The organism is Tropicimonas sediminicola (assembly GCF_900188335.1).
Lineage (GTDB): Bacteria > Pseudomonadota > Alphaproteobacteria > Rhodobacterales > Rhodobacteraceae > Tropicimonas > Tropicimonas sediminicola.
This window is the reverse complement of record NZ_FZOY01000005.1, coordinates 55,254-280,485: the sequence shown is the minus strand read 5'-3', so window position 1 is coordinate 280,485 and position 225,232 is coordinate 55,254. Positions and strand designations below refer to the sequence as shown.

Annotated in this window: 208 protein-coding genes, 3 tRNA genes and 2 pseudogenes (1 of these 213 running past the window's edge); 94 read left to right on the top strand and 119 right to left on the bottom strand. The window is 66.2% G+C overall.

The features are described 5' to 3' along the window. Window positions 1–907 carry the end of a glycosyltransferase family 2 protein gene (locus CHB86_RS14800; protein ID WP_089233829.1) on the top strand. Its footprint begins 3,140 nt before the window's first position, so only the last 907 of its 4,047 coding nucleotides appear in the window; its start codon lies off the left edge, out of view; it ends in the stop codon at window positions 905–907. A gap of 88 nt (window positions 908–995) precedes the next feature. Beyond that, window positions 996–2,417 carry a calcium-binding protein gene (locus tag CHB86_RS14795; RefSeq protein ID WP_089233828.1) on the top strand — a complete coding sequence of 474 codons (1,422 nt, stop codon included), beginning with the start codon at window positions 996–998 and terminating at the stop codon, window positions 2,415–2,417. 39 nt (window positions 2,418–2,456) lie between these two features. Here the strand turns inward: CHB86_RS14795 and CHB86_RS14790 are convergent, their stop codons facing one another. Then, a complete protein-coding gene (locus CHB86_RS14790) occupies window positions 2,457–3,359 on the bottom strand; it encodes a glycosyltransferase (protein WP_245837984.1) in 903 nt (300 codons plus the stop codon). Between the two features lie 15 nt (window positions 3,360–3,374). Here CHB86_RS14790 and CHB86_RS24665 point away from each other — a divergent pair, with 15 nt between their 5' ends. Further along, window positions 3,375–3,707, top strand: coding sequence for a hypothetical protein (locus tag CHB86_RS24665; RefSeq protein ID WP_176442873.1), 333 nt, complete (start codon window positions 3,375–3,377; stop codon window positions 3,705–3,707). 30 nt (window positions 3,708–3,737) lie between these two features. Here the strand turns inward: CHB86_RS24665 and CHB86_RS14785 are convergent, their stop codons facing one another. The 4 genes from CHB86_RS14785 to CHB86_RS14770 all read right to left on the bottom strand — a co-directional run bounded on the left by CHB86_RS14785 (window position 3,738) and on the right by CHB86_RS14770 (window position 9,050). Further along, window positions 3,738–4,838 carry a polysaccharide biosynthesis/export family protein gene (locus tag CHB86_RS14785; protein WP_245837982.1) on the bottom strand — a complete coding sequence of 367 codons (1,101 nt, stop codon included), beginning with the start codon at window positions 4,836–4,838 and terminating at the stop codon, window positions 3,738–3,740. A gap of 145 nt (window positions 4,839–4,983) precedes the next feature. Beyond that, complete coding sequence (locus tag CHB86_RS14780; protein WP_141134904.1) at window positions 4,984–6,738, bottom strand: M10 family metallopeptidase; 1,755 nt, start codon at window positions 6,736–6,738, stop codon at window positions 4,984–4,986. A 289-nt stretch (window positions 6,739–7,027) separates the two neighbouring features. Further along, on the bottom strand, window positions 7,028–7,735 hold the full coding sequence (locus CHB86_RS14775; protein ID WP_089233826.1) for a sugar transferase: 708 nt from the start codon (window positions 7,733–7,735) through the stop codon (window positions 7,028–7,030). 10 nt (window positions 7,736–7,745) lie between these two features. After that, complete coding sequence (locus CHB86_RS14770) at window positions 7,746–9,050, bottom strand: UDP-glucose dehydrogenase family protein (RefSeq protein ID WP_089233825.1); 1,305 nt, start codon at window positions 9,048–9,050, stop codon at window positions 7,746–7,748. A 158-nt stretch (window positions 9,051–9,208) separates the two neighbouring features. Here CHB86_RS14770 and CHB86_RS14765 point away from each other — a divergent pair, with 158 nt between their 5' ends. Continuing rightward, window positions 9,209–9,874: a CAP domain-containing protein gene (locus CHB86_RS14765; protein WP_176442889.1), complete on the top strand. Its 666-nt coding sequence runs from the start codon at window positions 9,209–9,211 to the stop codon at window positions 9,872–9,874. 150 nt (window positions 9,875–10,024) lie between these two features. After that, complete coding sequence (locus tag CHB86_RS14760) at window positions 10,025–10,252, top strand: hypothetical protein (protein ID WP_089233823.1); 228 nt, start codon at window positions 10,025–10,027, stop codon at window positions 10,250–10,252. A 192-nt stretch (window positions 10,253–10,444) separates the two neighbouring features. Here CHB86_RS14760 and CHB86_RS14755 read toward each other — a convergent pair whose 3' ends face one another. The 7 genes from CHB86_RS14755 to CHB86_RS14725 form a co-directional block, all read right to left on the bottom strand. Further along, on the bottom strand, window positions 10,445–11,458 hold the full coding sequence (locus tag CHB86_RS14755; protein WP_089233822.1) for an NAD-dependent epimerase/dehydratase family protein: 1,014 nt from the start codon (window positions 11,456–11,458) through the stop codon (window positions 10,445–10,447). A gap of 62 nt (window positions 11,459–11,520) precedes the next feature. Then, on the bottom strand, window positions 11,521–12,228 hold the full coding sequence (locus CHB86_RS14750; protein ID WP_089233821.1) for a YjbF family lipoprotein: 708 nt from the start codon (window positions 12,226–12,228) through the stop codon (window positions 11,521–11,523). Next, on the bottom strand, window positions 12,225–14,249 hold the full coding sequence (locus CHB86_RS14745) for a YjbH domain-containing protein (RefSeq protein ID WP_176442888.1): 2,025 nt from the start codon (window positions 14,247–14,249) through the stop codon (window positions 12,225–12,227). The genes CHB86_RS14750 and CHB86_RS14745 overlap by 4 nt, the downstream gene beginning before the upstream one ends. 258 nt (window positions 14,250–14,507) lie before the next feature. Continuing rightward, window positions 14,508–16,004, bottom strand: a complete 1,497-nt coding sequence (locus CHB86_RS14740; protein ID WP_089233819.1) for an ArnT family glycosyltransferase — start codon at window positions 16,002–16,004, stop codon at window positions 14,508–14,510. Beyond that, window positions 15,976–16,287, bottom strand: coding sequence for a lipid-A-disaccharide synthase N-terminal domain-containing protein (locus tag CHB86_RS14735; protein WP_089233818.1), 312 nt, complete (start codon window positions 16,285–16,287; stop codon window positions 15,976–15,978). Before CHB86_RS14735 ends, CHB86_RS14740 begins: the two co-directional genes overlap by 29 nt. After that, on the bottom strand, window positions 16,280–17,026 hold the full coding sequence (locus CHB86_RS14730; RefSeq protein WP_089233817.1) for a glycosyltransferase family 2 protein: 747 nt from the start codon (window positions 17,024–17,026) through the stop codon (window positions 16,280–16,282). The genes CHB86_RS14735 and CHB86_RS14730 overlap by 8 nt, the downstream gene beginning before the upstream one ends. A gap of 87 nt (window positions 17,027–17,113) precedes the next feature. Then, window positions 17,114–18,190 carry a LacI family DNA-binding transcriptional regulator gene (locus CHB86_RS14725; protein WP_089233816.1) on the bottom strand — a complete coding sequence of 359 codons (1,077 nt, stop codon included), beginning with the start codon at window positions 18,188–18,190 and terminating at the stop codon, window positions 17,114–17,116. Between the two features lie 163 nt (window positions 18,191–18,353). Between CHB86_RS14725 and CHB86_RS14720 the strand changes: the two genes are divergently transcribed. Then, a tRNA-Arg gene (locus CHB86_RS14720) sits at window positions 18,354–18,430 on the top strand. A gap of 140 nt (window positions 18,431–18,570) precedes the next feature. Further along, entirely contained in the window at window positions 18,571–18,831 is a 261-nt protein-coding gene (locus CHB86_RS14715) for a hypothetical protein (RefSeq protein WP_089233815.1), read from the top strand. Between the two features lie 81 nt (window positions 18,832–18,912). Here the strand turns inward: CHB86_RS14715 and CHB86_RS14710 are convergent, their stop codons facing one another. The 9 genes from CHB86_RS14710 to CHB86_RS14670 all read right to left on the bottom strand — a co-directional run bounded on the left by CHB86_RS14710 (window position 18,913) and on the right by CHB86_RS14670 (window position 26,586). Then, window positions 18,913–19,158 carry a hypothetical protein gene (locus CHB86_RS14710; protein WP_089233814.1) on the bottom strand — a complete coding sequence of 82 codons (246 nt, stop codon included), beginning with the start codon at window positions 19,156–19,158 and terminating at the stop codon, window positions 18,913–18,915. 249 nt (window positions 19,159–19,407) lie between these two features. Continuing rightward, complete coding sequence (gene rfbA, locus CHB86_RS14705) at window positions 19,408–20,274, bottom strand: glucose-1-phosphate thymidylyltransferase RfbA (RefSeq protein WP_089233813.1); 867 nt, start codon at window positions 20,272–20,274, stop codon at window positions 19,408–19,410. A gap of 113 nt (window positions 20,275–20,387) precedes the next feature. Beyond that, a complete protein-coding gene (gene rfbD / locus CHB86_RS14700) occupies window positions 20,388–21,251 on the bottom strand; it encodes a dTDP-4-dehydrorhamnose reductase (protein WP_089233812.1) in 864 nt (287 codons plus the stop codon). Next, window positions 21,248–22,288 carry a dTDP-glucose 4,6-dehydratase gene (gene rfbB / locus CHB86_RS14695; protein ID WP_089233811.1) on the bottom strand — a complete coding sequence of 347 codons (1,041 nt, stop codon included), beginning with the start codon at window positions 22,286–22,288 and terminating at the stop codon, window positions 21,248–21,250. The genes rfbD and rfbB overlap by 4 nt, the downstream gene beginning before the upstream one ends. A gap of 3 nt (window positions 22,289–22,291) precedes the next feature. Then, entirely contained in the window at window positions 22,292–22,855 is a 564-nt protein-coding gene (gene rfbC / locus CHB86_RS14690) for a dTDP-4-dehydrorhamnose 3,5-epimerase (protein ID WP_342747472.1), read from the bottom strand. A gap of 102 nt (window positions 22,856–22,957) precedes the next feature. Continuing rightward, complete coding sequence (locus CHB86_RS14685) at window positions 22,958–23,740, bottom strand: metallophosphoesterase family protein (RefSeq protein ID WP_176442887.1); 783 nt, start codon at window positions 23,738–23,740, stop codon at window positions 22,958–22,960. Further along, window positions 23,737–24,339, bottom strand: coding sequence for a rhomboid family intramembrane serine protease (locus CHB86_RS14680; protein WP_245837981.1), 603 nt, complete (start codon window positions 24,337–24,339; stop codon window positions 23,737–23,739). The genes CHB86_RS14685 and CHB86_RS14680 overlap by 4 nt, the downstream gene beginning before the upstream one ends. Window positions 24,340–24,573: 234 nt before the next feature. After that, the gene (locus CHB86_RS14675) at window positions 24,574–25,956 is read right to left on the bottom strand and encodes a hypothetical protein (protein WP_141134903.1); all 1,383 of its coding nucleotides are present in this window, start codon (window positions 25,954–25,956) and stop codon (window positions 24,574–24,576) included. A gap of 30 nt (window positions 25,957–25,986) precedes the next feature. Then, the gene (locus CHB86_RS14670; protein WP_245837975.1) at window positions 25,987–26,586 is read right to left on the bottom strand and encodes a polysaccharide biosynthesis/export family protein; all 600 of its coding nucleotides are present in this window, start codon (window positions 26,584–26,586) and stop codon (window positions 25,987–25,989) included. Between the two features lie 325 nt (window positions 26,587–26,911). Between CHB86_RS14670 and CHB86_RS14665 the strand changes: the two genes are divergently transcribed. The 5 genes from CHB86_RS14665 (at window position 26,912) to CHB86_RS14645 (ending at window position 32,735) form a co-directional block, all read left to right on the top strand. Continuing rightward, the gene (locus CHB86_RS14665; RefSeq protein WP_089233806.1) at window positions 26,912–27,736 is read left to right on the top strand and encodes a flagellar motor protein MotB; all 825 of its coding nucleotides are present in this window, start codon (window positions 26,912–26,914) and stop codon (window positions 27,734–27,736) included. Window positions 27,737–27,834: 98 nt separating this feature from the next. Then, the gene (locus CHB86_RS14660) at window positions 27,835–29,145 is read left to right on the top strand and encodes a flagellar hook protein FlgE (RefSeq protein WP_089233805.1); all 1,311 of its coding nucleotides are present in this window, start codon (window positions 27,835–27,837) and stop codon (window positions 29,143–29,145) included. Between the two features lie 27 nt (window positions 29,146–29,172). After that, complete coding sequence (flgK, locus tag CHB86_RS14655; RefSeq protein ID WP_089233804.1) at window positions 29,173–30,630, top strand: flagellar hook-associated protein FlgK; 1,458 nt, start codon at window positions 29,173–29,175, stop codon at window positions 30,628–30,630. Between the two features lie 3 nt (window positions 30,631–30,633). Next, a complete protein-coding gene (locus CHB86_RS14650; RefSeq protein WP_089233803.1) occupies window positions 30,634–31,638 on the top strand; it encodes a flagellin N-terminal helical domain-containing protein in 1,005 nt (334 codons plus the stop codon). After that, on the top strand, window positions 31,638–32,735 hold the full coding sequence (locus CHB86_RS14645; RefSeq protein ID WP_089233802.1) for a flagellar basal body P-ring protein FlgI: 1,098 nt from the start codon (window positions 31,638–31,640) through the stop codon (window positions 32,733–32,735). Before CHB86_RS14650 ends, CHB86_RS14645 begins: the two co-directional genes overlap by 1 nt. A gap of 297 nt (window positions 32,736–33,032) precedes the next feature. Here the strand turns inward: CHB86_RS14645 and CHB86_RS14640 are convergent, their stop codons facing one another. Together CHB86_RS14640 and CHB86_RS14635 are read right to left on the bottom strand one after the other, a co-directional pair. Further along, window positions 33,033–34,931, bottom strand: coding sequence for an acyl-CoA synthetase (locus CHB86_RS14640; RefSeq protein WP_089233801.1), 1,899 nt, complete (start codon window positions 34,929–34,931; stop codon window positions 33,033–33,035). Between the two features lie 150 nt (window positions 34,932–35,081). Next, complete coding sequence (locus CHB86_RS14635) at window positions 35,082–36,875, bottom strand: ABC transporter transmembrane domain-containing protein (RefSeq protein WP_089233800.1); 1,794 nt, start codon at window positions 36,873–36,875, stop codon at window positions 35,082–35,084. A gap of 224 nt (window positions 36,876–37,099) precedes the next feature. Here CHB86_RS14635 and CHB86_RS14630 point away from each other — a divergent pair, with 224 nt between their 5' ends. Then, window positions 37,100–38,020, top strand: coding sequence for a sugar kinase (locus tag CHB86_RS14630; protein WP_089233799.1), 921 nt, complete (start codon window positions 37,100–37,102; stop codon window positions 38,018–38,020). 16 nt (window positions 38,021–38,036) lie between these two features. Here the strand turns inward: CHB86_RS14630 and CHB86_RS14625 are convergent, their stop codons facing one another. The 10 genes from CHB86_RS14625 to CHB86_RS14580 form a co-directional block, all read right to left on the bottom strand. After that, entirely contained in the window at window positions 38,037–38,393 is a 357-nt protein-coding gene (locus tag CHB86_RS14625; protein WP_141134902.1) for a hypothetical protein, read from the bottom strand. Between the two features lie 4 nt (window positions 38,394–38,397). Next, window positions 38,398–39,486: an EscU/YscU/HrcU family type III secretion system export apparatus switch protein gene (locus CHB86_RS14620; RefSeq protein ID WP_089233797.1), complete on the bottom strand. Its 1,089-nt coding sequence runs from the start codon at window positions 39,484–39,486 to the stop codon at window positions 38,398–38,400. Next, a complete protein-coding gene (locus CHB86_RS14615) occupies window positions 39,483–40,253 on the bottom strand; it encodes a flagellar biosynthetic protein FliR (protein ID WP_089233796.1) in 771 nt (256 codons plus the stop codon). The genes CHB86_RS14620 and CHB86_RS14615 overlap by 4 nt, the downstream gene beginning before the upstream one ends. After that, entirely contained in the window at window positions 40,253–42,337 is a 2,085-nt protein-coding gene (flhA, locus tag CHB86_RS14610) for a flagellar biosynthesis protein FlhA (RefSeq protein WP_089233795.1), read from the bottom strand. The genes CHB86_RS14615 and flhA overlap by 1 nt, the downstream gene beginning before the upstream one ends. 18 nt (window positions 42,338–42,355) lie before the next feature. Next, window positions 42,356–43,099: a transglycosylase SLT domain-containing protein gene (locus CHB86_RS14605; RefSeq protein WP_089233794.1), complete on the bottom strand. Its 744-nt coding sequence runs from the start codon at window positions 43,097–43,099 to the stop codon at window positions 42,356–42,358. A 101-nt stretch (window positions 43,100–43,200) separates the two neighbouring features. After that, window positions 43,201–45,420, bottom strand: coding sequence for a hypothetical protein (locus tag CHB86_RS14600; protein WP_089233793.1), 2,220 nt, complete (start codon window positions 45,418–45,420; stop codon window positions 43,201–43,203). Beyond that, a complete protein-coding gene (gene motA, locus CHB86_RS14595; protein WP_089233792.1) occupies window positions 45,417–46,289 on the bottom strand; it encodes a flagellar motor stator protein MotA in 873 nt (290 codons plus the stop codon). The genes CHB86_RS14600 and motA overlap by 4 nt, the downstream gene beginning before the upstream one ends. A gap of 75 nt (window positions 46,290–46,364) precedes the next feature. Beyond that, complete coding sequence (locus CHB86_RS14590; protein ID WP_089233791.1) at window positions 46,365–46,961, bottom strand: MotE family protein; 597 nt, start codon at window positions 46,959–46,961, stop codon at window positions 46,365–46,367. Then, window positions 46,958–47,326: a hypothetical protein gene (locus CHB86_RS14585; protein ID WP_089233790.1), complete on the bottom strand. Its 369-nt coding sequence runs from the start codon at window positions 47,324–47,326 to the stop codon at window positions 46,958–46,960. Before CHB86_RS14585 ends, CHB86_RS14590 begins: the two co-directional genes overlap by 4 nt. A 9-nt stretch (window positions 47,327–47,335) precedes the next feature. Then, complete coding sequence (locus CHB86_RS14580) at window positions 47,336–47,815, bottom strand: flagellar basal body-associated FliL family protein (RefSeq protein WP_089233789.1); 480 nt, start codon at window positions 47,813–47,815, stop codon at window positions 47,336–47,338. A 119-nt stretch (window positions 47,816–47,934) separates the two neighbouring features. Between CHB86_RS14580 and fliF the strand changes: the two genes are divergently transcribed. From fliF to fliP, 4 genes are read left to right on the top strand one after another with little or no spacing between them, the layout of a single operon-like run. Next, window positions 47,935–49,539 (top strand): flagellar basal-body MS-ring/collar protein FliF, encoded by a 1,605-nt coding sequence (gene fliF, locus CHB86_RS14575; protein WP_089233788.1) that lies wholly within the window; start codon window positions 47,935–47,937, stop codon window positions 49,537–49,539. Next, window positions 49,539–50,144: a FliH/SctL family protein gene (locus tag CHB86_RS14570; RefSeq protein ID WP_089233787.1), complete on the top strand. Its 606-nt coding sequence runs from the start codon at window positions 49,539–49,541 to the stop codon at window positions 50,142–50,144. The genes fliF and CHB86_RS14570 overlap by 1 nt, the downstream gene beginning before the upstream one ends. After that, entirely contained in the window at window positions 50,137–50,424 is a 288-nt protein-coding gene (locus CHB86_RS14565; protein ID WP_089233786.1) for a FliM/FliN family flagellar motor switch protein, read from the top strand. Before CHB86_RS14570 ends, CHB86_RS14565 begins: the two co-directional genes overlap by 8 nt. Next, a complete protein-coding gene (fliP, locus tag CHB86_RS14560; protein WP_089233785.1) occupies window positions 50,421–51,173 on the top strand; it encodes a flagellar type III secretion system pore protein FliP in 753 nt (250 codons plus the stop codon). The genes CHB86_RS14565 and fliP overlap by 4 nt, the downstream gene beginning before the upstream one ends. Before the next feature lie 62 nt (window positions 51,174–51,235). Here the strand turns inward: fliP and CHB86_RS14555 are convergent, their stop codons facing one another. From CHB86_RS14555 to CHB86_RS14515, 9 genes are read right to left on the bottom strand one after another with little or no spacing between them, the layout of a single operon-like run. Then, window positions 51,236–51,748: a flagellar basal body-associated FliL family protein gene (locus CHB86_RS14555; protein WP_089233784.1), complete on the bottom strand. Its 513-nt coding sequence runs from the start codon at window positions 51,746–51,748 to the stop codon at window positions 51,236–51,238. A gap of 11 nt (window positions 51,749–51,759) precedes the next feature. Beyond that, window positions 51,760–52,497 carry a flagellar basal body L-ring protein FlgH gene (flgH, locus tag CHB86_RS14550; RefSeq protein WP_089233783.1) on the bottom strand — a complete coding sequence of 246 codons (738 nt, stop codon included), beginning with the start codon at window positions 52,495–52,497 and terminating at the stop codon, window positions 51,760–51,762. Window positions 52,498–52,505: 8 nt separating this feature from the next. Beyond that, a complete protein-coding gene (gene flgA, locus CHB86_RS14545; protein ID WP_176442886.1) occupies window positions 52,506–52,958 on the bottom strand; it encodes a flagellar basal body P-ring formation chaperone FlgA in 453 nt (150 codons plus the stop codon). Then, on the bottom strand, window positions 52,955–53,740 hold the full coding sequence (gene flgG / locus CHB86_RS14540; protein ID WP_089233782.1) for a flagellar basal-body rod protein FlgG: 786 nt from the start codon (window positions 53,738–53,740) through the stop codon (window positions 52,955–52,957). The genes flgA and flgG overlap by 4 nt, the downstream gene beginning before the upstream one ends. Before the next feature lie 13 nt (window positions 53,741–53,753). Then, a complete protein-coding gene (locus CHB86_RS14535) occupies window positions 53,754–54,461 on the bottom strand; it encodes a flagellar hook-basal body complex protein (RefSeq protein WP_089233781.1) in 708 nt (235 codons plus the stop codon). Between the two features lie 3 nt (window positions 54,462–54,464). Further along, a complete protein-coding gene (locus CHB86_RS14530) occupies window positions 54,465–54,731 on the bottom strand; it encodes a flagellar biosynthetic protein FliQ (RefSeq protein ID WP_089233780.1) in 267 nt (88 codons plus the stop codon). A gap of 4 nt (window positions 54,732–54,735) precedes the next feature. Then, a complete protein-coding gene (gene fliE / locus CHB86_RS14525) occupies window positions 54,736–55,026 on the bottom strand; it encodes a flagellar hook-basal body complex protein FliE (RefSeq protein ID WP_089233779.1) in 291 nt (96 codons plus the stop codon). Between the two features lie 12 nt (window positions 55,027–55,038). Further along, the gene (flgC, locus tag CHB86_RS14520) at window positions 55,039–55,431 is read right to left on the bottom strand and encodes a flagellar basal body rod protein FlgC (RefSeq protein WP_089233778.1); all 393 of its coding nucleotides are present in this window, start codon (window positions 55,429–55,431) and stop codon (window positions 55,039–55,041) included. A gap of 14 nt (window positions 55,432–55,445) precedes the next feature. Further along, on the bottom strand, window positions 55,446–55,832 hold the full coding sequence (locus tag CHB86_RS14515; protein ID WP_089233777.1) for a FlgB family protein: 387 nt from the start codon (window positions 55,830–55,832) through the stop codon (window positions 55,446–55,448). 79 nt (window positions 55,833–55,911) lie between these two features. Between CHB86_RS14515 and CHB86_RS14510 the strand changes: the two genes are divergently transcribed. After that, a complete protein-coding gene (locus CHB86_RS14510; protein ID WP_089233776.1) occupies window positions 55,912–57,237 on the top strand; it encodes a FliI/YscN family ATPase in 1,326 nt (441 codons plus the stop codon). A gap of 36 nt (window positions 57,238–57,273) precedes the next feature. Here CHB86_RS14510 and CHB86_RS14505 read toward each other — a convergent pair whose 3' ends face one another. From CHB86_RS14505 to CHB86_RS14480, 6 genes are all read right to left on the bottom strand, one after another. Next, the gene (locus CHB86_RS14505) at window positions 57,274–58,074 is read right to left on the bottom strand and encodes a DUF1217 domain-containing protein (RefSeq protein WP_089233775.1); all 801 of its coding nucleotides are present in this window, start codon (window positions 58,072–58,074) and stop codon (window positions 57,274–57,276) included. Then, on the bottom strand, window positions 58,071–58,475 hold the full coding sequence (gene flbT, locus CHB86_RS14500) for a flagellar biosynthesis repressor FlbT (protein ID WP_089233774.1): 405 nt from the start codon (window positions 58,473–58,475) through the stop codon (window positions 58,071–58,073). The genes CHB86_RS14505 and flbT overlap by 4 nt, the downstream gene beginning before the upstream one ends. Then, window positions 58,472–58,849 carry a flagellar biosynthesis regulator FlaF gene (gene flaF / locus CHB86_RS14495; RefSeq protein WP_245837973.1) on the bottom strand — a complete coding sequence of 126 codons (378 nt, stop codon included), beginning with the start codon at window positions 58,847–58,849 and terminating at the stop codon, window positions 58,472–58,474. The genes flbT and flaF overlap by 4 nt, the downstream gene beginning before the upstream one ends. Before the next feature lie 88 nt (window positions 58,850–58,937). Next, on the bottom strand, window positions 58,938–60,191 hold the full coding sequence (locus tag CHB86_RS14490; protein WP_089233773.1) for a flagellin: 1,254 nt from the start codon (window positions 60,189–60,191) through the stop codon (window positions 58,938–58,940). A gap of 213 nt (window positions 60,192–60,404) precedes the next feature. Beyond that, a complete protein-coding gene (locus tag CHB86_RS14485) occupies window positions 60,405–60,749 on the bottom strand; it encodes a hypothetical protein (RefSeq protein ID WP_089233772.1) in 345 nt (114 codons plus the stop codon). Next, window positions 60,739–61,038, bottom strand: coding sequence for a rod-binding protein (locus tag CHB86_RS14480; RefSeq protein WP_425445427.1), 300 nt, complete (start codon window positions 61,036–61,038; stop codon window positions 60,739–60,741). The genes CHB86_RS14485 and CHB86_RS14480 overlap by 11 nt, the downstream gene beginning before the upstream one ends. 1,646 nt (window positions 61,039–62,684) lie before the next feature. On the opposite strand from CHB86_RS14480, the gene CHB86_RS24660 reads away from it, so the two are divergent. Together CHB86_RS24660 and CHB86_RS14470 are read left to right on the top strand one after the other, a co-directional pair. Then, complete coding sequence (locus CHB86_RS24660) at window positions 62,685–63,575, top strand: flagellar hook-length control protein FliK (RefSeq protein WP_176442885.1); 891 nt, start codon at window positions 62,685–62,687, stop codon at window positions 63,573–63,575. After that, window positions 63,481–64,254, top strand: coding sequence for a flagellar hook capping FlgD N-terminal domain-containing protein (locus tag CHB86_RS14470; RefSeq protein ID WP_089233770.1), 774 nt, complete (start codon window positions 63,481–63,483; stop codon window positions 64,252–64,254). Before CHB86_RS24660 ends, CHB86_RS14470 begins: the two co-directional genes overlap by 95 nt. Before the next feature lie 19 nt (window positions 64,255–64,273). Here CHB86_RS14470 and ubiB read toward each other — a convergent pair whose 3' ends face one another. Together ubiB and ubiE are read right to left on the bottom strand one after the other, a co-directional pair. After that, on the bottom strand, window positions 64,274–65,806 hold the full coding sequence (gene ubiB, locus CHB86_RS14465) for a 2-polyprenylphenol 6-hydroxylase (RefSeq protein ID WP_089233769.1): 1,533 nt from the start codon (window positions 65,804–65,806) through the stop codon (window positions 64,274–64,276). A 4-nt stretch (window positions 65,807–65,810) separates the two neighbouring features. Further along, the gene (ubiE, locus tag CHB86_RS14460) at window positions 65,811–66,563 is read right to left on the bottom strand and encodes a bifunctional demethylmenaquinone methyltransferase/2-methoxy-6-polyprenyl-1,4-benzoquinol methylase UbiE (protein WP_089233768.1); all 753 of its coding nucleotides are present in this window, start codon (window positions 66,561–66,563) and stop codon (window positions 65,811–65,813) included. A gap of 93 nt (window positions 66,564–66,656) precedes the next feature. Here ubiE and mutM point away from each other — a divergent pair, with 93 nt between their 5' ends. The 7 genes from mutM (at window position 66,657) to gyrB (ending at window position 75,660) form a co-directional block, all read left to right on the top strand. Further along, the gene (mutM, locus tag CHB86_RS14455) at window positions 66,657–67,508 is read left to right on the top strand and encodes a bifunctional DNA-formamidopyrimidine glycosylase/DNA-(apurinic or apyrimidinic site) lyase (protein ID WP_089233767.1); all 852 of its coding nucleotides are present in this window, start codon (window positions 66,657–66,659) and stop codon (window positions 67,506–67,508) included. 64 nt (window positions 67,509–67,572) lie between these two features. Continuing rightward, on the top strand, window positions 67,573–68,349 hold the full coding sequence (locus CHB86_RS14450) for an enoyl-CoA hydratase (RefSeq protein WP_089233766.1): 777 nt from the start codon (window positions 67,573–67,575) through the stop codon (window positions 68,347–68,349). 87 nt (window positions 68,350–68,436) lie between these two features. Then, entirely contained in the window at window positions 68,437–68,703 is a 267-nt protein-coding gene (gene rpsT, locus CHB86_RS14445; protein ID WP_089233765.1) for a 30S ribosomal protein S20, read from the top strand. Window positions 68,704–69,270: 567 nt separating this feature from the next. Continuing rightward, window positions 69,271–70,707 carry a chromosomal replication initiator protein DnaA gene (gene dnaA / locus CHB86_RS14440; protein WP_217898322.1) on the top strand — a complete coding sequence of 479 codons (1,437 nt, stop codon included), beginning with the start codon at window positions 69,271–69,273 and terminating at the stop codon, window positions 70,705–70,707. Between the two features lie 105 nt (window positions 70,708–70,812). Further along, window positions 70,813–71,931 carry a DNA polymerase III subunit beta gene (gene dnaN / locus CHB86_RS14435; RefSeq protein WP_089233763.1) on the top strand — a complete coding sequence of 373 codons (1,119 nt, stop codon included), beginning with the start codon at window positions 70,813–70,815 and terminating at the stop codon, window positions 71,929–71,931. A gap of 62 nt (window positions 71,932–71,993) precedes the next feature. Beyond that, window positions 71,994–73,100 (top strand): DNA replication/repair protein RecF, encoded by a 1,107-nt coding sequence (recF, locus tag CHB86_RS14430; protein WP_089233762.1) that lies wholly within the window; start codon window positions 71,994–71,996, stop codon window positions 73,098–73,100. Window positions 73,101–73,242: 142 nt separating this feature from the next. Beyond that, window positions 73,243–75,660: a DNA topoisomerase (ATP-hydrolyzing) subunit B gene (gyrB, locus tag CHB86_RS14425; protein WP_089233761.1), complete on the top strand. Its 2,418-nt coding sequence runs from the start codon at window positions 73,243–73,245 to the stop codon at window positions 75,658–75,660. A 154-nt stretch (window positions 75,661–75,814) separates the two neighbouring features. On the opposite strand, the gene CHB86_RS14420 is transcribed toward gyrB, so the two are convergent. The 4 genes from CHB86_RS14420 to CHB86_RS14405 all read right to left on the bottom strand — a co-directional run bounded on the left by CHB86_RS14420 (window position 75,815) and on the right by CHB86_RS14405 (window position 81,750). Then, window positions 75,815–77,269 (bottom strand): UdgX family uracil-DNA binding protein, encoded by a 1,455-nt coding sequence (locus CHB86_RS14420; RefSeq protein ID WP_089233760.1) that lies wholly within the window; start codon window positions 77,267–77,269, stop codon window positions 75,815–75,817. Continuing rightward, a complete protein-coding gene (locus tag CHB86_RS14415; RefSeq protein WP_089233938.1) occupies window positions 77,269–78,498 on the bottom strand; it encodes a putative DNA modification/repair radical SAM protein in 1,230 nt (409 codons plus the stop codon). The genes CHB86_RS14420 and CHB86_RS14415 overlap by 1 nt, the downstream gene beginning before the upstream one ends. 128 nt (window positions 78,499–78,626) lie before the next feature. Continuing rightward, window positions 78,627–81,188 (bottom strand): HWE histidine kinase domain-containing protein, encoded by a 2,562-nt coding sequence (locus CHB86_RS14410; protein ID WP_089233759.1) that lies wholly within the window; start codon window positions 81,186–81,188, stop codon window positions 78,627–78,629. Continuing rightward, window positions 81,181–81,750, bottom strand: a complete 570-nt coding sequence (locus CHB86_RS14405; RefSeq protein WP_089233758.1) for a biliverdin-producing heme oxygenase — start codon at window positions 81,748–81,750, stop codon at window positions 81,181–81,183. The genes CHB86_RS14410 and CHB86_RS14405 overlap by 8 nt, the downstream gene beginning before the upstream one ends. Before the next feature lie 270 nt (window positions 81,751–82,020). On the opposite strand from CHB86_RS14405, the gene glgX reads away from it, so the two are divergent. The 3 genes from glgX to treY are packed head-to-tail and all read left to right on the top strand — an operon-like array spanning window position 82,021 to window position 87,966. Then, window positions 82,021–84,054, top strand: coding sequence for a glycogen debranching protein GlgX (gene glgX, locus CHB86_RS14400; protein ID WP_089233757.1), 2,034 nt, complete (start codon window positions 82,021–82,023; stop codon window positions 84,052–84,054). Further along, on the top strand, window positions 84,047–85,765 hold the full coding sequence (gene treZ / locus CHB86_RS14395; RefSeq protein ID WP_089233756.1) for a malto-oligosyltrehalose trehalohydrolase: 1,719 nt from the start codon (window positions 84,047–84,049) through the stop codon (window positions 85,763–85,765). The genes glgX and treZ overlap by 8 nt, the downstream gene beginning before the upstream one ends. A gap of 2 nt (window positions 85,766–85,767) precedes the next feature. Next, on the top strand, window positions 85,768–87,966 hold the full coding sequence (treY, locus tag CHB86_RS14390) for a malto-oligosyltrehalose synthase (RefSeq protein WP_176442883.1): 2,199 nt from the start codon (window positions 85,768–85,770) through the stop codon (window positions 87,964–87,966). Between the two features lie 278 nt (window positions 87,967–88,244). On the opposite strand, the gene CHB86_RS14385 is transcribed toward treY, so the two are convergent. The 4 genes from CHB86_RS14385 to CHB86_RS14370 are packed head-to-tail and all read right to left on the bottom strand — an operon-like array spanning window position 88,245 to window position 91,654. Continuing rightward, window positions 88,245–88,934 carry a GntR family transcriptional regulator gene (locus tag CHB86_RS14385; protein WP_089233754.1) on the bottom strand — a complete coding sequence of 230 codons (690 nt, stop codon included), beginning with the start codon at window positions 88,932–88,934 and terminating at the stop codon, window positions 88,245–88,247. A 34-nt stretch (window positions 88,935–88,968) separates the two neighbouring features. Continuing rightward, window positions 88,969–89,817, bottom strand: a complete 849-nt coding sequence (locus tag CHB86_RS14380; protein WP_089233937.1) for an ABC transporter permease — start codon at window positions 89,815–89,817, stop codon at window positions 88,969–88,971. Between the two features lie 14 nt (window positions 89,818–89,831). Further along, window positions 89,832–90,638, bottom strand: coding sequence for an ABC transporter ATP-binding protein (locus CHB86_RS14375; RefSeq protein WP_089233753.1), 807 nt, complete (start codon window positions 90,636–90,638; stop codon window positions 89,832–89,834). Then, complete coding sequence (locus CHB86_RS14370; RefSeq protein WP_089233752.1) at window positions 90,635–91,654, bottom strand: ABC transporter substrate-binding protein; 1,020 nt, start codon at window positions 91,652–91,654, stop codon at window positions 90,635–90,637. Before CHB86_RS14370 ends, CHB86_RS14375 begins: the two co-directional genes overlap by 4 nt. A 134-nt stretch (window positions 91,655–91,788) precedes the next feature. On the opposite strand from CHB86_RS14370, the gene CHB86_RS14365 reads away from it, so the two are divergent. The 3 genes from CHB86_RS14365 to CHB86_RS14355 all read left to right on the top strand — a co-directional run bounded on the left by CHB86_RS14365 (window position 91,789) and on the right by CHB86_RS14355 (window position 95,198). Further along, entirely contained in the window at window positions 91,789–92,493 is a 705-nt protein-coding gene (locus CHB86_RS14365; protein ID WP_089233751.1) for a fumarylacetoacetate hydrolase family protein, read from the top strand. Between the two features lie 83 nt (window positions 92,494–92,576). Further along, complete coding sequence (locus CHB86_RS14360) at window positions 92,577–94,367, top strand: gamma-glutamyltransferase family protein (RefSeq protein ID WP_089233750.1); 1,791 nt, start codon at window positions 92,577–92,579, stop codon at window positions 94,365–94,367. 3 nt (window positions 94,368–94,370) lie between these two features. After that, window positions 94,371–95,198 (top strand): sulfite exporter TauE/SafE family protein, encoded by an 828-nt coding sequence (locus tag CHB86_RS14355; RefSeq protein ID WP_217898318.1) that lies wholly within the window; start codon window positions 94,371–94,373, stop codon window positions 95,196–95,198. Between the two features lie 91 nt (window positions 95,199–95,289). Here CHB86_RS14355 and CHB86_RS25315 read toward each other — a convergent pair whose 3' ends face one another. The 5 genes and pseudogenes from CHB86_RS25315 to CHB86_RS25350 all read right to left on the bottom strand — a co-directional run. Beyond that, on the bottom strand, window positions 95,290–95,619 hold the full coding sequence (locus tag CHB86_RS25315; RefSeq protein ID WP_342747470.1) for a hypothetical protein: 330 nt from the start codon (window positions 95,617–95,619) through the stop codon (window positions 95,290–95,292). A 31-nt stretch (window positions 95,620–95,650) separates the two neighbouring features. Then, on the bottom strand, window positions 95,651–96,097 hold the full coding sequence (locus CHB86_RS25310) for a hypothetical protein (protein ID WP_342747469.1): 447 nt from the start codon (window positions 96,095–96,097) through the stop codon (window positions 95,651–95,653). Window positions 96,098–96,183: 86 nt separating this feature from the next. After that, a pseudogene (locus CHB86_RS25305) lies at window positions 96,184–96,279 on the bottom strand (hypothetical protein); the annotation flags it as partial. 197 nt (window positions 96,280–96,476) lie between these two features. After that, window positions 96,477–96,647, bottom strand: coding sequence for a hypothetical protein (locus CHB86_RS24650; protein ID WP_176442872.1), 171 nt, complete (start codon window positions 96,645–96,647; stop codon window positions 96,477–96,479). A 67-nt stretch (window positions 96,648–96,714) separates the two neighbouring features. Next, window positions 96,715–97,005: pseudogene (locus tag CHB86_RS25350) on the bottom strand (pirin family protein); the annotation flags it as partial. A 164-nt stretch (window positions 97,006–97,169) separates the two neighbouring features. Between CHB86_RS25350 and CHB86_RS14335 the strand changes: the two are divergent. Further along, window positions 97,170–97,439: a LysR family transcriptional regulator gene (locus tag CHB86_RS14335; protein ID WP_089233745.1), complete on the top strand. Its 270-nt coding sequence runs from the start codon at window positions 97,170–97,172 to the stop codon at window positions 97,437–97,439. Window positions 97,440–97,989: 550 nt separating this feature from the next. On the opposite strand, the gene CHB86_RS14330 is transcribed toward CHB86_RS14335, so the two are convergent. The 3 genes from CHB86_RS14330 to CHB86_RS14320 form a co-directional block, all read right to left on the bottom strand. Next, window positions 97,990–100,200 (bottom strand): TRAP transporter permease, encoded by a 2,211-nt coding sequence (locus tag CHB86_RS14330; RefSeq protein ID WP_089233744.1) that lies wholly within the window; start codon window positions 100,198–100,200, stop codon window positions 97,990–97,992. Window positions 100,201–100,279: 79 nt separating this feature from the next. Then, window positions 100,280–101,254, bottom strand: coding sequence for a TAXI family TRAP transporter solute-binding subunit (locus CHB86_RS14325; protein ID WP_089233743.1), 975 nt, complete (start codon window positions 101,252–101,254; stop codon window positions 100,280–100,282). A 124-nt stretch (window positions 101,255–101,378) separates the two neighbouring features. Then, entirely contained in the window at window positions 101,379–102,293 is a 915-nt protein-coding gene (locus CHB86_RS14320) for a LysR family transcriptional regulator (protein WP_089233742.1), read from the bottom strand. 126 nt (window positions 102,294–102,419) lie between these two features. Between CHB86_RS14320 and CHB86_RS14315 the strand changes: the two genes are divergently transcribed. Beyond that, entirely contained in the window at window positions 102,420–103,553 is a 1,134-nt protein-coding gene (locus tag CHB86_RS14315) for a tartrate dehydrogenase (protein ID WP_089233741.1), read from the top strand. A gap of 298 nt (window positions 103,554–103,851) precedes the next feature. On the opposite strand, the gene CHB86_RS14310 is transcribed toward CHB86_RS14315, so the two are convergent. Next, on the bottom strand, window positions 103,852–105,750 hold the full coding sequence (locus CHB86_RS14310) for a bifunctional 5-dehydro-2-deoxygluconokinase/5-dehydro-2-deoxyphosphogluconate aldolase (protein ID WP_089233740.1): 1,899 nt from the start codon (window positions 105,748–105,750) through the stop codon (window positions 103,852–103,854). Here CHB86_RS14310 and CHB86_RS14305 point away from each other — a divergent pair. The 6 genes from CHB86_RS14305 to CHB86_RS14280 all read left to right on the top strand — a co-directional run bounded on the left by CHB86_RS14305 (window position 105,725) and on the right by CHB86_RS14280 (window position 112,237). Next, window positions 105,725–106,957, top strand: coding sequence for an L-idonate 5-dehydrogenase (locus CHB86_RS14305; RefSeq protein ID WP_245837971.1), 1,233 nt, complete (start codon window positions 105,725–105,727; stop codon window positions 106,955–106,957). The two genes, CHB86_RS14310 and CHB86_RS14305, sit on opposite strands and share 26 nt — an antisense overlap. After that, the gene (locus CHB86_RS14300; protein ID WP_089233738.1) at window positions 106,954–108,393 is read left to right on the top strand and encodes a mannitol dehydrogenase family protein; all 1,440 of its coding nucleotides are present in this window, start codon (window positions 106,954–106,956) and stop codon (window positions 108,391–108,393) included. The genes CHB86_RS14305 and CHB86_RS14300 overlap by 4 nt, the downstream gene beginning before the upstream one ends. Next, the gene (locus CHB86_RS14295; protein WP_245837969.1) at window positions 108,386–108,883 is read left to right on the top strand and encodes a TRAP transporter small permease; all 498 of its coding nucleotides are present in this window, start codon (window positions 108,386–108,388) and stop codon (window positions 108,881–108,883) included. Before CHB86_RS14300 ends, CHB86_RS14295 begins: the two co-directional genes overlap by 8 nt. Before the next feature lie 2 nt (window positions 108,884–108,885). Beyond that, on the top strand, window positions 108,886–110,178 hold the full coding sequence (locus tag CHB86_RS14290; RefSeq protein WP_089233737.1) for a TRAP transporter large permease: 1,293 nt from the start codon (window positions 108,886–108,888) through the stop codon (window positions 110,176–110,178). A gap of 29 nt (window positions 110,179–110,207) precedes the next feature. Continuing rightward, window positions 110,208–111,209: a TRAP transporter substrate-binding protein gene (locus CHB86_RS14285; RefSeq protein ID WP_245837967.1), complete on the top strand. Its 1,002-nt coding sequence runs from the start codon at window positions 110,208–110,210 to the stop codon at window positions 111,207–111,209. A gap of 122 nt (window positions 111,210–111,331) precedes the next feature. Beyond that, complete coding sequence (locus CHB86_RS14280; protein ID WP_089233736.1) at window positions 111,332–112,237, top strand: MurR/RpiR family transcriptional regulator; 906 nt, start codon at window positions 111,332–111,334, stop codon at window positions 112,235–112,237. 144 nt (window positions 112,238–112,381) lie between these two features. On the opposite strand, the gene CHB86_RS14275 is transcribed toward CHB86_RS14280, so the two are convergent. Beyond that, window positions 112,382–113,173, bottom strand: a complete 792-nt coding sequence (locus tag CHB86_RS14275) for a COG3904 family protein (RefSeq protein WP_089233735.1) — start codon at window positions 113,171–113,173, stop codon at window positions 112,382–112,384. 2 nt (window positions 113,174–113,175) lie between these two features. After that, on the bottom strand, window positions 113,176–114,492 hold the full coding sequence (locus CHB86_RS14270; protein ID WP_245837994.1) for a hypothetical protein: 1,317 nt from the start codon (window positions 114,490–114,492) through the stop codon (window positions 113,176–113,178). Window positions 114,493–114,559: 67 nt separating this feature from the next. Between CHB86_RS14270 and CHB86_RS14265 the strand changes: the two genes are divergently transcribed. Then, the gene (locus CHB86_RS14265) at window positions 114,560–115,105 is read left to right on the top strand and encodes a CIA30 family protein (RefSeq protein ID WP_089233734.1); all 546 of its coding nucleotides are present in this window, start codon (window positions 114,560–114,562) and stop codon (window positions 115,103–115,105) included. 161 nt (window positions 115,106–115,266) lie between these two features. Here CHB86_RS14265 and CHB86_RS14260 read toward each other — a convergent pair whose 3' ends face one another. From CHB86_RS14260 to dctP, 6 genes are all read right to left on the bottom strand, one after another. After that, window positions 115,267–115,881, bottom strand: a complete 615-nt coding sequence (locus CHB86_RS14260) for a carboxymuconolactone decarboxylase family protein (RefSeq protein WP_089233733.1) — start codon at window positions 115,879–115,881, stop codon at window positions 115,267–115,269. Continuing rightward, window positions 115,878–116,387 (bottom strand): OsmC family protein, encoded by a 510-nt coding sequence (locus tag CHB86_RS14255; protein ID WP_089233732.1) that lies wholly within the window; start codon window positions 116,385–116,387, stop codon window positions 115,878–115,880. Before CHB86_RS14255 ends, CHB86_RS14260 begins: the two co-directional genes overlap by 4 nt. Window positions 116,388–116,405: 18 nt before the next feature. Beyond that, a complete protein-coding gene (locus CHB86_RS14250; RefSeq protein ID WP_089233731.1) occupies window positions 116,406–117,296 on the bottom strand; it encodes an SMP-30/gluconolactonase/LRE family protein in 891 nt (296 codons plus the stop codon). 15 nt (window positions 117,297–117,311) lie between these two features. Then, the gene (locus tag CHB86_RS14245; RefSeq protein ID WP_217898317.1) at window positions 117,312–118,622 is read right to left on the bottom strand and encodes a TRAP transporter large permease; all 1,311 of its coding nucleotides are present in this window, start codon (window positions 118,620–118,622) and stop codon (window positions 117,312–117,314) included. Between the two features lie 9 nt (window positions 118,623–118,631). After that, complete coding sequence (locus CHB86_RS14240) at window positions 118,632–119,180, bottom strand: TRAP transporter small permease subunit (protein ID WP_089233729.1); 549 nt, start codon at window positions 119,178–119,180, stop codon at window positions 118,632–118,634. Between the two features lie 102 nt (window positions 119,181–119,282). Next, on the bottom strand, window positions 119,283–120,287 hold the full coding sequence (gene dctP, locus CHB86_RS14235) for a TRAP transporter substrate-binding protein DctP (protein ID WP_089233728.1): 1,005 nt from the start codon (window positions 120,285–120,287) through the stop codon (window positions 119,283–119,285). A 192-nt stretch (window positions 120,288–120,479) separates the two neighbouring features. Here dctP and CHB86_RS14230 point away from each other — a divergent pair, with 192 nt between their 5' ends. Both CHB86_RS14230 and CHB86_RS14225 read left to right on the top strand, forming a co-directional pair. Beyond that, a complete protein-coding gene (locus CHB86_RS14230) occupies window positions 120,480–121,478 on the top strand; it encodes a LacI family DNA-binding transcriptional regulator (RefSeq protein WP_176442882.1) in 999 nt (332 codons plus the stop codon). A 30-nt stretch (window positions 121,479–121,508) separates the two neighbouring features. Beyond that, on the top strand, window positions 121,509–122,288 hold the full coding sequence (locus CHB86_RS14225) for an HpcH/HpaI aldolase family protein (RefSeq protein ID WP_089233726.1): 780 nt from the start codon (window positions 121,509–121,511) through the stop codon (window positions 122,286–122,288). A 34-nt stretch (window positions 122,289–122,322) separates the two neighbouring features. Here CHB86_RS14225 and CHB86_RS14220 read toward each other — a convergent pair whose 3' ends face one another. After that, window positions 122,323–123,096, bottom strand: coding sequence for a GntR family transcriptional regulator (locus tag CHB86_RS14220; protein ID WP_089233725.1), 774 nt, complete (start codon window positions 123,094–123,096; stop codon window positions 122,323–122,325). Window positions 123,097–123,240: 144 nt separating this feature from the next. Here CHB86_RS14220 and CHB86_RS14215 point away from each other — a divergent pair, with 144 nt between their 5' ends. The 7 genes from CHB86_RS14215 to CHB86_RS14185 all read left to right on the top strand — a co-directional run bounded on the left by CHB86_RS14215 (window position 123,241) and on the right by CHB86_RS14185 (window position 132,313). Continuing rightward, on the top strand, window positions 123,241–124,500 hold the full coding sequence (locus tag CHB86_RS14215; protein WP_217898316.1) for a M20 family metallopeptidase: 1,260 nt from the start codon (window positions 123,241–123,243) through the stop codon (window positions 124,498–124,500). Continuing rightward, a complete protein-coding gene (locus CHB86_RS14210) occupies window positions 124,497–126,050 on the top strand; it encodes an ABC transporter substrate-binding protein (protein WP_089233724.1) in 1,554 nt (517 codons plus the stop codon). Before CHB86_RS14215 ends, CHB86_RS14210 begins: the two co-directional genes overlap by 4 nt. Window positions 126,051–126,128: 78 nt before the next feature. Next, on the top strand, window positions 126,129–127,079 hold the full coding sequence (locus CHB86_RS14205; RefSeq protein ID WP_089233723.1) for an ABC transporter permease: 951 nt from the start codon (window positions 126,129–126,131) through the stop codon (window positions 127,077–127,079). Continuing rightward, entirely contained in the window at window positions 127,076–127,909 is an 834-nt protein-coding gene (locus tag CHB86_RS14200; protein ID WP_089233722.1) for an ABC transporter permease, read from the top strand. The genes CHB86_RS14205 and CHB86_RS14200 overlap by 4 nt, the downstream gene beginning before the upstream one ends. Further along, entirely contained in the window at window positions 127,906–129,951 is a 2,046-nt protein-coding gene (locus CHB86_RS14195) for a dipeptide ABC transporter ATP-binding protein (RefSeq protein ID WP_089233721.1), read from the top strand. The genes CHB86_RS14200 and CHB86_RS14195 overlap by 4 nt, the downstream gene beginning before the upstream one ends. Further along, complete coding sequence (locus CHB86_RS14190) at window positions 129,948–131,174, top strand: M20 family metallopeptidase (protein ID WP_089233720.1); 1,227 nt, start codon at window positions 129,948–129,950, stop codon at window positions 131,172–131,174. The genes CHB86_RS14195 and CHB86_RS14190 overlap by 4 nt, the downstream gene beginning before the upstream one ends. Next, window positions 131,171–132,313, top strand: a complete 1,143-nt coding sequence (locus tag CHB86_RS14185) for a M24 family metallopeptidase (protein WP_089233719.1) — start codon at window positions 131,171–131,173, stop codon at window positions 132,311–132,313. Before CHB86_RS14190 ends, CHB86_RS14185 begins: the two co-directional genes overlap by 4 nt. A gap of 135 nt (window positions 132,314–132,448) precedes the next feature. Here CHB86_RS14185 and CHB86_RS14180 read toward each other — a convergent pair whose 3' ends face one another. The 3 genes from CHB86_RS14180 to CHB86_RS14170 all read right to left on the bottom strand — a co-directional run bounded on the left by CHB86_RS14180 (window position 132,449) and on the right by CHB86_RS14170 (window position 136,754). After that, the gene (locus CHB86_RS14180) at window positions 132,449–133,501 is read right to left on the bottom strand and encodes an ABC transporter ATP-binding protein (protein WP_089233718.1); all 1,053 of its coding nucleotides are present in this window, start codon (window positions 133,499–133,501) and stop codon (window positions 132,449–132,451) included. Window positions 133,502–133,510: 9 nt separating this feature from the next. Beyond that, complete coding sequence (locus CHB86_RS14175; RefSeq protein WP_089233717.1) at window positions 133,511–135,655, bottom strand: ABC transporter permease; 2,145 nt, start codon at window positions 135,653–135,655, stop codon at window positions 133,511–133,513. Window positions 135,656–135,722: 67 nt separating this feature from the next. Beyond that, window positions 135,723–136,754 (bottom strand): ABC transporter substrate-binding protein, encoded by a 1,032-nt coding sequence (locus CHB86_RS14170; protein WP_089233716.1) that lies wholly within the window; start codon window positions 136,752–136,754, stop codon window positions 135,723–135,725. A 221-nt stretch (window positions 136,755–136,975) separates the two neighbouring features. On the opposite strand from CHB86_RS14170, the gene CHB86_RS14165 reads away from it, so the two are divergent. Genes CHB86_RS14165 through CHB86_RS14155 form a run of 3 tightly spaced genes read left to right on the top strand, consistent with a single transcriptional unit; the run spans window position 136,976 to window position 140,800 of the window. Further along, entirely contained in the window at window positions 136,976–137,707 is a 732-nt protein-coding gene (locus CHB86_RS14165) for a response regulator transcription factor (protein WP_089233932.1), read from the top strand. Continuing rightward, window positions 137,704–140,178, top strand: coding sequence for an ATP-binding protein (locus CHB86_RS14160; protein ID WP_089233715.1), 2,475 nt, complete (start codon window positions 137,704–137,706; stop codon window positions 140,176–140,178). Before CHB86_RS14165 ends, CHB86_RS14160 begins: the two co-directional genes overlap by 4 nt. Next, window positions 140,165–140,800, top strand: coding sequence for an HAD family hydrolase (locus CHB86_RS14155; RefSeq protein WP_089233714.1), 636 nt, complete (start codon window positions 140,165–140,167; stop codon window positions 140,798–140,800). Before CHB86_RS14160 ends, CHB86_RS14155 begins: the two co-directional genes overlap by 14 nt. Window positions 140,801–140,915: 115 nt before the next feature. Here the strand turns inward: CHB86_RS14155 and CHB86_RS14150 are convergent, their stop codons facing one another. From CHB86_RS14150 to CHB86_RS14120, 7 genes are all read right to left on the bottom strand, one after another. After that, window positions 140,916–141,680, bottom strand: a complete 765-nt coding sequence (locus CHB86_RS14150) for an SDR family NAD(P)-dependent oxidoreductase (RefSeq protein ID WP_089233713.1) — start codon at window positions 141,678–141,680, stop codon at window positions 140,916–140,918. Between the two features lie 75 nt (window positions 141,681–141,755). Further along, the gene (gene hisD, locus CHB86_RS14145) at window positions 141,756–143,084 is read right to left on the bottom strand and encodes a histidinol dehydrogenase (RefSeq protein ID WP_089233712.1); all 1,329 of its coding nucleotides are present in this window, start codon (window positions 143,082–143,084) and stop codon (window positions 141,756–141,758) included. Then, entirely contained in the window at window positions 143,081–143,863 is a 783-nt protein-coding gene (locus CHB86_RS14140; RefSeq protein ID WP_089233711.1) for an HpcH/HpaI aldolase family protein, read from the bottom strand. Before CHB86_RS14140 ends, hisD begins: the two co-directional genes overlap by 4 nt. A 1-nt stretch (window position 143,864) precedes the next feature. Then, a complete protein-coding gene (locus CHB86_RS14135) occupies window positions 143,865–145,787 on the bottom strand; it encodes a TRAP transporter permease (RefSeq protein WP_245837965.1) in 1,923 nt (640 codons plus the stop codon). A 61-nt stretch (window positions 145,788–145,848) separates the two neighbouring features. Continuing rightward, a complete protein-coding gene (locus CHB86_RS14130) occupies window positions 145,849–146,808 on the bottom strand; it encodes a TAXI family TRAP transporter solute-binding subunit (RefSeq protein WP_245837963.1) in 960 nt (319 codons plus the stop codon). Window positions 146,809–146,932: 124 nt separating this feature from the next. Continuing rightward, on the bottom strand, window positions 146,933–147,913 hold the full coding sequence (locus CHB86_RS14125) for a LacI family DNA-binding transcriptional regulator (RefSeq protein WP_089233709.1): 981 nt from the start codon (window positions 147,911–147,913) through the stop codon (window positions 146,933–146,935). A gap of 351 nt (window positions 147,914–148,264) precedes the next feature. After that, window positions 148,265–148,340 (bottom strand) — tRNA-Lys (locus CHB86_RS14120). Between the two features lie 98 nt (window positions 148,341–148,438). Between CHB86_RS14120 and dapF the strand changes: the two genes are divergently transcribed. The 3 genes from dapF to CHB86_RS14105 all read left to right on the top strand — a co-directional run bounded on the left by dapF (window position 148,439) and on the right by CHB86_RS14105 (window position 151,216). Beyond that, a complete protein-coding gene (gene dapF / locus CHB86_RS14115) occupies window positions 148,439–149,278 on the top strand; it encodes a diaminopimelate epimerase (protein ID WP_089233930.1) in 840 nt (279 codons plus the stop codon). Continuing rightward, entirely contained in the window at window positions 149,278–150,543 is a 1,266-nt protein-coding gene (gene mtaB / locus CHB86_RS14110) for a tRNA (N(6)-L-threonylcarbamoyladenosine(37)-C(2))-methylthiotransferase MtaB (RefSeq protein WP_089233708.1), read from the top strand. The genes dapF and mtaB overlap by 1 nt, the downstream gene beginning before the upstream one ends. 67 nt (window positions 150,544–150,610) lie before the next feature. After that, a complete protein-coding gene (locus tag CHB86_RS14105) occupies window positions 150,611–151,216 on the top strand; it encodes a glutathione S-transferase (RefSeq protein WP_089233707.1) in 606 nt (201 codons plus the stop codon). Between the two features lie 80 nt (window positions 151,217–151,296). Here the strand turns inward: CHB86_RS14105 and CHB86_RS14100 are convergent, their stop codons facing one another. Continuing rightward, window positions 151,297–151,956, bottom strand: a complete 660-nt coding sequence (locus CHB86_RS14100; RefSeq protein WP_089233706.1) for an outer membrane protein — start codon at window positions 151,954–151,956, stop codon at window positions 151,297–151,299. A 308-nt stretch (window positions 151,957–152,264) separates the two neighbouring features. On the opposite strand from CHB86_RS14100, the gene petA reads away from it, so the two are divergent. The 5 genes from petA (at window position 152,265) to CHB86_RS14075 (ending at window position 157,804) form a co-directional block, all read left to right on the top strand. Beyond that, window positions 152,265–152,843, top strand: coding sequence for a ubiquinol-cytochrome c reductase iron-sulfur subunit (petA, locus tag CHB86_RS14095; RefSeq protein WP_089233705.1), 579 nt, complete (start codon window positions 152,265–152,267; stop codon window positions 152,841–152,843). Window positions 152,844–152,858: 15 nt separating this feature from the next. Continuing rightward, window positions 152,859–154,196: a cytochrome b gene (locus CHB86_RS14090; RefSeq protein ID WP_089233704.1), complete on the top strand. Its 1,338-nt coding sequence runs from the start codon at window positions 152,859–152,861 to the stop codon at window positions 154,194–154,196. Between the two features lie 19 nt (window positions 154,197–154,215). Further along, a complete protein-coding gene (locus CHB86_RS14085; RefSeq protein WP_089233703.1) occupies window positions 154,216–155,004 on the top strand; it encodes a cytochrome c1 in 789 nt (262 codons plus the stop codon). A 300-nt stretch (window positions 155,005–155,304) separates the two neighbouring features. After that, entirely contained in the window at window positions 155,305–156,420 is a 1,116-nt protein-coding gene (locus CHB86_RS14080) for a radical SAM protein (protein WP_089233702.1), read from the top strand. Then, a complete protein-coding gene (locus tag CHB86_RS14075) occupies window positions 156,413–157,804 on the top strand; it encodes a hypothetical protein (protein ID WP_141134900.1) in 1,392 nt (463 codons plus the stop codon). Before CHB86_RS14080 ends, CHB86_RS14075 begins: the two co-directional genes overlap by 8 nt. Before the next feature lie 296 nt (window positions 157,805–158,100). On the opposite strand, the gene CHB86_RS14065 is transcribed toward CHB86_RS14075, so the two are convergent. The 3 genes from CHB86_RS14065 to CHB86_RS14055 all read right to left on the bottom strand — a co-directional run bounded on the left by CHB86_RS14065 (window position 158,101) and on the right by CHB86_RS14055 (window position 160,626). Beyond that, the gene (locus CHB86_RS14065; RefSeq protein WP_089233699.1) at window positions 158,101–158,688 is read right to left on the bottom strand and encodes a DUF1349 domain-containing protein; all 588 of its coding nucleotides are present in this window, start codon (window positions 158,686–158,688) and stop codon (window positions 158,101–158,103) included. 26 nt (window positions 158,689–158,714) lie between these two features. Then, window positions 158,715–159,887, bottom strand: a complete 1,173-nt coding sequence (locus CHB86_RS14060) for a hypothetical protein (RefSeq protein WP_089233698.1) — start codon at window positions 159,885–159,887, stop codon at window positions 158,715–158,717. A gap of 160 nt (window positions 159,888–160,047) precedes the next feature. After that, the gene (locus CHB86_RS14055; RefSeq protein ID WP_089233697.1) at window positions 160,048–160,626 is read right to left on the bottom strand and encodes a TetR/AcrR family transcriptional regulator; all 579 of its coding nucleotides are present in this window, start codon (window positions 160,624–160,626) and stop codon (window positions 160,048–160,050) included. Window positions 160,627–160,763: 137 nt separating this feature from the next. Here CHB86_RS14055 and CHB86_RS14050 point away from each other — a divergent pair, with 137 nt between their 5' ends. Together CHB86_RS14050 and aroC are read left to right on the top strand one after the other, a co-directional pair. Continuing rightward, window positions 160,764–161,984, top strand: coding sequence for a multidrug effflux MFS transporter (locus tag CHB86_RS14050; RefSeq protein ID WP_089233696.1), 1,221 nt, complete (start codon window positions 160,764–160,766; stop codon window positions 161,982–161,984). 120 nt (window positions 161,985–162,104) lie between these two features. Then, window positions 162,105–163,208, top strand: coding sequence for a chorismate synthase (gene aroC / locus CHB86_RS14045; protein ID WP_089233929.1), 1,104 nt, complete (start codon window positions 162,105–162,107; stop codon window positions 163,206–163,208). A gap of 85 nt (window positions 163,209–163,293) precedes the next feature. Here aroC and CHB86_RS14040 read toward each other — a convergent pair whose 3' ends face one another. Then, window positions 163,294–163,830: a hypothetical protein gene (locus tag CHB86_RS14040; RefSeq protein WP_176442881.1), complete on the bottom strand. Its 537-nt coding sequence runs from the start codon at window positions 163,828–163,830 to the stop codon at window positions 163,294–163,296. A gap of 395 nt (window positions 163,831–164,225) precedes the next feature. Here CHB86_RS14040 and CHB86_RS24220 point away from each other — a divergent pair, with 395 nt between their 5' ends. Together CHB86_RS24220 and CHB86_RS14035 are read left to right on the top strand one after the other, a co-directional pair. Further along, the gene (locus CHB86_RS24220; RefSeq protein WP_141134899.1) at window positions 164,226–164,417 is read left to right on the top strand and encodes a hypothetical protein; all 192 of its coding nucleotides are present in this window, start codon (window positions 164,226–164,228) and stop codon (window positions 164,415–164,417) included. 190 nt (window positions 164,418–164,607) lie between these two features. Then, window positions 164,608–165,225: a glutathione S-transferase family protein gene (locus CHB86_RS14035; protein WP_089233694.1), complete on the top strand. Its 618-nt coding sequence runs from the start codon at window positions 164,608–164,610 to the stop codon at window positions 165,223–165,225. Here CHB86_RS14035 and CHB86_RS14030 read toward each other — a convergent pair. From CHB86_RS14030 to CHB86_RS14015, 4 genes are all read right to left on the bottom strand, one after another. Further along, window positions 165,222–165,641 (bottom strand): thioredoxin family protein, encoded by a 420-nt coding sequence (locus CHB86_RS14030; RefSeq protein WP_089233693.1) that lies wholly within the window; start codon window positions 165,639–165,641, stop codon window positions 165,222–165,224. The two genes, CHB86_RS14035 and CHB86_RS14030, sit on opposite strands and share 4 nt — an antisense overlap. Before the next feature lie 15 nt (window positions 165,642–165,656). Beyond that, the gene (locus tag CHB86_RS14025; RefSeq protein WP_089233692.1) at window positions 165,657–166,370 is read right to left on the bottom strand and encodes a cytochrome c biogenesis CcdA family protein; all 714 of its coding nucleotides are present in this window, start codon (window positions 166,368–166,370) and stop codon (window positions 165,657–165,659) included. 57 nt (window positions 166,371–166,427) lie between these two features. After that, window positions 166,428–167,315 carry a DMT family transporter gene (locus tag CHB86_RS14020; RefSeq protein ID WP_089233691.1) on the bottom strand — a complete coding sequence of 296 codons (888 nt, stop codon included), beginning with the start codon at window positions 167,313–167,315 and terminating at the stop codon, window positions 166,428–166,430. Between the two features lie 190 nt (window positions 167,316–167,505). After that, window positions 167,506–167,592: transfer RNA gene (locus CHB86_RS14015), tRNA-Leu, on the bottom strand. A gap of 173 nt (window positions 167,593–167,765) precedes the next feature. Here CHB86_RS14015 and CHB86_RS14010 point away from each other — a divergent pair. Further along, window positions 167,766–168,746, top strand: coding sequence for a complex I NDUFA9 subunit family protein (locus CHB86_RS14010; RefSeq protein ID WP_089233690.1), 981 nt, complete (start codon window positions 167,766–167,768; stop codon window positions 168,744–168,746). 78 nt (window positions 168,747–168,824) lie between these two features. Here the strand turns inward: CHB86_RS14010 and CHB86_RS14005 are convergent, their stop codons facing one another. After that, a complete protein-coding gene (locus CHB86_RS14005) occupies window positions 168,825–169,628 on the bottom strand; it encodes an undecaprenyl-diphosphate phosphatase (protein ID WP_089233689.1) in 804 nt (267 codons plus the stop codon). 218 nt (window positions 169,629–169,846) lie between these two features. Here CHB86_RS14005 and CHB86_RS14000 point away from each other — a divergent pair, with 218 nt between their 5' ends. From CHB86_RS14000 to gltB, 3 genes are all read left to right on the top strand, one after another. Then, the gene (locus tag CHB86_RS14000) at window positions 169,847–171,283 is read left to right on the top strand and encodes an NAD(P)-dependent oxidoreductase (RefSeq protein ID WP_176442880.1); all 1,437 of its coding nucleotides are present in this window, start codon (window positions 169,847–169,849) and stop codon (window positions 171,281–171,283) included. 77 nt (window positions 171,284–171,360) lie between these two features. Further along, window positions 171,361–172,200 (top strand): hypothetical protein, encoded by an 840-nt coding sequence (locus tag CHB86_RS13995; protein WP_176442879.1) that lies wholly within the window; start codon window positions 171,361–171,363, stop codon window positions 172,198–172,200. Further along, window positions 172,197–176,747 carry a glutamate synthase large subunit gene (gene gltB, locus CHB86_RS13990; RefSeq protein ID WP_425445426.1) on the top strand — a complete coding sequence of 1,517 codons (4,551 nt, stop codon included), beginning with the start codon at window positions 172,197–172,199 and terminating at the stop codon, window positions 176,745–176,747. Before CHB86_RS13995 ends, gltB begins: the two co-directional genes overlap by 4 nt. Before the next feature lie 82 nt (window positions 176,748–176,829). On the opposite strand, the gene CHB86_RS13985 is transcribed toward gltB, so the two are convergent. Continuing rightward, window positions 176,830–177,336 carry a hydrolase gene (locus tag CHB86_RS13985; protein ID WP_089233927.1) on the bottom strand — a complete coding sequence of 169 codons (507 nt, stop codon included), beginning with the start codon at window positions 177,334–177,336 and terminating at the stop codon, window positions 176,830–176,832. A gap of 168 nt (window positions 177,337–177,504) precedes the next feature. On the opposite strand from CHB86_RS13985, the gene mtgA reads away from it, so the two are divergent. From mtgA to CHB86_RS13965, 4 genes are all read left to right on the top strand, one after another. After that, a complete protein-coding gene (gene mtgA, locus CHB86_RS13980) occupies window positions 177,505–178,260 on the top strand; it encodes a monofunctional biosynthetic peptidoglycan transglycosylase (RefSeq protein ID WP_089233686.1) in 756 nt (251 codons plus the stop codon). Between the two features lie 58 nt (window positions 178,261–178,318). Beyond that, a complete protein-coding gene (gene fzlA, locus CHB86_RS13975; RefSeq protein WP_089233685.1) occupies window positions 178,319–178,984 on the top strand; it encodes an FtsZ-binding protein FzlA in 666 nt (221 codons plus the stop codon). 96 nt (window positions 178,985–179,080) lie between these two features. Next, the gene (gene queG / locus CHB86_RS13970) at window positions 179,081–180,112 is read left to right on the top strand and encodes a tRNA epoxyqueuosine(34) reductase QueG (RefSeq protein ID WP_089233684.1); all 1,032 of its coding nucleotides are present in this window, start codon (window positions 179,081–179,083) and stop codon (window positions 180,110–180,112) included. Between the two features lie 102 nt (window positions 180,113–180,214). After that, a complete protein-coding gene (locus tag CHB86_RS13965) occupies window positions 180,215–180,412 on the top strand; it encodes a hypothetical protein (RefSeq protein WP_089233683.1) in 198 nt (65 codons plus the stop codon). Between the two features lie 32 nt (window positions 180,413–180,444). Here CHB86_RS13965 and CHB86_RS13960 read toward each other — a convergent pair whose 3' ends face one another. Together CHB86_RS13960 and CHB86_RS13955 are read right to left on the bottom strand one after the other, a co-directional pair. Further along, window positions 180,445–180,918 (bottom strand): hypothetical protein, encoded by a 474-nt coding sequence (locus tag CHB86_RS13960; RefSeq protein WP_089233682.1) that lies wholly within the window; start codon window positions 180,916–180,918, stop codon window positions 180,445–180,447. A gap of 61 nt (window positions 180,919–180,979) precedes the next feature. After that, window positions 180,980–181,849 (bottom strand): branched-chain amino acid aminotransferase, encoded by an 870-nt coding sequence (locus CHB86_RS13955; RefSeq protein WP_089233681.1) that lies wholly within the window; start codon window positions 181,847–181,849, stop codon window positions 180,980–180,982. 156 nt (window positions 181,850–182,005) lie between these two features. On the opposite strand from CHB86_RS13955, the gene CHB86_RS13950 reads away from it, so the two are divergent. The 6 genes from CHB86_RS13950 (at window position 182,006) to dxs (ending at window position 187,341) form a co-directional block, all read left to right on the top strand. Next, a complete protein-coding gene (locus CHB86_RS13950; protein WP_089233680.1) occupies window positions 182,006–182,518 on the top strand; it encodes a MarR family winged helix-turn-helix transcriptional regulator in 513 nt (170 codons plus the stop codon). Beyond that, window positions 182,515–183,249: a response regulator gene (locus CHB86_RS13945; RefSeq protein ID WP_089233679.1), complete on the top strand. Its 735-nt coding sequence runs from the start codon at window positions 182,515–182,517 to the stop codon at window positions 183,247–183,249. The genes CHB86_RS13950 and CHB86_RS13945 overlap by 4 nt, the downstream gene beginning before the upstream one ends. Before the next feature lie 68 nt (window positions 183,250–183,317). Beyond that, a complete protein-coding gene (locus CHB86_RS13940) occupies window positions 183,318–184,253 on the top strand; it encodes a histone deacetylase family protein (RefSeq protein WP_089233678.1) in 936 nt (311 codons plus the stop codon). Continuing rightward, entirely contained in the window at window positions 184,250–184,492 is a 243-nt protein-coding gene (locus tag CHB86_RS13935; RefSeq protein WP_089233677.1) for an exodeoxyribonuclease VII small subunit, read from the top strand. Before CHB86_RS13940 ends, CHB86_RS13935 begins: the two co-directional genes overlap by 4 nt. Beyond that, entirely contained in the window at window positions 184,489–185,361 is an 873-nt protein-coding gene (locus tag CHB86_RS13930; protein WP_089233676.1) for a polyprenyl synthetase family protein, read from the top strand. The genes CHB86_RS13935 and CHB86_RS13930 overlap by 4 nt, the downstream gene beginning before the upstream one ends. A gap of 54 nt (window positions 185,362–185,415) precedes the next feature. Next, window positions 185,416–187,341, top strand: a complete 1,926-nt coding sequence (dxs, locus tag CHB86_RS13925) for a 1-deoxy-D-xylulose-5-phosphate synthase (protein ID WP_089233675.1) — start codon at window positions 185,416–185,418, stop codon at window positions 187,339–187,341. A 195-nt stretch (window positions 187,342–187,536) separates the two neighbouring features. On the opposite strand, the gene CHB86_RS13920 is transcribed toward dxs, so the two are convergent. From CHB86_RS13920 to CHB86_RS13910, 3 genes are all read right to left on the bottom strand, one after another. Then, window positions 187,537–188,598, bottom strand: coding sequence for a DUF1214 domain-containing protein (locus CHB86_RS13920; RefSeq protein ID WP_089233674.1), 1,062 nt, complete (start codon window positions 188,596–188,598; stop codon window positions 187,537–187,539). Window positions 188,599–188,715: 117 nt separating this feature from the next. Then, window positions 188,716–189,579 (bottom strand): SDR family oxidoreductase, encoded by an 864-nt coding sequence (locus CHB86_RS13915; RefSeq protein ID WP_089233673.1) that lies wholly within the window; start codon window positions 189,577–189,579, stop codon window positions 188,716–188,718. A 258-nt stretch (window positions 189,580–189,837) separates the two neighbouring features. After that, window positions 189,838–190,281 carry a DUF1810 domain-containing protein gene (locus CHB86_RS13910; RefSeq protein ID WP_089233672.1) on the bottom strand — a complete coding sequence of 148 codons (444 nt, stop codon included), beginning with the start codon at window positions 190,279–190,281 and terminating at the stop codon, window positions 189,838–189,840. Between the two features lie 111 nt (window positions 190,282–190,392). Here CHB86_RS13910 and ade point away from each other — a divergent pair, with 111 nt between their 5' ends. The 3 genes from ade to CHB86_RS13895 all read left to right on the top strand — a co-directional run bounded on the left by ade (window position 190,393) and on the right by CHB86_RS13895 (window position 194,101). Beyond that, window positions 190,393–192,198, top strand: coding sequence for an adenine deaminase (ade, locus tag CHB86_RS13905; RefSeq protein ID WP_089233671.1), 1,806 nt, complete (start codon window positions 190,393–190,395; stop codon window positions 192,196–192,198). Further along, entirely contained in the window at window positions 192,195–193,679 is a 1,485-nt protein-coding gene (locus tag CHB86_RS13900; RefSeq protein WP_089233670.1) for an AMP nucleosidase, read from the top strand. Before ade ends, CHB86_RS13900 begins: the two co-directional genes overlap by 4 nt. A 131-nt stretch (window positions 193,680–193,810) precedes the next feature. Beyond that, window positions 193,811–194,101 carry an HU family DNA-binding protein gene (locus CHB86_RS13895; RefSeq protein ID WP_089233669.1) on the top strand — a complete coding sequence of 97 codons (291 nt, stop codon included), beginning with the start codon at window positions 193,811–193,813 and terminating at the stop codon, window positions 194,099–194,101. A 102-nt stretch (window positions 194,102–194,203) separates the two neighbouring features. Here CHB86_RS13895 and CHB86_RS13890 read toward each other — a convergent pair whose 3' ends face one another. The 5 genes from CHB86_RS13890 to CHB86_RS13870 form a co-directional block, all read right to left on the bottom strand. Continuing rightward, window positions 194,204–195,082 (bottom strand): Vgb family protein, encoded by an 879-nt coding sequence (locus CHB86_RS13890; RefSeq protein WP_089233668.1) that lies wholly within the window; start codon window positions 195,080–195,082, stop codon window positions 194,204–194,206. Window positions 195,083–195,129: 47 nt separating this feature from the next. Further along, window positions 195,130–196,032, bottom strand: a complete 903-nt coding sequence (locus CHB86_RS13885; protein ID WP_089233667.1) for a hypothetical protein — start codon at window positions 196,030–196,032, stop codon at window positions 195,130–195,132. A gap of 264 nt (window positions 196,033–196,296) precedes the next feature. After that, a complete protein-coding gene (locus CHB86_RS13880) occupies window positions 196,297–197,085 on the bottom strand; it encodes an ATP-binding cassette domain-containing protein (RefSeq protein WP_089233666.1) in 789 nt (262 codons plus the stop codon). A 1-nt stretch (window position 197,086) separates the two neighbouring features. Next, window positions 197,087–198,211: an ABC transporter permease gene (locus CHB86_RS13875; protein ID WP_089233665.1), complete on the bottom strand. Its 1,125-nt coding sequence runs from the start codon at window positions 198,209–198,211 to the stop codon at window positions 197,087–197,089. Window positions 198,212–198,299: 88 nt separating this feature from the next. Continuing rightward, complete coding sequence (locus CHB86_RS13870; RefSeq protein ID WP_425445428.1) at window positions 198,300–199,238, bottom strand: sugar ABC transporter substrate-binding protein; 939 nt, start codon at window positions 199,236–199,238, stop codon at window positions 198,300–198,302. 196 nt (window positions 199,239–199,434) lie between these two features. On the opposite strand from CHB86_RS13870, the gene CHB86_RS13865 reads away from it, so the two are divergent. After that, a complete protein-coding gene (locus tag CHB86_RS13865; RefSeq protein WP_089233925.1) occupies window positions 199,435–200,433 on the top strand; it encodes a LacI family DNA-binding transcriptional regulator in 999 nt (332 codons plus the stop codon). A gap of 4 nt (window positions 200,434–200,437) precedes the next feature. Here CHB86_RS13865 and CHB86_RS13860 read toward each other — a convergent pair whose 3' ends face one another. Genes CHB86_RS13860 through CHB86_RS13850 form a run of 3 tightly spaced genes read right to left on the bottom strand, consistent with a single transcriptional unit; the run spans window position 200,438 to window position 203,599 of the window. Continuing rightward, window positions 200,438–201,571 carry a Gfo/Idh/MocA family protein gene (locus tag CHB86_RS13860; RefSeq protein ID WP_089233664.1) on the bottom strand — a complete coding sequence of 378 codons (1,134 nt, stop codon included), beginning with the start codon at window positions 201,569–201,571 and terminating at the stop codon, window positions 200,438–200,440. Window positions 201,572–201,582: 11 nt separating this feature from the next. After that, the gene (locus tag CHB86_RS13855; RefSeq protein WP_089233663.1) at window positions 201,583–202,476 is read right to left on the bottom strand and encodes a TIM barrel protein; all 894 of its coding nucleotides are present in this window, start codon (window positions 202,474–202,476) and stop codon (window positions 201,583–201,585) included. 13 nt (window positions 202,477–202,489) lie between these two features. Continuing rightward, the gene (locus CHB86_RS13850) at window positions 202,490–203,599 is read right to left on the bottom strand and encodes a Gfo/Idh/MocA family protein (protein ID WP_089233662.1); all 1,110 of its coding nucleotides are present in this window, start codon (window positions 203,597–203,599) and stop codon (window positions 202,490–202,492) included. Between the two features lie 127 nt (window positions 203,600–203,726). On the opposite strand from CHB86_RS13850, the gene iolD reads away from it, so the two are divergent. The 4 genes from iolD to CHB86_RS13830 are packed head-to-tail and all read left to right on the top strand — an operon-like array spanning window position 203,727 to window position 208,271. Continuing rightward, complete coding sequence (iolD, locus tag CHB86_RS13845; protein ID WP_089233661.1) at window positions 203,727–205,592, top strand: 3D-(3,5/4)-trihydroxycyclohexane-1,2-dione acylhydrolase (decyclizing); 1,866 nt, start codon at window positions 203,727–203,729, stop codon at window positions 205,590–205,592. Beyond that, on the top strand, window positions 205,592–206,575 hold the full coding sequence (gene iolC, locus CHB86_RS13840) for a 5-dehydro-2-deoxygluconokinase (RefSeq protein WP_089233660.1): 984 nt from the start codon (window positions 205,592–205,594) through the stop codon (window positions 206,573–206,575). The genes iolD and iolC overlap by 1 nt, the downstream gene beginning before the upstream one ends. 14 nt (window positions 206,576–206,589) lie before the next feature. Continuing rightward, the gene (locus CHB86_RS13835) at window positions 206,590–207,432 is read left to right on the top strand and encodes a 5-deoxy-glucuronate isomerase (protein WP_089233659.1); all 843 of its coding nucleotides are present in this window, start codon (window positions 206,590–206,592) and stop codon (window positions 207,430–207,432) included. Then, complete coding sequence (locus CHB86_RS13830) at window positions 207,429–208,271, top strand: class II fructose-bisphosphate aldolase (protein WP_089233658.1); 843 nt, start codon at window positions 207,429–207,431, stop codon at window positions 208,269–208,271. Before CHB86_RS13835 ends, CHB86_RS13830 begins: the two co-directional genes overlap by 4 nt. Before the next feature lie 57 nt (window positions 208,272–208,328). Here the strand turns inward: CHB86_RS13830 and CHB86_RS13825 are convergent, their stop codons facing one another. The 8 genes from CHB86_RS13825 to CHB86_RS13790 all read right to left on the bottom strand — a co-directional run bounded on the left by CHB86_RS13825 (window position 208,329) and on the right by CHB86_RS13790 (window position 215,747). Beyond that, window positions 208,329–209,639: a TRAP transporter large permease gene (locus CHB86_RS13825; protein WP_089233657.1), complete on the bottom strand. Its 1,311-nt coding sequence runs from the start codon at window positions 209,637–209,639 to the stop codon at window positions 208,329–208,331. Beyond that, entirely contained in the window at window positions 209,636–210,136 is a 501-nt protein-coding gene (locus tag CHB86_RS13820) for a TRAP transporter small permease (RefSeq protein ID WP_176442878.1), read from the bottom strand. Before CHB86_RS13820 ends, CHB86_RS13825 begins: the two co-directional genes overlap by 4 nt. Window positions 210,137–210,208: 72 nt before the next feature. Beyond that, window positions 210,209–211,201, bottom strand: coding sequence for a TRAP transporter substrate-binding protein (locus CHB86_RS13815; RefSeq protein WP_089233656.1), 993 nt, complete (start codon window positions 211,199–211,201; stop codon window positions 210,209–210,211). A gap of 390 nt (window positions 211,202–211,591) precedes the next feature. Beyond that, entirely contained in the window at window positions 211,592–212,344 is a 753-nt protein-coding gene (locus CHB86_RS13810; RefSeq protein WP_089233655.1) for an ABC transporter permease, read from the bottom strand. A gap of 3 nt (window positions 212,345–212,347) precedes the next feature. Beyond that, window positions 212,348–213,148 carry an ABC transporter ATP-binding protein gene (locus CHB86_RS13805; protein ID WP_089233654.1) on the bottom strand — a complete coding sequence of 267 codons (801 nt, stop codon included), beginning with the start codon at window positions 213,146–213,148 and terminating at the stop codon, window positions 212,348–212,350. Next, window positions 213,135–213,896 carry an ABC transporter permease gene (locus CHB86_RS13800; protein ID WP_089233653.1) on the bottom strand — a complete coding sequence of 254 codons (762 nt, stop codon included), beginning with the start codon at window positions 213,894–213,896 and terminating at the stop codon, window positions 213,135–213,137. Before CHB86_RS13800 ends, CHB86_RS13805 begins: the two co-directional genes overlap by 14 nt. A 79-nt stretch (window positions 213,897–213,975) precedes the next feature. Further along, entirely contained in the window at window positions 213,976–214,938 is a 963-nt protein-coding gene (locus CHB86_RS13795) for an ABC transporter substrate-binding protein (protein WP_217898314.1), read from the bottom strand. A gap of 80 nt (window positions 214,939–215,018) precedes the next feature. Then, window positions 215,019–215,747: a FadR/GntR family transcriptional regulator gene (locus tag CHB86_RS13790; RefSeq protein WP_089233652.1), complete on the bottom strand. Its 729-nt coding sequence runs from the start codon at window positions 215,745–215,747 to the stop codon at window positions 215,019–215,021. Between the two features lie 132 nt (window positions 215,748–215,879). On the opposite strand from CHB86_RS13790, the gene CHB86_RS13785 reads away from it, so the two are divergent. The 4 genes from CHB86_RS13785 to CHB86_RS13770 all read left to right on the top strand — a co-directional run bounded on the left by CHB86_RS13785 (window position 215,880) and on the right by CHB86_RS13770 (window position 221,552). Next, window positions 215,880–216,566, top strand: coding sequence for a fumarylacetoacetate hydrolase family protein (locus CHB86_RS13785; RefSeq protein ID WP_089233922.1), 687 nt, complete (start codon window positions 215,880–215,882; stop codon window positions 216,564–216,566). Window positions 216,567–216,597: 31 nt separating this feature from the next. Then, window positions 216,598–218,139 carry an acyl--CoA ligase gene (locus CHB86_RS13780; protein WP_089233651.1) on the top strand — a complete coding sequence of 514 codons (1,542 nt, stop codon included), beginning with the start codon at window positions 216,598–216,600 and terminating at the stop codon, window positions 218,137–218,139. Between the two features lie 9 nt (window positions 218,140–218,148). Then, the gene (locus CHB86_RS13775; protein ID WP_089233650.1) at window positions 218,149–219,126 is read left to right on the top strand and encodes a 2-dehydropantoate 2-reductase; all 978 of its coding nucleotides are present in this window, start codon (window positions 218,149–218,151) and stop codon (window positions 219,124–219,126) included. 101 nt (window positions 219,127–219,227) lie between these two features. Further along, on the top strand, window positions 219,228–221,552 hold the full coding sequence (locus CHB86_RS13770; RefSeq protein WP_089233649.1) for a Tex family protein: 2,325 nt from the start codon (window positions 219,228–219,230) through the stop codon (window positions 221,550–221,552). 25 nt (window positions 221,553–221,577) lie between these two features. Here the strand turns inward: CHB86_RS13770 and CHB86_RS13765 are convergent, their stop codons facing one another. Then, complete coding sequence (locus tag CHB86_RS13765) at window positions 221,578–222,717, bottom strand: patatin-like phospholipase family protein (protein WP_176442877.1); 1,140 nt, start codon at window positions 222,715–222,717, stop codon at window positions 221,578–221,580. Window positions 222,718–222,970: 253 nt separating this feature from the next. Between CHB86_RS13765 and CHB86_RS13760 the strand changes: the two genes are divergently transcribed. Continuing rightward, window positions 222,971–224,383: an ATP-binding protein gene (locus tag CHB86_RS13760; protein WP_176442876.1), complete on the top strand. Its 1,413-nt coding sequence runs from the start codon at window positions 222,971–222,973 to the stop codon at window positions 224,381–224,383. Then, window positions 224,380–225,054 (top strand): response regulator, encoded by a 675-nt coding sequence (locus CHB86_RS13755; RefSeq protein WP_089233647.1) that lies wholly within the window; start codon window positions 224,380–224,382, stop codon window positions 225,052–225,054. The genes CHB86_RS13760 and CHB86_RS13755 overlap by 4 nt, the downstream gene beginning before the upstream one ends. Window positions 225,055–225,232 lie beyond the last annotated feature (178 nt).

Below are 225,232 nucleotides of genomic sequence, written 5' to 3'. Positions count from 1 at the left end.
CACCAACGCGATCGACCTGGTGAGTCCGGTGCCGCAGCTGGAGCGCGTCAACGCCCAGAGCCTCGTCGTCATCACCACGATCCGCAACGAACGGGAGATGCTGCCGCTCTTCCTCGACCATTATCGCAAGCTGGGCGTTCAGGGCTTCTTCGCCATCGACAATTGCTCGACCGATGGCACGCTGGAATACCTTCTGGAACAGCCGGACGTCGCCACGTTCTCGGCCGACACCGACTATTCCGCCTCGGCCTATGGCGTCGCCTGGCAGCAGGCGGCGATGGCGAACTTCCGCCTCAACCGCTGGTCGCTGATCGCGGACGCCGACGAGCTGCTGGTTCTGAAGGACGCCGACGGCACCCTGCCCGACCTGCTCGCAAGCCCGGAGATGGCAAGCGCCGACGCGGCCCGGATCTTCATGCTCGATCTCTACCCCGAGGGGCCGCTCTCCAGGGCGAGTTTCCAGGGCAGAGACCCCTTCACTGTCGCGACCCACGTGGACAAGGTCCCCTTCCTCGCCGAATCCACGGCAACCGGCCCCTTCTCCAACGCGGAGACCTGGACGAGCAGCCTGCGCCACCGGTTGCTGCCCGGATCGCGCTCCGAGCTTTTCGTGGCGCAGAAATACGCCCTTTTGAAGTACCGCCCCTGGATGCGTCTCTCGGCCGGCCTGCACTATGTCGCCGAGGCCCAGGTCGCGCCGCGCGACCTGATCTTCGCGCATTTCAAGTATCACGCGGGCTTCCATGCCAAGGTGCGGGAAGAGACCCGGCGCCGTCAGCATTTCAACGACGCCGAGGAATACCGCCGCTATCGGAACCTCATGGCCGAGGGCCGGGAGAACCTTTTCGATCCCACGGTCTCCGTTCCCTGGCGCAGTTGCGACTGGGTGCGGGAACGGCTCGACTGAGGCGGCGCTGTCCGGCTCCGTTCACGAGTGATTAAGGAAGTTCGTGCCCTGTTCAGAGGCACGGAGCGCGCGGGAGGAATCGCCGGACATGACCGTGATCAACGGCACGCGGGGAAACGACCAGATCAACCTCGCCCAGGACATCGAGACCGACCGTCTCGTGGTGAAGGCCGGCGCCGGGAATGACGTGGTGGCGCTCCACGGTGCCGACACTGGCAGCCAGCGCGCGGGCAATGTCGACCCGACACCCCGCATCTATGGCGACAGCAACATCTTTCGCGGCGGAAGCGGCGTCGACGACCTGCTTCTCGACGATGGCGACCCGGTCTACGGGGCCGAGCGGGTCGTGGCGGATCTTGGGCGCGGCTGGCTGCGCGGGCTGGATCTCGACGTCGGGGGAACCGGCAGGAACGGCACGATCTACGACGTGTCCTTTCAGGGCTTCGAACGGCTGGTCGTGAACGTGCGCGGGACGCTCGACGTTCGCGGCAGCGCAACGGATGACACGGTGCAACTGATCTGGACGCCGGCATTCTTCAGCTTCGATGGCGGCGACGGCACCGATGTCCTGGAATTGCAGGAGATTGCGAGAGCGCCGGGGCTGATTGGGCTGACCCGGGGCGAGTTGCTCGCGACCTGGACGCTCACACGGGACAGTGACCGGTTCATCAAGGCCTTCGACACCGAGACCGGCGCGCTCATCGCCGAACTGCAGTCGGTGGAAGAGATCCGGGTCATCGCCAACCGCAACACCGGAAGCACCAAGCGGCTCTCCATCGAAGAATTCGTCACCTACGATCTCGACGGAACGGCGCGCGGCGATTCCATCAACGGCTCCAATTTCGCCGATGTGATCGACGGTCGGGGGCGTGCCGATGTGATCAACGGATTCGGCGGCGCGGACCGGATCAACGGCGGCCTCGGAGCGGACCGGATCGAAGGCGGCTCCGGCGACGACCGGATCGAAGGCGATGGCCAGAACGACAGTCTAACTGGAGGCCGCGGCCGCGATGTTATTCTGGGCGGCGACGGCAAGGACCGGATCGACGGCGGTCGAGACGCCGATACGCTCAGGGGCGGTGCAGGCAACGACGCTCTCTCGGGTCAAGGCGGTGCCGACCTTCTTTTTGGCGGCGCGGGAAACGATGACCTCGACGGAGGCGCCGGGAACGACCGGCTCGTAGGTGGGGGCGGCGACGACCGCCTGACCGGCGGCAAGGGCAACGACGTGCTCGATGGCCGCGCGGGCGCCGACACGTTCGTCTTCGGCGGCGATTTCGGCAACGACCGCATCGTGACCTTCACGATTGCCCGAAACGCCGCCAATCACGATGTTCTGGAATTCGTCACCGGCACCGGCGAGGCCGGCTCGCTGGCGGAGTTCAAAGCCGCGTCGACCCAGATCGGCAACACGATCCACTATGACATGGGTGGGGACGGTCAGAACACGCTGACCATCGAGCGCACCTATCTTGGCGGCCTGACGGAGGAGGATGTCAGCTTTGTCTGAGGCCGTCTCCGAAACGTGTGTCCGGGGACGGCGCCGGGACTAGAGCGCAGAGGCGAGCGAGGTCACCTCGCTGTGCGGACGGCTGCGCTTGCCGATAAGGCCATCCTTCACCCCATGCCACACCATCTTGTAATAGGTGCGGCGGACCTCACCGTAATGACGCCCGGCGGACAGCCACTTCAGCAGGATGAAGAAAAACGCCGGCCAGAACAGGATTCCGGCGGCGAAACGGTACACCAGCAGCATGTTCCGCGCGGTGTAATAGGCCTTCCAGATCGGATTGCAGAGGCTCGCGTCACCGTTGTAGGTGCGGTTGAAATCGTGCTCGAACTTGAGATCGGGCAGGAATCCGATGCGCATCCCGGATTTCCGCAACCCGAGCGTGTAGAGCACGTCGTCGCCGTAGATGAACAGGCTCCCGTCGGGATAGCCCGCTTTCTGGATGGTCTCGCGAGACAGGAACAGGCCGACGAACGAGGTCGCGTCGATCTCGACAGGGCCGGCCTTGTAGGCCTCGTCGGAAATGTGAAAGCCAACCCGGGACTTCCCGACGAGCGACTTGACCGCGGTGCGGCAGAAGGTCGGCAGGTGCCAGAAGGGGTTGATCGTGGGCCGGTTCATCTCGCAGATCCGGCCGTCCTTGAGGTAGACGGCGGCGGAGACGGCATCCCAGCCGCTCGTGTCCTTTTCCAGGAACTGGGTGAAACAGCCGGGCTCCGGACGCGCGTCGTCGTCCATGATCACCAGCCATTCGGGGTTGAACAGCTCGACCGCCTTGCGCAGCCCCAGCTCGAACCCCCCGGCGCCGCCGAGATTGCCGGGCGCCGCGATCGCGTGCACGCGCGGATCGTTGAGGGAGCGCAGCCAGTCGAAAGTCCCGTCCGAGGACCCGTTGTCCACGACGACGATCCTGTCGCAGGGCTCGTCCAGCAGTCGCCGCACCGTGCGCTGGATCTGATGAAGCCGATTGAAGGTAACAACAACCGCAGCCAGACGTACCGGGCCGAGACGATCCTCGGTGGCGCGTTCTACACGCGGGAGAATAGATGGCGTGAGCGCCGAAATTGCCTCGAGCGCATCATCGTCATTCTGGAATTGCTGAAACACGCGTCCCCCGCTCTCAGCTTAAACCAAACGTTTCGAACACAAAAACCCGATGGTGCGGTTATTGAGGCAGTCAGCGCCCATTTTTGCGCCACTGCCGTTTTCGCCCGTTTTTGCACCCTCGCCGATAGGTCGCAGGATTGGCTTCGTTTGTCAAAAGCCAAACTTCAGAAACATCGGCAATAAATTGCCGGGATGAACGCGCACCCCGTCAACCTACTGCGCGAACTGATCGGTGATGCCCACCACGGTACCCAGCAGACCGAACACGGTGCGGGCCGCGTTGACCGGAGATTCCGTAACAAGAACAGTATCTCCCGAGTACACGGGGAACCTGCCGGCGCTGAACAGGCCGTCTGCGCTCGTAAGGTCAAGTGTGAAAACCGTGCGTGTATTTCCAGGGCCGGAACCGTCGGAGCGAACTGCCGAACCGGGGTATTCGCGCAACACCAGAACGCCTTGTGGATTGGCGCGGTTCGCCTCCAGACCGCCGATCAGGGACATCGCGTCGAGCGTCGTCACGCGGTCTTCGGAGAAGTAGATGATTTCTTCCAGCCCGCTGGCGCCGAGCGCCCGGAAATAGCGTTCGTCATCGACCAGCGCGACCTTGTCGCCGCCCAGCAGCACCGTGTCCTGCGACGGGTTTTCCACAAGCGTTTCGAGCGAGGCGCCGTAGGTCGTTCCGCCGCGAATCAGGCGCACCTGGGGGTTGCGAAGCGAGTCCTTGGGGCCGCCCCCCTGGCTGATCAGGTTGAGCACGGTAAAGCGGCCGTCGGGCAGCGGGATGGCGCCGGGCTGGTTGACCCCACCGACGAGGCTCACGGAGCCGCGGCTGCCTGGGACAACGTTGAGCTGCACCTGGGCCGAGGGAATGATCGCCAGCATCTCCCGTTCGATCTGCTGGCGGGCGCCGTCGGGCGTCTTGCCCGACACGCTGACGTATCCGAGATAGGGAACGAACACCTGACCGGATTCGGTCACGCGAAGATTTCCGACATCGACCAGCTTCTGGCCGGGAGAGGTGATCAGCGAGTTCTCCTCGCTGTCCCAGACAACCAGGTTGAGCGTGTCGAACGGCTGGATCCGGATGTCCGCGGGGCCCGACGTTCGCGAGAGCCAGCCGAACTGGCGCACGTTGTCGGTCGCCGGCCAGTTCGCGATCGCGGACAGGTTGTTGCGGGTGACGGAATAGACTGCAAAGTCTCGATTCGTGGCGTCGGCACTGGCCAGAACTTCCGATTCTATCGCAGCGCCGCGCGGCAGCGCACAGGCCCCGAGCAGCAAGACGCACAACAAAGGCCGCATCAAGGTCAGCACTGTTTCCCCCAGGAATCGCTATTTCTTGGCAGGATGGCAGTCCTGCGTTCGGCCACAGATAGCGCCAGCCCGCAAGGTCGGTCAACCGCCTCCGAGCGGTGGAGGGCGCAGCGGCGGCGGCTCAAGTGTCGCTGGAGAGTCCGGGTCAGACGACAGACAGGATGACGTCAGCGGCCCGAAGTTCACCGAGGGACAGGCCCTCCAACGTGAGCTCGGACCGGGCGCCGAGGTCCAGCACGAGGTCGCCGTTCACTTCCGTCGCGAGCTCCCTGACCTTACGGAACGTTTCGAACCCGAATTCGGCGAGGTCCAGCACGTCCGCCCCGACGTCAAAGTCGGCGATCACGTCGCGGCCGGAATTGGGAGTAAAGACAAACCGATCCGCCCCGCGGCCGCCGGTCAAGCTGTCGTTGCCGCCACCGCCGTCGAGGACGTCATTGCCGTCTCCGCCGCTCAGGTCGTCGGCTCCTCCGCCGCCGAACAGCCGGTCGTTGCCCGTTCCGCCGGAGAGCATGTCGACACCTGCGTTACCGCGCAGGACGTCTCGATCCGCGCCGCCCAGAAGCCTGTCCTGTCCGGCGCCGCCGGTGATCGTGTCGGCCCCGCCCTGACCGAGCAGGCGATCGGTGTCCGCGCCGCCATCGAGCGTGTCGTTGCCACTGCCGCCTTTGAGGAGATCCCCCCCTCGCCCGCCGGAGAGCCGATCTGCCCCGCCGTCGCCCTGGAGGGCGTCGTCATGGTCGCCGCCAAGGAGCCGGTCGTTTCCGCTGCCGCCGAAGAGCCGGTCCTGGCCCACGTCCCCCACAAGGCGATCGCTGCCGCCACCGCCCTTCAGAACGTCCGCACCGGCGCCACCTTTCAGAGTGTCGCCGCCGCCGCTGCCGATCAGCGTGTCCCGGCCCAGATCGCCGAGCAGCGTGTCCGCAGCCCCGAATCCCGTAAGCCGGTCATTGCCGGCGCCGCCCTCCAGCCTGTTTCGCGCAGCATTGCCGACGACGGTGTCGTCTCCGCTGCCGGCCCGAAAATTCTCGATGACCGTGCCACGTGCAATGGCCATGTTCTCGATCCGCTTGCCGACGCTCGAGAACGCTTCCTGCCGGAGATCGACATCGAGATCGCGACCGCCGGTGGAGAAATCGATCGTATCTGTGCCGCCGTCATCGACGATCGTGTAGCTCATCGACGCCCAGTGGGCTTCGAGGTTGTCGTAGAAATCCCCCGCCGTCGAGCCCACCCCGTAGATGGTGTCGCCGGTGCGGAGCGTCCCGGCGGTGCCATAGAGTTCCCGCATCGCGATGAGATCGGCGACCTGGGGTGTCATGACATAGGCGTGGGTTGCCGCGATTTCCGTGTTTTCGGATTGCGAGTAATAGGACATCAGGGTCGTCTGCCAGCTGTCGTTGGCAAAGGTGGCGTCCGTGGAGAAGTCGTCGCCGTCGTTCGGCTGCGCCCCGTAATTGGCGGGATGCCCGAGCCCGAGCCCGTGCCCGATCTCGTGGATGAAGGTTCGCAGCGGATAGGCGTCCAGCTCGAACTCGTCGCCCGAAATCCAGTCGCGCGAGACATTGACGCGCGCCTGGTAGATTTCCCCGTCGCCGAAGGCCGTCTTCGACGTGGACGCGCCACTCCTTTCGTCATCGACGATGATCTGGACATTTGCGCCGGAAGGCGGTGTGCCGGTCGAGAACTCTATCCCGGTCGTTGCCGTCCAGGCGTCGAAGGCCTGTTCGGCGAACCACTGGCCCGCCTTGGTCATGCCGTCATAGTCGACGTAGATCACCGGCGTTCGTGCGGCACCGAGGTTCAGGTCGAATTTCCACGGTTCGCCGCCATGCGCGTTCCAGGTGCCGTAGAGCAGCAGGTCGGAGATCTCTCCGTTGCTGAGCGTCGAAAGTGGCATCGATCGTCGTTCCTTTCCTGACACCGGCCGAAGGGCCACTGGAGGTCGGGATCGCCGATAGGCGCCCAGAGGGGCACCGCGGCTGCGGCAGCGGTCAGATGGGCCGGCAGACGGGGGCCTGCCGGCGGTGCTCGCTGCCGGTCATTCCCCGGCCCGCGGCAATGCGGGCCCTGTCCGGCTTTGATGGCACTCTGCCCGAAACGGCTTTCCGGGCGCTTAACGTCCTGGGAGAAAGACTCTGCACACTCACCGGGTCATGTCACGGAAAACCCGGGAACGACAGTGGAGCTCAGACCCGGCGAGCCTTGGCCTTGAGCCGGTTCAGCCGGCGGCCGGGGAGCGGCAGCAGCTTCCCGGCCGTGAGATAGATCAGGTAGAGGTCCAGCCCGAGCGACTGGTTCTGCTGGTAGATCAGATCCAGCCGAGCCTTTCTGGGGATGCAGCGGCGGATATAGACGGCCTCGGTCTCTTCACCCGTGGCGCAGTCGCGCAGCAGCATCTCCTCGTGGGAATGAAACATCACCGTCGCCAGCCCGGTGATCCCGGTCCGACAGCGCAGCACCTCCGAATAGAGTTCGGGGAACATCTTCACGTAGCGGCGCGCCGGCGGACGCGGTCCGACGAAGGACATGTCACCCTTGAGCACGTTGATCAGCTGCGGGAGCTCGTCGAGGCGCGTGCGTCGCAGTTTGCGGCCCAGCGGCGTGATGCGGTGCTGCTTGTCGCCGCCCGAGACCCCGACCTCGGGGCCCGAACGGTCGCTCTGCATGGTGCGGAACTTCCAGAGCGTGAAAAGCCTGTCGGGGCTCTTCATTCTTTGCGCCGGATAGATCGCCGGGCTGCCGTCCCGCAGCAGGACAAGGGCCCAGAGCACCGCCATGAGAGGCAGGCCCGGAATCAGCAGAAGGGCGGAAAAGCCGACATCGAATGCCCGCTTTGCCGGTGGAACGCGCGAGTGGCCCGCGCGTTCTTCGCTCGAACGGATGCGTTCGGGCATGGGATCCGCGTCAACGGCCAACCGCGACATACTCCTCGAAGCCGGCCGCTTTCGCGTCCTCGGCCGCGTAGATGTTGCGCAGGTCCGCCATCTTCGCCGAGGCCATCGATCCCGCGATTCGCTGCAGATCGAGGGCCCGGAACTCGTTCCACTCGGTCAGGATCACCAGCGCGTCGGCGTCGGAAGCGGCCTCGTAGGGGTCCTCGACCCACTCGACGCCGGGGAGCATGCCCTCGCCCTCGCGGCGGCCCTGCGGGTCGACCACGGCGACCTTTGCCCCGCCGCCGATCAGCGCCGGCACGATGGTCAGCGAAGGCGCATCGCGCATGTCGTCGGTGTTGGGTTTGAAGGTCACGCCCAGCACGGTGATCTTCTTGCCGTTGAAGCTGCCGCCGCAGAGGTCGCGCAGCTTCTCGAGCATGCGCCGCTTGACCTCTTCGTTGACCTTGATGACGGTCTCGACGATCTGCTGCGGCACCGCGTGTTCCTGGCCGATCCGGGCCAGAGCGCTGGTGTCCTTGGGGAAGCAGGAGCCGCCGTAGCCGGGGCCGGCGTGCAGGAACTTGTTCCCGATGCGGCCGTCGAGTCCCATGCCCTTGGACACCGATTTCACGTCCGCACCGACCCGCTCGCAAAGCGCGGCGATCTCGTTGATGAAGGTGATCTTGGTGGCGAGGAAGGCGTTGGCCGCGTACTTGATCATCTCGGCCGACTCGAGGTCGGTGTAGACGATCGGGAAGTCACGCAGGAACAGCGGGCGGTAGATCTCGCCCATCAGCTCCTTGGCACGGTCGGAACTGACGCCCACGACGACGCGGTCGGGCCGCATGAAATCGTCGATCGCGGCGCCTTCGCGCAGGAACTCCGGGTTGGAGGCGACGTCGAACTTGAGCGACGGGTTGGCCTTGGCCACGACCTCGGCAACCTTGCGGTTGGTACCCACGGGCACGGTCGACTTGGTGACGATCACCGTACCGTCCCCGACGCAGCCGGCGATCTCCTCGGCGGCGGCAAAGACGTAGGACAGGTCGGCGTGGCCGTCACCGCGCCGGGTCGGGGTGCCGACGGCGATGAATACTGCCTCCGCTCCCTCGACGGCTTCTGCCAGGTTGACGGTAAAGGACAGCCGGCCTGCAGCGACATTGCGCTCCATAAGCTGATCGAGACCGGGCTCGAAGATCGGTACTTCGCCCCGTTCCAACATCTCGATCTTGGCAGGATTCTTGTCTACACAAACAACTTCGTGGCCAAAATCAGAGAAGCATACCCCGGACACGAGTCCCACGTATCCGGTGCCAATCATGGCAATCTTCATCTTTGCGCCTCCGTTACGCTAACATATGGCCACGCGAATGGGCCATCAAAGGCCGGCTGTCAACGCGGCCGCACGTCCGTGCCGCCGACCGATGCCGGAACCTCGCAAAAATGCCTACCCGGAAAGGCAGTTGCAACAGGATCGGAAGAGGAGCGCCGATGATCCACCGCCATTTCCCTGCAATACCGCGCCCCCTGGTGGCGCTCTGTCTGATTTCCGCACTGGCCATGTCACTGCCCGCGGCCCGGGCAGACGCCGCCACTTGCGCCAAGACCGCGCCGTCGGGGCTGAACCAACCGATCGACCCCGCACGGATCGACCAGAATCGGCTGAACGCCGCCATCGCGGCCGAGATCAACTACATCCGCTGCACCAAGGGCCGCCCCGCGCTCGCCACGCCGTCGAGCCTGCGCAAGGTGGCAGTGGGCCATTCGCGCTGGATGGCCAGCGCCTCGCGCCTGACCCACACGTCGAACCGCCGCGGCCAGCAGACGCCGCAGCAGCGGGTCGTCTCAACCGGGATCGACCTGCGCATGGGCTCCGAGAACATCGCAAAGGTCTCGCTCTACCGGCTGGACGAGTTCGGACACTTCAAGATCGACGACGCCGGCGCCTGCCGGTTCTCGACCATGGACGGGAAGCGAATCAGTCGGCACACCTACGGAACGCTTGCCCGATACGCCGCACAATTGTGGTACAAGTCCTCTGCCCATCGGAAAAATCTGATGGACGGCCGCGCCCGGATGACCGGAAGCGGCGCCGGATTCGACGCTCGCGGCGGCCGTTGCGGCGAGATTTACCTGACTCAGAACTTCGCTGGCTGACGACATGGGCACTTTTGCAACTATGCGTGGCCAGTCTGGCACAACTTTGCGGAGGTGGGTTATGGACGCTTGCCTTTCTGTGCGTTTGTGCGATGTTGCCAAGGAGAACGCCGGGCATGACGCTCGGTCTGCGCTACAGGAGTCATTGTTATGCAGAAGTTTCTGATCTCGACCGCGATGATCGTGGCCGTGGCCGCTCCGTCCTTCGCTGGCGGCTACGAAGAGCCGGCGATCGAGCCTGCTCCCTTCGTCGTTGAAGAAGAAGTCGGCAGCCTCGGCGGCTACGGCGCTGCTGCTGCCCTGCTGGGCGGCGCTGCCCTGATCGCCATCCTGGCGAACGACGACGATGATGACGACGACGACGACGACGGCCACTAAGACCGTCGCCGATCTCGGCATCTGAAGAATTCGAAAGCGGCCCTTCGGGGCCGCTTTTGCTTTGCGGTATGGCCTCGTTGGATCAGCGAGACGGCGGCCCCGCCTGGCCGAAAACGTGCGACACCGCACAGCAAGGGCCCGCCCCAAGGACGACCTGCTGAGCCGTACAGGCTCGGCGCAGGATCTGCGGATTTACTGGTAGTTTTCCCGGAACCAGCGGACGAAGGTGCCGACGCCCTTGTCGAGCGGCGTCGCCGGCAGCTCGCCAACGAGATGCGTCAAAAGTCGCGTATCGGCCCAGGTCGCCGGCACGTCGCCCGGCTGCATCTCCATGAGGTTCCGCTCCGCCTTCTGGCCCATCGCGTTTTCGATGGCGGCAATGAAATCGCCCAGCTCCGTCGGCTGGGACAGCCCGACGTTCACGACGCGCCACGGCGCGACCGGCGACAGGCTGTCGAACGCTGGAACTTCGCCGCGAGCGTCGGGGCTCGGGGGAACAGCGTCGATCAGGCGAACGATTCCCTCCACAAGGTCATCGACATAGGTGAAATCGCGCTTCATGCGGCCGTGGTTGTAGACGTCGATCGGCCGGCCTTCCCGAATCGCCTTCACGAACTTGAAAAGCGCCATGTCGGGCCGCCCCCAGGGCCCGTAGACCGTGAAGAAGCGAAACATCGTCGTCGGGATGCCGTAGAGATGGGCGTAGGAATGCGCCATCGCCTCGTTTGCCTTTTTCGTGGCCGCGTAAAAGGACATCTGCCGATCGGCCTTGTCCGTCTCGGCATAGGGCATGTCGAGATTCGCACCGTAGACCGAGGAGGTCGAGGCCATCAGCAGGTGCTTCGGCGGCGTCGCGCGCGCGGCTTCCAGCAACTCGAATGTCCCGACGAGGTTTGATTCGACGTAGGAGCGGGGCGCCTCGATCGAATAGCGGACACCGGCCTGCGCGGCGAGGTGGATCACCACGTCGGGTTGGTCTGCGGCGAAGCACTCGGCGAGGCGACCGGGGTCCTCCAGGCGCGCCTCCACCTCGGAGAAGCCCTCGTGTGCTTGCAGAAGCCCGAGCCGGCGCTCCTTGAGGGAGACGTCGTAGTAGTCGGTCATCGCGTCGAAGCCTGTGACGCGATACCCCTCGTCCAGAAGCCGCTTGCAGAGATGATAGCCAATGAACCCGGCCGAACCGGTGACGAGCGCACTTCTGGACATGGCAGGCTCCTGAACAGACAGACGTAGGAAGTCATAGCGCCGACCGCCCCGTCAGGGAACGGTCAGCCTCGCAGGGTTTGCAGCGCCACCTTGCCGACTTGCGGAGAGATCCACTGGATCGACTGCACGATGTCGCCCGACCCGGTCACCCAGTAGGTGTTGCGGACGGTCAGATTGTCAGCGCGGCAGGTTTCGCGCATCCGGGTCGCTGAGAAACTGGCCCCCGAAGCAACCTGCACGGTGTCCGCCCCTTCCGACGCGATGGTGCAGCGCATGGTGGTCGGGACCTCGTGGTTCTCGCCGGACAGGTGCCGGTAGACCCGGTTGACCTCGCCCGAACGGCGGGCGCGGATCATCGCGGTCGCGGCTGTCGCGTCCGAGGACATGAGGTCATAGCCAAGCCCCCGGGTGCCGGTCAGCATGCCGTCCCGGAAGGTCATGGTCTGCTGGGTCGAGGTCCGGAAGGTGCGATAGGGCCCGTTGCGGCCGAACTCCGCCAGCAGCGCCGTGCGCTGGCTCTCCTCCAGAACCGCCAGGATAAGCGGCTCCTTCACCGAGCGCAGCGCCCCCTGGATGGCCTGCGGCGAGACGCCGGCGTCGGCCTTGGCGCGCGCCTCGCGGCCGGCCTGGTTCTCCTGGAAAGCGGTGTAGAGCGCGCCCCACCCCTGCGCCTTGTCCGGCGTGTTGCCGCAACCGGCAAGCCCGGTCGCCACGGCGAGCGCAGCCAGCACGGCGAGCCGGCCGCCTCGGGCACGAATGGCAAAGCTCATCTCCAGAATCTCCCGCCGCTGCCCTCGATATCGGGCTTGTGGTAGCGCCGCACCCGCTCGTAGAGCCGGTCGTCCACCCGCACCCTCTGGCCGCCGTCGGAGGTGAAGGGGCTGATCGAGAAGCTGTGGATCGACTTGGAGGGCTGACCGGTGGCCCAGCCGAGCGGAACCTGCATGTAGAGGCCCTTGTCGAAGGAGCCGTCGCCGAAATCCTCGGCCGAGACCTCGGTCATCGTCGCGTAGGCCCCGAAGCGCCACCCGTTGTCGAAGCGCCGCTCCAGCGTCAGCGTGCCGCCGTAATCGCCGGCGAGGTACCGGCCCGCGTCCAGCTGCACGTTGTATCCGTTGGCGAAATCGTAATAGGCCGAGGCGTGGCCGGTCACGACGTCGTAGTCCTGCAGGCCGAAGCCACCGTCGTAGTCACGCTTGACCACGTAGTTCACCTCGCCACCGATCGCCAGCGGGCCGTCGAGCGGCTTCCACATCAGCTCGGTGGAGACGCCGGTGTACATACGCTCCAGCACACCCGCGGTCACGCGGCTGTAGAGCTCGGGCGCCGGGCGCCCGAAATAGGCCAGCTGCAGCGTGTCGACGAAGACGTCCGTGGCGCGGGCGTACTCGCGGAAGTCGGTCCGTACCACCGGCACATTCTCGGAACGTTGCTTGGCCGAAGCCTCCTCGGTGTTGCCGACGAGGCGGTACTTGACCGAGCCGGAGGCGACCACCCCCGGCATCAGCGTGACCGAGCCACCGACCCGGATCCCGAAATCGCCGCGGATCGGCTCGTCGGGGTCGAACAGGCCGAAGCCGAGGTAGGTACCGAGATACCAGTTGGTCTCGGGGTAGCTCGGGTCGACGAACTCCATGCCATCGGGCAGGCCCACCATCTCCTCGGAGAAGACGGCTTCGGACAGGATCGCATCGGACGAGGCATTCTCCAGCCGCTCGAGATCGGAACGGCGGAAGCTGATCTGCGAGGCCGGCACGCCGTCCCTGACCGGGGTCACCGTCAGGATCTCGACCGAGGGCGGCAGGGCACGGGTCAGGATTCGCGCGGTCCGCCCGATCGCCTGGGCCTCGGCGTAATACCGGTTGTTCTCGATCCGCACGTCGGCGCGGGTTCCTTCCAGCGAGATCGCCCGGAGCTTGATGCCCTCGTTGGCGAGCGCCTTGTCGATCCCGCCCTCGAGGCCGGCGAGGTCCGCCGGATCGGTCGTCCATTCCTGGCCCCAGGCCGCCGGGTCGGCGCTGCGCGAGGGGCGCGGGCGCACCGGCAGGGGACCGGTCTCGTTGCCCGGCCCGAGCAGCGGGCGTTTGGGGTTGAGCGTAAAGTTGACCTGCGCACCGATCTCCGAACCGTAAAGCGAGGCGACGGAAACGCTCACGCCCTCGTTGAAGCGGTATTCGGCGCCGAAGTTCCAGGGCGAGTCGTAGTCGACGAGCCCACGCCGTGTTTCCACCTCGTAGGCGTCGGAAGAGTATTCGGCCTTGAAGGTCAGCTTGTCGGTCGGCGACCAGGCGACACCACCGAAGGGCGCGACCGGGCCGGAGAACCATTGCTCCACGTTGAACTCGCCGCCTTCCTCGCGAACCACGAAATCACGGCTGCCGAATTCCGCAATCGAGCCGTAGGAGCCGAGCCGGCCCCATCCGAGACCCGCGGTGAACCGGAGCTGCTCGCCGATCGACTTGGTCGCCACGAGGTATTCCGCGCTGTAGAGGCTGGTGCCGACGATGTCCTGGAAGCCAACGGCCACCGAGGGGAGATACTTCGTCTCGTCAAGGAACTGGAAGCGCAGGTCGAAGTTGCGGTCGTAGTAGTCCGTGCCCCCGCCGTAGTCGGGGATCTTGGTATAGCGGAAGGTTCCCGACAGGCGCGGGCTGAACTGGAAGGTCAGCGCGGTGCGGGTCTGGTCGCCGGAGCGAGAGAAGCTGCCCGAGAACTCGCCGTCAGCCGCATTCTCGGCCGTCGGCATCTCGATCAGGCCCGGCACGCCGTAGAGATTGTAGCTGTCCGTCACCATAGGTTCCGCGAACCCTCCGAGAGGGTGCGCCGTTCCGTATATGGCGATTGCCGTAGCGACTGCTCTGGTCGCCATCTTTCGTTGCTGCTCAGGCATTCGTGGCCCCTGCCCCGCCTTTCGTATCATTGCAGTCACTATACATGTTGTCGCGGCATGGCAAACCGGCGAGCGTGACTGAGTCGCAAAATGTGTGGTTTTCGCGAAGCCGCGGCAGCGTCACCACGCCGCCGCCCCGAACCCGTGCCAGACAGGGTTTCAGCGGTTCGTTCTCAAGCACTCCGCATCGACCAGGAAGAGCTGTTGCGGCCGTCCCGCATAGGCGCCATCGGCCGGCGCGATCCGGCCAGCGGGGCGCGCCTCGCAGCCCTCGAGCCGGACCCTCTCGTTCTTGGTGACCAGGAGCACGTCGCCGACGACACTCTCGGGCAAGGAATACTTCAGCACGTAATGGTTCGGCGCCCGTCCATCCCTGGGGCGCGCAAAAACCGGCAGGGTGCTCTCGCGCCCGTCGTGGAACAGCCCGGCGAGGATGTCCCGATCGTCGGCCACGACAGCGACAACGCCCTCGGCCTCGGCGGCGGCAAGGATCGCGGCGCTCATCTCGGTCCGGCCGAGATAGCGCTCCAGCAGGAAGTTGCCATCCGGCCCCGCGCGCCAGCCGGTGCCCCAGACCGAGGCCAGCGGCAGCAGGATCGCCAGCACCAGGTGGAAGCCCATGCTGCCCCACCGCCACCCGGGGTGCTGGCCGAGCAGCCAGGGCACGACGATCAGCGTCCCCGCGATGTAGGCCGTCGCCGCCCAGTTGGGATAGGCCTCGCTCAGCAGCGCCTGGGTGCAGACGATGGCGAGGATCGGCAGCGAGAAGAGGAGCAGCAGGCACCGCTCGGCCGGTGCGCCGCGGAACCGCGCGGCGAGCCACAGGAGCGCGCCGAACAGGACCGGGCCGAAGACGATGAACTGGTTGGCCAGGAACTCCGCCAGCCCTGCGAAATTGAGCTGCGCCCGCTCACCCGGGTCGCGCACCCAGTCGGCATTGTCGAGCGTGTGCTCGACGGTGCTGAGCCCGTTCATCAGGTTCCACCAGACGTTGGGAGAGATCACCACCGCGAAGGCCGCGAGCCCGGCCAGGGCCGGCGCCCAGCCGGGCCGCCCCTGCCACATCGCCAGCGCCGCGAGCGCGGCGCAGATCACGTAATAGATCGCGGCGTACTTGGCGAGAAAGGCGACCCCGAGCGCTGCGCCGGCCAGGGCCGCCCAGAGCACCGAGCCGCCGCGGTCCAGTCCGCGCAGCCAGGCCCAGAGCGCCAGCGTCAGGAAGGGCACCATGATCGTGTCGGTGGAGATCAGCAGGCTGCCAACGACCACCATGGGCAGCGTAATATAGCTCGCCGCCACCCAGATCGCCGCCACCCGACCGAAACGCGGGGCCGCGATAGCGCCGAGGATCAGCGCGGTGGCGGCATGAAAGAGCGGCGCTGGCAGGCGCACCCAGAACGGTGCGTCGGAGCCGCCGATCTCGGTCGCGGCGCGGATCACCCAGCCGATCAGCGGCGGCTTGGAGTAATACCCAAGCGCCATCTCCTGGCCCCAGAGCCAGTATTGTGCCTCGTCGACAAAGAGGTCCGTCCGGTTCAGGCCGAGCAGCAGCACCCGCAGGGCGGTCACGCCCAACACGATCAGCGCGGCGGGCAGGAACCAGCCTTCGGCCTCGCTTGCGGCGGGTCTATTCGGGCTGGCGGCGACGTTCGGCATGGATCAACCAGAGATTGCGGCTGTAGATGAACAGTCCGGTGGACTGGCCGAGGATGAAGACCGGATCCTTGCGGAACAGCGCATAGGCCAGGAGCACGAGACCGCCCCCGATCGAAAGGTACCAGAAGGCGAGCGGCACGATAGAGCGGCCGGCCCGTTCGGAGGCGATCCACTGGACAAGGAACCGCGCGGTAAAGAGCAGTTGCCCGCCGAGCCCGACGATCACCCACCAGAATTCGAACCAGCTGTCCACGGCCAGCCATTTGAACATGGTCTCAACCATCGGCGTGCTCCTCGGCGACGGGGCCGGCCTCCACCGCCTGCGCCTTCTTGCGGCGGCGGATCAGCCATGCGACGGCCAGCAGATCCGGGATCCCCACGATGGCGCGGCGGAAGTTGGTGTAGTTCGACTGCCCGGCCTGGCGTTCGCGGTGGCTCACGTCGACCAGCGCCACTTCCCAGCCGTCCCGGTTGAACAGGGCCGGCAGGTAGCGGTGCATGTGGTCGAAATAGGGAAGCGCGAGGAAGGCGTCGCGGCGGAATCCCTTGAGCCCGCAGCCGGTGTCGCGTGTGCCGTCATGCAGCACCCGCGCCCGAAGCCCGTTGGCAAAGCGTGAGCCCCATTTCTTGCTGAACGTGTCCTGCCGGGCCACGCGCTGCCCGGCCACGAGGCCGAGCTTGCCGGTGCTGTCCTGCTTCAGCGGGATGAAGAGCTTCGGCAATTCCTCTGGCGGGTTTTGCCCGTCGCCGTCGAGCGTGCAGATGATCTTGCCGCGCGCGGCCCGGACACCGTTGTGGACGGCGGCGCTCTGACCGGCCGAGCTGGCGTGATTGAGAAGCCGGATCCGCCCGTCGGCCGCGGCCAGCCGCTGCGCGATCTCGGCGGTGTCGTCGGTCGAGGCGTCGTTGACGACGATGATCTCGTAATCCTCGCCCGCGCAGGCCGCCGCGATTCCGTCGAGAAGAGGCGCGATGTTCTCGCCCTCGTTCTTCATCGGGATCACGATCGACAGGTCGGTCATCGGGGCCTCGCGCTGCGCCGCCCGGACGCAGGACCGGACGTGGGCGCGTTTAACTCCATCCCCCGGCCCATGTCCATGAAGTTGGCCTCAGCCGCGGCGCAGCGTGTCGCCGTAGGTGAGTTTGGGCATCAGGACGATCTGCTCGCTGCCGAGGTCCGGATCGCCCTTGTCGCCGGTGCGCTCGGCGATGATCCGTGCCGCGGCCTCCCCGACTTCGCGCCGGCAGGAATCCATCGTCGCGAGCTTGCGCGGCAGGCCGTCAAGCAGTTCCACCTGGTTGAAGCCCGCCATGCCGATCTGGCCGGGAATGTCGATCCCCTTCTCGAGGCAGTAAAGCAGTCCGCCCGCGCCGATCAGGTCGTTCGAGTAATAGAGGAAATCGAGGTCCGGGGACCGCGACAGCATGGCCTCGGTCATCTCCCGGCCCTTGGCGAAACCGGAACCGCCTTCGTAATACTCGTGATCCTCGACCTTCAGCCCGGCCTTTTCGAGCGCCTCGGTGAACCCCTCGTAGCGCTTCCGGGCGCGGTGGTCGCGCGGCATCTTGGTGCCGAGGAAGCCGATGCGCTTGTAGCCTTCGTCGATGATCGCCTGCGCCATTTCGCGTCCGGCCCGCTTGTGCGAGATCCCCACCGCCGAATCCACCGGCTCACCGTCGACATCCATGATCTCGACCACCGGGATGCCTGCGTTCTTCAGCATCGCGCGGGACGCCTCGGTCCGCTCCAGCCCGGCGATGATCACCCCGGAAGGCCGCCAGCTGAGCATTTCGTAGAGGACCTTCTCCTCCTGCTCCGGCTCGTAATGCGTCACCCCGAGCACCGGCTGAAGCTCGGTATCCTCCAGCACGTGGGAGATCCCGTTCACGACCTCCGGAAAGACCATGTTGGACAGCGACGGGATGATGACGGCGACGAGGTTCACCCTGCTCGAGGCGAGCGCGCCAGCGATCTTGTTGGGCACGTAGCCGAGCCGCTTGGCCGCGGCCAGCACCCGTTCCCGCGTCGCGGCACTCACGTCGCCACGGTTTCGCAGCACCCGGCTGACGGTCATTTCGCTCACGCCCGAGGCCTCGGACACATCGCGCAGGGTCAGGGGCCGTCGGGACTCGCCGCGGCCCGGCGCATGGGTGGGATCGGGGGAACGCTGATCGTCGTATGTCATGCAGATCTGTTAGCGCCAAATTTCCCTGTGGAAAAGCGCTGCATTGCAGCCGGGGATATTAGTCGCACATGCGCCCGGTGCGGGCGCCCCAGCCCTTGTCCGGAGCCATTCGCGGCGATTTCGTCTTGTGCAAACGCCCACGATCCGGCACCTAAAGGCCACCGACCCCGTGGCTCAACTGGATAGAGCAGCCCCCTCCTAAGGGGCAGGTTGCAGGTTCGAATCCTGCCGGGGTCGCCATCTTGCAGGCACCGGCATCTCCCCGCGAAGTACGGCTTCATCCGTCGCCTTGCACCGCGCAATGGTGATTGCATGATGGTTGCAAAACGCCACCTTGCCTCGTAGATCATTGGACTTGCCCCAACGAGCGGACCAGTCCCATGCCGAAGTCCAAGGTGAACACCAAGGCGATCAACCTGCGGATCGAGATCGAGCACGAAGACCTCGTGCGCGATGTCATCTCGCAGATCCGTACCGGCGGGCCCGGGTTTCGGACTGCGCTCGAACAGCTCCTTGCAGACGAAAGCGCGGCGCAATACATGCCTGCGCGGGAAATCCACGCCCGGTTCTCCCAACTTGAGCAGAGAGTGAAGGCGCTCGAAGCGGCAGAGGCCCGCGAACACGGCGGCGAGGCTTCCTGAAACGTGTAACGCCGGCCCGGAAGAACCGGACCGGCGCCACGCTCAGAGCCCCGGAGGTGAGGGAACCGAGCCCTGCCCGTCTCAGCCGTTCCAGGTCCAGCGGAACTGCGCGTCAGCCGTTGCGGTGATGCGCATCTCCGGGCTGTTGACGACCTCGATCTTGTAGGCGCCGGAGGTGTCGAAGACCTCGAACCCCTCCCAATCGCCACCCGCGTTGCGGCGCTCGAGCTGCACCGTGCCGCCTCCCGGGGCGACATCAAGGGTTGCGGGCTTGGCCCAGTGGGGAAACGCCTCGGTCACCAGTGCGGCAGACTGCCAAACGCTCATTGCCGGTTCCTTTCATGCCAGTTGTGTTCCGTTGCCAGCCGAGTGCGTTGGCCCGCCCAAGACACCCGCGCTCGCCCCGGAGGGACGGCTTCGGGGTTGCCTCGTCGTGGAGGCCCGCATCGGGCCGGCCGTCGGCAGCTCTTCCTGCACGTCTTTGAAAGCAGGCCGAGAATCCATCAGAAGCCTCAACAAGACCCTGATGCAGCAACCGGTCCGGTCATCTTTCGTTAACGGTCACGCCGCCGAGGATCACTCCAGCAACTGGCGCAGGTAGTCGCCATAGGCGGTCCGGGAAAACAGCCGGATGCGCTCCGCGAGCGCCGCATCATCGATCCAGCCCTGCTGCCAGGCGATCTCCTCCGGGCACCCGGTCTGCAGCCCCTGTCGCTCGGTCAGGGTGCGCACGAAATTGCCGGCGTCGAGCAAGGAGGCATGGGTTCCGGTATCCAGCCAGGCAAAGCCGCGCCCCATGATCTGAACGTCGAGCGCGTCTTCGGCGAGGTAGGTCTCCAGCAGTTCGGTGATCTCAAGCTCGCCACGCGCAGAGGGTCGGATGTTCCTGGCTCGGGCCGGCGCGTCCCCATCGAGGAAGTAGAGCCCGGTGACGGCGTAGCGCGAGGGCGCCACCTGCGGCTTCTCCACCAGGCCGGTCGCCCGGTTGCCTTCGAACCGGACGACGCCGTAGCGCTCAGGATCCGCCACGCGATAGGCAAAGATCGTGCCGCCGCGCTCCCGCTGAATGGCCGATTTCAGAAGCTCCGGCAGGCCGTGACCGAAGAACAGGTTGTCGCCGAGGATCATCGCCGAAGGCGCACCGTCGAGGAAATCCTCGCAGAGCACATAGGCCTGCGCCAATCCCTCCGGCGCGGGCTGCTCGACCCACGTGATCTCGATCCCGAACTGCCGCCCGTCCCCCAGCAGCCGCTGGAACTGGGGCTGATCATGCGGCGTGGTGATGATGGCGATCTCGCGGATGCCCGCCAGCATCAGCACGCTCAGCGGATAATAGATCATCGGCTTGTCGAAGATCGGCAGCAGCTGCTTGGAGACGCCGAGCGTGATCGGGTAGAGCCGCGTGCCGGTGCCCCCGGCGAGGATGATGCCCTTGGTCTTCATTGGCCGCTCCCCGATGCCGCCCCTGCCGCCCGGCCCGCCGGATCGCTGCGCGGGGCCCTCGCAACCGGTCTAAGGGGTTTCGCGGCAAGTTGAAACGCCGCGTGAAGCGGCGACTAGCCCGTCGCGATTTCCGCCAGCACCTCTCGCAGTCCGTCCCGCCAGTCCGGGCGGGCGATGCCGAAGCTTTCGGCGAGCGAGGTGCAGTCGAGGCGCGAGTTCAGCGGGCGTCGGGCCTGCGTGGGGAATTCCGCGCTCGGGATCTCGCGCACCCTCACGTCATGACCGGACAGGCGAAAGATCTCGCGTGCGAACCCAGCCCAGGACGTGTCGGGCGCGCCGCTCAGGTGATGCACGCCACTCCGGAAATCCGGGCCAGCGCTCGCCCGGGCGAGTGTCATCAGGGCCTCTGCCAGCGCGGCAGCGGGGGTTGGTCCGCCGATCTGGTCGGAAACGACCGCGATCTCCGCCCGGCTCTCCGCAAGCCGCAGCATCGTTCGGACGAAGTTCGTCCCGTGAGCTGAAAAGACCCAGCTCGTGCGGAGGATCACGTGAGTCCCGCCAGCATCGGCAATCGCGGCCTCGCCGTCGAGCTTGCTTCGGCCGTAGGCATTGACCGGCGACGGCACATCCCCAGGGCACCAGGGCTGCGCGCCCGTGCCGTCAAAGACGTAATCCGTCGAAAGGTGCAGGAGCGGCAGGCCACTCTCGGCCGCGGCACGGGCGATCTCACCGGCCGCCTGTGCGTTGATGCGCCCGGCGAGCTCCGGCTCGTCTTCCGCCCGATCCACGGCGGTGTAGGCGGCGGCGTTGATGACCACGTCGGCATCGCTGCGCGCGATGGCCCGGGCACAGGCACCCGGCTCGGCAAGGTCCGCCTCCCCCCGCCCGAGCGCGATCATCTCGCCCCCCGCCGAGGCCGCCGCCCGGCGCAGCGCCAATCCGACCTGCCCGGACCGGCCAAAGACCAGCAGCTTCATGTCCCCACGCCCAACCGCACACCGACGCCCGGCCTGTCCCGGAGCGCCTGCCACCACGCCTCGTTGTCGAGATACCAACGCACCGTCTGCTCCAGCCCGCTGTCGAGCGAATGGCGCGGCGCCCAGCCCAATTCCTCACGGATGCGCGTCGCGTCGATGGCGTAGCGATGGTCATGCCCGGGCCGGTCGGGGACGCGGGCAATCAGCTCGGAATACGGGTTTTCGCCCGGCCGGAGCCGGTCGAGGATGGCGCAAAGCGTCTCCACCAGGTCGATGTTGCGAGCCTCGGCACTGCCACCGATGTTGTAGCTGCGCCCGACCCGACCCCGCTGCATGACCAGCAGAAGCGCCTCGGCGTGATCCTCCACGTGAAGCCAGTCCCGCACGTTGTCTCCGGTGCCGTAGACCGGGATTGGCGCGCCCTCCAGCGCCGTGAGGATCACCACGGGGATCAGCTTCTCCGGGAACTGGAACGGACCGTAATTGTTCGAGCAATTGGTCATCACCACGGGCAGGCCGTAGGTCTTGTGCCAGGCCCGGACGAGATGATCGGCGGCCGCCTTGGACGCCGCATAGGGGCTGTTGGGCGCATAGGCCGTCGTTTCGCTGAAGGCGCCGGTCGGGCCGAGCGAGCCGAAGACCTCGTCGGTGGAGACATGGACGAAACGGAAAGCGTCCGGCGCGCCATGCCCCTCCCAATACGCCCGTGCGGCTTCCAGCAGCGTGAAGGTGCCGGTGATGTTGGTGCCGATGAAATCGGCCGGACCGTCGATCGACCGGTCAACATGGCTCTCCGCCGCGAGATGCAGCACCGCGTCGGGCCGGTGGCGGGCAAAGGCATCGGCCAGCGCCGCGCCGTCCCGGATATCGACTTGCTCGAAGGCATAGTCAGGACGACCCGCCACGCTGGCAAGGCTGTCGAGACAGGCGGCATAGGTCAGCGCGTCGAGGTTGACGACCGCGTGCCCCTCGGCAATCGCCTGCCGCACAACCGCCGAACCGATGAACCCCGCCCCGCCCGTCACCATTAGTTTCATTGCTCAGCCCTCGAACCGGAACGGGGATTGGAAACCGGCAAAGCCCGGCGCGGCCTTGTCCCGCTCCGACAGGATCGGCGTCTGGCCGTCGAGGCCCCAGTCGATCCCGATGTCCGGGTCATCGAAGCGGATCGCGCCCTCGGCCTCGGGCGCATAGGAATCGGTGCATTTGTAAAGGATCTCGGTATCCGGCTCGCGGGTAACGAACCCATGCGCAAACCCTTCCGGAATCAGCATCTGGCGGCCGTTCTCCGCGCTCAGCTCGACGCCGGCCCACTTGCCATACCACGTTGAGCCGCGCCGGATATCGACCGCCACGTCCCAGAGCCGCCCGCGCCCGCAGCGAACCAGCTTGGCCTGGGCCCGCGGCGGACCCTGGAAATGCAGGCCGCGCACCGTGCCAGCGTCGTGGGACAGCGAGTGGTTGTCCTGGATGAAGGTCAGGTCGATCCCCCGGTCGCGCAGAAGGTCCCGGTTGTAGCTTTCGGAGAAGAAGCCCCTGGCGTCACCGATCCGTTTCGGCGTGAGCACCAGCACGCCCGGCAGCGCGGTTTCTTCGATCAGCAAACCCGTATCCTCGCCCCTGTCGCGATATCTCGCCCTCATCTGCCACGAATTGCCCGGCGCAAACAGGGGGCGCGCGCCCGAAGTCGCTCAGAAGCGCCGGGATCAGGTCACCGAGAGGAAACGTGGCATCCCGTCGCCGAGCACGGCCGCGGTTAGCGGGCCACCGCGGAAGGCGGCGGTGTCGATCGCAACATGGCGGCCGGCCACCCGCGGCTCCGGCACCGGCGTATGGCCATGAACAACCCAGCTACCGTCCCGCCGCGGCACGATCTTGGCGGCAGGGCGGCCCCAGAGCAGGACGTTCTCCTTCTGGGCGATCATGGCGCGCAACGGATCCGTCTGGCCATGCACGGCAACCACGTTGCCCGACCGCCACCAGAGCGGCAGGTTGGCAAGCCACCCGAGAAGTCCCGGCCCGGCTGCCTCGCGCAGTGCGCGCGCCCGCGCCGCGGTCCGCTGCCGAAGATCCACCTCCGCGAAGGACGGCACACCGAAACTCGCCATGGTCTCCTCGCCGCCGTAGTCCAGCCAGCGCTGCGCAAGGCTGGCCGGCGCGCTCAGGAAATCGAGCATCATCAGGTCGTGATTGCCCATCAGGCAGAAGACGCGGTCGCTGTCGGCCTCCTGCAGCGCCTTTACCCTGCGGAGCACCCCCGCCCCATCCGGACCCCGGTCGATGTAGTCGCCGAGGAACACGATATCGGCCGTGCGTCCATCCCGGTCCTCCTCGATACGCTCCAACAGCCTTTCGAGCTTGGCGTCGCAGCCGTGAACGTCGCCCACGGCATAGGTCAGGTTCTCGGGCTCCGGCGGTGCGTCGGCCGCCGGGTGATGGTCCAGCCGCTCCATCAGCGCGGCGGGCAGGAGATGCGACAGGAAACTCATGCCGCCGACCTCCGGTTCAGGCCGACCGCCACGCCCCATCCGGCGATGAACCCACCCAGGTGGGTCTCCCAGGCGAGCCTGCCGGCGAAGGCGACGTACATCAGCACGTTGATCACGACGAGGCCCGCGAGCAGCCGGCGCGTGGCGCGGAACGAGGCCGCCGTCGTCGGCCGCGAGAGCCAGATCCAGGCGCCGATTGCGCCGGCAAGACCGAAAAGCGCCCCCGATGCCCCCACCATCGGCAGCCCCGAGCGCGAGAGCAGCGCAAAGGCCGCACCGCCGACGATCTGGGAGATCACGTAGATCCAGAGAAACCCGCCGGCACCGGTCCGGGCGATCACGACTCGTGCCAGCGACCAGAGCGTGACCATGTTCAGCGCCAGGTGGACCGCTCCGCCGTGCAGGAACCCGTAGCTCAGGAACATCGTGGCGGGCTGGAGCGCGAAGTTCGGCGTCCAGTTGCCCAGAAGCCCGGGCCAGAAGGCCCCATAATCGTAGGCAAGAATCCGCAGATCAGGCCGGCCGAGCACCCCGAGGTCGGAAAGTTGCAGCACCGCTTCGACCAGGCAGCAGGGCACGATGATGGAGAGCAGAATCACTCTCTCCCCATCGGACATCGGGGCCGGGTCTCGGAGGTTCACCTTCATGTACCGATGATTGGTGCTTCCCCCTGCCTACTTCAAGAAAACATATCGTTTATGCATCTCCGCGCGAACAGTCCGTCACATTCATATGGATTGTTTCCGGCCCAGAAGGGAGGGCCAAAACCCGGGGGTTCCGAGCAAGGCCGCGCCCCGACTCGCTCGAACCATCCAAAAGTGTGTCAAGTCCCCTTAAGGTCGCAGGGAGAAGCGACGGTCGATCGTGGCGAAGATCTGGTTCGACGTCATCGTGTCGTCACCGCCGTCGACCGAATATTCGTGGATGTAGCCCGCCACGAAGCTCCAGTCCCGATCGAGATCGTGGAAGTAGGACAGCCCGGCGCTCGCATACCGGCGATCGTCGGTATCGTCGTCGAGCCCCTCGGAGGCCGAGGTGCCGACCGAGACGCGGAAGCCGGAGACCGCGGTCACCTCCTGCAAGAACGTCGCGGACAGGCGGCTGAACAGCACCTCGTTGTCGTCGTCGTCCGTCTGGACCCCGTTGTTGAACGACAGGCTGAACACCGAGTCCCGGTTCTGCCGCGTCCATTCCAGCGATCCCACGGGGTTGGTATGACCGCTCTCGGTGCGGGTGACGCCCAGCGAGAAGTCGAGCAAGCCGTCTCTCAGCTCCATTTCGCGCCCCGCCGAAAGCGTCGTCCGGTATCCGCCACCGTCGAGCTCGCTCGACAGCGAGACCCGGTTGGTCCCGTTGTTGCGGTCCTGGAAAAGCGCCAGGTCGATTGTCGGCCGCTCTTCGGTATCGGTCACCCGCTCCCCGTCGCGGGTCCGAGTTGTCTCGTTGATAGAGTGGCTGAGGGTGCCCCGAAAGGTCAGCGTCGGATCGATCTCGGCCAGCAGGCCGATGCCGAACGAGCTGTTGGTCTCGTCGTTCTTGATGTCGTCGATGTCGTCCCGGTCCTTGTAGGCGCCGGTGACCAGCAGCCGCGCCGTGCGGGTCAGCGCGAATCCGAGCTCGGCCGAAACCGCGACCGTGTCCTGGTCCGTCAGGTCGGGATCATCCGAGTCCAGGAATCGGCGCTCCGCATAGGCCAGATCGCCCTCGAAACTGACCGGCGCATCTTTCCCGAGCGAGAGCCCGGCGGCGAATTTCAGGTCGCGGCGCGTGCCCTGGTCGATGATCAGGTCGGTGCTGTTCTCGATCTCCGTGATGTCGAGCCCGTTGTCCGTCTCGCGCAGAAGCAGCGATGTGGTGAAGTCGGAGGCGACCCCGTCACGGCCGTAGGCAAGGCTCAGGAAGGGGTTGATGAACCCGCCGTTCTCGTCGGGATCCTCGCCGAATTCCCCGAGTTGCAGCCGCCCGCCGATCGACGCGTCGAAGGATGACACGTCGGTCTCGGACGAATAGCCGAGTGTCACGTCGCTGACCCAGAGGTAGGTGTCGCCGGATGGCGTCTCGAGCCGCTCGTAGTTGTCATTGGCCAGAAAGCCGGTGCTCAGGTCGAAGAAGAGCTCCTCGCCCAGTTCCCGTGCCTGCTGCGAGCTGGCGACCGCGGCGAACATGGAAACCGTTCCAACAACCACCACGCGTGTCGACCAGGTCACCGCCGACATTCTGCTCACCCATCCCCCGCGCATGGACGTCTACTCGAACAGGCGGCGTTCGGGGACGAGCAGGACATCGCCCTCGACGAGTTGCGGGTCCATCGTCATCTCGGCCCCGCGGGAGATCGCGCGATAGTTGATCTTGTACATGCGCTGCTGCTTGTTGGCGTCTTCGCGGCGCAGCTGCAGGCGCTTGGTCGCCGCGTACTTGGTGAACCCGCCGCTCTGCGACAGCAACTGCAGCACCGTGGTGCCCGGAAGCACCGCCTTCGGCCCTGGCGCATTCACCTCTCCGACCAGGTAGACCACGAAGCTGTTGTCCGCCTCCTCGATCGCCGGCGCCGTTGGCGCGAGCCCTACGACGGACACAAAGACCGTCGGGGTCACCGAGAAATTGCTGGCGATGCTGCTCGCGATTGAGCGTTCGACCTGCTCGGCCGTGCGGCCCGCCGCGGTCACCGCGCCGACCATGGGGAAGCCGAACTTGCCATCGGGAAGAACGAGAACCTGCCGGTTCAGGGTGGAATCCTCGAGGATTTCCACCGCGAGCTGATCGCCCGGCTGTATCAGGTAGTTTCCTTGTGCCGCTGCCGGGAGAACCCCCAGCACGAATGCGACAAGAGCGAGTATCACCCTCATGAGCATTGTGACTGCCTCGATTGTTTTGCGCTCGGTGCCATCTATCGGGCTGTTTTCCGGACGCAATCTGCCTCTTCTTAGTCCGGTTACACCAAATCCCCCGATACCGTCAGAAAAAACGCAGGAATCCCCGGCCTCCGGCCTCCAGTGTTGCAAACGGGAAGCTTTTCCTTCGAATTTCGGAGCTTAGGCGCCCCGAATCGCTTCATTCAGGCAGCCGGACGGGTTCGCAAGACCGCCTCCAAAGCAGTGCCAACCAGCCTCAAGCTTTCCTTTACCGGCGGGGTGTAACCCTCGGTTCCGGGTGTGAGACAAAGGTGGTGGTATGAGCGCAGGACCCAACGCGCCGGTCATCATCAGACGCAAGAAGGTGGTGGCCGGCGGTGGCCACCATGGCGGCGCATGGAAGGTGGCCTATGCCGACTTCGTCACCGCCATGATGGCCTTCTTCATGCTGATGTGGCTGCTGAACGCGACGACGGAAAAGCAACGCAAGGGCATCGCGGACTATTTCAGCCCGACGATCCCCCTTAACCGGGTGTCCGGCGGCGGGGACGGCAGCCTCGGGGGCGATTCCGTCTTCACCGAGGACACGCTGGCTCACAACGGCATCGGCGCGACGAATCGGGCTCCAACGCTCCGGGACGCCGGCGCGTCCGGGCAGATGCACAGCGAGGAGGACGCGGCCCTGAAGGAGCTGGAGTCGATGCTCCTCGGCGGCGGCGGAGAAAGCATGGCCGACGACAACACGCTGCGCCACATCGTGACGCGCGTCACCGACGAGGGGCTGATCGTCGAGCTCTTCTCCCTCGAGGGTGATCCCTTGTTCCAGGCCGGCTCCGAGGCTCCGATGCCCGTCCTCAGGGATCTGGTCGCGCTCGTCGGGCGTGTCTTTGCCTTTTCCACCAACAAGGTGGCAATCAAGGGCTTCAGCCGATCCCACGCCGTGGTGCTCAAGGTCAACCCGACCTGGGACCACTCGCTCGACCGCGCGGAAGCCGTGCGGGAGATGCTCTCGGAGCGGCTGGGCGATTCCCGGATGGAGCGCGTCAGCGGTCACGCCGACCGGCACCCCGCGGTCGGCAACCCGATGTCGATGCGCAACGACCGGCTGGAGATCGTCCTTCTCCGCTCCGGAAGCGGGGGCTGAGCGGCATATGTCGGGGCCTGTCCGCCGTTAGCATCACATTAAGCGGACCATGCCCATAGTGCTCGACATTCCCGGTCGCAGCAGCAGAAGGGCGCACCATGACCATTTCCTCTTCCCTCAATGCCGGCGTGGCCGGGCTGGCCGCGAACGCAAGCCGGCTTGCCACCATCTCGGACAACATCGCCAACTCCTCGACCTACGGCTACAAGCGCGCAGAGGCCGATTTCCACTCGATGGTCATCGAATCCGGCAGCGGGACGTATTCGGCCGGCGGCGTACGGGTCACGACCACCCGGATGATCGACGAGGCCGGCGCGCTGGTCACGACCTCGAATTCGACCGACCTCGCCGTGCGCGGGCGGGGCTTTCTGCCGGTTACCACCGAATCCCAGGTTGGCACCGACAATGGCGATGTCTCGATGCTGCTGACGACCACCGGATCGTTCCGCACCGACGAGGACGGCATCCTCAAGACCGAGTCGGGCCTGGTCCTGCTCGGCTGGCCTGCGGCGGTCGATGGTTCGATCCCGGACTACGCCCGCGACACGGCCGACGGGCTCGAGCCGGTGCAGATCAACGTCAACCAATACGCCGGCGAACCGACGACCGCGATGTCCCTTGGCGTCAACCTGCCGGCGACCGAGACCGAGGCCGGCGCCGATGGCTCCGCGCTGACCCTCCCGGTGGAGTACTACGACAACCTCGGCACCTCGCAATCCGTGACGGTGACCTTCACACCCTCGGTTCCCGCGCTGGCGACCGACCCGGCCACCAACACCTGGACCATGACCCTGACGGATTCGGCACAGGCCGGCGCCACGATCGGGGAATACACGCTGGTCTTCGACGACACCCGCGCAAGCGGTGGCACGCTTGCGTCGGTCACAACGGTCAGCGGCGGCGCCTACGACGCGGCGACGGGCGTGTTCGACGTCAACGTTGCGGGCGGGCCGATTTCGATCAACATCGGTGCCGTCGGCACCGGCACCGGCCTGACCCAGCTCTCCGACAGCTTCGCCCCGACCGCCATCAGCAAGGATGGCTCGCCCGTCGGCAACATGACCTCGGTCGAGGTCGACGCCAACGGCTACGTGATCGCGAATTTCGACATCGGCATCTCGCGCGTGGTCTACCAGATCCCACTCGTCGACCTTCCCAACGCCAACGGCCTGATCTCTCTCGACAATCAGACCTACACGACCTCCAACGAGAGCGGCAGCTTCTTCCTGTGGGACGCCGGAGACGGCCCCACGGGCGATATCGTCAGCTACGCGCTCGAGGAATCCTCCACCGACGTGGCGGGCGAACTGACGGATCTGATCCAGACCCAGCGGGCCTATTCCTCCAACGCCAAGGTCATCCAGACGGTCGACGAGATGCTCCAGGAAACGACCAACATCAAGCGCTGAGCACGCGCATAAGCGAGGTGGTTCACCATGTCCCTGTCCGGCTCCCTGTCCAACGCCCTGTCGGGCCTGACGGCGGCATCGCGCGCGGCCGAGATCGTCTCGTCCAACGTCGCGAACGCGATGACCCCCGGCTATCAGAAGCGCGAACTGGTGTTGTCTTCCAACGCCGTGGACGGCGCCGGCGCGGGCGTTCAGGTGGACGGCGTGCTGAGACTGGTCGACGAGCGGTTGGTGTCTGACAGGCGCATCGCCCAGGCCGGCCTCGCCAATGCATTTACCGAGGCAGCGGCCTGGTCGCAGATCGAGGCAGCAATCGGCCTCCCAACGGAAAGCGGCTCGCTTGCATCGAAGATCAGCGCCTTCGACGCCGCACTGATCGAAGCATCAAGCCGGCCGGATCAGACGGTCCGCCTGGACGCAGCCGTCGAGGCCGCCTCCGATCTGGCCGATCACATTCGGTCAGCTTCGGGCGACATCCAGCAGATGCGCATGGACGCCGACGCCGACATCGCCTCGATGGTGGCGCAGCTGAATTCCGATCTCGAGCAGGTCCAGACGTTGAACTGGCAGATCTTCAAGATGGGAAACTCGGGCCAGGATGTGTCTGGCCTGCTGGACCAGCGTCAGGCCCTCGTCGACTCGATCGCCGAGGTCGTTCCCGTTCGGCAGGTCGCCCGGGACGGCGGCCAGATCGCGCTCTTCACGACCGGAGGCACCATCCTGCTTGACGGTCCGGCGGCGGAAATCGGCTTTACCGCAACAAGGACAATCACGCCGGATATGACCTACGGCGCTGGCTCGCTGTCCGGCCTGACCCTGAATGGCAACCCGCTCGACATCGGCGGAACCTACGATCCCGTCGGCGGCGGCAAACTGGCGGCCGCCTTCGACATCCGAGACGGGATCGGCGTCGAGGCGCAGACCGAACTCGACGCCCTTGCCCGCGACCTGATCGAACGGTTTCAGGATCCATCGCTCGACACCACGCTCGCGGCCGGCGACGCCGGCCTGTTTACCGACGGCAACGGCGCCTTCGACGCGGCCAATGAGATCGGTCTCGCTGCCCGGATCGGCCTCAACTCCGCCGTCGACCTGGGCGATGGCGGCGAGAGTTGGCGCCTCAGGGACGGGTTGGGCTCTGTTTCCAGCGGCGATGTCGGGAACGCGACACTGCTGTCGGCGCTGACCGAGCGCCTGAACGAGAACCGCATCACGGCCTCCGGCGCCTCCGCCGGCCTCCAGCGATCGGCCAGCGAACTCGCGTCCGACGTTCTGTCGCAAATCTCGCGCCAGCAGCAATCCGCCGAGACCCGGCAGGGTTTCGAAGCGGCACAACTCGACGCGATTTCCACGGAAGAGGCGCGCAACGGCGTCGATACGGATGACGAAATGCAGAAACTCCTGCTCATCGAGCAATCCTATGCCGCGAATGCGCGCGTCATACAGACGATCGAAGAGCTTATGGATCAGCTTCTGGGGATCTGAACAATGGCTGTGAATACCGTCGGCGACCTCGCGATGAGCTACATTTTCAGAAGCCGGAACGCCCAGCTCAAGGCGGACATGGTGCGCTTCTCGACCGAGCTATCCACTGGCCAGGTGGCATCTGTTTCGGAGGCCGTGAACGCGAATTTCGGTCCCGTCTCGGCCATGGAACACTCCCTCTCGCAACTGGAAGCCTATCGTCAGTCCATCAGCGAGTCGGCCGGACTTGCCGGAGCCATGCAGTCGTCTCTGGAGACGATACGTCAGTCGGCGCTTGCGCTTTCGACGGACCTGTTGACCTCCGGCAGCACCAGCAGCGCGGTCCACCTGGACGCACTCGGCGCATCTGCGGCCCAGGCATTTCACGCCGCGGTGAGCCAACTGAACACGAGCTACGGCGGCAGGGCCCTGTTCTCGGGCGCCGCAACCGACCGCGCCGCACTTGCCGACAGCCACGCGATCCTGTCCGCTCTCGAAGTCGCAGTGGCCACCGAGACCACCGCGTCCGGAGTGAAGGCCGCCGTCGATGCGTGGTTCGATCCGGGAGGCGGGTTCGACACGATCGCTTACACCGGTTCGCCTACCCCACTCGCACCGATGCAGGCCGGCGCCAACCGCGCGGTCGATCTCGACGTCACCGCCGCCGACACTGCCATACGGGACACGCTCAAGGGGCTGGCACTGTCTGCCCTTATGTCCAGCCCGCCACTTTCGGAGGCGCCCTCCGAACAGGCGGTCATGGCGAAAACGGCAGGCGATCTGCTGCTCCAGGCGAACACCGACCTGCTGCAGACTCAAGCACGGATTGGTGTCGCGGAAGAAACGCTCGAGGATGCGAAAACCAGCAACTCGAGCGAGATCGCCGCGCTGGAACTCGGCCTCGCCGAACTCCTGTCCGTGGATGTCTATGAAAGTGCGACCAAGCTGGAACAGGCCGAAAGCAGCCTGGAACTGCTGTATGCGCTGACGGCCCGGAGCGCCCGACTGAACCTCGCGGATTACCTCTGATGCTACGTTGTCTGGTTTTTCTCTTCGCCATCATCGCCACGCCGCTCTCTGCCGGCCCGGTGCGGATCAAGGATCTTGTGGAATTCGACGGTGTCCGCGGAAATGACCTCGTCGGATATGGCCTCGTCGTGGGATTGCACGGCACGGGCGACGGCTTGCGAAACTCGCCGTTCACCGAGGAGATCATGGCAAACATGCTCGAACGTCTGGGTGTGAACGTCGCCGGCGAGCAGTTCCGGCCGAAAAACGTTGCGGCGGTCTTCGTCACAGCGACGTTGCCGCCCTTCGCACGCTCGGGAAGCAGGATCGACGTCTCGGTCTCCGCGATCGGCGATGCAAAGAGCCTGATGGGCGGCACACTGATCATGACGCCTCTCACAGCCGCCGACGGTCAGATCTATGCGGTCAGCCAGGGAACGGTGATCGCCGGCGGCGTCCAGGCTGAAGGCGATGGAGCGAACGTGGTGTCCGGCGTGCCGACGGCGGGCGTGATTCCTTCAGGCGCTCGCGTGGAGCGCGAGATCGATTTCGATTTCTCCGGCCTGACGACGATGCGACTTTCATTGCGGGATCCGGACTTCACGACGGCGCAGCGTATAGAGAACGTGATCAACGGCGCTTTCGGCCGCGCTGTCTCGCGCATGCTGGATGCCGGCACGATCGAACTCGACATTGGCGCAACCCGGGCCGGCTCTCCCGCCCGGGCGATCAGCCAGTTGGAAAACCTGCGGGTCGAGCCGGAACGCCGGGCCCGGGTGGTCGTTGATCAACGGTCGGGAACAATTGTGATGGGTGACGACGTCAGGATCTCTCGCGTGGCGGTGTCTCAGGGGAACCTGACACTACGGATCGAGGAAAGCCCTGTCGCCGTGCAACCAAACCCATTTGCCGAGAGGGAAAGCCTGGTCCTGCCGAGAACCAACGCGGAGATCGTGGAGGAGCCGGGTATCGGCCTCGCGGAAGTACCGGGCGGCACCTCGCTAGCCGAGGTCGTGGCGGGGCTCAACGCGCTCGGCGTCGCGCCAAGGGATCTGATCGACATTCTGACCAGCATCAAGGCTGCCGGCGCCCTCCATGCGGAGTTCATCGTCCACTAACGGAATCAGCCGCCGTCAAGGCCATCTGTCGGGATCGGTGCGGCGGGCATGCCCCGGACGAGAGGCGAGCTGTACCACAAGCAAACAAGACCAGCCCGCAGGCGATGCCAGCGAGCCAATTCGAGGAGGTTCGCTGCCGTTCTGCAGTCCGGACGAATACGCCTACTGAGCCAGAACCGACAACATCGCCCTATGGCAGGGGTTAGCTGGCAGCACTGCCCTCGGCCCGTGCCTCGGCCCCAAGGCCGCTCCGGCGACCTTGGGATCGGTGGGGGCACACATCTGCGACGGCAAGGCTTAATCGCTGCCCGAGGCGTACCACTCCCAAGGCTGGGAAAAGTTGCCGAGCAGGTGCGTCACGGCCTCGTCATCGACGTCGCCCTGACGTTCGACAAGCGCGAGCAGACCCCGACGTTTGTCTTCATTGACCTTGACCACGGTCGCCGCGATCCCGGCCTCCTTCAAGGCCGCGTTGAAGACCCGCGTGATGGCCATCTTGCGCAGCTCGGGTTTGAAAACCTTGCCGACCGCCGTCTTGGGCAGTTCCGGAAGGACCTCGAGATATTTCGGGATGGCTGCCCGCTCGGTGATGCGCGGCCGGATGAACTCCATCAGCTCGTCTTCCGTGACCTTCGCGTCCTGGACCAGCTCGACATAGGCGCAGGGCAGTTCGCCCGCGAAACTGTCCGGCTGCCCAATGGCGCCGGCGAACGCCACGGCGGGATGCCCCGCCAGGGCTTCTTCGATCACGGCCGGATCGATGTTGTGCCCGCCACGGATGATGAGGTCTTTTGCGCGACCGGTGATCCAGAGGTAACCGTCTGCATCGATCCGCCCTAGGTCGCCCGTTCGCAGGTAGACGTCGTGGTGGAAGAGATCGTGGTTCTTGTCGGCTTCGGTATAGGTAGAGCCCGCATAGACCCCTGGATTGTCGATGCAGATCTCGCCAACCTCGTCGGTAGCGCATTCGCGTGGGCCGTCCGGCGTATGCTGGAGGATCTTGACGTCGGTATGCGGGAACGGAATCCCGACCGACCCGATCTTCTTGTCTCCCTCGACAGGGTTGATCGACACAAGGCAGGTCGCCTCGGTCAGACCGTAGCCCTCGATGATTTCGACCCCGGTTGCGCGTTCAAACCGATTGTAAAGTTCGACCGGAAGAGGGGCGGATCCGGAGAACGCCTTTTCCAGCGTGGAGACATCGGCATTCACGGGCCGCTGCATCAGCGCCGCGAAAGCCGTCGGCACACCGATCATGAAGGTGACCTTCCAGCGCTCCACGAGCTTCCAGAAATTGTCGAAGACACCGTCGCCGCGATAGCCTTGCGGCGTAGGAAACACCACATGCGCGCCCGAGGCGATCATCGACATCAGGATCGGATGCACCGCGAATACGTGGAACAGCGGCAACGGACAGAGCACGTTGTCCTGGTTGCTGAACAGCAGGCGGTTCCCGAGCCAGCCGTTGTAGATCATCCCCGAATAGAGATGTTGCGCGACCTTGGGCATGCCGGTGGTGCCGCCGGTGTGGAAATAGGCCGCCACCCGGTCGCCAGTGCTGTCCGCGAATGTCAGGCGATCGGCCGGCTGTTCGGCCATCGCCTCGTTGAAATCCCGGATCCGCGCCGTGTGCTCGACGGTCATCTTCGGACGAAGGAACGGCACGATCCATTTCTTGAGCCCGGTGAGGTAGCGCAGCAGGTCCACCTCGAGCACATGCTTGACGTTGGGCGCGTGATCCACGGCCTCGGCGGCCTTTTGCGCAACGTCGGATTTCGGGAAGGCCTTCAGCGTCACCAGGACCTTCGCGTTGGTCTCCCGCAGGATCGCGGAGATCTGGTCCGGCTCGAGGAGCGGGTTGATCGGGTTCACGATCCCGGCAACCATCCCGCCGAGCAGGGTAAAGACGGTTTCGCTGCAGTTCGGCAGCAGGAAGGCGACGACATCCCCTTCGCCGACCCCGAGCGACCGGAAAAGGTTGGCCGCCTGGGTGGTCCTGGCGTGAAGCTCCGACCAGGTGAAGGTTTCAGCCGGAGCGCCCGGACTTGACAGCAGCTGGAACGAGACGGCCGGCCGGCTGCCGTGATTGTCCCGCGCAGCGCTCAGGAATTGGTACATGGTGGTCGGAACGTCGCGTTCCTCCCACGGCATCTCGTTGTCGATCGCATCGCGATCGGCGACGGTCGCAAAGCTCATCCGGTGTCCTCCCTCGTCGTGCCAACTCCCGCACGTCCTGTGACTTGGGGCGATTGAACTATCCGCCGCAAGTCTGACGCTGCGCAACGGGAATTGTGTCCCTGCGTCACGCAACAGCCGATCCGGCCCTCCGCGGACATGCCGGCGCCGCTACTCCGCCGCAAGTCCGTCCGTGAACTGGAGGCGCGCAAGCCGGGCGTAAAGACCGCCCTCCGCCACCAGGGAATCGTGCGTGCCTTCGGCCACGATCCGCCCGCCGTCGAAGACGAGGATGCGGTCGGCCTGTTTCACCGTCGCCAGCCTGTGCGCCACGATGATCGTCGTGCGCCCCTCGCTAAGCGCGGAAACCGCCTGCTGCACGGCGCGCTCGCTCTCGGCATCGAGCGCCGAGGTCGCCTCGTCAAGCAGCAGCACCGGGGCGTCGCGCAGGATCGCGCGGGCGATCGCGATCCGCTGTTTCTGCCCGCCCGAGAGCATGACGCCGCGCTCACCAACGTAGCTGTCGTAGCCATCGGGCAGCGCCGAGATGAACCCGTCCGCCGCGGCGGCCCTGGCGGCCGCCTCGACCTCGGCATCGCTGGCCTCGGGCCGGCCGAAGCGGATGTTCTCGCGCGCGGTGTCGGCGAAGATGACGGGATCCTGTGGTACCAGGGCAAGCGCCCGGCGGAAGGTGGCGCGTTCCATCTCCCGCAGCGGCACCCCATCCAGGCGGATCTCGCCGGAGCTCGGATCGTAGAAGCGCAGCAGGAGTTGCAGGACGGTCGATTTGCCGGCACCGGACGGACCCACCAGCGCGATCTGCTCACCGGGCGACACTGTGAAGCTGACCCCGTTCAACGCGGCGTCCGCCGGGCGGCTCGGGTAGTGGAAATCGACGTTGTCGAAGGCGATACTACCGGTCACCGGCGCCGGAAGCGCCCGCGGCGTCTCGGGATCGGTCACCGCGTCCTCGGCGTCCAGCAGTTCCACCAGGCGCTCCGTCGCCCCCGCAGCGCGCTGCAGCTCGCCCCAGATCTCGGACAGCGCCGCCACGGAACCGGCCATGATGCCCGCATAGATCAGGAACTGCACCAGCTCGCCCGCGGTCATCACATCGGCGCGTACATCGCGCGCCCCGATCCAGAGCACGCCGAGAATGCCGGAGAACACCACAAAGATGATGATGATCGTGAGCAGCGCCCTGACCGTGATGCGGGTCTTCGCCGAGCGGTAGCTGGCCTCGGTCACCTCGGCAAACTGGCTCCGGCTGGCGGCTTCGTGCGAGTAGGCCTGTACCGTCTGCGCTGCCTGCAGCGCCTCGGAGGCATTGCCGGAGCTCTTCGCGATCCAGTCCTGGTTCTGCCGACTCAGGGCGCGAAGGCGGCGACCAAGCGCCAGGATCGGCACGATCACGATGGGCACGATTGCAAGCACCATCACGGTCAGCTTGACCGACGTGAAGAACATCATGGCGAGGCCGCCAAGGAACATGAGCGTGTTGCGGAGAAACCAGCTCACCGACGAGCCGATGACCGAGAGGATCAGGGTGGTGTCGGTCGTGATGCGGCTGATGACCTCGCCAGTCATCAGATTCTCGAAATAGGCCGGGCTCATGCCGATCATCCGGCTGAAGACGGCCTCGCGGATATCGGCCACGACCCGTTCGCCCAGCCGGGTCACCACGTAGTAGCGCAGCCCGGTTCCGAGCGCGAAGACGGCGGCGATGCCTATAGCGGCGAGAAAATAGCGGTCGAGCAGGTGAACCGCGCCGTCACCGAACCCGTCCACCACGCGCCGCGCGGCGATCGGCAGAAGCAACGAGACCGTCGCGGTGAGCGTCAGCGCGAAGCCGGCAAGGATCACGTAGCCACGATAGGGGGCAAGGAAGGGGAAGAGAGATCGCAATGAGCCGACGCGCTTCGACTTCGCGCGTTCGCTTTCGCCGTCCTGTCCGTTTTGCGCCATGCTCGCCCCCTCTTTCGCAGCCGTGCAATACCGGCCCTTGCCATGCGCGGCAACCAGATCGACGGCGCAGGGACTGCGACACTCCGGGCGACGGGTGTGAAACGCCGCACTCGGGGCCTGCCGCAATTTGTCCCGCTAGCATATCAGTGCACATTACACTATTGTCTGCACAGCTTCCCGGAAGATGCGGGACGAACCTTCATTCGATCAGCGAGACGCGAAACATGACCACAGACATCCTCTGCCTCGGCGAACCCATGCTGGAGTTCAACCAGCAGCCTGACGGGATGTACAAACCCGGGCACGGTGGCGACACCTCCAACGCCGCTTGCGCCGCTGCTCGGCAGGGGGTCAAGGCCGGCTACTTCACGCTGCTCGGAAACGACACGTTCGGCAACGGGTTCATCGATCTCTGGGCCGCCGAGGGCGTCGACGCGTCGAGCGTCAAGCAGATCTCCACGGCGCCGACGGCCGTCTACTTCGTGACCCACGGGCCGGATGGGCACGAGTTCAGCTATTTCCGGGCCGGGTCCGCGGCCAGCACCATGTCGCCGGCCGATCTGCCGGTCGAAGCGCTCCGCTCGACAAAGATCCTGCACGTCTCGGGCATCAGCCAGGCGATTTCCGCCTCGGCGGCCGACGCCGTCTTCGAGGCCATCGACATCACCAAGGCCGCCGGTGGGCTGGTATCCTACGACACCAACCTGCGACTGAAGCTTTGGCCGCTCGACCGCGCCCGTGCGGTAATTCACGCAGGCGTCGCCAAATGCGACATCGCCCTGCCCGGCCTGGATGACGCGATTCACCTGACCGGCCTCGAAGAACCCGAGGCGATCGTCGATTTCTACCTCGGTCTCGGCGCCAAGGTCGTTGCCCTGACCCTCGGGGCCCGCGGCACCATGGTCGCCACCCCCGAGCGCCGCGAACTGATTGCGGGCCGCAAGGTGAAGCCGGTCGACGCCACCGGCGCCGGCGACACGTTCGACGGCACCTTCCTCGCCCGAACCGTCCTCGGTGACGACCCCTTCGCCGCTGCCCGGTATGCCAACGCGGCCGCTGCGCTCTCCACGCAGGGGTTCGGTGCGGTGGAACCGATGCCGCGCCGCGCCGACGTGGAAGCCTTCCTCGCAGCGGGCGACGCCTGATCCGCTTGAGGTCGATCTAGCCACGATCCCGGAGCTGTCGGGCGGCCTCGCGCCGCCCGAATGCCTTTCGCGCCTTGGCCTGCTCGGCCTCCAGGGCCGCCCGGCGCCGGGCGAGTTCGAGGTTGAGCCGCTGGCGCTCCCTTTCCGACCACCTGAGCCAATCCGAGATGAACTGGAACGTGCCGGAATCGACCTGCTCCGCCCCGTTCAGCGAGCCCAGGTTGGAGTGCCGCGACTGCGCAAGGGCCGCCAGCTTCCCGCTGATTTCGCGCTCCGCCGCCACGGCGTCCCGCAAACCCTGACCGGCAGCCGCCCAGCCGATCTCGGTGATCTGGCAAAGCGCATCCAGTTGCGCCTTGTCGCGCTTGGTCACCATGTCACTCCAACACCTTCTTTCGCGCGATCTGTCGCATGCTCTCGGCAAACCGGATCGCCGCCGCCACCGGCCGATAATGTTCGGGAAGGATCTCGGCGCCGATCTCGACCGTCGCATGAATTGCCCGCGCCGTGGGTGGATCGCGGTGGATCGGCACGCCGGCCTCCCGCGCCGCTTCCCGGATGCGCGCGGCCACATGGTCGGTGCCCTTGGCGGTGCAGAGCGGCGGGCCGGCAAAGGTCGGGTCCCATTTCAGGGCGACCGCGTAGTGCTCGGGATTGACCACGACCACCGAGCTTTCCCCGACATCCCGCAGCATGGAGCTCATCGCGATCTGCTGCCCGCGCTGCCGCCGGACCTGCTTTACATGTGGGTCGCCCTCGCTGTCCTTGGTCTCGTCCTGCAGTTCCTTGCGGGACATCCGGTTGCGGCGTCGGTGCTCGGCGATCTGCCACAGCAGATCCAGCCCGCCAATCACCGCGAGCAGCGCCACGAGGATGCCGATGAACTCGAGCGACAGCCGCCCAAGTTCCACCGCAACCGCCTGCGGGCGCAACTGCATCGTTCCGCCGATGCGCTCTGACCGCGCCGCAAGGAAGATTCCGAGCACGGCCGACACGATGAGCAGCTTGACCGCGCTCTTCCCGAACTCGAACAGGCCCGCCCTTCCGAACTTGTTCTTCGCGTTGGAGATCGGGGAAAGGCGGGACAGCCGGAACGACAGCTTGTCGGGGGCGAACACGAGCCCGCGAAACGCCAGCAACGCCACGATGACAAGGATCGGCGGCACGACGAAAACCGGCAGGGCCGCTGTCGCGAGCGCGGAGGCAAGGGAGGTGGCGGAGACCGCCCCGGCAAACGCACCCGAGCGCGGCTCGACCCAGGCCGCCTGTTGCAGCAGGCCGATCCCGAGGGTTCCGATCCGCGTCGAGACCCAGCCGCCGCCGAAGGCCAGCACGAGCAGCAGACCGCCGAGAGCCAGGGCGGCCGTGACGTCGTTCGACCTCGGGATCTCGCCCTTCCGGCGCGCGTCGTCGAGCTTCTTCTGGGTTGGCTCGTGTTGCTTCTCGGTATCGTCCTCGCCGCTCATCTCCCGCCTCCGAAGGGATCGGCGAGAACGTCCTGAAGCACCTCGAGCCAGAGCTGCAGCAGCAATGGGGCCAGCAGGGCGAGCAACGCGAGGCCGCCGGCCGTGATCGCCGGAGCGCCAACGAGGACGACCATCAACTGGGGCATCGCCCGGTTTATGGCTCCGAGCGCGAGGTTGTAAAGAAACGCCGCGATCACGAAAGGCGCCGCCAACGAGAACGCCAGGGCGAACGCATCACCAACCCGCGCCACCCAGATTTCGGCCAGCGTGGCGCTGTCGATCCCGAGGCCGATCGGGAAGTCGACATAGCTCGCAACGAGCGCTTCCGCGATGCGGACATGCAGGCCCGAGAGGACGGCGAGGGCCAGCCCCCCGATCACCAGCACATGGCCGAAGGCTGGCAACGGCTCCCCCGCGGCGCCGCCGAGAAGTTGCGACAGCGAGGTGGATTGCGCGGCCATCGAGCCCGCCATCTGCAGGACGAAAATCATCAAGCGAAGCACCAGGCCAAAGGCCAGGCCGACGAGTGGCTCCGTCGCGAGGAGCGGCAGCAGGACGGCGGGGCTGGCCTGGACGCCGGAGACGTCGACTGCGGGCGCGACGATCAGCGTGAAGGCGAGCGCAAGAGACAGCCGGATGCGCGGCGGTATGTTCTGCTCCCCGAAGGCCGGAAGCACGGCCATCGCGGCCCCGACCCGAAGGAAAACGACGAAACCGGCGAGCAGGCCCGCCTGCCCGATGCCCGCCAGTGCCGTCAGTTCCTCCATCACCGCGGCACCACGCCCACGATGGCCGGGCGCGCATCCATGCCCAGCTCCTCGAACGACAGAACGGGCGCACTGATCCCTTTGGCCCCGAGCACCAGCGACAGGAATCGCCGGCGCCGGGCCGAGGTCACGAGGGCCGGATAGGTACCCGCATCGGCCGCCCGCGCCAGACGTTCCCCGACCGCCGCGCCCAGTCGGCCGATCCCGTCCGGCGGCAGCGCCACGGTTTCCACGCCAGGGGGGCCGTCGACCTGATAGGAGGCAAAGAGATCTTCCCATTCCGGCGCAAGTTGCAGCAGCGGGACCGTCCCATCCTCGCGCCGCATGTCCGCGACGATCTGGAACCCCAACCGTTGGCGCACGTGCTCGCAGATCGCTTCCGGAGCGGTGAAGCTTCCCCGCGCCTCGGCAATCGCTTCGAGGATCAGCGGCAGGTTCCGGATCGAGACCTGCTCATCGAGGAGCAGCCGCAGGACCGGCAAAAGCATGTCGAGCGGGACGCGGTCCGGAATCAGCTCGTCGATCAGTTTCCGGTTGGCATCCGCGCGCGCGGCGTCCGACAGGTCGGTCAATTCCTTGAGCAACCGACGCAGCGCCTTGAGGCTCAGAAGCCGCGAGAAGTTCCGTTTGACCACTTCCAGCAGGTGGGTCGCGAGGACCTCGGCCGGCGAAACGATCGTCGTTCCGGCAAGGGCTGCGGTTTCGCGATCGGAGGCGGCGATCCAGCGGGCCGGTGCGCCATAGACCGGCTCCTTCACATCCTCGCCGATGGGCAGGGAGCCTGTGTCGCCCGACGCCAGGGCGAGCAATTCACCCGATCGCAGCCGGTCCCGTGCCTGTTCCACGCCGTGAATGCGGATCAGGTAGGTCCCCATCGGGAGGGCGGCGTTATCGGTCAGACGTATCTCGGGGAGGATCAGGCCAAAGGTCGCGGCGACGTGGTTTCGCATGTTGGCGATCCGCGCTTCGAGACCCGTTGCCGGGTCCAGCACGAGAGACACGAGGTCGGGCGCGAACTCCAGGTGGATGTCGTCGAGATCCAGCACGTCGCCGATCCGCTTCGGTGGCGCCGGGCTGTCCTTGGGCTCCTCGCCCTCTTCCTCCTCGGCCATGCGGGTCGCCTTGCGCAAGCCGATCCAGCCGATGGAAGAGAGAACGATTGCGCCCGTCAGAAACGGGAGAAAGGGAAACCCCGGGACCAGGGCGAAGATCATCATCAGGGCGCCCACCGTCAGCAGGGCCTGCGGATACCTGTTGAGCTGGGAAAAGACCGCAAGATCCGTCGCGCCCTTGTCGCCCCCCCGCGCCAGCAGGAGGGCCGAGGCGACGGAGATGATCACCGCCGGAATCTGCGAGACCAGCCCATCGCCGACCGTCAGGATCGCGTAGGTTTCGAGCGCCTGGCCAATCGGCATGTGATGCACCGCCAGCCCCATCACCAGCCCCATCACGAGGTTCATGGCGGTGATCAGCAAGCCGGCAATCGCGTCGCCCTTCACGAACTTCGACGCCCCGTCCAGCGAGCCGAAGAACGTCGTCTCCGCCTGCTCGAGCTCCCTGCGGGCCTTTGCCTCCGCATGGTCGATCGCACCGGCCGCCATGTCACTGTCGATCGCGAGCTGCTTTCCCGGCATTCCGTCGAGCGCGAACCGGGCACCGACCTCGGCCATGCGTGTCGCACCCTTGGTGATCACGATGAAATTGACGATCAGGAGCACGCAGAACACCACGAGCCCGAGAAAGACGCTGCCCCCCATCACGAACATCGCAAATCCCTCGATGACGTTGCCGGCGGCGGCTGTGCCGGTGTGGCCCTGGCCGATGATGAGCTTGGTGGACGAGACGTTGAGCGACAGGCGCAGCATCAGCGAGGCGAGCAGCACCGTCGGGAAGGAGGAGAAATCGAGTGGCCGTTCGATGAACAGAGTGACGGTGAAGATCAGGATCGCCAGTGCGAACGAGGCAGCGAGCCCCACGTCCAGCACCCAGGCGGGCATCGGCAGGATCATCATCACGATGATCGCCATGAGGGCAACGGACAGAAGGACCGTGGGATTGAAGAGCTTGGAGACGGAAGATGGCATGGTATTCCCGCCCCGCGATCAGAACAACGGCCCGGCTGCGGCCCGGAAGCCGAGCGGGACGAGGGAAGCCATTGCACGTTCGCCCATGTCCTCGACCTCGGTCGGGAGAGCGATCGCATCGCCCCGGCTCCCGGCAAGGAGTACGGCCTTTCGGGGCGTGGCCTCCATGCCGCCGTATCGGGCAATGACAGGCGCGAGCAGCCCAGTGTAGCGCGCCGCATGTTCGGGTGTCCGGGAGTGATAGGCGGCCGCCGCGCTTTCCCAATTGCCAAGCTCACGGTGAAGTTCGCGCAGGAAGCGCGCCGCGTAACGGGCGTTTCCAGACGGTTCGAGCATGGCGTCGAGGCTCGCAAAATGCTCGCCATGCCATTTCACGTTCACCTGGAAACAACCCACATCAACGTTCCGATGCCCTTGATCGAGGCGCGCGGAAATGAAGGCTTTCGCGTCACCGGCGCTATCGAACCAGTGGCCGCGCCCGTCGGAATGCGCGGTCCATGGCCACGGCATTTTCTCTCCACGTGAGCGCCGCCCGCTCTCGACCGTCGCGATCGCCTTCATCAGCGCGACGGGTACCCCCTGCTCCCGCGCCGCGACCTCTGCCCAATGCAGACAGATGTTGGTCTCGCCCCCCGCAGCCTGCACCCCGGTCCCCGCGTTCAGGGCCGCCAGGGTCAAGAAGGCGGCAAAGGCGGCGCTCCGGGCTATGCCTGGTGCCAATCCGTTGCTGCCATGCATCGGCCGGTCGGTCTTCGCAAACATCCGCGCACCTTTCTGGTCGCTCCCGGTTCCCGTACTAATCCCGGAAGGTTACCAGCACGTTTCCCATGGAACGGGTGCGCCGGCATCGATCGGGAAGATGGTCATCTCTCGGAAAACAGGCTTGAGAGATGCGCACGCATCTCTCCACTTCGCCCGAGAAGGGTGCGGGCCTTGTCCAGCGTGATCGCTTCTCGATCCTCCGTCAGGCTTCCGGCAGCCGCGCCTGGATCGGCACTGCTCACGGCGACAAGGGACTGTTCCGGCGCCCCACCATAGTTCCCGATCAGGTCGGCTTGCCCTGATAGCCAGGCCTCTCTGGCGGCCCCTGGCCTGTCTCCGGCATCGAACAGAAGGTGCGAAGCCTCGGCGTGGTTGCCCGTCGCGCTAAGCGCTCGCGCCCGGATCAAGGCGCTTTCCGGGTCGGGCTCGCCGGCCAGCATCGCCAAGGCAAGCTTGGCATCGCGCCCCTGAAGAGCCGCCTCGGCGCTCAACTGCCTGTAGCGAAGGCTGCCGTCTCCCCGTTGGCGTGCCAATACCGCCTGCGCGGGCCGCCAGAGACCGACCTCCAGCAACCGCTCTGCCACATCGAATCTCGTTTCCTTCGATAGCCGTTCCGGATCGCGGACAGGGTCGCCTCCTTCGAGATACCTCAGCAGCGCGGAATCATCTTCCTGCGCCACCATTTCCGAAACGATCCTGGAAAGGGTCTGGTCCGGCCCGTTGTTGTCGGTCGAGACCTCCGCCCATTTCCTGTGAAACGCCAGGGAACTGCCGAAATCACCCAACATGGCATGCCCCTGTGCAATGCCGGACAGGAGCTCCAAGCCGATTTCGCTGCCGGCTGTTTCTGCCGCGAGAGCTTCCGCCAGGGTGACCGTGCGGGGCTCCAAACGCCCGTCACGCAACCCCTGTTTCAACAGTAGGTTCGTCGCCTCGGCGGAGGCGGCTGCGTCACTTGACTGAAGATCGGGCAGCTTGGCGAGTGCGGCCTCGGTCCGCGAAGGTGAGATCCGCGTTGTTGCGTCCAGCAGAACCAGATCGGGCGCGGATTTCTCCAGCGACCTACCCAGGGAATTCCTGACGCTTTCGGCGGCATCGACATGTCCGGCGGCATGGAGGGTTTTCACCAGCCTAGGCCCCAATTGCCGACGGAGGTTGGGTGGAAAACGGAAGAACCAGCTCTGCACGTCCTCGGTGTTCAGGTCCGCAAGCTGGGTTGGATCCGTTTCTCCGAGGGCCGCCCAAACGGCTGCGGGGCCACCGCATCGCGAAAGCGCGGACAATTGATCGCTCCGGGGCTGCGCGGGAGGATCCATGAGATCGGCGATGGCGCGCAGGTAGGGGGCGCCAAGATCGATCTCATGAAACTCTTGCAGAACAGCACGCGCCTCTGCGCCGAATCCCAGAGAGAGATAGGTCCGTACGAGATGCGCCACGGCGGTGGCATCCGGGTTTTCCCGTGCGTCGAGGATCTGCCCGCGCGCCCTTGAGATCGCGTCGTCAGCCGGATCCGTCCGCCATTGTGCAGGATCGTAGAGCGCCTCCTCGCCACAGGCATCGGGCGCATGACTTCTTGAACCTGGCTCGGCCGGGGGCAGGAACTGATCGAAGACGGTTTCCGAATTCAGATGTCCGGCCTGCCGGAAACCACCCGGAAGGCGCGACGTGGGTGCCTCGTCGTCGGCCCGGCCGTCGGGAAGCCGGACATCCACCAAGCCCTGGCTGGCAGCACGACCGAGCTGCCGGAGCAGCGCCTCCTCCATGGCCTTGTGGTTTCTGGTTCCCGCGTCGAGTTCCTGCTCCGTCAACGAATTCGCGGCTCTCCCGGGCCTCCCCACCGGTGGGCTTCCAATGTCTCGCCCGATCGAGAAACCAAGCACCGGAACGCCGAAACTGGAAAACCCCGACGGCCGCATCGGCAGACCAGAGGTCAACGCCGGCAGCGCTGCAATATCCGCCTCCGGATCGGTGGCAATGTCGATCGCAACGGTGTTTTTTCCGGCCCAGAACACCTGCATCGAACAGCCGCAATCGCTCTCCATTTCCAGAGACCCGCGCTCGGCATCGAAGGAGATCGCCTGGATCCTGTCGCGCGGGATGAGATCGAAAACCCTGGAAAAGTCGAACGACATGTCGGAGCGATCAAAGCGCAGCGAGAAGCCGCCGTTCGTATTCTCTTCCTCCCAGGAGACGGGCTTGCCGAAGATGAGAACGATCCGCGAGAAGTCCGCATGTTCGCCGGAGAGCACCCGGACGTTCTCGGCCATTGCGGGCGACGCGAGCCCGAGACAGATCGCGATGGCGGCCCAGCGAATTGTCATGCCGCATCCCTCTGCTTTACCTCCTTGAGGGCCTCCTCGAGATCGGAAAAGCTCGGCCGGATGTGGCTCGGCGTGTTCTGGCGGCCAACCTCGATGCAGATATTGGTCGCGTGGCTGTGCAGGTTCGCAACCAGCACCTCCCGGATCAGCCGGTAGAAATGGGCATCCTCCTCGGTCACGTCGCGAACCTTCTCCGCGAACGGACCGACGAGACCGTAGGCGAGAAACACGCCCAGAAAGGTGCCGACCAACGCCCCGCCGATCAGCTTTCCAAGGATTTCCGGCGGTTGATCGATGGATCCCATGGTCTTGATAACGCCCAGAACCGCGGCGACGATGCCGAGCGCCGGCAGCCCGTCGGCCATCGTCTGCAGGGCATGGCTCGAATGCAGCGCGTGGGCCTGGTTGGCCTCCATGCGCTTCTCGAGAACCTCCTCCACCTGGTGAGGGTCGTCGTAGTTCATGGAGGCGGAACGCAAGGTGTCGCTGATCAGGTCGACCGCTTCGGCATCGGCGAGAATCCTCGGATAGGCCGAGAAGATCGCGGAGTCCTTCGGCGCCTCGATATGCTCCTCCAGGCCGACCGGGTTCTGCCGCGCCAACCGGATCAGTTCGAAGAGCAGGCAGAGAAGATCGCGGTAATCCTGCGGCTTCCACTTCGGTCCCTTGAAGACCTTTCCGACGTCTTTCAGCGTGTGCTTGATCGCCGAGATGTCGTTGGAGATCACGAAAGCTCCCACCGCAGCTCCGCCGATCATGGTGAGTTCGTATGGCAATGACTTGAGAATGATCGCCATCTTGCCGCCGGCGGCAATGTAGCCGCCGAAGACCATGACGAAGATGATGACGATACCGACGAGTCCGATCACGAGTGAGCTCCACTGGCGCAGATTTCCTTGCCCGGCATGGTCGCAGGCATCGGTTAAGATTGGCTGATCCCCGCCCTATTCGACGGGCACACCGGTATTGCGCCCGGCAAGGACGACACTGACGGTGTAGGCCTTCTGGGACGACAGGCCCGCGAGTACCTCGGCCGCGACCTCGGGCCTCATGCGCGCCAGGAACCCGGCGGCGAAGCTGGGGTCCATCTCCTCGAAGACGGCAGCGGCATCCTTGGGCTTCATGCTCTGATAGACATTCGTGAGCCGGTCGAGATCCGCCTCTGCGGCGCCGTCGGCAAGTGCCAGCGTCGCCTTCAGCGACTCCTCCGCAGATTGGAGCGCCGCGAGGTTGATGCGAACCTCCTCCTCCGCGACCTTCAAGGACTGCGCCCGATACGCGATCTCGGCTTCCCTTTCGTCGAGCTCCGCGGCGCGATCCCGCAACAACTGCAGCGTTGCGCGAATCTCCGCATCCGGCTCGCAGCTCTCGAAAAGCGTCTCCTGTTCGTCCTCGCGGCCGATCTCGACGGCGGCGAGCCCCCGCGCGAGAGCCGCTCCGGTACCGTCGAACATCCGCAACAGACCGGAGGCGAGAAAGAGCAGGCTGATGGTCGTCAGGACACTCTTCCCGATCCGCCTGCGTCGACGCGGGCGGCTCACAGCCGGTCCTCCGCGACCACTGGACGCCGGGTCCGTCGCACTCTGCGCTCCTGAAGCGGATCGGCGCAGGGCGGCGCGGGCTCGGGAAGGTCGTGGAGCGATGCGAGGATCAACTCGATTCGCCCTGCCGCCGTTTCCGCGCGCTTCGTCAGCGCCTCGAGCGAGTCCGCCGAGTTTTGCGACATCGCCCGCGCGCCCTCGAGCGCCTTGGTCATCTCGTCGACCTGGACCGACAACACCGCCACCGCTCCGCCAACGCCCTTCTCAAGGTTGGTGAAGCGGTTGAGACGGCGCGAAAGGATGTAGCAGTAGAACGCGGCCCCCAAGGCGCCGGCGATCAGCAGAACATCGGAAATCAGGGCCATTCTTGCCTCCTAGTTCAAAACGAATTCGGTCACGAGCAGGTCCTCCACGCGGTCTTCACCGACCACCATCTGCACGCGCCGCAACATCTGCGCCCGAATGCGAATCAAGGCTGTGGGTCGTTCGAGTTCCTCGATCTCGAGCGCGCGCAGGTAACTGTTCAGCACGTCCAGAACGCGCGGCATCAGGGCCTCGACATTGGCGGCCTCGAGCGGCGCCACTTCGAGATCCGCACGGAACCGGAGATGGCGCGACTGCCCATTGCTGGAAAACGACACGAGAATCGGGTCCACCGGAACGAAGGTGACGTCCGGCACCGAGGCGGCGGCGGCGTGACCGTCAGACGCCTTTCCGGAGAGGTCCAGCATCCCGGAATAGGTCGCGTAGAACCCCGCGCCGCCCAGTGCCAGGGCAAGCCCCAGCCCGATCAGGATGGGCTTCAACTTGCCCGTCTTCGGCGTGGTCTCCACGGCGGCGGATGCGTCCGACATCTTCGTCTCCCCTTGGGTTCGCAGGGATATCCATACGCCGGGAACGGCTAACTGATTGTTAAGCGAGATCTTCCAAAGATGGGTCGCGACCAGAAGGTCAGTCGAATGGAGGTTGTCGCGTGCAGAACGTTCTCGAAATCTGGTCCAGGCTGGACAATCGCAAACGCATCATTGCGGTTGTCTCCACCGTTCTGATGTTCGCGGCCGTTCTGGGTCTGTCGCGGCTGGCCACAGCGCGCTCAATGGACCTGCTCTATTCCGGGCTGGAGGACGGCGCCGCCGGAGAGGTTGTCGCGGCGCTGGAACAGCAGGGCGTGCTCTACGAGGTACGGGGCAGCGCGATCTACGTGGACGCCGCCCAACGCGACGAGATCCGCATGATTCTTGCCGGCCAGTCCCTGCCCGCCAACGGCAGCGCGGGCTACGAGCTGCTCGACGGGCTGAGCGGTTTCGGCACCACGGCGCAAATGTTCGACGCGGCTTATTGGCGGGCGAAGGAGGGCGAGCTTGCCCGCACGATCGCCGCGAATCCGCAGATTCGAAGTGCCCGGGTCCACATTTCGACCTCGCCCAGCCACGGGTTCCGCGCCGCGCGGGATCTATCGGCCTCGGTCTCCGTCAGCGCGGGCGCGGGCGGTCTGACCGAGGCGCAAGGCAAGGCGTTCCGCTATCTCGTTGCCTCTGCCGTCTCCGGGCTGCGGCCGGAAGACGTGACCGTGATCGATGGTGACAGCGGCCTCGTTCTCGGATCGTCCGATGGCCAGCCGGTGGAGGATGGGCGGCGGGCTGCTGCACTCAAGCGCAACGTCGAACGCCTCCTCGAGGCTCATGTTGGCGCTGGCAACGCGGTGGTCGAGGTCAGCGTGGAGACCGTGACCGAGCGGGAATCGATCTCGGAGCGGATCTTCGACCCGGACAGTCGCGTCGCCATCAGCACCGAGACAGAGGAGCGGAGCAGCACTTCCCGTGGCACCTCTGGCGGCGCGGTGACGGTGGCCAGCAACCTGCCCGACGGCGACGCAGGCAATGGCGGCACCGATTCGTCGAGCCAGGACTCCGAGACGCGGGAGCGGGTGAACTTCGAAGTCTCCGAAACCCACAGGGAGGTCCTGAAGGAGCCCGGCGCGATCCGGCGACTGACCGTGGCCGTCATGGTCAACGATCGCTCCGTGATCGACGCGGACGGGACCTCCAGCACCCAACCGAGGTCGGACGAGGAGTTGGACGACCTGCGCTCGCTGATCGCCGCAGCGGTCGGTTTCGACGAGAGCCGCGGCGACCAGATCACCATCAGATCTCTCGAGTTCCAGCCCTTTCCCGAAGGCGCGCCGAGCCTCGCGCCCGGTGTTCTCGACCGGCTGGACGTCACCCGCGTCCTGCAGGTTGCCGCCTTGGGCCTTGTCGCGCTGGTGCTGGGGTTGTTCGTGGTGCGCCCGATCCTGACCCGCCGCGAGCCCGCCTCCGTCCTCGAACTGGACAGGCCGCACGCGCCCGCCGAACTGGGCCCGCCGTCCGCGCTGTCCGCGGATGCCATCCCGGCAACGATGATGCCCGAGATGAACGTCGTTAAGGACTTTGGCTCGAGCGGCCTCCCTGCCCTGCCCGACCTGTCGGCTGGCTCGGAAGATCCGGTTGCCCGCCTCCGGAACCTGATTGCCGAGAGGCAACAGGAAACGGTGGAAGTGCTGCGGAGCTGGATGGAAGACGACAGGGAGGACGCGTGATGGGCCGCCCCCTGACACTCGAATGTTTCGACACGGCGATGCAAGCCGGCACGAATGCGCTGGCAGCAGATGATAGCGCGCGCGAGGAAGACCGGCTTCAGGCCTTCGACGAGGGCTACAGGGCCGGCTGGGATGACGCGGCGAAAGCCCATTCCGAGCAGCAGACCACAATTTCCGCGGAGTTCGGAATGAACCTGCAGGAGCTGTCCTTCACCTACCACGAAGCGCGGAACGCGATCCTTTCGGAGATGGAAGGCATCCTGCGCGGGCTGATCGACAAGATCCTGCCTGCCGCCGTGCACAACACCGTGGGCGAGACGATCTTCGAGCGTATTGCCGAGATCTCGACGCTTCAGGCCGATGTGCCGGTTGAGATCTCCGTCTGCCCGGACAACGCAGAGCGGCTGCGGGACCTGATCTCGGGCCGCGTCGCGCCGCCGCTGACGATTCTCGAGGAGCCGAGCCTCGGCAGTGGCCAGGCGTTCCTGCGGCTCGGGCGTTCGGAGACGAAGATCGACCTCGACGCCGCGCTGCAGGAGATCAGCGACGCGGTCACCGACTTCTTTGAAACCAGCGCGCCCGAAGAGGATGCACGTCATGCCTGATCCGGATCAGTCCCCCCAACGGTCCACCCCGTTTTCGCAGGTTCCCGTCGAGATCGTGGTGTCCGTCGGTCGCGCGCGGCCGCGGATCTCCGAACTCCTTGGTCTGGAACGCCACGCCGTGCTGACGCTCGACAAGCGGGTGGAAGACCCGGTGGAGCTGTTTGTCGGCGACCGCCTGATCGCCCGGGGCCAGTTGATCGAACAGACCGGCGACAAGGAGGGACAGCTCGCGGTCCGGCTGACCGAGATCTGCGAGACGAGCGAGGCGCTGGAGCGATGACGCCGCAATTGCGCCGATGGGCTTGCCCGGCCGCACTGTCGATCGCGATGCTGTGTGGCCTCGCGGGTCCGCTCCATGCGCAGGACATCGTGCTCTCTCTCGGCGACAATGGCTCGCTCACCGGGACCAGCATCCAGCTCTTCCTGTTGGTCGGCCTGCTCGGTTTCGCCCCCGGCCTGCTGGTGATGGCGACCTGCTTTCCGTTGATCGTGACAGTGCTGTCCATCCTGCGCCAGGCGATCGGGCTTCAATCATCGCCCCCGAACATGCTGATGGTATCCCTGGCGCTCGTGCTGACCTACTACGTGATGGACCCGGTGTTTTCGGAGGCCTGGACAGAAGGGCTGCGCCCGTTGATCCGGGAGGAAGTCGAGCCCGGTCTCGCCTTCGACCGGGTGATGGAGCCGTTCCGGGCCTTCATGGTGGCGCGGGCCGATCCGGAGACGGTCGAACGCATGGCCGCGCTTCGGCAATCCGCCCCAGGCCCGGCGCCGGACCTCGGAAATCCGCCGCTGTCGATCCTTGTCCCGAGCTTCCTGCTGAGCGAGATCTCGACCGCGTTCGAGATCGGCTTCCTGCTCTTCCTCCCCTTCCTGATCATCGACCTCGTCGTCGCGGCGGTCCTGATGTCCATGGGCATGATGATGGTGCCGCCGGCCCTGGTCTCGCTCCCGTTCAAGCTCGCCTTCTTCGCCATCGCCGACGGATGGGCGCTGGTCTCCGAAGCGCTGGTGCGCGGGTATTTCTGAGAAAGGTCCCCGCCCCGGAGGGCCGCGTTTCCTTCAGGGGCGAGGACGTGGACCCTGTCGCGTCAGGTGTCCTGCCGGGCGATGTCGGTGACCAGCACGTCGACCAGCGACTTGCCCATGATCCGGACGCCCGTCTCCTTCAGGGCCTCTCTCAGATGGCCAAGCGCGCGGGCGGAAGTGAAGGTGCCGTCGAACCCGCCGGCATTTGCATAGTCGAACATCACCTGCAGAAAGGCGTCGCGGATCCGCGGCTCCAGCGCATAGACCTCTTCCTGATGACCGGCGGCCGTCTCCAGCGTCAGCGACAGCACCACCATTGATACCACGTGCCCGTTCTTCAGAACGGGCACGATGAACTGGTTGTTGAGCTTGACGAATTCGGTCCCCGACTGCGAGCTCTCACCGTGCGCGTCCGAATGGTCGTCATCTTGCGCGACCGCCGCATGGGAGTCTTCCGGGGCAGAATGCACCTCCCCGTCAGGCGGAGTTTCCGCAGCGGGCTTCAGCATGTAGCCGGCGCCGACGCCGGCCCCTGCGCCAACGATTCCCAGCACGAGCGGAATGACCAATCGCATCGGCGCACCCCTCAGAAGGGAAGAATGATGTCGGCAACCTGCTGTCCGTAGCGCGGCTGCTGCACATCCGTGATCTGCCCGCGACCGCCGTAGGAGATCCTGGCGGAAGCGATCTTGTCGTAGGTGATCTCGTTGAGGCGCGTGATATCTTCGGGGCGGACGTAGCCCGTCACCAGCAATTCGCGTATCTCGAAGTTCACCCGCACCTCCTGGCTCCCCTGGATCCTGAGCACGCCGTTCTGCAGCACCTCGACCACGGTCGCGGCGACCCGAAGCGTCAGCTTCTCGCGCCGCTGAACCGAACCGTCGCCTTCCGAAGAGCTCTTGGAGCCGAGCTTGACCGCCGGGTCCATCGAAGCGCCGTCGGGCAACCTGGCCTCGATCTTCTGTGGCAGACCGAAAAAATCGGTGACATCCATTTCCTCGCCGGAGCTCCGCGAGCGCTCGCTGGAATTGGAGATCTCGGCCTTTTCGTCGATCTCGATCACCACCGTCAGGATGTCGCCGCGCGTCCCGGCTCGGCGGTCCCCAAGAAGCGACTGCCGATCCTTGCTCCATAGCGAGGCGGAATCGGTCGGGCGCGGCGTCTCGACGGTCTCCGGAAGGTTGATGACCGACATTGCGCGATGTTCGTAGGTTCCGGAATTCGGGGTGAACTCGGGCCGCTTGCCAACATCGGCGACGCGGTCGCAGCCCGCAAGTGCCAGCGAGGCGATCAGGAGGGACGGGGCGATTCTGGGGCGATGCATCTGGGTTCTCATTTTGTTCCTGCGTCTTGGACTGTGCTTCGGACGATGACCCGCCCGTCTGGATCGACCGTTCCCGTCACCGTGGCGCGGGAAGCAAGGTTCATGGCGCGGACGGTCTCGCCCGCGGCCGCGCGGGCCAGTGAGCGGCCGTCCGCCGTGATCGACAGCGGACCGTTCTGGTAGACCAGCGTGATCATCGCGTTCCGCTCGATCAGCGCCGGCGGGCCGATGTCCTCGGCACGGATCGGACGCCCGGCATAGAGGACGACACGCGCCTCCATTCCGATCGCCGCCGCGGGATGTTCAAGGGCGCCGGGAACCGAGCCGGACACCACCATGACATCCGCAGCCGAGAGGACCGTCTGGCTCCGCACGGTTTGCGTGGCGACGAGCGTTTCGGACGCGACCGGACCCGCGCCGAGCGCGAGCATGGCCATTATGCGGTAGAGTCCACCGGTCATCGGAGCTGTGTCGTCGCCGAGAGCATCTGGTCAGCCGCGGTGATGACCTTGGCGTTGAGCTCGTACCCACGCTGCGCCTGGATCAGATCGGTGATCTGACGGACGGCGTCGACGGAGCTGTCCTCGAGATACCCCTGCCGAACCGTGCCGAGCCCATCCTCGCCCGGCGCAGCCACCAGCGGCGGCCCGGAGGCAGCGGTTTCGAGGAAGAGGTTGCCGCCGATGGCTTCCAGCCCCTTGGGGTTCGAGAACGCGCCAAGGGTGAACGAGCCGAGCAGTTCGGGCTCAACCTCTCCGTCGAAATAGGCATAGACGTCGCCTTCGGGACTGATCGAGATGCTCCGCGCGTCGTCGGGCACCGTGATGTCGGGGACGACGGGATAGCCGTCGGATGTCACGATCAGCCCGTCGGGCGAGAGCTTCAGCGCGCCGTCGCGGGTATAGGCGGAGGCGCCGCTGGGAAGTGTTACCTCGAGGTAGCCGGAGCCGTCTATCGCCAGATCCAGGTCTCCGCCGGTCTGCGAAAGGGTGCCCTGCTGCTGAAGGACGGTCACCGCCGACGGACGGGCGCCGAGGCCGACCTGAACCCCGGTCGGAAGGATCGTGCCGTCGGCCGCGTTGATCGTCCCCGGCCGGGTCAGCTGCTGGTAGTGCAGATCCGCAAACTCCGCGCGACGGGCGTCGTAGGCCGTGGTGCTCATGTTGGCGAGGTTGTTGGAGATGACGTCGACCTTCATCTGCTGGGCAGCCATGCCGGTCGCGGCGATCCTGAGTGATTGCATCGGCTTCTCCGATCTATCTGGTCAGTGTTTCGATGACGTTCGACACACGATCGCTCTCGCGTTCGATGAGCGACTGGCCGAGTTCATAGGCGCGCTGCACCTCGATCATCCGGGTGATCTCGTGCACGGGGTTCACGTTCGAGCCTTCGAGGAAGCCCTGCTGGATGTTGCCGTCCACGACCTCCACCACCTCGCCCGCGACTGCGAACAGGGCGCCGGCCTCGTGCGACAGGTCCGCCGGATCCGCCGGTTCGACCAGTCCGATACGCGCGATCGCCCTGCCGTCCGCGCTGATCGTGCCGTCGGACGCGACGGCGATTCCGGCCGCATCCGGTGGGATGAAGATCGGCGCCCCGCCCTCGTCGAGCACGAGATTTCCGTCCGGCGTGGACAACTCGCCCGCCTCGTTGGGGGTGAACGCCCCGGCCCGTGTCAGCCGTACCCCCGATGCAGTTTCGACCTGAAAAAAGCCATTCCCATGGATCGCGAGATCGAGCGCCCCGCCGGTTGGCTCCAGCGTACCGGTTGTCAGGTCGATCCGGCGCGCCCGCGCCGCCGCCATCGAGACGGACTCCCCGCCGGCTGCAGTGACGTATTCGGAGAAGACGACACCCTCACGGCGGAACCCGGTGGTCGAGATGTTGGCCACGTTGTTGGCCACACTCTGCATCTCGCGCATCAGGCCGGACTGACGGGACAGGGTCACGTATCCAACGCTCATGGATCAGATCTCCGCCATGATAGGAATGATGCCGCCGGTGAAGAAGCTGACGAGACTACGGGACATGAAATCCATCGACACCCAGAACACGATCACGATGGCCAGCAGTTTCGGGACGAAGGTCAGCGTCATCTCCTGAATCGAAGTCAGGGCCTGGAAAAGACCGACGATCAGGCCGGTCACCAGCGCCACCGTCAGGATCGGCATGGAGATCATGACGGCCGTCCAGAGCCCGGAGCGAAGGGTGTCGTAGAAAACCGCTTCTTCCATCGGGTCAGACCTGCATCCTGAGGATTTCCTGGTAGGCCTCTACGACCTTGTCCCGCAGCGTGGCAGCTGTTTCCACCGCCAGCTCGGTCTGGCTCAGGGCCATCACAAGCGCGTGCGGATCCGCTGCGCCGAGCGCTGCGCCTTTCGCGGTCGCCTCGCCATTCCGGAGAACCGAAACGAAGTCCTCCGCCGCTTTGGTCGCCGCCGTTGCGGCGCCCTCGGGACGTTCCTTCGGCACGACAGCGGGCTTCGCCGCCAGGTATGCCTGGCCGGCCTGGGTTGCACGGATATCCATTCTGGTCTCCCTTTATCGCCTGAGCAGTTCCAGCACGCTCGACGTCATCTGCCTTGCCTGATCGAACATCTTCAGGTTCGCCTCGTAGCTGCGCTGCGCCTGACGGGCGTCCGCCACCTCCACGATCAGATCCACATTCGAGCCTTCGTAATGGCCGGTGGCGTCTGCCAGGGGGTGGGCAGGGTCGAACACCATCTCGCGCGTGGATTGATCGAGCTGGACCGGACCGCTCCGCACCTGTCCGATGTCGGACCCGAAGTTCGCCACCGACTCGAAGGATGCGATCTTGCGCCGATAGCCCGGGGTATCCGCGTTCGCGATGTTCTCCGAGACATGGCGGAGCCGCGTGGCCTGCGCCTCCATTCCACTGGAGGAAATTGCGAGCGCGTTCAGAAGACTGCTCATGATTGCGCCTCCCCTTACCTGCCGAGCGACGCGCGCAGCACGTTCAGGCTGCTGCGGTAGATCGACAGGGCGATGTCGTGCTGCTGCCGAACCTCGACCGATTTCATGATCTCGGTCTCGACGGAGACCGAATTGCCGTTCGGCTCCGAGGTCGCATCTGCGATCACCGCGGCGTCCGGCGGGGACCTGCGGCTGCCCCAATCCAGGTGGCTTTCCCGGGTGCGCTGAAGGGGCGCGGCGCTGTCTGACTGCTGCCAGACCTCGGCAAAGGACGCGATATCGCGTTGCTGGTATCCGGGCGTGTCGACATTGGCGAGGTTTCGCGCCACGACGGATTGGCGTGTGACGGCATGTTGAGCCATCCCCTGCGCCAGCCTCAGTATCTCCAGATTTTCGAACATCGGGGTTTCTCCCACGGCTTTCAATCATGGCTTAACCCCGATTCCTTTAGAAACGGTGTGCGCAGACACAGGAGGTTTCATGAGCGGCAGAAGTCTGGACACATTGGCGCGTGATATATCGGGCATGCGCACGGCCCGCGCGGTCGGGCGGATCGCGCGCGCCGGGCACGGGACCTTTCATGTCGACGGGTTGGAGCGCTCGGCGGCCTTGGGCGATTACGTTCGTATTGCATCTCGAAACGGCACGCTGCGGGGTGAGGTCGTCGATATATCCGACGCCGGCGCCATGGTTCTCGCCGACGGCTCCGGCGATGGAGCGCGTGTTGGTGACGCGGTCACCTTGATGGGAGCGCCGTCGGTCGCCCCGTCCGACCACTGGATCGGCCGCGTGATCGACCCATACGGGAACGCGCTCGACGGGCGCGGCCTGGCGCGCGGTGCAGACGAACGACCATTGCGCACTGCGCCGCCCAATGCCACGCGACGTCGCGCGTTGGGCGACAAGCTCGCCACCGGCCTCGCCGTGTTCGACACCCTGCTTCCCATCGTCCGCGGACAGCGCCTCGGGGTCTTCTCCGGCTCGGGCGTCGGGAAATCGACGCTCCTCAGTCAGCTTGCGCGCGGGGTCGAGGCCGATGTCGCCGTTATCGCGCTCGTCGGGGAACGTGGCCGGGAGGTCGGTGAATTCGTCGAGCGAACCCTCGGACAAGACGGTCTCGCCCGCTCCGTGGTTGTCGCAGCCACCTCCGACCAGCCGCCTCTCACGCGGCGCCGTGCGCTCTGGACGGCAATGAGCGTCGCCGAGCATTTTCGGGACGAGGGGCGGCACGTCCTGTTTCTCGCCGACTCCGTGACGCGGTTTGCGGAGGCCCACCGCGAGATCGCCCTCGCATCGGGCGAGACCGCATCGCTTAGGGGGTTTCCCCCTTCTGTCGCCCATCTCATCATGGCGCTCGCGGAACGTGCCGGGCCGGGCGACGTGGCCTGTCAGGGAGACATCACCGCGATCTTCACCGTGCTGGTCGCCGGGTCGGACATGGAGGAGCCGATCGCCGACATCCTGCGCGGTGTACTCGATGGTCACGTTGTGCTGGACCGAACGATCGCCGAACGCGGGCGGTTTCCGGCGGTCGACCTGCTCAGATCCGTGTCTCGCAGTCTGCCAGGCGCATCCAGCACCGCCGAGAACGCCTTGATCCAGCTCGCGCGGAAAAGACTGGGAACGTATGCGCAATCGGAGATGATGATTCAGGCGGGGCTCTATACCCCCGGCAGCGACCCCGCGATCGACGCTGCAATCAAGGCCTGGCCTGCGCTGGATACCTTTCTCTCGGAACCTTCGCCGGACGGGCCGTCAGCCGCTTTTGCACGCCTTGCCCAATGCCTTGGCGAGGTGTTCCCCTGATAGCGCAAAAAGGTCCAGGGGCGCCTTCAACCGATCCTAGGAAACGGCCCCGGAAAGCAAGGTCAGCGCGATGCTACCCGAAGACAACCCGGTCGACATGTCACTCAACTCAGCTCTCAGGAGGAATGTTCTCACCAGCTTCTCCATCCGATCCGGGTCCGCGAACTGAGACACATCACCACTTCCGAACGCCGTTGTCGCTTTGTCACGGAACGTCTGAAGCTGGTCTTCGATATCCAGGCTCGAAAACGACTCCGGCAGACCGAGTGCGGTTTCGAAGACGCTTCTGAGGGGCGCTGAGCCCATGACAGAGTACCATTTCCCGTCGTCACTAAGTTCGCCGGAAGCGATAGCCGCCAACTCCCTCTCGACATTGAGCGCCAATCTGAAATCCTCGTTCTTCTCACCGACCGAGATTTCGAACTGGCGCTCCGTGTATGCCGAGAAGATCTCGTCGGCAAAACCCGTCAATCCCGTCCGAGGCGGAATGCCTTCGCCGAACCCGAAGGCCTCACTCAAGGCCTTGTAGCTCTTGTCGGAGAGCTTGTTGGAAAGCGCGTCGGCCGAGGAGGTGCCATCTTCGAGAACCTTGCGAATGAAGAACCGGTTCTGCAAATCGTCATCGAGACCGAACGCGCCGAGGGCAACGGACAGAAGCCGGTAGTCGCCGACGAGGTGCTCCGCGGTCTTTACGCCGGCGATATTGGCCGCGAAGTACTCCTTGTCGCTCAGTTGCTGAGGCGAGTCGGCAAACGCCGTCTTCTGTGACTCAAGCGTGCGCGTCAGGAACGTCCAGCCGGCATAGCCCCCGAGAGGAACGACGGCCGCGAAGCTCATTGATACCGGGCCGCCAAGAGGCGCTCCTCTCGTGGGAGCAGGCAACGCAAGGCCTTCAGGGCCTGGTAATGCTGATCGGCAAGGACCGCAGTGGTCGCTGCATCAAGCCGTTCGCGACTGTCCGCGTCGGTCAGGATCTGGCTGAGTTGCTCGATACCCCGAAGCAGTTGCAGGCGCGCCTCCTCAGGATCAGCATCTCCGGAAAGCACGAGTTGAGCGATGTAGCATACACGTCGCACCGGGGTATTGACCTCTTCCGGATGGATCGCATCCCGCAGGCGCAGGATGTTCGCGTTGGGTGTCATAATGTTGAGTCGGCTTCTGCGATCGCCGTTCTCGACCACCGCACCGTTGATCAACACCCGCTCCTTTGGCCCGAGCTTGAGGACAAGACCGCTCATGCCTCGCTTCCCTCCGTCGACAGGCCGCGCATCATGGCCGTATTGATGTCGACGAGCGTTTCGGCACTGCCCTCTCCCTTCAAGACCTTCCGGCTCTGCTGTTCGACGAACTCCGCGAGATAGAAGATCTGAGCCCGTAAAGTCGGGGGCAAGTGGTTGTCGGAACTGGCTACATCGGAGGCCAGAACGGACCACAGTCGCCGGTTGTCGTGCAGCGCCTTGGCGAGGGACGCGAAACCCGTGCGCCCTGCCTCGGCGGCACAGGAGAGATCCCGGGTCACGCGCAGGAAAGCCGCATATTCCACGCTTCGACTGGTTCTTACAGGAGCCGCGGCGGCCCCATATGCCTTCTGTGCCATGTGGATCGCGTTCACGGCGGATGCCTCCATTCATCAACGGGTATGGTCCTCGCGGACCGAACGGGCGTCGGAGCGCGGCCCTGGCCGCGCTCCGGAGAGCCGATTACTGGAACAGCGACAGGACCGATTGCGGCGACTGGTTCGCGATCGACAGCGACTGGATCCCGAGTTGCTGCTGAACCTGAAGCGCTTGCAGCTTGGCCGATGCTTCCTCCATGTCTGCGTCGACCATGGAACCGATGCCGGCCTTCAGCGAGTCCGTCAGGTTGCTGATGAAGGACGCCTGGGTCTCGATGCGCCCCTCCGCCGAACCGAAAGCGGCGGCTGCGTCGATGCCCGTCTGGATCAGGGTCTCGATCGTTCCAAGCGCATTCGCGGCGCCGGTGGCATCCGACACGTCGATCGTGGAGAGCGCACCAAGCCCACCGGACCCGGCGTTGGTGAATTGTCCGGAGATGGTCAGGTCGGCCAAGGTCGCGAACACTTCCGGCGGACCGGCAGAATAGGCGGCAGCTTCGGACGAGATATCGAGCTGTGCGTCATTGGTCCCGTCGTCGGCGGTGAAATCGACCTTCAGCCCGACGATTCCGAGCCCGTCGATCTTGGATTTCAGAGACGCGGCGATCAGATCGTGGGTCTTCGAGGCGGCGACCTCGTCCTCCGTCACCGTGTGGGACACCGTCTGATCCCCGATGGAAATGGAGATCTTGTCGCCGGCCGCATAGGTGATGTCCGCGATTTCAACGGTTTCCGCGGCTGTGGATCCTTGGGCCAGAGTGGTGGCGAAGGTATCCGCATTGGTCGACACGCCGTCGGAATTGGTGAAGGCCGCCTTCGCCGCGTAGCCTCCGGTCGAGAGGTTCTGTGCCGCGACGGTGATCGAAGACGACGAAACGCCACCCGACGCGTCCCGGTCCAGAGAGGCCAGAATGTCGGCGCCCGCCGTACTGCCATCCACCAGGTTCAGACCGTTGAACTGCGCCGCGCTGACGACGGAGTCGATCTGGTCCTTCAGGGCGGCAATGTCGGTCTGGATCTTTGTACGATCGACGTTGTCTTCCTGGGCCGCGACGATCTTTTCCTTCATCTGCGTCAGGAGGTCGGTCACGGTCTCCGAGGCCTGCCGGGCGACCGCGACGGTCGACTCGCCCAGGGACAGGCTGTCGGAAATGGCCTGGAAGCCGAGAACATCGGATTCCATCACCTTGGAGATGGCCCAGATTGCCGAGTTGTCCTTGGCCGACGCCACCGACTTGCCTGTGGAAATCTCGGACTGCACCTGGTTGAGGTTGCTGTTGATGCCCTTCAGCGTCTGCAGGGCAACCATCGAGCTGGTATTGGTAAGAATGCTGGTCATGTTCCATGTATCCTTTCGAAGCGGCGCTTCACGCCGGGAACCCGGCCACCGGACTTGACCGGCGGCTCCAATGGCCTTCTTTGCCCTGCGAACGGTCGGTCGATCGTTCGCGCCACCCCTTCCGAAGTGCTGATGAAGCTTTGCCCGAAGGTCCCTAAGAGAGTGCTAAACCGGGATCCCTCTCGGCAGAGGATTTAGCTACAAGTCTAAGCATCACGCGCGACGCTCCACTTTCCCGTTGCCACCAATCAGGTTCCTGCGCTCCCCGCCATGGGTGTAGGTTTCGAGCCTCGTCGCCGCCTGCCGGACGTCCTCCAGGCGCTTTCGGGCGGCCGCGATCCCGGCGATAGCGGCCTCGAGGAGTTCGTGATTGCGCCGTGCCTGCTGCCGCAGAGCCGTCAGGACCTCAGGATCGCCAACCTCGAGTTCCTCCAGCAGCCTGGCCAACTCGGCCCGACGGGACGTCATTTCACCCATCTCCGAAAGGCGCCCCTGCACAAGAGCTTCACGTTCATCGCTCAGATGGTTTCGCAGCCGTGCCATCACGTCATTCGACATCAGCCGTCTCCTTCAGAGCGTCGAAAATCGCCTCGGCCAACCCGATACCGCCATGGGCGGCAATCTCCTCGGCCTGCAGATTTCGAAGAAAACTCGAGAACTGCTCTTCCCCGATCCCGCCACCAAACGTTTCCGACGTCTTGCCCAGCCCTGCATGGCCAAGCATTTCCGAAAGGAACGACGCCTCAAGATCCCGGGCAACCTTCCTCAGGTCGGCATCTTCTCCATTTTCCGAAGCCAAGGTTCGGTGCGTGACTCTGGCGACGTCTAAAACTCTCTGCATTTCCATTCGGGTCTCACTTCCTGATGGGTGGGTTCTCCCGGTTTACGTCGAGGCGAGTAAAGGATCGGTAACCCGTGACGTGCATTGTCCAGCGATAGAAGCAGCGTGGAATCGCAATGCAGAACGTCGCCCATTCCCTGCAGAACCGGGTCGCAGGAACTCCGGCAAAGATGCCCCCTGGCGTCGATAGCGCCCCGCACAGCCCCGCTGGCGCGGCCTTTTCAGCGCATCTCCGTGGACTTGACGCCCAACGGACGGACGTGTCTCACGCCAGCCAGGGATCAGACACCCCGCCCGCCGGCGGGCGCCGACCTCCCATTAGTGAGGGGGATACCGCCTCAACCATGCAACTCGACGAATCGCTTCACGATCCAGCGTCCGACTCGATCGAGAAAGCCAGGCCTGCTGGGCAGGGCAGCCGCAACTCATCCCTGGGCAGAGAGGCGGCAAGCGTGCGACCGGCTGATACGATGCAAGTCCGGGGCTCTTCGGACAACGCCCTGCCTCCCGGACTTCCGGGCTTGGCCAGAGAACAAGAGGCGGAGAGGGTCAGACAAGGACTTTCGACGCTGCAGGCGCATGGACGATCTGGAACGGGAGCGGAACAATGGGGCTTCGAGGTTCCTTCCTCTGTGACTGCGCGAGACCTCCCGTCCCCGGCGACCGAAGCAAAGGGCCACGTCCAGCCTCAGCCGAAATCGGTCATCGAGACGCATTTGGGCGCAGGGTCCATCGAAGCACCGGATCACGACGAAGCGCCCAAGGACGGGTTTCACGTTCCCCAATGGGGGTCAGAAACATCACAAGGTCTCAAGACGAGCGCTTTCTCCGTCCGTCCGTCAAGCAGCCACGAAGTCGAGGCGGAACACCGTGCCGCAGGTCCATCCCGTTCGGCGGACGCCGACGCGACTCAAGACCTGCCGGGTGCCGCCATGTCCCTAGAATCAGCCTTTGAAACCATGGGGTCGGCGCACGCAAAATCGGTCCTTGGGAGTAGCACCGAGCAAACTGTCGACCCCTCGGAAATCTCAGGATCAGCGGTTGAAGCCGCCGCCATTACAGGAAGCCCAATGACCCGACCTCTTGCCGGGGGATCTAGGCCAGCTGACTTGCCGCATACCGCAGACGCCATTCGGATCACTGCAGGCGCCAAGATATCAGCAGAGAACTCCGTCGGCACGACGGCGCGTGGCGTGGATTTCGGGTCTTCGTCCCTTCTCGAAATGCCGAAGTCTGCGGCCTCGAGGACGACAGATTCGAGCTTCGAGGGATCACATAAGGTCACTGGGCCAGCCTCCGATCGGCTCGCGGCCCGGATGTTTATCAAACCAACCGAAATGGGCAGGCCGTTTCCTTCCCACCTGACATCTGAAGGCGCCACCGCGCCGGCTGGATCGACCGCGGACACCGGGACGCTTGAGGGTGAGAACCCCAATCATCGGGTGGCTCGGTTCGGAAGTCACCCGTATTCCAGCGCCATTGCTGGAGAGCGCGTTTCGTCAGGAACGCCCGCCACCGCCACTGAAAGCTCGGAGTTCGACAGCACGGGTCTCGGGGCCTCAGTCGGCACTCTTCGCGCGGATCAGTCAGCGGGCAGCCGCCCCCCGGAAACACGCGACTCATCTCAGGCGATGGCACGCGTCGGCGTTCGCATGGAACAGTCGCGGCCGGAAGCTGGGATCCCCAAGACCGGAAATCCGGAGACAGCCGAGATCTCCAATCAGGCGACGACTGACGCAGGTGCGACGGGCCAGTCCACCGCGGCCTCACGACCACAGAGCTTCAATTCCGAACCGAGCATGGTCGAGCGCGAAAAAAAGGCGGTCACCGAGAGATCTGAAAACACCGCGGCGCGTGGCCATGTGGACACGAGCATCGGGTCTCCTGTCGATGCCTCTTCCCGACCCCGTACGGGAGCGACATTCGTCACGGCGGCGGCGTCCGCCACAGGGAACCGATCTGCTGAGACTGCTTCGCCGCATGACGTGACCGGCCTTCAAGATAGCGCAGATACCGCACGGAAGGATGCGATCAACCGAGACTTTGCTTCCGGAGCCGAAGCGAGCGCTCTGCGGTTTGCCGCCTCGGCAACGACCCCACTCGGCAGTTCGAACGGGAGCGCGGCCTCGTACGGTACCACCGGCCAGAGTACCGTCTATCAGATCGCGGAAGCGTCCCGCGGCGCCTCCGACGGCACGCTGGAAATCCAGCTGGCTCCCGAAGAGCTCGGTCGCGTCAGGATATCCTTCGCCTCGCAGGAGACTGGCATCGCCGTTTCGATCCAGGCGGAGCGCCCTGAGACCGTCGAACTTATCCGCCGACACGTGCATGATCTGATTCGCGAGTTGAGAGCGCAGGGGTTGGAACCCACGTCCGTCGATGTCGGCTCGTCCCGGTCCGAGAATTTCCACGGCTCGGAACGCTCCATGAGCGGGCACAGCGTGCCAGATGGCGAACCGGTCAGCCTGTCCGAAACGCACCAGACACCCGACCAGCCCCAACGCCGAATTCAGGCGTCAGAGGGCCTCGACCTTAGATTGTGAGGGCCCAATGGACGCAGTCTCCTCAAGTTCATCCGCCACGACTTCCACTACGAGCACGAGTTCTTCGGGCAACCTGACAAGCGCGGTTTCCTCGGATTTCGAGACCTTTCTGAAAATGCTGACAGTTCAGCTTCAGAATCAGGATCCGCTCAACCCTCTCGATTCGAATGACTACGCGGTCCAGCTCGCCACGTTCTCAGGCGTGGAGCAGCAGGTCCGAACCAACGATCTGCTCTCCTCGATGCTCGAGCAATCCACCTCCGAGGACATGGCGCGAATGGGAGAGTGGGTCGGGCAGACCGTTCGGGTCGAAGCCGACGCCTTCTTCGAAGGCAATCCTATTACCGTCGCGCCGGCGCCGGTGAATGGTGCCGACCACGCAGAGCTGGTGATCCGGGATGCCTACGGGTTGGAAAGGAACCGTTTCACGATTTCCCTCGACGGGGCACCCGTGGAGTGGTCCGGGATCGACAGCCGAGGCGCAACCGTGGGCTGGGGCAGCTACTCGTTCCAGGTCGAAAGTTACGATGCGAACGACACGCTGATGGCGAGAAGCGATGCGGAGATCTACGCCGAGGTCGTAGAGGCCAGGACCGACGGCACGTCGGTTTCCCTCGTCCTGTCCGGTGGCACGGAGGTCGCCTCGTCACAGGTGACCGCGATCCGCGCTTCGTACTGAGTGCGGCCGGAAGATGCGGTCAGAGCAAGGATTGGATCCAGCCGGACAGCACGGCCACCGCAGCACCTGCGGCGAACCAGGCAAAGCTGCGCGCCGGGTGAGACCGCTTCTCTTCGGGTAGCGGCGGCGCGGATTGCCTGGCCAGCGCGTCCTCGGCCAATTGCGGCAACCGCGGCGTGAAACGCGACAGAACGATTGCGGTCCGGCTCAGGTCGCGCAGGAACGCCTTTGGACCGATGCTGTCCTTGATGTAATCCTCGACCACGGGCTGCGCGACATCCCACATGTTGATCTGGGGATAGAGCGTGCGCGACACGCCTTCGACTACGACCATGGTCCGCTGGAGGTGGATCAGCTCGATCCGCGTTTCCATGCCGAAACGCTCGGTCACCTCGAACAGGTATGACAGAACCCGCCCCATGGAGATATCTCCGGCCGACATGCCGAAGATCGGCTCACCAACGACCCTCAGGGCGCTGGCAAATTCGTCGATGTCCCGGTCCGCTGGCACGTAGCCCGCCTCGAAATGCACCTCCGCGACGCGTCGGTAATCCTTCTTGATGAAGCCGAAGATGATCTCTGCATAGACCCGCCGGGTGTAGGCGTCGAGGCGCCCCATGATCCCGAAGTCGAGCGCGATCACGTCGCCATTCGGCGCGATCTTCAGATTCCCCTGGTGCATGTCGGCGTGGAAGAAACCGTCGCGCAAGGCATGGCGCAGGAACAGCGACAGGATCCGCTCGCCGAGTGCCTGGCGGTCGTGGCCGGCCGCGATGATCCCGTCCATATCGTTCGCGGACAGGCCCTCTGCCCAGTCGAGCGTCATGATCCGGCGGTCGGAGAGCTCCCAGTGCATCCGCGGCACGCGGAACCCGGCGTCCCCCCGGGTGCTCGCCTCGAACTCGGATGCGGAAGCGGATTCGAGCCGGAGATCCAACTCGCCGCGCACCGATCCTTCGAAATGTTCGATCACCGCGCGGGGATGCAGGCGGCGGGACGAGGGGGAAAGGGTCTCGATAATCCAGGCGGCCAGGTAGAAGGCATCGAAATCCCGGCGAAATGCCTGCTCGATCCCAGGTCGCAGCACCTTGACCGCGACCTCCTCGCCCGTCTCCGCGACGCGGGCGCGATGGACCTGGGCGATGGACGCCGCCGCGATCGGTTCGGAAAACTCCGAGAAGACCTCGTCGACCTTGATCCCCAGCTCGCGTTCGATGGACGCAACCGCCACCGCACGCGGGAACGGCGGCATCCGGTCCTGCAGGATCTTGAGCTGGAGCGACAGGTCATCGCCAACAACGTCAGGCCGGGTGGACAGGATCTGACCGAGTTTCACATAGGCCGGTCCCATCGCCTGCAGGGCCCGCAGCAACGGCGGCAGGGTCGGGTCGCCCTTGCGCCCCATCCAGGCAAAGGTCCAGCCGACGGTGCGGGACACGATCCGGACGGCCGGCGGCGCGTTGAACGCTTCCAGCACGACCCCCATAGCGCCGGTGCGCTGGAAGGTGGCGCCGGTCCGGATCAGCCGCCAGATGTTGTGAGGGCCACGCAAGGGGTCAGATCTTCCAGCCGGAGTGGAGGGCCACGATCCCCATCGACATGTTGCGATACTTCACCTGCTCGAAGCCCGCATCGCGGATCATCTCGGCGAAGCGTTCCTGGTTAGGGAACTTGCGGATCGATTCGACGAGGTACTGATAGCTGTCGCGATCATTGGCCACGATCTGCCCCATCGGCGGGATGACGTTGTAGGAATACCGGTCATATGCCCATTGCAGCGCCGGGTTCGGAAGCTGCGAGAATTCCAGTGTCATCAGCCGGCCGCCGGGCTTCAGAACCCGGTAGGCCTCGGCCAGCGCATCCTCGATCCTCGTGACGTTGCGGGTGCCGAAGCTGTTGGTCACCACGTCGAAGGAGGCGTCCTCGAAGGGCAGGTCCATCGCGTCGCCGACAATCCAGTCGAGCTGGTCGGCCAGGCGCTCTGCCTCGGCGCGCTTGCGCCCTTCCTCCAGCATGTCGGCGGTCATGTCGCAGACCACCGCCGAGGCGCCCGGCGCGCGCTTGAGGAAGCGGAAGGCGATATCGCCGGTTCCTCCCGCAACGTCGAGCAGCCGCTGGCCGTCGCGCGGAGCGAGCCAGTCCATCATCGCGTCCTTCCAGACGCGATGGATGCCGACGCTCATCAGGTCGTTCATCAGGTCGTAGCGCGAGGCGACAGAGGAGAAGACGCCTTCGACAAGGCCTTTCTTCTCGTCTTCGGGGACGGTGCGGTCGCCGAAATGGGTGGTTCTGGTCGAGTCGTTGCTCATGGGACTTGCCCCCGGTCGTTTCCACCCTCCTTATAGGGCGCTGCCGGGGGGTTACAATGCACCCTGCCGGCGACTGCGGCGAAGGGAACCAGCATGCCGGAGCTTCCGGAAGTCGAGACGGTGCGGCGCGGCCTCGAGCCCGCGATGAGCGGCGCGACGATTTCGCGGGCGGAACTGCGCCGCGCGGGTCTGCGCTGGCCGTTTCCGGACCGCATGGCCGAACGGCTGACCGGCCAGCCCGTGCTGCGCCTGCGCCGCCGCTCGAAATACATTCTGGCCGATCTCGGCAGCGGCGAGACGCTGCTGATCCACCTCGGCATGTCGGGCCGGATGACCGTGGCAGGCACCGTGCCGGGACTGTTCGTGCGAAGCCTGCAGCCGTTAGCGAAACACGACCACGTCGTGTTCGAGATGGACAACGGAGCCCGTATCACCTTCAACGATGCGCGGCGGTTCGGTGCCATGGACCTGATCGACACGCTGCAGGCCGACGCGCACCCGCTGCTCGCCAGCCTCGGCCCTGAACCGCTGGGCAACAGTTTCGACGAAAGTTACCTCGCCGCAGCGCTTCACGGTCGCCGGACGCCGATCAAGAGCGCCCTGCTCGACCAGCGGCTCGTCGCGGGGCTGGGCAATATCTACGTCTGCGAAGTCCTGCACCGGACCGGTATCTCCCCCACCCGGCGCGCCGATCGGATCGCGCCCAAACGGGTCGCAACTCTGGTTCCTGCGATCCGGGAGGTGCTGACGGAAGCGATCGCGGCCGGGGGCTCCAGCCTGCGCGATCACAGGCAGGCAGATGGCGATCTGGGGTATTTCCAGCACGCCTTCCGCGTCTACGGCCGCGAGGGCGAAGCCTGCACGACCCCCGGCTGCGACGGCACGGTCAGACGTGTCGTTCAATCGGGCAGGTCCAGCTTCTACTGCCCGAACTGCCAAAGATAGCTTGATTGCGGCTCACAGGGTGGTAAGCCTTCCTCCCTGTGAAATCACAGAAAGGCTCGGCCGCATGGCTTTCGAGACACTGATTGTCGAAATCTCCGATCATATCTGCCTGATCAGGCTGAACCGCCCCGAAGCCCTGAATGCGCTGAACACCCAGCTGCTCGGCGAGTTGGGGCAGGCTCTGCGCGAGGCGGAAGAGAACGAAAAGGTGCGCTGCATCGTCCTGACAGGCTCCGAGAAGGCCTTCGCCGCCGGCGCCGATATCGCGGAAATGTCGCAGCAATCTTTCGTGGAGGTTTTCGGCTCCGACCTTTTCGGCGCGGAAGCCGAAGCGATTCTGCGGTGCCGCAAGCCGATCATCGCGGCCGTGGCCGGCTATGCCCTGGGCGGCGGTTGCGAGCTTGCGATGATGTGCGATTTCATCATCGCGGCCGATACCGCCAAGTTCGGACAGCCCGAGATCAACCTCGGTGTCGTCGCGGGCATGGGCGGCACCCAGCGGCTGACCCGATTCGTCGGCAAGTCGAAATCCATGGACATGCACCTGACGGGTCGCTTCATGGACGCGGAAGAAGCCGAAAAATCCGGCCTCGTCTCGCGCGTTGTGCCGGCCAAGAAGCTGATGGAAGAGGCCATGGGCGCGGCGGCCAAGATCGCCCGCAAATCGGCGCTCACCACCATGGCGGTCAAGGAAGCGGTCAACCGCAGCTATGAAATGCCTCTGCGCGAGGGCCTTCTGTTCGAACGGCGGCTGTTTCACGCGCTGTTCGCCACGGAGGACCAGAAGGAAGGCATGGGTGCCTTCCTGGAGAAGCGCGAGGCGCAGTTCCGCGACAAATAAGTGGCACAACCGGGTTGACTCGTCCCGGCAAGCCGCCTAGAGACGCGGCTTCAAGAACGCAATCACCGACATTCGGAACCCGATCATATGGCAAATACGCCCCAGTCCAAGAAGCGCGCCCGCCAGAATGAACGGCGCTATGCCGTCAACAAGGCGCGCCGGTCGCGCATCCGCACGTTCCTCCGGAACGTCGAGGAAGCGATCGCCTCCGGGGACCAGGAGGCCGCTGCCGCAGCCCTTCGTGCCGCTCAGCCTGAGCTGATGCGCGGCGTGACCAAGGGTATTCTGCACAAGAACACCGTGGCACGGAAAATGTCCCGCCTGTCGTCCCGCGTGAAGGCCATCAGCGCCTGATCGCACCCGACTACCGAAATTGACGGACGCGTCCCCTATCGGGGTGCGTCCGTTTTTCGTTTTCGGATATGTTGTTTCTTTTCAATGGCTTAGTGACATTTTTGGGATTCGCCGCGACAAAGCGTGAGTCAAGATCGAAGTTCAGTTGCGCGATCTGAGCCCCTGTTGCTAGCTTGCTCCTGCGATTCACATCGTCCGGGGGGACATGGATCGATCGCGGCTGACAGGGGTTTTGGGGAAGTTTCCGCTGTCCGTTCGCACCCAGATCGAGCGCCCGCTGCGCCGGCTCTGCCGCCGGTCAGTGGGAGGGGAAAGGGAAAAAGGCGGTTTGAATCCGCCCTTTGGCCGACCCCATGTCCATAGTGATTATCCAGCGCAACCGTCCGAAACGACGGCAGCTTGCGCTTTTTTCGGGGTCCGGGACCTCGGGAATCCAGTGCTCTGTGGCACTGGAGGGATGAATTTCTGCCCCTGATCATTTGAGCCGCGCCTCCGTCTGGCCCAACCGATTCTCTGAAATCGGCCGGCCATGCGGAAACAAAAAGAATGAAAACGGACAAGGGCACGATGACAAAAGACACCTGGGGACGTGTGCAGCAAGATCTTCTGAAGGCAGTGGGCAAGAACAACTTCGTTACCTGGATCGAGCCGATGGAATTCGATGGCGTTGAGAACGGCATCGCGCGATTCCTCGTGCCCACGAACTTCATCGGTAACTGGGTGTCCCGCAACTTCGGCGAGCAGATTCAGCACCATTTCTCGCGGGCCGGTGCGCCGGTCGAGCGGATCGAATTCAGCGTCGCGGCAGATCGCCCGGCGAAAGCCGTTGATCTTGACGCCGATGACCCGGCCCCCGAGCCGAAGGCCGAGCGCGCGGCGGCAAAGCCGGCCACGAACGGCCACGCCTCCGCGTCCGGCCGCAGCTCCGTCTCCCGTCAGGCATCGGGCGGGTCCGGCATCGAGCTCCCGGGCGCTCCGCTCGACAAGCGCTTCACCTTCGACAGCTTCGTCGTCGGCAAGCCGAACGAGCTGGCCCATGCCGCCGCGCGCCGCGTGGCCGAAGGCGGGCCGGTGAGCTTCAACCCGCTGTTCCTGTATGGCGGCGTCGGCCTCGGCAAGACGCACCTCATGCACGCCATCGCCTGGCACCTGCACACCACCCGGCCCGAGCTGCGCGTGGTCTACCTCTCGGCGGAGCAGTTCATGTACCGCTTCGTTCAGGCGCTCCGCGAGAACAGCTCGATGCAGTTCAAGGAGATGTTCCGTTCCGTCGACGTGCTGATGGTCGATGACGTGCAGTTCATCGCCGGCAAGGACAGCACCCAGGAGGAGTTCTTCCACACGTTCAACGCGCTGGTGGACCAGAACAAGCAGATCATCATCTCCGCCGACCGTGCGCCGGTCGAGATCAAGAAGCTCGAAGAGCGCATCGCGAGCCGCCTGCAGTCCGGCCTCGTGGTCGACCTGCACCCGACCGATTACGAGCTGCGCCTCGGCATCCTGCAACACAAGGTCGACCAGTATCGCGAGAGCTACCCGGGTCTGCGAATCCAGGACGGCGTGCTGGAATTCCTCGCGCACCGGATCTCGACCAACGTCCGCGTGCTTGAAGGCGCGCTGACCAAGCTCTTCGCCTTCGGCTCCCTTGTGGGCCGCGAGATCACGCTGGAACTGACCCAGGATTGCCTCGCCGACGTGCTGCGCGCCTCGGACCGCAAGGTCACGGTGGAGGAGATCCAGCGCAAGGTGTCGGAGCATTACAACATGCGCCTGTCCGACATGATCGGCCCCAAGCGCCACCGCACCATCGCACGCCCCCGCCAGATGGCCATGTATCTCGCAAAGAAGCTGACCTCCCGGTCGCTGCCCGAAATCGGCAAGCGGTTCGGCGGTCGCGACCACACGACCGTGATGCATGCCGTTAAGCGGATCGAGGAGCTGAAGGCCGTCGACAACCAGATCGCCGAAGACCTCGAATTGCTGCGGCGCATGCTGGAGGCCTGAGGCGCCCAAAACGCTGTTCAAACTGCCGGACTGTGCTCAATATGCACTTGTGCGGCAGGGCGAAAGCGATAGGGTGGCGGTCCCGGTAGAATTGGGAGCGATTGCATGAAAATCAGCATCGAACGCGGCACCCTTCTGAAGGCGGTGTCTCAGGCGCAGTCGGTGGTCGAGCGCCGCAATACGATCCCGATCCTGGCCAACGTGCTCATCGAGGCGGATGGCGATACGGCCAGCTTCCGGGCGACGGACCTCGACATCGAGGTGGTCGACAAGGCGCCGGCGGTCGTGGAGCGCGCCGGGGCGACGACCGTGTCTGCGGTCACCCTGCACGAGATCGTTCGCAAACTGCCCGACGGCGCGCTGGTCAAGCTCACCGACGACGGCGCATCCGGCCGGCTGACGGTCGAGGCGGGCCGCTCGAACTTCACCCTCGCCACGCTGCCGAAGGAAGATTTCCCGGTGATGGCGAGCGCGGAATACACGTCGAACTTCGCCGCGCCGGCCCCGGTCCTGCGCCGGCTCTTCGACAAGTCGAAATTCGCGATCTCCACCGAGGAGACGCGCTACTACCTGAACGGCGTCTACATGCATGTGGCCGATGGCGAGGACGGCAAGGTCCTGCGCTGCGTCGCCACCGACGGCCACCGCCTGGCCCGGATCGACGCCGACCTGCCCCCCGGCGCCGAGACGATGCCCGGCGTGATCGTGCCCCGCAAGACGGTGGGCGAGCTGCGCAAGCTGCTCGACGACGACGAGGCGCAGATTGCGGTGTCGGTCTCCGAGACCAAGGTTCGGTTTGCCACGCCCGAGATCACCCTGACCTCCAAGGTCATCGATGGCACCTTCCCCGACTACGCTCGCGTCATCCCCGTGGGGAACCCGCGCAAGATGGAAGTCGATGCCACCGAGTTCGCCAAGGCGGTGGACCGCGTGGCGACCGTTTCCTCGGAGCGCTCCCGCGCCGTCAAGCTGGCGCTGGACGAGGACCGTCTCGTGCTGTCGGTCAATGCGCCGGACAGCGGCGCGGCCGTCGAGGAGCTCCCGGTTGCCTATGGCGACGAGAAGCTGGAGATCGGCTTCAACGCGAAGTACCTGCTGGAGATCGCCAGCCAGGTCGACCGCGAGAACGCCGTCTTCATGTTCAACTCCTCGGGCGATCCGACGCTGATGCGCGAGGGCTCGGACACCAGCGCCGTCTACGTGGTCATGCCGATGCGCGTCTGATGCACGGCGCGCGGGCCTACGGGTCGCGCCGGGGTATTTTTGGCCAAGAAGAAGAGGGTTGAATGACGGGTCTGGCCGTCACCTCTCTGGTGGTGTCGCATTTCCGCTCGCACCGATCCGCCCGGCTGACGCCGGGAAGCGGGCAGGTTGCGCTGTTCGGACCGAACGGCGCCGGCAAGACGAACCTTCTGGAAGCGGTGTCGATGCTGTCGCCGGGGCGCGGGTTGCGCCGTGCGGCGGCGGAGGAGATGGCGCGCAGGCCGGAAGCGCTCGGCTGGAAGATCTCCGCGGAAGTGTCGGTCCTGGGCAAGGTACACGAGGTCGAGACCTGGTCCGAGGGCGGCGCCGCGCGGCAGGTGCGGATCGACGGGAAGGCCGCGACGCAGCTCGCGCTCGGGCAGCTCGTTCGGGTCGTCTGGCTGGTGCCGGCGATGGACCGGCTCTGGATCGAAGGCGCGGAGGGGCGGCGGCGCTTCCTCGACCGCTTGGTACTGAGTTTCGAGCCCGGGCACGGCGAGGCCGTACTGACCTACGAAAAGGCGATGCGGGAGCGCAACCGGCTGCTCAAGGACCAGGTGCGGGACGGCGCCTGGTACGACGCCCTGGAAATCCAGATGGCGGAATCGGGCGCGCTGGTGCAGTCCAACCGCCTCGCCGCGCTGGAGCGGATCACCACGGCGCAGCAGGCGGCCCGAACCGCCTTTCCGGCGGCCGACCTGGAGCTCGCCGGTCCGGACGGGCCGGAGTTTCCGGTGACTGAGGCAGAGTTGCGCGAGGCGTTGCTGGCCAGCCGCCGGGCCGACATGGCCGCCGGAAGGACCTTGGTCGGTCCGCACCGCGCGGATCTCGCGGCGCAATACGCCGACAAGGGGATCGCCGCGCGCCAAAGCTCCACAGGGGAACAGAAGGCGCTGCTGCTGTCGTTGATCCTGTCGAATGCCCGCGCGCTCGCAGCCGAAGGCGGCGCTCCGCCGCTGCTGCTGCTCGACGAGGTGGCCGCGCACCTGGACGACACGCGTCGCGCCGCGCTTTACGACGAGATCGCCGCGCTCGGGGTTCAGGCCTGGATGACCGGCACCGGGCGGGAACTTTTCGCCGAACTCGGCCCGGATGCGCATCGGCTCGAAGTGGTCGACGTGGCGGGCATCTCGGAGGTGCGCGGCGGGTGATCCGGCGCCCGGAACCGCGCCGGCCCCAGCCCCGGCAGGGACCGTGGTGGTGGCGCAAACGGACCCCCAAATCTTGTGTCATTGGCGTGACAAAGCCCCGAGGGGGCAGTATAAACTCGCAAGGTTGAAAAGGAAGGGCCGCATGGCAGACGACGCGAACCGGGCGGAAGAATACGGCGCAGGATCCATCAAGGTTCTCAAGGGCTTGGAAGCAGTCCGCAAACGCCCCGGCATGTATATCGGCGATACCGACGATGGCTCGGGCCTGCATCACATGGTCTACGAGGTCGTCGACAACGGGATCGACGAGGCGCTCGCCGGCCATGCCGATGCGGTGACGGTGACAATCCGTGCCGACAGTTCGGTTTCCGTGTCGGACAACGGCCGTGGCATCCCGGTGGACATCCACCCCGAAGAAGGCGTGAGCGCGGCCGAGGTCATCATGACCCAGCTCCACGCCGGGGGTAAGTTCGACAGCAATTCCTACAAGGTTTCCGGCGGCCTTCACGGCGTCGGCGTCTCGGTGGTGAACGCCCTGTCGGACTGGCTGGAGCTTCGGATCTGGCGCAACGACAAGGAGCATTTCGCCCGTTTTGAACACGGCGAATGCGTGGAGCACCTTCGCGTTGTCGGCGCTGCCAACGGACGCAAGGGGACCGAGGTCACCTTCATGGCCTCGACCGCCACGTTCTCCAACCTCGAGTACTCTTTCAAGACCCTCGAGACCCGCCTGCGCGAACTTGCTTTCCTCAACTCCGGCGTTCGGATCGTGCTGCGCGACGAGCGCCCCGCGGAACCGCTGGAAGTGGAGATGTGCTACGAGGGCGGGGTGAAGGAATTCGTCAAGTATCTCGACCGCTCCAAGTCCTCGACCATGGGCGAGCCGATCTACATGGAAGGCGAGCGCGACGGCATCGGCGTCGAGGTCGCGATGTGGTGGAACGACAGCTACCACGAGAGCGTCCTGCCCTTCACCAACAACATCCCGCAGCGCGACGGCGGCACCCACCTCGCCGGGTTCCGGGGCGCGCTGACGCGAACCATCAACCTCTATGCCAACACCTCCGGGATCGCACGCAAGGAGAAGGTCAACTTCACCGGCGACGATGCGCGCGAGGGTCTGACCTGCGTGCTCTCCGTCAAGGTGCCGGACCCGAAATTCTCCAGCCAGACCAAGGACAAGCTGGTGAGCTCCGAGGTTCGCCCCGCCGTCGAGGGATTGGTTAACGAGAAGCTCGGCGAGTGGTTCGAGGAGAACCCGGCACAGGCCAAGATCATCGTCGGCAAGATCATCGAGGCCGCGCTCGCCCGAGAGGCCGCCCGCAAGGCCCGCGAACTGACCCGCCGCAAGACGGCGATGGACGTGGCCTCGCTGCCCGGCAAGCTCGCCGATTGCCAGGAGAAGGATCCGGCCAAGTCGGAACTGTTCCTGGTCGAGGGTGACTCCGCTGGCGGCTCCGCCAAGCAGGGGCGGCACCGCTCCAACCAGGCCGTCCTGCCGCTGCGGGGCAAGATCCTCAACGTGGAGCGCGCGCGCTTCGACCGGATGCTTTCGAGCCAGGAGATCGGCACGCTGATCACCGCCATGGGCACCGGCATCGGCCGCGAGGAGTTCGACATCTCCAAGCTGCGGTACCACAAGATCATCATCATGACCGACGCCGACGTCGACGGCGCGCATATCCGGACGCTGCTTCTGACGTTCTTCTTCCGGCAGATGCCGGAGATCATCGAGGACGGCCATCTCTTCATCGCCCAGCCGCCGCTCTACAAGGTGTCGCGCGGCAAGTCGGAGGTCTATCTCAAGGACCAGTCGGCGCTGGACGACTACCTGATCGAAATGGGCATCGAGGGTGCCCGCCTGCGTCTCGGCACCGGCGAGGAGATTGTCGGTCAGGACCTCAAGCGCGTGGTTGAGGAGGCAAGACAGGTCCGCCGGATGCTCCAGGCTTTCCCGACCCATTACCCGCAGCACATCCTCGAACAGGCGGCGATCGCCGGTGCTTTCGTGCATGGCCAGGTGGACGCCGACCTTCAGGGCACGGCCAATCGCGTCGCCGAACGGCTGGACCTGGTCTCGGTGGAATACGAGCGCGGCTGGCAGGGTCGTCCGACCCAGGACAAGGGCATCAGCCTGTCCCGCTCGGTGCGTGGCGTCGAGGAAGTGCGCCGGCTCGACGGCCCGGTGCTCCGCTCCCGCGAAGCCCTGCGCCTCGGCGAGCACACGAAGCCGCTGCAGGATGTCTACGGCGACGGGGCGGCCCTGGTCCGGAAGGACAAGGAATTCCCCATCCTCGGCCCGCTCGGCCTGCTCGACGCGATCCTCGAAGAGGGCGAAAAGGGCCTGAGCCTGCAACGCTACAAGGGCCTCGGCGAGATGAACCCGGACCAGCTTTGGGAAACCACGCTGGACCCGGAAGCGCGCACCCTGTTGCAGGTGCGGATCGAGGACATGGCCGAAGCCGACGACATCTTCACCAAGCTGATGGGCGACGTGGTCGAACCGCGACGCGAGTTCATCCAGTCGAACGCCCTCAGCGTGGAGAACCTCGACGCCTGAGACCCGTCTGAACGGCTCCACCGTTATGTTTGGGAAGCGGAGGCAGGGGAGTTCGCGCAACTTCTGGTCCGGGCGCTATGCGACCTTCCGGGTTGGTTGAAGTCTGGCCGCCAAGGCGCACGCGATTATTCGGGTGCCTGCGGCCTGGGTGGGCTCATTGCGGCAAGACGGCCATCCGGACCGAAGTGGCCAGGTCGTCGCGCAGTTGTGCGCGCAGGCGCATCGCATCCGGGCCCTTCGCACGGAGCAGATAGCTCGGATGCCAGGTCACGAGGACTGGGCCGCCGTCGCGCCCGGTTTCGACCTTGCCGCGGCGCGCGCCCAGGGGGGCGGGGTTGCCGGTCAGCGCATAGGCGGCCGTGGCCCCCAGTGCGAGGGTCATCTGCGGCTTCACGAACCGCCGCTCGAGATCGAGCCACCAGCGGCAATGGTCGATCTCGCTGCGATCGGGCGACTGGTGAAGGCGCCGTTTTCCGCGCGGCTGGAACTTGAAATGCTTGACCGCATTGGTCTTCCAGACCGGGCCGATGCCGGTTTCGGCCATGAGAGCGGAAAGCACCTGCCAGGCGGGCCCTACGAAAGGCCGTCCAGCGATGTCCTCGGTATCGCCCGGCTGCTCGCCGACGATCATCAAACCCGCCGAAGTGTCGCCCTCGCCCCAAACGGTCTGGGTCGCGGCTTCGCACAGGTTGCAGCGCCGGCATGCCGCCGCGGCCAGCTTTGCCGCATCCATGTCGGCCGGGACATCCGGCTGAGGGGCGTCGGTCTGCCCGAGCCTGTCGAGAATGCGCCGCGCACGCGCTGGAGGCTCCGTCGGCATGGCCGCGCGCATCGCGTCGACCCGCGCCTGGGCGTCCTCCAGCATACCCGGGATGAGCCGGGTCTCGGGCAGGTTCTTCCAGTACTTCAGCGGCATTTCGGACCGCATTGCCCGCAGATGCAGCCGCGCCGGGTTGAAGATATTCGCGAAATAGGTGCCCCAAAGCGCTTCGGAGGCGTCGTCCGGCAGATCCGGGCGCGGTGCCGGCGGGTGAAACGACACCACGCCGCGTTCGAACCGGGCCACGCCCTGCGGGGTCGCGATGGTCCAGTCCATGTCGGCGAAGCGGCGCGCAAAGAACGGCGTGGCCGCCTCGAGGATCAGGTGATCGGGCTCGAACCAGGCGCCGAAGCGGCGGCGGGGCGGATCCCCTGCCCCTTCGTCGGGCACTTCGTCGGGGAGCTCCCGAAACCGCACGAAGGCATGCGTCTTGTGGATGTCGCGCCCGACGGCTTTCTGCAGGCGTGCGAGGTCACGCGTCAATGGATCGGCCGGGTTCGCGAGGGCGCGTTGGTCTCGCTGGTGGCGGTGAAGCGCCCGGTACAGCAGCGCCGGGGCCTCTGGCCCGGTGTGACACAAGGCCGATTTGGCCATCCGTATCAGCTCTTTCGTCGCCGTGACCTTTGCCGGCCCCTCGGCCTCGGGCAGCGGCGTGGAGGCAAAGAGATCGGCCACCCCACCGCGATCCCAGACGATCTGGTCCGGCGCTACCTCGTGGCTCAGGAGCCGCCGCGCACTGTCGCGCCATGTCTCGAAGAACCCCAGCTGCGGCAGCGCGACGCGGTACATCAGAACAGGCTGAGTTGTTCCGGCGCGGCCGTGTAACGCGCGCGCAGGTTGTCGGTATCGGTCAAGGCCCCCGGCGACCAGTCGGGCATGGTCACGAACGGCTTGGCCGTGTTCATGCGCGCGCCGATCCGCAGCAGGTCGGCATAGCGCAGCGCGCCCGAGCGGCGCGCGGAGAGGATGCGGTCGACCGTCCGGGTCCCGAACCCGGGCACCCGCAACAGCATTCCCCGCCCCGCCCGATTGACGTCCACGGGGAACTGCGCGCGGTTGGCAATCGCCCAGGCCAGCTTCGGGTCGATCTCGAGATCGAGGTCGCCGGACGGCCGGGCGCTGGTGATTTCCTCGACGTCGAAGCCGTAGAACCGCAACAGCCAATCCGCCTGATACAGCCGGTGCTCGCGCGCAAGCGGCGGCTTGATCAGCGGCAGCACGGCGGAGGCATCGGGAATCGGCGAAAAGGCCGAGTAGTAGACCCGTTTCAACCGGTAGCCGGTGTAGAGCCGGGAGGCGGTCGTCAGGATGTCTCGGTCGTTGGCGGCGTCGGCGCCGACGATCATCTGCGTCGACTGGCCGGCAGGCGCGAACCGGGGCGCGGGTTTGCCGGTGTGGCTGCGCTCCCGGCTTGCCTGCCGTTTCAGGCGCACAGCCGCCATCGCGGCACGGATCGTCTCGGGCTTCTTCTGCGGCGCGAACAGCCGGGTGCTCTCGTCGCGCGGCAGCTCGATGTTCACCGACAACCGGTCGGCGTGACGTCCGGCCTCGTCGATCAATTCCTGGCTGGCCTCGGGGATGGTCTTGAGGTGGATATAGCCCTTGAAGCCGTGCTCCTCGCGCAAGAGGCGCGCGATCCGGACCATGTCGGCCATCGTGTCGTCCGGGCTGCGGATGATCCCAGAGCTGAGAAACAGCCCCTCGATATAGTTGCGCCGGTAGAACTCCAGCGTCAGTGTCACGACCTCTTCGGGGCTGAACCGCGCCCGCTCCACACCGCTGCTCACCCGGTTGATGCAATAGGCGCAGTCGTAGATGCAGAAGTTGGTCATCAGGATCTTGAGCAGGCTGATGCAGCGTCCGTCCGGCGTATAGGCGTGGCAGATCCCGCTGCCGCCCGCACTGCCGATCCCCCCGTTGCGCGCGTCGCGGCGGGTGGTTCCCGAAGAGGCGCAGGAGGCGTCGTACTTGGCGGCATCGGCGAGAATGGCCAGTTTCTCGGAGATTGTTCTGGGCATGGAACAAAAATAGAACATCTGCAGCGCAGCGCAATACGCATCGCGCCTGTGCCGATCACATGCCTGTGGGAGGGCGGCAGATCTTCACCGCGGCACCGGTGGCCTCGGTGTCCAGCGAACCTGCCGGCCTATCTCCGCTCGGCCGTCAGAAGGGCGCGCAAGTGCTCGATCGTGTAGGGCTTCTTCAGGGTCTGCACGTTTGGAAACCGGGCGGCGATATCTTCGCTGGGGCCGTAGCCGGTTGCGAGGATTACCCCGATCCCCTGTGCGATGCAGCGTTCGACGACAGGGAACGAGACCTCGTCGCCGAGGTTCACATCCGCCAGCACAAACGCAATCCCGCCCTCGTCGAGAACCTTCATCGCATCGACCACGCTGCCGGCGGTTTGGACGGCGGCGGCGCCGAGATCGGACAGCATGTCGGCCGCGTCGAGGGCAATGATCATGTTGTCCTCGACCACGAGCGCGTTGCCGGAAATCCGCGCCGCCCCGTTGGCCGTCGGGGCTTGCGAGACCTTCGGCGTATCGCCCCCTTCCGACGCCCGGACATGTCGTGCGGGCAGGGTGAACTCCGCCTCGACGCCGGTCACCCGGTAGCGCAGATTGGCTTCGCCGCGCAGCTCGAAGGGGATCGACCTTTCGATGATGGTGGTGCCAAAGCCCTTTCGCGTCGGTGGTTTGACAGCCGGGCCATCGCGTTCGTGCCAGCGAAGGGACGCCGTGCCGTCTGCGTCGAGCGCCACATCCAGCGCCACGGATCCGGTCGGCACGCTCAATGCGCCGTATTTCGCGGAGTTCGTGACCAGCTCGTGGACCACCAGGGCCAGGGTGGTAAACCCCTCGGGCGAGAGCTCGATCTCCGCACCGGTGATGTGCACCCGTGGCGATCCGTCTGCCAGAAAGGCGGTCACCTCCGTTTCGACGAGCGCCCTGAAAGACGTCCATGACCATTCGGTGAGGGTAAGTTGGTCGTGGGCGCGCGCCAAGGCGTGAATGCGCGCATCCAGCACCGACTGAAAGGCCTCCACGCTCGTCGAGTCCCCCTGCCCTTGCGATACGAGGCCGCGGATCAGGTTGAGGATGTTGCGAACCCGGTGGTTGAGCTCGGCGATCAGAAGCTCCTGCTGATCCTGCGCGCGTTTGCGCGCCGCGTTGCTCTCGTCGGCAAGTTTGAGAACCACTTCGAGGAGAGTGACCCGCAACGCGTCGGCCGCTCGCCGTTCGCTGTCTTTCCACGCGGCAGAGCGGCCGTGCACCACTTCCTGCCAGGCCTCGAAGCTCTTGCGCGGTGTCAGGCGAATGCCATTCGGCCCCGTCTCGACGGGTTTCTCGGGGTTGCCGGCCCAGGTCACCGATTGCGCGATCTCGCGCCGGAAAAGGACCAGGTAATCGCGCGGCGTGCGCGAGATCGGCAGGGCGAGCAGGCCCGCGGCACGATCGGCGAAGGCCTCCGCCTTCGAGTAGCGCGCGCCCAGGTTCTCGGTCGCGTAGACCTGCGCCGGCGGCGTCGTGTTGAGGAACCGGGCCAGACCGGCGAGCTCGTCTTCCGTCGGGGCGGGTCCGACGGCCTTGTGGCGCCCTTCGGAAAAGATCACCGCACCGTCGAACTCGATGACCTCGCGGATCTCCTCGACGAAGGACTCGAACGTCCCGAACAGAGACCCGCCGCTCGAGAGCTGCGACATGAGCCGGTCATGCAGGCCCCGCGCGCGGTCCACATCGGCCAGCTCGCTGTTCATTTCGAGCTGGGCCAGTTCGTAGTTGAAGAGCTGCGCGAACAGCTCGATCGAGGTGCGGGTCTCGTAGTTGATCGCCCTCGGCGCGTCGTGGTGACAGGCGAACAGGCCCCAGAGTTTGCCCTTGCGCAGGATCGATACCGACATCGACGCCGCGACCCCCATGTTCCTGAGGTACTCGAGGTGGATCGGAGAGACCGCCCGGGTGACGGACAGCGAGAGATCCAGCGGTTCGCCGCTTGGATCGAATTCGGGATGGATCGCGTGCGTGGGGCCGTCCACGTCGGCGATCAGGCGCAACAGGCTGCGGGTATAGAGTGCCCGCGCCTGCTTGGGGATATCGCTTGCCGGGTAGCGCAGGCCGAGAAACGGCGCCTGTCCCGGCTCCTTCACCTCGGCGATGACGGTTCCGCTGTCGTCGTCTTCGAACCGGTAGACCATCACCCGGCCGAAGCCGGAGAGCGCCTTCAGCCCCCGCGCGGCCTCGGCCGCCATGTGCTCGACCGTATCGTGACGCTGCACGCGGGCGATGAGGGCCTGCACCGTTCCGTCGTCCTGCGGCGACCCTTTCACGGCCCGGCGGGGTTCGAATTCGAACAGGATCTGGCGTCCGCTTCTGTGGATCGAGATGTCGAACAGCCGCGCGTCGCCAAACACCGCGTAGCCGAACACGCGGGCATGCCCGTCCTGCGAGCCCAGCACCTGCATCCTGGTGCGCAGATCGTGCACCGTCGGCTCGGAGAAAACCTCCATCAGGCGCGTGCCGATCAGCGTTTCGGACGGCAGCCCGAGGAGCTCGCCGCAGTTCTCCGACGCATGGGTGATCATCCAGTCAGAGGACACCCCGATCAGGCACCCGAAATCCTGCACCCGCCCCAGCCTGTGGATCGGCTCACGATCGCAGTTCGTGAGGTCAACGTCGGCGGACCGGCCGGGGAAATCCGGGTCAGACATGGCGTTCCCTTTCGCAAGAAACCGCAGATTGTGCACAGCGCCTGTAGAAGTCAAACAGGCCGGCGACATCCGCCACGATCCGGTCGGAGATTGCACAAGATGCGTCCATCTCGGCGGCGGATGTGCAGAAATCCTTCCAGCAGGCGATGTAATCCGGCGCGCCGAAATAGTTCCCCGCCGCAAGGACGGCAGGGTCGGTTGACGCCTTCCAGCGCTGTTTGAGGATCACCGTGCCAAGCCGCGAGCCTGCAATGACATAGTCCAGCGCCAGCGGATGCGGCGCTGCCTCGAGCACGGGCGCCGACTCGGGGACCCGGCCCGACAATGCGGCCAGATCGTCCCTTGCCCGGTCGCGCAAGGGTTCGAGGATCGGGGCGCAGCCTGCCCGTCCGGACACCGGCATCAGCGCGCTCAGTGCCTGCACCTGCATCGCCAGAAACGACCGCAGACCACTCTCCGTCGAGATTTCGAAGGCCGAGACCTGGGCGTCCAACGCCTCGTGCGCCTCACGGGTGGCGGAGCGCAGGCGAAGGCGCAGGTTCGCTGGAACGGTTCCATCCATGGGCTGTTTCGCGCGGCTCAATGAGGGTTCAGCCCCGATTGATGTCAGGTGAAACCGCCGGTTGCAAATACAACCGAGGGGCAATGCCGCGGCCGGACTCTGCCGGATTTGCCCGAAGACGGCCGCACGAGACGGGACTCCGGCCATGACCTAAGCGAGGCCGTGGGGGGCGACGAAAACACCTTCGGGCCATTGCCGTGGAACCAAATGCGCCGTGGGACGTTGGCAGGTCGGCCCGGGAGCGCTCGGGGTTTTTCAAGGGATCTCTGCATGACCAAGTCCGACCTCCCCTTCGACCGGTCCGCGGCCCGCTCCGACATGCTCGGAGCAGAACCGCAGGAGGGCGGAACCAACTTCGCGATCTTCAGCGAACACGCCTCGGCGGTGGAGCTGTGCCTCTTCGACGATTCCGGCGCGCCCACGCAGTCGGGGATGCTGCCGGAGATGGAGGGCGGGATATGGTTCGGTTTCCTGCCGGACGTCGGCCCCGGCCAGCGCTATGGCTACCGCGTCCACGGGCCTTACGAGCCGGACCGGGGGCACCGTTTCAATCCCGCAAAGCTGCTCATCGACCCCTACGCCCGCCGTCTCGACCGCGAGTTGATCTGGAACGACGCGGTTTTCGGCTACGACGTCGCCACCGGCGACGACCTCACCTTTGATGACCGCGACAGCGCGCCTTTCGTGCCCAAGGGCGTGGTTTCCGACCCGGTGTTCGACTGGAACGGCGATCTGGCGATCCGCCGCCGCTGGTCGGAAACCGTGATCTACGAGGCGCATCTGCGCGGCCTCACCATGCAGCACCCCGCCGTGCCCGAGGAACAGCGCGGCACCTTCGCGGCGCTCGCCCATCCGGCCGTCCTCGACCACCTCAACCGGATCGGCGTCACGGCGGTCGAGCTGCTCCCGGTGCAATCCTTCCTGCGCGACCAGCACCTCGTCGACAAGGGGCTCACCAATTACTGGGGCTACAATACGATCAACTTCTTCTCGCCCCAGGCCTCCTATCTCGCCGGCGGGCACGTGGAGGAGATCAAGCGCACCGTAAAGGCCCTGCACAAGGCCGGCATCGAGGTGATCCTCGACGTGGTCTACAACCACACCGCCGAGGGCAGCGAGAAGGGCCCGACGCTGAGTTTTCGCGGCATCGACAACCTCACCTATTACCTCACCGATCCCGATCACCCGCGCCACTGCTATGACGTGACCGGCACCGGCAACACGCTCAACGTCGCGCATCCGGCCGTGCTGCGCATGGTGCTCGACAGTTTGCGGTACTGGGTGGAAGTCATGCATATCGACGGGTTTCGCTTCGACCTGGCCTCGACGCTTGGCCGCGAACCGACCGGGTTCGAACGCGAGGGCGCCTTCTTCGCCGCGATGAAGCAGGACCCGGTGCTCTCGTCGGTGAAGCTGATCGCGGAGCCCTGGGATGTGGGCGACGGCGGCTACCAGGTCGGCGGTTTTCCCTGGCCTTTCCGCGAATGGAACGACAAGTTCCGCGACGACGTGCGCGGCTTCTGGCGGCGCGACCCGGAGATGACCGGCCGGTTCTCCGAACGGCTCCTCGGCTCGCCCGTACAGTTCGGCCATTCGCTCCGCCCGGCCACGAGCTCCGTCAATTTCATCGCCGCCCACGACGGCTTCACCCTGCGCGACACGGTCTCCTACAACCACAAGCACAACGAGGCCAATGGCGAGGACGGGCGCGACGGCCACGACCACAACGTCTCTGACAACATGGGGGCGGAAGGCGCGACCGATGACGCGGTCATCAACGACGCCCGCAACGCACGCGTGAAGGCGATGCTCGCGGCGCTGTTCCTGTCGCGCGGCGTACCGATGCTGCTCGCCGGTGACGAAATGGGCAACACGCAGGACGGCAACAACAACGTCTACGCCCAGGACAACGACACATCCTGGCTCGACTGGGATGCGGCCGACACCGATCTCATCGACTGGGTGGCCCGGCTGACCGCGCTGAGGCGCAGCTTTCCGGACCTCTCGAGCCGCACCTTCGAAGGTATTTCCGGCGCGCAGGGCGACCGCCTGGACGCGGTGCACTGGTGGCACCCCGAGGGGCGTCACATGGAGGACAGCGACTGGCCGACGACGCTCTGTTTCGGGTTGATCCTCGACGGCGACGACCACAACCTGCTGATGCTGTTCAACGCGGGTGACGCCACCACGATCACCCTTCCGGAGGGCAACTGGCGGTTGCGGCTCGCGAGCCGCGATCTTGCGCCCGAAGCGCGCCCACTTGAAATGCCCCCTCAGAGCGTTGCGGTATTCGACAATGGCTGACGGGGTCCCAGCGCGGTACTGGGGCGTCGCCCGGTCCGGCGACGGATGGCGCGCCCGGCTCTGGGCCCCCGGGGCGACCCGCGTGGCCGTCGAGATCGACGGCACCCGCCACGACCTCGCCCGCGATGCCGCCGACCGGTTCGAGGGGTATCTCGAAGCCCCCGCCGGTAGCCTCTACCGCCTGGTTGTCGATGACCTGCCGATGGTCGACCCGGCCTCGCGCGCGCAACCCCACGGACTTTTCGGCCCCTCGGCCCTTGTCGATATCTCGGGCTTTCGCTGGCAACACGACCGGCCGGGCCGCCCCTGGCATGAAGCGGTCATCTCCGAGATCCATATCGGCACCTTCACCCCCGAGGGCACCTTTGCCGCTGCCGCCGACCGTCTCGAGGGGCTCGCAGAACTCGGCATCACCGCCATCGAACTGATGCCTTTGAACCAGATCCCGGGGCAGCACGGCTGGGGGTACGACACCGCCCTCCCCTTCGCGCCGCACCACGCCTACGGCACGCCCGAGGATCTCTGCCGGCTGGTCGACCGCGCCCACGGGCTCGGCCTGATGGTGCTGCTCGACGTGGTCTACAACCACTTCGGCCCCGAGGGCGTCAACCTGCACCGCATCGCGCCGCCGTTCTTCGACCAAACCCGCAGCACACCCTGGGGAGCGGCCATCGACTTCACCAAGGAGCCGGTGCGCGATTTCTACCGGGCCAATGCCGTGATGTGGCTGACCGAGTACCGGATCGACGGGTTCCGCTTCGATGCGACCCACCAGATCCAGGACCCCTCCGACATCCATATTCTTGACGAGATCTCCACGGCCGCGCGTGCCGCCGTGGACGGGCCGGTCTACCTGGTCGCCGAGGACGAGCGCAATGACACCGCACTGCGCGAAACCGGAATGCTCGACGCCCATTGGAACGACGATTACCACCACGCGATCCACTGTGCGCTGACCGGAGAGGCGGAGAGCTATTATCGCTCCTTCGCGTTCGATCCGATCGCCGATCTCCTGCTGGCGCTCCGTTCCGGCCAGGTGCGGCAAGGCCAGGAGCGCGCGGGCAGCGACATCGCGCGCGGCAAGCCGTCGGGCCACCTGCCGCCCTGCGCGTTCGTCAATTCCAACCAGACTCACGACCAGGTCGGCAACCGCGCCCTCGGCGAGCGGCTGGTCGCGCTCGCGGGCGGCCCGGCGACCCGCGCCACCCATGCGATGCTGCTCTGCCTGCCCTTCGTGCCGATGCTGTTCATGGGCGAGGAGCGCGGCGAAACCCGTCCCTTCCAGTTCTTCGCCGACCCCGGCGAAGACCTTGCCCAGGCCTACCGCGACGGGCGCCGGGCGGAGTTTGCCGGGTTCTCCGCCTTTGCCGGGGCAACGGTGCCCGACCCCACGTCCCCGGCCACGCGCGATGCCTCGCGCCTCGGCTGGGCCGACGACGACCGTGCGCGCGGCTGGCTGGACCTTACCCGCCGGTGCCTGGCATTCCGACGCGAGCACGTCGTTCCGCGTGTCGCCTCCGGTCTCGTCGGCGACCCCGAAGCCTGGCGCACCGGTCCGCGCTCGATCGCCGCCGAATGGCGCTTCGCCGCCGGCCGCCTTCGGATCGCGGCCAATCTCGGGGCGCTGCCCGACACGCCGCCCGACTGGTCGCCGGACCTTTCCGAGGGCGACCCGGCCCTCTCTCCCTTCGCCTTTGCCATGAGCACATGACCATGTTCCCCACAGCCACCTACCGGCTCCAGCTTCGGGGCGGCGTCGACTTCGCCGCCGCCGAGACATGGCTGCCCCACCTCGCCTCCCTCGGGATCTCGCATCTCTACCTGTCGCCGATCTTTACCGCGCAGGACGGATCGACCCATGGCTACGACATCATCGACCCCGGCGAGATCGACCCGGCCCTCGGCGGCCGCGCGGGCTTCTCCAGCCTCGCAAGGGCGGCCAGGGCGCAGGGTCTCGGGCTGATCCTCGATATCGTCCCGAACCATACCGCCTTCACCCCGGCCAATCCCTGGCTGCGCGACGTCCTGCGCTACGGCGAACACAGCCGTTTCGCGCATCATTTCGACATCGATTGGCAGGCGGGACCGCTGGTCCTGCCGCTGCTCGACGGCACCTTCGACCAGGCGCTGGAACGCGGCGACCTCTCGCTGCGGCGCGAGGCCGGCCGGCCGGTGCTAGAAGCGCCGGGGCTTACCCTGCCGCTTGCCCCCGGCACGGACATCTCCCGCAATGACCGCGACGCCCTGCGCGCCGTCCACGACGCCCAATCCTGGCGGCTGACCGATTGGCGCTACGAACGTGACGGGGTGACCCATCGGCGGTTCTTCAACGTCACGTCGCTGATCGGGATGCAGGTCGAACGGGCCGAGGTCTTCGAAGACATGCATGCGCTCCTGTTCGATCTTGTCGATGCAGGAGAGGTCGATGGCGTGCGGGTCGACCATGTCGATGGGCTGGCCGACCCGACGGGGTACCTCCGTCGTCTTGCCGCGAACCTCGGACCGGTGCCGATCTGGGTCGAGAAGATCCTGGTCGGCGAAGAAAAGCTGCCCGACTGGCCGGTCGCCGGCACGACCGGCTACGAGGCCGCGCGCGCCATCGCCTGCGTGCTTACCGACGAAGCCGGCTGGCAGCGGCTGCACGCGCTCTGGCAGGAGGAAACCGGCCGCGACATGAGCTTCCGCGAAGCACTTGCCGAGGCCAAGGACCAGGTGCTGCGCGAGGAACTTGCGGCCGAACTGCACGAGCTGATCGCGCTGTGCAAACCGGTGCTAGGCGACGATCCAGAAACCGACGCGGGCGCCGAATCCATTCGTGAGGCGGTCTTCGCCCTGCTCATCGCCTTCCCGCGTTACCGCAGCTACATCCAGCCCGGGCGTCCGCCCCGCGAGGTTGACGTGACCTTGTGGCAGGAGGTGGCCGAGAAGGCCGCGCAAGGCCTCCGTTCGGATCGGGTGGTCCGCGCTCTCGTCGAGGCGATCCTGCGATCCGAGACCGCCGAAGAGGCGGCGCTCACCCGGCGGTTCCAGCAGGTGTCGGGGGCGCTGCTCGCGAAGGCACAGGAAGACACCGCGGGGTTCCGCTGGGTGCCCTGTCTCGCCGCAAACGAAGTGGGCGCCGAACCCGACGAGCCCGCCTGGGACGCGGCGCAGTTCCTCGACTGGGCGGCGACCCGAGGATCACGCGGGCTCACCCTGACCTCGTCGCACGACACCAAGCGCAGCGAGGACGCGCGGATGCGGCTCGTTGCGCTTACGCATTGCCCCGACGACTTCGCCGCGCTGTGGGCCCGCGCCCGCGCCCTGCCCGAAGCCACTGCCCCCGATCCGAACCAATGCTGGTACATCCTGCAGTCTCTGATCGCGCTCTGGCAGCCCGGTGGCCATCCGATCGCACAGGATCTCGCCGACCGGCTCGTGCAGCATACTGAAAAGGCCCTGCGCGAGGCGAAGGAGACGACAACTTGGGCGCACCCGGACGCCGAGGTCGAAGAGGCCGCGGCTGCATTTGCCCGGGCGCTGGTGGCCGACTGGACGCGGGACGAGCCACCGCAGCTTGCCCCGATCCTTGCCGCGGGCGAGGCGCTGTCACGCCTGCAGCTCGAACTGAAACTCGCGCTCCCGGGCGTGCCCGACTTCTACCAGGGGGCGGAGGGGGCGCTCCTCGACCTCACCGACCCCGACAACCGCCGCCCCGTCTCGCCTGCCGAAATGGAAGCCCTGTGTTCGTCCTCCGGAGCCGCCGGAGCGAAGTGCCGTCTGACCCGCGCCCGTCTCACCGGGGCCGAGCCTGATGACCGCGACCTGCCCCCGACGGATCCGAGCGCTCGGATCATGGCACGCTACGCGCCGCTTCTGGACCGCTGCCGTGAACAGAGCCTTGGCATTTCCCCTGGGGCTGGCGCTGTCTAGGATTGCCCGGGCAGCGAATACGCGCCTGGCGGACACAGATCGACGGTCCGAGATACTGCAATACGGCTCAGCGGACCGGACTTTCAAAGCAACTTCGACATCCAACCACATTCCGCGTGCTGTGGCCAAGTCGTCGGGCCTGCGTTTCCGTTCGATCCCGTGATGGCCGGCGTCGCGCCCAGGACGCCATCTGGTTGAAGCCTGACGGAGTTTGTACCGGGTTACTGCCCCGGATCGCCGCATCCGGTGATCCGGTTCCGATTTCCGGCGGCAGGTCGTTACGCTCCCGATCCCGCGAGCTCGTCCGCCTGCAGCATGTTCTCGATGGCGCGGAGGGTCTTGCTGTAGTGCTCGGTCAGGACCTTCTCGGCCTCCTCGATCGTCCCCTCGAGCACGACGGTCATCAGCTCCTCGTGCTCGATGTTTCCATCGCGCCCGTTGTCGTTGTTGAGGTTGGCGATGTAGATGTAGCGCGCCGCCTGATCGGCCAGCTGGTCACAGAATTCCACGATCCAGCGGGAGCCGCAGTTTCCGATCAACGTCCGGTGAAAGTTCCGGTGTTCGATGTGCCACTCCGGCAAACGCTCACTGAAATCCTCGCTTCTTCCGATCCGGGCCAGGCGGTGATAGGCGACCACCACGGCTTCTTCCCATTCGTCGGTGCGGTTCTCCATCGATTGGCGCAGGGCCAGGCACTCGACCAGACAGCGGGTTCGGCCCAGCTCCTGCCAGGCCGCCAGGTCCATCACCGGAGCGGTGTATCCTCGCCTTTCGTGGCGATCGACAAGCCTCTCGGCGGCGAGGCGCGAAAGCGCCTCGCGCACGGCGTTGTTGCCGACACCGTATTCCGTGGCAATGGCCTCGATCCGGAGCTTCTCACAGGGGCCATACGCGCCATGAAGCAAGTCATTTCGCAGCTTCTCGTAAACCGTCGTCGCCAGGGTCGATCGTTCGTTTGCCTTGGTCATGCGATGGCTGCCCTGCGGTTTGGTACGTTTCCGGTCACGACTGTACCGGCTTCGTGGTGCTGCTGCGATCCCAGAAGACAAATTTGTGCTGCATCCACGTCACCAGGCCGAACATGAGCACTCCCAGCAGGCTGAGGTAGATGATTAGCGAAAACACCCTTGGCGTATCAAGTTGCGACGCGGCCGCGCGTATGAGTTCGCCGAAACCCTGGCCGCCGCCGAGTAGCTCGCCGGCCACCGCGCCGCCCACGACGCTGATCGAGGCGATCTTCAGACCGGTGAAGAATTGCGGCAGTCCGGAAGGGATCTTCAGCATGATCAGCGTCTGAAGGCGCGAGGCCCGTATGCTCTGGAACAGCATGCGGCCATTCGCATCGGCCGCGTGCAGGCCCGCAGCCGTACCGACCACGATCGGAAACACCGATATGAACGCGGCCAGCGCCACCTTGGAGCCGATGCCGAAACCGAGCCACGACACGAAGAGCGGGGCAAAGGCGATCTTGGGCATGGTGTCGATGGCGACGATATACGGCATCACCGCGCGTTCGCCGAAGGTCGTCTCGCCTACCAAAATCCCGAGCGTCACGCCGATGGTCACGGCGATGGCGAAGCCGACAAGGACTTCCTTGGTCGTGACCCAGAAGGCAGACAGCATGTATCCGCCCGACAGCAGGTTCCGGCCGACAAATCCAAGGTCCGACACCGTGTCCGACAGGGTCGGCAGGATCAGCGGCGAGACCAGCCCCGAGATCGACACGAGGTGCCATGTTGCGAGGAACAGCGCCATGAGCACCGTCATCGAGACCCACCGGGGCACGCGGGCCGACCAGGATACTTTCTGAACCCAGACGGTATCGGTCATCGCTGCTGCGTCAGCGGGCATTTGGGCCTGGTCGGTCACAGGAAGGCTCCCTTGTCCAGTAGGTTGCGGATCGTCGTGGCATAGGCGCCGAACTCGGGCAGGCTGGTCATTTCCAGGGTGCGCGGGCGCGGCAGGTCGATCCGGACCGATTGCACCACGCGTCCCGGCCGGGACGACATGACGTGCACGACGTCGGACAGGATGACCGCTTCCGAGATCGAATGGGTGATCAGGAAGGCAGATGCCTCGCGCTCCATGCAGACGCGCTGCAACTCGAGGTTCATGAAGTCCCGCGTGATTTCGTCGAGCGCGCTGAACGGTTCGTCGAGCAGCAGGACCTGGGGATCCGAGATCAGCATACGGCAAATGGCTGCACGTTGCGCCATGCCACCGGAGAGCTCGCTCGGGAAGGCATCCTCGAAACCGCCCAGGCCGACAAGTTGCAACAGGCGTTCTGCGCGTCCCCGTTCCGCACGGGCGGCCTTGCGGCCGTGGCGCACCTCTATCGGCAGGAGGATGTTCTCGGCGGTCGTCCGCCAGGGGAACAGGGTCGCGTGCTGGAACATCATGCCTATGTCGTCGCGCGGACCAAGCACCGGCGTACCGCCCAGCATGACGCTGCCCCTGGACGGCGGCATCAGCCCCGCCATGATCTTGAGCAGCGTGGTCTTTCCGCACCCGCTGGAACCGATGACGGAGTGGAACTCGCCCTTTGGCAGGGTCAGGCTGACGCCGTCCAGCGCAACGACCTTGCCATCGTTGAAGAACCGGGAGACGCCGGTCAGTTCGTAGACCGGCCGGGGTGTGTCCCCGACCGATACCAGTTTGGCGACCGCGCTCATTCGGCGGCGTTCCAGATTTCGATGAACTGGTTGGTGTAGGCCCGCGTCAGGTCCGGCAGCGGGGCATCCAGGTCGCCGGACTCGACCAGCGTCGCCTGCCAGCGCTCCCAGCTTTCGGGGTTCTGGTAGCCATAGCCCTTCGCGGGGTCTGCCGGCGTCGTCAGGTAGAAGTAGGTATCCAGCAGCGCCGAGGCGAATTCCTTGTCTTCGAGCTGCTGCGGGTTGCCGAGCTTGGCGTTCTCCATGGTCTCCTCGCGATGCTCCGGATCGGTGCCGAAGCGCATGCCACGAACGATCGCGCGTCCGAAACCCTCAACCACATCGCGGTTCTCTTCCATGAACTCCCGCGTCACCGCATAGCCGTTGCCGAAGTAGCCCTTGAATTCCGGCGGGGTGAGGTTCGCAAGGTCGATCCCGCGCAGGCGCAGCGTGGCCATGCCGGCGGTGTCCGAGGCAAAGGCATCGATCGAGTCCTGCATGAAGCCGGCCACGGCCATCCCGCCTTCGCCGACGGTGAGGAAGGTGTAATCCTCTCCGTCCTTCATGCCGTAGGAGTCGAAGATCGAGCGGACGAAAGCAACCTCGGCACCGTCGGAAGTACCGACACCGACGACCTTGCCCTTCAGGTCCTCGGGCGAGGAAAATCCGGAGTCCGATTCAGCGACAAGGCTGAACTGGCTCGAGGCGAAGTAGTTGTAGATGTAGACGATGTCTTCGCCGGCCTCGCGGGCGTTTAGCAGCGGCCCCGGCCCGGGGTGGCCGAACTGGGCCTGGCCCGCCGCAAGCACCTGCAGCACCTGCGCAGATCCGTTGACGCTTTGGACATCGACCTCGATACCTTCCTCGGCGAAATACCCTTCGGCAATGGCGTTGTAGAGCGCGAAGTAGCCGATGCCGCCCGGGCTGGGCAGCGCAAGCGTAACCTTGGTCGTCTCCTGCGCCTCGGCGCCGAATGTCAGTGCGGCGAGAACCGCTGCTGCCGCCGTTCCGGCAAGGACTTGTCTTCTGAGTGGCATGGGAACCTCCGTGTTGTTTGTGAGCCGAAGAACGCACTATTAGGGAGATCTGTCAACAATTGTGCATTTTATTGTGGTGAAATTTATTTTTGTGCACTATTCATGAGCGGGACATTCAACAGCGAGGGAAATCCATGTCCTGCAAGTCTTTCGTCGTGCCTGCACCCGAACAGGTGTCACTGCCGGTTGCCGGCAGCGATGCGGAATTTCCGGTGCGCCGGATCTACTGTATCGGCAAGAACTATGTGGCCCACGTCCGGGAAATGGGCGGCGACGAATCACGGGATTTCCCGATCATCTTCCAGAAGCCGGTCGACTCGATCATCCACGCAGGCGGCACGGTTCCCTACCCGCCCATGACCGATGACTTCCATCACGAGATCGAACTGATGGTCGCGATGAAATCCGGTGGCTACAACATCCCGCTGGAGGACGCCCTGTCGCATGTGTACGGCTATGGCGTGTGTATCGACATGACCCGGCGCCACCTTGTCGAAACGCCGATCACCCCGAACATGCCCTGGGAGCTGAAGAAGTCCTTCGACCACTCCGCGCCCTGCAGCGCCATTCAGCCGGTCGAAGTGGTGGGTCATCCCGACAAGGGGGCGATTCAGCTCTCCGTCGATGGCGAGCTGCGCCAGAACTCGGACCTGAGCCTGATGATCTGGCGCGTGCCGGAGATCATCTCGACACTGTCGCGCTACTTCTCGATCGAACCGGGCGACATCATCATGGCCGGAACGCCGGACGGCGTCGGTCCGGTCCTGCCGGGCAACCGCATGGAAGGCAGGATCGAGAACGTCGGCGCGCTCGAAGTGACAGTGGGCGAACCTGCCTGACCCCTGCTTCTAGCTGATGACAATGCGCCGCTCGCGTTGGGCGGCGCACGCAATCTGCCCAGCTGCCCCCTGACGGAGACCTCATGACCGACTTCACCACCCGCCCCGAGATCCGTGGCACTTTCGGCGTCGTGACGTCGACCCACTGGATCGCTTCCGCTGTCGGTTTCGGCATCCTTGAAAAGGGCGGCAATGCCTTCGATGCAGCCGTGGCCTGCGGCCTCGTCCTGCAGGTTGTCGAGCCGCACCTCAATGGCCCGGCCGGCGATCTTCCGGCCATCCTGCACGATGCGCAGAGCGGCAAGATCCGCGTGTTGTGCGCGCAGGGTGTGGCGCCGGCGGGGGCGACGATCGCGCAGTATCGCGCCGAGGGGCTGTCGCTGGTGCCCGGCTCGGGGCTGCTGGCGACTGTCGTGCCTGGCGCGTTCGACGGCTGGATGTTGATGCTGCGCGACCACGGCACGCTCAGCCTTCGGGACGTGTTGGAACCGGCAATTGGCTATGCCCGCGACGGACATCCGATGCTTCCGGCAGTCTCGCGGGCAATCGACGGGCTGGCTGAATTCTTCGCGCGCGAATGGCCCACCTCGGCAGCAGTATGGACGCCCGGCGGGTCGGTGCCCGAGCCGAATGCGTTGTTCCGCAACCCCGACCTGGCGGATACCTACGAGCGACTCCTTTCGGAGGCCGAGGTCCAGTCCGGCCGGGACGCGCAGATCGATGCGGCACGCGCGATCTGGCGCGAGGGGTTCGTGGCCGACGCGATCTGCGACTACCTCGAGACCGCGGAAGTGATGGACGTGTCCGGCAGTGCGCACCGCGCGGTCCTGGACCGCGACGACATGAAGAACTGGCAGGCCAGCTACGAAGAAACGACGAGCCTCGACTACCACGGGTGGCGCGTGCACAAGACCGGGCCCTGGGGTCAGGGTCCTGTGCTTCTGCAGGCGCTCGCGATCCTTCGGGGGATCGACTTCGACACGATGGACCCGAACGGCCCGGACTTCGTGCATACGGTCATTGAAGCGATCAAGCTGGCCTATGCCGACCGCGAGGCGTTCTATGGCGATCCGGAGCATTCCGAAATCCCGATGGATGTGCTGCTGTCCGAGGAGTACGCCGCCTCGCGCCGTGCCTTGATCGGCAAGAGGGCCTCGCTGGAGCAGCGACCGGGCAGGATACCGGGTTTCGAGCACCTTGCGGATGCCTGCATCGCGCGCGCCGCGCGGACCGTTCAGGCCGAAACAGGCGCCAGCGCCGGCGAGCCGACCATGGCGCACCTGACCGACCGGCGCGGCGACACGGTGCACCTGGATGTCATCGACCGCTGGGGCAACATGGTGTCGGCCACGCCTTCGGGCGGGTGGCTGCAATCCTCGCCGGTCATTCCCGGGCTCGGCTTTCCGCTGAACAGTCGGGCCCAGATGTTCTGGCTGGAAGAGGGGATGCCCGGTTCGCTTGCCCCCGGCCGCCGCCCGCGAACCACCCTGACACCGAGCCTGGCCGAAAAGGATGGACGGCGCATCGCCTTTGGCACACCGGGCGGGGATCAGCAGGACCAATGGCAGTTGATCTGGTTCCTGCGCTTCGTTCATCACGGGATGGATCTGCAGCAGGGCATCGACGCGCCGCTGTTCCATTCGCTGCATTTCCAGGGCTCGTTCTACCCGCGCGAGGCAAAACCGGGCGTCATGATGATCGAACCGGGCGTGGACGAGGCCACGATTGCGGCGCTTCGCGCGCGCGGGCACGAGGTCGTTGTCGCAGCCCCGTGGACTGTCGGCCGTCTGACCGCTGCCCTTCGCGAGGCCGATGGCACGGTGCAAGGGGCGGCCACGCCGCGCCTGATGCAAGCCTATGCAATCGGGCGCTGAGGGATGACTGAATTCAGCATGCCGATGCTTGCATACCTTGCGGCCGTGGCTGCCGGGTCAGGCGTGCTCGGCGGGATACTTGCCGGGCTTCTCGGGGTTGGAGGCGGCATCGTGATCGTGCCGGCACTCTACTTTGCCTTGTCGGCCTTCGGTCTTGCCGAGGGCAACGCAATGCAGGTGGCCGTAGGAACCTCGCTGGCAACCATCGTGTTCACTTCGTTGTCCTCGGCCGGGGGGCATTACCGGCGTGGCGCGATCGACATGGCGCTGTTGCGTTTGTGGGCCCCGTCCATCCTGATCGGCGTCTTTCTCGGCGCGGGTATCGGCGGTTTCGCAAGTGGCACGGCCCTGGTCGCGGTCTTCGCCGCGGTGGCGGCGCTGGTCGCAGTCGACATGCTGTTCCGCACGCCTTCGGAGCCGGGCACTCCGCGCAGTTTCTCGCGGCCGGTATGGGCAAGTCTGGGAGTCGTGGCCGGAGCGATCTCCGCGATGATGGGGATCGGCGGTGGCACGGTTTGCGTTCCGCTTCTGAATTTCCTCGGCTACGACATCAGAAAGGCCGTCGGAACCAGTGCCGCGATAGGCTTCGTGATCGGCGTTCCGGGCACCTTGGTTTACGCCGCGACCGGATGGGGCAGCGACGGGCTGCCACCTTTTTCCCTGGGGTATGTAAACCTTGTCGGTGTGGCTCTGATCGTGCCGCTGTCGATGGCGTTCGCCCGAGTGGGTGTGCGTCTGGCTCACAGTATTCCACGGAGCGCGCTGCGGTTGGCATTCGGGGTGTTCCTGGGGCTGACGGCGCTGCGCATGTTCCTCGATCTGCTTCGGTAGTCGGGTGTGCGGTGCCGGTAATGCGTGATTCAGAATGGTGATCGCCCCGGCGGCAGCGGCACCCTGCCCCATGTCGCCGGCCCGCAACCATTCACGCCCGGTTCAGAAACCTGATGTATCTCGTCACGAACAGATTCTTGCCCTTCGCCTTGCGCGTCAGGAAGTCCCCTGCCGTAAACAGGCTGAGGAAGGAAATGCCGCGCCTTAGGCCGAGCGGCACGAGGCGTGGTGCCTTGGTGCCCCATGGTTTGCAGGGCTTCATTTCTTCGAGCGGCTGGCCAGCCATGAGCCCCTTCAGCGTTGACTTGAGCCAGGGCAGCTGGCGGCTCGTCGCGACGATGGTCATGCCGTCGCCCCCATCGGCCACGTCTCCGGCGGCGAAGACGTTGGGCAGAGACGACGGCCGCAGCCACTGCTCCACCTTGCTCCGGTTCGCGGTGCCTTTCTGCGTGTCAGGCAGGCCATCGATCAGTTCGGAACTGGCGCGCGATCCGAGGACGGGGAAGGTCAGGTCGAAATCCTGCTCCGTGCCATCCGACAGCCTCAGCCGACATGCACAGGGTTCGGTTATGCTTTGGAGGTTCTCGGCCTTGCTTCCAAGTGTGAGGGACACGCAACTTTTTTGACAGTGCGGTGCCAAGCTTTTCCGGCTTGGTGGGAAACAGGCGGTCCAAATCCGAGACAAGCGTGAACTTCTTGTCCGGCTTGGCATGGGCGATCTCGCCTGCCAGTTCCGTGCCGACGGCCCTGGCACCGACGATGCCGGTCGACCGAGCCGCCTTGAGCTGCTCGTTGATGCGCTGGTTGGCCTGCCACAGCCCCTCGATGCCGTCGCCCACAGGAATGAAGGGAGTGGCGTTGGAGGAGCCGCCGCAAATGATTGCAATTCGTTTGGACATGGGGGTGTTTCCTTACTGGGCGGCCAGGTGGCGGGTCATGGGGGGAAGGAGCAGAGACCGCGCGGATCCGGGAGTTCTGTGTAGAGTCAGGCCGTTGCTAACGGGTAGGCGATGCGCCCGTATTTGCCCGCTCGAAACTCGCGGAAGGCCTGTTGCAGCTTATCCTCGGTGTTCATCACGAAGGGGCCCGCATCGCCACCGGCTCCGCAATCGGCGCACCGCCAAACAGAAGGAGGTCAAGCGGGCCGGTGCCCGGGTTGGCGAGCTCGATCTCCGTCCCCTCGGTTCCGAGCCCGAAGAGCCGGTGCGCGGCAACATCCGATCCACCAACGTTTGCGCCCAGGCCCGGCAGGAAATCCGCTACCGGCAGCTCGGGCGGTTAGGCCACCCCGGCAGAGCCCATGGGCTCGATGCGGAGATGCGAGATGAACTCTTCCATGAAGGGCGGGATCGGCGCGGCGTTGCCATGGTATCCGCCCAGGAGCACCTTGAGGTGAGCCCGGCCGCCCGGCAGTGGCACGACGGGAAGGCCCGCGGCCGGAACGGGCATGTATTCGGCCGGCTCCGCCTTGTTTCGGGCTGGCAGGTTGATCCAGAACTGGAAGCTGTGCAGCCTGCCGCCGTTTATTCCGCAGGTCTTGGGGGACCATCCCGTTATGCACGATGCCGTTGCCGGCCTTCATCCATTGCACGCCACCTGCCGCGATGGTGCCATGCCCACCGCTGCTGTCAGTATGGGTCAGCGCGCCTTCCAAGACATAGGTAAAGCTCGCGATATCCCGACGCGGATGCGCGAACGACCCGTCAGGATCGGGGACCTCGCCCGGCGATATTCCCTGGCGGAAGGGGGTCCAGCTACAGGATCGGACCCACGAACTGCTCCGCCGCGTTGGGGATGGCGCGGGCAATCGTGACAGGTCCGACGCGGTCGGGCTGGACGTCTTGCTGTGATGTGACCGGCTTCATCGGGGAAACTACTGTGACTGGCTCAGAGGTATGCACCTGCGCGATGCACTGAAATTTCCATCTTCCGCTCTTCTGCATTGGCCGGGCCGATCAAAAAAACCCGCCAATGAAACTGGATCAACTGCGAGTGCTGCGTGCCGTGGTCGAGGCCGGTTCGGTCAAGCCGGCGGCGGAGAGCCTCCACCGCACCCAGCCCGCGGTGAGCCAGGCGTTGAAGGCCCTCGAAGTCCAGACCGGGACCGAGCCATTCGATCGCTTCGGCTCGAGGCTGGAGCTGACCCCGGTCGGCCGGCGGGTCTACCTGCAGTCCCTGCAAGTCCTGTCGGAGGTCGAGGACCTGAACCAGCTGGTGCGGCTTTTCGACAAGGGGCATTAAGAGACGATCACCGTCGCCATCGATGCCGCCGCAGATCCGGGCGCCGCGACACCCGTATTGGCCAAGCTGCAGGCCCGCTTTCCCGACACCCGCGTTATCCTGCGCACCGGCGTCCTGTCGGCTGCGTTCGAGAAGCAGTCTCTTTAGCTGGAACGCGGCAGAGAGAAGCCGCCGGAGGCATTCACGGTCTCAGTGGGGATTGTTGACGGCACCGGTCAGCACTGGCCCCGGATCGATGGTCAATCACATCCCGAACGCGTTCAGGCGCTCGCACTGGAACGTGAAGAGCCTCGGGAAATGGTCACGGTCGGCCATCGAACTCATGCAGGGCCGGCTTGGTCGCTGCAGCAAAGGCCAGCGCGCCGCCCGTCGAGAGCGCGGGCGCGACAGGCCCCAAACAGACCGCCTCGCCTTTGGCTTGGAGGTCTGGCCTGCCCCGTTCCGCGGCGCCAAAGCTCCCGACACGACCGAATGACGCGGCCCCGGCATGGTCTGGAAAACGCGCAGCATCTGGCAAGATCGGTCAGAGCCAGCAGATCCTTCAATGCCCTCAATCGGCACCGTGAGCCAGATCCCGTGCCGAAAGGACACGCCGCTGCATCACAACGAGGACCGCGGCGATACCCAGGCCGATCGCGTCGGTCAGCCAGCCGCCTGCGATCATTGTCAAGCCGCCGACCGCGAGCGAACCTCGCACGAACCAGTTCGCCGGCCCCATGAACCATCCCTGCACCGCCGCAGCCAGAAGGTAGACACCCGCAACAGCGGTGACGGCGACATGTGCGATCTCGAACCCGGTACCTTGCAGCAGCATCGCCGGCGAGAAGAAGAACATGTACGGCACCACGAATGCGGCGAGACCGATGCGGAAGCTTTCGACACTGGTCTTCAAGGGGTCCGACCCTGCCAGCGCCGAGCCGGCATAGGCCGCGAGCGCCACCGGCGGCGTGATCGCCGACATGACCGCGAAGTAGAAGATGAAGAGATGGGCCACCAGCGGCTCCACCCCGAGATTGATCACACCGGGGGCGATGACGCTCGCCGCCACGGCATAGGCCGCCGTGGTTGGCATGCCCATGCCGAGGATGATCGAGACGACCATCGCGAAGAACAGTGCGAGAAACTGGCTCTGGTCCGCGAGAGTGAGCAACACCGTCGAGAAGCGGGATCCGATCCCGGTCAGGGCGATCACCCCCACGATGATGCCCGCCGTGGCGCAGACGGCGACGAGCTGCAGGACCATGCGCGCGCCGTTCTCGAGCGCGTGGAAAAGCTGTTTCGGCCCCATGCGGTGCGGGGTCAGCCAGGACACGACGGCCGCGGTGATCATCGCCAGCGTGCCGCAGCGGATGACCGAGTACCCGGCGAAGAGCGCGTAGATCAGCACGACGATGGGCGTGAAAAGGTAGATCTGCTTCAGCAGGGCGTCGAGCTTGGGAAGAAGCTCGCGCGGAAGGCCCTTCATGTTCGCCTTCTGGGCCGCGAGGTCGATCATGAAATAGACCGAGATGAAGTAGAGCACCGCCGGCACGATCGCCGCCCAGACGATCTCCATGTAGGAGATGCCGGTGATCTCGGCCATGATGAAGGCGCCGGCCCCCATGATCGGCGGCATGATCTGACCGCCGGTGGACGCTGCTGCCTCGACGGAGGCGGAGGTCTGCGGCGTGTATCCGACGCGCTTCATCATCGGGATGGTCAGCGAACCGGTGGCCACGACATTTCCGGCCGAGGTGCCGTTGATCATTCCCATCAGGCCGGATGCGAAGATCGAGACCTTGGCCGGGCCGCCCCGCCGGTGCCCCGCCGCGGCGAAGGCGAGCTTCACGAAGTATTCGCCCACACGGGTCGTCTGCAGGAACGCGGCGAAAATGACGAAAAGGATGATATAGGTCGACGAGATGGCGATGGGCGCGGAAAGGATCCCGTTGTCCGTGTAGATGTAGGAAAAGAAACGCTTTGCCGTGTAGCCGCGGTGCTCGAAGATCCCGGGAAGCCAGGGGCCGAGGAATGCGTAGGCGACGAAGACCGATGCGATGATCACGAGCGCCAGCCCTGCAAGACGACGGGTCAGCTCGATGATCAACAGAACGCCGGTGATTGCGGCCCACATGTCGCCGGGCAATGCCATCGGCATGCCCGCGCGAAGCTGGAGCTGCCGGGCAAAGAAAATCAGGTAGGCCGTGGAGGCGACCGCCGCGGCGGCGAGGATCATGTCGGCGGGAGAGAACCTCTCGGCGTCCTCGTGGGGAAAGATCCAGCCGTGCAGGATCGCCAATGCCGTTCCGACCGTCAGGGGAATGCCGAAGCTGTCCATCGCCCACCTGGGCGGTATCGCTTCGCCAAGGATCCGTCCGTTGTACCAGATGGCGGAGACCGCGAAGAGACCGTACAGAACGCCTGCGGCGGCAAGGCCGAGAAGCGCGACAGACAGCGCCGAACGCCGGGTCGTTGCCGCGTCCGACATGGCCGTCGCGCCGTAAAGCAGGAAACCGAGGACCAGACCGCCGCCGACGTGGGTCAGTCGATAGGTCCATGTTTCCAAGGGATAGACGTTCATCACCAGCAGGTGGAACACGGAGTAGGCCACACATGCCCAGGCGATGATCCAGTGCCGGTAGCCGGCGGGCTGGCGCTGGTTTGCCGTGGTCGGCTCGTCATCGACACGGGAGGTCGCAGCCGCCTGCTCGACAAGCGACTCCTGTGTCCCGGGGACAACGTCGCGTGCTTCGGAATCCAGTGAATCCGGCGTCCTCGTCATGGTGTTCCGCCCGGTTGCTGAGGTTGGTAGACGCACGGGCGCGCGCCGTCGCGGCGCCCGTGCCCATCTCTGAAGGGTGCTACTTGAGGTTGTCGGGAATGGTGTAGCCGTTTTCCTCGAACCACTTTACCGCACCCGGATGAAACGGGATGACCTGGTTCTTCAGGACATTCTCCGGAAGCGTTTCCTTGGCGGCGGCGTGGTTGGTCACCATGCGGTCATGGTTCTCCATCGCCAGCGCGGTGATTTCATAGGCCAGGCTCTCGGGCATGTCCTTGTGCGAGATGGCGAAGTTCCACAGCGATACCGTCTGCAGATCCTCGGGCTGGTCCTCGTAGGTGTTCGCCGGGATGGTGAAGGGTGCCATGGCCGGAACGATCTGCATCATCTTGCCGAGCGTCTCCTCGTCCATCGACAGGAAGCGCACGTCGTTCTCGACCGCAAGTTGCGCATAGGCCCCGGTCGGCAGGCCCGCGGCATAGACGAAGCCGTCGATCAGGCCGTCCTTGAGTTGCCCGGCGGTGTCGGAGCCGCCGGCATTCGACACGATCACCTTGTCATACCCCTCGGCGTTTTCGAAGAAGCGCGTCCAGTAAGTGGCCGAAGTGCCGCCCGCCGGCCCGACGCCAACCCGCTTGCCCTGGAGATCCTGGAAGCTCTGGATATCCGAACTGGCGAGGACGGCTGCCTGGAGCGGCGTCTGGTACATCGGAAACAGCGCGCGCACGTTCTCGTGCGGAACCCCGGGCATCAGCGGGCTTTCACCGCGACGCGCCTCGTCGGCCGGTCCGAGCGTCACGAACCCCAGTTGGTGCTCGCCGGCTTCAACGAGAGTGACGTTCTGCACCGGGCCCCCGGTGATCTCCACCCCCGCATTGATGCCCAATGCTTCGCTGATCATTGCGCCGAAGCCGGATCCGTAGCCGAAATAGGTCCCACCCTGGCTGCCGGTGCCGATGGCGATGCTGCTCGGCCATCCTTCCCGATCCTGGGCGGCGGCGGGCAGAGCCATCGCGGCGCAGGCAAAAACTACGCCCAACACGTTGAATTTCATTGTCGATATCCTCCCATTTCTCGCCGAAGCGCGACCTCGAAGGCGGCACGGCTTGTGCTTGAATGATGAGAGACAGAGCCGCGACGTCTCAACAGGCCGAAGATTATATTATTTATCGCAATAGTCAGGCGGTCGCTTCGATCTCCTCGAGATGCCCTTTCAGAACCGACATGAAGGCCTCCCGGAGCGGATCCCGTGTCCCGCGCGCCCATGCAACGGCAAGCACAAGCTTTGATCGCGAGGTTTCATCCGGCACGGCGAGCGGCACGAACGTGACCCCTTCGACCTTCAGCCGGGAGGTCCACCGCGGCACGATCGCAAGTCCCGCTCCCGCGGCGACGAGGTTGACGATCGTCTGCTTCTCCTCCGCCACCTGCGCTATGCGGGCGGTCAGACCAGCGTCGACGAACAGCTTGATCGTCAGGTCATGCGAATGCGGTCGCGAACGCCGGTCCGGTACGATCAATGGCTCGTCCTCGAGGTCGGAGATCCCGAGGCGCTCCCTGCCGGCAAGCGCATGGGAAGACGGAAGCGCAACGACGGCCGTTTCGTAGAACAAGGTCATGAAATGCACGCGCGGGTCCCGGATGTCGGGAGGGCGGCAAAAGGCGAGATCGATGCTGCCGCTCAGCAGCTTGGGCAGCAGGTGGATGGTCTTCTGTTCGATGATCTGGACAGTCAGGTCCGGCTGCTCCTGGCGGACGAGTTGCAGCAGCTGCGGCATCAACCCGGCCGCGGCGCTGTCGATGGCGCCGACATTGAGCGCGTGCGTCCCGGAATTCCGGATCGTGCGGACATTGCGCTCGAATGCTTCGGCTTCCTCGACCAGCTTTCGGGCGTCCTCGAGGATCCGCGAGCCCGTTTCGGTCAGCGACACGGCGCGGGTCGTTCGCTGGAAAAGCTGAACGCCCAGTTGCTCCTCCAGTTGCCGTATCTGGCGCCCCAGCGTCGCCGGAAGCATGTCGAGCGCCTGCGCCGCCCGTCCGAAATGCAGGGTTTCGGCGGCGGTCAGGAAGCACTTCAACTGGTTGATATCCAAACTGCGACCCTCCTCTGGCCGGACTACTATTTCACTCCTGTATATAATCTTTCAAGAATTGATGCCCGGCAGAGCTTGTCTGTAACGTCCCGGGGAACCGCGGACCCTCACACAGGAGAAGGCGAAATGACCATCCAGGAAGCCGGCCCGGTCGGTGCTGCATCTGCCCGCAACACGCCCGACGCGGTCCGGACCTACAGGATCGCAGCCATTCCGGCGGACGGGATCGGCCCGGAAGTCATCGCCGCGGGTCTGCAGGCGCTGGAGGCCGTGGCACGGCGCGACGGCGGGTTCACTCTCGACGTTACCGATTTCGACTGGGGGTCGGACCGCTACAAGCGGTCGGGCGCGTTGATGCCCGAAGACGGTCGCGAGCAACTCAAGGATTTCGATGCCATCTTTTTCGGAGCCGTTGGCGCTCCGGACGTGCCGGATCACATCACCCTGTGGGGATTGCGCCTGCCGATCTGCCAGGGCTTCGACCAATACGCCAACGTGCGACCCACCAAGATCCTGCCCGGAATAACCTCGCCGCTGGCCAATGTGGGGCCGGGCGATCTTGACTGGGTCATCGTGCGCGAGAACTCGGAAGGCGAGTACGCCGGCATGGGCGGGCGGGCTCACAGGGGCATGCCCGAAGAGGTCGGAACGGAAGTCGCCATCTTCACCCGCACCGGCGTGGAGCGGATCATGCGCTATGCCTTCCAACTGGCGCAGTCGCGCCCCCGCAAGCTCCTGACCGTCGTCACCAAGTCGAACGCACAGCGGCACGGCATGGTGATGTGGGACGAGATCGCCGAGGAGGTTTCCAGGGATTTCCCCGATATTTCCTGGGACAAGATGCTGGTCGACGCGATGACCGTTCGCATGGTGAAGAATCCGCGGAGCCTCGACACGATCGTGGCGACCAACCTGCACGCAGACATCCTGTCCGACCTTGCAGGCGCGCTTGCCGGAAGCCTTGGGGTCGCGCCGACCGGCAATATCGATCCCGAACGGCGCGGGCCTTCGATGTTCGAGCCGATTCATGGCTCGGCGTTCGACATCACCGGGAAAGGGATCGCCAATCCGGTTGCGACCTTCTGGACCGCCAGCCAGATGCTCGAGCATCTCGGGGAGGCGGCCGCGGCGCAGCGCCTGATGCGCGCCGTCGAATCCGTTTGCGCCGCCGGAATCCTGACGCCGGACGTCGGCGGAAGCGCCACGACCCAAGACGTCACGACTGCAGTCTGCGAGGCCATTCGATCGGAAAACATCTGAACCGGATGGCTCGGATGCTGGACCGTAAACCGGGCCGCGCGCGTCGATTGCCCCATTTCCACCACAGGATCAGTCGGTCTTCGCCCTGCGACCACGCTGCCGTGCTGTCGCGTCTCACCGGCCATTAGGTCATCCAGCGGCTTGCTGTGCGACGTTTGGATCGATAGCCGAAACCCCCGACCCCGACGGGATCGGGGAAAATTATGCTGCATTCGTCCCGCAAGGACTGTCGATAGCAGGCGCCTGGCGAAAGGAATCGACCTCGGGCGCCTGCAGTGCTGTCGTCAGCCCAACAATCCTACACCTGGCTTCGGCTCTCGTCCCAAACGGCGCAGAGCCGGGCGTAGCGATTTGCCATTTCGGCTACGGCCTCGTCCGACCCGATGTCGCCCTTCAACCATGCCTGCGCGGCGTCCGCAAATATCGTCCGGCCCACGGCAAATCCTTTCACCAGCGGGAAACGGGTCGCGACGCGGAAGCTCTCGGCAAGGTCTTCCTCCGCAGCCGCCAGTCCCAGGATCACGATGCCGCGGGTGTAGCGATCGTTCCGCAGGATCGTGTCGCAAGTCTGTTGCCATGCGGAGGTCGTGGTCATCGGTTCCAGCTTCCACCAGTCGGGGTAGACACCGATGTCGTAGAACCGCTGGATGACCGCTGCGTTCGTTCCCTCATTCACCCTGCCGGCCTTTGAAGGAATGATCTCCAGCAGCAACTCCAGCCCGTTCCGGCGAGACGCGGCGAAGAGGCGGGACACCGTTTCCTCCTGGGCGCTTCGCATCTCTGCCGTGTCATCCGGATGATAGAAACACAGCACCTTGACCACGTTGTCGCGAGGCCACTCGAGAAGGCCCCCAAGGTCCGGGCCGAGCTGGGGCTCCAGCGTCAGGGGGCGCGATCCCGGCCACTCGCATGGGCGACCGACCCACAGGCCGGTGCCTGCAGCCTTGTAGAGCGCATCTCGACCGAGCCGTGCGTCACACAGAATGCCGTAGCCGGGCTTGCCCCCCTGAACCTCGAGTGCAGCCGTCAGGCAGAGTTCCTTGAACGCCCCGATCTTGTCGGGTGTCGCGCCCTCGAGTTCCTCGAGCTGGCTGCGGTGGTCGAAGGCAAAGACCCGCATGGTCGACCAGTCGCCCTTGCGGTTTGTCGACCAGTGAATCTGCTCCAACTCCCTGTCGTTGCGAAGCTCCCTGGTCTGCACGCCGCGCTCGAGGAAGAACTGCAGCTCCTCCAGGGACGGATAGGCCGGGGTGCAGCCATGCCGGCTGACCGCGAAGGCGCCGCAGGCATTGGCGTAGGTGATCGCCGTCGTCCAGCTTTCGCCGTCGAGCCATCCTTTCAGCAGCCCGCCCATGAAGCCGTCCCCCGCCCCCAGCACGTTGAAGACCTCGATCGGGAACCCCGGCCCAGACTCGCCCTCGTCCAGCGTATCGGGGATGTCGCCGGTGAAGGCCGTGGCGCCCATCGGGCCGCGCTTGCAGACGAGTGTCGCCGTCGAGACCGCCCGGACATTGCGCAGCGCCTGGATCGTGTCGGTCGAGCCGCCGGCGATGTGGAACTCCTCCTCCGTACCGACGATCAGGTCGAAATAGTGCAGCGTCGACTGGAGCTTCTCGGTCACCTTGTCGGAGGCGATGTAGCGCTCCTCGCCGGCGCCGTGTCCCGCCAACCCCCAGAGGTTCGGGCGGTAGTCGATGTCGAGCGCTGTCTGCATCCCGAACTCCCGCGCCAGCCGGAGCGCCTTGAGCGTCGCCGCCTCGACTTGCGGATGGCTGAGATGCGTGCCGCTTGCCACGACTGCGCGTGCCTGGCGGATGAAGTCCGGATCGATGTCGTCCTCGCACAGTGCCATGTCGGCGCAATTGTCCCGGTAGAAGATCAGCGGGAACTGGTTCTGATCCCGAATCCCGAGCAGAACCAGCGCGGTAAGCCGCTCCGGATCGGTGACGATGCCGCGGGTATCCACGCCTTCCCTCGCGAGTTCCTCGCGCAGGAAGCGGCCCATGTGCTCGTCGCCCACCCGTGTGATCACAGCGGATTTCAGCCCCAGACGCGCCGCTCCCGTGGCGGTGTTGGTCGGTGACCCGCCGACGTATTTGCCGAAGCTTCCCATGTCCTCCAGCCGCCCGCCGATCTGCTCTCCGTAGAGGTCGACGGACGATCGGCCGATCGTGATCACATCCAGTGTCTTGTTCATGGTCTCTCCTCCTGAAGCGCGCGACCCGAGTATCCGCCCGGCCGCAAGCCGGTTCCGGAGATCGGAGCCGCGGCGCGAACAGTCATTACTTTTCATCTTGCCAGAAAATGATCAATATGTTTCAAAATCGAAATCGCCGGTAGAGGAGCCGGCGGATATCCGGGAGGAATCGGCCGTGAAAGCCTGCGTCGTTCACGCTGCTCGTGACGTGCGAATAGACCACCGCGACACCGCCGGAGCCGGAGCCGGAGAGGTGATGATCGGCTTTGCCTGGGGCGGCATCTGCGGCTCGGACATCCACTATTTCGAGCATGGCCGCGTTGGGGATTCGATTGTCCGCAACCCCATGGTCCTGGGACATGAGTTCTCGGGCACGGTGATCGAAACCGGTGCCGGGGTGACCGGCCTCCGTCCGGGCGACAAGGTCGCGGTCAACCCGGCAAGCCCCTGCGGTACCTGCGGATTTTGCCGGAGCGGCGAGACGAATCTCTGCACCGACATGCAGTTCATGGGCAGCGCCGCCCGTCTGCCGCATCGCGACGGCGGGTTTTCCGAGATCGTCCGCGTGAAGGCCGCGCAATGCGTCAAGGTGCCCGCAGGCGCCGACCTTCGACACCTGGCCATGGCCGAGCCGTTCGCCGTCGCGCTGCATGCGGTGGCGATGGCCGGGGAGGTGTCTGGGCGCACGGTGCTTGTCACCGGCGCGGGCGTGATCGGCCAGATGGTCGCCGTGGCGGCGCGGCGCGCCGGCGCAGAGCGGATCATCATGAGCGATGTGTCCCCAGAGGCCTGCGCCCGCGCGGCGCGGCTCGGCGCGGACGAGGTGGTGAACGCCGCAGATCCAACCGCGCTCTCGGCGCTGACGGCCACGCCGCGGAGCGACATTGTCTTCGAGGCTTCGGGCGCGCCGCAGGCGCTGGACCTGGCCATCGAGGCCATGAAGCCGCGGGGACGGTTGGTTCAGGTCGGCTTCCTGCCGCCCGTGTCCCCGCTCCATCTCGCCAAGCTGCTGACCCGCGAACTGACGATCACCGGGACCTATCGGTTCTCGGACGAGTTCGAAGCGGCCGTGCAGGCGATCGCCGCCGGCGAAGTGGACCTGCGCCCGATGATCTCGGCCGAACTACCGCTCGATGCTCCGGAAGCAGTGTTCGAACGCGCGCTCGACAAGGCCCGGACGCTGAAAGTGATGGTGACCTTCCAATGACCGTTCCCTTTCCCCTGCCTTATGACCCCGACACGCTGAAGATCACCGCCGCCCATATCGGGGTCGGTGCCTTTCATCGGGCGCATCAGCAGGTCTATTACGACGATCTCGCCCGCCTCGGCGCGCCCTCCGGCGTGATGGGGATCAACCTGACGCCGCCGGACATTTCCGGCACGCTCGCGGCGCAGAATGGGCGCTATGCCGTGCTCTCCGAGGACGCCACGGACTCCGAGTGCCGCGCGATCGGCACCCTGAGACACCTGCACGACGCATCGAAGGCCGCGCTCGCCCCTTGGGACGACATCACCTTTGTCACGCTGACGATCACCGAAAAGGGATATTGCCACCATTCCGGCACGCGCGATCTCGATCTCCAGCGCGTCGCCGCCGACCTCGCCGCTCCGGAACGGCCGGTCACGGCAATCGGCTATCTCGCCTGGATGCTCGAACGTCGCCGGCGTTCGGGCGGCGCGCCGATCACGCTCGCGAGTTGCGACAACGTTCCCCAGAACGGCCGGGTGCTCGAGAGCGTCCTCGAAGACTACGCCCGGCGCGCCTTCCCGGAGCTTTTGCCCTGGATGGACAGCCATGTGCGCTTCCCCGTTTCCATGGTCGACCGCATCGTTCCCGCAATGACCCCCGAGGCCCGCAGCCGGCTGGAAACGGCCCTCGGGCACGCGGACGGGATCGGTGTGGTTGCGGAACCGTTCCGGCAATGGGTGATCGAGGACAGCTTTGCCGCCGACCGCCCGCAACTGGAGCGCGCAGGCGTCCAGGTTGTCCCGGACGTCGGCCCCTACGTGCGAATGAAGTATCGCCTGTTGAACGGGCTGCAATCGGCCTATGCCGAGCTCGGACGGCTCTGCGGCTGCACCAGTTCTCACGAGGCATCCACGCAACCGGATCTCGCCGCCTGGGCGGCCGCGTTCCATGCATCGCAGGCATCGACCCTCGACTGCCCGGCGGGCGAGGATCTCGCCGCCTATGGCCGGACGAGCCTCCAGCGGCTTCAGAACCCGCGGATCCATCACCCGCTGAACCAGATCGCGTCGGACGCCAGCTTCAAGCTCCCCCAGCGGATCGCAGAACCCGCGGAGACGCTGATCGCCCGCGGCGACGCGGCGCGGGCCGAGCCGCAGGCGATGGTGCTTGCGGCCTGGGCGTTGAACGGCGGCGGCACCGCACCGGACGCGGAAGGCTTCCGCATGAGCGATCCCCTGGCCGACAGGATGGCAGCCGACAGGGCGCGTTTCGACGCGGACGCGGCCGGCCTCGCCGGCGCGGTGCTGTCGCTGCCGGTTCTGCCGCGGACGCTCGCCGGCTCGGACAGGTTCCGCGGGCTGGTCGAGCGATGGATTGGTCGCTTCGGCGGCGCCGAACCCGGGGCACGGGCGGCGCTGATCGGCGAATGCGCAAGGGAGAACATGCATGCGTAGGTGGCTGGCTGGCCGAACGCCCGAGGAATGGCTCGGCGCGGGCCTCATGACGGTCGTGGTGGCGCTTCTGGGGCTGCAGGTCGTGGCGCGGTTCGGCTTCGGCCGATCCTTCAGCTGGCTCGAGGAAGTGAGCCGCTTCGCCTTTGTATGGTCGGTCTATTTCGGCTTTGTGATCGCCGCCGAGGGCGACCGGCACATCCGCGTCGCGCTGCAGCTTGAAATGCTGCCGGAACGCGCGCGGCTCATCGCCTACACGCTCGCCGACACGCTCTGGCTGGTCTTCAACGCCATCGTGATCTGGCACGGATACTGGTTCACGCTCTCGATGTTCGAGTTCCCCTACATCTCACAGACCACGGGCATCAACCTGGTCTGGGTGCAATTGATCGTGCCGCTCGGCTTCGCCTTCATGTCCGTCCGCGTGTTCCAGGTCATGGTCCGCCGCTGGCAGACCGGCAAGGGCCCCGCAGACAGCCGGATGGGAGATTGATCATGGATCCGACGCTCCTGATGGCGCTGTCCTTCGTCATCTTCCTGGTGATCGGCGTGCCGGTCGGTATTTCGATCGGCCTCGCGGCCGTCATCGCGATGGCCATGGCCAACATGCCGATGTCCTACCTCGTACAGACGGCCTACACCGCCGTCGACGAGTTCACGATCATCGCAGTGCCGATGTTCATCCTGGCGGGCACGCTGATGGAGAAAGGCGGCCTCACTCAGAGGCTGATCGATTTCTCCCGGGCGATCGTCGGCCCGGCGCCGGGCGGACTCGCCAGCGTCACGATCGTCGCCTGCACCATCTTTGCCGCGATCTCGGGCTCCGGCCCGGCAACCACCGCCGCCATCGGCTCGATCATGATCCCTGCCATGGTGCGCGACGGATATGACAAGGGCTTCGCCTCTGCCGTGCCCTCGTCCGCGGGCGGGATCGGCGTCGTCATCCCGCCGTCCATCCCGATGATCATCTACGGCATCACCTCGGAAACCTCGATCAGCGCCCTGTTCATCGCCGGTTTCGTGCCGGGCCTGATGCTCGCGGCCGCGCTCTATGGCACCAGCCGCTTCATCGCCGGCCGGCGAGGCTACACTTCCGGCGAGAGCTCCGACCGCGAGCCCGGCGCCATCCGGCGCACCGCGTGGGAGGCCAAGTGGGCCCTCGCCGCCCCCGTGATCATCCTCGGCGGTATCTATACCGGTGTGTTCACGGTGACCGAAGCCTCGGTGGTGGCCGTGCTCTACGCGCTGTTCGTCGGGATCTTCGTCTACCGCGAAATCCGGGTGTCCACCTTCATCGACGCCATGATCTACTCGGTGCGGATCACCGGGACGGTGATGCTGGTTCTGGTCACCGGCCGGATCATCGGCCGCATGCTGACCGTCTTCCAGGTGCCGCAGCTGGTGTCGAACGGCCTGATCAGCGCGGTGTCGGACCCCACACTGCTGATCCTGCTGATCCTGTTGCTGCTGATCTTCATCGGCATGTGGATGGAGACGCTGACCCAGATCATCATCCTGACCCCGCTGCTGCTGCCCGTGGTCAGTTCCGTCGGGATCGACCCGCTGCAGTTCGGGATCATCTTCGTGATCGCCTGCGAGATCGGCTACTCGACCCCGCCGCTCGGCGTGAACCTCTTCGTGGCCAGCGAGATAGGCGACACCACGGTGGAGAAGGTTTCCAAGGCCAGCATCCCGTTCCTGATCGCCGAGATCTCCGTGATGGTGCTCGTCGCCTTCGTCCCGGAACTCACCCAGTGGCTGCCAAGGCTGCTCGGTTTCATCAACTGACACGACCATTTACCAAGGAGGAGATCCCCATGAATATCTTGAAGACGGCCATCGCCGCGGCGGCCCTGTCCGCGCTCGGCGCCCTGCCCACCCTGGCGGCGGACTACACCCTGCGCCTGAGCCACGGCGACAACGAGAACAACCCGACCCACATGGGCGCAGTGAAGTTCAAGGAACTCGTCGAGGAATACACCGACGGCCGGATCGAGGTGCAGATCTTCCCGTCCAACCAGCTCGGCTCCGAACAGGAAGTCGCCCAGGCGCTGCGCATGGGGTCGATCGAGGGCGAGATCCTCTACACCGGCAACCTGGTGCCTCTGGCGCCCTCCGTCGGCGTCATGATGCTGCCCTATGCCTTCACCTCGACCGAGGAAGCCCATGCCGCGATGGACGCGCTCAAGGGCCCGCTCAACGAGCGCCTTCCAAAGGAGGCCGGCGTGCGCGTACTCGGATACTTCGAGAAGGGCTTCCGCGTCCTGACCAACAGCGAGCGCGAGGTGAAGACCCTCGACGATCTCCAGGGTCTGAAGATCCGCGTGTCCAAGAACAACATCGCGATCAAGACATTCCAGTCCTGGGGCCTCGACCCGATCCCGATGGCCTGGGCGGAGGTGTTCCCCGCGCTGCAGCAGGGCGTGATCGACGGCCAGGAGAACCCCTACACCACGGCGATCTCTTCGAAGTTCTTCGAGGTTCAGAAGTACATCACCGAGATCCACTACCTGATCTGGTCCGGCCCGATCATCGTCTCCGAACGCTTCTACCAGGGCCTGCCCGAAGATCTGCAGGAAGCGCTGAACCGCGCCGGCGAAGAGGCCGCCCTGCATGAGCGCCAGGTGTCCGCCGAAGAAACCGCCGCGGCCAAGGAAGAACTGGTCGAACTCGGCATGGTGCTGTCGGGCGCGCCCGAGGACGAGGCGAAATGGCAGGAGGCCGCCAAGGCGCTGTGGCCGAGCTTCGCCGACGACATCGGCGGTGCCGAATGGGTCGAGCAGGCTTCGAAGATCATGGAAGAGGCCATCGCCAAGTAAGACTACGCAGGTCACCCAAGGAGCGGCGCCGGCATCACCCGGCGCCGCTCGGTCCATGAACGGCCGGCCGGGGCGCGCATAACCCCATTGCCCACAAGACGGTCTGCGGCGATAACCTGATCATGCCACAAGCGGAATCCAGTTCCCGTCCCGAGATCGCGAATTTCGATGATCTGGTCGCTCGCCTGAGTGAACCGGAACTGCGCCTTCCCAAGCGACTGAAGCAGGTGGCGAAGTTCGTCCTGAACAACCCCGAAGATACCGCGATCTACAGCATCGTCGAGCTGTCGCGCATGGCGGATGTTCCCATTTCGACCTTCACGCGCTTCTCCAAGGAACTCGGCTTTGCCGGCTTCTCCGAGTTCCAGTCGGTGTTCCGCCAGCGCCTCCTCGGCCCCAAGACGACCGACACGGACCGGCGGCGCGCGCTTGCCGACACGCCCCTGCGCGACACGACCAGCGGCATCGACCTCGACGATCCGAACGCCGTCTTCGACGCCTTCATCCATGCCGGGATCGACACGCTCCTGCGCCTCGAGGACGAGGTCGACCGGTCGGTCCTGGCGGATTTCGTGAGCACGCTGGCCGAAGCCCGCACGATCCACATCGTCTCGGCCCGCGGGGCATTCGGCGTCGGCGCCTATTGTTTCTACGGCTTCTCCCAGGTCGGAAAGCACGCCAACCTGATCGACAACACCGGGGCGATGCGGGCCGAGCAGATCCGTTTCATGCAGCCCGAGGATGTCGCCCTGGTGATCACCTTCGACGACTACACCGCCGAGACCCTCGAGATCGCGGAGAAGGTCGTGGCCAAGGGGCATCGACTGCTCTGCATCACCGACAACGAGATGAGTCCGGCCGCGCGAATTGCCAGTCACGCGCTCTACGTCCGGGAAGGGCACCTCGGGCATTTCCGCCTTCAGATCCCCGCGATGGCGCTCTGCCAATCGCTCATCGTGAGCGTTGGCCGCAAGGTCAGTCGCGGCAGCCGCAAACAGCAAAGATCCCAGGCAGCCGACCCCTCCTGACCCCCCCGCGCCAGCCGACTGGCCACGAGCGGGTTCGCGCGGCACTCACCAGCGCTGTGTTACAGACCTGCATGTTCAGGCATCCTGCCGCCGTCGCGCTTGCGCGTCGCACCGGCGACAGATCACCACCGTGCCCCGTCAGCGTCATTCGGTGATCGCGGTCGCCATCCGGCTTTCGACAAGCTCTTCCTCGACAAGAACGTAGATCTGATCGGGGGGCGTTGCGAGGGAATGGACCATGACCCCCGGATCGACGCCCATCTCGATCAGGTACTCCATCGTGCGGCCTTGACCGGCCTGAATGCCCTCGACCGCGAGGAAGACGGGCATATAGCCCGGCGCATCGTAGTAATGCTGATGCAGCCCAACGGCACTCCGCAAAGACACCGAGCGCTCCGTCCCAGCAGCAAGCATGTAGGGACATGCCGAAAGACAGAAGTTTCCGGGCAGCATGATGGTGTTGGCCTCCCTCGCACGCAGGGAACGACCGATTTTCAGGGATTCCTCGACAGCGCCACCGGTGCTGTTGAGAGCAAAGCTCTCCGGCGGTGTCTCGAGCCCGGCAAGGAACGCCTCGAGGCGCTGCGCATCACCGGGCGCAATCGCGCCGTTGACCAGCACGAAGTCTCCGACCCCCTCCAGCGTCTCCAGCGTGAATTCAAGCCGTTCGGGGACGTCGTCCGGAAACTCGATCTGGGGCAGGGCTCCTGGGTTCGTGAAGTCGGGCTGGGTGCGCGACGGCTCGTAACGGCGGACCTGATCTCCCGGGCTGACCGGACCGGCGGGAAGGTCCGTACTGCTTCCCGGTCTGAGCAACCACTCGGGCTGGAAATCCGAGAGAACCAGAAAGACGGCGAGGAATCCCTGGGCGATCAACACCCAACGCAGGGCACGGCGCATCGAGATGCGGGAAAGCGATGTGTTCTGAGACAGCATTGCTATTCAGCCGCGTCCTGCCTGACCAGCGGCTCCGGATCGATTGCAGCGACACGACGTTGGATTTCTCCATCAGCGACGCCCATCGTGGCCTCGACGTCCTTCATCGCGTTGATCGCAGCCTTCAGATCGGCCAGGGTCAGCGTTTCCTCGATGCTCAGGCCGTCGCGACCGCTGCGGATTGCCGCCTGCGCGATGGCCAGAACGAAGACAAGGATGGCCGGGAGCAGATCAATGGCGATCGCTCCCGACCAGGACGGAACGAAGCTGCCCGCATACCGGATGACGGCATCGGCGCTGGAAATCGGATTGTAGGCTGTCTCCTGCGGGGGCTCCAGGGCGAGCACCTCGTCGGCGGCCTGCTTCAGCGTCCGGCTGCGCTGATCGAGAGCATCCAGCACGGATGCGATCGTCGAGGACTGCGCATCCCTGACGGCGCTGTTGCGGCCATCCAGTTCAGGCAGGACAACCGATGCGGGAAGGTCTGCCGCCGCACGCGACACCAGCGGGGCGACCGAGTACTGGTTCAGGTTCGAGATGACGCCGGCCAGACGGACGCTTTCTTCCGAGAACGCGACCGAGCGCTGTTCGACCGGTCCGGGCGCCACGGTGAGTGCGCGCATTCGACCTAGGATCGCGTTGCCTTCTTCGTAAGCTGCCTCGATCAGCGGTTGCTGCCCGGCGATCTGCCCTTCCAGATTCCGCAGCTCCTCGTTCTTCTGGGTCAGCACACGGAAAACCGCGCCCTCCCCTGCGGCTCCGGACAACTCGCCGGACCGTTCCTGGTCCGCCAGAGCTTCAAAGGCTTCCCGCGCACGCTGGACCTCACGACCCAGAGCCTGTCCCGACAAGGCGATGTCGTGGGATTGCTCCAGCGCCGCCTGATAGTCGCGGACGGTATAGTCGAGATGTTGCTCGACCGCCGCCGATCCTGCCAAAGCCGCCGCATTCAGCCAACTCGACATGGCGACGATGGCAAGGGAGCCCACGATGGTGGAGACCGTCAGGCCAATGAACCCGGCAGCGCTGCGCATCGATGGCAGCAACCGAAGCATGTAGCTCCAGAAGACGAAGATCCCGACCGACACCGCAATCGAATAGGCGACCGCCGCGAAGAAAGACATCGCACCCGTGTCCTCCAGAAGCGTCGAAACCCCGAGGTAGGTGTAGATGCCGGAGGCGATCGCCAAGACGCCGAGCGCCGCCGGGGTGAACGTGTCGAGCCATGCCAGGTGGCCTTCGAGTTCCTTCGCCGTCCTGAGCCCCTTGGCTTCGGCAGCGGTCAATCCTTGCGTGGCTTCTGTCACCTTGTGCCTCATCACCTGCGTTAAACTTCCTTAATATAGGTACAGGAATCGCATCGCACATGTAGGGCGGGTGAGCTTCATGATCAGGGGAACCATTCTCGCGACCATCTTGGCAATTGGAGCGTCTGTCGGACCGGGTGACGGTGCCAGGGCTGAACAGATGAAAGCGGCGTCGGAGCTGTCATGGACCTACGTCGCCGACAACGTGATGGGCGGCGTGTCCCAAGGGCAGTCCAGCCTCGGCAACGACAATGGGCAGACCTTCATTCGGCTGACAGGAGACGTCAGCACAGCAAATCGAGGCGGTTTCATTCAGGTCCGCACGATGGTCGACACCCTCGAGGCGGACAGCACCGGACTGGTTCTCAGGGTTCGCGGCAACGGTGAGCGCTACTTCATTCACCTGAGAACGCGCGCGACGAGGCTTCCCTGGCAATATTATCAGGCAGTCTTCGAGACCGGGCCGAACTGGAGCGAGGTTCGCTTGCCCTGGTCCGCCTTCAAACCCTCGGGACGCTTGCTGCCGCGTCGGGCGTCACCGGAAACGGTCCGCTCGATCGGACTTGTGGCGTTCGGAAGGGATCACACAGCGGATGTGTCGCTTGCCGAGATCGGGGTCTACTAGGTCCACCAGTCCACACGCACCACCTTTGCCACGTCTCGGGTCGGTACCGTCGAAAGTCCGTGCCCGAAAGACCAGTGGATGCTTGCTCTCGAACCTGGATTCCGTACTGGGTACCATGCTTCCCAATAGCCGCCGCCCCACGGGGCGGCAGCCTCAGTATGTCAGGGTTGGTCGACCACGGAGCCATGCTGGCCCACCGTCCAGCCCTTCTTTCCGATGGTCCGCTCGGCGCTTTCGCGGGGCGCCTGTTCCAGGGTGGTGGCGAGGCTGTCGTTCCATCGGTTCATGAATCCCATGACCGACACGCAGGCCAGCAGCTCCACGATCTCGTCGTCGGAGAAGTGCTGGCGCATGTCCTCCATCAACTCATCGGTCACGAGGTTGGGGACCGACGCTGCCGACACGGCAAAGCGCAACGCGACGCGCTCCGCCTCGGAGAACAGGTCGCTGGTCTCGAACTCCCAGATCGTCTCCATCTTCCGTTCGTCTTCGCTCAAGTCGTCGACGATCCGCGCGGTATGGGCCTGGCAGTAGAGACAGCCTGCGGCGTAGCTGGCGATATGCTGCACCATGCGGCGCAGGATCACCGGGGTCGTCATCTCCGGCGCCTGGATCACCGCGTCGGACAGCCGGACAAAGGCGGCGCCGACCGCGGGGCGCCGCGCCATGACCTTCATGGAGTTCGGCACGAAACCCAGAACCTCTTCCCGCGCCCGGAGAAAGGCGCGGGTTTCCTCCGTGTAGCTTTCCGGATCGGCGGGCGGGATGCGGCTCATGCCGCGCCCTGTCGAACGCTGCGGGCCTTCCACGTGACATTCATATCCACATCGGCGCTTTCAAAGAGGTTCATCACCGGGCAGCGCTGCTCGACATTCCGTCGCAGCAGTTCCAGCCGCTGGGCGGTCTCGTCGGTCTCGATCTCGATCACCATATCGACCGAAGTGAAATAGGGACGCACGCCCTTCACCCCGCGCGCGCCCCGCATGTCGGCGGTTCCGGTGCAGTCGATGGTGAGGTCGGTGAACTCGAAGCCGATGGCCTGCGCCACCAGTTTCAGCACCACGCTTTCACAGCCGACCAGCGAACCAAGCAGCGACTCCAGCGGCGTGGGGCCGAGATCGGAACCGCCCTTGTGTTCCGGTTCGTCGATGATCCAGCGGCTGTTGCGGCTGCTGACCGAAACGAGGAACCCGTCGCGCAGACGCGAGGTGACCTTGGGGTGAACCAGCGTCGCCGTCTTGGTGTTCTCGATGCTGGGCGGGATTTCGTAGGCGTCGCTCATCTGGGGTCCTTTCCGGTTTCAGAACATGGCCAGACCGGTCATCGCGGTCTGGATGCGGTAGACAGAGGTGGAGGCGGTGATGAACAGCGTGCGGAAGTCCCTCCCGCCAAAGCAGAAGTTCGTCGACTTCTGCGGCGTCAGGATCACGCCAAGGCAATTGGCTTCGGCGTCGAACAGGTGCACGCCGCCGGGACCGTTGCACAGGATGTGACCTTCGGTCGTGGTCTTCATGCCATCCGGCACGCCCTCGCCCTCGCCGGTGACATCGGCCCAGACGCGGTTGTTGGTCAGCCCGCCGTCCTCGGTCACATCCATCACGCGGATATGCCCGCCCCAGCTGTCGTTCACGAACAGGCGGCTTTCATCCGCCGACAGGCAGAGCCCGTTCGGCTGCTGGAAATCGTCCACCACCAGCGTCAGCGTGCCGTCCGGGTCCAGCCGGAACACCCCCTGGTAGGGCAGATCCTGGTCGCGCAGGATGCCCAGGTCTTCGCGAATGCGGCCGAAGCTGGGATCGGTGAACCAGATCCGCCCCTTGCTGTCGCAGACCACGTCGTTGGGGCTGTTCAGTTCCTTGCCCAGGTAATGGGTGGCCAACGGCACCACCTGCTTGCCGCCGTGTTCGTGCCGGACCAGTTGCGACGAGGCATGTTCGCAGGAGATCACCCGGCCCTGACGGTCAAAGAAGTTGCCGTTGGCCTGGTTGGATGGCGTGCGGAACACCTTGAGCCCGTCCGCCTCGCTCCACTTGTACTGGTGGCTTTCCTGGATGTCGGAAAAGACCAGCCAGTGCTCCCCGGGGTGCCAGATCGGACCTTCGGTGAAACCGAAGCCCCCGCCGATCTCCTCGAGCCGGCTTTCGCCCGGGATGGCCGCGGTGAAGGCGTCGGAACGGATGTCGAATGGCATGGGCGTCTCCATTGGTCAGCCCGCCCCGAGTACGAGGTTGGGCAGGAACAGGGTGATGGACGGGAAGATGATCAGCAGCGCCACGGTGAGGATGTCGATCAGCACGAAGGGCCAGACCGCGCGGAAGATCCCTCCGATCGGAATGTCGGGCCGGACCCCGGCGACTACATAGACGTTGAGGCCGACAGGGGGCGTGATGAACCCGATCTCGACCATCTTGATCACAAGGATGCCAAAGAGGATCGGGTCGATCCCCAGCTCGACGATCGCCGGAAAGATCACCGGCAGGGTCAGCAGCATCATCCCCGAGGCACTCAGGAACATGCCCAGGAAGGCATAGCCCACGAGGATCGCGATCAGGATCATCGTCGGCGAGAACGGCAGCGCGACCAGCCACTCCGCGATCTCGGTGGGCAGCCGGGTGAAGGCGAGGAAACGCGCAAAGATGAACACGCCCCAGAAGGTGGAGAAGATCATCACCGTCAGCTTGGCGGTCTCGACCAGCGAGTTCTGCAGATCGGCAAAGCTGAGCCGGCGCCGAAACAGGGCGTAGACAAAGACGATCGCCGCACCGGTGGCCCCTGCCTCGGTCGGTGTGGTCCAGCCGGTGGACATGCCGCCGAGGATCATCAGCATCACAAGGATGATCGGCATGACATCGAGAAGGGACTTGCCGCGCTCGGCCCAGTCCAGCCCCCTGATCGGCTGGCCGAGGTCCGGGTTCGCGGCAAAGCGCAACATGATGAACCCGGCATAGAGCAGCGCCGAGAAGACACCCGGGATGAAACCGGCCAACAGAAGCCGGCCGATGCTCTCGTCTACGATGGCGCCATAGACAACCAGCGCGGCCGAGGGCGGAATGAGCGAGGCCAGCGTTCCCGCCGCCGCGACGGCGGCAGCCGAGATCGACGGCGAGTACTTCAGCTTCAGAAGTTCCGGGATGGCAACGCGGGCAAAAACCGCGGCCGTTGCCTGGCTCGCCCCCGAGACCGCACCAAAGGCCCCCGCCGCCAGCACGGTCGACACCGCGAGCCCGCCGGGCATCCAGCCGATCCAGGCCTTGGCCGCGCGGTAGGCCCCCTGCACCATGCCCGAGGAACTGGCGAAGAAACCGATCAGGATGAACATGGGCAAGACGCTGAACAGGTAGTTCGAGCCCGCGGAATGCGGGATGATGCCCGCGATGTTGACCGCCACGGCCCAGCCCTTGAGCGCGACGATGCCGAGGAAGCCGGTGATCGCGGTGGCAAAGACGATGTGCACGCCGGTCATCACCATGATGACGAGGGCCAGAAACCCCAAAGCGCCGATAGTCGAGGGATCCATCATGTGTCCTTACGCGTCCATGTCTTCGAGGGGGTCCGGGGGCTCCGGCACGCCGATGGGTTTCAGCTTGTCGTTCAGGATCAGGCGACCGAAGACCCAGAGCTCGAGCATCAGTCTCGCTGCAAGGATGCCCAGGCCGACGGGGACCGCCAGCTTGGACGGCCATGTGGGCAGGCCGACACCGATGGTGGTGTCACCCAGCTCCCAGGCACGCATGAAGTGCGCCCATGTGCCGGGCAGGATCGCGAGCACCACGAACAGGGCGACGATCGTGGCGAACAGATGCGTTGCCCAGCCCATTCGCCCCCGGGCCATCTTCTGCAGCATGTCCATGCGGATATGCCCGGCCTGCCGGTAGCAATAGGAGATGCACAGCACGCTGAACGTCACCATCGCCATCTGGATGAAATCGATCTGCCCCTGGATCGGGGCGTTGAAGAGGCGCCGCATCAGCACCTCGGTCGTGACCAGCAGCATGATGACGAAGATCGTCAGGCCGCCGAGCCACGCGGTCAGGTACTCGACCCGCATCAGGGCCTTGTCCAGCTTCTCGAGCATGAAACCTCCGCCGCGCCCGCCATGGGGCGCGCTTGTCGGGGAACAGGTCGGGCGGGGCGCTTTGAAAGGGGGGGGGGAGGTGCGCACCCGCCCGGTGGAGGATCACTTGCTGGCGTTCAGCACGAGGTCGAGCATCTCCTGCCCGGGCATGCCTTTGCCTTCGAGGTCCGCCACATAGGCATCCCACACCGGCTGCGCGGCCTCCTTGCGCAGTGTGTCGATCATCTCTTGCGTCACTTCGACATGCTGCAGGCCGTGCTTCTCAAGCTCCGGCACGTACTGATCCGCCGCGCCATTCTGGGCCTTGATGGTCTCGGCGTTGGCATAGGCCTTGGCCTCCTCCAGCAGCGCCTTCATGTCGTCGGGCAGCGCGTTGTAGGCCATCTCGTTGCCGACCAGCGTCACATGCGCCGTGCCCGCCGCCATGCCGGTCGTGTACCAGTCCGACAGCTCATAGAGCTTGTAGCCGCCGTGCGCCGACGGGGTCGCCGCGACCGCGTCGATCACCCCGGTCTGCAGCGCGTTGTACTGCTCCGGTCCGCTGACATTGACGAGGCTCGCGCCGTACACCGCCAGCGCGTTGCCGATGCCGCTGGTCGCCTTCATGCGCATGCCGTCGAAGGAGTCCAACCCGGTCGGCGCCTCGCCCTTGCCCATGACCTCGTAGTTCGGTTGCACCACGGTCATCACCGGCACGACGCCCCACTTGGCGAATTCCTTTTTCACATGCGGGTTCTGATAGACCATCTCGGCGACTTCCAGACGGTCTTCCATGGTCGGGATCGGCAGGAACGGCAGATCAAGAACCGACAGCAGCGGGTTCTTGCCGGGATGATAGCTCGAGATCACGTAGCCCAGCTCGAAGGCACCGATCGACACGTTGTCCAGGACCTCGCGGGAGGGCGAGAGCGTGCCGTTGTGGACGGTGATCTCCATCTTGCCACCGCTGTTCTCGTTGACATATTGCGCAAAACTCTCGCCCGCCACGCGGAACGCAGGGCTTCCATAAAGCGCCAGGTCCCAGGAGATCTCCTGCGCAGTCGCGCCAGAGGCCAGGATCGCCATGGCCGCCGCTGCGCCAAGAGCCTTGTACGAGTGAGTTGTCATGCGTCTTCCTCCCAGAAAATGACCGACCTAATGATCGCGCGTTCATTACGAATGCACGAATGCACAAGCATGCGTCAAGTGACTCTATTATTTTATGGCCAAAATTTATGAACGCGCGTACATTCACAAGACTGGACACGGACACAGGAACCGGTCATGATCCTTATAAATCAAAAGAAAAGCGAAGCGCCGATGGCAGAGGGAAGAGTCACCGCAGACGACGTCGCCCAACGGGCCGGAGTGTCACGGGCAACCGTGTCGCGGGCGTTTTCGCGCGGCCATACCGTGCAGGAGCAGACGCGCGAGCGAATCCTGAAGGCGGCACAGGAACTGGGGTACCAACCCAACGCGCTGGCCCAGGCCCTGACCTCGCGCCGGTCGCAGATTGTCGGCATCCTGATGGGGCAGCTAAAGAATCCGATTCACGCGGTCCTGCACCAGTCGATCTCCATGTCGCTGCAACAGAACAACTTTATACCGATCTCGGGCCAGCTCGGGGCCGACGAAGACCTGGCGAAGCTGATCGCCACCTTCCGGCAGTACCAGGTCGGCGTGGTTATCCTGACCTCGATGAACATCTCGCCGGGGCTGGTCCAGGAATTCCAGGCCGCAGGGCTTCAGGTTCTGCTGCTGAACCGGATCGACGACGACGCGGTGGCCGCCTCGGTCTGCGCCGACCTGACTCAAGGTGGCAACCTCGCCGCCCGACTGTTGGTTGAACGCGGTTGCAGTCGAATTGCAGTCGCCAAGGGCGCCCCCGGCCATTGGACGAGCGCCGCCCGACTGGCCGGCCACCTGGCCGGGCTGGAACGCATGGGCCAGGCCCCCGCCAAGGTTTTCGACGGAGGCTACACCTACCAGGACGGCGCCCGCGTAGCGGACACCCTGCTGTCCGAGGCCAGCGACATGCCGGACGGCTTCCTCTGCCCCAACGACCTGTTCGCCATCGGGCTGATGGACCGGCTGCGCGCCGCCTCCGGGCTTCGCTTTCCCGAAGACATGAAAGTGGTGGGGTTCGACGACATCCCGATGGCGGAATGGGAAAGCAACCAGCTGACCACGATCCGACTGCCCGTGCACGCCATGGCGAAGCGCGCAGCGGAAGTGATCACCCGCATGGTCGTCGAGGGCGAGAAGGTCGAGGAGAAGATCTGGATCCCCTGCCGACTGATCGAACGCGGCTCTGCCTGAGCCTTTCCGGACACCCATCGAGAGACCAACATGACCACATTCAAACAGCGAATGGCCTCTGGCGAGATACTTGCCGGCACCTTTCTCAAGACCCCGGCCTACGAGATAATCGAGGTCCTGGCTAGGTCGAAGCTGGATTTCGTCTGCCTCGACACCGAGCACGCGCCTTTTGACCGGGCGCGCATGGACGCCTGCCTTGCGATCGCCCGAGCGCTGGATTTCCCGGTACTGGTCCGCCTGCCCACCGGCACACCGGTCGAGATTCTGAAGGCGCTCGACAGCGGCGCGATCGGCGTCGTGGCGCCGCATGTGGACAGCGCCGAGAAGGCACGCGACATCGCCCGCGCCGCGCGCTTCGGAGAAGGCGGGCGCGGCTTTGCCGGATCGACCCGATGGGCCGGTTTCGCGACCCGCCCCATGAAGGACGTGCTGCAACAGAGCATCGACGAGACCATCGTCATCGCCCAGATCGAGGAGCCGGCAGGGGTCGAAGCCGCCGCCGACATCGCCGCGGTGGACGGGATTGACGGGCTGTTCGTAGGGCCCGCGGATCTCGCGGTCTGCTACGGCAAGACCGACATGTCCGACCCGAAGGTGCTGGACGCGATGCGCAGAACAGGCGCTGTGGCGCAGACCGCAGGCAAGGCCTTCATGACCTTCGCCGCGAATTCCAGCGCCGCCCCCGCACTGATCGACATGGGCGTCACGATGTTTTTCGTCGCCTCCGAGCATGCCTTCATGCTGCGCGGCGCCAATGCCGAGGCCGACGCCCTTCACGCGACGGGCGCGCAGCATCGACAGGATCCATGAGACGTTCGACACCTTACGTTCGGATCGGATCGCCTCACCTGATTTCGTTGATGTAGCAGTGGTCTTCGGTCAGCGCGGCGTGCCGCATCGCCACCAGAGGGCGGTTGTTGGAATCGTATGAGACCTCTTCGATATCCAGCAGCGCGCGGGGCTCGTCGAGCGGCAGGTCGAAGTATTTCAGGTCCTCCGGGGTCGCAAGACGCGCCACCAGTTTCTCGCGGATCGCCGCGAGGCGCAGCCCGCTATGCTCGAGCAGCCACTTGTAGATCAGCGTCGGCATCTCTTCCATTGTCACGGGGAAATCCGGCGCCAGCGCCAGTGGCAGCGTCACGCGGTCGATCATCACGGGACGGTCGTCGATCAGCCGCAAGCGGTGCATGTAGACCAAGGGCGCACGCGCCGGCAGTTCGAGCCGCTCGGCCTCGTCCTGGGTGGCGCTCCTGTGGCACGCGTCGACGAGCACCGTCCGGCTGCTGGCAAGCCGCCCCTCGATCGTGTGAAGCCGGTAGTATTTGTAGAACTGCGACATCGAGTGATGCGGCGTGCGTCCGGTCACAACGGTGCCGGTCTTGCGGCGGCGCATGATCACCCCCGAAGCGGTCAGATCCGCCATCGCGCGCCGAATGGTGCCGTACGACACACCGAATTGCTTCGCCAGCTCGGTCTCCGGCGGCAACACGTATCCCTCCGCCCAGGTGCCCAGGATGATATGCCTCAGAATGCGTTCCTGCACCTGCTCGTGAAGGGGCTTGCGCACGAGATCCGCGGCCAGCGTGTCCGATTCAGGAAGGTCTGGCGCTTCGGACATGAGTAACTCCCGTTCACTTGGTGCTTAATATTTCCTCAAAAACCACACTTACCAAGAATCGTCTAGCAGTATTTCTATATAGGTATGAGAAAAGAGCTCGCCCTTGCTGATTTTGCAGACGCCCCCGCGCCGGATGCAGACGACATGATCGAAGCGCTGCGCGCGCTGATCGGCAGCCCGACGCCCATGCCGCCAGGTGACGGCTACGCGGCATTCGCGGATCTGGTGGCGGACCTCTTCCGGCCGCTCGGCGGCACGGCGGAGCGGGTGATCGTGCCGCGCGACCTGTGGGACGGGCCAAATCTGTCCGGCGAACGGATCAACCTGATCCTGCGGCCCGAGATGCCCGGCGCGACCGACGCACTTCCCGAGGCGATGATCTACTTCCACACCGACACCGCCCCTGTCGGCGACGGCTGGACGGTCGCGCCCTGTTCGCTGACCCAACAGGGCGATCGGCTCTACGGGCGCGGGACCGCCGACATGAAGGGCACCATCGTCGCCGTACGCGACGCGCTGCTGCGACTGGCGACGGCGGACACGCCGCTGGCTTTCCGGCCGGTGCTGGCCTTCTGCACCGACGAAGAAGGCGGGCGGTATCCGGGCATCCGCCACCTTGCCGAAACGCGCCCCCTGCCGGAGGTGCTGCTGAACCTGAACGGTTCGGCCGAGCCGCGCATCTGGGCCGGGTGCCTCGGATCGATCGACATGACGCTGACCGTGACCGGGCGCGCCAGCCACTCGGGCGAACCTGACCGCGGCATCAACGCCGCCGAGGCGCTTTTGCCCGCGCTGGTCGCCCTGAACGCGCTGAAGACGACGGTCGAAACCCGCACCACCGCCTTGCCGCCGCCGCCCTGGTCGGACGGCCCCTTGCGTGCGCGCCTGAACGTGACGGCGATCCATGCGGGCGAAAAGGGATCGGCACTGCCGGGGCTGGCGCAGGCCACGATCAATCGCCGGTACCTCGCCGAAGAGAACGAGGACGTCGTTCTCGACGAGTTGCGGGCCGCCGTGACCAATGCCCTGGAAGGCACCCCCGCCCTGGACTGGACCATGCAGGTTACCGGCCACCTCCCCCCCGTCTCGGATCCCGATGGCCCGGCCACCCGGCGCTGGATCCTGGCCCGCGCCCGGGCGTTCGGCCTGCCGGAGGACGCCTTCCTGCGCTACGGCTCGGGCACGTCCTCGGATTTCGGCTGGGTCCAGAAGGCCGGGCTGAAGCACATGCTGCTGGGCGGGCTGTCCCGCCCGGACCGCAACGTGCACGGGCCCGACGAATTCACCACGGTCGAGGATCTTCGCAGCTTGTCGGACGCGATCTTCCTGTTCCTGGCCGAAGGATGCGCGCCGCAGGGCGCCGAACAGACCGGCAATGCTCCAACAGAAGGATCCCCTCAATGACGTTTACCCTCGATCGCCGCGGCTTCCTGCGCTCGGCCGCGGCCACCGGCGGCCTGATGACCCTGCCCGGCCTCGTGTCGATGGCGCAGGCCCAGGACATCACGCCCGGCGGCACGCTGCGCGTTGCCCTGAACATCACGCCCTCGGTGCTGAACCCGATGCTTCTGCGGCTGAACTCGGAATACCTGCTGGCCGAGATGCTGTACTCCAGCCTGACCATGCTGAGCCCGGACATGACCGCCGCGCCGGACCTCGCCACCGAGTGGAGCGCCAGCGCGGATGCCACCGAGTGGCGTTTCACCCTGCGCGAAGGTGTGACCTTCTCGAATGGCGAGCCGCTCACCTCGGCAGATGTGGTGGCGTCCTTCACCAAGCTTCTTGACCCCGAGACCGCGGCGCCGGGCAGCCGCAACCTCGGACCGATCTCGGAAGTGGTGGCCGATGGCGATTTTGCGGTCATCATCCGCACCGCCACGCCCTATGCCGACCTGCCGGTCGCGCTGACCTATCCCACTGCCAAGATCGTGCCCGCCTCGGTCATCGAAGCCGATTTCGACAGCCTGGGTCAGACCCCGGTGGGCTCGGGCCCCTTCCGCCTGGTCGAGTTCATCGCCGACGACCGCGCCATCGTCGAGAAGAACCCCGACTACTATGTCGAGGGCCAGCCCTATCTCGACCGGGTCGAGGTCCGCACATTCCCCGACGCTGCCGGCGCAGCGGCGGCGATGCTCGCCGGCGAGGTCGACCTGCTGACCGAGATCCAGCCCACGGATTTCGCCCGCATCGCGGCCGGCGAGGGTATCGAGGGTATGCGCACGCCCTCCGGCCGCTTCCTTGACGTGGTGATGGACTGCACCGTTGCGCCGTTCGACAATCCCAAGGTCCGCGAGGCCCTGTCGTGCTGCGTCGACCGAGAAGCGATGGTCGAACTCGTCGCCGAGGGCTACGGCACGCCGGGCAACGACAGCCCGGTCAATGCCTCCTACGCCTATTTCTCCGACGCCCCGCTGAAGCAGTACGATCCCGAGAAGTCGAAGGCGCTGCTGGCCGAGGCCGGTTATCCCGACGGGATCGAGATCGACCTCGTTGCGTCGGTCAAGCCCGACTACCGCTCGGCCATGGCCGTCGTCCTGCGCGAGATGGCCAAGCCCGGCGGCTGGACCATCAACGTCAAGACGATGGACCACCCGACCTATCTCGACCAGGTCTGGAAGAAGGGCGCGTTTTATGTCGGATACTACAACATGCAGCCGACCGAAGGCACGATCTTCAACCTGCTGTTCACCTCGGAAGCGAGCTGGAACGAGACCCGCTGGAACAATGCCGAGTTCGACGCGCTGGTCGCGAAAGCCGACGCCACGACGGACACCGCCGAACGCTCGGAACTCTACGCCGAGGCGCAAAAGCTGATGCGGGAAGAGGTGCCTGCCCTGGTGCCATGCTTCTTCGATCTGCTGGGCGCGCGCGGCCAGAACGTCATGGGATACGAGCAGAACCCGCGCGGCGCGAACTTCGCGCTGCACAAGGTCTGGCTCGAGGCGGGCAGCTAAGCGCCGCCCGTCGCCGGCGGCCGCGCACCCTCTCCCGGCGCGGCCGCCCCTGTTCTTCCTCCTAGCCGGAGCACCGACATGTCGGCCAGCTTTCTGTTGCGGCGTCTCGCCTACCTGGCGCTGACGGCCTTCCTTGTCTCGCTGATCGTCTTCGGCGTGACGCAGCTTCTGCCTGCGAACGCCGCGACGATGATCCTGGGTGAATACGCCACCCCCGAAGCGCTGGCAGCGCTGAACGAAAGGCTGGGCCTCGACCAGCCGGCCATCGTCCAGTACGGAAACTGGCTCGGCAACGCGATCCAGGGCGATTTCGGCGTCTCGCTGCGCACAAGCCAGCCGGTCGGGCCCAGTATCATGGCCGCGTTCGGGCGCTCCGCCATGCTGGCAGCACTGTCTCTGACGCTTGTCTGCCTGATCGCGATTCCGCTTGGTGTCGTAGCCGGCACCCGCCGAGGTGGACCGGCCGACCTCGGCCTGTCGGTGGTCAGCTACCTCGGCGTCTCGCTGCCCGAGTTCGTGCTGGCGACGCTGCTGCTGGCCCGGCTGGCGGGGCCGTCCGTGGGGCTGTTCCCCGCGTCGGGCTACACGCCGTTCTCCGAAGACCCGGTGGCCGCGCTGCGCCACATGGCGCTCCCGGTCATCACGCTGGCGGTGATCCTGACCGCCCACATCAGCCGCATGGTCCGGTCGGAGATGGTCGACACCCTGCAGAGCGACTTCGTTCGCGCGGCCCGCCTGCGCGGCCTGTCGAAGCGGCAGGTGATCTACAACCACGCGCTGCGCAACTCGATGCTGCCCGCGATCACCGTGATCGCGCTCGACGTGGGATACCTGATCGGCGGGGTGATCGTCGTCGAAGAGGTCTTTGCCTTCCCCGGCATCGGGCGGCAGCTGATCCTGGCGATCCAGAACCGCGACCTGCCGATGCTTCAGGCCGGCGCGCTCATCATGGCGCTGACCTATGCGTTGGCCAACCTCGCGGCCGACCTCGCCTATGCCGCGCTCGACAAGAGGATCCAGTACAAATGAAGACTCTTCGGGCCCTGCTTCGCAACCCGCAGGGCGCGGCCGGGCTGGCGCTCTGCGCGCTGGTGATGTTCGCCGCCCTGTTCGGACCCGCCCTCGCCCCCAAGGACCCGGAGGCGTTCAATTTCGGCGCCCGTTTCGCAGGGCCGTCCGCCGAGTTCCCCCTCGGCACCGACTGGTACGGGCGCGACCTTCTCAGCCGGATCCTGGTCGGTGCGCAATCCACCGTGCTGCTGGCGCTGCTGGCAACGTTCATCGGCACCGCGGCCGGAGCTCTGATCGGCGTCGTCTCGGGCTATCTCGGCGGCGTTGTGGACGAGATCCTGATGCGCCTGACCGACGCGCTCATGGCGATCCCCTCGCTTCTGTTTGCCCTGATGATCCTGGCCGCGCTCGGCTCGTCGGCACTGAACGCGGTGCTGGCCATCGGCATCGCCTTCACGCCAGGCATGGCGCGCATCGCACGCTCGGTGACGCTTCAGGTGCGCAGCTTCGACTACGTGGCGGCCGCCAAGGCGCGGGGCGAAAGCCTCGCCTGGATCGTCGGGGCCGAGATCCTGCCCAACACCATCGCTCCCGTCATCGTCGAGGGCACAATCCGCGTTGCCTTCGCCATCATGACGCTCGCCACGCTGTCCTTCCTCGGTCTCGGCGCACAGCCACCCGCCCCGGAATGGGGCCTGATGATCGCCGAAGCGCGCGACCACCTGTTCCGAAGCCCCTGGCCCGTGGCCGTGCCCGGCGCGGCCATCGCCATCGTCGCGATCGGCTTCAACCTGCTGGGCGACGGGCTGCGGGACGTCCTGAACCCCCGGACCGGAGACCACGCATGACCCCCGCTCTCAGTCTCCGAGACTATGCGCTGCATTACGATACGCCCACGGGACCGGTGCGCATCCTCGACGGCATCTCGCTGGATATCGGACGGGGAGAGGTGCTGGGGCTGGTCGGTGAAAGCGGCTCTGCCAAGTCCTCGCTGGCGAACGCGGTGATCCGCGACCTGCCCGGCAAGGTTCACGCCGAACACGGGACGATCACGCTGGCCGGCGACGACATCACCGCCTTGCCCGAGGCCGAGCTGGGCGCCCTGCGCGGGCGGCGCATCGCGATGGTGTTCCAGAACGCCGCCACCACGCTGGACCCGGTGCAGACCCTCGGCGATCACCTGCTGGAGACACTGGGCCGGCACACCGGGCTTGCCCCCGCCGCGCGCCGCGACCGTGCGCTCGAGCTGCTCGGCATGGTCGGCCTGCCCGACCCCGCCGCGATGATGGCGCGCTACCCGCACGAGGTTTCGGGAGGCGAGAAGCAGCGCGTGGTGCTGGCCCTCGCCTTCGGCTGCGAGCCGGAGCTGATCCTGTTCGACGAGCCCACATCGGCGCTGGACGCGACCACGGCGGCCACGCTTCTGGACCTGTTCCGCGACCTCCAGGCCCGCACCGGCGTATCGGCGCTGTTCATCAGCCACGACCTTGGCACCGTTGCCGAGATCGCGCACCGCGTCGCCGTGATCTACGGCGGCCGCATCGTCGAGGAAGGCCCCACCGAGGCGATCTTCGCCGGGCCGAAACATCCCTATACCCAGGCGCTTCTGGCAAGCCTGCCGCGCCCGTCCGACCGGCTGGAGGGGCGGGGCCTTGCCACCAGCGGCGCGCGGCCCGCACCACGCCGGGGCGAGATGCCGCCCTGCCTGTTCTCGGCCTCCTGCCCGCATCACGACCCCTCGGTCTGTGACGTGCAGCGGGTCCATCCTTCCCACGTGGAAGATCGCCAGATCGCTTGTGCCCGCGTCGCGCGGGGCGAAACGCTGCCCGCCCCGCAGGCCCCTGCCCCGCTGCAATCGCCGCGGGGAGAGACCGCCCTGCTGGAAGCGAGGGGCCTGTCCGTGACGTATGGCCGGACGGCGCTGGTCGATCGGCTGCGCGGCAGGGCAACGCCACAGGTGCGCGCGGTGCGCGACGTGAGTTTCCGGCTGAACCGGGGCGAGACGCTGGCGCTGGTCGGCGAATCCGGCTGTGGCAAGTCCTCGCTGGCGCGCGCACTCTCGGGCCTCCAGGGATTCACCGGCGAAACAATGCTGGCGGGAACCCCCACCGCGCCGGACAGCGCGGCCTGGCGGGCGAGGGTGCAGACCATCTTCCAGAACCCCGACAGCTCGCTCAACCCGCGCCACACGCTGGCCACCATCCTCGGCCGCCCGCTGAAGCTCTTCCGACCCGAGGTCGACAGGCCCGCCGAGATCGCCCGGCTGCTCGAACGGGTGCACCTGCCCGCCGACTATGCCACGCGCTACCCGCACCAGCTTTCCGGCGGCGAGAAGCAGCGCGTCGCCATCGCCCGCGCACTTGCCGCCGAGCCGGACGTGATCATCTGCGACGAGATTACCTCGGGCCTCGATGCCGCCGTGCAGGCGGCCATCGTGCGGCTTCTGCGGGAGATCCAGGCGACCACCGGCGCGGCGCTGGTGTTCATCACCCACGACCTCGGGATCCTGCGCCACATCGCGGACCGCCTGGCGGTGATGTACCTGGGCGAGATGGTCGAGACCTGCGAAATAGCCGCGCTCGACGCCGCTCCGTGGCATCCCTACACCGAGGCGCTGCTGTCCTCGTCCCACTCGGTCGATCCGGGCAGCGACACCCGCCGCGTGCGCCTGCAGGGTAGCCTGCCCAAGCGCACCGAGGACGTGTCCGGCTGTCCCTTCGCCAGCCGCTGCCCCCGCCATATCGGGCCCGATTGCGACAGCAGCCGCCCGCCCCTGCGCGCGCCCGAACCGGGCCACGACATCCTTTGCCATCTTTCCGACGCGGCGCTGAACGCGGTTCCGCCGATCTGGCAGTTCAAGACCTCCGACACGACAAGGACGACCCAATGACCCCCGAAGACCTGATCGCCACCGTCGACGAAGACGCCTGCCTGTCCCGGCTTGCGGACATGGTGCAGCGCAAGAGCTATTCCGAGACAGATGGCGAGCGCGCTCTGGCCGAGCATATGCACGGGGTACTTCAGAGCCTCGGGCTGGACTCGGAACTGCAACCGGTCGAGGGCCAGAGAGTCAACGCGATCGGCACACTGAGGGGCAGCGGCGGAGGACACAGCCTGCTGTTCAATGGCCATCTCGACACCAACCCCGTGACGACCGGCTGGACGGTCGATCCATGGGGCGGGGTGATCGACGACGAGTTCATCTACGGCATCGGCGTCTCCAACATGAAGGCGGGGGACGCCGCCTATCTCTGCGCGGTCGAGACGATCCTGAAGGCAGGGATGAAGCCCAAGGGCGACGTGATCCTCTCCTTCGTGATCGGCGAGCTTCAGGGCGGGATCGGCACCGTGCGGATGCTGGAACAGGGAGTGCGTGCGGACTACTTCGTCAATTCCGAACCCACCGACATCCAGGCGATGACGCTGCACTCCGGCGCGTTCTCATACCAGATCGACCTGACAGGCAACACGCGCCATGTCTCGAAACGGGCCGAGGCCTGCGACGCCCTCGCCGCCGCCGCCGCGCTGGTGCCGCGGATCAACGCGATGACCTTCACCGGGGCCGAAACGGCCGACCACAAGGCGGTCAACCGGGGCCATGTCGGCGTGCTGCGCGCGGGCCTGGGCGATGAGTTCCACGAATGGCGCCCGCCGCAGGTCGCCGACCGTGCCCGCATCCTCGGCACCTGCCGCTACGCGCCCTCGCAAACCGTCGAGTCGGTCCTGGAGGACATGCGCGTGCTTCTGCGTGCGCTGGAACTGGAATATCCCGGGCTGAAATGGTCGCTCGGCAGCTATGACCAGCGCAAGAACAAGCCGCAGATGCCGCCCTTCGAGGTGGCCCGCGATTCCGCCATCGTCCAGGCGGTGAACGCCGCCTACCAGACGGTGCGCGGCATGCCGCAGCCGACCGGCCCGATCGCGCCCTCGTGCTTCTTCGGCACCGACGCCGCGCACCTGGCGGCGGCCGGTATCGAGGGCGTCGTGTGCGGACCGGGAGGCGAGTTCAACACCATGCCCGACGAACGTGTGCGCAAGAGCCAGTTCATCGACTGCGTGAAGATCTACATCCTCACCATCGCCGGGATCTGCGGGCTGGAACCGGCGGCATGACCGGCATCCCGGCCCCCTTCGCCACCCGCGTCGAGACGCTGCGTGCGGCCATGCGGCAGGCGGGGGCCGGGCTTTTCCTGTGCGACCACGCCGAGATGCTGCACTGGCTGACCGGCTTCACCATCTCGGAAACTTTCTATCGCAGCTGTGTCCTGCCGCTGGAAGGCGATCCGGTTTGGATCCTGCGCGCCATCGACGAGGTCCCCTGCCGCGCCGCGACGTGGGTGCCAGAGGTCGAGACCTATGCCGACCACGAGGACGCTCACGCTGCCGTGGCCTCGGTCCTGCGGCGCTTCGGGGCAGCGCGGATCGGGGCGGATTTCACCTCGTTCGGGTTCACGGTCCATACTCGCGACCGGCTGGCCGAACTGCTTCCCGACGCCGAATGGGTGAACCTGCACGAGGTCTCGAACCGCATCCGCGACGTGAAGGACGCCGGCGAAATCGCCCTGATCGCGTGCGCGGCCGGCATTGCCGACGGGGCAATGGCCGCCATCGCGCGGGGCATCGCCCCGGACATGCGGGCGCGCGACGCCTCGGCGATCGGGGCACAACACTACCTGCGGAACGGCGCAGACGATTACTGGGTTGGCCCCATCTCGATCGCCCGGCGCGCCGCGCAGACCCAGGGTCACGGCATGGGCTTCCTGCACGCAACCTTCACCGAGGACCGCCTGAGTGATGGCGACATCCTGCATGTCGAGCTGGTACCGCGCGTGCAGCTGTACTCCGCGCGGTTCATGCGGTCGATCAGTCTCGGGGCGCCCTCGGCGGAGAATGCCGAGGTGATGGCCCGCATGGCCGCTCTCCAGGACGCGCAGTTCGCAGCGATCCGCCCCGGCGTGGCCGCCCGCGACGCCGACGCGCTCCTGCGCGAGGGAATGCTGCGGGAAGGGCTGCGCGACAGCTATCCCAACATCACCGGCTATCAGCTCGGCATCTACGCCAAGACACCCCGTTCCTCGGAAACCATGGTCAGCCTGCACCCTGGCGCCGACTGGCGGTTCCGCGAATGGCAGGTGTTTCACCTCTACACGACCGCGCGGGGCCTGGCCTTGTCCGAGACCGTCGTGGTTGCTGCGGACGGCTGTCATCGCCTGACCAGCACCGACCGGCGGATCCTTGTGGCCGGGGAATAGCCGCCGGCTAGACCGGCCCGGGATGCCGCGTGCTTCCGGATGATCCGGTGGCAGGCTTCGCAGCGGTCAGGCCATCGGCCTCCGGCGTGAATTGCCGCGCCGGCGCGAGACACCCCGAGCGCCGGGCAATCCCGGTCAGACCGACACGATGCGGGCCGCCGCCGGGTCGAAGCCGATGTGCACCCGGTCTCCTTTCTGGAACGGGTTGGCGTCGGGCACCGTGACCGCAAAGATCTCCCCGAGGGCGGTGGTAAGCGTGTATTGCACCTGGTTGCCGAGATAGGCCGCATAGCTCACCTCGGCGGGCAACGTATCCGCAGCCGCCTCGCGCGTCAGGCGCAGTTGGTGTGGGCGCAGGACGAGGTTGGCTTGACCGGTCGTCGCGAAGGCGGTGGGCAAGGCCATCTGCCGGCCGTCGACCACGATATCGACCGTCTCTCCGGCACGGGTCACGTCGACCGGAAGGAGGTTCGCGTCGCCGATGAAATCGGCGATGAAGGCAGAATTCGGACGTTCGTACAGGTCCGCCGGAGTGCCTTCCTGTGCGATCTCGGCGTTCTTCATCACGATGATGCGGTCGGAGACGGCCATCGCCTCTTCCTGGTCGTGGGTGACGTAGATCGCGGTGAGCTTCAGCCGTTGCTGGATCTCGCGGATCTCCTCGCGCACATGCCGGCGCAGCTTTGCGTCCAGGTTCGAAAGCGGCTCGTCGAGCAGCAACACTTCCGGCTCGAGCACGATCGCACGCGCCACCGCCACGCGCTGTTGCTGCCCGCCCGACAACTCCGACGGCAAGCGGTCGCCAAAGCCTTCGAGCCCGACCATTGCCAACCCCTCCTCGACCCGCGGGCGCACTTCGCTCTTGGGCATGCGTTTGACCGTGAGGCCGTAGCCGACATTCTCCGCGACCGTCATGTGCGGGAAGAGCGCGTAGGATTGGAACACCATCGACACCTTGCGGTAGGTCGCCGACAGGTGGGTGACGTCCTCGCCTCCGATGAAGATGCGCCCCGAGGTGGGGGGCTCCAGCCCGGCGACGAGCCTCAGCGTCGTGGTCTTGCCGCATCCCGAGGGCCCGAGGAGCGTGACCAGCGTGCCGGGCGCAATGTCGAGATCGAGCGGCTTCAGGGCGACGACGTCGTCGAAATGCTTCGTGACGCCTTCAAAACGGACGGATCCCTTGGTCATTGGGCACTCCTAATGGGCTTCGATGCGATCCGCCCGGCGCAGGGTGCGCCGGCCGATCACGAGTTGCATGGCGATGATGACGGTGAGCATCGTGACGATCAGCACCGAGGCATAGGCGATGGCGATGCCGTATTCGCCGTTCTCAACCCGGCCGACGATGAAGCTCGTCGCCATGTTGTGACGGGCGGAAACGAGGAAGATCACCGCCGAGACCGACGTGATGGCGCGCACGAAACTGTAGGTCAGCGCCGCAAGGATGGCCGGTCCCATCAGCGGCAGGATCACCCGGCGCAGGGTCGTCGCGGAATTCGCGCCGAGCATGATCGAGGCCTCGTCGAGCGACCGGTCGAGCTGGCTCATCGCGGCAATGCCGCCGCGCACACCGACCGGCATGTTGCGGAAGATGAACACGATGATCAGGATCAGCCCGGTGCCGGTGAGCTCGATAGGCGGGAAGTTGAACGCCATGATGTAAGCCACGCCGATCACCGTTCCGGGGATCGCGAAGGAGAGCATGGTCGAGAACTCGAAGGCATCCTTGCCGGTGAACTTCTGGCGCACCAGCAGATAGGCCGTGGCCAGCCCGACGGCGGCGGTCAGCGGGGCCGCTATGGCCGAGATCGTCAGCGTCGTGAAATAGCTGTCCCAGGCCGCCCCGGTGAAATGCACCCCGTTTCGGACCACGATCTTGAAGCCGCGCAGGTAGTGCTCGAACGTGAAGGTGTGGTCATACCCCCAGAGCTTCACGAAGGAGCCGAAGATGATCAGCGCGTAGAGCACCATGGTGAAGAATGCCCAGGGGAGCGCCAGCAGGTAGGCGGTCCACCTCAGCACCGGGTTCAGCGCGGCGTGGCGGCCGGAATCGGCCTTGCCGGTGACGGTCGCGTAGTTCTTCTTTCCGACCCAGAAGCGTTGCGCGAGGAAGGCCGTCAGCGTGAAGGTCAGGAGCGTGATCGACAGGATCGCCGCCTGCGCCGGGTCGGCGATCGTGCCGACGATGGCGAAATAGATCTCGGTCGAGAGCACGTTGAAATTGCCCCCCAGCACCAGCGGGTTGCCGAAATCGGCAATCGACTCGATGAAGCCGAGCAGGAAGGCGTTTGCCAGCCCCGGGCGCATCAGCGGGAAGGAGACATAGCGGAAGGTCTGCCAGCGGTTGGCGTCGAGCGTCTGGCTCGCCTCCTCCATCGACGGGCTCACCCCCTCCACCACGCCGATCAGCACGAGGAAGGCGATGGGCGTGAACGACAGCATCTGGGCCAGCCAGACACCATGGAAGCCATAGAGCCAGCGGGTCTTTTCCCAGCCGAACGCCCAGGAGAAGAACTCGGTGATGGTGCCGGCGCGACCGAACAGAAGGATCAGCGCAAGGCCGATGACGAACGGCGGGGTGATGATGGGCAGCACCGTCAGGACGCGCAGGAGCTTCTTTGCCCGGAAGTCGGTGCGCGTGAAGATCAGCGCGAACATCAGCCCCATGATCGTGGTGCCCGCGGCGGTCGAGAGCCCGAGCAGGAAAGAGTTGATTGCCGGGCCGCAGCTGCCGCCGCCGGTGATGCAGCCGATGCCCCAAATGTTGGATGAGAGGAAACGCGGCAGGAATTCCCCGAAACCCAGGCCGCCACCGCCCTTGAGCTCGAAGGCCCGCACGAGAATGAAGGTGAGCGGGAAGAACACGAAGATCGCCACCAGCGCGACGATCGCACCGACAAGGCCGGTGACGAAAGCATCGCCCCGTCCCTTGCCGAGCCCGGAAATGCCGGTCGTGGCGATGAACAGGAGCGCCGCGGCCGTCACGAAGGCCCCCGCGCCGATGCCCGGGTTCTCCGCCTCCCACACGCCGTAACGGGTGCCGATCAGGAGCGCCTGACCCATCAGTAGGGCCAGCCCGGCGGTGCCGGACGCAAAGAGTCCGCGCGCCGTGGCAAGCTGGCTGCGGGCGAGCCCGAGCGAAAGCGCCGCCCCGACAAAGCCGAGAGCGGGCAGCCAGAGCCAGGGCTTGCCGGTCAGGGCCGCACCAAGCGCCGATATGTTCGTGCCGGACATGTCGGCGAGCCATCCGAACCGCCAGAAGCCGCCCTCCGTCAGGTACCAGGGCAGCAGGGCCCAGCCAATCACGCCCACCACCAGCCAGAACACCGCAATGCGCTTCATGCCACCGCTCCCCCGTAGCGCCAGCCCCGCGCGTGGCGGGGCCGGTCATTTCATGCTTGCTGGAAGATCACTCTTCGACGACGCCGCCGGCGCCTTTGACTTCCGCTTCCCAGCGGTCGAGCAGGCGGGCGCGCGTGTCGGACGCACCGTAGGTGGCGAAGTCGTAGTCGATGAGCTTCACGGCCGCCATGTCGGGGGCGTCGGGATCGGTGCTCGCGTCGGGGTTCGACGGGATGTTGAAGACCCCCACTTCAAGCCCGGCCGATTGCGCCGGCGCCGAGATCACGTATTCGACCCACTTCTTGGCGGAGTCCATGTTGGGCGTGCCATTGATGATGGACACCGCGCCGACCTCGTACCCGGTGCCTTCGCAGGGTGCCACGATCTCTACCGGGAAGCCCTGCTTCTTGAGGTTCACCATGTCATGCATGAAGCCGATGCCGATGGTGTTCTCGCCCCGTGCGGTGGCCTTGCCCGGCGCGGAGCCGGACTTGGTGTACTGGTTCACGTTTCGGCCGATATCGGCGAGAAGCTTGAAGCCCTCGTCCTCTCCAAAGAGCTGAACCAGCGTCGCCAGTTCGGTGTAGGCCGTGCCCGAGGACTTCGGGTTCGCCACCTGGATCTCGCCTTCGTATTCGGGCTTGGCGAGGTCGCGCCAGCAGGCCGGCGGTTCGAGGCCCTTCTCGGCCAGAACCTCGGTGTTGTAGATGATGCCGAGCAGGCCAACGTGAACGCCGACGGCCTTGCCACCCGACATCTCGGTCATGCTCTGCGACCAGCCGAGCTGGCCGGAAACATCAACCCCGGAGGGCACGGTCAGGTCTTCGGAGGCGGCGATCAGGTGGGGATCGCCGGTGCCACCCCACCAGACATCGACCTTGGGATTGCCCGCTTCGGCACGGATCTGGGCGAGCGTTTCACCGGTGGACTTGCGCACGATGGCAACGTCGATACCGGTTTCGATCTCGAAGTTCTGTGCCATGAGATCGCACCAGGCCTGTTCGTTCGAACAGACCACGTTGAGCGACTGCGCCATGGCGGTCGAGGCACCGAGGCCCGCGGTCAGCACCACGGCACCGAGTGTGAGTGTCTTGTTCATGTCGTCCTCCCAGACTTGCCGCGCAGTCCTCCACTGCACGGTCTTGGGAAGTCTCGCATCAAGCCGGACACCGGGCGAGCGATGTGAGCGATATCAACTCGCAATGCGCCGGGTTTTTGATGAACAATGTTACAAACCGGAGCCAAGGGGATGACGATGGCCACAGGCTCGGCGCATGTTGGCAACCGTATCGTCAAGCGCACGGGAGGCGCATGACAACGATGGCGGACCCCCGGGGCAAGCGGCCAGTGATCGCGGTGATAGACGATGACGCCAACCTGCGGCGCACCGTGGCGGCTTTGCTGTCCGAAAGCGGTTTCGAGGCGGTTCCCCTGGCCGATGGCGCCGCATTTCACGCTCGCGGACCGGAGCCCGGTGTCGATCTTGCACTGATCGACCTTCGGCTCGCAAACGAGAACGGGCTCGACCTCGCGATCGCCCTGCGCCGGCGGCACGGGCTTCCGATCGTCATGCTCACCGGGCGCGGAGACGAGGCCGATCGGATCGAAGGGCTCGAAACAGGGGCCGACGACTACATGATGAAACCGTTCAACCCGCGCGAACTGATCGCGCGCATCCGGGCGGTTCTCAGGCGGGCGGGGCATCCCGGCATGGACGCTCCCAACCGCGATGCCGAGCGCCTGATCGCCTTCGGCGGGCTCCGGCTGGATCGCGACCGGCGCGACCTTGTCGACGCGGATGGCTCCGAGATCGCGCTGACCAACGCCGAGTACCGGCTGCTGGAATACCTGGTGCTGAACCCGGGCCGGGTGATCCCGCGCCCCGAACTTATGGCGGAACTCGGGGCCGACCTGAGCCACTACGGGGACCGCACCATCGACGTGCTGATCCTGCGGCTGCGACGCAAGATCGAGCCCGTGCCCTCCAAGCCCGTCCACCTGCAGACACGGCGCGGCCAGGGCTACTTCTTCGTGATCGGGTCCGCGCGATGAAACGGATCTCGGTCAGGGCGCGCCTGCTGTTCGCTCTTGCCGCGCTCACCCTCGCCACCTTTCTTGTCGGGGCAATCGCATGGGCAGCGCTCGAGCGCACGACGACCCGCGTCGACCGGTTGCACGGTGACACGCTCTCCGCCGTCGACGCGGCGATGACCCTGTCGCGTCGGGCCGCAGGCATCGCGACGAATGCCCCATACCTGCTGCTGCTCGACAGCCCGTTTCGCATCGCCCAGGAAGGGGATGCAACGGTCGAGGTGATCGACGCCATTGCGGCCGGGCTTGCCGACGGCGACGACCTCGCCGCCACGCTTGCCGACATGCGCGCCGCGACGCTCGAAATGGTTGCCCATTTGCAGGCGCGCGCCGGCTATCGCGACCAGACCCTGCGCACCAATGCGGCCCTGGCCAGGGCCGAGCGGCGCTATGCGCAACTGGCAGCCAGCACGGACACGCCGCTCTCGGAGCGGCAGGACTGGTTCACGCTGCAAAGGGTCGCCGATGTCCTGCTTGGCGCGGGGCGGGCGGAAAACCTGATCGGCGTCGGGGAGTTCCAGCGCGCCTACCACGGATTGCGGCGCGTCGCGAATGGGGACGGCCTGCGGGACGGCCAGGGCGATCTGGCCCAGTTGGTGGCCCTCGCGGAAGGACGCGAAGGACTGTTCGAACTGCGTCGGCTGGAGCTCATGCATCAGATCGGTGCGCAGGGTGCGCTGGTCCGGGTCCGGCGCGGCGCGGCGGCGGTCATCGCCCATGCCGAAGCGGTCACGGCCGAGGCTCAGGCCGCGATTGCCGCCGAGCGCATCGACACCATCAGCGCAATCGCTCTGCAAAAGAGCACCATCCTGATTGCCGTCCTCGCCTCGGCGGCCCTTGCGTTGACCGCCGCGCTCTATGTGTCCGGCTATGTCACCGGCAACCTGCGTGCCGTTTCGGACGCGATGATGCGTCTGGCCGCCGGCGACCGCTCCCTGCGCCTTCCCCGCGGCGAGGGGGCGGGCGACGAGATCGGCAAGCTGTTCCACGCCTTCAGGACCTTCCGAGCCAACGCGATCCGCCTGGACCGCTCCAACCGCCGCCTCGCCGACCGCAATGCGCTCTTCGAAAGCATGATGAGCAGCATCACCGACGGCGTCGCAATCCTGTCGGACAACGGCGCGATCGTTGCCCGGAACGAGCGCCTTTCGGAGGTCCTCCGGCTCGATCCCACGGATGACGGCAGGCGCGTCGGCCTCGACGAGCTGGTCGCCCGGGGCGGTTGGGAAGAGATGCCGGGGCCCGCCGGGAGCAGAATGCTCGCCACGGCCGATGGTCACTACGCGCTGCGTCGTGAAAGCCCCTTGCCGGGCGGCGGCGCCGTGGTGCTGATTGCCGACATTACCGAACAGCGGCAGATTGACGACCGGATGCAGCAGATCCGCCGGATCGAGGCCCTCGGCAAGGTGACAGGCGAGGTCGCGCATGATTTCGGCAACATCCTCTCGACCATCAACGGCAGCCTGCACCTGATGGAGACGGCGCCGCCCGAAACGCAGCGGGAACTTGTCGGCTCCATCGCGAACGCCGCCGAGATCGGAACGTCGTTGGTTCAACGCCTGCTGGCCTTCGCCCGGAGGCAGAAGCTCGTGCCCGAGGTGGTCGAGCTCAACGCATTGATCGACGGCATGGCCGACCTCGTGGCGATGGCCCTCAGGGACGAGATCACGCTTGAAACGAGAGGGGCACCGGAACCGATCGAAGTGCGCGTAGACCCGGGGCAACTCGAGAGCGCCCTGCTCAACCTGTGCCTGAACTCGGCCCAGGCCATAGATGGTGCGGGATCCATCACGATCTCGCTCGCCGCCGACGGAGACCGGGCGGTGATCGAGGTTTCCGATACCGGATGCGGCATGAGCGCCGAGACCGTCGAACATGCGATGGAGCCGTTCTATACCGCGCGTGCCGACGGAACCGGCACCGGACTCGGCTTCGCCATGGTCTACGGCTTCATCAGCCAGTCCGGCGGCGAGGTCGGCATACACTCGACCCTTGGCGAGGGGACGACAGTGCGCATGATCCTGCCCCGCGCCAAGCCGGTGGAGGCACCGAACACGGGGTGGAAGCGTGTCCTTCTGGTCGAGGACGACCCGGAGGACCTCGCAGCGGCCCGCGCGCTGCTGAGGGATCACGCGGCCGAGCTGATCGAGGAGACAACGGCCGAAGAGGCGCTGGCACGGCTCGAAGACCAGCCGTTCGATCTCGTCGTCTCCGACCTGTCGCTTGGCGGCATACCGGACGGTTGGCGCATTGCATCCGTCGCGCTGTCCACTGGCGCAGCCCGCGCAGTCGCGATCGTTTCCGGGCGCCTCCCGGCGCACACGCCCTTCGACGGGCAATATGGCTCGGCACTCGTGACGCTTGCCAAGCCGTTCGACATTGCAGCCTTGCGTGCTGCCCTGGAAAGAGAAGACAGAGATGACCAAGCCTGATGCGAAGGCGGTGATTTTCGATTGCGACGGGACATTGGCGCTGACGGCGACCCTGCATTTCGACGCCTTCAATGCCGCGCTGGCCCTTCAGGGCGCCTGTATGGACCGCGCATGGTACGAAGCGCGCAAGGGCCTCGACCGGAACGACCTGATCGCCGCATTCTCGGAGGAGCACGACGGCGCGCTGGACACGGCGCGCCTTGTCGCCGACAGCCGGAGGATCACGGTGGAACGCGCCGAACGGACCGCGGTCGAGAATCCGCCGGTCGCGGCGCTGGCGCGACGGCTCAAGGGCATGCTGCCGATTGCGGTCGGATCGAACGCGGAAACCGAGGTCGTCCGCGCCATCCTGCGCGGAGCGGGACTGGATCACCTGTTCGACGTGGTGATCACCGTGGTCGAAGCGCAGGTGCCGAAACCCGACCCCGCCATTTTCCTCCTCGCTGCAGAAAGACTCGCGGTCAAACCATGCGATTGCCTCGTACTGGAGGATTCCGAACAGGGCCTGCAGGCCGCGATCGCTGCCGGCATGAAGGTGCTCGACGTCCGGCGCAACGATGCCCTGTCTCGGATCGAGACCTGGCGAGACGAGGCGCGACCTGTTGCGCGCCGCGTTCCCTGACGATCCTGCGCGGAAGGCCAGCGCAGAGGCGCAACCTCAACCAACAACCACGGACGGCGCGCCATGTCGCTCCTTCCGTGTCACGGCCATACCGCACATCGATCAGCGGCGACCGTCAATCGGCTGTCCATCCGCCGTCGATCAGCAGCGCCGTGCCGGTCACCATCGAGGCCGCATCCGATGCCAGGAAGACGACGCCGCCCATTATGTCCTCGATCTCGCCAACGCGCCCGAGCTTGATCTTGTCTTCGATCCAGGCGCTGCGCTCGGGGTTCTCCAGGGTCTGGGCGGCAAGTGGCGTCCTGATGAAGGTCGGGCAGAGCGTGTTGATCCGGATGCCATGCTGGCCCCATTCAATGGCCATGGATTTCACCATGCCCTCCAACCCATGCTTGCTCGCCGCATAGACGGTACGTTCGATGCCACCGACATGGCCCATCTGGCTGGAGATATGGATGATCGAACCCGGCTTGCCCGCCGCGATCATCGCACGGGCCGCGGCGGCGGAGAGGAAATGCGCGGCGCGCAGGTTGGTTGCCATCACCGCATCGTAATCGGCGGCGCTGGTTTGCAACGCGGGCGCATGCCGGGCGAGACCGGCGGAGTTGACGACGATGTCAAACGCCGCGCGCTCCGAAAACACCGCGTCCAACACCTCCGGACTGGAGACGTCGAGGACCTGCGCCTCTGCGGAGCAGCCATCCTCGCGCAAGGCGTCGACGACCTCCTGCAGGCGCCCGGCTCCCCGCGCCGCGCAAACGACATGCGCCCCCGCCTGCGCCAGCGCCGCCGCGCATCCCAGCCCGATCCCCGAGGATGCCCCCGTGACGAGCGCAGTTCTTCCGTCCAGCCGGAAACTTGGAGTTCTGGGTAGTCGCATCAAGCCGTCCCGTTCCTGTCAGCGTAGGGTTCGATGCCGGGCCGGCTCCCGTCAGGCCGGGCCGGCATCTGGATCTCACTCCGCGGCTTCGCGGTAGGGCGCGGCTTCGCCGTAGGGCACGTTGATGCCCCCGTAGCGACGCACCCGAACGTTGCATTGCTCGGCATGGCCAACGAAGCCTTCCAGCATGCACAGCCGCGAGCCGTATTCGCCGATCATCGTCGCCGCCTCGTCCGTCAGGACCTTCTGGTAGCTGTGCGTCTTGAGATATTTGCCGACCCAGAGCCCGCCGGTATAGCGACCCGCTTTCTTGGTCGGCAAGGTGTGGTTGGTGCCGATCACCTTGTCGCCGTTGGCCACGTTGGTCCGCGGGCCGAGGAACAGGGCGCCGTAGCAGGTCATCTTCTCCAGGAACCAGTCGTCGCGGTCCGTCATCACCTGGACGTGCTCGGAGGCGATGTCGTCGGCCACGGCCAGCATCTCGTCATAGGTGCCGCACAGGATGACCTCGCCGTAATCCTCCCAGCTCACCTTCGCTGTGTTGGCCGTCGGCAGGATCTCAAGCAGCCGGTCGACCTCCGCGAGCGTGGCTTCCGCCAGCTTGCGCGAGTTCGTCACCAGCACGGCCGGCGAGTTGTAGCCATGCTCGGCCTGCCCAAGCAGGTCCGTCGCACAGAGCTCGGCATCGACGGTATCGTCGGCGATCACCATGGTCTCCGTCGGGCCGGCAAAGAGGTCGATACCGACGCGCCCGAAAAGCTGGCGCTTCGCCTCGGCGACAAAGGCATTTCCCGGGCCGACCAGCAGGTGAACCGGATCGATCGTCTCGGTCCCGATCGCCATTGCGCCGATCGCCTGGATTCCGCCGAGAACATAGATTTCGTGCGCGCCGCCGATATGCATCGCCGCGATCACCGCCGGGTTCGGCTCTCCGTTGAAGGGCGGGGTACAGGCGATGATGCGCGGCACGCCGGCCACCGACGCCGTCGCAACCGACATGTGCGCGGAGGCGACCATGGGGAACTTGCCGCCCGGCACGTAGCAGCCGACCGATTGCACGGGGATGTTCTTGTGGCCGAGGATCACACCCGGCAGCGTCTCGACCTCGACATCCAGCATCGAATCCCGCTGTGCCTGGGCGAACTTGCGGACCTGTTCGTTTGCGAAACGAATGTCCGCCATCTCGCGATCCGAAACCTTGGCGATGATCTCCTCGATCTCCGCGTCGGAAAGCCGGAAAGACGGCGGCGAGTAGCTGTCGAACTTTTCCGACAGCTCGCGCACCGCCGCATCGCCCCGCGCCTCGATATCCTTGAGCGTCGCCTCCACAACCGCGCGTGTCCTGGCGTCGTCTTCCGCCCGGTCGGCTTCAGGCTTGCCGCGCTTGAGATACTCGATGGTCATCTTGCAGATCCTTTCGATGAGGTCGCAGACCCGAAAACCGCTTCGCGCATCTGCGCGACGCCCCGGGTCATCAATGTGTGGTCAGAGCCGATCACGAACAGGCTGCCGCCAGCCCGCCGCCACGGCGCTACGTCTTCGTTCGGTGCACAATAGAGGCCGGTCGCCGCGCCCTTGGCTCCGAGGATCTCGGCGCAGCGGTCGGCGGTTTCACGCGCGAAGAAATCCCGCAGCCCGTAGGACACGGAGAGATCCGCGCGCCCCACGAACAGGGCGTCCACGCCGTCGACAGAAGCGATGGACCGGAAGTTTTCATACCCCTCCGGGTCCTCGATCTGGCAGATCAGCGAGACCTCCCCGGCCGTCCGGTCGAAATGCTCCTGCAACCCCCGCCGGGCGTAGTCCGCCGCGCGGGTCGTGCCTGCAAAGCCCCGTCCGCCGGGTCCGTAGCGCACGGCCTTCGCCAGCGCCGCCGCCTGTTCGGCCGTACAGACATGGGGCACCATGACCCCCGCTGCGCCGCTGTCGAGCACTCCGAGGATCGTCTCGGGGTCCCCCTTCGGCACCCGCACCAGGATCGGGCAACCTGCGGCCCGACCGGCGATCATGGCCGTATCGATCGCCTCGCGGTCGAACGGGGCGTGTTCTGCGTCGATCACCATGAAATCCAGGCCGCTCTGGCCGAGGATCTCGATGATGATCGGCTGCGGGGTCTTCACGAAGACGCCGAGCATCTCCTGTCCGGCGGAGAGCCGGGCCTTGAAGTCCGAATTGACGGTCATCTCAGGTCTCCGAAACGGGGATCGGGACGGGTTGGGGCTTCTGGCCGCGGGAGAGCAGCCAGAACATCACGAGCACCAGCACACCGGCGATGGTCGCAGGCCATTGCGGGATCAGGAGCAGGACCACCGGAACGAGCCACAGGACCCAGGAATGGCGGTGGAAGATCGGTTGCGCGGCAAAGAACGCGGCAACGGCGAGCGTGAAGCCGACCCCGGACAGGATGGCCATCGCGATCTCCACCGCGGACCCCTGCAACAGCAGACCGGGATAGATGAGCATCAGCATCGGAATGGCGTAGGCCGTTCCGCCGAGGCGCAGCGATTGACCGGCAACCTCCATCCAGTTCGTCTTTGCCACGGTCGCAGCCACGAAGACGGCGACGCAGACCGGCGGCGTGATGACGGAAAGCACGGCATAGTAGAGCACGAAGAGGTGCACGGTGACCGGGTCCAGACCCTGCTGGATCAGCACCGGCGCGAAGACCGCGGCGACCAGCACATAGGCGGCGGACGTCGGCAGCCCCATGCCGGCAATCAGGCAGACGCCCGCCATGATCAGCGCGATGACGACCAGGTTCCCGTTGGCCAGCTCCAGGATCGAGGAGGTCACGGCGACCCCGACACCCGTGAGGTTCACGATTGCCACGAAGACCTGTGCCGCAACCAGGAGGATTCCGACGATCACGACGCCCTTGCCGCCGTCCTCCAGCGCGCGAAGCAGCGTGAAAACGATCTCCTTGAGCGATCCGCCCGATGTGAGCGTGGCAACCGCATAGGCTCCGACGATGCCGATCATGCCGTAGCAGGCCGTCAGCTGGATCGAATTGCCGTTGACGATACCGAACGCAAGGCCGGCCACACCGGCAAGGATCGGCCCCATGCGCCGCCAGTTCAGTGCATCGTGCCAGTCGGGCAATTCCCCCTGGTCTACCGCCCCGAGGCTCGTGCGGCGCGCAATCAGGTGCACTGTCGAGAAGACCCCGAGATAGAACAGGATGGCCGGCAGGAACGCGACAACCGCGATGGTCCAGTAGTTCACGCCCACCAGTTCGGCCATGACGAAGGCGGCCGTGCCCATGATCGGCGGCGCCAGTTGGCCACCTGTGGAGGCAACCGCCTCGACCGCTCCGGCAAAGGGGGCCGGGTAGCGCAGGCGCTTCATCAGAGGGATGGTGAAGTTGCCGGTCGTCGCGATATTGGCGACCGAGGAGCCCGAGATCGAGCCGAACAGGCCGGAGGCGATGGTCGCGATCTTGGCCGCGCCGCCCGGGCTTTTGCCACCCGCCCGCGCGCTGAGATCGAAGAAGGTCTGCCCCGCACCCGTATGCAGCAGCAGCGCGCCGAACAGGATGAAGGCGGCTAGCGTGGTCGAGGCGATCGACACGAGCATCCCCCAGAGCCCGCGGTCGGACAGGAAGATGACCTCGGAGAGGTAGTAGATATCGAATCCGCGATGGCCGAACGGCCCGGAGATCCGGTCGCCGAACAAGGCGTAGAGCACGACGGTGGCAACGATCAGCGGAAAGACAAAGGACGCGCTGCGACGCGCCATCTCCAGGATGATCAGCAACGTGCCGAAGCCGAGCACGACGTCGATATCCTCCGCGAAGGGAAGGTCGACCATGATCCGCTCGAAATGGACCACGATATAACCGGCGGAGATCGCGACGAACGCAGCGGCGGCGAAGTCGAGAACGGCCCCGATCGGGCGCCAGCTCTTCCCCGCTCCCAGCGGGAACAGCAACACGCCGAGGCAGGTGATCAGCGCCACGAAGACGGCGCGTTGGATCAGCGTCTCGAAGGCGCCGAAGAAAGAGGTGTAGAAAACGAAAAGCCCGATGCCCACTGCCAGCGTTGCGGTGGCCAGCTCCCACCGGGACATCGGGGCCGTGGCTTCTGCCGCCATGTCGGACATGTTGGCCATGATTTGTCCTCCCAAGGATCGGACCCCTGCCGGCTTGTGGACCGGCAGGAGTCATGTCGGGTTACTTGAGGGTGTCCGGCACGGTCAGGCCGATTTCCTCGAAGTAGCGGATCGCACCCGGGTGCAGCTTGGATGTCGCGTATTGCAGCGTCAGCTCCGCCAGGTTCTGACCGGCGACATTGGGGAAGGCCGTTGCCTGCTCGGTCGTGTCCTCCATCACCGCCTTGACGATGTTGTAGGCGGTATCTTCCGGCAGGTCGGGGCGGGCGGAGACGCCGATCATGAAGCCCCAGGTCGTGTAGGGGCCGGAGTTCTCCATCTCGCCGCCGGGCATCTCGACGACCGACAGCTCAGGCAGTTCGGAACGGATCTTCGCCGTCTGCTCCTCGGTCAGGCCGAGCACCTGAACCGGGGTAAAGGTGGCGATATCCGTGGTCAGGGCGTCGAACTTGGTTCCGACAGCCGATTTGATGAAGCCTATGGCCCGGTCGTCCTTGATCGCGGCGGCCAGTTCACCGTTGGACCCGCGCACCCAGTCGGGCTCGATTCCGAGCGTGCTCATCACGTCCTGCGAGGTTGCCTCGGTCGAGCTGCCGCGCTGGCCGGGACCGAAACGCTTGCCGTCGAGTTCCGCGATCGCGTCGACGCCTGCATCCCTGCGCACAACGACGTTCTGCGGCGCCAGCGAATAGGCCCAGAGAAGCTTGGAGTCGATCGGGGTGCCGTCAAAGGTCTTGATGCCTTCGTTGGCGTGATACAGCGCGCTGGTGGTGATCAGGCCGATATCGAGCTGGCCGCGCGCCATGCGCTTGAGGTTGTCGACCGTCGCGCCGGTTTCGACGACCGAGGCCTGGTAGTCCTCGTTGGCGTTGTTCACGACCTTCGCGATCGCCGCGAAATACGCGTAATGCGCGCTCTGGGCATTGGTCGATCCGAATGCCAGCCGCTCTTCGGCAGCCGCCGCGATCGGCGCGAGCGCAACAGCCAGACCCAGGGTGGCGGTTTTGATGAATGTAGTCACAGGCGTCTCCTCCGAAATCGACGTCCCGACCGTTGAAACAGGCTTGGACGTCATTGGGAGTGGGACTACCAGTTCCGATGATCAGTGCAATTTTTCTGCAGACGCGAATGAAATTTTCATACGCCTAGCCACTGTCCCGAACAATCAACTCACCACGGATCATGCGCACGGTGCCGGCGCTGTCCGGGTCCGCGAGCGAATCCTCTATCAACCCGAGCGTGTTGCGGATCATGGCCCCGATCTTCTGGCGGACCGTGGTCAAACGGTAGGAGGACCAAGACGCCATCGGCACATCGTCGAACCCGACGATCGCGACGTCTTTTCCAGGCAGGAGCCCAGCCGACTTGGCCGAATCGATTGCCGCGATCGCCGTGATGTCATTGGCGCAGAACACGCCGTCCGGCCGCCGTGCATCCCGAAACAACAGGTCGGCGAACTCCAGGGATTTCGTATAGTCGTAGTTTCCTGTCCCCTCGTATGCCACGTCGAGACCTGCTCCTTCCAGCGCATCGTAGAAACCGCGCCGTCTTTCGAGATGGGTCGACGTGTCCTTGATGCCGCCGATGAAAGCGAGCCGTTCACACCCCTTGTTTTTCAAGTGTTCCGCGATCACCCGTCCACCGTTGTAATTGTCGGCGCAAACCGCGCTGAGGCTGGCATCGGCCTGCACACGATTGAACAACACCACCGGAATGCCGCGCGCCTGGCACTCCCTGGCGAGCCTCGAGGACATGTTGGCGGACGTGACCACGACGGCATCCGATTGAACGCGGAACACCTGAGGCATCACGGAATCCACGGTGGCGTCCTTGGGGACCGTGTGGACCAGCAAGTCATACCCGACGGCGGCGAATTCGGTCGCGAAACGCTCGAGGATCGTAGGGTAGAAAGGGTTGGTGATATCGCCGACGACGAGCGAGATCATGCGGTTCCGAACCTTTTGCGGCGCTCGTACACGCGGCGGCACGTACCCCATCTCACGCGCCGCCTCCAGAATGCGCGCCCGCAAGTCCGAGGCAATCGGCGCATCGGGCCTGAACGCGCGCGAAACCGCCGCTGTCGAAGTCTGACAGCGGAGCGCAACCTGTTTCGCCGAAACCTTCATCGAATGGGCGCTGAAATTTTCATGAAATCGGGATAGCAGATCGCCTGGCAGGGCACAACAGACGCGCCACGATCAAAGCCCTTGCGACCAGGCCGTCCCAATACCCGAGAGAACTGTTCGCGGAGCACTGATCCGAACCGAGCTCCGATGCCAGGCGCATTTCCGGAAAGGGGGGAGGAGCGACAGGATACGGAGGAAACGGGTCACCGACGCATCGGAGCCCGGCGCTCCCCGGACTCATCCTGCGAGAACCTGATCTCGAGATCAAACGGTAGCCAGAACGCGGCGAACCCACCTGAAGGGTTCGTCACATATCCCAACCACCCGTACGAGGCAGCACTATGTGAAGGATGGTGAGCCGTACAGGATTCGAACCTGTGACCCACTGATTAAAAGTCAGTTGCTCTACCAACTGAGCTAACGGCCCATCCGAGGCCCGGTGATTAGGAAACCTCGGCGGTGGGGTCAAGCAAAAAAGTTCCGCCTCTTCAAAACTTCCGCAAGGCCGCGTATATCGCGGCCATCATGCGCGACACAGGCTCCTCCTCTCCGCTGCCCTTCATGAAAATGCACGGGCTAGGCAACGACTTCGTGGTCATCGACCGGCGGGGCGGCGGCGCCGTGCTCTCGGAAGATTCGGTCCGCCGCATCGGCGACCGCCATCGGGGCGTGGGATTCGACCAGCTCGCGGTGATCGAGACCGACCCGGACGCCGACGCGCGCCTTGTCTTCTACAACGCCGACGGATCGCTCTCCGGTGCCTGCGGCAACGCCACCCGCTGCGTCGCGCGGCACCTGATGAACGAGACCGGCCGCTCCAGCCTTACGCTGCGCACCGATCGCGGGCTGCTCGCCTGCGCCGACGCGGGCAACGGGCTGACCCGTGTCAACATGGGCCAACCCCTGCTCGACTGGGCCGACGTGCCGCTGGCCGATGCGATGGAGACGCTGGAGCTTCCGATTCCCGGCGCGCCGACGGCGACCGGCATGGGCAACCCGCACTGCACCTTCTTCGTCGAGGATGCCGAGGCCGTGGACCTCGCCAGCTTCGGCCCCGCATATGAGCACCACCCGCTCTTCCCCGAGCGCACCAACGTGCAGGTCGCGCATCTGATCGGCAAGGACCACCTGCGGATGCGGGTCTGGGAGCGCGGCACGGGAATCACCCTGGCCTCCGGTTCGTCTTCCTGCGCCACGGCCGTCGCCGCCGCCCGTCGCGGGCTGACCGGGCGCAGCGTGCGCATCGACCTCGACGGCGGCACGATCCACATCGACTGGCGCGAGGACGGCGTGCACATGACCGGCCCCACCGCGCATGTCTTCGACGGCGTCTTCACCCCCGCCTTCCTCGGCGAGACCGCCTGATGAGCACCGCAAAGCCCCCCGTCTTCGCCACGCTCGGCTGTCGGCTCAACGCCTACGAAACCGAGGCGATGAAAGAGCTGGCCGCGCAGGCCGGCTTGGGCGAGACCGTCGTCGTCAACACCTGCGCCGTCACCGCCGAAGCCGTCCGCAAGGCCCGGCAGGAAATCCGCCGCCTGCGCCGCGACCACCCCGACGCCACGCTCGTCGTCACCGGCTGCGCCGCGCAGACCGAGCCCGAGACCTTCGCCGCCATGTCCGAGGTCGACCGCGTCATCGGCAACACCGAGAAAATGCAGCCCGCCACCTGGGCTCGCATGGCCGGACCGGATTTCGTTGGCGACACCGAGAAGGTGCAGGTCGACGACATCATGTCGGTGACCGAGACCGCAGGCCACCTGATCGACGGGTTCGGCACCCGCTCGCGCGCCTATGTCCAGGTGCAGAACGGCTGCGATCACCGCTGCACCTTCTGCATCATCCCCTTCGGCCGGGGCAATTCCCGCTCAGTGCCCGCCGGCGTCGTCGTGGACCAGATCAAGCGGCTGGTCGACCGCGGCTACAACGAGGTCGTGCTCACCGGCGTCGACCTCACCTCCTGGGGTGCCGACCTGCCGGCCGCGCCCCGCCTCGGCGATCTGGTGATGCGCATCCTCAAGCTGGTGCCCGACTTGCCCCGCCTGCGGATCTCGTCGATCGATTCGATCGAGGCCGACGACGCGCTGATGCAGGCTATCGCCACCGAGCCGCGTCTGATGCCGCATCTGCACCTGTCGCTTCAGGCCGGCGACAACTTGATCCTCAAGCGCATGAAGCGCCGCCACGCCCGCGAAGACGCGATCGCCTTCTGCGAGGAGGCACGCCGCCTGCGCCCGGACATGACCTTCGGCGCCGACATCATTGCCGGCTTCCCGACCGAGACCGAGGCGATGTTCGAAAACTCGCTGCGGCTGGTCGAGGAATGCGACCTCACCTGGCTGCACGTTTTCCCGTACAGCCCGCGCAAGGGAACGCCCGCCGCGCGCATGCCGCAGGTCCATGGCACCGCCATTCGCGACCGCGCCGCCCGCCTGCGCGCCGCCGGCGACGCCCAGGTCGCCCGTCACCTCGGCCTGCAGGTCGGGCGCAGCCACCGCGTCCTGATGGAGAATCCGCGCATGGGCCGCACGGAGCAGTTCACCGAAGTGACCTTTTCTGCCGACCAGCCGGAAAGCCAGATCGTCGAGGCCCGGATCTCCGGCCACACCGCGACCCAGCTCGTCGCCTGACGGCCCTTCCCCTGCGCGCCCCGCCCCGCCTATGATCGGCGGCGCAGCCAGCCGAGGGAGACCCGCCTTGCAACTCTACCACAGCCCTACATCGCCGTTCGTCCGCAAGGTCATGGTCACCCTGCACGAGACCGGCCAGCTCGACGACGTGGAGATCGTCCCCGCCGCCGGCACGCCGATCGACAAGGGCTCGATGCCGGTCTCCTGGAACCCGCTGGGCAAGATCCCGACCCTGGTGCGCGACGAGGGGCCCGCGCTCTTCGACAGCCGGGTGATCTGCCGCTTCCTCGACACCCGCGGAGGCGCCAGGCTCTATCCCGAACAACGGATCTGGGAAGTGCTGACGCTGGAAGCGCTCGCCGACGGAATCACCGAAGCCGCGGTTCTGATGGTCTACGAATCACGCTGCCGGCCGGAGGAGAAGATCCACGACTTCTGGGTCGAGGGCCAATGGGCCAAGATCGCCCGTGCGCTGGACGTGCTGGAAACCCGGTGGACCAGCCACCTCGCCGGGCCGCTCGACATGGGCCAGATCGCCACGGCCTGCGCCCTCGGCTACCTCGACTTCCGGCACGGCGGGCGCGACTGGCGCGCGGGCCGCGACGGGCTCGCGAAATGGGAAGCCGCCTTCGCCGCCCGGCCCGCGATGCAGGCCACCCGGCCCCCGCTCTAGGCGCGAGCTCTCATCTTCTTGGCGGAAAATACCCCCGCCGGAGGCAGCGGGGCCGCCGGCCCCGCTTCACTGCGCAAGGCTCAGAAGCTGTAGCTCACGCCGATGTTGAAGGCGTTGGTGATGATGTCCGTCTCGAGCTGGCCGCCATTGTCCAGCTCGATGTCGTGCGAGGACCAGGAGCCCTTGTACTCGCCGAAGACCGCCCAGGTCTCGTTGAACGCCCAGCTTGCCCCCGCCACGACGATCGCCGCCGGCCCGGTCACCTGGTATTCGAACGTGTCGCTCTGCCCGCGTTCCACGTCCACATGCGGCATGGCAAAGCCGACACCGCCGCCGACATAGGGCGTCAGCCGGCCCGAGGCCCACTGGCCCGGCCAGCGATAGAAGACGTTGGCGGTGAACAGGTTCAGGCCGTCGGTCAGCTCGAGGTCGGAGAAGCCATGCTCCTCGCGGTCGTCGTCGGAGGCATAGACCTTGGCGTGGTTGAACTCGAGGCCGTAGCCGAGGTTGGCGCTCTGCCACCAGGTGGCGCGGAACCCGTAATAGGGCGGCATCGCGCCGGACTTGCCTTCCCAGTCGACCAGGAAGTTGAAATCCTCGTCGCCGTCATCCCCCTTCACCCGCGAGTGCGGGGCATCCTGGATGCCGGTGTAGAAGCTCAGCTCGATCTCTGCGGCGGCGGGAACGGCAAGGGCGATCGCCGCGGTGGTCGAGAGCGCGACAACGGAGAAACGGAACATCTCAATGTCTCCTTTGAACGGGTTGCCCCCGCAATAACACAGCGACACCGCCGTGCCAGCACATTCCGAATCCTTTGGCTCGCCGGCGGTGCATCGCTGCACGGCAGCGTCCGATCCATGCCGCGACGCAGCGACACATGGTTTCTGTGCAATATTTCAATCCATTTGCGACACCGCGCCGCACCTGCGCCCGTTTGGTGGCTGGACGGGGCAGAGCCATCCCTCTAGTTAGCAGTGCAGACCGGTTGCGCCACGGCGTGACCAGGTATCCGTTTGACGCATGCCATGCCAGGAAAGGGAGATCCCTCGTGTCCCAAGCTGAAGACCACGACGGCACCCGTCGCGACTTCCTCTACTATGCCACCGCCGGCGCCGGCGTCGTGGCCACCGGCGCTGCCGTCTGGCCTCTGATCAATCAGATGAATCCTTCGGCCGACGTGCAGGCGCTCAGCTCCATCCTCGTCGACACAAGTTCCATCGAGGTCGGCACCCAGATCACCGTCAAGTGGCGCGGCAAGCCGGTCTTCCTGCGCCGTCGCTCGGCGGAAGAGATCGAAGACGCCCGCTCCGTCGATCCCGCCTCGCTGCCGGACAACGACGCCCGCAACGCGAACATCACCGCCGGCGCCGACGGCGCCGACGAAAACCGGACCCTCGACGAGGCCGGCGAATGGCTGGTGATGATGGGCGTGTGCACCCACCTCGGCTGCGTGCCGCTCAACGACGCGGGCGATTATGTCGGGCCCGGCGGCATCGGCGGTTGGTTCTGCCCCTGCCACGGCTCGCACTACGACACCGCCGGACGCATCCGGAAGGGCCCCGCGCCCGAGAACCTGCCGGTCCCGACCGCGGCGTTCTTCGACGACACAACCATTCAGCTCGGTTAAGGAGAGGAAGGACACATGGCTGGAATTCCCCACGACCACTACGAGCCGAAGACCGGTGCCGAGAAATGGGTCAACAACCGTCTCGGCATCATCGGCCTCGTCTATGACACCCTGATGATCCCCACGCCCAAGAACCTGAACTGGATGTGGATCTGGGGCATCGTGCTCGCCTTCTGCCTCGGTCTTCAGATCGTGACCGGCATTATCCTGGTGATGCATTACACCCCGCATGTCGACCTGGCCTTCGCCTCGATCGAGCACATCATGCGCAACGTGAACGGCGGCCACTTCCTGCGCTACCTGCACATGAACGGCGCCTCGCTGTTCTTCCTCGCCGTCTACCTGCACATCTTCCGCGGCCTCTACTACGGCTCGTACAAGACCCCGCGCGAGATCACCTGGATCATCGGTATCCTGATCTACGTGCTGATGATGGGCACCGCCTTCATGGGCTACGTGCTGCCCTGGGGCCAGATGTCCTTCTGGGGTGCGACCGTGATCACCGGCCTGTTCGGCGCGATCCCGTTCATCGGCGAGCCGATCCAGACCTGGCTGCTGGGCGGACCGGCGGTGGACAACGCGACGCTGAACCGCTTCTTCTCGCTGCACTACCTGCTGCCGTTCATCATTGCCGGCCTGACGATCGTCCACATCTGGGCCTTCCACACCACCGGCAACAACAACCCGACCGGCGTCGACGTCCGCCGCGAGAGCAAGGAAATCGCCAAGAAGGACACCCTGCCCTTCTGGCCCTACTTCGTGATCAAGGATTTCTTCGCCCTGGCGCTGATCCTCGTGGTGTTCTTCGCGGTCGTCGGCTTCATGCCGAACTACCTCGGCCACCCGGACAACTACATCGAGGCCAACCCGCTGGCGACGCCGGCGCACATCGTGCCCGAATGGTACTTCCTGCCGTTCTACGCGATCCTGCGCGCCTTCACCGCCGACGTCTGGATCGTGATGTTCACCAACTGGATCACGTTTGGCATCGTCGACGCGAAGTTCTTCGGCGTCATCGCGATGTTCGGCGCGATCATCGTCTGGGCGCTGGTGCCCTGGCTCGACACCTCGTCGGTCCGTTCCGGCCGCTACCGCCCGACCTTCAAGTGGTGGTTCGCGATCTACTGCGTCGATTTCGTGGTGCTCACCTGGGTTGGCGCCATGCCGGCCGAGGGGATCTACCCCTACATCGCGCTGGCCGGGGCGACCTACTGGTTCGCGTTCTTCCTGGTGATCCTGCCGCTGCTGGGCGTGCTCGAGAAGCCCGCGCCGCAGCCCGAGACCATCGAGGCCGACTTCAATGCCCACTATGGCAAGCCCTCGGGCGACGCCGCGGCCACCCCGGCCGAGTGACAGAAAGGATCTTTCCGACATGATCAGGAAAATCGCACTCACCGCGGCCGCAACCCTGGCCCTCACCGGCGCCGCCATGGCGGCCGGTGAAGGCGGCCACGTGCACGATGTGGACTTCTCCTTCGAGGGTCCCTTCGGGCGCTATGACCAGATGCAGCTCCAGCGCGGCCTGCAGGTCTACACCGAGATCTGCGCCGCCTGCCACGGCCTGCAGTACGTGCCGCTGCGCACCCTGTCCGACGAGGGCGGCCCAGCCATGCCCGAGGATCAGATCCGCGCCTATTCCAGCCAGTTCGAGATCTTCGATGCCGAGCTGGACGACTTCCGCCCGCGGGTTCCGACCGACCACTTCCCGGCCAACGACGCCGTCGGCGCACCGGACCTCAGCCTGATGGCAAAGGCCCGCGCCGGCTTCCACGGCCCGTACGGCACCGGCCTGAGCCAGCTCTTCAACGGCATGGGCGGCGCGGAATACATCGCCTCCCTCCTGACCGGCTACACCGGCAAGGAGAAAGAGGAAGCAGGCAGCATCTTCTACGAGAACACCGCCTTCCCCGGCGGCTGGATCTCGATGGCCCCGCCGCTCTACGGCGAGGACGTGGAATATGCCGACGGCCATTCCAACAGCCTGCACCACGAGGCCGAGGACGTCGCCGCCTTCCTGATGTGGACCGCCGAGCCCAAGATGATGGCGCGCAAGCAGGCCGGCTTCGTCGGCGTGGTGTTCCTCACCATCCTGACGGTGCTGCTCTACGCCACCAACAAGCGGCTCTGGAAACCGGTCAAGAAGGCCGCCAAGGAAAGCTGACGGAGAGCGCCGCCCACCAGGGCCCGCCTCACCGCCAGGTCGACACGAAAAGCGCCCCGCCATCCCCGGCGGGGCGTTTGCTTTTGGGCTGTCAGCGGCGACGCAGACCGCGCGACAATGGCGGGCGACGCACAGCCAACCCTGCCGCTACGCCGAGCAACGGGCGAAGAACCGGCGAGGTTTGCCGAAAGCGTCGCAATCTTTTGATGCGGCACCCCGGCTCATACGTTAACAACCGATCAGCTTGGCGTTAACCTTGCGAAACTTCCGACGAGAAGACTGGCGCGGTCAGGAGACAGAATGAACAGTCACCGAGCAGAAACGGTGGGGCCGCAAGCTTCTCGCGCCGAAATCAGGGATTTCCTGGTCGCACATCCCGACTTCGAACCGATCTACCGGCAGAACCGCCGCAAGGCGCTGGTTCTTGCACGCGCCGCCTATGTCGAGATGACCACCCGCTGCAATCTCCGCTGCGAGGGCTGCTATTACTTCGACGGCGGCTACGACAAGACCCCGGACGTTCGCAGCCCGGCCGAGTGGGACGCGTTCTTCGCCGATCTCGCGGCCAGGGGCACGCGGTTCCTGTACCTTGTCGGAGCCGAGCCCTCGATGGTGCCGGAACGTCTCGAGATCGCCGCGCGCCACGTCCGGCGCGGCCTGATCGGCACCAACGGCATCCGCAAGATCGACCGCGCAATTCCCTTCAAGCTGCATATCTCGGTCTGGGGCGCGCCGGAGCTGGACACCGCCTACCGGGGCGCGGACGCCTTCAGCAAGGCGCTGGCGAACTATGCCGGCGAGGCCGACCGCGTCCTGTTCGTCTACACGCTGAGCCCGCGCAACATCGACGACGCCGAGCGGGCGCTCGAACGTGTCCGGGACGCGGGGCTGAAGATGACCTTCAACATGTACAGCCCCACAAACACCTATCGCAATCGCCTGGCCGGGCTCGACACCAGCACCTCCGAGTTCTTCCGCAGGAGCAGCCAGAGCGACAACCTGAACTGGGACGCGGCCTCGCTCGGCAGGGCACGTCGGCGCGCCGCGGAGCTGATCGATGCCTTCCCCGACACCCTCGTCTATTCGCGGGCCTACAACGACTGGATCACCGATCCGGCCCCGCGTTACGAGCTGGACGAGAACGGGGACGCGCCGCATTGCCTGTCCCGCATCGGCGGCTCGCTCTCCCTGACCGGGCCCGACCTCAATCCGTTGGAAAACGCCAAGTGCTGCACCAGCGATGTCGATTGCAGCACCTGCCGGCTCTATTCCGGTGGGTTGGCCAGCCGGCTGAGCCTCCGCACGCCCGACCTCGCCTCCCGAGACGCCTTCGCGAACTGGCTCGACATCTGCCAGCAATTGTTCGGGATCTACATCTACACCCCTGACTGGTGCGCGGAGCTGGTCGATGCCTGACGAACACACTGCTGAAAGGCCGGCGTCGCAGACCGCTGAGGCGCAAGGCCCGCTCATGAAGCTGATCGCCCGGACCAAGCGGACCGAGGACCCCGCCAAGCTGCTCGACCTCTGCCTCGAAGGCGGCAAGCCGCTGCTCGAGGAACGGCCCAACCTCCCGCGCCATGTGCTCTCCTTCGCGCGCAAGGCGGAAGACCAGGACAAGGCCGACGCGACGCGCATCCGCGTTGCAAGGCACTTCCCGGAGATCCTCGGGCTCGCGGATCTGCAGTGGCTCCAGCGACTTGGACTTCAGGAAGAGGAAGCGCAAGCGATCCGCAGGATCCTTGCCGGTGATCAGGTCACCGGCCAGCGGCGGGTCAACCTGATCACGCGCCTCCTTGACCTCAAGCAGTTCGACACGCTCTCCGAGGCCCTCGACGCCTTTGCATCGCAAGCGACGGACGATCCGACGTTCTACGCCGCGCATTGCAAGAGCCTTGCCCACGACCGACGCCGTGAAGAGGCAAAAGAGGTTCTGAAGCGGTTTCGGGAACGGTATGCCGGAACGGACCACGACCATGTCATTCGTGAGATCACCTTTGCGCTTGAAGGAGCCGACGCCGATCCCGACTGGTTGCCGGAAAACGCATCGGAGATGTTTCAGACGGCGGTGCGGCTTGGCCAGATCGGGAAGGAACTGCTCAACGGCGAAAGCGATCAGATCGACGGCTGGCGTCTGCTCGAGGGCGACATCATCTATCGCCCCGGCACGTCGGACACCGCGCTGGTCCTGTTTGTCGGCCCGCAGTCCGTCAAGAATGCCAAGGCGTGGGCCCGCGTCATCGCAGAATGCGACCGGCTCGGCATCGGGCAGGTCCTTCTGAGCCGCCGGCTGGACCGCAACCTCACCGGTCTGGGTCCCTGGAAGGGCCGGCCGGAAGAGACGACGAAGGCCCTCGCCAGGGCGCTCGAGGCCGTCGGCATCCGCCGCATCGCCACCGCGGGCAGTTCCGGCAGCACGCTGGCCGCCACCATCGGCGCCGCCGCGATCGATGCCGATGGTGCCTTCCTGATGCCGGCCGTCACGCATTTTCCGGATCCGGACGAGGAGCCCAACCCGCGCGCCGCCCGCGCCGCGGCGCGGGAATACCGCCACCTTCCCCCCGGCATCTACGATGCAAAGCCCTTCCTGCAGGGCAAATCGGTGCTGCTCTGGGCCCATCTCCCGGAACAGAGCGAGTTCGACCGCCGACAGATCGAACATCTCGCCGACTATCCGCATCTTCACGTGGTGCGCCACGACCATGGCGCACATGGAATCCTGCCCTGGCTGGCTGAAAAGAACATCCTTGAAGCGGCGGTCTCGGATTTCTTCAAAGCGCTCGGTTGGATCGACGGCTAGCCAGAAGCGCCGGTGCCCATGCAGGGCGTTTTTGCCCCCCGGATTGTCGGACCGTAAGATGCGCTCGCCGGCCCCCGCGCGGCCTGCTGCCCGGCCACCAGTGACGACATGTTCCCCGACAGCTTCGCCCCGCGGGCGCCGCTCTCCGACCTGTCGCGGGATGGCTGGAGCGGCATTTTCCATCTCCAGACAGGGGCACCGCATCCTCACCGAAACCGCCCAGGGGCGCGCCACCGAACGCTTCGGCGGCGAATTCGTCGGCTCCCACGCCTCGATCAACAGAGACGCACGCCGCCTCAGCCGAGGTAGAGCGGGTCCTCCGGCACCGGGGCGACGGTCATGTCGCGAAAACAGACCTCGAGCCCCACGCCGAGCGGCGAGCACGCCATCGGCCCAAGCCGCACCGCGCCCCGCGGCGTGAACCCCGAGACCCGCAGGATCTGCCAGCCCTCCGCCCCGCGTGCATGCACGATCACCGCCGCACCTGTCACCGTCATCCGCAGGCGCCACTCCGTCACCCCCGGATCGGCCGGCGCCATCGACCAGTCCGAGCGCCCGTCGGTGACCACAACGGCAAGGTTCGGCCGCCCGTCGGCATACTCGACCCCGGCCTTGATCCAGCGTGTCTCACTTTCCCACAGCAGCAGACCGGCCTGCTCGTATTTCGCCGCAAACCGGCCCTCGAACCGTAGCTCCGCCGCAAACCGCTCCGGCATGTCATGAAGCAGCGCATGGCCATTGTGATGGACGAAGCCGTAATGCGTCTCCCGCCAGAAATCGCCGCCCTCGCCCGTTCGCAGCCGCAGCTCGCGCGCCTTCTGCGCCAGCACGTCGGGCCTGTTCAGCCAATGCCCCTCGCGGAAATCCACCAATCGATCCGTCATCCCGGCCTCCTCTGTGCGATGCCTCCTCAGGGCAGGAGGGAGGATACGTCCAGCACCAGCCGCCGCACCAGCCCGCCATAGTTCAGGCCCACCATCGTCAGTGGCGAAAAGCACAGCGCGGTCACCGCAAAGATGACGAGCGGCAAAAGGCCGAGGTCCTTTTGCAGGGAGACGAGCTTCAGCCGGAAGGCGAGGCTGCCGAGGACGACAACCGTGAACACGTGAAACGACACCCACCGCCCCCAGTCGATCGCGACGAGAAAGAGGGGCAGAAATGGCAGGGCCAGCAGGACGATCGCGATCGCCGCTGCCCCGGGGCGATCGGTCCGTGACGCCAGGTAGAACAACGGGCAAAGCGCGAGGAACAGGCCCATGGAGAACCCGGTCGCGGCCCTGTCGAAGCTCAGCACCGTCTGCACGGCATTCAGCGCGACCGCAGAATCCACCCCGAGCCACTTGATCGCCCCGGCGCAGACCTGGTCGGACATCCCCCGGTCGATCAGGGCCTGGCACACGAGCTCCGGTTCCGGGACCTGCCCGTGCTTCAAGGCGATGAGGAAGATCGCGGCGGCGGCGCCAAACGTCCCGACGGCCAGCAGCGCGTCGGCAGGCCGCCCCGGGCTGCGCTTCCAGCCGAGGTAGTAGATCGCGGCCAATGCCGGCGCGAACAGGATCATCGCCTCATGCGCAAGCACGCCGGCAACGAAGACCAGACTGCCCGCCAAAAGCCGCGCCCGGCTGTCGCGGATGACCCCCAGCGCGCAGAGGCACAGCGCCAGGAAGACGAGCATCTCCTTGCGGACCGTCCCCATCGGATCGGCGGCCCAGAACACCAGCACGAAGCCCGGGCAGAAGGCAAAGAGGAACGCAACCCGCGCCGGGATCTCGCTCAGGAGCCGGGCGATCTGTGAATAGAGCACCACCAGAAGCGCCGCCTGAAAGGCAGTCAGGAGGGTCAGCGGCGACCATCCAGTCCGGTCGGAGAGCGCAAGCACAAGGTCCCCCGGCAGGCTCCGCCGGACGAAGCCCGCGGCGCTGTTGATCAGCCAGTCGCCCTGCCGGAACGGATCGCCGCCCGCACGGTAGTCGATCCACAGGTTCCGGAGCGAGAGGATCAGGCTGATCGCCAGAAGCCCGACAACGGCGCCGCGCAGCCAACGATCCGATGTCTGCCCGTTGGCGGCAGAAATGATGGTCACACTGGTTCCCTCTGCGCTGTCTGACGGCTCTTTCGGCCCGGTTCCGCGGCTCGCGGGGGCGCCGCGAGAACTTGGTATAGAGCACCAGCCGGCAAGTCGACCTCCGGACGTCCGGACTCGCCCTTTGATGGACGAACTGGCCGGCCACCCCGTGAAGCACTCAGGACCGGAAGACCTCCTCGACGATGTCATGGGCGAAGGCCGCATCCACGACCTGCCCGTTCAGCATCCGATACCACATTGCGCCATGGATCAGCGTCGAAAGGAACTCGGGGTCACGGTTCCGCCCGATCTCGCCGCGCTCCTGCGCCCGGCGCAGAAGGCCGGTCACCATCTCCTCCCGCGGCAGGATGAACCGCGTCCGGAACTCCTCCTGAAAGGACTCGTCCTCCTGCGCCGCCGCGATCAGAGATCGCATGGCGTCCCCGTCGCGGTCCAGATGGCGGAACACGTTCGACAGGAACGTCTCCAGCTGCACGCGGCAACTCTCCTCGCCCGCCGCATCCGGCTCGGCGGCAACCAGCGCCGTCTCCTCGAACACCGCCTCGAGCACAAGGTCGGCCTTGGTCTTCCAGCGGTTGTACAGCGTCTGCCGCGCCACGCCGGCCGCGCTTGCAATGTCCGCGATCGAGACCTTCCGGTAGCCGTACTCCCGCATCAGCCTCAGCGCCGCCTCCTTCAACGCCGCGCTGGTGGCCGCGTTCGGCGGCCGACCGACCGGCTTCGTCCTCTCATCCATGCACATCTCCTCTCACTCCCTGCACACAGGCCGCAGCTTGTTTTGTGGACTGGCGTCCACTAAGTCATCCTGGACTCGAGTCTAACAATTCTTTCGCCCGTGTGAAACCGGGCTCCTCCCCCTCCGCAGGATACGTCATGCACCCTAGCTCCATCGGCCCGAAGCACGCCGCCGCGATCACCGCCGTGCTCGGCATACTCTCGATCTTCCCGCCCCTTGCAACCGACATGTACCTCGCCGCCATGGGCGATCTGGCCAGGGCGATGAACGCCTCCCACTCGGCCGCCGAACTGTCGCTCTCGCTGTTCTTCCTCGGCCTCTGCGTCGGCCAGCTCGTGCTCGGCCCGCTGATCGACAGCCTCGGCCGCAAGCTGCCGCTGCTGGTGGGAACCGCAGTCTTCACCGCGACCTCGATCGCCCTCCCGCTGGTGGACGACATCACGTTCTTCAACACCCTGCGCCTGATCCAGGCGATGGGCGCCAGCGCCGGGATGGTCGTCGGCCGCGCGATGGTGACGGACCTCTACCAGGGACAGCGCGCCGCAAAGGTGATGACCGTGCTGGTCATGCTGCTGACCATCGGCCCGATCGTCTCGCCGACCCTGGGAAGCCTGCTGCTCGAGGCCTTCGGGTGGCGCTCGATCTTCGTCACCATGGCGCTGGTGGGCGCCATTGCCCTGCCGCTGTCGCTTCTGGTCCTGCCGGAAACCCTACCGGCCGCCAATCGCGCCAGCCGCCCGTTCCAAAGCGGTATCGGGACGGCCAGGACCCTGTTGTCGCGCCGTGCCTTCCTCGTCCCGGCACTGATCGCGGGCCTCGTGCAGGGTGGCATGTTCGCCTTCATCACCGGGTCCTCGGGCGTGTTCCAGGGCGTCTTCGGCCTGAGCCCACTCCATTACGGGCTGGTTTTCGCATGCGTCGCCGCCGCTCTTGTCCTCTTCGGGCGTATCAACAGCTGGCTGCTCAACCGCTTCACTCCGGCCGAGATCCTGAGCCGCGGCCTGCCGGTGCAGGTCCTCGTAACGCTCGCCCTGGCGCTGATCTCCGGCACCCAGACGCTCTGGCTCTTCGTCATCCCCCTGTGGCTGGCCATCGGCATGGTGGGTCTGCTCTCCGCCAACGCGATGGCGATCACCATGGCCTCGGCGAAGGGCGGCGCGGGCATGGGCTCTGCCCTTCTGGGCGCGATCCAGTTCGGCATCGCCTTCACCGTCTCGTCCTGCGTGGCGCTCGGCGGCTCTGCGACGCCGCTGCCGATGACCCTCGGCCTGCTGCTTCCCGCGCTTCTGGCGGCCCTGCTGTCCCTTGCCGGCACGCAACGGCTCCCGCTGGGCCAGGCTCGACCTGAAGGCGCCTGACCCCAGATATCCCGGAGACCCGGGGGCAACGCCCCCGGGCCTTCGCGCAGCGCCCCAGCCTGCGCTTGGCTTTCCGCGCCCCAACGGCTAATCGCTACCCACGTCGGAAAGGGAATGCGCATGAGCCTCAACACCTTCGGTCACCTGTTTCGCGTCACCACCTGGGGCGAAAGCCACGGCCCCGCGCTCGGCGCCACTGTCGACGGCTGCCCGCCGGGCGTGCCGGTCTCGGCCGAGGCGCTGCAGGTCTGGCTCGACCAGCGCAAGCCCGGCACCTCCCGCTTCACCACCCAGCGACGCGAGGCCGACGAGGTCGAGATCCTCTCCGGCACCTTCGAGGGCGTGACCACCGGCACCCCGATCCAGCTGATGATCCGCAACACCGACCAGCGGTCGAAGGATTACGGCGACATCGCCGAGAAGTTCCGCCCCGGCCACGCCGACATCACCTATTGGCAGAAATACGGCGTCCGCGACTACCGCGGCGGCGGGCGCTCCTCGGCCCGCGAGACGGCCGCCCGCGTCGCCGCCGGCGGCATCGCCCGCGCCGCGCTCGCCACGCTGGCCCCCGACCTCAGGATCGCGGGCTACATGGTCCAGATGGGAACGCAGACCATCGACCGCAGCCGCTTCGACCTCGAAGAGATCGCCAACAACCCGTTCTTCCTGCCCGATGCGGGCGCGGTGGAGGACTGGTCGAGCTATCTCGACGGGATCCGCAAGGCCGGCTCCTCCGTCGGCGCCATGATCGAGCTGCGCGCCTCGGGCGTGCCCGTGGGCCTCGGCGCCCCGGTCTACGGCAAGCTCGACACCGACCTCGCCGCCGCATGCATGTCGATCAACGCGGTCAAGGGCGTGGAGATCGGCGAAGGCATGGCCGCCGCCATGCTGACCGGCGAGGCCAATGCCGACGAGATCGCCATGGGGCCGGACGGTCCGGTCTACAGCTCCAACCATGCCGGCGGCATCCTCGGCGGCATCTCCACCGGGCAGGACATCGTCGTCCGCTTCGCCGTCAAGCCGACCTCCTCCATCCTCACCCCGCGCAAGACCATCTCCAGATCGGGCGAGGACACCACCATCGTGACCAAGGGCCGCCACGACCCCTGCGTCGGCATCCGCGCCGTCCCGGTCGGCGAGGCGATGATGGCCTGCGTCCTGCTCGACCACCTGCTTCTGCACCGCGGCCAGGTGGGCGAAACCCTCCCCGGCAGGATCGGCTGAGCTAAAACACCGCGACATCGCACCGACTGCGTCCCAGTCGGGTTTCATGGCACCGTGCAACGGCAGCTCACACAGCCGTGGCCCCTCACATTTCTTCACCTTGCTCTTCGCCGCCTGCCTCGTCGCGGGTGCACTGATGCGGCCCGCGCGCGGCACTATGATCTGGCGCACCGGACGGTGGATCGCGCTGCCCTATCTCGTCCTGACCATCGTTGTGGTACTCTGGAAGGGCAGTCTCGTCGCTGGCCTCGCTGCGCCATTCTTGCTCGCCATCGGTGGCATGTTTTTCGGGGTCTACTCCAACAACAACCCGCTTCTGGCCGTGCTCGGGCTCTCCAGCGTCCTGTTGGTCCCCCTCGCTCTTGTCGGCTTCTGCCAACTGTCGATCCACCTCGGCAACTGGCTCCGCGCCATTCATGACGAACGTTCGCCCACCCTCGGCCTCGCTCTCGCCGTCCTGATACTTGCCGCAGATGGTGCCGTGGCCATTCACCTCCGCCAGCAATATCAGGCGGGGCGAGCAAAGGCCGAGGCACGGGAAGAAAAACGCGAGGCAGATCGCGCCGCCGATCAAGCCGTCAAGGCCGCCTTTCTCGCCGCCATCCCGATGCAGACCTTTCACGGAACCTTCGGCAGCACACCGATCCATGTCCCCGCGTCGCCGCAAGTCTCTTTCCGCTTTGCCTGCGACGACCTCGCGCCGTCCGAAGAGTGCTTTTCAGCCCCATGGAGAAACCCCGGCGACCTCCTCCACAGCGATCCGCATGCGCTGCCGCCCCTGCGATTCACCGAAATCCGGATCGCCGCGACCTTCCCTACTCCGGATGTGTTTCGCCGACCGCCCGGGCGGCGTGGTGCGACAGGCGCCCCGATCAGGCATCCCGAATCTGGTGCACCGAGACACCCACCAGAACCGTGTACGTCTACATCGAACCGAGAAGCTGTTCCGACACGCAACGTGAAGATCTCCGGCCTGCGCCGTGGCCCCCTGTCGGATTTGACGGCGAGGGCAACCCGGTGCGTTACTCCTGCGACCACCGCTTTGGCGGCAGCGACGGCTGGTGCGGCCTCGCCCAGCCTGTGGCCCCCGGTGTCGTGGCCTGGCTCAAGCTGCCCAGATACCGCGATGGCTCAACCTACATGCGCGCCCGCGACTGGTCGGCCCATATCAATCGCCTTTGGGCCGACATGACCGCCCCGCAGCCCTGACCACCCCATCGCCTGTGGCCGGATATCCTCGGGGGAGCGCGACCCCGTCGCGCCGCGGGCAGACAGCCTCCATCCGCCCGAAGCCACACGGCACAGTCTCCTGACACAAGGTTGTCAGGAGCCATCTAGCCGCCCCCTTCGGACGACTCGCGCGATCGGCTAGGCTCTTCGCAACAAGGAGACCATCCCCATGCTGACGCTTTATCATGCCCCCCAATCCCGCGCGACGCGCGCCTACCAGCTCGTCGACGAACTCGGCGCGCTCGACAAGGTCGCAGTCAAGACCGTGCAGATCCCGCGCCGCGACGGCTCCGGCGGGCGCGACCCGAGCAATCCCCACCCCGAGGGCAAGGTTCCGACGCTGGTCCACGATGGCGAGGTGATCCGCGAAAGCCCGGCGATCTTCCTCTACCTGACCGACCTCTTCCCCGAGGCCGGCCTCGGCCCGCTCCCCGGCCAGCCGGGCCGCGGCAGCTACCTCTCCTGGCTTGCCTGGTACGGCGGCGTCATGGAGCCGGTGATGCATTTCCACATGTTCGGGATCGACCACCCCGGCCTCGCCAACACCTTCCGCGGCTACGACGAGATGGCCGAACGGCTCTGCACCGCGCTTGCCGATGCGCCCTGGCTGCTCGGCGAGCGCTACTCCGCAGCCGACCTGCTGGTCGGCTCGACCTTCGCCTGGATGCCAGACGCGATCCCCGATGACCCCAAGGTCCGGGACTGGGTGAATCGTTGCGCGGCGCGGCCGGCAGTGGCGCGCACCGCCGCCTATGAACAGAAGATCATGGAAGCCGCTGCGGGCTAGGCCGTGGCGGCGGCCAGCGCGGTATCCATCAGCCCCTGGATCGCGCCCTTGGAGGTGTCGGCCACGATCCGGCCCAGCTCCTTGTTGCCCTTCAGCACGACCAGCGTCGACCGGCGCGGGATCTTCAGCGATTTCGCGAGGTCCGACTTGCCATAGGCGTCCCAGTCCACGTTGATGAAGGTGATCGCCTGCTCGTAGGCCGGGTTGCCGGCCTTGAGCGCGTCCAGCACCCGCTCCTGCGCGGCGCAGGTCGTGCACCAGCTGGCCTTGAAGTCGAGGAAGACGGTCTCCCCGGCCTTCAGACGTTCCTCGACCAGCCCCGGTTTGTACTCCAGCGGCGCGGCCTGCGCGGCCCGGGCAAGGGGCAGCGCCGCGGCCGTGGCGGCGGAGAGGGCAAGAAAACGACGACGGTCCATGTCAAACTCCTGTTCTCAAAGGGCGACCGAAAGATCCTGCAACCAGATCGGCAGCACCTGGATCAGCCAGGCCTCGATCCGGTAGTGCAGCTTGAAGAGGATCGCGACCCCGACGGCGACGAAGACCACGCCGAGAATCGGACGGGCCCGGCCGGCGATGCTGCGCATCCAGTCCTGACGGCGGCGGATCACCGAGCGCGCGCCGTAACCGAGCGCCAGGATCACGGTGGAGACCCCCGCGGCGAAAGCGATCATGATCGCCCCCGCCCGCCCGAGGCTCTCCCCGGAAAACGCCAGCGAGATCGCGGCGCCGAGCGTCGGCCCAACGCAAGGGCTCCAGACGGCGCCGAGAAGCATCCCGCCCAGGAACTGCCCCTGCAGCCCCGACCGGTCGAGATCTTCCATCCGCGCATCGGCGCTGCCGGCCACGCCCGCGGTGGCCGTCGCGAAGCTCTCCGAAAAGCGCGGCACCAGCAGGACCATCCCGAACAGGATCATCATCACCGCCGCCGCCTGCCCCACGATCTGTTCGTCAAGCCCGAGGCTCTGCCCCACGGTGGCGACGCCGAGGCCCAGCACGACGAAGGACAGGCTCATGCCCGCGGCCAGCACCGCCGGCCCCCAGCGGCTCGCCTGCATCGCCGTGGCAAGCACGATCGGCAGGATCGGCAGCACGCAGGGGTTGATCAGGGTCAGCAGCCCCGCGCCATATCCAAGCAGAATTTCCATGGGTGAAATCTGCCCCGCTCCGCGCGCCCTGTCATGTCACGAAAGCCCGCGCCGGCGTCACGTCCGCGTGGGATTTGTGACAGGCTGGCGCGACAGCTGCACCGCCAGGATCCCCGCCATGATCACCAGCACGCCCACGACGTCCCAGGCGCCGAGCCGCTCGCCCAGCAACACGGCCGCCACCGCGACCCCGAAGAACGGGTTCAGGAAGTGATAGGTAGCGGCCTTCACCGCCCCGATCCGCCGCACCAGCAGGAACCAGACCAGCGTCGCGATCAGCCCCGGCACGATCACGGTATAGGCGAAGGCCAGCACGAAGCTCGTCGACCAGTCGATCCGCCACTCCTCCAGCAGCAGCGAGGCCGGGGCCAGGACCGCCGACCCCACCAGCATCTGCAGCCCCACGATCATCAGCACGTTGCCGCCCGAGGACGCACCCCGTACAGCCAGCGTGGCAAAGGTCAGCGCCAGCACGCCGATAACGCAGAGCCCCAGCCCCAGCATGTCCACGCCGCCGCCCTGCAACCGGCTGCCCATGATGATCGCCACGCCCGCAAAACCCGCCACCAGCCCGGCGACGCCCAGCGGCCGCACCCGCTCGCCGAAAATCGCCCATCCCGCCAGCGCAACCAGCAGGGGCATGGTCGAGGCGATGATCGCCGCGAGCGAGGCCTCGATCGTCTGCATCGCCACGAAGAACAGCCCGAGGTACAGCGCGTTCTGGCAGACCCCGAAAATCACCGTCAGCCGCGCCTGGCTGGTGGTCAGCCGCCAGGACTGCCCCAGGGCCCGCGCGATGGTCACCGCGATCACGCCTGCGATCAGAAATCGCAGCGCAGAGATGCCCAGCGGCGGCGCATGAGCCACGATGATCCGGGCAGAGGTGAAGGCCGACGACCACATGAAGGCAAAGGCCAACCCCATGCCAAGCGCGCGAAAATCCATGGCTGTCTCCCGTGAAACGCACGGCCCACCTGACACACCCCGCAGGTTTTTGCCAGCGGGGGCGGCGCACGAAATGCGGAACGCCGGATTTGGCTCGGGTTCGCCGGAAATCGCAGTTCGCCCGTACGCTGCGCAGATCGCTTCGTCCCTGACGAAGGCTGGTACGGTGCATCATTTGCGGGAAAAGACTTGGTGCCCAGGAGAGGACTCGAACCTCCACGTCCATACGGACACTAGCACCTGAAGCTAGCGCGTCTACCAATTCCGCCACCTGGGCAGGTGTCGTGAGCGCGGTGATTATATCCGGCCCGAGGGGGTGTCAACGGCCATTCTGACGATTTTTTCCCAATCTCGATCAGCACCCTCGGGCGCCCCCTGTGCAATCGCGGCTTGTTCCGCGATACGGCGGGCGCTATCTCCATGCCAAGGCACCGTACGGAGGGTATTTCCATGTCCAGGCTCGTCACGATCTATGGCGGCTCCGGGTTTGTCGGACGCTACATCACGCGTCGCATGGCCAAGCTTGGCTGGCGGGTGCGGGTGGCCACGCGGGAGCCAGACGAGGCGCTCTTCGTTCGGACCTACGGCGAGGTCGGCCAGGTCGAGCCCGTTCCCTGCAACCTGCGCCACGAGGAATCGGTGAAGGCCGCAATGCACGGGGCGGACGCGGTAATCAACTGCGTGGGCGTGCTGGCCGAGCACGGCAAGAACACGTTCGAGGCGCTTCAGGCCGAAGGGCCGGAGCGGATCGCCCGTCTGGCCGCGGCCGAAGGCATCGAGCACATGGTGCATATCTCGGCAATCGGCGCTTCGGCCGAGTCAGACAGCGACTACGCCCGGACCAAGGCCGCAGGCGAGGCCGGGGTGCTGCGGCACATGCCGAATGCGGTGATCCTGCGGCCGTCGGTCATCTTCGGGCCCGAGGACGAGTTCTTCAACCGTTTCGCCACGATGTCGCGGCTCGGCCCGGTGCTGTCGATCGTCGGTGCGGAGACCCGGTTCCAACCGGTCTACGTGGACGACGTGGCGCAGGCGGCGGTGCTTGGCGCGACCGGCCAGGCGGCGCCGGGGATCTACGAGCTCGGCGGCCCGGACGTGGACAGCTTCCGCGAGTTGATGGAAATGATGCTGCGGATCATCCGCCGCCGCCGCCTGATCCACGACATGGGCTTCGGGCCGGCCAGGTTGATGGCGCGGGCCTTTGGCGTCGCCGAGAAGCTCAGCTTCGGCATCATCGGTGCTCCTCTGACGCTGGACCAGGTGAAGAACCTCGCGACCGACAACGTGGTGAGCGACGGGGCCAGGGGGTTCGCGGAACTCGGAATCACGCCGACCTCGATGGAAGCGGTGCTGCCGGAGTACCTGTGGCGCTACCGGCCCAGCGGCCAGTACGAGACGCTCACGGAATCTGCGCGGAACCTCAACGCCTGACCCGCCTCGGGCACCTCAGCTCAACAGGATATCGGCCGCGCGATTGCGCGGCCGCTGGTCTTTCTGGCGACCGGGATTTCAGACGTAGGCAATGCCCAGCAGGATCGTGCCCAGGACCAGGCGATAGATCACGTAGGGCGTGAAGCTGACACTGCGCAGCAGGCGCATCATCAGGGTCAGCGCCAGAAGCGCCGCAGCAAAGGCGAAGACCGCGGCGATGGCGGCATCGCGCATCTGGTTCAGGTCGCCGCTTGCCGCCACTTCCAGGCCGAGCAGGCTGCCGGAAGCGATGATCGTCGGGATCGACATGAGCATCGACAGCCGCGCCGCGTCATGGCGGGCATAGCCGAGCATCCGAGCGCCGGTGATGGTGATGCCCGAACGCGAGGTGCCGGGAATCAGCGCCACCGCCTGCCAGAGCCCCATGATCCAGGCGTGTTTCACGCTCCAGTCCTTGGCGTCGAAGCGCTCGTCGCCGTTCTGGTCGGCCCAGTAGAGCAGGATGCCGAACAGGATCATCGTCCAGCCGATCACCGCGATCCCCCGCATCGCCTGATCCAGCCCGGTCATGTTCAGCACCAAGCCGACGAGAACAACCGGGATCGTCGCGATCAGCAGCTGAAAGGCCAGCCGGGCGCCGGGCGTGTCGACACGTCCCTGCACCAGCCGCCCCAGGCCGATCGCGGCCTCCCGGACGTCCCGCCAGAAGTAGAGGATCACGGCGAACAACGTCCCGACATGCACCGCGACGTCGATCGCCTGGCCCTGGTCATCGAGCCCTGTAAGATTCGGAAGGAGAATCAGGTGCCCCGAGGAGGAGACCGGCAGAAACTCGGTAACTCCTTGGATTATCGCGACAAGAAGTATGTGGAAGAGCGACATTTGCCCGAGGCCTCAGGGGAAGTTTGGGCGCATCCTAACCAGATGATTATTAAAGAAAAGCGACAAAGTTGGTAAGCGATGCTGACTTATACTTCGTTGTTTTGCACCCCGAGAGACCCCCGGGACGAAAAAATACCTCCATTTAGGTCACCGTTTATGACTTTATTTCTCTGCGCAGTGGATGTAATCAGCGCCAACCGATAAACGGAGGCAAGCCAGTGGCAAAACAGCGAATGCTCCAGTTCGTGTCCGTGGAAAAGCAGATGCCCGAAAAGCGGGCCGCGGATGCGCGTGCGCATGATTTCAAGGAGATCTACGGCGAGTTCGCCGATGCCAAGGCAACCGAGCAGGCGAGCCGGTGCAGCCAGTGCGGCGTGCCCTATTGCCAGTCGCATTGCCCGTTGCACAACAACATTCCCGACTGGCTGCGCCTGACCACCGAGGGGCGCCTGCAGGAGGCCTACGAGCTCAGCCAGCTCACCAATACCTTCCCCGAGATCTGCGGGCGGATCTGTCCGCAGGACCGGCTCTGCGAAGGCAATTGCGTGATCGAGCAGTCCGGCCACGGCACCGTCACCATCGGCGCGGTGGAGAAGTACATCACCGACACCGCCTGGGAAGAGGGCTGGGTGCAACCGATCCGTCCCGCCGTCGAGCGCGCCAAGAGCGTCGGCATCATCGGCGCCGGCCCCGGTGGCCTTGCCGCCGCCGACCGTCTGCGCCGTGCCGGGGTCCAGGTCACCGTCTACGACCGCTACGACCGCGCCGGCGGGCTGCTGACCTATGGCATCCCCGGCTTCAAGCTGGAGAAGGAGGTCGTCCTGCGCCGCAACAAGCAGCTCGAGGACGGCGGCGTGAAGTTCGTGCTCAACTGCAACGTGGGCGACGACATCTCCTTTGCCGAGATCCGCGAGAAGCACGACGCGGTGCTGATCGCCACCGGCGTCTACAAGAGCCGCGACCTGCAGGGGCCGGGCTCCGGCGCCAAGGGGATCGTGCGGGCGATCGACTACCTCACCGCTTCCAACCGCCAGAATTTCGGCGATTCCGTTCCGGAATATGACAGCGGCGAGCTGAATGCCGAGGGCCGCAAGGTCGTCGTCATCGGCGGCGGCGACACCGCGATGGACTGCGTGCGCACCGCGATCCGCCAGGGTGCGGCGAGCGTCAAATGTCTCTATCGCCGCGACCGCGCCAACATGCCCGGCTCGCAGCGCGAGGTGCAGAACGCCGAGGAAGAGGGCGTCGTCTTCGAATGGCTGACCGCGCCGCAGGGCTTCGCCGGCGATCCGGTCAACGGCGTGATGGTGCAGCGTATGCGCCTTGGCGCCCCGGACGCCTCCGGCCGCCAGTCGCCCGAGGTGATCGAGGGCGCCGATTATGTCGAAGAGGCGGATCTCGTGATCAAGGCGCTCGGCTTCGAGCCCGAGGACCTGCCCGCGCTCTGGGGCGAGGAGGCGCTGGAGGTGACCCGCTGGGGCACCGTCAAGGCGAACTTCCGCACCCACGAAACGGCGATGCCCGGCGTCTATGCCGTCGGCGACATCGTGCGCGGGGCGAGCCTCGTGGTCTGGGCGATCCGCGACGGGCGCGAGGCGGCCGACGCGATGCTCGATGCCTTCGACGCCACCAGCACCGGGGTCGCCGCCGAGTAACCACGGCGCCGTCCCTGTTGAGTGACGGCCGGATCGTACAACGGTCCGGCACCCGATCTGACAGCTCTGGAATGAACATGAAACTCTGGAAGGCTCATCGGATTGCAGGTCTTGCCGTGGCGCTCGCCGCCGCGGCGCCCGCCGCGCATGCCCAGTCGGGCGTGCAGGTTCCCGAGGGCTGCGAGGGGTTCCTGACCGTCCAGATGAAGGGATGCGGCGTCTCCCACTACTGGCGCTGCGAGGCCGACCCGGACCAGAACACCTGGGAGGCGCATTACACCTTCGACGGGCTGTTCTCGGTCTCCGTCTACAGCCCGGAGTTCCAGTGGCTCGACAGCCGCTACTTCCAGGACGGGCGTCGCGAATTCCTGGTGGAAGACGGCCCCGACCCCGCCTCGCTCAGCAACCTGATGGACACAGGCACGGACAGCTACGCCTTCGTGATGCGCGAGACCGGCCCCGACGGCGTTCGCGACATTGTCCACCAGGGGACGGACAGCCTGACCGGCCGCGAGGTCGTGATCGACGGGGTCACGCTGCTCGAGACCGAGTTCACCGCCACCGCGCTCGACGCCCTGTCGGGCGAGGAGGAATACGCGGTCTTCGGCAACCAGTACGTCCTGCCGGAAGAGCGGCTGTTCTTCCTCGGGCCCGACACCTTCGTGCAGGGCATGGAAGAGCAGGAGAACGACTTCAGCCCCGTCCGGTTCATCCGCCCCGGCGAACCGGGCTTCGAGGACATGATGCCCCGCTTCGAATGCGAAGCGACCGAGGAAATCCTGTTCCGCCCCCCGACCGAGGGGGCATCCACACAGACAGCCGCGCCGCGCACCGCCGGCGCACTTCAGAATTCGACCGACACGCTTCTGCCGGCCCCGGGCCGCAAGCTGTCCCAACCGCAGAGGGTACGCGAATGACTCGGGAACTGACTCACTTTGACGCCGCCTGGGCCGAAGCCGAAACAGCCAAGCGGGAATGGATGGCCGAGAACGGCCTCTACCGGGAGGAGGACGAGCACTCCTCCTGCGGCGTGGGCCTCGTCGTCGCCATCGACGGCAAGAAGAGCCGCAAGGTCGTCGAGGACGGCATCAACGCGCTCAAGGCCGTCTGGCACCGCGGCGCCGTGGATGCCGACGGCAAGACCGGCGACGGCGCGGGCATCCACGTGCAGATCCCGGTGCCCTTCTTCTACGACCAGATCCGCCGCACCGGCCACGAGCCGGACGTCAACCGCCTGATCGCGGTGGGCCAGATCTTCCTGCCCCGCACCGATTTCGGCGCCCAGGAAACCTGCCGGACCATCGTGGAAAGCGAAGTCCTGCGGATGGGCTACTACATCTACGGCTGGCGCCACGTGCCGGTGAACATCGAGTGCCTCGGCGACAAGGCCAACGCCACCCGCCCCGAGATCGAGCAGATCCTGATCTCGAACGCCAAGGACGTGGACGAGGAGACCTTCGAGCGTGAACTCTACGTCATCCGCCGCCGCATCGAGAAGGCCGCCGCCGCCGCCCGCGTGCCGGGCTTCTACGTCTGCTCGCTCTCCTGCCGCTCGCTGATCTACAAGGGGATGATGCTGGCGCAGGACGTGGCCGAATTCTATCCGGACCTGCAGGACGAGCGCTTCGAGAGCGCCTTCGCGATCTATCACCAGCGCTATTCCACCAACACCTTCCCGCAATGGTGGCTGGCCCAGCCCTTCCGCATGCTCGCCCACAACGGCGAGATCAACACGCTCAAGGGCAACGTCAACTGGATGAAGAGCCACGAGATCCGGATGGCCCACGCGACCTTCGGCAAGCTCGCCGAGGACATCAAGCCGATCATCGCGCAGGGCTCCTCCGACTCCGCCGCGCTCGACTCGGTGTTCGAGATGCTCGTGCGCGCCGGCCGCTCCGCGCCGATGGCCAAGACCATGTTGGTGCCGGAGAGCTGGTCGATGCAGGCGGTGGAACTGCCGCAGGCCTGGCGTGACATGTATTCCTACGTCAACTCGGTGATGGAACCCTGGGACGGCCCGGCCGCCCTTGCCATGACCGACGGCCGCTGGGTCTGTGGCGGACTCGACCGCAACGGCCTGCGCCCGATGCGGTACGTGGTGACCGGCGAGGGCCTGCTGATCGCGGGTTCCGAGGTCGGCATGGTGCCCACCAACGAGACCACGGTCGTCGAGAAGGGCGCGCTCGGCCCCGGCCAGCTGATCGCCGTCGACATGGCGGAAGGCAAGCTCTACCGCGACACCGAGATCAAGGACCGGCTCGCCGCCTCCCAGCCCTTCGGCGAATGGGTCGGCAAGATCAACGAGCTCGACGAGCTGCTCGCCCGCGTCAACGAGAAGCCGATGTTCACCGGGCCCGACCTGCGCAAGCGGCAGATCGCGGCCGGTTTCTCGGTCGAAGAGCTGGAGCAGGTCCTGCTGCCGATGGCCGAGGACGGCAAGGAGGCGATCGCCTCCATGGGCGACGACACGCCCGCCGCGGTGCTCTCCGAGCAATACCGCCCGCTCAGCCACTACTTCCGGCAGAACTTCAGCCAGGTCACCAACCCGCCGATCGACTCCTTGCGCGAATACCGGGTGATGAGCCTCAAGACCCGCTTCGGCAACCTCAAGAACGTGCTCGACGAGGACAGCAGCCAGACCGAGATCATCGTGCTGGACAGCCCCTTCGTCGGCAACGCGCAGTTCGACGAGCTGGTGCGCAACTTCAACGCGCCGATGGTGGAGATCGACTGCACCTTCGCCGCCGACGGGCATCACAACGCCCTCGGCGAAGCGCTGGCCCGGATCCGGTCCGAGGCCGAGGAAGCGGTGCGCTCCGGTGCCGGCCACATCGTGCTGACCGATCACTACCAGTCGGCCGACAAGGTGCCGATGCCGATGATCCTGGCCACCAGCGCGGTGCATTCCTGGCTCACCCGCGAGGGCCTGCGGACCTTCTGCTCGCTCAACGTGCGTTCGGCCGAATGCATCGACCCGCATTACTTCGCGGTGCTGATCGGCTGCGGCGCGACGGTGGTGAACGCCTACCTCGCCGAGGACAGCCTCGCCGACAGGATCCAGCGCGGCCTGCTCGAGGGCTCGCTGACCGAAGCGGTGGCCAAGTACCGCGCCGCGGTCGACGCCGGCCTGCTCAAGATCATGTCCAAGATGGGCATCTCGGTGATCTCCTCCTACCGGGGCGGCCTGAACTTCGAGGCCGTCGGCCTCAGCCGCGCCATGGTGGCGGAATACTTCCCCGGCATGATCAGCCGCATCTCCGGCATCGGCATCGTCGGCATCCAGCGCAAGACCGAGAAGATCCACGCCAAGGGCTGGCTCGGCGGCACCGACATCCTGCCCATCGGCGGCTTCTACAAGGCCCGCAAGTCCGGCGAGACCCACGCCTGGGGCGCGCAGACGATGCACATGATGCAGACCGCCTGCAACACCGGCTCCTTCGAACTCTGGAAACAGTATTCGAAGAAGATGCAGGCCAACCCGCCGATCCACCTGCGCGACCTGATGGACTTCAAGCCGCTCGGACGTGCCGTGCCGCTCGAGGAGGTGGAGAGCATCACCTCGATCCGCAAGCGCTTCGTCACGCCCGGCATGTCGCTCGGCGCGCTCTCGCCCGAGGCGCACAAGACGCTCAACGTCGCGATGAACCGGATCGGCGCCAAGTCCGACTCCGGCGAGGGCGGCGAGGATCCGGCGCATTTCGTGCCCGAACCCAACGGCGACAACCCCTCGGCCAAGATCAAGCAGGTGGCCTCGGGCCGCTTCGGCGTCACCGCCGAGTACCTGAACCACTGCGAGGAGCTAGAGATCAAGGTCGCCCAGGGCGCCAAGCCCGGCGAGGGCGGCCAGCTTCCGGGGATGAAGGTCACCGAGCTGATCGCGCGCCTGCGGCACTCCACCAAGGGCGTGACCCTGATCTCGCCGCCGCCGCACCACGACATCTACTCGATCGAGGACCTCGCGCAGCTGATCTACGACCTGAAGCAGATCAACCCGCGCGCCAAGGTGACGGTCAAGCTGGTGGCCTCCTCCGGCGTCGGCACCATCGCCGCCGGCGTGGCCAAGGCCAAGGCCGACGTGATCCTGGTGTCCGGCCATAACGGCGGCACCGGCGCGAGCCCGGCGACCTCGATCAAGTACGCCGGCCTGCCGTGGGAAATGGGCCTCACCGAGGCGCACCAGGTGCTGGCGATGAACAAGCTGCGCGACCGCGTGACGCTCCGCACCGACGGCGGCCTGCGCACCGGGCGTGACATCGTCATCGCCGCCATGCTCGGCGCCGAGGAATACGGCATCGGCACCGCCGCGCTGATCGCGATGGGCTGCATCATGGTCCGCCAGTGCCAGTCGAACACCTGCCCGGTGGGCGTCTGCACCCAGGACCAGAAGCTGCGCGACAAGTTCACCGGCACGGCCGACAAGGTGGTGAACCTCATCACCTTCTACGCCCAGGAAGTCCGGGAGATCCTGGCCGAGCTCGGCGCCCGCAGCCTCGACGAGGTGATCGGCCGCACCGACCTGCTGGCCCAGGTCAGCCGCGGCAACGCCTATCTCGACGACCTCGACCTCAACCCGCTGCTGATCACCGTCGATGGCGCGCAGGAGATCGTCTACGACGTCAACAAGCCCCGCAACGCGGTGCCGGACACGCTGGACGCGCAGATCGTCAAGGATGCCAGCCGCTTCCTGAAAGACGGCGAGAAGATGCAGCTCTCCTACGCCGTGCAGAACACGCACCGGACCATCGGCACGCGGACCTCGAGCCACATCGTGCAGCGCTTCGGCATGCGCAACGCGCTCCAGCCCGACCACCTGACCGTGAAGCTCACCGGCTCCGCGGGCCAGTCGCTCGGCGCCTTCGGCGCGCCGGGGCTCAAGATCGAGGTCGCGGGCGACGCCAACGACTACGTCGGCAAGGGGCTCTCCGGCGCGACGCTGGTGGTGCGCCCGCCGATGAACTCACCGCTCAAGGCGGACGAGAACACCATCATCGGCAACACCGTGCTCTACGGCGCAACCGACGGCTACCTCTTTGCCGCCGGCCGCGCGGGCGAGCGCTTCGCGGTCCGCAACTCGGGCGCGAAGGTGGTGATCGAGGGCTGCGGCTCCAACGGCTGCGAATACATGACCGGCGGGGTCGCGGTGATCCTCGGCGCGATCGGCGCCAACTTCGGCGCCGGCATGACCGGGGGCATGGCCTATGTCTACGATCCCGACGGCCGCGCGCAGGAGCTGATCAACATGGAGACGCTGGTGACCTGCCCGGTGACCCACCCCCATTGGGAAGCCGAACTGCGGGAACTGATCGAACGCCACGTCGCCGAGACCGAATCCGCCAAGGCCGCGAACCTGCTGCAGCACTGGGATCTGGAGCTGGGCCATTTCGTCCAGATCTGCCCGAAGGAAATGCTGGTCCACATCCCCTTCCCGCTGACCACCGAGGAAGGGGCGATCCCGGCCGAATAAGGCGGATCCCCAGCAACAGCGCCACCGGGCCGCCCGATCAGGGCGGCCCGTTTGCGTTCCGCCAGGCGGAGCCGTGCGGCCCTCAGATCCGCGCGACACCCACCACGTAGTTCTCGCCGTAGGCGCGGGCGCATTTCGGGCAGGTGGTGTAGAAGAAGTAGATGTCCGACGGCTCAGCGCCGCGATCCCGCACCAGTTGCTCCATCTCCCCGTACCAGGCCCGTGCCTCGCGATAGGGACCCTCGAAGACCTTGGTGACGAAATCGCCCGACAGCGTCGTCATCTCCTCCCCCTCCACCGGCCTGTCCGTCGCGAAAAGGTGCTCCGCCTTCCACGGCGACAGGTCCCGGCTTAGGACGATCATGTTGTCGGTGTCGAGCGCGCCCGCCGCCTCCATCCGCGTGCCGACCCGCTCGAACGTGCTGCCCATGTTGATCGGAACGTGCATGGCGCTGCGGGTCTCGGCCCGCAGGAAGGGCTTGTCCTCGAAATGCAGGGCCACCCCGTCCCAGCCCTCGGGATTGAACCGGGGGCAGCATCCGGTGGTGTTGATACGGTCGTCGTAGTGAGGAAGTGCGTTCGTCTTCATCGTCGTATCCTCCCGCCGCCCATCCTCGGCCTGTCGCGCCTCGCTTGCCATGACCTCGGTCAACAGCCTGTTGCCCGATCCGCACTGACCGCGCCCCGCGACGAGGCCAGCGGCCCCCTGTGCCGCTCTGTGCTTGACGGTCCCCCTGCCGGGCGGCATGACGAAGCCGTGGCCAGGACGAGCAGCAAGAAGAAGGCGCCGGCCAAGGGCAAGGCGAAGAAGACACAGGCGCGGCGCCAGGCCCTGCCGGTGCGTATCGTCGTGTCGAGCTGGCGCTGGTTCCTGCGGCTGATGCTGGTACCCCCCCTGCTGCTGCTGGCGCTGATCATCCTGTTCCGCTTCGTGAACCCGCCGACCACGCATACCATCTGGTCCGAGAAGCAGCGGCTCGGCACGGTCGACCGGCAATGGGTGGCGATCGAGAACATGTCGGTCCACGTCCCCCGTTCCATCGTCGCCGCCGAGGATGCGAACTACTGCCTCCACTGGGGCTTCGACATGGCCGCAATCCGCGACGCGCTGGACGACGGGGCGCAGCGTGGCGCCTCGACGATCAGCCAGCAGACGGTCAAGAACGTGTTCCTCTGGCAGGGGCGGAGCTGGCTGCGCAAGGCGCTGGAGGGCGCGATCACGCCGGTGGTCGAGATCGTCTGGCCCAAGAAGCGGATCCTCGAGGTCTACCTGAACGTGGCTGAGATGGACGAGGGCGTCTTCGGCATCGAGGCCGCCGCGCATCGCTACTTCAACACCAACCCGCGCGACCTGACCGCGACCCAGGCGGCGCGGATCGCCGCCGTCCTGCCCGACCCGAAGCGGCGGGATGCCGCCAATCCCACACCCTGGCTGCGCAGCCGGGCCGCCTCCATCGCCGATGGCGCCGCGACGATCGCCGTCGATGGCCGGGCGGATTGTTTCGAGGATTGAAAACATCGGCGCGGCACGGCAAGAAAAGGAAATTCTTCCGATCGAGCAGCCAGTCAAAATGAACCGTCTTTACCACGTCCCCCTCTCGCCCTTCTGCCGGAAGGTCCGCCTCGTGCTGGCCGAGAAGCGGATCGAGGTGGAGCTGGTGGAGGAACGCTACTGGGAGCAGGACGCCGATTTCCTGCGCCGCAACCCGGCGGGCAAGGTCCCGGTGCTGCGGATGGACGGGCGGGTCATGGCCGAGAGCCAGGCGATCTGCGAATATCTCGACGAGATCGTGCCGGACCCGCAACTGCTGCCCCGCAAGCCCGAGGACCGTTACGAGGTCCGCCGGCTCTGCGCCTGGTTCGACGACAAGTTCCACCACGAGGTGACCGCCAACCTGCTCTACGAGCGGGTGAACAAGAAGATCACCAAGATGGGCTATCCCGAGAGCCGCAACGTGAAGGCCGGAGCCAAGGCGATCAAGTATCACCTCGACTACATGCACTGGCTGCTCGACCAGCGGCGCTGGCTCGCCGGCGACGCGATGTCGCTGGCCGATTTCGCGGCGGCGGCGCATATCTCGGCGCTGGACTACATCTCCGACGTCGACTGGAACCGCAGCGCCAACGTCAAGGATTGGTATGCCAAGATCAAGTCGCGCCCGGCCTTCCGGGGGCTGCTGGCCGACCAGGTCCCGGGCTTCCCGCCGTCCGTGCAATATGCCGACCTGGATTTCTGAGACGGCTGGCGGCGAGGGGGGCTGTCTGCCCCCCGTCCGGGGCAGGGCCCCGGCCTCCCCCCGAGGGTATTTTCACCAAGAAGATCGCGCAGCGCCGTGGAGGGGCTGAAGGAGCGGCTGGAAGCGCAGGCGCTGGCCGAGGGCTTCGTGGCCACGGGAATCTGCCGGCCGGATGCCATCGGGCATGTGCCGGAGGCGCTCGGCGCCTTCGTGGCGCAGGGGTTTCACGGGCAGATGTCCTGGATGGCGGAGCGGATGGGCTGGCGTGGCGATCCGTCGGCGCTCTGGCCCGAGGCGCGCTCCGTGGTGATGCTGGCCGAAAGCTACACGCCCGAGCATGATCCGCGGGAAGACCTTGGCCGGCCCGAGATCGGGAACGTCTCGGTCTATGCACGGGGCAGGGACTACCACGACCTGGTCAAGAAACGCCTGAAGCGGCTGGCGCGATGGCTGATCGCGGAGGCCGGTGGCGAGGTGAAGGTATTCGTCGACACCGCGCCCGTCGCCGAGAAGCCGCTGGCGCAGGCCGCGGGGCTGGGCTGGCAGGGCAAGCACACCAACCTGGTGAGCCGGGGGCTCGGCAACTGGATCTTCCTCGGGTCGATCTTCACCACGCTCGAGCTGCCGGCGGATACGGCGGAGGTGGACCATTGCGGCTCCTGCCGGGCCTGTCTCGACGCCTGCCCGACCGAGGCCTTCGTGGCGCCCTACCGGATGGATGCGCGGCGCTGCATCTCCTACCTGACCATCGAGCATCGCGGACCGGTGGCGGAGGATCTGCGGGCGCGGATGGGCAACCGGATCTACGGTTGCGACGATTGCCTGGCTGCCTGCCCCTGGAACAAGTTCGCGGTCGCGGCGCGGGAGCTGCGCTATGCCGCGCGGCCCGACCTCGAGGCGCCGCCGCTCGAGGAGCTGGCCCGGCTCGACGATGCCGGGTTCCGCGCGCGGTTCTCCGGCTCGCCGATCAAGCGGATCGGACGCGACCGGTTCGTGCGCAACGTACTCTATGCGATCGGCAATTCCGGCGAGCGGCGGCTGGCGCCGGTGGCCGCGGGGCTGGTCTCGGACCCGGATCCGGCCGTCGCCGATGCCGCAGGGTGGGCTTTGGCGCGCCTCGCCGGCTGATCCCGGGCCGGAGCTTGTCACAGGTCATTTGGGCGGCAGGGGTTCCTCTGCTAAGGTTCGGCACATAGATGAGGACAGAGCGAGTCAACCCCGGAGGAAATCATGTCCAAACATGTTCTCGACCGTAACCGCGACCGCGATACGGGCCGTTTCGCGCCCTTTACCGCCGTGCGCCGCCGCCTGGCCCCGGAAGGGTCGCACCCGGCAGCCGTCGCGCTTGCCCGGCGCGCGAAGGGCCCGCACAACCCGGCCATCCGTTATCGCGCCTTTCTGAAGATCGACCGCGGCTACAGCGCCTGAACCCAAGGCATCGGCGTTCGGTGGGGCGAGGCCTACCAGCTGTGCTCCCTGCCCGCCTGTGCCGCGGCCTTGTTCAATCGAAGAGCTTCGAAGGCGGCGCGGACGCCCTGCGCCGCCGCAGCCCCGGTGTAGGGACCGAAGCTGCGCCTCGCGACGTGATAGGTGACGGTGGGGGGCGCTTGGCCGGCGACGATCTCGTACTGCACCAGGGCGTCGATCCCCTTGCCGTAGAAGGCCACCTGCACCCCCTCCCCCAGACGCTGGGCGCGGGCGCGATCCTCGGCGGTGTCGCCTGCATGGACCACCGCCCGGACATGTTCGTAATCCACATCCACGCCGCCGGCGATCAGCCGTTCGACCGTCAGGGCGAGCGGCCGGAACGTCGGGTCGCCGGTCAGCTTGTAATAGCTGAGCGCCGTGGTCGCCGGGGTGGCGATCGCCACGACAAGCGCGACCAGAACGGAGATCTGCCGCTGGGGGCGCGGCGCACGGGCTGTCTTGTCCATGGCCGCAGGATGGCCCGGCCCGCCTCAAGGAGAGGTTAAGGCCGGGCCGAATTCGCGGCCGTCAGGCGCGGACCAGCTTCTCGTAGCTTTCGGCGATATCGCGGGTCAGCGCGCCCACCTCGAAGGTGTAGTCGCCGATCTGGCCCACCGGGGTCACTTCCGCCGCGGTGCCGGTCAGCCAGCACTGTTCGAAGCCTTCGAGCTCTTCGGGCATGATGTAGCGCTCATGCACCTTGATGCCCTTGTCGCGCAGCATGCCGATCACCGTCTGGCGGGTGATGCCGTTGAGAATGCAGTCCGGATCGGGCGTATGCACCTCGCCGTCCTTGACGAAGAACACGTTGGCGCCGGTGGCCTCGGCCACGTAGCCACGGAAATCGAAGAACAGCGCGTCGGAGCAGCCCTTGGCCTCGGCGGTGTGCTTGGACATGGTGCAGATCATGTAGAGCCCGGCGGCCTTGGCGGCGGTCGGGATGGTCTCGGGGCTCGGGCGCTTCCACTTGGCGATATCGAGCTTGGCGCCCTTCATCTTGGCGTCGCCGTAATAGGCGCCCCATTCCCAGCCGGCCACCGCCATGCGGACCGGGTTACGGGCGGAACTGACGCCCATGTCCTCACCGGCGCCACGGAAGGCGACGACGCGCACGTAGGCGTCGGTCCAGCCGTTCGCCTTGAGCATGTCGTACTTGGCCGTCTCGATCTGCTCGACCGTGTAGGGGATATCCATGTCCAGCAGCTTGCCGGAGCGCAGCAGGCGCTCGGAATGCTCGACGCCCTTGAAGATCTTGCCGTTGTAGCAACGCTCGCCCTCGAAGACCGAAGAGGCGTAATGCAGCGCGTGGGACAGTACGTGCACATTGGCCTCGCGCCAGGGCACGAGCTGCCCGTCCATCCAGATGAACCCATCTCGATCGTCATATGCGCCAGCCATCGTCTCTCTCCTTGGCGTGGTTTTCAAAAGTTGCGCAATTTATGTCCGTTTCGGACGCAAAGTTGCGCAAAATCTGATCGGAGCTAGCAGTTGGCTCTGGCAATGTCAACAAGGCTGACATAAAACGTGAAGAACGGAAGAAAGACGGAATCCGATATGGCGGACGGACCGACAAGCGGAGGCCAGCGCGGCGAGACGCTGCTCTACCTGACCGACGAGCAGTTGCGCAAAGGCATCGAGGCGATGTTCTTTGCCTACAAGGGGTTCACCTCCGACCCCGACAGGATCCTGGAATCCCGCGGCTACGGGCGGGCGCATCACCGGGCCATCCACTTCATCCACCGCTCCCACGGCACCACCGTCAACAACCTGCTGGCGATTCTCGGGGTCACCAAGCAATCGCTGAACCGGGTGCTGCGCACGCTGATCGAGGACGGGCTGGTCGAGAGCCGGGTCGGCACCCGAGACAAGCGCGAACGTCATCTCTATCTTACCGCCGAGGGCGCCTTGCTGGAGCGCGAGCTGAGCGACGTGCAGCAGGCCCGGATGCGGGACGCCTTCCGCTCGGCCGGGCCGGCGGCGGTCGCCGGGTTCCGGACGGTGCTGGAGGAGATGATGGATCCCGAGATGCGCAGGCGGTACCAGAGGCTGTCGGAGAACGGCCTATGAACCAGAAGGAGGCGGGGGGAGTGCAGGGCAGCGGCGAGATCGACGCGCATCTGCTGATCGTCGACGATGACGAGCGGATTCGCGGGCTGTTGCAGAAATTCCTGATGCGCCACGGCTTCCTGGTGAGCGCGGCGCGCGACGCCGAACAGGCGCGGCGGCTGCTGTCGGGGCTGGAGTTCGACCTGATCGTGCTCGACGTGATGATGCCGGGCGAGGACGGTGTGAGCCTGACCGCGGCGCTGCGCCAGCGGCTCGCCACCCCGATCCTGCTGCTGACCGCGCGGGGCGAGACCGAGGACAGGATCGCCGGGCTCGAGGCCGGGGCGGACGACTACCTCGCCAAGCCGTTCGAGCCCAAGGAACTGCTGCTGCGGATCAACGCGATCCTGCGCCGGATGCCGACAGAGGAGCCGGCCGCGACCCTGCCCAAGGTGCTGCGGCTCGGGCCGGTGCGCTACGACATCGACCGTGCCGAGATGTGGCGCGGCGAGGAGCCGGTGCGGCTCACCGCAACCGAATCGCAGCTCATGCGGATCTTCGCCGCGGCCCCGGGCCAGGCGCTGAGCCGCGCGCAGCTCGTCGAGGATCTCGGCCGCGACGGCGGACAGGCGCAGGAACGCGCCGTCGACGTGCAGATCACCCGGCTGCGGCGCAAGATCGAAACCGACCCGCGCCAGCCGCGCTACCTTCAGACGGTGCGGGGGGCCGGATACATGCTCGCGCCCGACTGATCGGGCGTGAACGGACAGCGCCGCCGAAGGGGCGGCGCGCTACCGAAGAACAGGGAGGGCGGCTGCAGATGACAACCGCATTATTCACCCATCCCGATTGCCTCGGCCATGTGACCCCGGAGGGCCATCCCGAACGGGTCTCGCGGCTCGAATCCGTGCTCGCGGCGCTGGCCGGGCCGGAGTTCGACGCGCTCGACAGGCGCGAGGCGCCTCTGGCCGAACGATCCGAGATACTCCGGGCACATCCCGAGGCGCAGGTTGCGTTCATCGAGGCGTCGATCCCCGCCGAGGGCTGGGTGTCGCTCGACGCCGACACCCACGTCATGGCCGGCTCGATGACCGCGGCGCTGCGGGCGGCGGGCGCCAATGTCGCGGCGGTTGACGCGGTGCTGGCCGGCGAGGTGACCAATGCCTTCTGCGCCATCCGCCCGCCGGGGCACCACGCCGAGCGTACCATGGCGATGGGCTTCTGCCTGTTCGACAGCATCGCCATCGCGGCCAAGCGCGCGCTCGACCACCACGGTCTGACCCGGGTCGCGATCGTCGATTTCGACGTCCACCACGGCAACGGCACCCAGGATATCCTGTGGAACGAGCCCCGCGTGCTCTTTGCCTCGACCCACCAGATGCCGCTCTACCCCGGCAGCGGCTCTGCGCACGAAACCGGCGCGCACGGCAACATCATCAACGTGCCACTGCCGCCCGGGGCCGGCGGCGCCGCCTTCCGCCGCGCGATGGAGGGGCAGATCCTGCCCGCGCTGGAGGATTTCGCGCCCGAACTGGTGCTGGTTTCCGCGGGTTTCGACGCCCATGTCGCCGATCCGCTGGCGCAGCTCAACTTCACCGCCGAGGATTTCGCCTGGGCCACCGAGCAGATCTGCGCCCTCGCCCGGCGGCATTGCGGGGGCCGCGTGGTCTCGACTCTCGAGGGCGGCTATGATCTGGAGGCGCTGGCCGCCTGCACGGCGGCGCATGTGAAGGTTCTGATGGAGCAGGGCGGATGAGCGACAAGCCGGTGGAACAGATGAGCTTCGAGGAAGCGATGAACGACCTCGAGAAGGTCGTCTCGCAACTGGAACGGGGCGACGTCCCGCTGGAGGAGTCGATCTCGCTCTACGAGCGCGGCGAGGCGCTCAAGGCCCATTGCGAGGCCAAGCTGAAGGCGGCCGAGGAAAAGGTGGCGACCATCACCACCGACGCCCAGGGCACCCCGACCGGCACGGCGCCGCTCGACCCGCAATGACCTTCCAGACAGCGCTGGCAGAAGCGGCAGGCCGGGTTCAGGCCTGCCTTGCCACGGAATTGCAGGGCTACGGCAACGAGCCGGTCATCGCCGCGATGCGCTATGCCGTGACCGGCGGCAAGGGGCTGCGCGGCTTGCTGGTGATGGAGAGCGCACGGCTGCATGACGTGCCCGAGAGCCAGTCGGTCTGGGCCGCCGCGGCGGTGGAGGCGGTGCACGCCTACTCGCTGGTTCATGACGACCTGCCCGCGATGGACGACGACGACCTGCGCCGCGGCCAGCCCACCGTGCATGTCAGATGGGACGAGGCGACGGCGATCCTGGCCGGCGATGCCCTGCAGACGCTGGCTTTCGACCTGCTCGCGCGGGAAGGCTGCGCTCCCGACCCGGCCCGCCGCGTGGCGCTGATCGCGACGCTCGCCGAGGCCGCCGGCGCCCGCGGCATGGTGCTCGGCCAGGCGCAGGACATCGCCGCCGAGACCGCCGCCGCGCCGCTCACGCTGGCGCAGATCACCGAGCTGCAGGCCAACAAGACCGGCGCGCTGATCCGCTGGTCGGCCGAGGCCGGCGCGCGTCTGGCCGGGGCCGATCCGGCACCGCTTTCCGCCTATGCAACCGCGCTCGGCCTTGCCTTCCAGATCGCCGACGACATCTTGGACGTCGAGGGGGATGCGGAGACCGCCGGCAAGCGGCTCCGCAAGGACGAGGACGCCGGCAAGGCGACATTCGTCTCTCTGCTCGGGCTGGATGGCGCCAAGGCGCGGGCCGCAGCCCTTGTGGAAGAGGCCGAAGAGGCGCTATCCCCCTTTGGTGCGACGGCGGGGACCTTGCGGGCTGCGGCCCGGTTCGTTATCGCCCGCGAGAAGTAAGCCCGGCGCGCCGCGAGGCGCGGCGGGGAGCCGCGGCCACTGGAGGGCCGAGCCATGGTGAGACCTGCGACACCCCTGCTGGACCGGGTGACAAGCCCGGCGGACCTCAAGCACCTGACCGACGACGAACTGGAACGTCTGGCGTCCGAACTGCGCGCCGAGACGATCAGCGCGGTCAGCGAGACCGGCGGGCACCTTGGCGCGGGGCTCGGGGTGGTGGAACTGACCGTGGCGATCCACGCGGTATTCGACACCCCGCGCGACAAGCTGATCTGGGACGTCTCGCACCAGTGCTACCCGCACAAGATCCTGACCGGCCGGCGCGACCGCATCCGCACCCTGCGCCAGAAGGACGGGCTCTCGGGCTTCACCAAGCGTTCCGAGTCGCCCTACGACCCGTTCGGTGCGGCCCACAGCTCGACCTCGATCTCGGCGGCCCTCGGCTTCGTCACCGCCCGCGACCTCGGCGGCACCACCCCCGAGGGCATCGGCGACGCCATCGCGGTGATCGGCGACGGCGCGATGAGCGCCGGCATGGCCTTCGAGGCGATGAACAACGCGGGCCATCTCGACAAGCGGATGATCGTCATCCTCAACGACAACGAGATGTCCATTGCCCCGCCGGTGGGCGCGATGTCCTCATACCTGTCGCGGCTCTATGCCGGCGCCCCCTTCCAGGACCTCAAGGCCGCCGCCAAGGGCGCGCTGAGTTTCCTGCCCGAGCCCTTCTACGAAGGGGCCAAGCGCGCCAAGGACGTGTTCAAGCACATCACCATCGGCGGCACGCTGTTCGAGGAACTGGGCTTCGAGTACATCGGGCCGATCGACGGGCATAACATGGACATGCTGCTGTCGGTGCTGCGGACGGTGAAGGCGCGGGCCGACGGGCCGGTGCTGATCCACGCGATCACGCAGAAGGGCAAGGGCTATGCGCCAGCCGAGCGGGCCACCGACCGCGGCCACGGCGTGGCCAAGTTCGACGTGGTGACCGGGGCGCAGAAAAAGGCGCCGTCGAACGCGCCGAGCTATACCAAGGTGTTCGCCGAAGCGTTGCTGCAGCACGCCGCGGAGGACGACCGGATCACCGCAATCACCGCCGCCATGCCCGACGGGACGGGGCTGAACCTCTTTGCCGAGCGCTATCCAAGCCGTTGTTTTGATGTAGGAATCGCAGAGCAGCACGCGGTGACCTTTGCCGCCGGACAGGCCGCCGGCGGGATGAAGCCGTTCTGCGCGCTCTACTCCACCTTCCTTCAGCGGGGCTACGACCAGGTGGTGCATGACGTGGCGATCCAGCGGTTGCCGGTGCGGTTCCCGATCGACCGCGCGGGGCTGGTTGGGGCTGACGGGGCGACCCATGCGGGATCGTTCGACATCGCGTTCCTCGCCAACCTGCCCGGCTTCGTGGTGATGGCGGCGGCGGATGAAGCTGAGTTAAAACATATGGTTGCGACCGCCGTGGCGCATGACGAGGGTCCGATCGCCTTCCGGTTCCCGCGTGGCGAGGGTGTCGGCGTGGAGATGCCGGAGCGCGGCGAGGTTCTGGAGATCGGCAAGGGCCGGATCATCCAGAAGGGCAAGCGCGTGGCGCTTCTCTCGTTCGGGACGCGACTTCAAGAGGCTGAAATCGCTGGAGAAAATCTTCAGAAGCGGGGCATCACGCCGACCATTGCGGACGCCCGTTTCGCCAAGCCGCTGGACCGGGAGCTGATCCTGCAGCTCGCGCAGGACCACGAGGCGCTGATCACCCTGGAAGAGGGCGCCATCGGCGGCTTCGGCTCGCATGTCGCGCAACTCCTTGCAGATGAAGGAATTTTCGACACGGGGCTGAAGTTCCGGTCGATGGTCCTGCCTGACATCTTCATCGACCAGTCGAGCCCGCGGGACATGTATGCCGTGGCCGGGATGAATGCCGAGGACATCGAGGCCAAGGTGCTCGAGGTGTTGGGCGTGGCGCAGATCGGCGCGGCGCGGGCCTGAGAACCGGTCGTTTCGGACATTTCCGGGGGGAGAACGACCGGACTCGCGGTCGATTCCCCTCCGTCTTAGGTCGTTACGACCGGACTGGCGTACCCGCAGCCCCCGGCCATCCCGAAATGACCGGAAGGTCGGTCGGAACGACCGGGGGAAACGACCGGAACCGGCGCGCGCCCGTCCAATCCGCTACCTGCGCGGTCAACCGGCGGGCTCGACCTCGGGGAAGGACCAGCTTCCGTCGAGGATCTCGGCGCCCGGACGATAGAGCCGGACAGTGTAGTTCCAGCCCTCCATGATCGGCAGGCAGTTGACCCGACCGTCATCGCAGTCGCCGAGGTGGACGGTCATCGAACCGTCCTCGTTGCGCTCGCCCATCACCGAGTTGACGTTGTAGGCATCGCGCGCGTTCTTCTCGTAGAAGCCGTCGGCGTTGTAGAGGCTGACCGACCAGAAGGCGCCGACCGGGACGTCGGCGGGAACCTCGATCTTGTAGGCGCCGACCGGCAGGCCGGGTTCGACGTTGAGGTAGAAGGCCTGGTCCTCCGGCAGCCCGCCCCAGCCGAAGGCTGCGCCGAGCAGGTGCCGCACCGGATCGACGGTGTCGCTCGGACCGAAGGTCAGGCGACTGTCGGGGGCGAAGCGGGCCAGCCCCTTGGCGGCCTCCAGCACGTCCTCGAAGCTCTGCTCGTCATAGTACGGAACGATGAACGGCTTGCTGGAACCGGTGGTGAGCGCAATCTGGTCCTGGAGCGCGTGGACCTGCTCCAGGTCCGCCGGGTCCGAGGCGTCGACCAGCGTCCGGATGATGACCCCGACATAGGGCGTCTCGAAGATCTCGAGCGTCATCTCGTGGTCACCGCCGCCGAGGAAAACCTCGTTCATGAAGTGATCCTGGTTCACGACCTGTGCGGAGATGTAGCGATCTCCGGTGTCCGGCAGCGTCAGCGTGGCGCCTTCGCTGATGTCGATGATCGCGCCCGAGTAGAGCGTGTCGCGGTTCATCCGGATCGTCGGCTGCTGCTCGATCGGCGTCGGTGCACGGACGTGGAACAGCTGGTTCACCCCGCCACTGATGGCAAGGTACTTGCCGAACTCGATGTCGGTGGCGGCGCGGACGAAGTTGTCGATGGTCACCGGGATATCCCGGGCATCGAGAACGGCGCGCAGCGTGTCTCCGGCATCCAGAGCGGCCACGCCGCCGTATCCCGAGAGGCTCGCGCCCGCGGCCAGCGTGGCGCTGAACAGAAGTGATTTGTGCATGACTTCCTCCCTTGTCCGCCGGACTTCAGGCGGCAGGGCGCCGAAGCCCGGGCCGCGCGGAGGATCGCACGGCGGCGCGCGCCGGGCCATGACCTGCGTCAAGGGCGGCGCGGGGGCTCAGCCTTCGGAAGCCTCGCGCAGCAGGGCCGCGAGCCCGGTGCGGTAGTCGGGGTAGAGCAGGTCGACGCCGAGCTCGTCCTTGATGCGGTCGTTCCGGACCCGCTTGCTCTCGGCATAGAAGCTGCGGGCCATCGGGGTCATCTCGGCATCGTCGAAGGCGACGGCGGGGGGCAGCGGCAGGCCGAGCAGCTCTGCGGCATGGGCGAGCACGTCCTGCGGCGGCGCGGGATCGTCGTCGCAGAGGTTGTAGATCGCGCCGGGGTTGGGCCGGGCGATGGAGGCGGCGAGCACCTGGGCGATGTCCTCGACATGGATGCGGGAGAACACCTGGCCCTCCTTGATGATGCGCCGGGCGGTGCCGGCGCGGACCTTGGCGAAGGGGCCGCGGCCGGGGCCGTAGATACCGGCGATACGGAAGATGTGCAGCGGCAGGCCGGCCTCGGCGGCGAGCGCCTGCCAAGCGGCCTCGGCCTCGACCCGCATCTGGCCGCGCCGGGTGGCGGGGGTGAGGGGCGTCGTCTCGTCCACCCAGCCGCCCTGGTGGTCGCCGTAAACGCCGGTGGTGGAGAGATAGCCGACCCACTCCGGCCGCGCGTCGCGCAGCGTCTCGGCGATGTGGGGCAGGAAGGGGTCGCCCTCGGCGCCGGGGGCGGCGGAGGCGAGCACATGGGTGGCCTGCACCACGGCGGGAGCGAGATCGCTGCCCGGCCAGACCAGCGGCGTGACGCCCTCGGCGCGAAGGGCCTCGGCCTTGTCGGGCGAACGGGTGGTGCCGAGGACGGTCCAGCCTTGCGGCAACAGGCGGCGGGCGAGGGCCCGGGCGGTGTAGCCGTGGCCGAGGGAGAGCAGCGTGCGGGTCATGGGGAAGATATGTGCAAGATGCGCGGAAAAGGAAAGCCGGAGAGTCAGGGCGGCGACGGTCGCCCGGGGGGCCGCCGTCGCCCAGCCTGGCGGACCACTCCCGTCAGGCAATCGGACGCCGTCTGTAATTGCAGGGGCGCCCTGCTCCGCAACCGACGTCCTCACGGCCTCGGGGATGTGGGGGCTGAGTCGGCTGGCAGAATAGGTATATCTTACATGCGTTATTTATGGCAGGCAAGATCCGGGCGGCCCTGCGGGTCAGGCCCGGCCATTCTCCGCCAGCATGTCGAGGGTCGCGCCGCAGCGCTCGCCGCCGAAGAAGGCCTCCAGCACGGCATCGAAGGGCCGCGGGTCGGCGGCGACGGCGGCGAAAAGGGTGGCGCAGGATTGCACCTTGACCGCGTCGACATCGCCAAGGATGCGCTCCGGCGAGCGGCCGGCATGGGCCATGAGGCGCAGGACGCTTTCCTCAAGCCGGGGCCCGAGCACGGGATGCGCGAGGTAGCGCCGGGCCTCCTCCGCGCCGGAGAGGCCGAAATAGGTGGCGCGGTGGCTGTGGCCGAGGCCGCGAAGCTGGGGATAGACGTACCAGATCCAGTGCCCCTGCTTCAGCCCGGCGTCGATCTCGGCCATCGCCTCGGCCCAGGCGCCGTGCTCGTCCTGCGCCTCCACGAAGCGCTCCAGGTCGGTTTCGTCGAACATATCGGCCCCGCTGTCGTTTGGGTGTCATCCCGATAGGCGCATGATGCGCGACCGGATGCCAGCCCCCAGAGCATGGCTTGCATCGGCGAAAAAACCGGGAAAGGGTGGCGCATGACGAGACCTTCATTGAAAAGCTGGGCCGACGCGGCCCCCCGCCTGATCGCCGTGGCCGCGGGCCGCGATAGCGCCGACATGGTCATCCGCCAGGGTATCTGGGTGAACGTGCAGAGCCGGGAGCTGCTGCCGGACCATGACATCGCCATTGCCGACGGGCGGATTGCCTATGTCGGGCCGGATGCGGGCCATTGCATCGGCGACCGGACGCAGGTGATCGAGGCCGAGGGGCGCTACATGCTGCCCGGGCTCTGCGACGGGCACATGCATATCGAGAGCGGGATGCTGACGCCGGCGGAGTTCGCCCGCGCGGTGATCCCGCACGGCACGACGACGATGTTCACCGACCCGCACGAGATCGCCAACGTGCTCGGGCTGGAGGGCGTGCGGCTGATGCATGACGAGGCGCTGCTGCAGCCGGTGAACATATACACCCAGATGCCGAGCTGCGCGCCGTCGGCGCCGGGGCTGGAGACCACCGGGTTCGAGATCACGGCCGAGGACGTGGCGGAGGCGATGGACTGGCCGGGGATCATCGGGCTGGGCGAGATGATGAACTTTCCCGGCGTGGTCGCGGGCGATCCGCAGATGCTGGCCGAGATGGCGGCGACGCAGGCGGCAGGCAAGACGGTGGGCGGGCATTACGCCTCGCCAGACCTCGGTCCGGCCTTCCATGCCTATGCCGCCGGCGGGCCGGCGGACGATCACGAGGGCACCAAGGAATCCGACGCCGTGGCGCGGGTCCGCCAGGGGATGCGGGCGATGCTGCGGCTGGGCTCGGCCTGGTACGACGTGGAGAGCCAGATCACGGCGGTGACGGAAAAGGGGCTCGACCCGCGGAACTTCATCCTGTGCACGGACGATTGCCATTCCGGCACGCTGGTCAACGACGGGCACATGAACCGGGTGGTGCGGCACGCCATCGAGTGCGGCTGCGACCCGCTGGTGGCGCTGCAGATGGCGACGGTGAACACGGCGGCGCATTTCGGGCTGGAACGGGAGCTGGGCTCGATCGCGCCGGGGCGGCGGGCGGACGTGATCCTGTCGCCGGACCTGCGGGCGCTGCCGATCGAGACGGTGATCGCGCGCGGCCAGGTGGTGGCCGAGGATGGCAGGATCCTGGTGGATTGCCCGCATATCGACTGGCCGGAGGCGGCGCGGGCCTCGGTGCGGCTCGGCAAGCCGCTCGGGGCAGAGGATTTCGAGATCGCGGCGCCGGAGGGGGCGAACCACGTGCGCGCCCGGGTAATCGGGGTGATCGAGAACCAGGCGCCGACCAAGGCGCTCTCCGCCGACCTGCCGGTCTCGGAGGGCCTGGTGGAGGCGACGGGCGAGATCTGCCAGATCGCGCTGGTCGAGCGGCACCGGGGTACCGGGGGCGTGACCAACGCCTTCGTGCAGGGTTTCGGCTACGAAGGGCCGATGGCGATGGCCTCGACCGTGGCGCATGACAGCCACCACATGATCGTCGTGGGCACCGACCGGGCGCAGATGGCGCTGGCGGCAAACCGGCTGGCCGAGGTCGGCGGCGGCGTGGTGCTCTACGCGGATGGCGAGGAGAAGGCGCTGGTGGAGCTGCCGATCGCCGGGCTGATGTCGGACGACCTCGCGCAGAGCGTGGCGGCGAAGGCCGAGGCCCTGGGCGAGGCGATGCGGGACGCGGGCTGCACGCTCAACAACGCCTACATGCAGCATTCGCTGCTGGCGCTGGTGGTGATTCCGGAGTTGCGGATCTCGGACAAGGGACTGGTGGACGTGACCCGCTTCGAGGTCGTGCCGGTGATCGAGGAGGTGCTGACATGAACAGGTATGGACGCGTGATCCCGGTGATCACCCCGGAGCTGCCGAAGGCGGAGATGTTCGACGACGCGGCGGCGGCGGTCGACCGGCTGATCGAGCTCTACGACCTTGCGACCAGCTTCCTGGCGGAGAAGTTCGGCGAGGTGATCCACAACGGCCAGCCGGAGCACCGCTACCGGGCCTTCTACCCCGAGATCCGGCTGACCACGACGAGCTTTGCCCCGGTCGACTCGCGGCTGGCCTTCGGCCATGTGCCGGAGCCGGGCACCTATTCGACCACCGTCACCCGGCCGGACCTGTTCCGCTCCTACCTGCGCCAGCAGATCGGCCTGCTGATCGAGACCCACAAGGTGCCGGTGATGATCGGCGCCTCGGACACGCCGATCCCGGTGCATTTCGCGGTGCTGAACGACGCCAGCCTGGCGGTGCCGCAAGAGGGCGCGATGCAGTTCCAGCTGCGCGATGTCTTCGACGTGCCGGACCTGTCGACGACCCACGACAGCATCGTGAACGGCTACGATTTCGTCTACGAGGACGGCGCGCGGGCGCTGGCGCCCTTCACCGCGCAGCGGGTGGATTACTCGCTCGCCCGGCTCAGCCATTACACGGCGACGGTGCCGGAGCATTTCCAGAACCACGTGCTGTTCACCAACTACCAGTTCTACGTCGAGGAGTTCGAGGCCTATGCCCGAGCGGCGCTGGCCGACCCGGAGAGCGGCTACGACGCCTTTGTCGGCCCCGGCAACGTGGAGATCACCGAGGCCGATGCGGAGATGCCGCCGCCGGCCAAGCTGCCTCAGATGCCGACCTATCACCTGAAGCGCGCGAACGGCGGCGGGATCACGCTGGTCAACATCGGCGTCGGCCCTTCCAACGCCAAGACCGCGACGGACCATATCGCCGTGCTGCGGCCGCATGTCTGGCTGATGGTCGGCCATTGCGCGGGGCTGAGGAACACGCAGGCGCTCGGGGATTTCGTGCTGGCCCACGCCTATCTGCGCGAGGACAAGGTGCTGGACGACGACCTGCCCGTCTGGGTGCCGATCCCGGCGCTCGCGGAGGTGCAGGTGGCGCTGGAGGACGCGGTCGAAGAGGTCACGCAGCTCGAGGGCTACGAGCTCAAGCGGATCATGCGCACAGGCACCGTGGCCACGGTCGACAACCGCAACTGGGAGCTGCGCGACCAGTCCGGGCCGGTGCAGCGGCTGAGCCAGTCGCGGGCCATCGCGCTCGACATGGAGAGCGCCACCATCGCGGCCAACGGATTCCGCTTCCGGGTGCCCTATGGCACGCTGCTCTGCGTCTCCGACAAGCCGCTGCATGGGGAGCTGAAACTGCCCGGCATGGCCTCGGCTTTCTATAAAACACAGGTTGCACGCCACCTGCTGATCGGGATACGAGCCATGGAACTGCTTCGCGAGATGCCGCTGGAACGGCTGCATTCGCGGAAATTGCGGAGTTTCGAGGAAACAGCCTTCCTCTGACTTGGAGTAATCGTAACAAAACCCCTTGTTTTCTTGCGCTCGTGACCACAAAACGTTGTGAGCTGAGACAACATGGCGTAGAATCAGCCGAATAAGCCCCAAGACAAAGGGCAACAACGAGGAGACCATACATGGCCACCAAACCGATGACCAAGACCCAGCTTGTCGCCGCCATTGCCGAGGCGATGGACGCCGACAAGAAAACCGCCACCTCCGCGCTCGACGCCGTGACCGGCATCATCACCAGCGAAGTCGCCAATGGCGGCGCGGTGACCCTGCCCGGCGTTGGCAAGATCTTCTGCCGCGAGCGTCCGGCTCGCCAGGTGCGCAACCCTGCCACCGGCGAGATGATCGACAAGGAAGCCGACAAGGTCGTCAAGATGACGATCGCGAAGGCGCTGAAGGATTCGGTGAACGGCTGATCCGTCGACCACTTCGCTGTTTGTGTGACAGGGTCGTCCCGCGGGGCGACCCTTTTTTGTTGCGTCGATGGCGGCGGCCCGTCGGGGCCCGGTTCAGGGGGCCTAGTTCAGCACGACGACGTATTTGACGATCCGGTTGTTGTCGCTGTCGGCGAAGTAATAGGTGCTGCCGCGGACGGCGACGCCTTCGGGATCATCCAGAAGGTTGGGGCCGAGGCCGGGGGTTCCGGTGCCGATGGCCCCGAGCAGGCGGTCGGCCGCGGGGTCGATCAGCAGCACGCGGTGCGCGTCCTGGTCGGCGACGACGAGCTGGCCGAAATCGTCGATGGCGAGGTAGCGCGGGCCGACGAAGCCGTAGTGCGGGGCGTCGAGCACCTGCAGCTGCTCCAGCTCCGTCGAGAAGCGGACGAGGCGGCGGTTGAAGTTGTCGGCAACCCAGATCGAGCCGTCGGGCGCCTCTTCGACGTCATGCGCGCCGGGCATGCCGCCGGCCGTGGCCACCACCTCCTCGCCCTCGACGGCCATCAGTACGCCGGTGCCGGAGGCCATGACGTAGAGCCGGCCGTTGGAATGGGCGAGCGCGCCCTCGGTGCGGGGGAAGGCGCCGAGCAGGCCCTGGCTCTCGGGCGTGCCGCTGCTCAGGTCGAAGATGGCGACCGCGCCGAGGCCGGTCACGGCGACATAGGCCCGCCCGTCGAGCCCGAAGGAGATGTCGTGCACGTTGGGCAGCAGCCCGTCGCCGAAGGTCTCCAGCAGGTCCAGCGTCTCGGGGTCGAAGACGGCGATGCGGCTGCCGAACTTGTCGGCCACGTAGAGCCGCCCGTCGGGGCCGAAGGCGAGGTCGTGCGGGTCGTTCAGCACCGGCTCGCTGGCGCTGTCGAAGGTCGCGAAGGGGGCCGGGGCTTCCTGCGCGGCGGCGGGCACGGCGGCCAGCAGCGCAAGGCAGAGGCCCTTCACGAGGTGGCTGGGCTGTGAGGTCATCGCGCGTCTCCCTGTCGCCCCAGCCTAGCCTGCGGTTGAAGCCGCGCCTAGCCGTCGCTGCGCCGTGGCAGCAGCAACATTCGCATGGCGAAGACGGTGAAGAGTCCCGCCATGAGCAGGAGCAGCGAGGACGAGATGGGAATCAGAACCCAGAAATAGAGTGGAAACGACAGAACCAGAATGATGGTCGCCAGGGTCAAACCAATTACCGAGAGGTTCTTTGCCAGCCGTGGCGGAAGTCGTAACCGCCTGAGCCACCAGGCCAGAACGACTGCGGTAAGAATGTGGAAACACAGTGAGAGCTTTGAACCGGGGTCCATAAGCCACCACAGAAACGTAAAGGCGAAGGCCGGCGCCCAGTAGAGCATCACCACCATGGCCACGGCCACCTCGAGGACGGATTCCTTCGCGCACACTCTGCCTATCCACCCGAGAAATGGTACGAACAGGCACGCCAGCCAAAGTATCGAAACGATCGTTAGTGGATAAACTTCCGCGATGCGTTTCGTGTCGAACGCGAGACGCTCGAGGAAAGCGGCCTCGTGCATCGTGAAGCCGTAGGGCTCGCCGAGGTCATCGGGATAGAGCACCGGCCGGCCATTCCTCTCCAGCATCTTGGTGGGGGAAAATGCCACTGGGTCAGGGGTATACACGACGCCATGGTAGGGGTCGTAGCCGATGCAGCCACGGGTGCCATCGCATGTTTGGGCAACGATCCGCATGGAGTCGGAGACTGGTGTAACGGCCAGTAGCCGGCCAGCCGAATCCACGGCGACGATGGCACGCGGAGTCGCGCCATAAATGGTTTCATCCACAAGCACCCGGAATTTCACCGTCCCGAAACCAGGCATCTCTATCGTTCTGCCCGACATGTAGCTGACTGAATATGCGAGCGCGGGACCGGACCACGCGGCGAGCAGGAGACAAAGGGCAAAGCGAATGAAAATCATGGCGTTGAAACCACCTGTCGGATGATCGGCGGCGAAATGGACGCGCCGTTGGCGACAGTTTGGGGGGCCGGGCTCGGGGGCGGCAAGCCCGGGAAGCCCGAAGTGGTCGCCCGGCCGGCCATGCCGTTGCGTCAGGCGGCAACGGTGCGCTCCAGCTGGGCGCATTGACCCCGCGCGGTGGTTTCGACCGCGCGGGGTTTGGGTCATCCGGGGATCGGCCGGCGCCGGACATGCGGACCGGGGACGGCCGGCGGCGGACCGGGGTCAGACGGTGCCGCCGAGGGAATCCTCCAGCGCAACCAGCTCCTGCCCGCCGGCCATCAGGTCCTGCAACTCGTCGGGCGTGATCTGGCCCCTCTGGGCGGTGCCGAGGGTCTTGCCGCGGTTGAGCACGGTGAACCTGTCTCCCACCGCCAGCGCGTGGCGGACGTTGTGGGTGATGAAGACCACGGCGATGCCCTGCTTGCGCACCTTGTCGATGGTGGCCAGCACGTTCGCCGTCTGCCGCACTCCGAGCGCCGAGGTCGGCTCGTCGAGGATCAGGACCTTGGCGCCGAAATGCACCGCGCGGGCGATCGCCACGGTCTGCCGCTCGCCGCCCGACAGGGTGCCGACGGCCTGGTCGGGGCCGCGCAGGTTGATGCCCATCTTGCGCATCTCCGACATGGTGACCTCGGCGGCCAGCGCATGGTCGAAGAACTTCAGCGGCCCGACCTTCTTGAGCGGCTCGTTGCCCATGAAGAAGTTCCGGCTGACCGACATCAGCGGGATCATCGCGAGATCCTGGTAGACCGTGGCGATCCCGGCCTCGATGGCATCGCGCGGGTCGTCGAAGCGCATCGGCCGGCCTTCGAAGAGGATTTCCCCGGAGGTTGGCCGGTGCACGCCGGACATGGTCTTGATGAAGGTCGACTTGCCGGCGCCGTTGTCGCCGAGCAGGCAGTGGCATTCGCCGGGGTAGATCTCGACCGAGACACCGGCGAGCGCGATCACCGAGCCGAAGTGCTTCTCGATGTTCTTCATCTCGATGAGAGGCGCGTGTTCGGGATTCATCTCAACGTTCTCCGGTGATCATGCGGCGGATGTAGGTGTTCAGGACCACCGCGAAGAGCAGGATGATGCCGAGGAACACCCGGAACAGGGAGCTTTCGACCCCGGCGAAGAACAGGCCCTGCTGGACCACGCCGAAGATCAGCGCGCCGAGCGCCGCCCCGATCACCGAGCCGTAGCCGCCGGTGAGCAGCGCGCCGCCGATCACCACCGCGATGATCGCCTCGAACTCCTTGAGCAGGCCGCGGTCGGCGCCGGCGGAGCCGAATTCCATGACCTGGCAGGTGGCGAAGACGGTGGCGCAGAAGGCGGTGAACATGAACATCAGGATCTTCACCCGGTTCACCGGCACACCGACGTAGCGCGCGGCCTGCGCGTCGCCGCCGGAGGCGTAGATCCAGTTGCCGAAGCGGGTGCGGGTGAGCAGCACGTGGCCGAAGACCACCAGCCCGAGCGCCCAGACGATCAGCATCGGGATGCCGTCGACCACCGGCTGGCCGGCGCGGGTGCCGCGCTCGAAGGTCTCGATCAGCCCGGCCTCGCCGAGCCAGGAGAACAGCCCGGTCAGCACCTTGCCGCCGAACAGCGCGGCGAGCCAGTCGCCCTGCGCCGCGTCGGCGACGCCGCCGATGATCGTCTTCCGCTCGATGGTCTGTGGCAGGTAGATCGTGAAGCCGCGCAGGATGAACAGCAGGGCGAGGGTGACGATAAAGCTCGGCAGGCCGGTGCGCACGACGATGTAGCCGTTGAGCGCGCCGATCGCGATACAGAGTGCGAAGGTCACGAGGATCGCCATCCAGACCGGCCAGCCGAGGGTGACCGAGAAGATGGCGATCATCATGCCGGCGAAACCGATCATCGAGCCGACGGAGAGGTCGAACTCGCCGGCGATCATCAGCAGGCAGGCGCCGACGGCGATGATCATGAACTGGGCCGAGACCACGGACCAGTTCATGATGCCCTGGCTGTTGAACATGCCGCTGTCGTGGGCGAACAGCAGGAAAAGGGTGAAGACGATGATGGTTCCGCAGATGCCGCCGAGTTCGGGGCGGATCAGGGCCTTGCGGAAGGCCGACATCTCTTTGACGCGCTCGTCATCCGTGACGGCAACGGTGGGTGTCTCCGACATCGATCGGATCCTCTGGAATGCGTGTGTGGGGGGTGCGTGAGCGGCGAACAAGGAGGCGCCGGTCTGGCGCCCCCTTGCCGGGAGGTCGTCAGCGATACTCGCCGGCGAATTTCTCCACCATCTCGAGTCCGTCGGCGGTTACGAAGCCGGGGCCGGAGTTGATGTTGTTGCCCGGCAGCACGCCGTAACGGTGGTAATTGGTCAGGATCACGACCGGCAGGTAGGCCTGCAGGAAGGGCTGCTGGTCGATGCCCCACTGGATCACGCCGGCCTTGATGCCCTTCACGATCTCGTCGCCGAGGTCAAAGGTACCGAAGTAGAGGTCGCCCGCCATGCCGTTCTCCTCGAGCGCGGCGATGGTCGGGTCGGCCGAGACCGGGCCGAGCGTGAGGATGCCGTCGGTCTCGGGGTTGGCCGAGAGGTACGCCAGGACCTTGTTCTTGATCTCGGCCGGGTCGGTGCCGCTGTCGAGCATCGAATCTCCGAGGTCGACGCCGAGCCCATCGGCGAAGCCCCGGCAGCGCTCGCCCACGGTCGGCTGCTGGATCGCGTGGTTGACGCAGAGGAACGAGGTCACCCCGTCGTCCTTGGCGCGCATGCCCGCCGCGAGGCCCGCGTCGTACTCGGGCTGGCCGACATACATCAGCGCTCCCACCTCGCGCGCCTGCTCGGGCGTGCCGGTGTTCATGATGATGACGTCGATGCCGGAATCGACCGCGGCCTTGATCGGGCCCTGGAGCACGTCGAAATCGGCCAGCGTGGTGATGATGCCGTTCGGGCCGGCCGCGGCCGCCTGCTCGATGATCCGCGCCATGTCGGCGAGGTCGCCGGTCGGCGGGTTGCGGTACTCGACCTCGACGCCCATCTGCTCGCCGGCGAGCGCGATGCCGTTCTTGATCGTGTTCCACCAGCTGTCGCTGTCGGGGGCATGGCTCACCAGCACGTATTTCTCCCCCTCGGCCGATGCCAGCGTCGCACTCACCACGGGTACGACGGCAAGGGCCGCGCCCATCAGCAGCGATGTCAGCTTGCGTTTCATGGTATCCTCCCAGATTTCCATTTTCATGATTTTCGGAGCGGTCCTGTCTCGCTCCCGACCGACGATGACACGAATCGTATCATTTTGCAACCGGTTGCAATTCGGTTCCGGCGAAATCATACTGACCCCGGTCCGCGTAGCGGATAGACACGGCGTGGATCGCAGGATGTCGGAGGACCGGAAGATGCCGGCTACGTTGAAGGATGTTGCTGAACGCGCGGGCGTATCCCGGTCCGCGGTGTCGCGCACCTTCACCGACGGGGCGTCGGTCTCGGCCAAGATGCGGCGCAAGGTCGAGAAGGCCGCAGCCGAGCTCGGCTACAGCCCCAACGCGCTGGCCAGCAGCCTGACCACCGGGCGGACCAAGCTGATCGGGCTGGTGTCGAACAACTTCCACAACCCGATCTTCCTGGAGGTGTTCGACCTGTTCACCCGCGGGCTGCAGGAACGCGGCCTGCGACCGCTGCTGGTCAACCTCAGCAACGAGACCGAGCCCGACAGCTCGGTCCGGATGCTGCGGCAATATTCGGTGGACGGGGTCGTCGTGGCCTCCTCCACCCTGCCCCCGGCCTTTGCCATGGCGTTCCGCGACGCGGGCATCCCGGTGGTGCACAGTTTCGGGCGGCTGTCCGGCGCGCCGCAGGTGCATGTGGTGGGGATCGACAACGTGGAGGCGGGGCGGCTTGCGGCGCGGGAGCTCGCGGCGCGCGGCTATGGCCGCGTGGCGATGCTGGCCGGCCCGGAATCCGCGACCTCGACGCAGGACCGGCTTGCGGGCTTTCTCGAGGAGATGGCGCTGCATCCAGAGATCGCGGTGAGCCACAGCTTTGCCTCGGCCTATTCGTTCCGCGCTGGCCGCACCGAGATGCAGGCGCTGCTGGCGCAGGGTCCGGCCGAGGCGTATTTCTGCGGCGACGACGTGCTTTCCATCGGCGCGCTCAGCGCCGTCCGCGATGCCGGGCTGCGGGTGCCGGAGGACATCGGGCTGATCGGGCTCAACGACATGGAGATGGCGGGGTGGGAGAACATCGACCTGACCACGATCCGCCAGCCGATCCAGCAGATCATCCGCTCCTCGGTGGAGCTGGTGGTGGCGATGCTGGCGGAGCCGGACCGCTACCCGGAGGCGCGGCTGTTTCCTTGCACGGTGGTGGAGCGGGGCACGCTGCGGCCCCGCCCCTGATCCCTTACCGGAACATCGGCGGACGCGCGTCCACCCAGGCGCCGCCCTGCCGGGCGGAGGCCACCGCGTTGTGCACCGCCGCCATGGAGCGCACCCCGTCGGCCGCGCTCGGCAGGCCGTCGCGGATTTCGCCGCGGATCGCATCTGCGAGGTCGCAGTAGATGTTGGCCACGGCCAGCGGGAAGCCCTCGGGATGGGCAATCGCCACCCGGCTCAGGCGCTGCGCATCGGCGTGCAGCCCGCCCTCGCCCTTCTCGATGATCTGCGTGCGGCCGCCGACGGGCGTGTAGATCAGCTGGTTGGGCTGCTCGCTCGCCCAGCGCAGGCCGCCGGTCTCGCCGAAGACCTGGATGTCGAACCCGTGCTGCCGGCCGATGGCGACCGAGGAGGTCCAGAGCCGCCCCACGGTGCCGCCCGTCATGCGGAAGTTCACCATGGCGTCGTCTTCCAGCTCGCGGCTGGCGATGGTCGAGGCGAAGTCGGCCGAGAGCTTTTCCACCTCGTCGTCGCAGATGAAACTCGCCATGTGCAGCGCGTGGATGCCGCAATCGGCGAACTGGCCCGAGACGCCCGCCATCGCCGGATCGTAGCGCCAGCGCACGCGCGGGTTGTCGGCGTCGGTCGCGTCGCCGTGGTGGCCGTGACTGAAGTTCGTCACCACCAGCCGCACCTTGCCGATCTCGCCGGCGCGGACCATGGCGCGGGCCTGGCGAACCATCGGGTAGGCCGAGTAGCAGTAGTTGACCGCGCAGATCTTGCCGGAGGCCTGAGCCACCTTCACGATCTCCTCGCCCTCCTCGACCGTCATGGTCATGGGCTTCTCGCAGAGCACGTTGAACCCGGCCTCGAGGAACGCCCTGGTGATCTCGAAATGCGTCGAGTTGGGCGTGGCGACCGTCACGAGGTCGATCCGGTCGTCGCGGCCGGTCTCGCCGGCCAGCATCTCTTTCCAGTCGCCATAGGCGCGGTCGGCGGCAATGCCGAGCCGCTGCGCGTAGTCGCGCCCCGCCTCGGGACGGTGATCCAGCGCGCCGGCGGCAAACTCGAAATGCCCGTCGGCCAGAGCGCCGAGACGGTGCGCGGGCCCGATCTGGCTGCCTTCGCCGCCACCGATCATGCCCCATTTCAACTTGGTCATCTGTCCGTTCCTTACTTGAAACCGATGGATTCGAGGTATTCGCGGTTGGCCCGCGCATCGTCGATCGGGCTGACGTCGAGCGTCGGGTCGCAATCCTGCTCGACCGTGCACCAGCCTTCGAAACCCGCGTCCAGCAGCACCTGCCGCACCGCCGGGAAATCGACGTCGCCCTGCCCGAGGTTGCAGAAGATCCCCTGCCCGCAGGCGTCGTAGAAGCCGGTGCGCCTGTCGATGACATCGGCCTTCACCTTCGGGTCGATGTCCTTGAAGTGCATGTAGGAGATCCGGCCGATGTGCTTCTTCATGAAGGCCACCGGGTCGAAGCCCGCGTAGGAATGGTGGCCGGTGTCGAAGCAGATCTTGAGGATCGTCTCGTCGACCTCGTCCAGCAGACGCTCGAGCTCGGGCTCGAAGTCCATGAAGCCCGCGGCATGGGCGTGGATGCCCACGGTCAGCCCGTATTCCTCGGCGCCGATCCGGGCGCTTTCGGCGAGCCGGTCGCGGAAGGCGGTCCACTCGGCCTTGTCCATCTGCTCGGCCTCGGAGGCGCGGCCGGCGGTGGGGGCGCGGCGGGGCGAGATGGAATCGATCAGCACCATGTGCTGCGCCCCGTGCGCCCGGAGCGCCCGCGCGGTGCGGTGGGTGGCGTCCAGCACGTCGTCCCAGGCATCCGGGTCGTGGTAGGGGCGAAAGACCACGCCGCCGATCAGCTCCAGCCCGTTCTCGGCCAGCGCCGCGCCGAGGATCGCCGGATCCTCCGGCATGAAGCCCACGGGGCCGAGCTCGATGCCCTTGTAACCGGCCTCGGCGCAGTCCTTCAGCACGTTCTGCCAGGTCGGGTTGCGCGGATCATCGGCAAATTCCACGCCCCAGGAACAGGGCGCGTTTCCAATGCGGATTGTCATGATGTCGAGCCTTTCAACTCTGGTCTGAAGGGAGGTCGCGCCACGTCCGGTTCCGTGCGGAGGCGATGGCGGCATGAACGATCCGGACGACCTCGAGGCCGTCGCGGAAGGTGGGCCAGACGGGGGCCCCCGTCTCGATGGCGCGCAGGAAGTCCCGCGCCTCGATGATGATCTGGTCCTGGTAGCCGGTGCCGTGGCCCGGCCCCTGGCAGAACGGCAGGTAATCGGGATGCGCCGGGCCGGTCAGGATCTTGCGGAAGCCGCGCTCGGCCTCCGGCCCCTCGGCCCGGTAGAGCCAGAGCGCGTTCTGGTCCTCCTGGTCGAAACGGAGCGCGCCGCGCGTGCCGGTCACCTCGTAGGCATAGCCCATCTTGCGCCCGGTCTGGACGCGGCTGAAGTGCATCTGGCCCATCGCGCCGCTGGCGAAGCGGCACATCATCTGGGCCTGGTCGTCGTTGGTGACCTTGCCGCCGGGGCGGTCGGTGTGGACCGTCTCGACCTCGGCGATCAGCGAGGCGACAGGCCCCATCAGCGCAAGCGCGGCGTTGATCATGTGCGGGGCAAGATCGCCCATCGTGCCGTTGGCCATGCCGTCGGTCCGCCAGGTCGCCGGGGCCTGCGGGTCGGCGTAGAAATCCTCGGTATGCTCGCCGCGGAACCAGGTGATCTCGCCCAGCTCGCCGTCGGCGATCAGCTTGCGGGCGTACTGGCTGGCGGGCGTGCGGATGTAGTTGTAACCGACCATGTTGACCTGCCCGCTGGCCTCGGCCGCCGCGACCATCGCCTCGGCATCCTCCAGCGAGGCGCCCATCGGCTTTTCGCAGAACACCGGCTTGCCGAGGGCAAAGGCCGCCTCGGCGATCTCGCGGTGCAGGGCCTGCGGCGTGGCGATCACGATCGCCTCGATCGCCGGATCCTCGACCAGCACGCGCCAGTCTGCGGTGGCACGGGCGAAACCGAAGGCCCGGGCATAGCCCTCGGCCGAGGCCTGGCTGCTGGCGCAGATCATCTCGAGCCGGGGCCGCAGGCCGGTGTCGAACACCGCGCCCACGGCGGCCATGGCGACGGAATGGGCCTTGCCCATGTAGCCGCCGCCCAGGATTCCGATTCCGATTTGTCGCATGATCGACTCTGCTCCTCCCTCAGATTCAATTTGCAACCGGTTGCAAAATTGTTATCCTCGGAATCAGGATCGTGCAAGCGGCAATCGGAGGAGAGGGCCGCGATGACCACCCGGGAGATAGCAACGCATGAGCGACGAGACATTTCGGCTGACAACGGCGCAGGCCATTGTCCGCTGGCTGGCAAACCAGTTCATCGAGATCGACGGAACCGAGTACCGGCTGTGCGGCGGCGGCTTCGGGATCTTCGGCCATGGCAACGTGACCTGCCTTGGCGAGGCGCTCTACGGCTATCGTGACGCGCTGCCGCTCTATCGCGGGCAGAACGAGCAGAGCATGGGATTCGCCGCGGCCGCCTATGCCAAGACCTGGCTGCGCCAGCGGTTCATGTTCTGCACCGCCTCGGCGGGGCCGGGCACCTCGAACCTGGTGACTTCCGCGGCGCTGGCCCATGCCAACCGCCTGCCGATGCTGATGCTCTGCGGCGACACCTATGCCACCCGCCTGCCCGACCCGGTGCTGCAGCAGATGGAGAATTTCGGCGACCCGACGCTGGGCGTGAACGACGCGTTCCGGCCGGTCAGCCGCTACTGGGACCGGATCACCCACCCCGCGCAGGTGATCCAGTCGCTGCCCGCCGCCGTCGCCACCCTGCTCGACCCCGCCGATTGCGGCCCGGCGTTCATCGGCCTGCCGCAGGACGTGCAGGGCTGGAGCCACGACTACCCTGCCGCCTTCTTCGAGAAGAAGGTGCATCGCATCCGCCGCGTCAGCCCCGACGCAGAGGAGATCGCGGATGCCGCCGCGCTGCTGAAATCCGCCGCGCGGCCGATGATCATCGCCGGCGGCGGCGTGCAGTATTCGCGCGCCGTGGCGGACCTGACCGCCTTTGCCGAGGCGCATGACATCCCGGTGGTCGAGACCATCGCCGGCCGCGCCAACCTGGTGGCGACCCACCCGCTAAACATCGGCCCCATCGGCGTGACCGGCTCCGACAGCGCAAACGCCATCGCCGAGCAGGCGGACGTGATCCTTGCCGTGGGCACGCGGCTGCAGGATTTCACCACCGGCTCCTGGACGGCCTTTGCCAGGGACGCGCGGATCGTCTCGATCAACGCCGCCCGCCACGACGCCGGCAAGCACCGCGCGCTTCCGGTGGTCGGCGATGCGAAACGGGCGCTGGAGGCGCTCGACGCGGCGATGGCGGGGTATCGCGCCCCGGAGAGCTGGACCGAGCTGGCCCGGCGCGAGCGCGCCTGCTGGGACGCCTACGTGGCCGAGAACGTGTCGCACGGCAACAAGCCCAATTCCTACGCCCAGGCGATCGGCACGGTGAACGCCCTCTGCGATCCGCGCGACCGGATCGTGACCGCCTCGGGCGGGTTGCCGGCCGAGATCACCGCCAACTGGCGGACGCTCGACACCGGCACCGTCGACGTGGAGTTCGGCTTTTCCTGCATGGGCTACGAGGTGGCCGGCGGCTGGGGCGCGCGGATCGCGCAGTCCGAGCGCGAGCCGGACAGCGACACCATCGTCTTTGTCGGGGACGGCGCCTACATGCTGATGAATTCCGACATCTATTCCTCGGTCCTGACCCGCAAGAAAATGATCGTGCTGCTGCTCGACAACGGCGGCTGGGCGGTGATCAACAAGCTGCAGAACAACGTCGGGTCGGAGAGCTTCAACTGCCTCTACGAGGACGCCCCGACGATCCCCGAGCCTTTCGACGTCGATTTCGAGGCCCATGCTGCTGCAATGGGCGCGACCGCCGAGACGGTGGAGAATGCCGAGGAACTGGGCGAGGCGTTCAAGCGGGCCAAGGCCTCGGACAAGACCTACGTGATCTGCATGAAGGTCGCGGCCTATGGCGCCTGGACCGACAAGGGCCACACCTGGTGGGAATGCGGCACGCCGGAGGTCAGCGAGAGCGAAAAGGTCCGCGCGGCCCACACGGAGTGGGAATCGGCGCGCCCCCGGCAGAGGCAGGGCGTGTGATGAGCAGCCAGATGGACGGCATCCGCAAGAACAGCTTCGTGGTCTTCGGCCGCGCCGGCATGGACATGTTCGCCGACCCGCCGGGCACCAAGGCCGAGCACGCGGAGAGCTTCCGCTCGGATCTCGGCGGCTCCTCGGCCAACATCTGCGCCGGGCTGTGCAAGCTGGGCGCGCGCTCGGCGCTGGTGACCTCGATCTCGGACGACGCGGTGGGCCGGTTCTGCCGCAACCGGCTGGCGCATTACGGGGTGGAGACGCAATATCTTCGCTCGTTGCCGGGCGAGGCGCGGATCTCGCTGGCGGTCTACGAGAGCACGATGGAGGATTTCCAGCTGGTGATCTATCGCAACAACGCGGTGGATTTCCAGGTGACCGAGGCCGATGTGGACCGGGTGGATTACGGCGATTTCGGCGCGCTGATCACCGCTGGCACCGTCTTTGCCGCCGAGCCGTCGCGCGGGTCGACCTTCCGGGCCTTCGAGAATGCCCGCAGGGCCGGGCTGCCGGTGATCTTCGACATCGACTACCGGCCCTATTCCTGGCCTTCGCCGGAGGTGGCTGCCGAGGTGCTGTCCCGCGCCGGCGAGGAGAGCGACCTGATCGTCGGCAACGACGAGGAGTTCGGCTTCATGGCCGGCGGCATCGACAAGGGGCTGGACAAGGCGCGCGAGCTGGCCTCCCGGCCCGGCCGCATCGTGATCTACAAGATGGGCCACGAGGGCGCGGTGACGCTCGCCGACGGCCAGGAGATCCGCACCGGCATCTACCCCGTCACCGCCGTGAAGCCCAACGGCGCGGGCGACAGTTTCATGGCCGGCCTCCTGGCCGGGCTGGCCGAGGGGCGCGACCTGCGCGACGCGGTGCTCCGCGGCTCGGCCTGCGCCTCGATCGTCGTTTCGCAGCCCGGCTGCGCCCCCGCCATGCCGACGACGGAGGCGCTGGAGCGTTTCCTCGCCAGCCACCCCGGCCCGACCCCGGTCTAACCAGAGAAGACACCATGCATATCCCTCCTCATGACAACCAGAACCGCCCGATCGTCGATGCCGATGACGCAACCGTGCCGCTCAACTATTTCAACATCGTCAAGCTGAAGAAGGGCGACGCCTTCGAGTACCAGGTGCCGGGCTACGAGACCTGCATCGCGCCGGCGACCGGCACGGTGGACGTGGACGTGGAGGGCGTGGGCTTTGCCGCGCTCGGCAACCGCCGCATCGACGTCTGGGACGGCGAGCCCGAGGGCGTCTATGTGCCGTCGGGCGCCAGGGCAAGGATGGTCTGCGTCTCCGACGCGGCGGAAGTGTTCGTGGCCGGCGCGAAGTTCGACGAGGTGCTGGAGCCCTTCGACGTGCGCGCCGACGGGCTCGACGTCGTGCAATACGGATCGGACGACACCAAGACCCACCGCAAGATCAAGCACATCCTCGGGCAGAAGCAGCACGGCAAGGTCGGCCGGCTGCTGGTGTCGGAGCTGTTCACGGTCGGCCAGGGCGGCTGGTCCGGCTTCCCGTCGCACAAGCACGACACCGACCGGCTGCCCGACGAGACCCGCCACGACGAGACCTACAACTTCCGTTTCCGGCCGAACTACGGCTCCGGCGTGCAGATGCTCCAGCGCGTCGACAACGAGCCGGGCGAGGCCTACCACATCATGGACGGCTCCACGATCCTGCTCGACAAGGGCTATCACCCCTGCTGCGTGCTGCCCGGCTACGAGATGTATTACTTCACCATCCTCGGCGGTCTGAGCCAGCGCTCGCTGGTGCAGTATTTCCAGCCGACCCACGCCGCGCAGCTCGACACGATCCCGGGCATAAAGGACATGGTGGCGAAGTTCAAATGACCCTCGCGACCTTGTCAGACGTCCTGCAACCGGCGCTGAAACAGGGCTACGCGGTCGGCGGGCTGGTGACGCTCGGCTGGGAGGACATGCGCGCCTACGTGGCCGCCGCCGAGGCCGAGGGCTGCCCGGTGATCCTGCAGGCCGGGCCGAGCTGCCGGGAGCACACGCCGCTGCCGGTGCTGGGCAGGATGTTCCGGCATCTGGCCGAAGAGGCCGGGGTGCCGGTCGTGGCGCATCTGGATCACGGCTACACGCGGGAGGAGTGCCGCGCGGCGCTCGATGCGGGCTTCACCTCGCTCATGTTCGACGGCTCCCGCAAGCCGCTGAGCCAAAACATCGACGAGACCGCGGCGATTGCCGAGATGGCCCACGCGGCCGGGATTTCCTGCGAGGGGGAGATCGGCTTCGTCGGCTATTCGGGAGGCGAAAGCTCCGCCGGGACCGACCCGGAGGAGGCCGCGCGCTTCGCCCGCGAGACCGGGGTGGACGCGATGGCGATCTCGGTCGGCAACGTGCACCTCCAGCAGGAGAGCGGCGCGGGGCTCGACGAGGCGCGCATCCGCGCCATCGAGGCAGTGACCGAGGTGCCGCTGGTGATCCACGGTGGCTCCGGCGTGCCGGTGGCGCAGCGCACCGCGCTCGCCCGCGGCTCCAGCATCTGCAAGTTCAACATCGGGACCGAGTTGCGCATGGCCTTTGGCGCGGCGCTGCGCGAGGCCGTCAACCGCGACCCGGCCCGGTTCGACCGGGTGCAGATCCTGCGCGAGACGCATGATCCCGTGGTGGCCGCCGCGCGGCAGGTGCTGCGCGCCTTCGGAGCGCCGGATCAAGGCGCATGAACGTCACGGGGCGCCGGCGGCTGTCGCAACCGGCGCCCCGCTTTCTGCACTGCCCGTTTATTGTACCGCTTGCGGCATCAGCACTCCCGGGAGCCAGAGCGCGATTTCGGGGAAGGTGATCAGCAGCAACAGGATCGCCAGCATCGGCACCAGGATGATCGCCACGTCGCGCAGCACCTGCACGACGTTTAGCCCGGCGATGGCCGCCGAGATCAGCAGGCAAAGCCCGTAGGGCGGCGTCACCAGTCCGAAGGCCAGCGAGACGATGCCGATCATGGCGAAGGCGATCGGGTGGATCTCGGCGGCGGAGGCCACCGGGTAGAGCACCGTGCCGAGGATGATGATCGTCGGGATCGCGTCGATGAAGAGCCCGAAGAACAGGAACAGCGCGGCGATGATCAGCGAGGTGGCGAAGGGTCCGACGTTCATCCCGGTCAGCGCGTCGACGATCAGCCGCGGCACGTCGTAGAAGGCCAGCAGCCAGCCGAAGATCGAGGCGGTACCGATCGCGAAGAGCGAGATCGACGCGAAGCGCCCGGTGTCGTAGAGCACGTGGCCGAGGTCCTTCACGGTGATCGTGCGGTAGACGAACATGCCGAGGATCAGCGAATAGCCCGCCGCGATGATCGCGCTTTCGGTCGGCGTGACGATGCCGGCGACGATGCCGCCGATCACGAAGACGGGCGTCAGCACCGCGAGCCCGGCGCCCTTGAAGGCGGCCCAGAAGTCGCAGAGCGTCGGCCGGCCGGCGGTGGGATAGTCGTAGATCTTGGCATAGACGAAGACCGTTCCCATCAGGGCGACCGCGATCAGGATGCCGGGGATCGCGCCCGCCAGGAACAGCGCGCCGACCGAGATCGACATCACGCCGCCCCAGACGATCATCAGGATCGAGGGCGGGATGATCACCCCCATAACCGAGGAACAGGCGGTGATCGCGACGGCGAAGCGCGCGTCGTAGCCCTGCTTGGTCATCGCCGGGATCAGGATCTTGCCGCAGCCGGCGGCGTCGGCCGTGGAGGAGCCGGAAATGCCGGCAAACAGCATCGAGACCGCGACGTTGACGTGCCCAAGCCCCCCCGGCATCCAGCCGGTCAGCACGCGGGCCAGTTCGATCAGCCGGTCGGTGATCCGGCCGGAGTTCATCAGGTTGGCCGCCAGCAGGAAGAACGGCACGGCGAGCAGGATGAAGGAGTTATAGGACTGGAACATCCGGTCCATGATCAGGAACGGCGTCAGGCGGATGTCCATCATGACGACCGGAATGGTGGCGATGCCGAGCGCGAAAGCCACCGGCACCCGCATCGCGACAAGGAAGATGAAGCTGCCGACGAGGATGGCGCAGGCATGGGCGGTGGAGACGATCATTGGGCTGTCCTGCGGCTGTCGCGGTAGATCCGGACTTCTTCGGAGAGGTGGTAGAGCGAGAACAGCGCCCAGCCGACACCGGCGACCGGCACGGTGACATAGGTCAGCGCCATGTTCATGCGCAGCATCACGGAATGCTGGATCGAGCCGAATTCGGTGTAGCCGATGCCATACCAGATGAAGAGGATGGCGAAGGCCGAGACCATCACGTGCACGAAGCCCTGCTGGAGCAGCCGGCCCAGCGGGCTGGTGGCCTCGGGGAGGACGTGGACGTCGAAATGCGTCCGGTCCCAGACGGCCAGCATCGAGCCGAGCATGACGATCCAGACGAAGATGAAGGTCGCGAGTTCCTCGGTCCAGAGATAGACCGGGATGATGCCGGTATAGCGGGAGATCACCTGCATACCGACGGGGATGGTCAACAGACCGACAAGGACGCCGATGATCACTCGCAACGCCATGCACGAGAGTTCCAGGGCCCGCCCGATGGTTTTCATTGTGGGGGTCTTTTCTTGGAATTGGGGATCGTCCCGGGCCAGAGGGCGGCCCGGGACCGGAAGGGTCTGGGCTTACTTGGTGCGGATCGCTTCAAGCAGTGCCGCGGCGCCGAGTTCCTCGGCATAGGCGTCCTGAACCGGGATCACCATTTCCAGCATCTTGTCGCGGCCCTCGAACTCGTGGACCTGGATGTTGCCGGCTTCCTGCATCGCCTGCAGCTTCTCGGCGTCTTCCTCGGTTTCCAGCGCGCGGCCGTAGTCGCCGGCTTCCTTGCCGGCTTTCATGATCGCTTCCTGAAGCTCCGGGGAGAGCTTGTCGAAGGATTTGCCGGAGAAGACGATCGGACGCACGGTGATCGAGTGCTTGGTCAGCGTGACGTGCGGCGCGACTTCGTAGAACTTGTACTGGAAGAGGCTGGCCGATTCATTCTCGAGCCCGTCGACGACGCCGGTCTGGATGGCGTTGTAGACCTCTGCATAGGCGATGGCGGAGGGGCTGGCGGTGAGGGCGTTGAAGATCTGCGCCTGGATCGGCGCGCCCATGACCCGCATCTTGTGGCCGTTGAGGTCGTCGAAATTCTTGATTTCCTTGTTGGAGATCAGGTTGCGGGTGCCACCGCCGGCATAGCCCACGATCGCCAGGTCGGCCTTCTCGCGGAGTTCCTCCTCGAGGGGCGTGAAGACGTCGCTGGAGAGCACGGCGTTCCAGTGGTCGAGATCCCGGAACACGAAGGGCATGTCCATCAGCGGCAGCGCGTCGGCGAAGCGGGCCAGGTTGGACGGCGCGATGATCGCGAAATCGATGGCGACGCCCTGGGTCAGGAAGTTGACGAAGTCGGGCTCGGTGCCCAGTTCGCTGTTGAGACGGATATCGAACTCGATGTCTTCTTCGGAGTATTCGTTCACCAGCTCGGTGAACTTGACCAGCGTCTTGGTATAGGCGTGGTTCTCGTCGAAGAGGCTCGCACCGCGGAGCGTCAGGTCGGCAGCCGAGACGGGGAGCGTGGCAGCGACAGAGACGGCAATCGCAGCCACGGTTGCGCGGCCGAAGCTAAATAGTGACAAATTGTATTCCTCCCATTGGACGTCGACTGATGGCGTCGGCCTCCATTGTCCGACCCATCATGTCGTCCAGACGCTTCCCCAAAGTAACGCCGCAAATCAAGTAGTTATTTGTCGCATCACGCGGCGCCGGCCGGGTCACCCGAAGACGCTTCCAAGAAGTTTTCCACTCAGTTCAATGTGTTGCGCGGCTGCGAGGCAGTCACGAGGGCGTGACAAATATGACAAATTTATTTTGGCGGCACGGCCCGCGTGGCGATCAAAATTGACGCAACGTCAAAAAGCCGGGCATCCGCCGGCCGTTCGGAGACCCAGGCAGAGCATTTCCGGGGGGCTGAAACGCAGTCGGCCGGCTGACGGAATCAGCCGGCCGGACCGGGGCGCGAGGCCGCCTCAGCGCGTCGACGCGTAGTAGGACACCCGGCGCTCGAGATAGGCGAGCAGTTCCGACACGGCGAAGGCCATGGCGAAGAGCACGATCAGCACCGCCCAGAAATGCGCCATCAGGAAGTTGGCGGAATAGAGCTCGAACAGCGCGCCGAAGCCGACGATGCTGATCAGGAGCTGGCCGATGATCACCCCTTTCACCGCCCGGATCACGCCGATCCGGACACCGTTCAGGATCTCGGGCAGGGCCGCCCAGATGTAGATCTTGAAGAAGGCGTCGCGCGCCGTGGCGCCGAAGCTCCGGGCCATCTCGATCAGCGACCGGTTGATCTGCTTCACGCCGGCCCGGGTGTTCAGGATGATGATCCAGATCGCGAAAAGCGTGGTGGTGATGATGATCGACTTCATCCCGAAGCCGAAGAGCACCATCAGCACCGGCACCAGCGCGGTCAGCGGAGCGCTGAGGAACATGTTGACCCAGGGCAGCAGGAGTTCGTCGATCAGCCGGCTCTTGCCCATCAGCACGCCGATCGGCACGCCGATGGCGATGGCGAAGAAGACGCCGGCAAAGAAGGCATAGGCCGTCTCCGAGAGGGCCTTGATGAAGGCCGGCGTGCCGATCACCGAGAACAGCGTCATCACGACCTCGGAGAGCGGCGGCACGAAGAAGGTCATGCCGGAGCGGCCGATGATCTCCCACAGCAGGCCCCAGAGCAGCAGCGACGACATGTTGGGAAGCTGGTAGTTTCCGATCTTCATGGTCTATTCCACGTAGCTGCGCAGCGAGGCCCAGATCTGGTCCACGATGTCGAGGTATTCGGGGTCGCGCCGGATGTTGCCCATGTCGCGGTTGCGGAAGCCGGTGGGCCGGATGATCTCCGACACCCGGCTCGGCCGCGGCAGCAGGATCGCGATCTGGTCCGAGATGAACACCGCCTCCTCGATCGAATGGGTCACGAAGATGAAGGTCTTGTTCTCGTGGGCGACGAGGTTGAGCATGTCCTCCTGGAACTTGCGGCGGGTCTGCTCGTCGACGGCGGAGAAGGGCTCGTCGAGCAGCAGCACCTTGGCGTCGACCGAGAGCGCCCGCGCCAGGCCGACGCGCTGCCGCATGCCGCCGGACAGCTCGTGCGGGAAGCTTTTCTCGAAGCCGGCAAGGCCGACCTCGCGGATGTAGCGCTCGGCGATGGCCTCGCGCTCCGACTTCGCCACGCCGCGCAGCTCCAGCCCGAAGGCCACGTTGCGCATCACGCTGGCCCAGGGCAGCAGCGCGAAATCCTGGAACACGAAGGCCCGGTTCGGCCCCGGCCCGGTGACCAGCCTGCCGTTGACCTCGACCTCGCCCGAGGTCGGCTCCAGCAGCCCGGCGATGATCTTGAGCAAGGTCGTCTTGCCGCAGCCCGAAGGCCCGAGCAGGGAGGTCAGCTGGCCGCGGGGAAAGTCGAGCGACAGGTTCTTGAGAGCCTCGACCGCGCCGTAGTTCTTGCAGATGTTGCGCGTCGAGACAGCGATTTCGGTGTCCAGCGCCGTCGCCTTGGCGAACGCTTCCTTAGTCTGAGACATAACCACGGTTGTTCCCTTCGAAGAGGATGTTTTCGATCGTTTCCAGCAGGTTCAGGAAAAGCACGGCGAGCAGGATGATCGAGAAGATCGCCGCATACATGGAGGGGTAGTCGGCGATGGACCGGCTGTAGGTGATGATGTCGCCCACCCCGGTGGGCGTGATCTTGAGCTCCGACAGGATCGCCCCGATGAAGCCCGCCGAGACCCCCAGCCGCAGGCCGGAGAAGATGATCGGGGAGGCCGAGGGGATGATGATCTTGGTGATGATCTCCAGGTCGCTGCCTAGGAAGGAGCGGCCCATCTCCTTGAGCGAGGAGGGCGTGTTGCGCACCGCGCTCGAGGTGTTCAGCACGATCACCGGCATCGCCATGATGCAGACCACGAAGACCTTGGAGGTCAGCCCGATCCCGTAGGCCATCACCAGCAGGGGGATCAGCGCCGCGAGCGGGGCGGCCTGCATGACGATGAAGATCGGCGACATCAGCCAGTCGAACCAGCCGCTCAGGCCGATAGCGAGGCCGATGCTGATGCCAAGCACCGTCGAGATCAGGATGCCGATCACCAGCGGTTTCAGGGTTTCGCCATAGGCGGTGAAGAGGGTGCCATCGAAGGTCATCCGGGCCAGCGCCTGCATGGATTCGATGAAGGTCGGGAAGGCGTAGCTCACCGGTATTCGGCCGGCGATCTCCCAGGCGCCGAAGACGATCAGCGTCGAGAGGATCTTGAGCAGGGTCGGGCGCGAGAGCATCCGTTGGAACTCCTGTCGCGAAACTGGTTGGGAAAGGATTGCCGGCCCGGTCGCCCCGGGCCGGCGCGGCACACGGCCCTTACTGGGTCGCGGCCTTGAGCGGCTCGAGGTACCAGAAGTCCTCGATATTCAGCTCGGAGGGATCGCCCTCGAGCTGACCGGCCCCGGAATACCATTCCAGGTCCGCCATCGCGGCCTTCTCGCCGCCGCCGTTCGGGTCGTAGAGCCCGCCCTCGACGGCGTCGGTGTAGAAGGTGTCGAGGTTGCCGAGGATCTCCGGCGGCAGTTGCCCGATCGGGCCGTCCGGGTTGGTCTCGCGGCTGATGATCGTCGGATCCTCCGACATGTCCTGCCAGGTGCTGACCAGGGCGGCGACAAAGGTGTTCACCGCCTCCTCGTTGTTCTGGATCCAGTCGAGGTTGGCGAAGAGCGCCTCGTCGCTGGCCTCGACCTCGAACATCGGCAGGACGTTGAACTTGTCGCCCTCCTGCTTCATCAGCTTGTTCTTGTTGGACAGGTCCACGATGGTCGCGTCGGTCTGGCCGGCGATCAGCGCGACGATCCGGTTGGCGGAGCCGGGCACGTAGGACCGCTCGCCGAACTTGATGCCGTATTTCTCCTCGATCACGTTGGCGATGGAATCGGTGCCGCCGCCACGCGAGTGCAGCATGATCGGCTCACCGTCCAGGTCCTCCAGCTTCTCGTATTTCTGCGAGGTGACGGGGAAGAACTTCAGCTTGGAGAGCTGAAAGACGATGCGGATCGGCGCCTTGGAACGCTGCATCGCCGCGTAGGGGGTGCCGAAGCCGATGTCCATCTGGCCGCTCAGCACGGCCTGGATGGCCAGTTCCTCGTCCGAAAATGCCGTCCACTCGTACTCGAGACCGTTGGCCTTCGCCCGTTCCAGCGCGACGAAGAAGGCCGCGAGTTCGTCCGAAGGTGTTTCGGCGAGCGCGATGCGGATGGTGTCCGCCTGCGCCGCCGTCGCCGCGAAGCCGACTGCGAACGCAGCGGCCATGGCCCGTTTCATCAGGTGTTTCATGGTGTCCTCCCTAGACATGTTCCGTAGGTCCTTGGTCCGGTCGGGGTTCTGCCGCCCCTGCACGGATGTCTTCCGTCGTATCAAACCTCCCCAAAAAGCCGCGCGGCCACGGACGCCAGATGCTTGCGCATCGCCTCCTGCGCGCCGTTCGCATCCCGTGCGGCTATCGTTTCGGCGATCCTGGCGTGTTCACCGAAGCTCGTGTGGTCGGCCGGCGGGCGAATCGAGGCCCGCACGACCGTTCCCCAGGCCACCGCACGGCGCACCTGGTTGAGCTGGTCGAACAACGAGATCAGCAGCGGGTTGTCGGTCGCCAGGGCGATCCGCCGGTGCAGCAGGTCGTCGAACTGTTCGTATTCGTCCCAGGTCGGTGCGTTCACCGTCTGGGTCAGCGCATCCTCGATCCGCGCCAGCGCCTCGGTCGAGGCGTTCATCGCGGCCTCGCGGGCGATCGCCGGCTCGATGGCGATCCGGGCCCGCATCATCTTGACCGGGGTGATCTGCTTGGCGAGGTCGTGGAGCCGGCCGGCGACGGCACCCTCGCCTTCGCTGGCGATGAAGGTGCCCTTGCCGACATGGCGCCAGATCAGACCCTCGGCCTCCAGCGTCTCCAGCGCCTTGCGCAGCGCGGCCCGGGTCAGCCCGAGCTGCACGATCAGCTCCCGCTCCGGCGGCAGCCTGTCGCCCGGCGCGTAATTGCCAAGCTCGATCAGCCGGCGCAGCGCCGCGACCGCCGCCTCCCTGGAGACGGGCCCGCCTCCGTTGGAGGCCACCGGCTGCACCGGCAATTGATCGCCCAATTTTGTCATATTGGTTTGATTAGGGCCGATATACCGCCCTCCGTCAACAGATTTATTGACAACCCCGCAATTGGTTGCGATTGGTTGAGCAATTGGTTTCGGTCTCCCATGCACGGCAGACCGGGTCGGATGGAGGACGACATGACGAATTACGTGATTTCCACGCCCCCCGTGGTGGCGATTCCCGTCGCCGGGTCGGAGGGCCTGTTTCCGGTGCGCCGGGTCTATTGCATCGGCCGCAATTACGCCGCCCATGCCATCGAGATGGGCCACGACCCGGACCGCGAGCCGCCGTTCTTCTTCCAGAAAAACCCCGACAACCTCGATTCGTCGGGCGAGTTCCCCTATCCGCCGCACACCGAGGACGTGCACCACGAGATCGAGATGCTGGTGGCGCTGAAATCCGGCGGCCGGAACATCCCGCTCGCGGAGGCGCTGGACCATGTCTACGGCTACGGCATCTCGCTCGACATGACCCGCCGCGACCTGCAGGGCCAGATGAAGAAGATGGGCCGGCCCTGGGAGATCGGGAAGGCCTTCGAGCGTTCCGCCCCCTGCGGGCCGGTCCACCCGGTGGCCGAGGTCGGTCACCCCTCCGACGGGCTCGTGCAGCTCAAGGTGAACGGCAAGGTGACCCAGGAGGGCGACCTCAACCAGATGATCTGGAAGGTGCCGGAGATGATCTCCTACCTCTCCGAGTATTTCGAGCTGGCCGCGGGCGACGTGATTCTCTCGGGCACGCCTTCGGGCGTCGGCCCCGTGGTGCGCGGCGACCGGATGGAGGCCTCCGTGGCCGGTCTTGGCAAGCTGTCCGTCGCGGTCGTCTGACCGCGCGGGACACCAACGGGAGGGCAGGACGATGAGCGACACGATTGCCGGCCTTCTGGCCGATATCCCCGGGGAGCGCCCGGCGCTCGGCGCGGAGGGGCGCGACTGGCTGAGCTACGCGGGTCTTGCCGCGCAGGTGGCCGAGACCCGCGCCGCGCTCCACGCCGCCGGGATCGGCCGCGGCGACCGCGTCGCCATCGTCCTGCCCAACGGCCCGGAAATGGCGAGCGCCTTCGTCACGGTCGCCCAGGTGGCGACCACCGCGCCGCTCAACCCGGCCTACCGGGAGGAGGAGTTCGAGTTCTACCTCGGCGACCTCGACGCGAGGGCGCTGATCGTCGCCGATGACTACGACGGCCCTGCCATCGCCGCGGCGCGCAAGTTCGGCCTGCGGCTGCTGCGGCTGGCGGTCGAGCCGGGCGCGCCCGCGGGCGCCTATCGTCTCAAGAACGAAGGCGGCGGCATTGCCGGGACGCCCGACACCGCCGCGCCCGAGGCCGGGGACGTCGCGCTGATCCTGCACACCTCCGGCACCACCTCGCGGCCCAAGATCGTGCCGCTGCTGCAATCCAACGTCGCGGCCTCGGCGGGCAACGTCGCCCGCTCGCTGGACCTCACCGCCGAGGATCGCTGCATGAACGTCATGCCGCTCTTCCACATCCACGGGCTGATCGCGGCGGTGACGGCGACCCTGTCGTCGGGTGGGTCGATCTGGTGCTCGCAGGGCTTCAACGCGCTGCGGTTCTTTGCCGAGCTGAAGACCAGTGGCGCGACCTGGTACACGGCCGTTCCGACCATGCACCAGGCGATCCTGGCCCGCGCCGGGCGCAACGAGGAGATCATCCGCGAGGCCGGGCTGCGGTTCCTCCGCTCCTCCTCCGCCTCGCTGCCCGCACCGGTCATGCGCGCGCTGGAGGAGACCTTTGGCGCGCCGGTGATCGAGGCCTACGGCATGACCGAGGCGGCCCACCAGATGGCCTGCAACCCGCTGGGTCGCGGGGCGCAGAAGCCCGGTTCCGTCGGCGTTCCGGCCGGCCCCGAGGTGCGGCTGGCCGACGAGGCCGAGGACCGGCTGATCGGGAGCGCCGAGACCGGCGAAGTGGTGATCTCCGGCCCCAACGTGACCCCCGGCTACGAGAGCAACCCGGAGGCCAATGCGAAATCCTTCTTCGAGGCCGAGGGGCGGCGCTGGTTCCGCACCGGCGACCAGGGCACGTTCGACGGCGACGGCTACCTCAGCCTGACCGGACGGCTCAAGGAGATCATCAATCGCGGCGGCGAGAAGATCAGCCCGCTGGAGGTCGACACCGTGCTGCTGGAGCATCCCGACGTGGCGCAGGCCGTGACCTTCGCGATCCCGCATCCCAAGCTCGGCGAGGAGATCGGCGCGGCGGTGGTGATCCGCGAGGGCGCTGAAGCGGACGCGCGCGGCATCCGCGACTATGCCTCCGGCCGGCTGGCCGATTTCAAGGTGCCGCGGCAGATCGTGGTTCTGGACGAGATCCCCAAGGGCGCCACCGGCAAGATCCAGCGGATCGGCCTGGCCGAAAAGCTTGGGCTGGCAAACGCGTAAGGGGCGGCGATGAAGATCTGCATATTCGGAGCGGGGGCCATCGGCGGCTTCATGGGCGCCCGGCTGGCGCGGACCGGGGCGGATGTGAGCCTGGTGGCGCGCGGCCCCAACCTGGAGGCGATCCGGACCAACGGGCTGACCCTGCTGGAAGAGGGCGCCGAGCCCGAAACGGCGCGGCTCCGGGCCTCCGACGACCCCTCCGACCTCGGCCCGCAGGACTACGTGATCGTGACGCTCAAGGCGCATTCGGTGCCCGGGGTGGTCGACCGGATGCAGCCGCTTCTCGGGCCCGAGACCACGGTCGTCTGGGGCGTCAACGGCTTGCCCTGGTGGTATTTCCACCAGGTCGGCGGGGCATACGAAGGCACCCGGCTCGCCACGGTGGATCCGGGCGACGTACAGTGGGACGGCATCGGCCCGGAGCGGATCCTCGGCTGCGTGGTCTACCCGGCGGCCGAGATGCCGAAGCCGGGCGTGGTACGCCATGTCGAGGGCAACCGCTTTTCGCTGGGCGAGCCGGACGGGTCGAAATCCGACCGGGCGCAGGCGCTGTCGAAGCTGATGGGCGAGGCGGGCCTGCGGGCGCCGGTGCGGCCGCGCATCCGCGAGGAGATCTGGATCAAGCTCTGGGGCAACCTCTCGTTCAACCCGATCTCGGCGCTGACCCATGCCACGCTCGACGTGCTCTGCACCGATCCCGGCTGCCGGCCGCTGGTGCGCGAGATGATGGTCGAGGCGCAGGCCATCGGCGAGGCGCTCGGCGTGCGCTTCCCGATCGAGGTCGACCGCCGCATCGACGCGGGCGCCGAGGTCGGCGCGCATCGCACCTCCATGCTGCAGGACCTGGAACTCGGCCGGCCGATGGAGATCGACGCGCTGGTCGCCTCGGTGCAGGAGCTGGGGCGGCTGGTGGACCTGCCGACGCCGATGATCGACACGATCCTGGCGCTGGTGCAGCTCAGGGCGCGGTCGGCGGGGCTTTACTGACCGCGACGGCCGGGCGGGGATGAGCCGAGCCTTCCGGTTTGGGCTTGGCCGAGTCCGGCGGGGGCTGTAAACCGGGCTTCCCAACGGAGTTCCGGAGCGCCATGACAGCTGACACCCCCCGCATCGCCCGCAGCATCGCAACCGAAATCGGCGCCCGGCCGGAGCAGGTGACCGCCGCCATCGGGTTGCTGAACGAAGGCGCGACCGTCCCCTTCATCGCGCGCTACCGCAAGGAGGCCACCGGCGGGCTGGACGACACCCAGCTGCGCAACCTGTCGGAGCGGTTCGCCTACCTGACGGAGATGGAAGCGCGGCGGAAGGTGATCCTCGATTCGATCCGCGAGCAGGGCAAGCTGACCGAGGATCTGGAGAAGCGGCTCGTCGACGCCGACACCAAGGCCGCGCTGGAAGACCTCTACCTGCCCTACAAGCCGAAGCGGCGCACCCGCGCGATGATCGCCCGCGAGCGGGGCCTGGGCGGGCTGGTCGACGCCATCCTGGCCGACCGCGCCACGCCGCCCGAGACCCTGGCCCAGGGCTTCATCACCGACGAGGTGCCCGACACCAAGGAGGCGCTCAACGGCGCGCGCGACATCCTCGTGGAGACGCTGGCGGAGAATGCCGACCTGCTGGGCCGCCTGCGCGAGTTCATGCAGGCCCGGGCCTACCTGACCTCCCGCGTGAACGAGGGCGAGGAGGAGAAGGGCGCCAAGTTCTCCGACTATTTCGACCATCGCGAACTCTGGGCCGACGTGCCGAGCCACCGGGCGCTGGCGATGTTCCGTGGCAGCAACGAGGGCATCCTGCGGCTCGACATCGCGCCCGATCCGGAGGCCGACCTGCCGGCGGTGGAGGCGATGGTCTGCGCCGCGCTCGACACCCGCGGCGACGGCCCCGGCGATGCCTGGCTGCGCGGCGTGGCGAGCTGGGCCTGGCGGGTGAAACTGAGCCTGACCATGCTGCTCGACCTGCAGGGTGAGCTGCGCGCGCGGGCGCAGGAGGAGGCGATCCGCGTCTTCTCCCGCAACCTCAAGGACCTGCTGCTGGCGGCCCCCGCCGGCAACCGCGCGACGATGGGGCTCGATCCGGGCATCCGCACCGGGGTCAAGGTCGCCGTGGTCGACGCCACCGGCAAGCTGCTCGACACCGACACGGTCTATCCGTTTCAGCCCAAGAACGACCTGCGCGGTGCGCAATCGACGCTGGCCCGGCTGATCCGCCAGCATGGCGTGCAGCTCATCGCCATCGGCAACGGCACCGCCAGCCGCGAGACCGAGCGCATGGTGGCCGAGCTGATCGGCGACCTGCCGGCGCCCAAGCCGATGAAGGTCGTGGTCTCCGAGGCCGGCGCCTCGGTCTATTCCGCCTCCGAGCTCGCGGCGAAGGAATTCCCCGGGCTCGACGTGTCGCTGCGCGGTGCGGTCTCCATCGCGCGGCGCCTGCAGGACCCGCTGGCCGAGCTTGTGAAGATCGAGCCCAAGGCCATCGGGGTCGGCCAGTACCAGCACGATGTCGACCAGTTCCGCCTCGCCAAGGCGCTCGACGCGGTTGTCGAGGACGCGGTGAACGCGGTCGGCGTCGATCTCAACATGGCCTCCGCCCCGCTGCTGGCGCGGGTTTCCGGCGTCGGGCCGACGCTCGCGGAATCCATCGTCGCGCATCGCGATGCCAACGGGCCCTTCGACACCCGCAAGGACCTGCTCAAGGTCGCCCGCCTTGGGCCGCGCGCCTTCGAGCAATGCGCGGGCTTCCTGCGGATCCGCGAGGGCAAGGAACCGCTCGACGCCTCCGCCGTGCACCCCGAGGCCTACGAGGTCACCCGCCGGATCGTCGCCGCCTGCGGGCGCGACCTGCGCAGCCTGATGGGCGACGAGGCGCGGCTCCGGACGCTCCGCGCCGAGGATTTCGTCGACGAGACCTTCGGCCTGCCCACGGTGCGCGACATCCTCTCCGAGCTTGCCAAGCCCGGCCGCGACCCGCGCCCAGAGTTCGTCACCGCGAAATTCACCGACGGGGTGGAGCAGATCACCGACCTGAAGCCGGGGATGCTGCTGGAGGGCACGGTGACCAACGTCGCGGCCTTCGGCGCCTTCGTCGATGTGGGCGTGCACCAGGACGGTCTTGTCCACATCTCGCAGCTCGCCGACCGGTTCGTGAAGGACCCCCACGAGGTGGTGAAGACCGGCGACGTGGTGAAGGTGCGGGTGATGGAGGTCGACGTGGCGCGCAAGCGCATCGGCCTGTCGATGAAAAAGGATCCGGAGCGCGGCGGCGACCGGCCCGAGCGCTCCGCCGGCGGTCCCTCCGGCCGCGGCCGGCCGCAGAAGGGCCAGGCGCCGCGCGGCAAGTCCGGCGGCGCCACGTCCGGCAACGGCGGCACCGGCTCCTTCGGGGCGGCGCTGCTCGATGCGATGAAGCGCGACTGACGCCCTTCTGGCCCGCCCCGCCGGCTCAGGTCGGCGCGGGCGCGCTCTCGCCGGTCGGGTGCGTCCACAGGCTGCCCCCGACCGCGCGCTCGTAGCCGTGCCGGTAAAGCGCGTTCATGTAACCCGCGTCGAACCGGTTGGACGGGTCGTAGACGATCCCGCTCGCCGGATCGATGGCAGCCACCGCGAAGGACACGCCGTTGGCGCGGGCCCGCCGTGCCGCGGCCTGCACCGCGGAGAGCGCATTGGCCCGGATCATCGCGGTCAGCGCCTGCTGCGAGACGCCCAAGGCGCTGTGCGCCCCGTCGGTGGCCGCGGGCGTGAGCGTGTTGTTGATCAGCACATAGGTCTGCCCCCGTCCCGGCGCGATGGCGGCCGGCAGCGCCAGGAACTGCATCTGAACCCCGCCGTCGACATGGGTCTCCGTCAGGGTCCCGCCGTCGACCGGGATTGCCAGCGCGACGGGCGGAAACACGCCCGGCAGCGCGGCGGAGGCCCGCAGGATACCGCGGAACAGGTCGTAGTGACCGGCCTGCGCGATCCTTCCCATGTTCCAGGCATGACCGCGCGAGGTCTCCAGGCAGGAGGTGACGACAAAGAGCCGCGCGCCATCCGCATGCCGCTGCGCAACCGCGTCGATCAGGCTGTCGGGAACGAAGGTCTCCAGCAGTTTCCGCAGCCCCGCCGTGTCGTAGAGCGCCGAACCGAAGACCGCGTCGGAGATCGACAACGCCATGAAATCGTCCGCGTCGTACTCGGTGAAGATCCGCCGCAGTGCGTCGTCATAGGACGGGCCGAGAAAGGCGAAAGGCGCGATCAGCGCGCCGACCGAGACGCCGGTGACCACGTCGAACGCCGGCCGATGCCCGGTCCGCGACCATCCCACGAGCGCGCCGGCCCCGAAGGCGCCGTCTTCCCCGCCGCCGGAGATCGCCAGCGTCATCGGCCCGCTGGCAAGCGTCTCTGCGGGCAGGTGTTCGGACCAGACGGAAGCGCCGGCATTCGCGGGCACACGCCAGCCGGACAGCGGGTCGGCCTCGTTGAAGGAACGCGTCGAAAGCTCGGTGCGGGTCGGCTGGGCGCAGCCCGCGAGCCAGAGCCCGGCGAGCCCGGCCAGCACCTGCCGGCGTCCAGGCCCGAGGCGGATCAAGGGTGTGTCGGTCATCTGCACGTCATCCCGGTTGCGTGCCGGTCCGGCGACCGCGACGCCATCCGGTCGGCGCCGCCTGCCCTGCCCCGGCGAGGTCTCTTCTGCGTCGGGCGCACCCTCGGGGGCCCTCTCCGAGGGGAGGATGGGAGGCAAATGTGGGGCGAGAAGGAAGCCCGGCAACGGAAATTTCACACCGTTGAAGGCAGGCTTCTCCCCGTCGCTCCATCTTCGCTTCACATTGAAAGGGCTAATGGGCGATATGGGCCCCATGCGATTGTCCCTGACCTACAGGCTTTTTGCCGCCATCGGCCTGGCTTCCATGCTGGTCGTGGTGGTCATGGCGTTGCTGGTGGCCTACGGCATGCGCGAGGGGTTCTCGGTCTACCTGCTGAAGGGCGAGCTGAGCCGGCTGGGCGGGCTGGCCGAGACCCTGGCCGCCGATTACGATTCCGGGGCCGGCGGCTGGCCGGAGCTCGAGGGCGATCCGCGGCGCTGGACCGACTACGTCGTGCGCCAGACCAGCCCGGATGGCCGGGCGATGCCCAAGCCGCCGCCGCGCGGCCCGAGGCCGCCCGCCCCCTTCGCCGAACGTCTCTCGCTGCTCGATGCCCGGCAACAGTTGATCATTGGCGCGCCGGTCGGGGCCGCCCAGGTCGAGCTGCTGCCGATCCTGGCGCCGGGCGCCGACGCCGATGCCGCCCCGATCGGCTGGCTCCGTCTGGCCGCCCCCGGAGGCGTGCTTTCCGAGACCGACGCCTTCTTCCTGCGCGGTCAGATCACCTCGCTGCTGCTGGCGGCCTCGGTTGCGCTGGCCGTCTCGGCGGCGGTGGCGCTCCTTGTCGCCCGCCAGTTCCTCGCGCCGATCCAGGCGCTGGAGACCGGGGCCAAGCGGCTTGCCAGCGGCGACTATGCCTCGCGCATCCCCAATGACCGGCGCGACGAACTGGGCAAGCTGATCGACCATTACAACCAGCTCGCGCAGAGCCTCGAGGCCACCGAGATCGCGCAGCGGCAGTGGATGTCGGACACCAGCCACGAATTGCAGACGCCGCTGGCGGTGCTGAGGGCGAATATCGAGGCGCTGCAGGACGGTATTCGCACGGCCGATGCCCGGACGCTGGGCGCGATGGACGACGCCGTGGGCCGGCTGACGCGGCTGATCGGCGACCTGCGTACCCTGACCCACGGACACGAGACCGGCTTTGCCGAGGCCCGCTCCACCGAGGACCTCGGGCTGATCCTGCGCGAGGCGGCGGATGTGATCGCGCCGGATTTCGCCGCCGCCGGGCTGGAGCTGTCGATCGAGGCCGGCGAAGGGGTGCTGATGCGCTGCAATTCGCAACGGATCCGCCAGGTCTTCGACAACCTTCTTGGCAACGCGCTGCGCTATACCGATGCGCCGGGGCGCGTGGTGGCCATCGTCGAGGGAGACGGGAGGCAGGCCCGGATCACGGTCGCCGACACGCCGCCGGCGCCGCCAGAAGAGGCGATGCCGCATCTGTTCGACCGGTTCTTCCGGGCCGAGGCCTCGCGGTCGCGGGCGCATGGCGGTTCCGGACTGGGCCTGTCGATCTGCGCCGCCATCGTCGAGGCGCACGGTGGAGAGATCAACGCCCGGAAAGCCGAATCCGGGGGGCTGCAGATCGAGATCCTGCTGCCCGCTGACGGAGGAACCTCATGAACGAAAGCCCGCGCATCCTGATCGTCGAGGACGAGCCCGACCTGGCCGAGATCATCTGCGACTACATCCGCCGCGAGGGGATGGAGGCCGAGATCCTGCTGGAAGGGCGCGGCGCGGTGGAAACCATCCTGCGCACCCGGCCGGACCTGGTGGTTCTGGACATCATGCTGCCCGGCAAGGACGGGCTGGCGATCTGCCGCGAGATCCGGGCCCAGAGCGACATCCCGATCATCCTGGAGACCGCCCGCGCGGAGGAGATCGACCGCCTGCTCGGGCTCGAGATCGGCGCCGACGATTACCTCTGCAAGCCCTTCTCGCCCCGCGAGCTGGTAGCACGGATCAAGGCGGTGCTGCGGCGGACCATGCCCACCGGCGAGCCCGGCACGCCGCCGCTGACGATGGATTCCTCCACCTGGCGGGCTGCGCTGTTCGGCAAGCCGCTGGAATTGACGCGGCGCGAGTTCCAGGTGCTGGAGGTGCTCCACAAGCGGCCCGGTCGGGTGTTCTCCCGCGCGCAACTGCTGGAGCTGGCCTTTCCCGAGGATGCCGATGTCATCGACCGCACCATCGACACCCATATCAAGAACATCCGCAGCAAGATGAAACGCATCGAGCCCGAGGCGGATCTCATCCGCTCGGTCTATGGCGTTGGCTACGCGCTGGACGATTGAAAAAAGGGCGGCCGACCTGCGAGAGAACGAGTGGGTTCGCAGGCCGGCCTACCACGGTTCCCGGAATGCACCGGCGACAGAGCGGGCCGGAACCGGGAACCGGGCGTCAGCCAGATCACGCGCACCCTTGAACGTGGGGAAGAGACGGGGCGCAGACCGGCCAACCAGGAACAGCAGA

What these genes read in the sequence shown, in the direction of transcription:
- CHB86_RS14630 (WP_089233799.1), top strand. Translation starts at nt 37,100, where the DNA reads ATGACCACAGACATCCTCTGCCTCGGCGAACCCATGCTGGAGTTCAAC.
- CHB86_RS14775 (WP_089233826.1), bottom strand. Translation starts at nt 7,735, where the DNA reads ATGCCCGAACGCATCCGTTCGAGCGAAGAACGCGCGGGCCACTCGCGC.
- CHB86_RS14230 (WP_176442882.1), top strand. Translation starts at nt 120,480, where the DNA reads ATGGCAGAGGGAAGAGTCACCGCAGACGACGTCGCCCAACGGGCCGGA.
- CHB86_RS14645 (WP_089233802.1), top strand. Translation starts at nt 31,638, where the DNA reads ATGCTACGTTGTCTGGTTTTTCTCTTCGCCATCATCGCCACGCCGCTC.
- CHB86_RS14035 (WP_089233694.1), top strand. Translation starts at nt 164,608, where the DNA reads ATGCTGACGCTTTATCATGCCCCCCAATCCCGCGCGACGCGCGCCTAC.
- flgH (WP_089233783.1), bottom strand. Translation starts at nt 52,497, where the DNA reads ATGCATCGCCCCAGAATCGCCCCGTCCCTCCTGATCGCCTCGCTGGCA.
- CHB86_RS14330 (WP_089233744.1), bottom strand. Translation starts at nt 100,200, where the DNA reads ATGACGAGGACGCCGGATTCACTGGATTCCGAAGCACGCGACGTTGTC.
- CHB86_RS14140 (WP_089233711.1), bottom strand. Translation starts at nt 143,863, where the DNA reads ATGACCGTCAATTCGGACTTCAAGGCCCGGCTCTCCGCCGGACAGGAG.
- CHB86_RS13950 (WP_089233680.1), top strand. Translation starts at nt 182,006, where the DNA reads ATGGCGGACGGACCGACAAGCGGAGGCCAGCGCGGCGAGACGCTGCTC.
- CHB86_RS14210 (WP_089233724.1), top strand. Translation starts at nt 124,497, where the DNA reads ATGACGTTTACCCTCGATCGCCGCGGCTTCCTGCGCTCGGCCGCGGCC.
- glgX (WP_089233757.1), top strand. Translation starts at nt 82,021, where the DNA reads ATGACCAAGTCCGACCTCCCCTTCGACCGGTCCGCGGCCCGCTCCGAC.
- CHB86_RS14170 (WP_089233716.1), bottom strand. Translation starts at nt 136,754, where the DNA reads ATGAACAAGACACTCACACTCGGTGCCGTGGTGCTGACCGCGGGCCTC.
- CHB86_RS14080 (WP_089233702.1), top strand. Translation starts at nt 155,305, where the DNA reads ATGAACAGTCACCGAGCAGAAACGGTGGGGCCGCAAGCTTCTCGCGCC.
- CHB86_RS13760 (WP_176442876.1), top strand. Translation starts at nt 222,971, where the DNA reads ATGCGATTGTCCCTGACCTACAGGCTTTTTGCCGCCATCGGCCTGGCT.
- CHB86_RS13965 (WP_089233683.1), top strand. Translation starts at nt 180,215, where the DNA reads ATGTCCAAACATGTTCTCGACCGTAACCGCGACCGCGATACGGGCCGT.
- CHB86_RS14715 (WP_089233815.1), top strand. Translation starts at nt 18,571, where the DNA reads ATGCCGAAGTCCAAGGTGAACACCAAGGCGATCAACCTGCGGATCGAG.
- CHB86_RS13780 (WP_089233651.1), top strand. Translation starts at nt 216,598, where the DNA reads ATGAGCGACACGATTGCCGGCCTTCTGGCCGATATCCCCGGGGAGCGC.
- CHB86_RS14285 (WP_245837967.1), top strand. Translation starts at nt 110,208, where the DNA reads ATGAATATCTTGAAGACGGCCATCGCCGCGGCGGCCCTGTCCGCGCTC.
- CHB86_RS14580 (WP_089233789.1), bottom strand. Translation starts at nt 47,815, where the DNA reads ATGTCGGACGCATCCGCCGCCGTGGAGACCACGCCGAAGACGGGCAAG.
- mtaB (WP_089233708.1), top strand. Translation starts at nt 149,278, where the DNA reads ATGAGCACCGCAAAGCCCCCCGTCTTCGCCACGCTCGGCTGTCGGCTC.
- CHB86_RS14300 (WP_089233738.1), top strand. Translation starts at nt 106,954, where the DNA reads ATGACCGTTCCCTTTCCCCTGCCTTATGACCCCGACACGCTGAAGATC.
- CHB86_RS14215 (WP_217898316.1), top strand. Translation starts at nt 123,241, where the DNA reads ATGATCGAAGCGCTGCGCGCGCTGATCGGCAGCCCGACGCCCATGCCG.
- dnaN (WP_089233763.1), top strand. Translation starts at nt 70,813, where the DNA reads ATGAAAATCAGCATCGAACGCGGCACCCTTCTGAAGGCGGTGTCTCAG.
- CHB86_RS14030 (WP_089233693.1), bottom strand. Translation starts at nt 165,641, where the DNA reads ATGGACCGTCGTCGTTTTCTTGCCCTCTCCGCCGCCACGGCCGCGGCG.
- CHB86_RS13995 (WP_176442879.1), top strand. Translation starts at nt 171,361, where the DNA reads ATGAAACTCTGGAAGGCTCATCGGATTGCAGGTCTTGCCGTGGCGCTC.
- CHB86_RS13775 (WP_089233650.1), top strand. Translation starts at nt 218,149, where the DNA reads ATGAAGATCTGCATATTCGGAGCGGGGGCCATCGGCGGCTTCATGGGC.
- CHB86_RS13785 (WP_089233922.1), top strand. Translation starts at nt 215,880, where the DNA reads ATGACGAATTACGTGATTTCCACGCCCCCCGTGGTGGCGATTCCCGTC.
- CHB86_RS14490 (WP_089233773.1), bottom strand. Translation starts at nt 60,191, where the DNA reads ATGACCAGCATTCTTACCAATACCAGCTCGATGGTTGCCCTGCAGACG.
- CHB86_RS14535 (WP_089233781.1), bottom strand. Translation starts at nt 54,461, where the DNA reads ATGAGCGTTGGATACGTGACCCTGTCCCGTCAGTCCGGCCTGATGCGC.
- CHB86_RS13770 (WP_089233649.1), top strand. Translation starts at nt 219,228, where the DNA reads ATGACAGCTGACACCCCCCGCATCGCCCGCAGCATCGCAACCGAAATC.
- flhA (WP_089233795.1), bottom strand. Translation starts at nt 42,337, where the DNA reads ATGCCATCTTCCGTCTCCAAGCTCTTCAATCCCACGGTCCTTCTGTCC.
- CHB86_RS25310 (WP_342747469.1), bottom strand. Translation starts at nt 96,097, where the DNA reads ATGTCCAAACGAATTGCAATCATTTGCGGCGGCTCCTCCAACGCCACT.
- CHB86_RS14770 (WP_089233825.1), bottom strand. Translation starts at nt 9,050, where the DNA reads ATGAAGATTGCCATGATTGGCACCGGATACGTGGGACTCGTGTCCGGG.
- CHB86_RS14200 (WP_089233722.1), top strand. Translation starts at nt 127,076, where the DNA reads ATGAAGACTCTTCGGGCCCTGCTTCGCAACCCGCAGGGCGCGGCCGGG.
- CHB86_RS14385 (WP_089233754.1), bottom strand. Translation starts at nt 88,934, where the DNA reads ATGACCAAGGCAAACGAACGATCGACCCTGGCGACGACGGTTTACGAG.
- CHB86_RS13835 (WP_089233659.1), top strand. Translation starts at nt 206,590, where the DNA reads ATGCATATCCCTCCTCATGACAACCAGAACCGCCCGATCGTCGATGCC.
- CHB86_RS14670 (WP_245837975.1), bottom strand. Translation starts at nt 26,586, where the DNA reads ATGAGGGTGATACTCGCTCTTGTCGCATTCGTGCTGGGGGTTCTCCCG.
- CHB86_RS13955 (WP_089233681.1), bottom strand. Translation starts at nt 181,849, where the DNA reads ATGGCTGGCGCATATGACGATCGAGATGGGTTCATCTGGATGGACGGG.
- CHB86_RS14555 (WP_089233784.1), bottom strand. Translation starts at nt 51,748, where the DNA reads ATGCGATTGGTCATTCCGCTCGTGCTGGGAATCGTTGGCGCAGGGGCC.
- CHB86_RS14795 (WP_089233828.1), top strand. Translation starts at nt 996, where the DNA reads ATGACCGTGATCAACGGCACGCGGGGAAACGACCAGATCAACCTCGCC.
- CHB86_RS14360 (WP_089233750.1), top strand. Translation starts at nt 92,577, where the DNA reads ATGACCGACTTCACCACCCGCCCCGAGATCCGTGGCACTTTCGGCGTC.
- CHB86_RS14650 (WP_089233803.1), top strand. Translation starts at nt 30,634, where the DNA reads ATGGCTGTGAATACCGTCGGCGACCTCGCGATGAGCTACATTTTCAGA.
- CHB86_RS14135 (WP_245837965.1), bottom strand. Translation starts at nt 145,787, where the DNA reads ATGGCCAACATGTCCGACATGGCGGCAGAAGCCACGGCCCCGATGTCC.
- CHB86_RS13915 (WP_089233673.1), bottom strand. Translation starts at nt 189,579, where the DNA reads ATGACCCGCACGCTGCTCTCCCTCGGCCACGGCTACACCGCCCGGGCC.
- CHB86_RS14640 (WP_089233801.1), bottom strand. Translation starts at nt 34,931, where the DNA reads ATGAGCTTTGCGACCGTCGCCGATCGCGATGCGATCGACAACGAGATG.
- ade (WP_089233671.1), top strand. Translation starts at nt 190,393, where the DNA reads ATGACGAGACCTTCATTGAAAAGCTGGGCCGACGCGGCCCCCCGCCTG.
- CHB86_RS14295 (WP_245837969.1), top strand. Translation starts at nt 108,386, where the DNA reads ATGCGTAGGTGGCTGGCTGGCCGAACGCCCGAGGAATGGCTCGGCGCG.
- CHB86_RS14530 (WP_089233780.1), bottom strand. Translation starts at nt 54,731, where the DNA reads ATGGAAGAAGCGGTTTTCTACGACACCCTTCGCTCCGGGCTCTGGACG.
- CHB86_RS14310 (WP_089233740.1), bottom strand. Translation starts at nt 105,750, where the DNA reads ATGAACAAGACACTGGATGTGATCACGATCGGCCGATCGTCCGTCGAC.
- CHB86_RS14635 (WP_089233800.1), bottom strand. Translation starts at nt 36,875, where the DNA reads ATGGCGCAAAACGGACAGGACGGCGAAAGCGAACGCGCGAAGTCGAAG.
- flgC (WP_089233778.1), bottom strand. Translation starts at nt 55,431, where the DNA reads ATGAGCAGTCTTCTGAACGCGCTCGCAATTTCCTCCAGTGGAATGGAG.
- CHB86_RS13945 (WP_089233679.1), top strand. Translation starts at nt 182,515, where the DNA reads ATGAACCAGAAGGAGGCGGGGGGAGTGCAGGGCAGCGGCGAGATCGAC.
- CHB86_RS14365 (WP_089233751.1), top strand. Translation starts at nt 91,789, where the DNA reads ATGTCCTGCAAGTCTTTCGTCGTGCCTGCACCCGAACAGGTGTCACTG.
- rfbD (WP_089233812.1), bottom strand. Translation starts at nt 21,251, where the DNA reads ATGAAGCTGCTGGTCTTTGGCCGGTCCGGGCAGGTCGGATTGGCGCTG.
- CHB86_RS14255 (WP_089233732.1), bottom strand. Translation starts at nt 116,387, where the DNA reads ATGAGCGACGCCTACGAAATCCCGCCCAGCATCGAGAACACCAAGACG.
- flbT (WP_089233774.1), bottom strand. Translation starts at nt 58,475, where the DNA reads ATGAGCGGTCTTGTCCTCAAGCTCGGGCCAAAGGAGCGGGTGTTGATC.
- CHB86_RS14370 (WP_089233752.1), bottom strand. Translation starts at nt 91,654, where the DNA reads ATGCCACTCAGAAGACAAGTCCTTGCCGGAACGGCGGCAGCAGCGGTT.
- CHB86_RS13910 (WP_089233672.1), bottom strand. Translation starts at nt 190,281, where the DNA reads ATGTTCGACGAAACCGACCTGGAGCGCTTCGTGGAGGCGCAGGACGAG.
- CHB86_RS14765 (WP_176442889.1), top strand. Translation starts at nt 9,209, where the DNA reads ATGATCCACCGCCATTTCCCTGCAATACCGCGCCCCCTGGTGGCGCTC.
- dctP (WP_089233728.1), bottom strand. Translation starts at nt 120,287, where the DNA reads ATGACAACTCACTCGTACAAGGCTCTTGGCGCAGCGGCGGCCATGGCG.
- iolD (WP_089233661.1), top strand. Translation starts at nt 203,727, where the DNA reads ATGAGCGACGAGACATTTCGGCTGACAACGGCGCAGGCCATTGTCCGC.
- CHB86_RS14195 (WP_089233721.1), top strand. Translation starts at nt 127,906, where the DNA reads ATGACCCCCGCTCTCAGTCTCCGAGACTATGCGCTGCATTACGATACG.
- CHB86_RS13825 (WP_089233657.1), bottom strand. Translation starts at nt 209,639, where the DNA reads ATGATCGTCTCCACCGCCCATGCCTGCGCCATCCTCGTCGGCAGCTTC.
- CHB86_RS13895 (WP_089233669.1), top strand. Translation starts at nt 193,811, where the DNA reads ATGGCCACCAAACCGATGACCAAGACCCAGCTTGTCGCCGCCATTGCC.
- CHB86_RS13890 (WP_089233668.1), bottom strand. Translation starts at nt 195,082, where the DNA reads ATGACCTCACAGCCCAGCCACCTCGTGAAGGGCCTCTGCCTTGCGCTG.
- CHB86_RS14180 (WP_089233718.1), bottom strand. Translation starts at nt 133,501, where the DNA reads ATGACCAAGGGATCCGTCCGTTTTGAAGGCGTCACGAAGCATTTCGAC.
- CHB86_RS14415 (WP_089233938.1), bottom strand. Translation starts at nt 78,498, where the DNA reads ATGCCCAGAACAATCTCCGAGAAACTGGCCATTCTCGCCGATGCCGCC.
- CHB86_RS13795 (WP_217898314.1), bottom strand. Translation starts at nt 214,938, where the DNA reads ATGAAACACCTGATGAAACGGGCCATGGCCGCTGCGTTCGCAGTCGGC.
- flgK (WP_089233804.1), top strand. Translation starts at nt 29,173, where the DNA reads ATGTCCCTGTCCGGCTCCCTGTCCAACGCCCTGTCGGGCCTGACGGCG.
- CHB86_RS14450 (WP_089233766.1), top strand. Translation starts at nt 67,573, where the DNA reads ATGGCTTTCGAGACACTGATTGTCGAAATCTCCGATCATATCTGCCTG.
- CHB86_RS14055 (WP_089233697.1), bottom strand. Translation starts at nt 160,626, where the DNA reads ATGGATGAGAGGACGAAGCCGGTCGGTCGGCCGCCGAACGCGGCCACC.
- CHB86_RS14355 (WP_217898318.1), top strand. Translation starts at nt 94,371, where the DNA reads ATGACTGAATTCAGCATGCCGATGCTTGCATACCTTGCGGCCGTGGCT.
- CHB86_RS13885 (WP_089233667.1), bottom strand. Translation starts at nt 196,032, where the DNA reads ATGATTTTCATTCGCTTTGCCCTTTGTCTCCTGCTCGCCGCGTGGTCC.
- CHB86_RS14250 (WP_089233731.1), bottom strand. Translation starts at nt 117,296, where the DNA reads ATGCCATTCGACATCCGTTCCGACGCCTTCACCGCGGCCATCCCGGGC.
- fliP (WP_089233785.1), top strand. Translation starts at nt 50,421, where the DNA reads ATGACGCCGCAATTGCGCCGATGGGCTTGCCCGGCCGCACTGTCGATC.
- fzlA (WP_089233685.1), top strand. Translation starts at nt 178,319, where the DNA reads ATGAACCGTCTTTACCACGTCCCCCTCTCGCCCTTCTGCCGGAAGGTC.
- CHB86_RS14725 (WP_089233816.1), bottom strand. Translation starts at nt 18,190, where the DNA reads ATGACATACGACGATCAGCGTTCCCCCGATCCCACCCATGCGCCGGGC.
- CHB86_RS14710 (WP_089233814.1), bottom strand. Translation starts at nt 19,158, where the DNA reads ATGAGCGTTTGGCAGTCTGCCGCACTGGTGACCGAGGCGTTTCCCCAC.
- rfbA (WP_089233813.1), bottom strand. Translation starts at nt 20,274, where the DNA reads ATGAAGACCAAGGGCATCATCCTCGCCGGGGGCACCGGCACGCGGCTC.
- CHB86_RS14620 (WP_089233797.1), bottom strand. Translation starts at nt 39,486, where the DNA reads ATGAGCGGCGAGGACGATACCGAGAAGCAACACGAGCCAACCCAGAAG.
- CHB86_RS14280 (WP_089233736.1), top strand. Translation starts at nt 111,332, where the DNA reads ATGCCACAAGCGGAATCCAGTTCCCGTCCCGAGATCGCGAATTTCGAT.
- CHB86_RS14510 (WP_089233776.1), top strand. Translation starts at nt 55,912, where the DNA reads ATGAGCGGCAGAAGTCTGGACACATTGGCGCGTGATATATCGGGCATG.
- CHB86_RS14185 (WP_089233719.1), top strand. Translation starts at nt 131,171, where the DNA reads ATGACCGGCATCCCGGCCCCCTTCGCCACCCGCGTCGAGACGCTGCGT.
- aroC (WP_089233929.1), top strand. Translation starts at nt 162,105, where the DNA reads ATGAGCCTCAACACCTTCGGTCACCTGTTTCGCGTCACCACCTGGGGC.
- dnaA (WP_217898322.1), top strand. Translation starts at nt 69,271, where the DNA reads ATGACAAAAGACACCTGGGGACGTGTGCAGCAAGATCTTCTGAAGGCA.
- CHB86_RS14020 (WP_089233691.1), bottom strand. Translation starts at nt 167,315, where the DNA reads ATGGATTTTCGCGCGCTTGGCATGGGGTTGGCCTTTGCCTTCATGTGG.
- CHB86_RS24660 (WP_176442885.1), top strand. Translation starts at nt 62,685, where the DNA reads ATGGAACAGTCGCGGCCGGAAGCTGGGATCCCCAAGACCGGAAATCCG.
- CHB86_RS13880 (WP_089233666.1), bottom strand. Translation starts at nt 197,085, where the DNA reads ATGAATCCCGAACACGCGCCTCTCATCGAGATGAAGAACATCGAGAAG.
- CHB86_RS14315 (WP_089233741.1), top strand. Translation starts at nt 102,420, where the DNA reads ATGACCATCCAGGAAGCCGGCCCGGTCGGTGCTGCATCTGCCCGCAAC.
- CHB86_RS14760 (WP_089233823.1), top strand. Translation starts at nt 10,025, where the DNA reads ATGCAGAAGTTTCTGATCTCGACCGCGATGATCGTGGCCGTGGCCGCT.
- fliE (WP_089233779.1), bottom strand. Translation starts at nt 55,026, where the DNA reads ATGGATATCCGTGCAACCCAGGCCGGCCAGGCATACCTGGCGGCGAAG.
- CHB86_RS14380 (WP_089233937.1), bottom strand. Translation starts at nt 89,817, where the DNA reads ATGCCCGCTGACGCAGCAGCGATGACCGATACCGTCTGGGTTCAGAAA.
- CHB86_RS13855 (WP_089233663.1), bottom strand. Translation starts at nt 202,476, where the DNA reads ATGACAATCCGCATTGGAAACGCGCCCTGTTCCTGGGGCGTGGAATTT.
- CHB86_RS13790 (WP_089233652.1), bottom strand. Translation starts at nt 215,747, where the DNA reads ATGACAAAATTGGGCGATCAATTGCCGGTGCAGCCGGTGGCCTCCAAC.
- CHB86_RS13810 (WP_089233655.1), bottom strand. Translation starts at nt 212,344, where the DNA reads ATGAAGATCGGAAACTACCAGCTTCCCAACATGTCGTCGCTGCTGCTC.
- CHB86_RS14750 (WP_089233821.1), bottom strand. Translation starts at nt 12,228, where the DNA reads ATGAGCTTTGCCATTCGTGCCCGAGGCGGCCGGCTCGCCGTGCTGGCT.
- CHB86_RS13875 (WP_089233665.1), bottom strand. Translation starts at nt 198,211, where the DNA reads ATGTCGGAGACACCCACCGTTGCCGTCACGGATGACGAGCGCGTCAAA.
- CHB86_RS13940 (WP_089233678.1), top strand. Translation starts at nt 183,318, where the DNA reads ATGACAACCGCATTATTCACCCATCCCGATTGCCTCGGCCATGTGACC.
- CHB86_RS14275 (WP_089233735.1), bottom strand. Translation starts at nt 113,173, where the DNA reads ATGCTGTCTCAGAACACATCGCTTTCCCGCATCTCGATGCGCCGTGCC.
- CHB86_RS13865 (WP_089233925.1), top strand. Translation starts at nt 199,435, where the DNA reads ATGCCGGCTACGTTGAAGGATGTTGCTGAACGCGCGGGCGTATCCCGG.
- CHB86_RS14565 (WP_089233786.1), top strand. Translation starts at nt 50,137, where the DNA reads ATGCCTGATCCGGATCAGTCCCCCCAACGGTCCACCCCGTTTTCGCAG.
- treZ (WP_089233756.1), top strand. Translation starts at nt 84,047, where the DNA reads ATGGCTGACGGGGTCCCAGCGCGGTACTGGGGCGTCGCCCGGTCCGGC.
- CHB86_RS14290 (WP_089233737.1), top strand. Translation starts at nt 108,886, where the DNA reads ATGGATCCGACGCTCCTGATGGCGCTGTCCTTCGTCATCTTCCTGGTG.
- CHB86_RS14065 (WP_089233699.1), bottom strand. Translation starts at nt 158,688, where the DNA reads ATGACGGATCGATTGGTGGATTTCCGCGAGGGGCATTGGCTGAACAGG.
- CHB86_RS13805 (WP_089233654.1), bottom strand. Translation starts at nt 213,148, where the DNA reads ATGTCTCAGACTAAGGAAGCGTTCGCCAAGGCGACGGCGCTGGACACC.
- CHB86_RS14735 (WP_089233818.1), bottom strand. Translation starts at nt 16,287, where the DNA reads ATGGTTGAGACCATGTTCAAATGGCTGGCCGTGGACAGCTGGTTCGAA.
- CHB86_RS14470 (WP_089233770.1), top strand. Translation starts at nt 63,481, where the DNA reads ATGGCGAACCGGTCAGCCTGTCCGAAACGCACCAGACACCCGACCAGC.
- CHB86_RS14755 (WP_089233822.1), bottom strand. Translation starts at nt 11,458, where the DNA reads ATGTCCAGAAGTGCGCTCGTCACCGGTTCGGCCGGGTTCATTGGCTAT.
- CHB86_RS14515 (WP_089233777.1), bottom strand. Translation starts at nt 55,832, where the DNA reads ATGTTCGAAAATCTGGAGATACTGAGGCTGGCGCAGGGGATGGCTCAA.
- CHB86_RS13850 (WP_089233662.1), bottom strand. Translation starts at nt 203,599, where the DNA reads ATGCGACAAATCGGAATCGGAATCCTGGGCGGCGGCTACATGGGCAAG.
- CHB86_RS13960 (WP_089233682.1), bottom strand. Translation starts at nt 180,918, where the DNA reads ATGGACAAGACAGCCCGTGCGCCGCGCCCCCAGCGGCAGATCTCCGTT.
- mutM (WP_089233767.1), top strand. Translation starts at nt 66,657, where the DNA reads ATGCCGGAGCTTCCGGAAGTCGAGACGGTGCGGCGCGGCCTCGAGCCC.
- CHB86_RS14160 (WP_089233715.1), top strand. Translation starts at nt 137,704, where the DNA reads ATGAAACGGATCTCGGTCAGGGCGCGCCTGCTGTTCGCTCTTGCCGCG.
- recF (WP_089233762.1), top strand. Translation starts at nt 71,994, where the DNA reads ATGACGGGTCTGGCCGTCACCTCTCTGGTGGTGTCGCATTTCCGCTCG.
- rfbB (WP_089233811.1), bottom strand. Translation starts at nt 22,288, where the DNA reads ATGAAACTAATGGTGACGGGCGGGGCGGGGTTCATCGGTTCGGCGGTT.
- dapF (WP_089233930.1), top strand. Translation starts at nt 148,439, where the DNA reads ATGCGCGACACAGGCTCCTCCTCTCCGCTGCCCTTCATGAAAATGCAC.
- CHB86_RS14660 (WP_089233805.1), top strand. Translation starts at nt 27,835, where the DNA reads ATGACCATTTCCTCTTCCCTCAATGCCGGCGTGGCCGGGCTGGCCGCG.
- CHB86_RS14150 (WP_089233713.1), bottom strand. Translation starts at nt 141,680, where the DNA reads ATGCGACTACCCAGAACTCCAAGTTTCCGGCTGGACGGAAGAACTGCG.
- CHB86_RS14220 (WP_089233725.1), bottom strand. Translation starts at nt 123,096, where the DNA reads ATGTCCGAAGCGCCAGACCTTCCTGAATCGGACACGCTGGCCGCGGAT.
- CHB86_RS14615 (WP_089233796.1), bottom strand. Translation starts at nt 40,253, where the DNA reads ATGGAGGAACTGACGGCACTGGCGGGCATCGGGCAGGCGGGCCTGCTC.
- flgA (WP_176442886.1), bottom strand. Translation starts at nt 52,958, where the DNA reads ATGACCGGTGGACTCTACCGCATAATGGCCATGCTCGCGCTCGGCGCG.
- flgG (WP_089233782.1), bottom strand. Translation starts at nt 53,740, where the DNA reads ATGCAATCACTCAGGATCGCCGCGACCGGCATGGCTGCCCAGCAGATG.
- CHB86_RS14165 (WP_089233932.1), top strand. Translation starts at nt 136,976, where the DNA reads ATGGCGGACCCCCGGGGCAAGCGGCCAGTGATCGCGGTGATAGACGAT.
- CHB86_RS14410 (WP_089233759.1), bottom strand. Translation starts at nt 81,188, where the DNA reads ATGTCTGACCCGGATTTCCCCGGCCGGTCCGCCGACGTTGACCTCACG.
- CHB86_RS14270 (WP_245837994.1), bottom strand. Translation starts at nt 114,492, where the DNA reads ATGAGGCACAAGGTGACAGAAGCCACGCAAGGATTGACCGCTGCCGAA.
- CHB86_RS13935 (WP_089233677.1), top strand. Translation starts at nt 184,250, where the DNA reads ATGAGCGACAAGCCGGTGGAACAGATGAGCTTCGAGGAAGCGATGAAC.
- CHB86_RS13830 (WP_089233658.1), top strand. Translation starts at nt 207,429, where the DNA reads ATGACCCTCGCGACCTTGTCAGACGTCCTGCAACCGGCGCTGAAACAG.
- CHB86_RS14600 (WP_089233793.1), bottom strand. Translation starts at nt 45,420, where the DNA reads ATGACAATTCGCTGGGCCGCCATCGCGATCTGTCTCGGGCTCGCGTCG.
- CHB86_RS13765 (WP_176442877.1), bottom strand. Translation starts at nt 222,717, where the DNA reads ATGACCGACACACCCTTGATCCGCCTCGGGCCTGGACGCCGGCAGGTG.
- CHB86_RS14025 (WP_089233692.1), bottom strand. Translation starts at nt 166,370, where the DNA reads ATGGAAATTCTGCTTGGATATGGCGCGGGGCTGCTGACCCTGATCAAC.
- CHB86_RS14005 (WP_089233689.1), bottom strand. Translation starts at nt 169,628, where the DNA reads ATGTCGCTCTTCCACATACTTCTTGTCGCGATAATCCAAGGAGTTACC.
- CHB86_RS13860 (WP_089233664.1), bottom strand. Translation starts at nt 201,571, where the DNA reads ATGACCAAGTTGAAATGGGGCATGATCGGTGGCGGCGAAGGCAGCCAG.
- gltB (WP_425445426.1), top strand. Translation starts at nt 172,197, where the DNA reads ATGACTCGGGAACTGACTCACTTTGACGCCGCCTGGGCCGAAGCCGAA.
- CHB86_RS14245 (WP_217898317.1), bottom strand. Translation starts at nt 118,622, where the DNA reads ATGGATCCCTCGACTATCGGCGCTTTGGGGTTTCTGGCCCTCGTCATC.
- CHB86_RS14190 (WP_089233720.1), top strand. Translation starts at nt 129,948, where the DNA reads ATGACCCCCGAAGACCTGATCGCCACCGTCGACGAAGACGCCTGCCTG.
- CHB86_RS13900 (WP_089233670.1), top strand. Translation starts at nt 192,195, where the DNA reads ATGAACAGGTATGGACGCGTGATCCCGGTGATCACCCCGGAGCTGCCG.
- CHB86_RS14405 (WP_089233758.1), bottom strand. Translation starts at nt 81,750, where the DNA reads ATGGATGGAACCGTTCCAGCGAACCTGCGCCTTCGCCTGCGCTCCGCC.
- CHB86_RS13930 (WP_089233676.1), top strand. Translation starts at nt 184,489, where the DNA reads ATGACCTTCCAGACAGCGCTGGCAGAAGCGGCAGGCCGGGTTCAGGCC.
- CHB86_RS14240 (WP_089233729.1), bottom strand. Translation starts at nt 119,180, where the DNA reads ATGCTCGAGAAGCTGGACAAGGCCCTGATGCGGGTCGAGTACCTGACC.
- CHB86_RS14675 (WP_141134903.1), bottom strand. Translation starts at nt 25,956, where the DNA reads ATGTCGGCGGTGACCTGGTCGACACGCGTGGTGGTTGTTGGAACGGTT.
- CHB86_RS14085 (WP_089233703.1), top strand. Translation starts at nt 154,216, where the DNA reads ATGATCAGGAAAATCGCACTCACCGCGGCCGCAACCCTGGCCCTCACC.
- CHB86_RS14685 (WP_176442887.1), bottom strand. Translation starts at nt 23,740, where the DNA reads ATGAGTTTCCTGTCGCATCTCCTGCCCGCCGCGCTGATGGAGCGGCTG.
- CHB86_RS14375 (WP_089233753.1), bottom strand. Translation starts at nt 90,638, where the DNA reads ATGAGCGCGGTCGCCAAACTGGTATCGGTCGGGGACACACCCCGGCCG.
- CHB86_RS14175 (WP_089233717.1), bottom strand. Translation starts at nt 135,655, where the DNA reads ATGAAGCGCATTGCGGTGTTCTGGCTGGTGGTGGGCGTGATTGGCTGG.
- treY (WP_176442883.1), top strand. Translation starts at nt 85,768, where the DNA reads ATGTTCCCCACAGCCACCTACCGGCTCCAGCTTCGGGGCGGCGTCGAC.
- CHB86_RS13755 (WP_089233647.1), top strand. Translation starts at nt 224,380, where the DNA reads ATGAACGAAAGCCCGCGCATCCTGATCGTCGAGGACGAGCCCGACCTG.
- iolC (WP_089233660.1), top strand. Translation starts at nt 205,592, where the DNA reads ATGAGCAGCCAGATGGACGGCATCCGCAAGAACAGCTTCGTGGTCTTC.
- CHB86_RS14265 (WP_089233734.1), top strand. Translation starts at nt 114,560, where the DNA reads ATGATCAGGGGAACCATTCTCGCGACCATCTTGGCAATTGGAGCGTCT.
- CHB86_RS14050 (WP_089233696.1), top strand. Translation starts at nt 160,764, where the DNA reads ATGCACCCTAGCTCCATCGGCCCGAAGCACGCCGCCGCGATCACCGCC.
- CHB86_RS14205 (WP_089233723.1), top strand. Translation starts at nt 126,129, where the DNA reads ATGTCGGCCAGCTTTCTGTTGCGGCGTCTCGCCTACCTGGCGCTGACG.
- gyrB (WP_089233761.1), top strand. Translation starts at nt 73,243, where the DNA reads ATGGCAGACGACGCGAACCGGGCGGAAGAATACGGCGCAGGATCCATC.
- CHB86_RS14480 (WP_425445427.1), bottom strand. Translation starts at nt 61,038, where the DNA reads ATGGAAATGCAGAGAGTTTTAGACGTCGCCAGAGTCACGCACCGAACC.
- dxs (WP_089233675.1), top strand. Translation starts at nt 185,416, where the DNA reads ATGGTGAGACCTGCGACACCCCTGCTGGACCGGGTGACAAGCCCGGCG.
- rpsT (WP_089233765.1), top strand. Translation starts at nt 68,437, where the DNA reads ATGGCAAATACGCCCCAGTCCAAGAAGCGCGCCCGCCAGAATGAACGG.
- CHB86_RS14335 (WP_089233745.1), top strand. Translation starts at nt 97,170, where the DNA reads ATGAAACTGGATCAACTGCGAGTGCTGCGTGCCGTGGTCGAGGCCGGT.
- CHB86_RS13920 (WP_089233674.1), bottom strand. Translation starts at nt 188,598, where the DNA reads ATGCACAAATCACTTCTGTTCAGCGCCACGCTGGCCGCGGGCGCGAGC.
- CHB86_RS14570 (WP_089233787.1), top strand. Translation starts at nt 49,539, where the DNA reads ATGGGCCGCCCCCTGACACTCGAATGTTTCGACACGGCGATGCAAGCC.
- ubiE (WP_089233768.1), bottom strand. Translation starts at nt 66,563, where the DNA reads ATGAGCAACGACTCGACCAGAACCACCCATTTCGGCGACCGCACCGTC.
- CHB86_RS14125 (WP_089233709.1), bottom strand. Translation starts at nt 147,913, where the DNA reads ATGAAGGTTTCGGCGAAACAGGTTGCGCTCCGCTGTCAGACTTCGACA.
- CHB86_RS14780 (WP_141134904.1), bottom strand. Translation starts at nt 6,738, where the DNA reads ATGCCACTTTCGACGCTCAGCAACGGAGAGATCTCCGACCTGCTGCTC.
- CHB86_RS14605 (WP_089233794.1), bottom strand. Translation starts at nt 43,099, where the DNA reads ATGTTTGCGAAGACCGACCGGCCGATGCATGGCAGCAACGGATTGGCA.
- CHB86_RS14075 (WP_141134900.1), top strand. Translation starts at nt 156,413, where the DNA reads ATGCCTGACGAACACACTGCTGAAAGGCCGGCGTCGCAGACCGCTGAG.
- CHB86_RS14730 (WP_089233817.1), bottom strand. Translation starts at nt 17,026, where the DNA reads ATGACCGACCTGTCGATCGTGATCCCGATGAAGAACGAGGGCGAGAAC.
- CHB86_RS14225 (WP_089233726.1), top strand. Translation starts at nt 121,509, where the DNA reads ATGACCACATTCAAACAGCGAATGGCCTCTGGCGAGATACTTGCCGGC.
- CHB86_RS14325 (WP_089233743.1), bottom strand. Translation starts at nt 101,254, where the DNA reads ATGAAATTCAACGTGTTGGGCGTAGTTTTTGCCTGCGCCGCGATGGCT.
- CHB86_RS14090 (WP_089233704.1), top strand. Translation starts at nt 152,859, where the DNA reads ATGGCTGGAATTCCCCACGACCACTACGAGCCGAAGACCGGTGCCGAG.
- CHB86_RS14740 (WP_089233819.1), bottom strand. Translation starts at nt 16,004, where the DNA reads ATGCCGAACGTCGCCGCCAGCCCGAATAGACCCGCCGCAAGCGAGGCC.
- CHB86_RS13800 (WP_089233653.1), bottom strand. Translation starts at nt 213,896, where the DNA reads ATGCTCTCGCGCCCGACCCTGCTCAAGATCCTCTCGACGCTGATCGTC.
- CHB86_RS14665 (WP_089233806.1), top strand. Translation starts at nt 26,912, where the DNA reads ATGAGCGCAGGACCCAACGCGCCGGTCATCATCAGACGCAAGAAGGTG.
- CHB86_RS14505 (WP_089233775.1), bottom strand. Translation starts at nt 58,074, where the DNA reads ATGAGCTTCGCGGCCGTCGTTCCTCTCGGGGGCTATGCCGGCTGGACG.
- CHB86_RS14155 (WP_089233714.1), top strand. Translation starts at nt 140,165, where the DNA reads ATGACCAAGCCTGATGCGAAGGCGGTGATTTTCGATTGCGACGGGACA.
- CHB86_RS24650 (WP_176442872.1), bottom strand. Translation starts at nt 96,647, where the DNA reads ATGCCCGTTCCGGCCGCGGGCCTTCCCGTCGTGCCACTGCCGGGCGGC.
- CHB86_RS14420 (WP_089233760.1), bottom strand. Translation starts at nt 77,269, where the DNA reads ATGTACCGCGTCGCGCTGCCGCAGCTGGGGTTCTTCGAGACATGGCGC.
- CHB86_RS14585 (WP_089233790.1), bottom strand. Translation starts at nt 47,326, where the DNA reads ATGGCCCTGATTTCCGATGTTCTGCTGATCGCCGGCGCCTTGGGGGCC.
- CHB86_RS13820 (WP_176442878.1), bottom strand. Translation starts at nt 210,136, where the DNA reads ATGAAAACCATCGGGCGGGCCCTGGAACTCTCGTGCATGGCGTTGCGA.
- CHB86_RS13985 (WP_089233927.1), bottom strand. Translation starts at nt 177,336, where the DNA reads ATGAAGACGAACGCACTTCCTCACTACGACGACCGTATCAACACCACC.
- CHB86_RS24665 (WP_176442873.1), top strand. Translation starts at nt 3,375, where the DNA reads ATGAAGCCGATTGAAGGTAACAACAACCGCAGCCAGACGTACCGGGCC.
- CHB86_RS14260 (WP_089233733.1), bottom strand. Translation starts at nt 115,881, where the DNA reads ATGAGCCGCATCCCGCCCGCCGATCCGGAAAGCTACACGGAGGAAACC.
- CHB86_RS14485 (WP_089233772.1), bottom strand. Translation starts at nt 60,749, where the DNA reads ATGTCGAATGACGTGATGGCACGGCTGCGAAACCATCTGAGCGATGAA.
- hisD (WP_089233712.1), bottom strand. Translation starts at nt 143,084, where the DNA reads ATGACCATCGAGTATCTCAAGCGCGGCAAGCCTGAAGCCGACCGGGCG.
- CHB86_RS14010 (WP_089233690.1), top strand. Translation starts at nt 167,766, where the DNA reads ATGTCCAGGCTCGTCACGATCTATGGCGGCTCCGGGTTTGTCGGACGC.
- CHB86_RS14100 (WP_089233706.1), bottom strand. Translation starts at nt 151,956, where the DNA reads ATGTTCCGTTTCTCCGTTGTCGCGCTCTCGACCACCGCGGCGATCGCC.